Origin of the sequence: Streptosporangium sp. LJ11 (assembly GCF_051918945.1) — a bacterium.
Classification (GTDB): domain Bacteria; phylum Actinomycetota; class Actinomycetes; order Streptosporangiales; family Streptosporangiaceae; genus Streptosporangium.
Genome location: NZ_JBPXMB010000020.1, coordinates 1 through 225,206, shown reverse-complemented (window position 1 = coordinate 225,206; position 225,206 = coordinate 1). Strand labels below are relative to the sequence as shown.

The following is a 225,206-nucleotide window of genomic DNA, read 5'->3' as shown; positions in this document are numbered from 1 at the left end:
GCTTCATGCACTGGCTTTTAACACACTGTTGAGTTCTCAAGAAACGGACGCGTACACCATCACCCTGACCCGACCAAGTGGTCCGGCAGAACTCCGGGGCGTTCCATTTCGTATTTAAAACGTACAGGCCTGTCAAGATTGTGTCAAATTGCTAGCCATCAGCCGTTTGTCACAAAACCTGCAAACTTGCTAGGATTTCCACCGCCTCGCTTCCGAGGCGGCTCCCTGAACCTACCGTGTCATCCAGGCCACAGCGAATCAACCGATTTTCCGGTGATCTACGCGGAGTCCGAACGCTCAGGTTCGTTTCAGGTGGAGTGGCCCTGGGCCCGTCCGCCGATCGGCGTCCGGCTCGCTCCGGGGCATTGGAAAGATTATGCGCCTCTCGGGGCATCGTCAAATCAGCCACGCTTGGCAAAACCGCAGGTCAGAGCAGTTCCTTAAGGAAACCAGGAACGTTCGCTACCGGAATGTTACGTGGTGGGACGGTTGACGCCCCGGCCTGAGCCGGGGCGTCCAGCCGCCCGGGAGCATCCAGCTGACCTGCCGGAAGAGCCGGAAAAACCGGAAGAACAGCCCCTCGCGGAAGACCCGAACGACACCGGGAACCACCAGGGACCAGGAAACACCGGGAACAGAGCAACAGGCGGGGGAAGGATCAGGGAGCGATGATCTCGACACCGCCGACGGAACGCTTGCCACGGCGCAGCACCAGGAAGCGTCCGTGAAGCAGATCATCGGCAGCCGGCACATACGCCTCGTCGGTGACCTTGACGTTGTTGAGGTAGGCGCCGCCCTCCTTCACCGCGCGGCGCGCCTCCGACTTCGACTTCACCAGGCCACTCTCGGCGAGCAGGTCGACGAAGGACGCCCCCAGAGCGGGCACCTCCGCACGCGGCACCTCGGCGAGGGCCTCTCCCAACGTGCGCGCGGGCAGCTCCTCCAGGGACCCCTGGCCGAACAGGGCCGCCGAAGCGGCGATCACCGCGGCGCACTCGTCGGCGCCGTGCAGCAGCGTGGTGAACTCCTCGGCGAGCGCCCGCTGCGCCTCGCGCCCGGCGGGCCGCTCGGCGGCCGCCTTCTCCAGCCCCTCGATCTCCTCACGAGACCGAAAGCTGTAGATCTTGAGGAACTTCACCACGTCACGGTCGTCCGCGTTCAGCCAGAACTGGTAGAACGCGTACGGGGAGGTCATCTCCGGGTTGAGCCAGACCGCGCCGCCGGCCGTCTTGCCGAACTTGGTCCCGTCGGCCTTGGTGATCAGCGGCACGGTGAGGGCGTGCACGTGACCGCCCGTCACCCGGCGGATGAGATCGGTTCCCGCGGTGATGTTGCCCCACTGGTCGCTGCCGCCGATCTGGAGCGTGCAACCGTGGCGCCTGTTCAGCTCCAAGTAGTCGTTGGCCTGCAGGATCTGGTAGCTGAACTCGGTGTAGCTGAGCCCCTCGCCGCCCAGCCTGGCCGAGACCGACTCGCGGGCGAGCATGCGGTTGACCGGGAAGTGCTTGCCGACGTCGCGCAGGAAGTCGATCGCGGACATGCCCTCCGTCCAGTCGAGGTTGCTGACGAGGATCCCGGTCTTCTCGTCCGAGAAGTCGAGGAACTTCTCCACCTGGACGCGGATCCGCGCCACCCATTCGGCCACGACGTCGGAGGAGTTGAGCGAGCGCTCGGTACTCCGGCCGCTGGGATCGCCGATCAGACCCGTCGCGCCGCCCACCAGGCCGATGGCCCGGTGACCCGCCCGCTGGAGGCGGGTGAGGGTCAGCAACGGGACCAGGTTGCCGACGTGCAGGGAGGGGGCGGTCGGGTCGAAGCCGCAATAGACCGTGATCGGACCCTCGGCCATCGCCGCGCGCAGAGCGTCGATGTCGGTGGACTGCGCGATCAGGCCGCGCCAGGCGAGGTCATCCAGAATGTCGGTCACGATCCTTGCTTTCCAATGCTCGAAGGGACATTTAGCGCTCTCGTACACCCTGCCCGATCACGGCACCGTCGCGCCACTCGAAACCCTTCTCGCGCGCAAGGACGGACGAGGAAGAGGCGAGGAGAGCGCACGCGACCTACCGGCGGCGCGGGACGTGCGGGCGGTGCGGGGAGACCGTGGGCTCACCCTCGATCCAGAAACGCCAGGGCGTCTCCTTACCCGACGAGACCCCGGTGCGCGGCCCCGACAGGATGGACGACACCTTGGCCGGCTCGCCCTCGAGCACGGAGAGTGATCCGGGGCCGCAGGCGTCGAGCCCGTTGTGCTCGCGGGTGAGGCCGAGCGCCACCGCCAGCCGGGCCGGCCCTCTGGCGAGATCGGCTTCCCTGACGGGACGGGCGCTTCCCGCGCTCCGGCGGGCCAGGGCGGTCTCGGCACCGGAGACCACCTCTCCGGCCCGCAGCAGCACCCCGGAGCCGACGCCCTCGGGAAGGCAGGTGAGGTTGGCGCAGAAATGCATACCGTACGTGAAGTAGACGTACAGGTGGCCCGGCGGGCCGAACATCACCGCGTTGCGCGGCGTCCGGCCCCGGTAGGTGTGCGACGCGGGGTCCTCGCCCGGCACCCCGTACGCCTCGACCTCCGTGATCCGCAACATGACCGGCCCGTGCACGAGCATCCGTCCCAGCAGGTCGGGGGCGACCTCGTGGGCGGACCGGTCGAAGAAGTCGCGTGCCAGGGGCGTGGACGCGGCGGGCGGTCGCCCGCCGTTCTCGTCAGCGGCCATCGCCCAGGCCCCCGGCGACCAGGCGAAAGTCGCCCGAGTCAGGGACGACCCGGCCAGCGTCACCCGGCACCTCGGCGGCCTCGAGACGGCCGTCGCCGGACATCAGCTTCCGCTCGCCCAGGCGGCCTGGGCGTCGACGATCTCACGCAGCGCGATGAGCTGGTCACGGACCCGGTCGGGTGCCGTGCCGCCGTGCGCCTTGCGGGCGGCCAGCGCGCCGGGCACCGAGAGGACCTCGCGGGAGTCGGGCGTGAAGTGCGGTGAGACCTTTGCCAGCTCCTCGTCGGTGAGCTCACCGAAGTCCTTGTCGTTGACCTGGCACCAGACGACCAGGTGCCCGACCGCCTCGTGGGCCTCGCGGAAGGCGACACCCCGGCGGACCAGCAGCTCGGCCAGGTCGGTGGCGAGGGCGAACCCGTCGGGGGCCGAGGCCTCCAGTTTCGCGGTGTTGACGCGCATGGTCGCGACCAGCCCGGCCATGGCGGGAAGGACGAGCAGCAGGCTGTCGACGGAGTCGAACACCGGCTCCTTGTCCTCCTGCAGGTCGCGGTTGTAGGTCAGCGGCAGGCCCTTGAGCGTCGTCAGCAGCGCCATGAGGTTGCCGATGAGACGGCCGCTCTTGCCCCGGGCGAGCTCGGCCACGTCGGGGTTCTTCTTCTGCGGCATGATCGACGAGCCGGTGGAGTAGGCGTCGTCCATCTCGATCCAGCGGAACTCCTGCGAGGCCCACAGGACGATCTCCTCGCCCAGCCTCGACAGGTGCACGCCGATCATCGCCGCGTCGAACAGGAACTCGGCGGCGAAGTCGCGGTCGGCGACGGCGTCCATCGAGTTGGGGGCGGCGGAGTCGAAGCCGAGCTCCCTGGCCACGGCCTGCGGGTCGAGCGGCAGGGAGGATCCGGCCAGCGCCCCGGCGCCCAGCGGGGAGACGGCCGCGCGCCTGTCCCAGTCGCGCAGGCGGTCGATGTCGCGGGCGAAGGCGTGCACGTGCGCCAGGAGCTGGTGACCGAAGGAGACCGGCTGGGCGTGCTGCAGGTGGGTCATGCCGGGGGCCGCCGTCTCGGCGTGCTCCTCGGCCTGGCTCATCAGCGCGGTCTCCAGCTCCACCAGCCGGGACACGATGTGCCTGACATGGTCGCGCAGGTAGAGCCGCAGATCGGTGGCGACCTGGTCGTTGCGGCTGCGACCGGCTCGGAGCTTGCCGCCGAGCGTGCCGAGGCGTTCCAGCAGGCCGCGCTCCAGCGCGGTGTGGACGTCCTCGTCGGCGACGGTCGGCCGGAACTCGCCCGCCTTGCAGGCGCGCTCCAGGTCGTCCAGGGCGCCGATCATGCGCGCCAGCTCGTCGTCGCTCAGCAGGTTCGCGCGGTGCAGCACCCTGGCGTGCGCGCGCGAGGCCAGCAGGTCGTACGGCACCAGCCGCCAGTCGAAGTGGACGCTCACCGAGAGCCTGGTCAGCGCGTCGGCCGGACCTCCCTCGAACCGGCCGCCCCACAGCCGCATGGGCTTTCCACCATCAGTCACCGTTGTTCTCCTCCCCATTCAATCCGCGACCTTAGCCCAATGAGCCCAGCCGGGCGTCCCGGGCGGAGGCAATCTTGGAGGGCAGGCTCCACAGCTCGACGAACCCCTTGGCCAGGGACTGGTCGAAGGTGTCGCCGGTGTCGTAGGTGGCGAGGTTGAAGTCGTACAGCGACGCCTCGGAGCGGCGCCCGGTGACGGTGGCCCGGCCACCGTGCAGGGTCATCCGGATCTCGCCGGTGACGTGCTCCTGGGCCTCGGCGATGAAGGTGTCGAGGGCCTTCTTCAGCGGGGAGAACCAGAGGCCGTCGTAGACGAGCTCGCCCCAGCGCTGGTCCACCGACCGCTTGAAACGGGCGAGGTCGCGCTCGACGGTGACGTTCTCCAGCTCCATGTGGGCGGTGATCAGCGCGATGGCGCCGGGCGCCTCGTAGACCTCACGGGACTTGATGCCGACGAGCCGGTCCTCGACCATGTCGAGGCGGCCGACGCCCTGGGCGCCCGCGCGGCGGTTGAGCTCCTCGATGATCTGGAACGGGGTGAGGTGCCGTCCGTCCAGCGCGACGGGCACGCCCTTGACGAAGCTGACGATGACCTCGTCCGCGTCGCGCGGCTGCGCCGGGTCGGCGGTGTAGGCGTAGACGTCCTCGATCGGGCCGTTCCAGATGTCCTCGAGGAAGCCGGTCTCGACGGCCCTGCCCCAGATGTTCTGGTCGATGGAGTACGGGTTCTTCTTGGTCGTCTCGATCGGCAGGCTCTTCTCCTCGGCGTAGGCGATCGCCTTGTCCCGGGTCCACGCGTAGTCGCGGGCGGGGGCGATGACCTTGAGCTCGGGGTGGAGGGCGGCCAGACCGGCCTCGAACCGGACCTGGTCGTTGCCCTTGCCGGTGCAGCCGTGCGAGACGTGGGTGCCGCCGAACTCCTTGGCCGCCGCGGCCAGGTGCTTGACGATCAGCGGCCGCGACAGGGCGGAGACCAGCGGGTAGCGGTCCATGTAGAGGGCGTTGGCCTGCAGTGCGGGCACGCAGAAGTCGGTGGCGAACTCCTCGCGGGCGTCCACGACGACGGACTCCACGGCGCCGCAGTCGATGGCGCGCTTGCGGATGGCCTCCATGTCCTCGCCGCCCTGGCCGACGTCGACGGCGACCGCGATGACCTCGGCGCCGGTTTTCTCGGCGAGGAAGGGAATGGCGACGGAGGTGTCCAGTCCTCCGGAGAACGCGAGTACGACCCGATCGGTCATGATGGATATCTCCAAGATCTTTATTGGTCACAGGTGTCGGATGCTGCCGGTCATAGCCTGCCTGAGCAGGCTAAATACGTCGGTCGGCGTGCCGGAGCAGTCCCTCTGCGACCGCCGCCCCGCCCAGCGGGTCGCGGCTGATGACGAGAATCGTGTCGTCTCCCGCGACCGTGCCGAGGATGGACTCCCAGTCGGCGTGGTCGATGGCGGAGGCGAGGAACTGCGCGGCGCCCGGCGGCGTGCGGACGATGACCAGGTTGGCGGAGGCCTCGGCGGAGACGAGGAGCTCCTCCGCGAGCCTGCCGAGCCTGGCGGCCGGGGACTCGCCGGTACCGAGCCTGGCGAGCCTTATCCGGCCGCCGCCCTCCCCCGGCAGGGCGTAGACCAGGGAGCCGTCCTCGGCGCGCAGCTTGAGCGCGCCGAGCTCGTCCAGGTCGCGGGAGAGGGTGGCCTGGGTGACCTCGACACCGCTCTCCAGCAGGAGTTTGGCCAGCTCGGGCTGGGACCGGACCGGCTGCCGCTGCAGGAGGTCGGTGATCCGTGCCTGGCGGGCGACCTTGGTCATCGGGATCGTCATGTGGATCGCCCGACTCCGGACGCGTCGCCGCCCGCGGAGCCGTCCGCGGAACCGCCGTCCGAGGAGCCGTCACCCGGGGAACCGGCCTGGCCCGCCACCGCGACCAGCCAGTACAGCAGGGCCTTCTGGGCGTGCAGCCGGTTCTCCGCCTGGTCCCACACCAGGCTCCGCGGGCCGTCGAGGACCTCGGCGGAGATCTCCAGGTCGCGGTAGGCGGGCAGGCAGTGCAGGACGACGGCGTTGGGGGCCGCCAAGCTCACCAGCGCGGCGTTGACCTGGTACGGCATGAGGTCGGCGATCCGCTGCTCCTTGCCCTCCTGCCCCATGGAGACCCAGGTGTCGGTGGCGAGCACGTCCGCGCCCGCGGCGGCCTCGGCCGGGTCGGCGAGGACCGCGACCGAACCGCCGGTCTGCGCGGCGACCTCGCCGGCCCGCCGGAGGATCTCCGGGTCGGGCAGGTATCCGGCGGGGGCCGCGACCCGCACGTGCATGCCGGCGACGGCCCCGCCGAGCAGGTAGGAGTGGGCCATGTTGTTGGCCCCGTCGCCGAAGTAGGCCAGCGTGATCCCGGCGGTCCTGCCGAAGTGCTCCCTGACGGTCTGCAGGTCGGCGAGGATCTGGCAGGGGTGGAACTCGTCGGTGAGGGCGTTGACCACCGGCACCGAGGACGCCGAGGCCATGGCCTCGATCCGCTCCTGGCCCGAGGTGCGCCACACGATGGCGCCCACCTGGCGTTCCAGGACCCGGGCGGTGTCCTCGATCGACTCGCCCCGGCCCATCTGGGAGGATCCGGCGTCGAGGATCAGCGGAAGGCCGCCGAGCTCGCCGATGCCGACCGCGAAGGAGACGCGGGTGCGGGTGGAGTGCTTGTCGAAGAGGACGGCGACGGTCTGCGGTCCCTCGAAGGGACGGTAGCCGTAGCGGTCCTTCTTCATGGCCTCGGCCAGGTCGAGCACCTGGGCCTGCTCGGCGGGCGAGAGGTCGTCGTCCTTCAGGAAGTGCCTGACGGGCGCCTGTCCGGCGAGGTTACTGGGCATCTGCGGCCTCGTCGAGAATGGCGGGAAGCGCGGCCACGAAGGCCGCGACCTGGGCGGAGGTGATCACCAGCGGGGGCGCGAGCCGTACCGCGTCGGGCTGGAGTGCGTTGACCAGGAAACCCGCGCGCTGGGCGGCCGCCTGGACCTGGGCGGAGCGGCCGGCGGTCAGCACGACGGCCCGCCACAGGCCACGGCCGCGGACGCCGGCGAGCAGCGGGTGGTCGATCGCGGCGACGCCCTCGGCGAGTTCGGTGCCGACGGTGCGGACGTGCTCCAGCAGGCCGTCCCCGTCGATGGTGTCGAGCACGGCGAGCGCGGCGGCGGCCGAGACGGGGTTCCCGCCGAAGGTGGACCCGTGGTCGCCCTGGGCGAAGACGGTGGCCGCCTCGCCGAAGCCGACGCAGGCGCCGATCGGCATGCCGCCGCCGAGGCCCTTGGCCAGGGTGAGCACGTCGGGCAGGACGCCCTCGTGCTGGTGGGCGAACCAGTGCCCGGTGCGGCCGATCGCCGACTGGATCTCGTCGGCGACCAGCAACGCGCCGGTGGCGTCGCAGATCTCCCTGGCGGCCGTGAAGTAGCCCTCGGGCGGGGGCACGACCCCCGCCTCGCCCTGGGTGGGTTCGAGGAAGACCGCGGCGCACTCGGCGGTGACCGCGTTCTTGAGCGCGTCGGCGTCACCGTACGGGACGAAGCGGACGTCGATCGGGAACGGCCCGAACTGGTCGCGGATGGAGCGCTTACCGGTCAGCGCGAGCGCGCCGAGGGTACGGCCGTGGAAGGCGTTCTCCGCGGCCACGAAGTAGGTGCGGCCGTTCGCCTTGCCGTACTTGAGGGAGAGCTTCAGCGCCGCCTCGTTGGCCTCGGTCCCGGAGTTGGTGAGGAACACCTTGGCCGGGGCGCCGAGGAGGCCGAGCAGGCGCTCGGCGAGCAGCACCTCGGGCTCGTGCAGGAAGAGGTTGCTGGTGTGGGCGAGCGTGGCGACCTGCCGGGAGACGGCCTCGACCAGCGCGGGGTGGGCGTGGCCGAGCGAGCTGACCGCGATGCCGCCGATCAGGTCGAGATACTCGTGGCCGTCGACGTCCCAGACCCTCGCGCCCTCGCCTCGGGCCAGCGCCACCGGGGGCACGCCGTAGTTGGGCATGAAGGCGGCCTCGAAGCGCCTGGCGAGCGCCTCTCCTGCGGGTCTTTCCTGCGGGCTCACTGGTCGTTCCCCTTCAGCTGGGCGGAGGCCGCGGGCCGCCGCCTGACCGGCTCCGGCACGGCCGCCGCCTCGGAGGCGTCCGGCAGCACCATGGTTCCTATGCCCTCGTCGGTGAAGATCTCCAGCAGCACCGAGTGGGGCACCCTGCCGTCGAGCACGTGGGCTCGTGGCACGCCGCCCTGGACGGCGGTCAGGCACGCCCCCATCTTGGGGATCATGCCGCTGGACAGTCCCGGCAGGAGTTTCTCCAGCTCGGTGGCGGACAGCTGTTCGATGATCTCGTTCTCGTCGGCGTCGGGGCGCCAGTCGCGGTACAGGCCCTCGACGTCGGTCAGGATGATCAGCTTGGCCGCCTGGAGGGCCACGGCGAGCGCGGCGGCGGCGGTGTCGGCGTTGACGTTGTAGACGGTGCCGTCGTCACTGCGCGCGATGGAGGAGATCACCGGGATCCGGCCGTCGTCCAGCAGTGCCCGCACGGCGCCGGCCTCGACGTTGACGATGTCGCCGACCTGGCCGATGTCGACGCCGACGCCGTCGACGACGGCGTGCTTGCGTACGGCGGTGAGCAGGTGGGCGTCCTCGCCGGACATGCCGATCGCGAACGGCCCGTGCCGGTTGATCAGGCCGACCACGTCGCGGTTGACCTGGCCGACGAGGACCATCCTGACGACCTGCATGGCCTCGGGGGTGGTGACCCTGAGCCCGGCGGTGAAGGTGGACTCGATGCCGAGCAGGTCGAGCTGGGCGTTGATCTGCGGCCCTCCCCCGTGCACGATCACCGGCCTGAGCCCGGCGTAGCGAAGGAAGACGACGTCGGCGGCGAACTTCTCTCGCAGGTGCTCCTCGGTCATCGCGTTGCCGCCGTACTTGATGACGACGGTCGCGCCGTGGAAGCTCGCGAGCCAGGGCAGTGCCTCGATCAGCGTGGCGGCCTTCTTCAGGGCCTCGGCGCGTCTCATGTGGAGTACGCCGAGTTCTCGTGGACGTACGCCGTGGTGAGGTCGGTGGTGTGGATCGTCGCCGAGTGCGGTCCCGCCGACAGGTCGATGGTGATCGTCACCTCGCGCGGGGTGAGGTCGACCTTGGAGCGGTCGTCGCCCGCCGCGCCGCCCCTGCAGATCCAGATGCCGTTCATGGCCACGTTGAGCCGGTCGGGTTCGAAGACGGCGTCGGTGGTGCCGACGGCCGACAGCACACGGCCCCAGTTGGGGTCCTCGCCGTACATGGCGCATTTGAAGAGGTTGGAGCGGGAAACGGCGCGGCCGACGGCGACCGCGTCGTCCTCGGAGACGGCGCCGACGACCTCGATGGCGATCGCCTTGGAGGCGCCCTCGGCGTCCATCAGCAGCTGGCGGGCGAGGTCGGCGCAGACCGCGAGGAGGACCTGCTCGAACTCGGCGAGGTCGGGGACGACTCCCGAGGCGCCGCTGGCCAGGAGCAGCACGGTGTCGTTGGTGGACATGCAGCCGTCGGCGTCGAGCCGGTCGAAGGTGACCCGCGTCACCTTGCGGAGCACCGCGTCGAGCTGCTCGGAGGGCAGGTCGGCGTCGGTGGTGATCACCGAGAGCATGGTGGCGAGGCCGGGGGCGAGCATGCCCGCGCCCTTGGCCATGCCGCCGACCATGTAGCCGCCCGCGCCCTTCCTGAAGGAGATCTTCGAGACGGTGTCGGTGGTGCGGATGGCGTCGGCGGCGGCCAGGCCGCCGTCCCTGGCGAGCTGGGAGACCGCGAGGTCGACCCCGGCCAGCAGCGGCTCCATCGGCAGCCGCTCGCCGATCAGGCCGGTGGAGCAGACCGCGACCTCCCCGGCCGAGTCTCCCAGGGCCGCGGCGACCTTCTCCGCGGTGGCGTGGGTGTCCTGGAAGCCGAGCGGCCCGGTGCAGGCGTTGGCGCCGCCGGAGTTGAGGACGACGGCGTGGACCCGGCCCCCGGCCAGCACCTGCGCGGACCACAGGACGGGCGCGGCCTTCACCCGGTTGGCGGTGAAGACCCCGGCGGCGGCGCGCGAGGGGCCGTCGTTGACGACCAGTGCCAGGTCGCGGTCGACGCCGGACTTGATCCCGGCGTCGACACCCGACGCACGGAAGCCGAGAGGGGCGGTCACGCTCATGGGGCGACTCCGTTGAGAGGAAGGCCGAGCTCTTCCGGCAGGCCGAGGGCGAGGTTGGCACTCTGGATCGCGCCGCCGGCCGTGCCCTTGGTGAGGTTGTCGATGGCGACGACGGTGACGACGCGGCCCGCGCGCTCGTCCAGGACGACCTGGAGGGCGGCGGTGTTGGCGCCGAGGGTCATCGAGGTCGCGGGCCACTGGCCCTCGGGGAGCAGCCGCAGGAACGGCTCGTCCTTGGTGGCGACCTCGTAGGCCTCGCGCAGGACCGCCGGGGTGAGGCCGGGCCTGGCGGGGGCGGTGCAGGTGGCGAGGATGCCCCGGCTCATCGGTGCCAGCACGGGGGTGAAGGAGACGGTGACCGGTTCGCCCGCCAGCGGGGAGAGGTTCTGCTCCATCTCCGGGGTGTGCCGGTGGACGCCGCCGACGCCGTACGCGCTGGCGGAGCCCATCACCTCGCTGCCCAGGAGGTTCGGCTTGGGCGCCCTGCCCGCCCCGCTGGTGCCGCTGGCGGCGACCACCACCACGTCGGGCTCGACGAGACCGGCGGCGAAGGCGGGGAACATGGCCAGGGTGACGGCCGTCGGGTAGCACCCCGGCACGGCGATCCTCCGGGTGGCGCGCAGCTCCTCGCGCCGTCCCGGCAGCTCGGGCAGCCCGTACGGCCAGGTGCCCGCGTGGACGCCGCCGTAGAAGTGCTGCCACGCGGCGGGGTCGGCGAGCCGGAAGTCGGCGCCGCAGTCGACCACGAGGGTGCCGTCGCCGAGCTGCTCGGCGACGGCGGCCGACTGGCCGTGCGGCAGGGCGAGGAAGACGAGGTCGTGGCCGCCGAGGGTCTCGGGCGTGGTCTCCAGCAGGATCCGGCCGGCCAGCGGGGCCAGGTGCGGCTGGTGGGCGCCGAGGGCGGTGCCCGCGCTCGAGGCCGCGGTCAGCGCGCCGATCTCGATGCCGGGGTGGGACAGCAGCAGGCGCAGGAGCTCACCTCCGGCGTAGCCGCTGGCACCCGCGATCGCCGCTCTCATCCGTCCCCCCGATGTCTGCATGCTTATGCATTGATACTCATGGACTTACTAGAAAGATTATGCATCTTGAAGGATTGCCATGCAAGCCGGTAACACGTGGCCCTGGCCGTCCAGAGGTATGCCACGGGCCGGAAAAACCGCGAAGTCCATGCTTTACCGGCTTGTGAACGCGGGCACGAAGCCATCGGCCGTGTTTCGGCACTGTTGCACGTACCTACCGGTCGGTATCGTGACGTTTCCGGCCCCTCCACCTCCGGGAGTACGAACGCATGACTGTCACCCACGACCAGGTCCGGGCCCAGCTCACCGGCCCCGGACAGCTTTTCGAGACGGAAGAGGTCCTCAGCCACGGCGGGACCGTCAAAACCTGGAAGCACGCGCCCCGCGACTTCCGGGCCCTTCTGGAGACGAGCAGGTTCCACGGCGACAAGGTCTTCCTGACGTACGAGGACGAGCACATCACCTACGAGGAGCACTTCCGGCGGGCCGCCACGCTCGCGCGGCGCCTGGTGGACGAGTACGGCGTGGTCAAGGGCGACCGGGTGGCCATCGCCATGCGCAACTACCCCGAGTGGGTGATCGCCTTCTCGGCCGCGCTGGCCGCCGGGGCGATAGCCGTGCCGCTCAACGCGTGGTGGACGCCGCAGGAACTGGAGTACGGCCTGTCGGACTCGGGGGCCAAGGTGCTGATCGCCGACGGCGAGCGGGCGGCCGGGCTCGCCGGCCTGGCCCCGGCGCTGATCGTGACCCGCGGCACGGTGCCCGCGGGCGCCCGCTCCTTCGACGACGTGATGGGCGAGGTGGAGGCGGGCGTGACGCTGCCGCCGGTCGACCTCTCCCCCGAGGACCCCGCGACGATCTTCTACACCTCCGGCACGACGGGCCGCCCCAAGGGCGCGCTCGGCAGCCACCGCAACCTCGGGCAGTCGCCGATGACCGTCGCCTACGGCCTGTACCGCAGCGTGATCAAGGCGGGCAGGGACCCGGGCGAGGCGGCCGGGCAGCGGCGGGTCACCCTGCTCACCGTGCCGCTCTTCCACGTCACCGGCTGCTTCGCGGTGATGACCACCACCATGTTCACCGGGGGCGGCCTGGTGCTCATGTACAAGTGGGACCCGGGCCGCGCGCTGGAGCTGATCGAGCGCGAGAGGATCACCGGGCTCACCGGCGTGCCCACCAACGTGTGGCAGCTCCTGTCCCATCCCGATCTCGACAAGTACGACATCTCCAGCCTCAGCGGCCTCGGGTACGGCGGTGCCCCCGCCCCGCCGAAGCTGCTGGAGCGCATCACCGAACAGCTGCCCAACCGCGCCCCCTCCAACGGGTACGGCATGACCGAGACCACCGCGCTCGCCATCAGCAACGCCGGAGCCGACTACCTGGCCAAGCCCGACAGCATCGGCCTGCCGATGGCCGTGGTCGAGGTGAAGATCGCCGATCCCCTCGGCGGCGAACTGCCGGCCGGCACGGTCGGCGAGCTCTGCCTGCGCGGCCCGAACGTCATCCTGGGCTACTGGAACCGGCCGGAGGCCACCGCGGAGACCTTCGTCGGCGGCTGGCTGCACACCGGCGACCTGGCCAGGGTGGACGAGGAGGGATTCGTGTTCATCGTGGACCGGGCCAAGGACATGGTCATCCGCGGCGGCGAGAACGTCTACTGCGCCGAGGTCGAGGCCGCCCTGTTCGAACACCCGGCGGTCGAGGACGCCGCGGTGATCGGGATCCCCCACGACGAGCTGGGCGAGGAGGTCGGCGCGGTGCTCCGGCTGTCGTCCCCGGTCACCGACGAGGAACTGCAGGCCTTCCTGCGCGAGCGGATCGCCCTCTTCAAGGTGCCGGTCAGGTTCTGGACACGCGAGACGGAACTCCCCCGCAACCCCGGTGGCAAGATCCTCAAGACCCGGCTGCGCCAGGAGGTCCTGGGCCCCTGACGCCCGCCGGACGACACCCCGCCCCGTCGTCCTTTCATCATCGTCGCCGTCGCCCCGCCCGCCCCGCCCCGTCACCGTTCCCCCGCCGGCGCCCTGCCCCCACGGGCGCCCGGCGCCGGGTCGCTTTCCCGCGCCCTTCCCGGCCGCGACCTGCCGGAAAATGACTTGCCATCGCGTAGGTCACCACCGAAACTAGCTGTTCGTGCCGGAAAACGCCGATCGACCGATCAAGAAGACCCTGCTCCGACGCCTGGCGATGGACCTCAGTCCTCTTCGTGACTCACGCGACTTCCGGCTGCTCTTCGGCTCCGGCGTCATCACGATGTTCGGCACCTTCCTGACGCTGGTCGCGGTGCCGCTGCAGATGAAGGAGCTCACCGGCTCCTACCTGGCGGTCGGCCTGGTCAGCGTGGCCGAGTTCGTCCCGATGGTGGTCTGCGGGCTCTGGGGCGGGGCGATCGCCGACGCCCTCGACCGGCGCAAGATCATTCTTCTCACCGAGGTGGGCCTCTGCCTCACGGTCACGATCCTGACCGTCAACGCGCTGCTGCCGGAGCCGCAGGTCTGGGTGCTCTACGTGGTCGGCGCGCTCTCGGCCGGCCTGGGCAGCCTGCAGCGGCCCAGCCTGGAGTCGCTGATGCCGCGCGTGGTCAGGCACGACCAGCTGACCGCCGCCGCCGCCCTCGGCGCCTTCCGGTGGAATCTGGGCGCCATCGTCGCCCCGGGCCTCAGCGGCCTGATCGCGGCCTCGTTCGGCGTCGCCGTCGCGTACGGCATCAACGTCGTGACCTTCCTGGCGTCCCTGGTCCTGCTGTGGATGGTCCGGGCCCAGCCGCGCTCGGAGGACACCCCCTCGGCCTCGATCAGGTCCCTGGTCGAAGGGGTCCGCTACGCCGTGGGCCGCCCCGACCTGATGGGCACCTACCTGGTCGACATCGCTGCGATGATCTTCGCGTTCTCCACCGCGCTGTATCCGTTCCTCGCCGACGAGCTGGGCGCCCACGAGGCCCTGGGGCTCTTCTTCTCCGCCTCGGCCATCGGCTCGCTGATCGCCTCCGTCACCTCCGGCTGGACCGCGCACGTGCACCGGCACGGCCTCGGCGTGATCATCGCGGCGGCCGTGTGGGGCGTCGCGGTGGCGCTGGCGGCGCTGATGCCCAACGTCTGGGGCATCTTCGCCTTCCTCGCCGTGGCCGGGGCCGCCGACATGATCAGCGGCGTCTTCCGCTCGACCATCTGGAACCAGACCATCCCCGACGAGTTCCGCGGCCGCCTGGCGGGCATCGAGCTGCTCTCCTACACCAGCGGCCCGATGCTCGGCAACGCCAGAGCGGGCCTGATGGCCGACCTCGGCGGCACCCGCTTCTCCCTGGGCGCGGGTGGCCTGCTGTGCGTCGGCGCCGTGGCCGCGATGGCCGCGCTGCTGCCGAGGTTCCGCACCTACGACGCCCGCACCGACGAGCACGCGATCAGGGAGCGCGCCCGCCGCGAGGAGGCCGCCCGCGCCTGACACGGGCACCGGCAAGTGTCCTCACGGAACGGAATCCCGTTGCTACTGTGGGATTATGACGGTCGACGTACGGAGCCCCGAGATGACGGAGTCCTCGCTGCCCGACTGGGTGTTCCCCCCGCCGGAGGGGTTCATCGCAGAGGATCTCGATCGCATTCCGCAATTGCCCGCACACACAGAGTTAATCGATGGAAGCCTGGTCTTCGTGAGTCCTCAGGCTTCTTTTCACACGCGCACCATGTTTCTCCTGGAGGCGGGTCTTCACCGGACCATTCCGGAAAATCTTCGAGTGCGCCGGGAGATGAGCGTCATGCTGGGCGAACGACAGCGGCCCGAGCCTGACATCAGCGTCATTCACGCCTCCGCCGAGCACAGCCATGAGCAGACCTTCTACCGGGCCGAGGACGTCGTGCTGGCCGTGGAGGTCATCTCCCCCGACTCCAGGGCGCGCGACCGCGACCGTAAGCCGGTGCTGTACGCCGAGGCGGGCATCGCGCACTTCTGGCTGGTCGAGAACCAGTCGGGGAAACCCGCGATCTACGTCTACGAGCTCGACCCGGTCGCCAGGTCCTACGTTCTCACCGGCATCCACCACGACCGGCTCAAGATCTCGGCGCCGTTCGACATCGACATCGACCTGACGGGGATCGACCGGCTCTAGGGTCCGGCCTCACGCGGTGCCCGTCGCCGCCCGGGACGGGCTACGGCCACATCCTCCGGACATTCCCACCTGCCGCGGGCTTCGCCTCACCGGGCGGGAATCCGCCGGACGAGGCCACGCCTCACCCGTTCTCGCGCCAGCCGTCATGCTCCTCGGCCAGCGCCTCCAGGCGGGCCACGCCCTCCGGCGGCAGCGCCCCGGAGGGGTCCTCGACCACCACCAGCCACTGGGCGTCCTCGGCGTCGTCCTCCCCCGCAAGGGTCTCCCTGACCACCGCGGGCATGCCGATCACCGGAAACTCCCCGGCCACGGTCTCGGCGACCTCCTCGGCGGTGTCACGCTCGGCGAACACCAGCAGATGCCTCATCGCCCCCTCCCGGGGAAGGGCTCTTCCCCGCTCCGGGCGAGCGATCCGCCCAGAGCGACCGGCGGGTGCGTCATCGTCGCCTCCTGATGGAGAATCACCCGGGACGCGAACAAATCCCGGCCCGGTACGGCGAAAAAGGGGCCCGGGACACGCCCCGGGCCCCTCGTGAACCGGTCAGACGCCGCGCAGCCGCGCCCCGGTGCGCTCCCCGGCCAGGGCCACGGCCGCGTCGCGGGCCGCGGTGGTCTCCTCCACGGTGAGCGTCCGGTCGGGCGCCCGGAAGCGCAGCGAGTAGGCGAGGGACTTCCCGCCCTCGCGGACCTGGGCGCCGGTGTAGACGTCGAACAGCCGGATCGACTCCAGCAGCGGGCCCGCGCCCTCGCGCAGCGCCGCCTCCACGGTGGCCACCGGGGTCGCCGCGTCGACGATGAGCGCGACGTCCTGACCCGCGACGGGGTACGCGGAGATCGCCGGGGCCTGCGGCGGACCCGCGGTCAGCGGCTCCAGCCGGGTCAGCTCCAGCTCCATCGCGCAGGTGCGCGGGGGCAGGCCGTAGGCCTCGACGACGCGCGGGTGCAGCTCACCGGCGTGACCGACGAGCACGTCACCGGCGTACAGCGCGGCGCAGCGGCCCGGGTGCCAGGGCTCGTGCCGGTCCGCGCGGACGTCGAGGGTGACCCCGGCCTCGGCGGCCACCATCCGGGCCGCCTCGACGGCGTCCGCCCAGCCGGCCGCCCGCCCCTTGCCCCACCAGCCGGACGGCTCGAACTCCCCGGCCAGCACCGCCCCGACCCGGAGCGGCTGGGCGGGCAGCGCGGACTCGATCGAGGCGAGCTCCTCCGGGCTCGGCCTGCGGTCGACGCCCAGCACGGGGGCGACGGCGGGCGCGTCGGCCGAGGGCCGGTAGACCAGGCCCGCCTCGAACAGCGCCACGTCGCCGAAGCCCCGGCCCACGTTGCGGACCAGCGTCTTGAGCAGGCCGGGCAGCAGGGTCGTCCGCATCAGCGGCTCGTCCTCGCTGAGCGGGTTGGCCAGCCGTACGGCCAGGCGGCGCGCGTCGTCGGCGGGCAGCTGCAGGTTGTCGAAGTCGCGCTCCCCGTTGAACGGGTAGGCGAGGATCTCGACGTAGCCCGCAGCGGCCAGGGCACGGCCGACCCGGCGGCGCAGGCGCTGGCTCTCGGTGAGACCGGCGCCCGCGGGGGCGGCCGGCAGGATCGAGGGCAGGTTCTCGTAGCCCTCCAGCCTGATGACCTCCTCGGCGAGGTCGTTCGGGTCGGTCAGGTCGGGCCGCCACGAGGGCGGGGTGACCGCCAGCATGTCGTCACCGGTGACCGTGAGCCTCGCGGCGATCCCGGCGGAGGCGACGTCGCCGGTGGCCGCGGTGCCGCCGGCCGTGCCACCCGTCACCGGGCCGGTCGCGGTGGCGCTCTCGACCACGCAGCCGACCTGCTCCAGGCGGCGGATCACCGTCTCGCGGTCGTAGGCGGTGCCCGCGACCCTGCCGGGGTAGCCGCTCGGGATGGCGACGCGGACCGGCTCGACCTCCACCTCGGCGTGGGTGACGCCCGGCTGGATCGTGCCGCCGCCGAGCTCGGCCAGCAACCGGGCCGCGCGCCAGGAGGCGTACAGCGGCAGTTCCCTGTCGACGCCCCGCTCGAAGCGCTTGGAGGCCTCGCTGACCAGGTTGTGCCGGCGCGACATGCGCGCGGTGCCGCTGGCGGAGAAGTGGGCCGCCTCGATCACGATGTCGGCGGAGGCGTCGGAGATCTCGGTGTGCAGGCCGCCCATGGTGCCGGCCATCGAGATCGCGCCCGACCCGTCGGTGATCAGGATGTCGTCCGGGTGCAGCTTGCGGACCACGTGGTCCAGCGTCTCCAGCGTCTCGCCCGGCTCGGCCCTGCGCACCACGATCTCGCCGGTCAGCTTGGCCGCGTCGAAGGCGTGCAGCGGCTGGCCGAGCTCCAGCATGACGTAGTTGGTGACGTCGACGGCGAGCGAGACCGGGCGCATGCCGGCGCGGGAGAGCCGCGCGCGCATCCACAGCGGGCTCGGCGCCGACGGGTCGAACCCGCGGATCTCGCGGAGCACGAAGCGGTCGCAGGCCGACGGGTCGGCGATCGAGGCCGGGTAGGACGGGCCCGCCGCGGCGGGCGGGGAGACGTCGGCGGGGTCGACGAACGCCGAGTCGAAGGCGGTGGCGGCCTCGCGGGCCACACCCCGGATGGAGAGGGCGTAGCCGATGTCCGGGGTGATCTCCAGCTCGATCACGTCGTCACGCAGGCCGAGCAGCTCGACCACGTCCGCACCGATCGGGGTGCCGACGGGCAGCACGAGGATGCCGGGCGACGACTCGGCCACGCCGAGCTCCGCCTCCGAGCAGATCATGCCGTCGGACAGCCGCCCGTACGTCTTGCGCGAGGCGATCTCGAACCCGCCGGGCAGCACGGCGCCGGGCAGCGCGACCGGGACACGGTCGCCGGCCTCGAAGTTGGTCGCGCCGCAGACGATCTCGCGCGGCGCGGCCTCCCCCACTTCGACCTGGCAGTGGCGGATGGGCTTCTTGAACCCCTCCAGCGTCTCGATGGAGATCACCTCGCCCACGACGACGTTCTTGATGTCGTGGCCGTAGGAGGTGACGGACTCGAGCTTGAGCCCGGCGGCGGTGAGCTTCTCGGCGATCTCGTGCGCCGTGACGGCGGGGAGATCGACGTACTCCCGCAGCCATGAAAGCGGGACCTTCATCAGACCTCCATTCCGAAGGGAAGGGTGAAGCGGACGTCTCCCTCGACCATGTCGCGCATGTCCTCGGCGTTGTGGCGGAACATCAGAGTGCGCTCGACGCCCATGCCGAAGGCGAAGCCGCTGTAGCGGGCGGGGTCGACGCCGCAGGCGATGAGCACCCGCGGGTTGACCATGCCGCAGCCGCCCCACTCGATCCAGCCCTCCGACTTGCAGGTGCGGCAGGGCGGGTTGCCGGGCACCGCGGAGGCGCCGCGGCAGACGAAGCACTTCAGGTCCATCTCGGCGGAGGGCTCGGTGAACGGGAAGTAGTTGGGCCGGAACCGGGTGGTGATGCCCTCGCCGAACATGACCTCGGCGAACCGGTCGAGGGTGCCCTTGAGGTGGGCCATGGTCAGGCCCTCGTCGATCGCCAGCCCCTCGACCTGGTGGAAGACGGGGGTGTGGGTGGCGTCGAGCTCGTCGGTGCGGAACACCTTGCCCGGCGAGATCACGTAGACCGGGAGCTCCCTGCTGAGCAGTGCCCGGATCTGGACCGGAGAGGTCTGGGTGCGCAGCACCTTGCCGGAGTCGACGGACTCCACGAAGAAGGTGTCGTGCTCCGAGCGCGCCGGGTGGTCGGCGGAGATGTTCAGCGCGTCGAAGTTGAACCACTCCCCCTCCAGCTCGGGGCCTTCCGCCACCTCGTAGCCCATCGCGACGAAGGCGTCGGCGATGCGCTCCTGAAGGGTGGTCAGCGGATGCCTGGCGCCGCGGGGGGCTCGGGCGGAGGGCAGCGTGACGTCGACGGTCTCCTCGACGAGGACCCGCTCGTCGCGCTCGGCCTCCAGCTGCGCCTGCCGCTCGGCGAGGGCGTCGGCGACCGCCTTGCGGGCGCCGCCGATGCGCTTGCCCGCCTCGGAGCGGGCCGCCGGAGGCAGAGCCCCGATCTCGCGGTTGGCCAGGGCTATCGGCGAGCGGTCACCGGCGTGCGCGAGGCGCACCTGCTTGAGTTCTTCGAGGTCACGCGCCGCCTTGACGGCGTCGAGCGCTTCGGCCTGCATGCGCGCCATCTCGTCGGCGTGCAGCGGGGTCACCTCGACCGGGTCGTAGTTTGACAAGAGAGAGCTCCGAATCCAGGGCTTGAGCGGCCATGAGTCTAGTCGGATGAGCCCACCGGGCCGACATTCGCGATCAGACGAAGTCGGGGGTGCCGGTGGGCACCATAAATCGAAACTCGGCGCCGCCCTCGGGCCCGCGCTGCACGGAGATGGTGCCGCCGTGCGCCTCGATCAGCCCCTTGACGATGAACAGGCCGAGCCCGGTGCCGCCACGGCGGCGGGCGTTGCCCCGCCAGAACTGCCGGAAGACGCGCGTGACCAGCTCGGGCGGGATGCCCTCCCCCTGGTCGCGGACGGACACGGTCACTCCCCATTCGCTCGGCTCGACGACTATTGTCACCGTACCGCGCCCGTGACGCACCGCGTTTTCCATCAGGTTGGCGAGCACCTGGTCGATCTTGTCCTGGTCGAGCCAGGTCTCGGGCAGCTCGCCGCGAACCTGGAGCACGAAGCGGTCCTCCGGCTCGCCCGCCGCCACCCGTCCCGCGATGATCCTGGAGATCCTGGCCGGGACGTCGACCACCTGGCGGTGGATCTCCAGCCGCCCCGACTCGATGCGCGAGACGTCGAGCAGCTCGGTGATCAGCCGGGTCACCCGGTCGGCGTCGGCGTTGACGGTCTCCAGCATGACGAGCTTCTGGTCGTCGGTGAAGCGGGTCCACTTGGCCAGCAGGGTCGCGGTGAATCCCTTGACGCTGGTCAGCGGGGAGCGGAGCTCATGGGCGACGGTGGAGACCAGGTCGGCGCGGCTGCGCTCCAGGCGGGCGCGGGCCCCGGCGTCACGCAACGTGATGACCACCCGGACGACCTCTCCACCCCGCCGCGGCTCGCGCACCAGCCGGGCGGCCACCAGCAGCTCCTGGCCGCCGGGGGTGCGCAGCGGCAGCTCGGGATGGCGGGCGCGGCTGGAAAGCCCGCCGTAGGTGTCGAGCCACTTCCACCAGTCGCGGCCGTCGTGGTCGCGGAAGGAGAACACGTCGCGCAGGTGCCGCCCGGTGGCCCGCTCGTGGGTGACGCCGGTCAGCAGGGCCGCGGCCCGGTTGACGGTCAGCACGTGCCCGTCACCGTCGGTGACCACGAGGCCGTCGGGAAGCTCGTCGACGTCGATCACAGAAGCGGCATCGGTGCTCCGCTCGCCGGTGTGTTCGCCGTGCACGACCCCGCCTCCTCGACGCTACATGGCCGACAATAGCGGGTTTCCCGCACCGTACGGCAGCCTCGCCGGGCGGGGAGCCTCACCTGGAGCCGGCACCGGTGCGCTGAGACCGGGCAGATGCGTACAGACAGACCGCGGCGGCGGTCGCGAGGTTCAGGCTCTCGGCCCGTCCGTAGATGGGAACCCTGACGACCTCGTCGGCCAGCTTCAGGATCTCCTCGGGAAGCCCCCACGCCTCGTTGCCGAAGATCCAGGCCGTCGGCCCTGACAGGTCCACGTCGTCCAGGGTCTGCTTGCCCGCGCCGTCGGCGGCGAGCACCCGGAGCCCGGTCCCCTTCAGGTGCTCCACGGCCCGCGCCACCGGGACGCCCGTGCTGACCGGGAGGTGGAACAGGCTGCCCGCGCTGGCCCGCACGCACTTGCCGTTGTAGGGGTCGACCGAGGCGTCGGTGAAGACGACGGAGTCGGCGCCCGCGGCGTCGGCCGTACGCAGCACGGTGCCCGCGTTGCCGGGGTCGCGGACGTGGGCCAGCACCGCCACCAGCGTGGAGCCGGAGACGACGGAGGCGTCCAGGGGCACGTGCACGAAGCGGCACACGGCCAGCAGCCCCTGGGGAGTGACGGTCTGGGCCAGCTCGGCCATGACCTCGCCGCTGGCCCGGTGGACGGGCACTCCCGCGGCGGTGGCGGCGGTGACGACGTCGGAGTGACGCAGCTCGGCCTCGGCCGTGGCGAACAGCTCCACCACGACGCCGTCCAGCGCCAGCGCCTCGCGGACCGCCTGCGGCCCCTCTGCCAGGAAGGAACGGTCGCGGTCCCTGAAGGCCCGCTTTGTCAGCCTCCGCGCGGCCTTGACCCGCGGCGACTTGATGTTGGTCAGCTCAGACCCGGCCATGCCCGTCCCCCAAGAATGCGAATGCGGCCCGCAGCGTGATCGCTGCGGGCCGCATGGTCGTCAGTGCCTCGCTCAGCCGGCGACCGGCGCGTTCACGTCGGCCGGGAGCGCCTTCTTGGCGGCCTCCACCAGCGTCGCGAACGTGGCGGCGTCGTTGACCGCGAGGTCGGCGAGGATCTTGCGGTCGACCTCGATGGAGGCGAGCCGCAGGCCCTGGATGAGCCTGTTGTAGGTGATGCCGTTCTGGCGGGCAGCGGCGTTGATGCGCTGAATCCAGAGACGGCGGAAGGTGCCCTTGCGGTCCTTGCGGTCGCGGTAGGCGTACGTCATCGAGTGGAGCATCTGCTCCTTGGCCTTGCGGTACAGCCTGGATCGCTGACCCCGGTAGCCCTTCGCCCGCTCGAGAACGACCTTGCGCTTCTTCTTGGCGTTGATCGCCCGCTTCACGCGTGCCATGTGTATCTATCTCCCCGGGGGCGGTTACTTAGCGAGCAGCTTCTTGATCTTCTTGGAGTCGGCGTCGGAGAGCACGACCTCGGGCTTGAGACGACGCGTCAAGGTGGACGGCTTGTGCTCGTTGTAGTGCGCACGGTTGGCGCGACGGCGCACAAGCTTGCCGGAACCCGTGAGCCTGAACCGCTTCTTCGCACCGCTGTGCGTCTTCATCTTCGGCATCTCAGCCGTCTCTCCCTCGATCGTGCCGATGTCCCGGGCCGGTAACCCAAGTCAAGGGCGTGCCTGACTACGAGACCGGACCCGGTCTCGGACTGATCTCGCGACTACCTGACGATCCAGGCTATGCGAGTTACTCCTGCGGAGCCGCCACCGCTCCACTGACGGACACCTCGTCGTTGACGCGCGTCTCGCCGGCGGCCGGTGACCCGTCACCCGAAGGGTTCTCGTCATGCCGCGCCTTGGCCGCCGCCTTCTCGGCCTTGGCCTCGGCCTTCTTCTTGTGCGGGCCGATCACCATGATCATGTTTCGACCGTCCTGCTTGGGCTGGGACTCGACGAAGCCGAGCTCCGTCACGTCCTCCGCCAGCCGCTGCAGGAGCCGGAAGCCCAGCTCGGGACGGGACTGCTCCCGACCGCGGAACATGATGGTGACCTTGACCTTGTCGCCGGCCTTGAGGAACCGCACCACGTGACCCTTCTTGGTCTCGTAGTCGTGCGGGTCGATCTTCGGCCGAAGCTTGATCTCCTTGATGATGGTGTACGCCTGGTTACGGCGCGCCTCACGTGCCTTCATCGCGGACTCGTACTTGAACTTGCCGTAGTCCATGAGCTTGCACACTGGCGGGCGGGCCGTTGCCGCGACCTCGACCAGGTCGAGATCGGACTCTTGAGCCAGCTTCAAGGCATCGCCGATGGAGACGATGCCCACCTGCTCGCCGTTCGGGCCGACGAGGCGGACCTCGGGCACGCGAATGCGGTCATTGATGCGGGGCTCGGCGCTGATGGGGCCTCCTAGGTTGCGATCCGCGGCCATCCGGGAGGAGGCCGCAACATGCTCGATCGTGCCGGGAGGTCGTAGAACGCACACCCTGTTGAGGGCGTTCGAACGCAAGATGCCCCGCACGTCACGCATGCGGGGCCACATGAACTCGAAGGCTTCACGCCGTAAGCTCTCCGGGGACTTACCCCGGTTGTGATCCTGACCTGTCAGCCTTGCGGCCGACGAGGTGGGAGGACGACCTCCGCTTGCGCGTCCAGCAGGCACGCCGGACCGATCGAGTCGTTACTCTACCACAACAGCGCGTTCACGCAGAATCATCCCGGCGCCGACGACGGTCACCCCGCCGGGGCGGCACGCCTGACGATCTCGGCCTTTCCCGCCTCACGCATCGCCTCCACCGGCACGTCCGCGCGGCCCGTCATCATCTCGACCTGCCGGACCGCCTGGTGCAGAAGCATCGGGAAGCCGCCGACGACGATCCCGCCCCGCTCGGCCACGGCCGCGGCCGGCCGGGTGGGCCAGGGCGCGTAGACCACGTCGAGGAGGGCGGGCACGTCCGCCAGCGTCCCGGCGAAGCCGTCGGCCGCGCCGGAGGGCAGGGTCGAGACGACCAGGTCGACCTCCAGCGCGGTGTCGAGCTTGTCGAGGGTCCGCACCGACAGGTCCATGCCCAGCCGCTCGGCGACCTCCGCGGTCTCCCACGCCCTCGCCGGGTCGCGGACCACGAGGATCGCCTCGTCGAGGCCGAGTTCGCGCAGGGCCGCCAGCGCGGAGGCCGCCGTCGCGCCGCCGCCGAGGACGGTCGCCGCCCGCGGCGGGGCCACGCCCGCCTCGGCGAGCGCCTGGACGATGCCGTACACGTCGGTGTTGTCCCCGTGCCGGGCACCGTCGCGCAGGATCACCGTGTTGACCCCGCCCACCTGGACCGCGAGCTCGGAGACGGTGTCGAGCAGCGGCATCACCGCCCGCTTGAGCGGCATCGTGAGCGAGAGCCCCGCCCAGTCGCCGTCCAGCCCGGCGAGGAGGCCGGGGAGCCCGGCCTCGTCGCACTCGATCGCCTCGTAGCGCCAGTCGTGCAGTCCCATGCCCTCGTGGGCGGCGCGGTGCAGGTACGGGGAGAGCGAGTGCGCGATCGGCGATCCCAGGACCGCCGCCCTCAGCACCCGTTCACCTTGTTCCGCTCGTACTCGGCCTTGAGCGCGAAGAAGTCGGACTCCACCGAGGCGAACTTGGTGACGCGCTTGCCCGGGCAGGTGGTCACGAACCAGAGCCAGTCGCCCTTGGTGGGGTTGAGCGCCGCCTGGATGGCGTCGTCGCCCGGGTTGGCGATCGGCCCGGGGGGCAGGCCCGCGAACTTGTAGGTGTTGTAGGGCGAGGTGCTCTCGAGGTCCTTGTGGGAGGCCTCGATGCCGACCTTGTTCAGCGCGTACATCACCGTGCTGTCCATCGCCAGGTTGAGCGGCGGATCGCGGTCGAGCCGGTTGAAGATGACGCGGGCCACCTTGCCCATGTCCTCTTCGGTGCCCGACTCGGCCTGGACGATGCTGGCGATCGTCATGATCTCGTGCGGGGTGTGCCCGAGGGCCTTCGCCTTGCCCTTGAGGTCGTCCTTGTTGGCGGTCTCGTTGAAGCGGTCGACCATCTTGGTGAGGATCTCCGAGGCCGTCATCTTGGGCGTGAACTCGTAGGTGGCCGGGAAGGCGTACCCCTCCAGCTTGCCCCTGGCGTAGGGGGGCAGGCCGAGCTCGCGGACGTTCCTGGCGGCCTGCTGGAACTCCCTCAGCGGCTTGCCCGTCTGCTTGGCGAGCCGCTGGAGGGTGACGCTCAGGCGCAGCCCCTCCTCAAGGGTGATCTTCTCCCGCAGCCGCTTGTCCGGGTCGAGGAGCTTGACGGCCTCCGCGGCCGCCATCTGCTTGCGCATGGTGTACTCGCCCGGCTGCAGGGAGGAGCTCTTGCCCGCCGCGCCGACGGCGTTGACGAAGGCCTTGACGCTCTTCACCACGTCCTGCTCCTGCAGGGTCTGCGCGATCTCGGAGGCGCTCTGACCGTCCTTGATCTCCACGACGATCTCGCCCGACCCCTGGCCGGTGTAGTCGTCGGGGGTCATCACGTCGCGGACCCAGGTGTAGCCGTAGAAGCCGGCGGCGCCGATGCCGCCGAGCAGGATGATGATCGCGAGCATGGGGGCGACGAAGCCCCCCCGGTTGCGGCGGCGCTTCCTGCGGCGGCCGCGCCGGCCGGAGTCACGGCCTGGGGACGTGTTGGCTCCTCGGCGCGACCGACCTTCGTCGTCGGAACCGACCAGGAAGTCCATATCGAGATCGTTCATAGCGTCGCTGGCCAATCTCCCGCTAGAGACGACCTGGCGTCAAGCGGGTGTGCCGAACCGAAGGAGGGCACCCGGCCGGACGTCCCGATGCTCCGGGAGCCGTCGTCCGAACCGCGGGTGCGGGTCGCCGCCTGCGGCGGAACCGGGAGTATTCCGCCGGGCATCAACGCTTCCCGAGGTGTCTGTTCAGCTCTTCCCGGTATCTCACAAACTCACTCTCTTTGTCAGTGAATTTCGTGATTCTATGCTCCGGATCAGTAGTGACAAACCAGAACCAATCACCTTGATCTGGCTGGAGTGCCGCGATCAACGCCTTCTCCCCGGGGTTCGCGATGGGCCCGGGCGGCAGGCCGGGCTTGAGGTAGGTGTTGTACGGAGACCTCACCTCTGTGTCCCCCTCCGAAACCTCCAGGGTCCTGCGCCCCTGTGCGTACAGCACCGTGGTGTCCAGCTGGAGCGGCGTCCGGGCCCTGATCCGGTTGTAGATCACTCTAGCGATCTTCGGGTAGTCCGGGTCCCGCCCGCCCTCCGCCTGGACGATGCTCGCCACCGTGACGGTCTCCCGGGGTGACAGGCCTTTCTTCCCGGCCCGTTTCCTGAGGTTTAGCTGGGTCGCCATCTGCTTGTAACGTTCCACCATGGCGGCGAGCAGGGCCGGAGCGGTCGTGTCCGGCTCGATCTCGTAGGTGGCGGGGAACAGGAAGCCCTCGGCGCTCCCGGCGTACCGGGGCAGGCCCAGCGCCCGCCCGTCGGCCGCGGCCCTGACCAGGTCGGCCCGGCGCATGCCGGTCGCCTCGGTGAGCCGGTCGAGCAGCTCGGGCAGGCGGAGCCCTTCGGGAATGGTGACCGTGCGGACCACCCGCGACTCGGGCGTCACCAGCATGCCGAGCGCCGACCGGGCGTCCATGCCCCTGCGGAGCCTGAAACGGCCGGGGGGCAGGGTGCCCGCCCTGGCCTGCTCCTCCGCCACCGTGACGAACGCCCCGGCACTGGCCACCACCCCGGCGTCGGCCGGCACCAACCCGATCTGGGTCGCGCTCGCCCCCCGGGGGATCTCGACGACGACCGTGCCCGAACCCGGCCCCTCGAAGTCGGCGGGCATGAGATAGGGGCGGATCACGAGGAGCCCGGCCGTCCCGGTGGCGACGGCGAGCACGGCCGTCCCGGCCGCCCACAGCCATACCGGCCGCAGACGGCTCACCGAGCGGTCCCGCCGCCCGGCCGCTCGGCGCTCCCCCCGCCGGCGGGAGGCCCGGCGGGTACCCCGGGGGGCCTGCCGGTGGCGCGTTCGGCGTCCAGCGCGGCCTGGAGCAGCACGATGGCGGCCGCCTGGTCCACCACGCCACGCTGGTTCTTCGCCTTCACCCCGCTGGCCCGCAGTCCCTGCTGGGCGGTGACGGTGGTCAGCCGCTCGTCGAACAGCCGCACCGGGACGGGCGCCAGCCGCAGCGAGATCCGGTTCGCGAAGTCGCGGGCGGCCTCCGCCGCCTGCCCCTCGCGCCCGGAGAGCGAGGTCGGCAGGCCGACCACCACCTCGACGACCTCGTACTCGGCCGCGATCTCCGCGAGCCGGTCGAGGTCGCCCTTACCGCGCCGGACGGTCTCCACCGGCGTGGCCAGCAACCCCGAGGGGTCGCTGCGGGCCACGCCGATGCGGACCGAGCCGACATCGACGCCCAGCCGAATGCCGTTTCTCATCATTCCCGTCTCCGCCCGCGCACCGGACGCGGCGCGAGGGCGTCCTTCCTCGTCAGGTGAGCGTCTGCGCTCGTCAGGTGAGGGTCTGCGCGATCGCCTGCTCGACGGCGGCGAGCGCCTCGCCGATCGCCTCGGGACGCACCCCGCCTCCCTGAGCGACGTCGTCCTTGCCGCCACCGCCACCTCCGAGAGCCTTCGCGGCGACACCGACCAGGCGGCCCGCCTTCAGGCCGCGGCCACGTCCCGCCTCGTTGACCGCGGCCACCACGACCGGCCGGTCGCCGGGGACACCGGCGACGACGACCACCGCGGCGCGATCGCCCGGGAACCGGCCGCGCACGTCAAGCGCGAGCTTACGCAGGTCGTCGGGGGAGGTGCCATCAGGCGCGCGGTGCGTCACGACGGACACTCCGTGCAGGTCGACGGCGCTTTCCGCCATCTGTCCCGCACCGGCGAGCACCTGGGCCGAGCGCAGCGCGCCCAGCTCCTTCTCCGCGGTGCGCAACCGGGTGACGATGCCCTCGATGCGCTCGGGCAGCTCCTCCCTGCGGGCCTTGAGCTGCTCCGACAGCTGGGCGACGAGCACGCTCTCCCTGGCCAGGAAGCGGAACGCGTCGAGGCCGACCAGGGCCTCCACGCGGCGCACGCCCGCGCCGATCGAGGCCTCGCCCAGCACCTTGACCAGGCCGAGCTGCCCGGAGCTGGCGACGTGGGTGCCGCCGCAGAGCTCGCGGGAGTAGTCGCCGACCTCGACGATGCGGACGGTGTCGCCGTACTTCTCACCGAACAGGGCGAGCGCGCCCATCGCGCGGGCCTCCGCCTGGGAGGTGTGGAAGGCGTTGACCCGCAGGTCGTTGATGAGGACCGCGTTGACCTCGTCCTCGACGTCGCGCAGCACGCTGGGCGGTACGGCGCCCGCGGCGGTGAAGTCGAAGCGGAAGCGGCCCGGCGAGTTCTCCGAACCGGCCTGCGCCGCGGTCTCGCCCAGCGCGTTGCGGAAGCCCCGGTGCACCAGGTGGGTGGCGGTGTGGCTGCGGGAGATGGCCCGGCGCCGCTCGACGTCGATCTCGGCCTGGGCCTGGTCGCCCACCCTGATCTCCCCGGAGCGGACCTTGCCCCGGTGCACGACGACGCCGGAGACCGGGGACTGCACGTCCACGATCTCCACCTCGGCCCCGCCGGTGCGGATGACGCCCTGGTCGGAGAGCTGGCCGCCGCCCTCGGCGTAGAAGGGGGTACGGCCCAGCACGACCTCGACCGACGTGCCCGCGCCCGCGGCGGCGACGGAGGCGCCGTCGACGAGGAGGCCGATGACCTCGGCCTCGGCCGTCACGTGGTCGTAGCCGAGGAACTCGACCTTGCCGGTCTTCTCCAGGAGCGTGCCGAAGATCGAGATGTCGGCGTTGCCGGTCTTCTTGGAGGCGGCGTCGGCCTTGGCCAGGTCCTTCTGCTCCTTCATCAGCCGGCGGAAGCCCTCCTCGTCGACCTGCAGCCCCTGCTCGGAGGCCATCTCCAGCGTGAGGTCGATCGGGAAGCCGTAGGTGTCGTGGAGCTGAAAGGCCTGGGCTGCGGCGAGCGTCGCCTGCCCCTTGCGCTTGGTCTCCTCGGCCGCCACGTCGAAGATCGCACTGCCGGTGCGAAGGGTGCGCAGGAAGGACTCCTCCTCGGCGTCGATGACGCCGTGGATCTGCGGGGCGTCGGCCCTGAGCTCGGCGTACTGCTCGCCCATCACGTCGACGGTCACGGCGGTGAGCTCGTGCATGTAGCGCTCCTCGCCCGCGCCGAGCAGGCGCAGGTTGCGGATGGCGCGGCGCAGGATGCGGCGGAGCACGTAGCCCCTGCCCTCGTTGGAGGGCAGCACCCCGTCGGCGACGAGCATCACGCCGGTCCTGACGTGGTCGGCGACGACCCGCAGCGACACGTCGGCGCGCTCGTCGCGGCCGTAGCGCGTCTTGGTGAGGTCCGCGGCCCGGTCGAGGATCTTGTACGTGGTGTCGATCTCGTAGATGTTGTCGACGCCCTGCAGGATCGCCGCCATGCGCTCCAGGCCCATGCCCGTGTCGACGCTCTTGGCGGGCAGCTCACCGGCGATGTCGAAGTCGATCTTGCTGCGTACCGCGCTGAGCTGGTACTGCATGAAGACGTTGTTCCACACCTCGAGGTAGCGGTTCTCGTCGACGACCGGGCCGCCCTCGCGCCCGTACTCGGGGCCGCGGTCGTAGTAGATCTCGCTGCACGGGCCGCCGGGACCCGGCACGCCCATGTGCCAGTAGTTGTCGGCCAGGTCGCGGCGCTGGATGCGCTCCTGCGGCACCCCGGCCTTGCGCCAGATGTCGGCGGCCTCGTCGTCGTCGAGGTAGACGGTGGCCCACAGGCGGTCCTCGGGGAAGCCGAACCCGCCCTCGGACTCGGGCCTGGTCAGCAGCTCCCAGGCGAACGGGATCGCCTGCTCCTTGAAGTAGTCGCCGAAGGAGAAGTTGCCGAGCATCTGGAAGAAGCTGGCGTGCCTGGTCGTCTTGCCGACCTCGTCGATGTCGAGGGTCCGGACGACCTTCTGCGCGCTGGCGGCCCGCTTGTAGGGCGGCTTCTGCTGGCCCAGGAAGTAGGGCTTGAAGGGCACCATGCCCGCGTTGACCAGAAGCAGCGTCGGGTCCTCGGCGATGAGGCTGGCCGAGGGCACAACGGTGTGCCCACGCTCCTCGAAGAAGCGCAGGAAGCGGCGGGCGATCTCTGCCGACTCCATGTCAGCGGCCATCCTTTACGTTGGAGTGATAGGGGTTTTCCACGGTGTCGAGCCCGAACCTGGACCGCAACTCGATTTCCCGCTCGGCGGCGCCCCGCAGGGCCTCCCCGGCGAGGTCGCGTGCCTGCTCCAGGGCTCCGGCGGCGTTGTGCGCGGCCCGCCGGGCCAGGTGGTTCGGGTGCAGTGCCTGAAGCTTACGCATCACCCACACCGCGCCGAACGCGCCCAGCCCCATGTAGAAAAGCCTGCGGATCATCGCGGACGCCTCTCCAGCTCCGCCGCGGCGGGCCTGGCCCGCCTGCGGGAGCCCAGGGCCCTGCGGACGCCGTGGGTGAGGGCCGCGACCTTGATCATCGGCCCGGTGACCAGGTTCTGGGTGACGTCGCTGACCTTGGCCACGTGCCCGCTGACCTGCTTGACGTCCCTGGTGATGGCCTCGATCGCGACCAGCTGCCGGTTGGTCTCGCCGACGGCGGCCGAGACGTCCTCCAGCAGCGGCACGACGCGGTCGCCCAGCTGGGAGACCATCTTGGCGGTCTCGGTGAGCAGCCGGGCCAGCCTGACCATGACGACGGCCATGAAGGAGACCAGGATCGCCCAGGCCATCGCGGCGATCAGCCCCGCGACCTCTCCTGCGGTAAGCATCTGCGGACCCGCTCCCCTCATAGGTTCATAGGTGACCCCGGCCATGGTCGGGCGGATTGCAAAACCCTATCGTGCCCGATACCACTCATCCCCGCTTACCGCGCGCCCCCGGGTGCCCTTCGCGGGAGGTCACTCCCCGCGCAGGAACGCGCGGATCCTGGACCAGCGGTCGGCGAGGCCCGCCTCGGCGCCGTGCCGGGTGGGCTGGTAGTAGCGCCGGTCCCTGAGCTCCTCGGGGGCGTACTCCTGGCGTACCAGGCCGTGCTCGAACTCGTGGGGGTACTTGTAGCCCCTGCCGTGGCCGAGCTGCTTGGCCCCGGCGTAGTGGGAGTCGCGCAGATGGTTGGGGACGTGGCCGATGTTGCCGCGCCGCACGTCCTCGGCGGCCGCGCCGATGGCGTTGATCACCGCGTTGGACTTCGGGGCCAGCGCGCAGTGGATGACGGCCTGGGCCAGGTTGAGCCGCCCCTCGGGAAGGCCGATGAACTCCACCGCCTGGGCGGCGGCCACCGCGACCTGCAGGCAGGTGGGGTCGGCCATGCCGACGTCCTCCGAGGCGAAGATGACGATCCTGCGGGCGATGAACCGGGGGTCCTCCCCCGCCTCGATCATCCGGGCGAGGTAGTGCAGCGCCGCGTCGGCGTCGGAGCCCCGCATGCTCTTGATGAAACCGCTGATCACGTCGTAGTGCTGGTCGCCCTGGCGGTCGTAGCGCACGGCCGCCTTGTCCACCGCCCGCTCCACCACCTCGACGGTGACCTCGCCGTCGGCGATCAGCGCGGCGGCCTCCAGGTAGGTGAGCGACCTGCGGGCGTCGCCACCGGCCAGCCGCACCAGGTGCTCGGCGGCCTCCGGCGCCAGGCTCACCCTCCCGTCCAGGCCGCGCGGGTCGGTGACGGCGCGCTCCAGCACCACCCGGATGTCGTCCTCCGACAGCGACTCCAGGGTCAGCAGCAGCGAGCGCGACAGCAGGGGCGAGATGACGGAGAAGAAGGGGTTCTCGGTGGTGGCGCCGATGAAGGTGACCCAGCGGTTCTCCACGGCGGGCAGCAGGGCGTCCTGCTGCGCCTTGTTGAAGCGGTGCACCTCGTCGACGAACAGGACGGTCTGGCGGCCGGACATGCCCAGCTCGCGCCGGGCCTGCTCGATGGCCGCGCGGACCTCCTTGACGCCCGCCGACACCGCGGAGACCTCCACGAACCGGCGCTTGGTGACACCCGCCACCACGTAGGCGAGCGTGGTCTTACCCGTGCCCGGAGGGCCCCAGAGGAACAGCGACATCGGCGCCTCGGCCTCGACGAGGCGGCGCAGCGGCGTGCCGGGACCCAGCAGGTGCCGCTGGCCGATCACCTCGTCCAGGTTCCGGGGGCGCATCCGCACCGCCAGGGGCTCCTGGCCGCGATGGGCCTCCTCCGCCGCCGAATCGAACAGGCTGTCCACGCCTGAGACAGTACCGCCGCCCGGCGGGGCCCCGGCCCCTCCCGGACGGCGGCGCATCGGACGACCGTGGCGTTCAGGGGCCGTACGGGCTCAGCTTCCCCAGACCGCGACGGCCCCGCTGTGCCCGCTCCGTATCACGTAGTAGAGCGCCACGGCGGCCAGGATCACGGTCAGCGCCGAGACCGCCAGCCCGGCCGGGCGGCCGAATCTGTCACCGCGGGTGACGTGGACGAGGGCCAGCGAGACCGCTCCGAGCGCGAGGGTGACGAGCAGCAAAGGGGTGCCGAGGTCCGCGTGCTCGGCGATGCGCTCGCCGAGCCGGCCCTCGACGGAGGCGAAGCGGCCCTCCTCCAGCGCCTCCCCGCTCTGCCGCGCCACGAAGACGCTCACCGGCACGACCGGGGCGAGCCCGACCACCGCCCAGGTGAGCACGGGCCGCGTGCGCGGCGCCAGCGCGTACGCGGCGGCGAGCACCGCCAGGAGCGGCGTCAGGACCACGGCCGCGTGAACGATCAGGGGGTGAAGGGGCAGGCCGAGGATCTCGTCGAACATGGGGGCGCTCCGGTGGTGCGTGGTTCATCATCAGCAAGTACGGATCCCACCATGGGCGGGTTATGGGGAGCGTGAAGAGATCCCCCCTTCCCCTCTGTCCCCATCTGAGGAATTCCGCCACTTACGTACAGCACATGTTGGGGCCGGTACTCTTTTCGCCAGCCCGTACCCATGGAACATCAATCTTGGAGGACATAGCGGTGAGCGCCGAGGACCGCCAGAGCCAGCTGGCTCGGGAGCACAAAGAGCGGCAGGCGAAGCGTGCCGAGCAGACGAGCGCGTCGAAGCGCAACGTCGTCATCGGAGCCGTCGCCGCGGTGGTCGTCGTCGCGGGGGGACTGTTCGCCGGAGTCACCCTCCTTGGAAACGACGGTGACGACGCGAAGACCAACGCCGCCGCCACCAGTTCACCGGTTCCCTCGGAGACCGCGGCCGTGACGCCGGAGCCGACCTTCACGGCCGATCCGGCCGGCACGAAGTGCTCCTATCGCAAGGACACCAGCGGCAGCCCGGCGAAGAACGTGGGCATGCCGCCGACCAAGCCCAACCTGAAGCTGAAGACCATGACGATCACCACCAACCACGGTGACGTCGTGATCGACCTGGCGACCGCGCAGGCCCCCTGCACGGTCAACTCCTTCGCCTTCCTGGCCAGGAAGAACTTCTTCGACAACACCAAGTGCCACCGCCTGGCCACCCCCGAGAACTCCGGCCTGAGCATGCTGCAGTGCGGCGACCCGCAGGCCAAGGCCGACGGGAAGAACCGGACCGACGGCCAGGGCAGCTCCGGCTACGTCTACGACAGCGAGAACCTCGGCGGGATCCCTTACAGCAAGGGCACGGTCGCGGTGGCCCAGGCCGTCGACGCCGTCAACCAGAACGGCAGCCAGTTCTGGATCTCGCTCGGGAACGAGACCGAGCAGGTGGAGAAGGCCTACACGCCTTTCGGTGTCGTCTCCAAGGGCATGGAGATCCTTGACGAGATCGCCAAGGGCGGGTGGATCACCAATCCCGAGGACATCACCGGTGACGGTGGTTCCACCGCCCCCAAGATCCCGGTGATCATCAAGAACGTGCGGCTCTCCTAGCCGGAACCGTGGCGGCCCGCCGCCGCAGGACGCCCCGCCGGTCGGACGACCGGCGGGGCGTTTTCGCGTCCGCGCCCCGCACGCCCCGGACACGCCCGCGCCCCTCCGTCCTCCACGCCCTCGCGCCACTCACGCCGGACCCCGGCTCCGCACATCCCGGGCAGGTCCCGCCTCGCCCGCCCCGGACGGCGTGCGGACGGCGCGGCCGGTACGCGGCCGCCGCAGACCTCAGCGTGACCGTGTGCGGGCCACGACGCCTCCCCGCCCTTAGGGGACCGGACGCCCCTGGCCGCCGCCCAGGAGGCACGTGAGGCGCACGGAGGGGCACAGGGGGGCACAGGGGGTCATCGCGGCTCATTTCCCGTGGCTCCGGGCTCCGGACACGGCGAGGGCCCCCGGAACACCGTCCGGGGGCCCTCGTCACATCTGGCTCACACCTGGCTCACCTGGCTCACATCCGGGGAGGACCCGGATCAGGCGTCGGCCTTGGGCCTGCCGTCGACGCCCGCCTCCTTGCGCTGCTCCACCGTGATCGGGGTGGGCGCGCCGGTCAGCGGGTCGAACCCGGAGGCCGTCTTCGGGAAGGCGATGACGTCGCGGATGGAGTCGGTGCCCGCCAGGAGCATGCAGATCCGGTCCCAGCCGTAGGCGATGCCGCCGTGCGGCGGGGGGCCGTACTTGAACGCCTCCAGCAGGAAGCCGAACTTGCTCTCCGCGTCCTCCTTGGAGATGCCCAGAACGTCGAAGACGCGCTGCTGCATCTCGGCCCGGTGGATACGGATCGAGCCGCCGCCGATCTCCATGCCGTTGCAGACCATGTCGTAGGCGTAGGCCAGGGCCTCGCCGGGGTGGTCCTGGAAGGTGTCGGCCCATTCGGGCTTGGGGCCGGTGAAGGGGTGGTGGACCGCGGTCCAGCCGCCCTCGCCGTCCTCCTCGAACATGGGGGCGTCGACGATCCACAGGAAGTTCCAGGCCGACTCGTCGATCAGGCCGCAGCGACGGCCGATCTCCAGGCGGGCCGCGCCGAGCAGGTCGCGGGAGGCGGAGGCGGCACCGGCCGCGAAGAAGATCGCGTCACCGGGGGCCGCGCCGACCTTGGCGGCCAGGCCGGTCGACTCGGTCTCCGACAGGTTCTTGGCGACCGGCCCGCCGAGCGTGCCGTCCTCGCCCACCAGCACGTAGGCCAGGCCCCTGGCGCCGCGCGACTTGGCCCACTCCTGCCAGCCGTCCAGCTCCTTGCGGGTCTGCGAGGCGCCGCCCGGCATGACCACGGCACCCACGTACGGCGCCTGGAACACCCGGAAGGTGGTGTCGGCGAAGAAGTCCGTCATCTCGACGAGCTCCTGGCCGAAGCGCAGGTCGGGCTTGTCGGAGCCGTAGCGCGCCATGGCGTCCCGGTAGGTCATCCGGGGCAGGGGCGTCGGCAGCTCGTAGCCGACCGTCTCCTTCCAGATGCGGCCGATGAGCCTCTCGCCCAGCGCGATGACGTCGTCCTGGTCCACGAAGGACATCTCGACGTCGATCTGGGTGAACTCCGGCTGCCGGTCGGCGCGCAGGTCCTCGTCGCGGTAGCACTTGGCGAGCTGGTAGTAACGCTCGAGACCGGCGACCTGGAGAAGCTGCTTGAACAGCTGGGGCGACTGGGGCAAGGCGTACCAGCTGCCGGGCTGGAGCCGGACCGGGACGAGGAAGTCTCGGGCGCCCTCCGGGGTGGAGCGGGTCAGCGTCGGGGTCTCGACGTAGGTGAACCCCTGCTCGTTCATCACCTCGTGGGCGAGGTACGTGGCCCGGGAGCGGATGCGCATCGCGTGCGCGACCTGCTGGCGGCGGATGTCGAGGTAGCGGTACTTCAGCCGCGCCTCCTCCGAGATGCCCGCGGTGCCCTCGATGGGGAACGGCAGCGGCGCGGACTCGCTGAGCACCTCGACCTCGGAGGCGACGACCTCGATCGCGCCGGTCGGCAGCTCGGGGTTCTCGTTGCCCTCGGGGCGGACCCGCACCTCTCCGACGACCTTGACGCAGTATTCGGCGCGCAGGCCGTGGGCGTCGTCCTCCTCGCGGAAGACCACCTGGGCCGAGCCCGAGGCGTCACGCAGGTCGATGAAGACCACGCCGCCGTGGTCGCGGCGCCGCGCCACCCACCCGGCGAGCGTCACCCGCTGCCCGGTGTGCTCCTCGCGCAGTGATCCCGCTTCGTGCGTGCGGATCATTTGTCCAGTCTCTCCTTCAACATCGTGACGATCTCGGCGAGCGGTACGGCGCTCTGGTCCCCGCTGCCCAGGTCCTTGACCTGGGCGGTCCCCGCGGCGATGTCCCGCTCGCCGAGGATCACCGCGTAGCCGGCACCCGAGCGGTCGGCGCCCTTCATGGCGCCCTTGACGCCCTTGCCGCCGAACGACATGTCGGCGGCCAGGCCCGCCCGGCGCAGCTCGGTGACGAGCTGGAACATCCGGCGGCGCGCCTCCTCGCCCAGCGGCACACCGTACACCTGCACGCGCGCCTCGGCGCTCTCGTCCCCGAACAGGCCCTCGGCCTCCATGGCCATGACCGTGCGGTCGACGCCCAGCGCCCAGCCGACGCTGGGCAGGGCGGGCCCGCCGAGCATCTCGCTCAGCCCGTCGTAGCGGCCACCGCCGCCCACCGCGGACTGCGAGCCGAGCCCGTCGTGGACGAACTCGAACGTGGTGCGCGTGTAGTAGTCGAGGCCGCGGACGAGCCGGGGGTCGTCGGTGTAGGCCACGCCGGAGGCGGTCAGCAGCGAGCGGACCTCCTCGTGATAGGCCTTGCACGCCTCGCACAGGTGGTCGACGACCAGCGGCGCGCCGGCCAGCTGCGCCTGCACCTCGGGGCGCTTGTCGTCGAGCACGCGCAACGGATTGATCTCGATTCGCTGCCGGGTGGGCTCGTCGAGGTCGAGGCCGCGCAGGAAGTCCTGGAGCGCGGCCCGGTAGACGGGACGGCACACCTTGTCGCCCAGCGTGTTGATCAGCAGCCGGACCCCGGTGAGCCCCAGGGCGGCGTAGCCGTCGACGGCGAGCAGGATCAGCTCGGCGTCGAGCGCCGGGTCCTCCGAGCCCAGCGCCTCGGCGCCGACCTGCCAGAAGTGGCGGTAGCGGCCCTTCTGGGCCCGCTCGTAGCGGAACTGGCTGCCCGAGTACCAGAGCTTCACCGGCAGCTGCCCGTTGTGCAGGCCGTGCTGCAGGACCGCCCGCACCACCGACGCGGTGCCCTCGGGGCGCAGCGTGATGGAGCGCCCGCCCTTGTCCTCGAAGGTGTACATCTCCTTGGAGACGATGTCGGTCGACTCGCCGACACCGCGGACGAACAGCGCGGTGTCCTCGAAGACCGGGGTCTCGATGTAGCCGTAGCCCGCGCGGCGGGCGGGCTCGGTGAGCGCCTCGCGCACGGCGAGCGCCCGCTCGGAGCGCGGCGGAAGCCAGTCGAAGGTGCCCTTGGGCGCCTGCAAAGTCATTTTCTAAAGTCCCCTGCCGGGGCCGCGGTCGTGCCCGGCTCCCGCGGGGCCCGCGGGAGCCGCTCCCGCGGCCGCCTTCGCCTCCGCGAGGTACGGGTTGGTGGCACGCTCGTGACCGATCGTGGTCTGTGGTCCGTGGCCGGGCAGGACCACCGTGTCCTCCGGCAGCGGCAGGCACTTGGCCGCCAGGCTGCGCAGGATGGTCGGGTAGTCGCCGCCCGGAAGGTCTGTGCGGCCGATGGAGCCGGCGAACAGCAGGTCGCCCGAGAACAGCACGTCCGGGATCTCCTCGGTGCTGGGCAGCCTGAAGGTCACCGACCCCCTGGTATGGCCGGGGGTGTGGTCGACGGTGAGCTCCAGGCCCGCCAGCCGCAGCACCTCGCCGTCGGCGAGCTCGCGCACGTCGTCGGGCTCGGTGAAGGTGAGCCCGCCGAACATCTGCTGCTTCGTCGACAGCGACAGCCCCTTGCCCGGATCGGACAGCAGATCGCGGTCCTCCGGGTGGATCCACGCGGGAACGTCACGCGCGCCGCAGACCGGGGCGACCGACCACATGTGGTCGATGTGCCCGTGGGTGACCAGCACCGCGACCGGCTTGAGCCGGTGCTCGCGCAGCAGGTCGTCGAGGTCGCCGACGGCGTTCTGACCGGGATCGACGACCACGCACTCCTCGCCCGCGGCGGGAGCGACGAGGTAACAGTTGGTCTGGAAGGACCCTGCGGGAAAGCCGGCGATGAGCATCTGCCTCAGCTGATCTCGTCAAGAATGCGGATGGGAATGTAACCGAAGGGTACCGGTGCGGGTCGGCGGGCTGCGAACCATTACCCATTGGCCGATACGATTCGCCCACCTCATTAAGTACTACTCGGCACTCGGGAGGGCGAAGCGGTGAGCGGCAAGGAGCGCCAGAAGCAGTTGGCGCGCGAGCACTACGAGCGGCAGATGCAGCGACGCGTCGAACGCGAGGCCAAGGTCAAGCGCAACGCGATCATCGGCAGCACCGCGGCCGGTGTGGTCGTGGTGGCGGGTGTGATCGCCGCGACGACCATGTTCGGGGGCTCCGACACGACGGCGACCGCGACCACCGACCCGGCCCCGTCGGACAACGCCTCCCCGGCCGCCTCGGAGGCCGCGGGCCCGCAGCCCAAGGCCTTCGACCCGGCGAGCGGCACCTGCGGCTACGTCGCGGAGGCGGGCGGCGGCCCGGCCAAGAACGTGGGCCTGCCCCCGGAGAAGGTCGACCTGACGCCCAAGAAGATGACCCTGAAGACCAACCTGGGCGACATCGTCATCAAGGTGTCGGCCGACAAGACCCCGTGCACGGTCAACTCCTTCGCCTTCCTGGCGCAGAAGAAGTACTTCAACGGCTCCAAGTGCCACCGGCTGGGCTCCGACCAGTTCCCGATGCTGCAGTGCGGCGACCCGCTGGCCAAGGCCGACGGCAAGAACCCCACCGACGGCCAGGGCGGCCCCGGCTACCGCTTCGTGAACGAGAACCTGGAGGGCGCCAAGTACACCCGCGGCGTCGTGGCCATGGCCAACAGCGGTCCCGACACCAACGGCAGCCAGTTCTTCATGGTCTACGGCGACACCCAGCTGCCGGCGCAATACACGCCGTTCGGTACGGTCACCAAGGGCCTGGAGATCCTCGACAAGGTGAACAAGGCGGGCTTCCTTCCCCCGGGGGACGGCGGCACCGGGGCGCCGAAGGAAACCGTCGAAATCAAAGACGTGACAATGTCCAGTTAGAGCTGACGTAATACATACAAGGGGCGGTAAGTCCCGAAAGGCTGATGAAAGTGCGGGAGGACACGGTGAGCACCGACCCGTGGGGCCGGGTAGACGACGACGGCACCGTCTACGTACGTACGGCTGAGGGAGAGCGGGCCGTCGGGTCCTGGAAGGCCGGCGAACCGGAGGAGGCGCTTGCCTACTTCCATCGCAAGTTCGACGAGCTGGCCGGGCAGGTCGCCCTGCTGGAACAGCGGGTCCGCGGCACCGACCTGCCACCCGCCCAGGCCGAGGCGACGATCGTCAAGCTTCGCGAGGCGATCACCGACGCGCACGCGGTCGGCGATCTCGACGCGCTGCTGAACCGCCTCAACGCCCTCACGGAGCTGGTCGCCCAGCGCCGGGAGGAGGTCAAGGCCGCTCGCGACGTGGCCAGGGCCGAGGCCAAGGGCGTCAAGGAGCGGATCGTCGCCGAGGCCGAGCGCATCGCCGACGACACCACCCACTGGAAGACCGGTGGCGAGCGGCTGCGCCAGCTGATCGAGGAGTGGAAGGCCGCCGAGCGCATCGACCGGGTGACCGAGGCCGCGCTGTGGAAGCGCCTCTCGGCGGCCCGTACGGCCTTCGCCAAGCGGCGCAAGGCCTACTTCGCGGGGCTGGACGAGCAGCGTGAGGGCGTGCGTTCCACCAAGGAGCGCATCGTGGCCGAGGCCGAGACGCTGGCCTCGTCCACCGACTGGGGCGCCACCGCGTCGGCCTACCGCGAGCTGATGCAGGAGTGGAAGACGGCGGGCAGGGCCTCCCGCGAGGTCGAGGACGAGCTCTGGGGTCGCTTCAAGGGCGCCCAGGACCAGTTCTTCCAGGCGCGGTCGGCCGTCTTCGCCGAGCGCGACGCCTCGCTGGCGGCCAACGCCGAGATCAAGGAGCAGCTCCTGGTCGAGGCGGAGAAGATCCTTCCGGTCACCGACGCCCGCGCCGCCAGGAGCGCCCTGCGCAACCTCCTGGAGCGATGGGAGGCCGCGGGCCCGGTCCCGCGCGAGCAGCGCGACCGCCTGGAGGGTGGCCTGCGCAAGATCGACGAGGCGGTCCGCAAGGCCGAGGAGACGGAGTGGAAGCGCTCCAACCCCGAGGCCCGCGCCCGCGCGCAGAACACGGTCGACCAGCTGCGCAAGTCGATCGCACAGCTGGAGAGCCGCCTGGCCAAGGCCAGGGACGCGGGCAAGGACAAGGACGTCAAGGACTCCGAGGAGGCCCTGGCCGCCCGCCGTTCCTGGCTGGAGGAGGCGGAGCGCACGCTCGCCGAGTTCTCCTGACGCCCGGCGCCGTCACCGGCTGACGACGCGACCCCGGGGCCGCGGGGACACTCCCACCACGGGAGTGCTCCTCGCGGCCCCGCCGCCTGTGGCGGGGCCGCCGGGCACGGACGGGCACGGACGGGCCGGTCGCGAGGCAGGCGGGGTCGCCGGAGGGGCCGTACGGGACGGAGCGGGCGGGAGCCCTCAGGAACCGGCGCCGCTGACCCGGTAGACGTCGTAGACGCCCTGGATGTTGCGGACGGCCTTCAGGACGTGGCCCAGGTGCTTGGGATCGCCCATCTCGAAGGTGAACTTGCTGATCGCCACCCTGTCCCTGGACGTCGTCACCGACGCCGACAGGATGTTGACGTGCTGGTCGGAGAGGGTGCGGGTCACGTCGGAGAGCAGCCGGGGCCGGTCGAGCGCCTCGACCTGCAGCGCGACCAGGAACACCGAGTCGTCGGCGGCGGACCAGGCGACCTCGACCAGGCGGTCGGGCTCGGACTGGAGCTGGTCCATGTTGGGACAGTTGGTGCGGTGCACCGACACGCCGTGCCCGCGGGTGACGAAGCCCACGATCTCGTCGCCGGGCACGGGGGTGCAACATCGCGACAGGCGTACCCAGACGTCGGAGTCGCCCGCGACGACCACTCCCGCGCCGCCGCTGCCGCGGGGGCGCCCGCGCAGCTTGGTCGGCACGGAGGTCTCGGCGATGTCGTCCTCGGCGCCCTCGACTCCCCCGATGGACGTCACGAGCTTCTGCACGACCGTCTGCGCGGCCACGTGGCCCTCACCGACGGCCGCGTAGAGCGCGGAGACGTCCGGGTAGCGCAGGTCCCTGGCGAGGGCCAGGAGGGACTCTCCGGACATCAGGCGCTGCAGCGGCAGGCCCTGCTTGCGCATGGCGCGGCCGATCGCCTCCTTGCCCGCCTCGATCGCGGTCTCGCGGCGCTCCTTGGAGAACCACTGCCGGATCTTGTTGCGGGCCCGGCCGGACTTGACGAACTTCAGCCAGTCGCGCGAGGGGCCCGCGTCGGGCGACTTGGAGGTGAAGATCTCCACCGTGTCGCCGTTGCCCAGGCGCGACTCCAGAGGCACCAGGCGGCCGTTGACCCTGGCCCCGATACAGCGGTGGCCCACCTCGGTGTGCACGGCGTAGGCGAAGTCGACGGGCGTCGCGTTCTCCGGCAGGGCGATGACCTGGCCTCTGGGGGTGAAGACGTAGACCTCGGAGACCGACAGGTCGAACCTGAGCGACTCCAGGAACTCGCCCGGGTCGGCGGTCTCCTTCTGCCAGTCGAGGAGCTGGCGCAGCCACGCCATGTCGCTGGCGGGCTTCAGCTTCGTCCCGGGAGGACCGGAGACGGTCATGTCCTCCTTGTACTTCCAGTGCGCCGCCACGCCGTACTCGGCCCTGTGGTGCATGCCGTGGGTGCGGATCTGCAGCTCCACCGGCTTGCCCTCGGGGCCGATGACCGTGGTGTGCAGCGACTGGTACATGTTGAACTTGGGCATCGCGATGTAGTCCTTGAACCGGCCGGGGACCGGGTTCCATCGCGCGTGGATCGTGCCGAGCGCCGCGTAGCAGTCGCGGACCGAGTCGACCAGCACCCGGATGCCGACCAGGTCGTAGATGTCGTCGAAGGCGACGTCCCTGGCGATCATCTTCTGGTAGACGGAGTAGTAGTGCTTGGGGCGGCCCTTGACGGCCGCGCGGATCTTGGCGTCGCGCAGGTCTCCGGAGACCTTCTCGATGACCTCCTGCAGGAACAGGTCCCTGCGCGGGGCCCGCTCCGACACCATCCGGGCGATCTCGTCGTACCGCTTGGGATAGAGCATGGCGAACGCGAGGTCCTCCAGCTCCCACTTGATGGTGTTCATGCCCAGCCGGTGGGCGAGCGGCGCGAAGATCTCCAGCGTCTCCCGCGACTTCTGGTGCCGCTTGTGCTCGGGCAGGTAGCGCATGGTGCGCATGTTGTGCAGCCGGTCGGCGAGCTTGATCACCAGCACCCGGATGTCGCGGGACATCGCCACGACCATCTTGCGCACGGTCTCGGCCTCGGCCGCGGCGCCGAACTTGACCTTGTCGAGCTTGGTGACGCCGTCGACCAGCAGCGCGATGTTGTCGCCGAAGTCCGAGCGCAGCTCGTCGAGACCGTAGGCGGTGTCCTCGACGGTGTCGTGCAGCAGCGCCGCGCACAGCGTCTCGTCGTCGGTGCCGAGCTCGGCCAGGATCGTGGCCACCGCCAGCGGATGGGTGATGTACGGGTCGCCGCTCTTACGCTTCTGGTCGCGGTGGTGGTAGGCGGCCACGTCGTAGGAGCGCTCGATGAGCCGCAGGTCCGCCTTCGGGTGGGTCGCGCGGACCGTCCGGAACAGCGGCTCCAGGACCGGATTCATGCCGCCACCCCACTGCCCCCCAAAACGTGCGAGCCTTCGCCTTACCGCCGGCTTCTCCTCGGCGGCTCCGGACATGGCGGAACCGGCATCGCCTGCTGGGACGGCCGTCTCGGGACCGCCACCGCCGGCGGTCGCGTCGGGGACGACCACATCACGGGGCACTCAGACTCCTTACGTTCGAGTCCAGATCCCTCAGTGTATCCAGACGGGGTTGTGTGCATTTGTCCGCGGGGTCGATCAAACGACGACGAGAGGGTGCAACTCCACGTCGGTCAGGCGCTCGCGGCCCTTGAGGAAGGCCAGCTCCATGAGCACGGCGATCGCGACGACGTCGGCGCCCGCCCTGCGGACCAGCTCCACCGCCGCGCGCGCCGTACCTCCGGTGGCGAGCACGTCATCGACGATGAGGACGCGCTCCCCGGGGGTGAAGGCGTCCCGGTGAACCTCGATGGTGGCGGAGCCGTACTCCAGATCGTAGGACGCCTCAAGCGTCTCAGAGGGCAGTTTGCCTTTCTTCCGTACCGGGACGAAGCCCGCGCCCGCCCGGATGGCGACCGGGGCGGCCAGGATGAACCCCCGCGCCTCGATTCCGACGATCTTGTCCACCTCGTACAGCCCGGCCAGTTCCTCGGTCACCGCGGTGAACACCACCGGGTCGGCGAGCAGGGGGGTGATGTCCTTGAACAGCACTCCGGGCTGCGGGTAGTCGGGCACGTCGCGGATGCGGTCGAGGATCAGGCTGCTCAGCTCGGTCATGGTCGGCGCTCCTGTGGAGATCTCGGGGTGGGAAACACCGGGGGGCCGGTGGTGCCGGGGGCGGTGGAGAGAGCGGGAAGGGACGGGAAAGGCGCGGGGAACCGGGGAACCAGGGAACCGGTGGCGCCGGAGAGGGCGGGGAGGTGCGGGAGACACCGGGAAACGATGGCGCGGGGAAGGCGACGACAGGTAAGGAAAACGCCTCCGCTCCCCGTGCGGGGAGCGGAGGCGCGGACGTGCTCGTGCTTACTTCTTCCTCCGCTTGTCACCGGCCGGGGAGGTCCGGCCGGCGGCCGGGGCGGCGCCGTTGGAGGCGCCGTTGGAGGCTCCGGCGGTGACCGGCTGACGCACCGTCTTGATCCCGGAACCGCCTCCGTGCGCGGCGAGCCTGTTGGCGATCTCCGTGTAGAGCGTCTCGCGCTCCTTCAGCGTGACCAGCAGCGGCGTCGCGACGCACAGCGAGGAGTAGGTGCCGACGAGCATGCCGACGAACAGCGACAGCGACAGGTCCTTCAGCGTTCCCGCGCCGAACAGCGTGGTGCCGATGAAGAGGATCGCCGCGACCGGCAGGATCGCCACCAGGGTGGTGTTCAGCGACCGGATCAGCGTGTGGTTCAGCGCGTTGTTGGCGGCCTCGGTGTAAGTGATCTTGGAGGTCCTGCCGATCTTGGCGGTGACCTCCTTGATCATGTCGAAGACGACGACGGCGTCGTACAGCGAGTATCCGAGGATCGTCAGGAAGCCCAGCAGAGTCGCCGGGGTGACCTCGAAGCCGGACCAGGCGTAGACGCCGGCGGTGATCACCAGGTCGTGCAGCAGCGCCACGACGGCGGCCAGCGCCATCTTCCACTCGAAGGCCATCGTCAGGTACAGGATGATCGCCAGCATGAAGACGATCAGTCCGATGATGGCCTTGTTGGCCACCTGACCGCCCCACGAGGCACCGATCACCTGCAGGTTGACCTGGTCCACCGGCAGCTTGAACTCGGTGGAGACGGCCTTCTGCATCTTGGTGACCTGGTCGGCCGGGAGGCTCTCCGTGGTGACCCGCCAGCCGTTCTGGGTCGTCTGCGCGATGACCTGGTGCGCGCCGGCGTCGGTGAACGTGGCGCGCACCTGCTCGATGTTGGCGGTCGGGGCCTTGAAGGAGAAGACGGACCCGCCCTTGAACTCCACGCCCAGGTTGAGGCCGTTGAAGACCAGCCCGGCGATGGAGATCACCAGCAGGACTGCGGAAAGGGAGTACCAGAGCTTCTTGCGGCCGACGAAGTCGACGTCGACCTCGCCCCGGTACAGCCGGCGCGCGATGCCGGACATCAGGCCTCCTGCGGAACGGTCTTGGGAGCGACGGGAGCCTCACTCATGCGCTCGGCGTCGAGCCCGGAGAGCTTGTGCCCCTTGGCGAAGAACGGCAATCTGGCCAGCATCGCGACGAACGGCTTGGTGAACATGAACACCACCGCGATGTCGATGAGCGTGGTCAGGCCCATGGCGAAGGCGAACCCGGCCACACCGCCGACCGCCAGGAAGTAGAGCACCACGGCGGCGATGAACATGACGGCGTCGGCGATGAGGATCGTCCGCCGGGCGCGGACCCAGGCGACCTCGATGGCCGTGCGCAGCGAGCGCCGGCCCTCCTTCATCTCGTCGCGGATCCGTTCGAAGTAGACGATGAACGAGTCCGCGGTGATACCGATCGAGACGATCAGTCCGATGATGTGCGGCAGCGAGAGGCGGAAGCCCGCGAACGCGCCGAGCAGCACGACGGCCTGGTAGGTCACGATCGTGGCCACCACGAGGCTCAGCACCGACACGATGCCCAGACCCCGGTAGTAGAGCATCGAGTAGACGACGACCAGCAGGAGGCCGATCGCGCCCGCGATGAGACCGCCGCGCAGCTGGTCGGCGCCCAGCGTGGAGGAGACCTCCTCGATGGAGCTCTTCTCGAACTTCAGCGGCAGCGCGCCGTACTTGAGCTGGTTGGCCAGCTCGTCGGCCGTCACCTGGGTGAAGCTGCCGGAGATCTGCGCCCGGCCGCCGGTGATGGGCTCCTGGATGACGGGCGCGGAGATGACCACGCCGTCGAGGACCATGGCGACCTGGTTGCGGGGAGCCTGCGAGTTGAAGGCCGTGGTGGTGACCTTCGACCACTGGTCGGGACCCTGGCCCTTGAAGGCGAGCTGGACGAGCCACTCACCGGTGGTCTGGTCGACGCCGGAGGACGCGCTGTCGATCGAGGTGCCGGTCACGGCCGCCTTGTCCAGCACGAACTTGGTGCTGCCGTCCTGGCTGCAGCCGACGTACTGCTTGTCCGGCGCGTCCTGGGCGCCCACCCCCGCGTCCTTGGCGCAGTCGAGCGTCTCGAACCGCTTGAGCGCCGCGGGGTCGATCCCGGTGGGGTCGACGCCCGCCATGGGGTCGTCGGGCGCCGTCGGCGGGACCGTCGGCGCGGCGCTGGCGTCGGGCGTGGCACTGGCGTCCGGGGCCGCGCTCTTGCCCGGCTTGGCGGGCTTGTCACCCTTGTCGCCGCTCGGCTCGGCGGAGGGCGCGGGAGTGGCGCCGGGGCTCGGGTTGGTCAGCGCCGACGACAGGGCGCGGCCGGCCGGGGAGGCTCCCGGGTCGGGCGCGGCGGTCGTGCCGGGCTTCGGGGTCCCCGACTCGGCGGGCTTGGACTCCTTGTTGCCCTTGCGCCCGGAGGCGGTGGGCGAGGGAGTCGGCGTCGGCGCCTGGGTGGAGAGCTGGCCCGGGGGCGGAGGCGACCCGGCCCCGATCGCCAGCACTTGGCGGAACCTCAGCTCCGCGGTGGTGCCGACCAGCTTGACGACTTCCTCCTGGCCAGCTCCGGGAACGGAGATGACGATGTTGTCACCGGATTTGGCGACCTCGGCGTCGGAGATGCCGCTGCCGTTCACCCGCTCGCGGATGATGTTCACGGCGAGGTCGAGGCTCTCCTGCGAGGGAGCGCCCCCGTTCGGCGTGACGGGCTGCAGCGTCACGGTCGTGCCGCCGGCGAGGTCGAGGCCATACTCCGGGGTGTACGCCTTGTTGAGGAGCATCGCCCCGCCCATGGCGAGAATGATCGCCAGAAGCACCAGGAGCATGCGCCCCGGTCTGCTCTGGCCGCTGGTCGGTCGGGCCACTGGTCGTCAGTTCTTTCGGTTATAGGGGGTTGGAGGTGAGGCTACTCACGGCTTCTTGCTCGTCGTGTCGTGGTCTGCACCTTGCTGTTCCGCCGTCTCCACGACACCGTGGTCGACAGCCTTGACATTCTCCTCCTCCGCGTCGTCAACGGGAACCAGGACACGGCCGATGGCCGCCTTGACCCAGCGGGTCTCCACGCCGGGGGCGATCTCCAGGATCACGTCGTCGGCGTCGATGGCCACCACGGTCGCGAAAAGACCCGTCGTGGTCATGACACCGGTGCCCGGCGTGAGACTGTTCTGCATCTTGACCTGCTCCTGCTGCCGCTTGCGCTGCGGCCGGATGAGCAGGAAGTAGAACACCACGACCATGAGAGCGATCATGATCAGGCTCGAATAGTTGCCGCCCACAGGGCCGCTCCCTCTCTTGAGATTGACCGGCGGAAGCCGGACGTCACATACGGCCACGCCGCTCAGCACGTCAGCCTACACAGCCAGCCAAGGCTCGGAGTTTAGGCGAGCTGTTAAGAGCGCGGCAACGAAGTCACGTTTTGGCGCGCAGGGAAGTTCCCATTTCGATACGGTTGTCATCGATCTGTGATCAATCCTGTACGACTTCCCTACCGACTCCCAACGTTAGACGGCTCCAGGATCATCCTCAAGATCGATGAGAAACGAGGCCCCGAAGGCGTCCGGCGGGGGCACCAATCCCAGATGGGTCCAGGCCGCCGCGGTCGCCACCCGGCCACGGGGGGTGCGGGCCAGCAGTCCCTGCCGCACCAGGAACGGCTCGGCGACCACCTCCACCGTCTCCGGCTCCTCCCCCACCGCGACCGCCAGTGTCGACAGCCCCACCGGCCCGCCGCCGAACTTGCGCAGCAGCGCCCCGAGCACCGCCCGGTCGAGCCGGTCGAGCCCCTCGGCGTCGACCTCGTAGAGGTTGAGCGCGGCGGAGGCGACATCCCTGGTGACGACGCCCTCGGCGCGCACCTCGGCGAAGTCGCGGACCCGGCGCAGCAGCCGGTTGGCGATGCGGGGGGTGCCCCGGGAGCGGCCGGCGATCTCGCGGGCGGCGTCGCCGGGGAGCGTGACGCCCAGCAGGCGTGAGGAGCGGTGCAGCACCTCCTCCAGCTCGGCGACCCCGTAGAAGTCCATGTGCGCGACGAAGCCGAAGCGGTCGCGCAGCGGCGCGGGGAGCATGCCGGCCCGGGTGGTGGCGCCGACCAGGGTGAACGGGGCGATCTCCAGCGGGATCGCGGTCGCCCCGGGACCCTTGCCCACCACGATGTCGACGCGGAAGTCCTCCATCGCGAGGTAGAGCATCTCCTCGGCGGGCCTGGCCATCCGGTGGATCTCGTCGATGAACAGGACCTCGCCCTCGGAGAGGGTCGACAGGATCGCCGCGAGGTCGCCGGCCCGCTCCAGCGCGGGCCCCGAGGTGATCCTGAGGGGCACGGAGAGCTCGGTCGCGATGATCATGGAGAGGGTCGTCTTGCCCAGCCCGGGCCCGCCGCTCATCAGCACGTGGTCCGGCGGCCGGTTGCGCCGCAGCGCGCTCTGCAGCACCAGCGACAGCTGCTCGCGCACCCGCGTCTGGCCGATGAACTCCTCCAGCCGCTTGGGCCGCAGCGCCGCCTCGATGTATCTCTCGTCGCCCTCGGCGTCCGGCGACACCAGATCACGGTCGGAACTCACGCCGCCCCTCCCCTGCTCGCCGCGCGGCGGAACCGCCGGAGCCCCTTCGGGCACCGCGTGGCGGCCCCGCCCACCGTCTCCCGGCACACGTCCCGTACGGCGCGCTCGCCTCTCATCGCACGCTCAGCGCGCGGAGCGCGGCCTTGAGCAGGGCCGCGACCTGCGGGGTGCGGCCCTCGGCCAGCTCGGCGGCGGCCTGCGGCTCGACGGTGGCGACCGCCTCGTCGGCGTCTCTCCCCGAGTAGCCCAGACCGACCAGCCCGGAGTGGACCTGGGCGCGCCAGGCGGGCGCGGCGGCGCGGCCGTCGAGCGCGGCGCTGACGGCCTCCTCCGGCGTGCCGAGCTTGTTCTTGAGGTCGACGATGATCCGCTGGGCGCCCTTCGGGCCCACCCCGGGGACCCTCGTCAGCGCCTTGACGTCGGCGGAGGCCACCGCCACCCGGAGCGCGTTGGGAGTGTGCACGGCCAGCATCGCCAGGGCGACCTTGGGGCCGACCCCGCTCGCCGTCTGCAGCATCTCGAAGATGCCGCGCTCGTCGTCGGTGACGAAGCCGAACAGGGTGAGCGACTCCTCGCGGACCACCAGCGAGGTGGCGAGCCTGGCCTCCTCGCCCGTCCTGAGCGTCGCCAGCGTGCCCGGCGTGCAGTGCACGAGGACCCCCACCCCGCCGACCTCGACGACCGCCCCGTCAGCGGTGATCGCGGTCACCTGCCCTCGCACCGAGGCGATCACTTCGCGGTTCCTCTCGGGTGTCCGGCCCTGCCACGGCCTCGGAAGTAGGCGGCGGGGGTGGTGGTGGCGCCCGCCGCCTTCGCGGCGGCCTCGGCCAGCCTGCTCTGGGCCCCGCCCCGCCACACGTGGCAGATCGCGAGGGCGAGCGCGTCGGCGGCGTCGGCGGGCTTGGGCATGGCGTCCAGCCGCAGCAGCCGGGTCACCATCGTGCCGACCTGCTGCTTGTCGGCCGTGCCGCTGCCGGTGATGGCGGCCTTGACCTCGGACGGCGTGTGCAGCGCGACCGGCAGGCCCCTGCGGGACGCGCACAGGATCGCCACGGCGGAGGCCTGCGCGGTGCCCATCACGGTCCTGAGGTTGTGCTGGGCGAAGACCCGCTCCACGGCCACCGCGTCGGGCCGGACCTCGTCGAGCCACCGCTCGATGCCCGCCTCGATCGCCACCAGCCGGGCGCCGATCTCGTCGTCGGCGGGGGTGCGGACGACCCCGACCTTGACCAGGCTCAGCGGCGCGCCGGGCCTCCCCTCGACGGCGCCGAGCCCGCATCGGGTAAGCCCGGGATCGACCCCCATCACCCGCAACTCGGGCAACCGCACCGACACGCCTCCGCTCGCCGAACACCTGTTCGGTGGCAGACTCTACCGCGTGGGAGCGGCCCGCGCACGGCTCTTCCCCGGCCCGCCGGAGGGGCCGCGAGCCGGTCCCGGGCTCACAGGTGCTGGGCGGCGGGTTCCGCGTCCTCTGCGTCCTCGTCGTCGCTCTTCTTGTCGCGCAGCCGGTCCAGGCGGTTCATCACCGGCGAGGCCGAGATCCCGTGGATGGCCAGGGAGGCCAGCACGGTGAAGGCGACCACGGCCCAGAGCTCCTCGGCGGGCACGCCGAAGTCGGCCTGGCCGAGGGCGTAGGCGAGGTAGAACAGCGAGCCGATGCCGCGGATGCCGAAGAACGCCGTCGCGACGCGCTCGCGCGGCCCCGCCCTGCCGCCCAGCTCGGCGAGCCAGCCGGTCAGCGGCCGGATGACCAGCAGCAGCAGGAGGCCGACCGCGGCACCCCGCCAGGTGAGCGCGGACAGGCCGCCCATCGCGACGAAACCGCCGAGCAGCATGATCAGCCAGGCGGTGAACAGCCGCTCGAGCTGCTCGATGAAGCCGTGCAGCACCCCGTTGTAGCCGTGGCTGCGCTCGGCCGCCCTGATGGTGCAGGCGGTCACGAACACCGCGATGAAGCCGTAGCCGTGCACCAGCTCGGTGAGGCCGTAGGCCAGGAACGTCGCGGCCAGCGCCACGAAGCCGTCGCGGTGCTCGGCCAGCCGCAGGTCGGACTTCTGGGCGCGGAAGAAGAGCCGCCCCAACCCCTTGCCGATCAGCAGGCCGCACACCACGCCCGCGGCGCACCGGTAGAGCAGGTCCACCAGCGTCCACTCGGCGATCCAGCCGACACCCCCGCTGACGGCCAGCGCGATCGCGGCGTACACCAGGGGGAAGGCCAGGCCGTCGTTGAGGCCCGCCTCGGAGGTGAGGGTGAAGCGGACCTCGTCGTCGGCCTTCTCCGAGTCGACGGGCTCGCCGACCTGCACGTCGGAGGCGAGCACCGGGTCGGTCGGCGCGAGCACCGCGCCCAGCAGCAGCGCCGCGGCCAGGGGCCAGCCGAGCAGGCCGTACGCCGCGGCGGCCACGGCGAGGACGGTCAGCGGGAGCGTCCACCCCAGCAGGCGCCAGGTCGAGGACCAGTCGTGCCGCCCGAAGGGCCGGTTGATGGCCAGCCCGGCGCCCATGAGCGAGATCAGCACGCAGATCTCGGTGGCGTGCTCGACCAGCGCCCGGTGAGCCACCGGATCGGGATCGGGCAGCTCCAGGGGCAGGGCGTAGAGGAGGAGGCCGCCCAGCAGGCAGGCCAGCGGGAGCGAGAAGGGACGGCGGTTGAGGAGCCGCGGCAGCGTGGCCGCGAGCAGCGCGGCGACCCCCGCCACGGCAAAGATCAGGTCAGGATTGCCCATTGTCCGCGTGATATGCCCTTGACCACGCGGACAAACCTCGCAGACAACCCGAGATCACACCGAATGGTCCGGGTTACGCGTCGAGCTTCTCCATGACCTCGTCGGAGACGTCGAAGTTGGCCCAGACGTTCTGCACGTCGTCGCTGTCCTCGAGGGCGTCGATCAGCCTGAAGACCTTGCGGGCGCCGTCCTCGTCCAGCGGGACGTTCATCGTCGGCATGAAACTGGACTCGGCCGAGTCGTAGTCGATCCCGGCCTCCTGCAGGGCCTTGCGGACCGGGACGAGGTCGGTGGCCTCGGAGACGACCTCGAACTGGTCGCCCAGGTCGTTGACCTCCTCGGCGCCCGCGTCGAGGACCGCGACCAGCACGTCGTCCTCGGCCAGCTCACCCTTGGGGACGAGCACGACGCCCTTGCGGTTGAACATGTAGGACACCGAGCCGGGGTCGGCCAGCGAGCCGCCGTTGCGGGTCAGCGCGACGCGGACCTCGGAGGCGGCGCGGTTGCGGTTGTCGGTGAGGCACTCGATCAGCACCGCGACGCCGCCGGGGGCGTAACCCTCGTACATGATGGTCTGCCAGTCGGCGCCGCCGGCCTCCAGGCCGCCGCCGCGCTTACGGGCACGCTCGATGTTGTCGATCGGGACCGAGCTCTTGCGCGCCTTGGTGATGGCGTCGTACAGCGTCGGGTTGCCGTCCGGATCGGGTCCGCCGGTCCGGGCCGCGACCTCGATGTTCTTGATGAGCTTGGCGAACAGCTTGCCGCGCTTGGAGTCGAGCGCGGCCTTCTTGTGCTTCGTCGTCGCCCATTTGGAGTGGCCGGACATCGCCTAGAGCTCCCTCACCATCTCAGCGAAATATGAATGCACACCGACATCCCCGGTAAGTTCCGGGTGGAAGGACGTGGCGAGCAGCGGTCCTTGGCGGACCGCGACGATCCTATCCCCAGGTTCGGCCAGCGCCAGCACTTCGACCTCCGAACCCACGGATTCCACCCAGGGCGCGCGGATGAAGACGGCCCGCATGCCGCCGCGGCCGGCGAAGTCGACGTCGGCCTCGAAGGAGTCGACCTGGCGGCCGAAGGCGTTGCGGCGGACGACCATGTCGATGCCGCCGATCGTCTGCTGACCTTCGATCCCGCCCTCGATCCGGTCGGCCAGCATGATCATTCCAGCGCAGGAGCCGTAGGCGGGCATGCCCGCCTTGATCCGCATCCGAAGTGGTTCGAGCAGGTCGAAGGTCTCGGCGAGCTTCCACATCGTGGTGGACTCGCCGCCCGGGATGACGAGGCCGTCGACCGCCTCCAGCTCACGGGGACGCCGTACGGTGACCGCTCTGGCGCCCACCGCCTCCAGGGAGCGCACGTGCTCGCGCACGTCTCCTTGCAGCGCGAAGACGCCGATCGTGGGGACGATGGTCACCGGTGGTCCTTCCCGTCCGGGTGAGATGCCCCTTCAGCGTATGGCCACCCCTCGTACCGGCCCAAACCGGTTCACGCTCCGGCCCGGCGCGGAATCCGCGCCGTGACGACGGCCCGGATCCCCGTTCCCGTGCCGGGGCCGTCCGGGGCCGTCCGGGGCCGTCCGGGGCCGGGGAGCCGCGGGTCCCCGGCCGGAACGCGTCGCGGGTGCCCCGCCGCACGTGCGGCGGGGCACCCGCGACCATGGGTGTCAGGTGATCTCCGGCGATCGAGACGAGGTCAGGGACGCTTGGTCTCCAGGTCCACGGTCTCCTGGATCCAGTCGATCCCGGGGGTCCTGGCGGCCGAGGGGTCGACCGGGCGCAGGTAGGTCCGCTGCACGCCGGGGACCCGGTCCTCGATCACGAAGGTCGCCTTGGTGTGCACCGCCGAGCCCGGCTGCGTCACCTTCGGCAGCACCTTGAAGTCGGCGGTGAGCCGGTCACGCTCGATCCGGGTCATCACGTAGCCGCGCTGGTTGTTGTAGAACTTCAGGTGCGGGTTGATCGTCAGGTACGGGTGGGTCGCCGGGTCGGAGTCGAGGCCGTCGCCGCCCGTGGTGATGGACGAGGCGACCAGCTCGGAGCCGACCGTGCGGGTGGTGGGGTCGTCGTAGTCGAGCTTGAGGTCGCTCGCCCAGTGGGCGTGCACGTCGCCGGTGAGCACCACCGGGTTGCGCACCTCGGCGTCCACCCAGCCCTGGGTGATGCGCTGCCGCGAGGCGACGTAGCCGTCCCAGGCGTCCTGGCTGGTGATCTTGGCGGGTCCGGCGTTGTTGTCGCGCTGGGCGAAGAAGACCTGCTGGCCGATGACGTCCCAGCGCGCCTCGGAGCGCCGCATGCCGTCCAGCAGCCAGCGCTCCTGCGCCTCGCCGGTGATCGAGCGGGCGGGGTCGACCGCCGCCGGGCAGTCGCTGTAGCCGTCGCCGCAGCCCTGGTCGCTGCGGTACTGGCGGGTGTCGAGCATGTGGAAGGTGGCCATCCTCCCCCACCGGACGCGCCGGTAGAGCTGCATGTCGACGCCCCGGGGGATGGAGGCGCGCCGCAGCGGCATGTTCTCGTAGTACGCCCTGAAGGCCGCCTCGCGCCGGGCGAGGAAGTTCGGCTGGGGCACCTCGGGCTTCTCGGGCACCTCGTCGGCCCAGTTGTTGTCCAGCTCGTGGTCGTCCCAGACGACCAGCCAGGGGGCGGCGGCGTGCGCGGCCTGCAGGTCGGGGTCGGTCTTGTACTGGGCGTGCCGCTGGCGGTAGTTCGCCAGGCTCTCGGTCTCCGGCCCCTCGTGGTGGCGGATGTTGCCGCCGGGGATGGTGTAGGTGTCGCGCCGGTACTCGTACTGATAGTCGCCCAGGTGCAGGATCAGGTCGGGCCGCTCCTCCGCCAGGCGCCGGTAGGCGGTGAAGTAGCCGTGCTCGTACTGGGCGCAGGAGACGAAGGCCATCGCCAGGGCCGAGCCGTGGGAGAGGACGTGCGGGGCCGTCCTGGCCCTGCCGATCGGTGAGACGTACGGGCCGACCTTGAAGCGGTACCAGTAGTCCCTGTCGGAGGGCAGCCCGTTCAGCTCGACGTGGACGCTGTGGCCCCACTCGGGAGCGGCCGTGGCCACGCCCCGGCGCAGCGGGCGGCGGCCACTCTCGTCGCCGTAGACGTGCCACTCGACGGCGAAGGGCCGGGCGGGCATGCCGCCCAGGCCGTCCTCGGCGAGCGGCTGGGGTGCCAGACGGGTCCAGATCACGAAGCCGCCGGAGTCGGGGTCCCCGCAGGCGACGCCGAGCGTGAACGGGTCCGAGCGCAGGCCGCGGGAGGCCAGGGACGCCAGAGACGCGGCGCTCTCCTGGGCGGGTCCGGGATCGGCGTGCGCGGCGGCGGGGATGCCCGCCGCCGCACCGGCCGCGATACCGGTGACGAGAAAGGACCGGCGGGTGAACTTCGACAAGGGAAACCTCCCGGGTGATCGGGCTCGAACGCCCGTCAGCCTCGCGGAGCACCATGACTGAGGAGTTAACTCCTCCTGTCAGGAAAAAGGCGATCTCCATGACGGAGATCGCCTTTTCCCGGTTTTCCGGAGTTCCCAGGGGGCCCCTGGCACCCCCGTCCGCTCTACCAGCCGCGCTCGGCGAGCCGGTGCGGGGCCGGGATGTCGTCGACGTTGATGCCGACCATGGCCTCACCCAGACCGCGGGAGACCTTAGCGATGACGTCGGGGTCATCGTAGAAGGTGGTGGCCTTGACGATCGCGGAGGCGCGCTCGGCGGGGTTGCCGGACTTGAAGATGCCCGAACCGACGAACACGCCCTCGGCGCCGAGCTGCATCATCATCGCCGCGTCGGCCGGGGTGGCGATGCCGCCGGCGGTGAACAGCACGACCGGCAGCTTGCCGGTCCTGGCGACCTCGGCGACCAGCTCGTACGGCGCCTGGAGCTCCTTGGCCGCGACGTAGAGCTCGTCCTCGGGCAGCGAGCCCAGGCGCTTGATCTCGCCCCTGATCTTGCGCATGTGGGTGGTGGCGTTGGAGACGTCGCCGGTGCCGGCCTCGCCCTTGGAACGGATCATCGCCGCGCCCTCGGTGAGGCGGCGCAGCGCCTCGCCCAGGTTGGTCGCGCCGCAGACGAAGGGCACCGTGAACTGCCACTTGTCGATGTGGTTGGCGTAGTCGGCCGGGGTGAGCACCTCGGACTCGTCGATGTAGTCGACGCCGAGCGACTGGAGCACCTGGGCCTCGACGAAGTGGCCGATGCGGGCCTTGGCCATGACCGGGATCGAGACGGCGGCGATGATGCCGTCGATCATGTCGGGGTCGCTCATCCGGGAGACGCCGCCCTGGGCGCGGATGTCGGCGGGCACCCGCTCGAGCGCCATGACGGCGACGGCGCCGGCGTCTTCGGCGATCTTGGCCTGCTCGGCGTTGACGACGTCCATGATGACGCCGCCCTTGAGCATCTCTGCCATGCCGCGCTTGACCCGGGCGGTTCCGGTGACGGTGGTCTCGCTGACTTCGGGCGTGCTGCTGGACACGGTCTCTACCTCACGACGGCTGGCTGCGGATCACGGGCCGTCCGCGGGGGACGGCCACTACGCTTCCATCGTAGGCGCTGGCGGCCCGCCCCCTCACATGACGTCTTGTCGCTGTCGGGCGATCTTCTTGGACAGGATGTAGGACTCGCGCGGTCAGGGAATGACGGGTTTGGCGGAGGCGAGCACGACCCAGACCTGTCCCGGGGCGAAGTTCATCGCCTCGCCCGCCTCCGTGGTGAAGACGGTGCCGTCCTTCTCCTTGGGCCGCGACCAGCGGGCCTTGAACGCCTGGCCGTCGCGGAGCACGATCGCCCTGCCCTTGCCGGTGCTGTGCACCAGCGGGGTGTAGCTCTGGTTCTTGTCGTGGAACTGCGAGCGTTCCGTCTTGGTGTACTGCACGACGATCGTGGGCGCGCCGAGCTGGCCGCCCTCGGCCGCCATGTCCTTCTTGCCGTCCTGCCAGATCAGCCACTTGCCCGCCGCCTCCGACCAGCGGAAGGTGAAGCTCGCCGCCGGATACTTCACGCTGTACGTCTTGCGCGGCACGCCGCCCTCGGGCGCGTCGCCGAAGGTGAACCCGATGTCCTTGGCCCTGCTCGCCTTGGGCGCCCCGGCCAGCAGCCGCCTGGTGTTGGCGAACAGGTTGTAGGGGGCGAAGCGTCCCGGCTGGCGGAAGTACGCGCCCGGCTGCCTGCTGTCGGAGACGTCGAAGAGCGGCGCCTCGGCGATGAAGGGGAGCATCTTGGTCTGCGCGCCCGAGTAGGCGAAGGCGGGCCTGCCGAACTGCGGGACGATGTGCAGGTCGGAGATGCGGGCACTGCGGACCGGGCCGACCTTGGCCGGGATCTTCGAGGAGAAGATCGCCATCAGGCGGGTCAGGCCCGCCTCGACCTGCTCGACGTAGACGACGTCGGCGCTCTTCAGGCCGAGTTGCGGCTTGCCCGCCGAGGTGTTCTCGATCTTCACCGCGAGCACCGCCCTGCGGGCCGCGCCGGGCAGGCCGGTGAAGGGGTGTGTCGGCTCGGGCGTGGGCGTCGGGGCCGTGCTGGGCTCGCCGGCCGCGCCCGCGGGGCTGCCCGGGGCCGGATCGTCGGAGGAACAGGCGGCGGCGGGCGCCAGGACCGCGACTCCCGCCAGCGTGACGGCGATCATCCGGGACACCCGCACGGCTCATCTCCTCAAGTCGGCCACTCGGTTTGGCCACTCAGTCATGAATCGCCAAGAGCTTACCGGTGTCCGACTTGTCAGATACTCCGGTTCATATACGCCTTAATCATCCTTATTCAGCGGCCAGGGCCTTCGGGGGCGCGTCGTCGATCTCGAAGAAGCCCGGATACTCGGTGTGCCCGGCCAGCCGCAGCGTGCGGGCCAGCCAGCGGCGCTGCGCCGTCCGGGTGACGCCCACCGCGTTGTTGTAGAACCTGCGGGAGTAGAGGACCTTGGCCACGGCCGCGTCCAGTTCCTCCAGCAGGTCGGCCCCCGCGGGGGTGTCGGCCAGCCGGTCGCGGAAGCGCTCCTGGTCCACGACGGCGCGCAGGGCGCGCGACAGGTCGCTCTCGGCGTGCTCGCGCTCCTCGGGACCCGCGGTACGGGCCTCGTGGGCGGCCGCGGCCAGCACCAGGCTCGTCGCCGGGTCCAGCAGCCGGGAGGCCGCCAGCTCCAGGCTGACGGCGGTCCGCCGCACCAGGGCGGCGTCCAGGGACTCGCGGGCCAGCTCCAGCCGGATGTGCATCCGGTCGAGCCGCCCCGCCCGCCAGGAGATGTAGACGGCGAGGAGCACCACGATCGCGCCCACCACCAGGATCAGCGTGGTCGTCACAGCCTGTCGCCCCTCACGGCCGCGCCCTCCCCGTCCCTCCCGGTCCCGACGACGGTCCCCGCCGCGTCCGGCACCGTGCTCACCGCAGAGTCCGTCACGGAGTCCGCCGCAGAGTCCGCCACGGAGTCCGCCACGGAGTCCTCCTCGACCCCGGCCCTGCTCGCCACGGTCTCGTAGACCCGCAGGACGTCGCGGGCGACCGTCGACCAGTCGTACTTGCGCACGGCGAGGCGTGCCTTCTCCGACAGTCCGGCCCGGCGCCCGGGGTCGTCGAGCAGCGCGGCGGCCTCGCGGGCGAGCGACCTGGCGTCGCCCGTCTCGAACAGGGCCCCCGCCCGGCCGTCGTCGAGCACCTTGCGGAAGGCGGGGATGTCGCTCGCCAGGACCGCCGCGCCGGCCGACATCGCCTCGGTCAGCACGATGCCGAAGCTCTCACCGCCCAGGTTGGGCGCGCAGAAGACGTCGACCGTGTGGTAGGCGCGTACCTTGTCCTCCTCGCTGACCATGCCGAGCAGGCCGATCCGGTCGTGGAAGGCGGGCGGGACCCGCTCCAGCACCTCGTCGGCGTCACCGGGCCCGGCCAGGAGCAGGCGCAGCGCGGGCCGCTCGGCGGCCAGCAGGGCGAACGCCTCCAGCAGCACCGGCAGGCCCTTGCGCGGCTCGTCCATCCTGCCGAGGAAGCCGATCACCTCGCCCTCGTCCCAGCCGGGCAGCGGCTCGCCCTCGGCGTAGCGGCTCACCGTCACCCCGTTGGGGATGAGCACGGCGTCACCGCCCATGAACTCGACCAGGGTCTTCCTGGCGGCGTCGGACACGGCGATCCTGCCGCCGATCTTCTCCAGCGCGCTCATGATCACCGGCACCCCGACCGAGAAGGAGCGGGAGTTGCCGTACGAGGCGTGGAAGGTGGCCACGATCGGCCCCCTGGCCACCCAGCAGGCGAGCAGCCCGAGCGAGGGGATGGCCGGCTCGTGCACGTGCAGCACGTCGAAGCGGCCCTCGCGCACCCAGCGGCGCACCCGGTTCGCCGACAGGAACCCGAACGACATCCTGGCCACCGACCCGTTGAACGGCACCGGGACGGCGCGGCCCGCCGAGATCACGTACGGGGGCAACTCGGCGTTCTCCGCGGCCGGGGAGATCACCGAGACGTGGTGGCCGTCGGCCATGAGCGCCTCGGCCAGATCCTGGATGTGCACCTGGACGCCGCCCGGCACGTCCCACGTGTAGGGGCAGACGATGCCGATCCTCATGGCCTGCTCTCCCGGGTCTCCCGGGGCTCCAGGTCCTCGAGCCAGAGGCGCTGGAGCATGTGCCAGTCCTCGGGGTGCTCGGCGATGCCCTTCTCGAAGACGGTGGCGAGGCTCTGCATGACGACGGCCACCTTCTCCTTCCTGGTGCCCTCGGCCGGGATCGCGATCTCCTCGTGGAACTGCAGCCCCCAGCCGTCCTCCTCGAAGTAGGGGATCGCCGGGATGAGGGCGGCCCCGGTGTGCACGGCCAGCAGGCCGGGACCGGCGGGCATCCGGGTGGCCGAGCCGAAGAACTGCACCTCGACCCCGTTCGCGGTCAGGTCGCGCTCGGCGGGAAGGGCGACCGGCAGGCCCGCGCGCAGGCGCTGCGCCAGGGTGCCGAAGGTGTGGCCGTCACCGCCGGTGAGCGGCAGCACCTCCATGCCGAGCCCCTCGCGGAAGGCGGTGTAGCGGTGGAACAGAGACTCGGGCTTGAGCCGCTCGGCGACCGTGGTGAACGGGTGGCCCGTGCCGGCGAACCAGGCGCCCGCCTGGTCCCAGTTGCCCATGTGCGGCAGGGCCATGACGACGCCACGCCCCCTGGCGAGGTTGTCGTAGACGGGCTCGGCCCCGACCACCCGCATGCGGGAGACGATCTCCTCGATGGGGATCGAGGGCAGCCGGAACACCTCGTGGAAGTAGCGGAAGTAGGAGCGCATGCCGTCGCGGCTGAGCGCCCGGATCGCCGGGTCGCCGGGCGAGGTGCCCTTGACCCTGGCGAGGTTGGCCTCCAGCCTGAGCACCGACTTGCCGCGGCGCCTCCACAGCCGGTCGGCGGCGGCGCGGAAGGCCCAGGCGGTGAGCCTCTCGGGCAGGCGGGGCACGATCGTCCAACCGGCGCCGAACGCCGCGGCGACGAGACGATCCTGGGGGGAGGGCTTGTCGGTCATCGATCTTTCCGATCAGCGGAGGGTCCGTGGCGGGTGGGAAACGGCCTGCCGGCGCACGTGCAGCAGGCGCTGGCCGACCGTGACCGCGCTGGCGGCGGCGAGCAGCCAGAGCCCCGCGGCCAGGATGTACGGCACGCCGAGGCCGCCGAGACCGGCGGCGACCAGGCCGACGACCAGGCGTTCCGGCCGCTCGGCGAGGCCGACGTCGCACGTCATGCCCAGCGCCTCGGCCCTGGCCTTGACGTACGAGACCACAGCCCCCGCGACGAGGCAGAACAGGGCGACCCCCGCAAGCACCCGCTGCCCGCTCACGACGAACCAGAACACCAGCCCGGAGAAGATGCCCGCGTCGCCCACCCGGTCGAGGGTGGAGTCGAGGAAGGCGCCCCAGGTGCTTCCCGGGCCCGTCATCCTGGCCATCACCCCGTCGAGGAGGTCGGCCAGCACGAAGAAGGTGATCGCCAACGTGCCCACGAACAGCTGGCCCCGCGGGTAGAAGAACAGGGCCGCGGCGACGGTGCCGAGCGTGCCGACGGCGGTGACCGCGTTGGGGCTGATCCCGCGGCGGGTCAGTGCCCTGCCCAGCGGGGTCAAGAGCCTGGTGACGGCGGGGCGCAGAAGTTTCAGCATGGCGCTCCGATCGTAGGCCACCGGGCCTGCGAGCGCGCATCGGCGACGGGGGGCGGCGAGCCATGGGGGAACGACGTTCGCGAGGGCGGCGCGGAGCTGCCGGGACGGTCCGGACGGATAGCGATCAGGTCCGCCTATCGCAAGAGGATCGCCACATCCCTCTTGTGATATTCGCCACATGGGTATTTGGTGAACAGACCGAGTCCGCGCGGTGCGCGAGCTCGGCAGCGGACCCCGGGGGTGTGGCCCCACCAGGCCGCGCCCCTTCGGCAACGACGCGGGAGGCGATGTGGCGGAAAGAGCAACCGGCGGAACAGCGGGAGCCGCGGGGAGGGCACCCGCGGCCGACCAGCCGGGCATGATACGAAACGTCGTGCTGGTCGGCCATTCCGGTGCCGGGAAGACAACACTTGTGGAGGCGCTGCTGGCCGCGACACGGACCGTCCAGCGGCCCGGCAGGGTCGAGGACGGCACGACCGTCAGCGACTTCGACGAGGTCGAGGTGCGCCAGCAACGCTCGGTGAACCTGACCGTGGCCCCCGTGGTCCACAACGACATCAAGATCAATCTGCTGGACACCCCCGGTTACGCCGACTTCGTCGGCGACCTGCGCGCCGGGCTGCGCGGAGCCGACGCGGCGCTGTTCGTCGTCTCGGCCGTCGAGGGCGTGGACGGCCTGACCAGGATGCTCTGGGACGAGTGCGCGGCGGTCGGGATGCCCCGCGCGGTCGTGATCACCAAGATCGACCATCAGCGGGCGAACTTCGAGGACGCCCTCGCCGCCTGCCAGGACGCCTTCGGCGACGGCGTCTCGCCGCTGTACCTGCCGGTGGTGACCAACGGCAAGGTGAACGGCCTGATCGGCCTGCTGAGCCAGAAGTTCTACAACTACGCGACCGGCACCCGGAGCGAGAACTCCCCCGGCCCCGCCTACGCCGACCAGATCGAGGTCTACCGGGGCGCCCTGATCGAGGGCGTCATCCAGGAGAGCGAGGACGAGTCCCTGATGGACCGTTACCTCTCCGGCGAGGAGATCGACACCAAGGCCCTGATCGAGGACCTGGAGAAGGCCGTCGCGCGCGGCGGCTTCTACCCGGTGCTGGCCACGGGGACCGGCGTGGGGGCGCTGGAGGTCCTGGAGCTCGTCACCCAGGGGTTCCCCTCCCCGCCCGAGCACCCCATGCCGGAGATCATGTCGATCGACGGCCGGCCCGTCTCCGGCATCACCTGCGACCCCGACGGGCCGCTGGTCGCCGAGGTCATCAAGACCACCAGCGACCCGTACGTGGGCAGGATCAGCCTGGTACGGGTCTTCTCCGGCACGTTGCGCCCGGACATGACGGTGCACGTATCGGGACACGGCCTGTCCGACCGCGGGCACGAGGACCACGACGTGGACGAGCGCATCGGCGCGCTCTCCTCGCCGCTGGGCAAGCACCAGCGGACGACCGCCAAGTGCGTGGCCGGGGACATCGCGGCGGTGGCCAAGCTGTCGCGCGCGGAGACCGGCGACACCCTGTCGGACCGGGAGAACCCGCTGCTGATGACGGCCTGGACCATGCCGGAGCCGCTGCTGCCCGTGGCGATCCAGCCCCGGTCCAAGGCCGACGACGACAAGCTGGGCCAGGCGCTGCAGCGGCTGGTCGCCGAGGACCCGACGCTCCGGCTGGAGAACAACCCCGAGACCCGCCAGCTCGTGCTGTGGTGCATGGGCGAGGCCCACACCGACGTGCTGCTCGACCGGCTGAGCAGGCGGCACGGCGTGGAGGTGGAGAAGACCGAGCTGCGGGTGCCGCTCAGGGAGACCTTCGGCGGCAGCTGCCAGGCCCTGGGCCGCAACGTCAAGCAGACCGGCGGCCACGGCCAGTTCGCCGTCTGCCACCTGGAGGTCGAGCCCCTGCCGTCCGGCGGCGGCTTCGAGTTCGTGGACAAGATCGTCGGTGGCGTGGTGCCGCGCCAGTTCATCCCCTCGGTGGAGAAGGGGGTGCGCACCCAGATGCAGCGCGGGGTGCTCGCCGGGTACCCCATGGTGGACGTGCGGGTGACGCTGTACGACGGCAAGGCCCACTCGGTCGACTCCTCCGACATGGCGTTCCAGATCGCCGGGGCGCTCGCGCTGAAGGAGGCCGCGGCCAAGGTGCCCACGCTGCTGCTCGAACCGGTCGACGAGGTGTCCATCCTGGTCTCCGACGACCACGTCGGCGCGGTGATGTCCGACCTGTCCTCGCGCCGGGGCCGCGTGCTCGGCACGGAGCCGGTGGGCGTGGGGCGCACCCTGGTCAGGGCCGAGGTGCCCGAGCTGGAGATCACGCGATACTCGATCGATCTGAGATCCATGTCACACGGGACGGGGACGTTCCGGCGGGTCTTCCTGCGCTACGAGCCGCTTCCTTCGCATCTGATGGACAAAGTCACCAGCTGACGGGGCGGTGAGACGTGCGCCGGACGTAGCCCCGCCCCCCGCGGAGCGCGCACCGTCCGGCGCACGTCTCCCAGCATGCACACATGTAACAGAGTCATCACGAAAGGATTTCGTTTTTCCGGTCAGAGCACACCGGCGCTGGTGCCACACTGGGGAACCATGCGATACGGACGCCCTCTTCTGGCCGCTGCCGCCCTCGCCGTCCTGACCACGGGAGCCGCCTACACCTTCGGCCCCGACGCCGCGCCCGCCCGGCCGAAGGCCGCGAAGAGCTCGGCGGTCTCGGCCGAGACGGTCGACTCGACGACGGGCGCGACGACCGCCGCCTCCGCGTCGGCCCGGTGCGAGGTGGACGCGAGGTATCCCAAGCGGCAGCTGCGCGGGGTGTGGATCGCCACCGTCAAGAACATCGACTGGCCCTCGCGGACCGGTCTGTCCCCGGCCCGCCAGCGAGCCGAGTACGTCAAGATCCTCGACAACGCGGTCAAGCGGCGGTTCAACGCGGTGTTCGTCCAGGTCCGCCCCGCGTCCGACGCGCTGTACAAGTCGAACCTGGAGCCGTGGTCGCAGTATCTGACCGGTACGGCGGGCAAGGACCCCGGCTGGGACCCGATGCCCTTCCTCGTCGCCGAGGCCCACCGGCGCGGCCTGGAGTTCCACGCGTGGTTCAACCCCTACCGCGCGTCCGCCGACGGCGACCTGTCCAAGCTGCCCGCCGGGCACCCCGCCCGGCTGCACCCCGAGTGGATCGTGAAATACGGGGATCTGGCCTACTACAACCCCGGCCTTCCCGCGGTCCGCGACTATGTCACCAAGGTCGTCAAGGACGTGGTGACCCGCTACGACGTCGACGGGGTCCACTTCGACGACTACTTCTACCCCTACCCCGTCGCGGGCGCGAAGTTCGCCGACGGCGCCGCCTTCGCCAAGTACGGCAAGGGCACCAAGCTCGCCGACTGGCGCCGCGCCAACGTCAACAAGCTGATCGCGCAGGTCGACAAGACCGTGCACGAGGTCAGGAACAGCGTGAAGTTCGGCGTCAGCCCGTTCGGGATCTGGCGCAACAAGTCCGAGGACCCCACCGGCTCGGCCACCGGCGGCATGTCCGCGTACGACTCCATCTACGCCGACGCCCGCCACTGGATCAAGAAGGGCACGGTCGACTACGTCATCCCCCAGCTGTACTGGCCGCGCGGGTTCAAGATCGCCGACTACGACGTGCTGATGCCCTGGTGGGCGAACGAGGTCAAGGGCACCGGGGTGCAGCTCTACATCGGCCAGGGCCTGTACCGGGTCGGCGCCACCGATACCGCCGCCTGGACCAGGCCCGGTGAGATGTCCTCCCACCTCACGCGCAACCGCAAGTACGGGCAGGTCTCCGGCGACGTCTACTTCAGCGCCAAGCAGCTCTCCACCAACCCGCTGGGCGCGCTCGACCGCGTCGTGAAGGACCACTACGGCCGCCCGGCGCTGCTGCCGCTGATGAGGGACCGGGGCGGCCGGGCCCCGGCCAAGCCCGCCGACGTGCGGCTCCAGGGCACCTCGCTGAGCTGGAAGAGCTCCCCGGACGCCCGCTCGTACGCGGTCTACCGGATCGCCTCGGGCAGGCCGGGAGAGTGCGCCACCGCCGACGCCCGCAACCTGGTCGCGATCGTGCCCTCGGTGGCCGGCGACCGCCAGGCCTTCACCGCGGCGGGCGGCGGCACCTACCTGGTCACCGCCCTCGACCGCCTGCAGAACGAGAGCGCGCCCGCCGGGACCTGAGCCCCGCCCGGGGCTCCCCGCGCGGACGGCGAACGAGAAAGCCCCCGTGAGGACCCGGGCCCCGGGCGCGGCGGCGACCCGCCGGTCCCCCGGGCGGCTGGACCCGTGGCACGATCTTCCCCTACGGTGCCAGCACTTGGCAGGAGCTGAAGGGGAGGTCGTTCGTGAAGCGGACGCTTGTCGCGTTTGCGATGGTGCTGGGCCTGCTGTGGCCGGGGGCCGCGCACTCCGCCACGCAGGCGGACGGGCGGGTGATGCTGATCGGCGTTCCCGGCCTGCGGTGGAGTGATCTCAGCCCCACCGGCACCCCGAACCTGTGGCAGCTGGCCGGGCTGAGCGCGGTCGGATCCCTGTCGGTCCGCGCGGTGGGCAGGGTGACCTGCCCCTACGACGGATGGCTGACGGTGTCGGCCGGGGTGAGGTCCGCGGTCGGCTACGGCTGCGGGCTGCCCCCGCTGCCCGAGTCCGACCAGGCGGGCGCGATCATCCCCGACTACGGATACCTGCACGACGTCGCCGGCCAGCGCAACGCGGGCGCCCTCGGCGAGGCCGTCCACGCCGCCGGTGACTGCACGCTGGCGATCGGCCCCGGGGCCGCGCTGGCGCTGGCCGACCGCTCGGGCAGGGTCGACGTGTACGCCCCCTCCCCCGCGCAGATCCGCTCCGACGTGCTCACCAGGTGCCGGGTGATGGCCGTCGACGTCGACGACCTGATCCGGCCGTACGTGACCGGCGAGCGGCTGTCGCGGGACGAGGACCGGCTCACCGCGCAGGAACGGGCCGCGGCGCTGCGCCTGGCCGACGCCAAGGCGGGGGCGGTGCTGACCGTGCTGCCCAAGGATGTCAGCGTGCTGCTGGCGGGCCTGTCCGACCACGGCGGCAACCCGCACCTGCGGGTGGCCATGATGCGCGACGGAGACGTCTCCGGCCGCTTCCTGGGAGCGGCCTCCACCCACCGCGACGACACCACGATCCTGCCGGACATCACCGCGACGATGCTCTCCCTGACGGGGATCGCGACGCCTCCGGGCGTGATCGGGGTGCCCTGGCAGGCGAGCGAGAGGCGTACCGGCGGCACCGAGGCGGCGCGCGTCGAGCTGGACAGGGCCGACGTGGCCGGGGAAACGATCAGGAACGTGGGCGGGATCTTCTTCACCGCGGTCGCGGTGCTGCAGGTCGCCTTCTACCTGACCGCGTTCCTGCTGCTGCGCCGCAGGCGGGGGCTGACCGGCATCCGGGTGGCCGCGGTGGTGCTGGCCTCGGTGCCCGTGTCGACGTACCTGGTGAACCTCACCCCCTGGCGCCACGCGGGATCGCCGGTGCTCGCGCTGGTCGGCGGGATCGCCGGATGCGCGCTGCTGCTGGCCGCGGCGGCGCTGGCGGGGCCCTGGCGCCGGGCGCCGCTCGGGCCGCTGGCGGTGGTGGCCGGGGTGACCGCGACGGTGCTGGCGGGCGACCTGCTGACCGGGACGACCCTGCAGCTCAACAGCGTGATGGGATACAGCGCCGTGGTCGGGGCCCGCTACTACGGCCTGGGCAACATCCCGTTCGCGCTCTTCGCCACCTCGGTGCTGCTGCTGGCCGCCACGATCGCGCACCGGCTGACGCGCGGGGACCGCGCGGGCGCACCGGCCGCCACCCCGGCGGATCGGACGGCGCCCGGCGACCAGGCGGGCGGCGCCGTGGCGGACCGGACGGCGCCGGGCGACCGTGCGGGTTCGGCGGGCGACGTCGCGGCGGATCGCCCGGCGGGCGGGAGCCGCGCGAGCATCGCGGCCGCCGCCGTCGTGGCGGATCGGCCCGCGCGCGGGAGCCGCGCGAGCATCGTGGCCGCCGCCGTCGTGGCGGTGCTGGGCGGCTTCGCGATGATCCTGGGCGGCTGGCCGGGCGTGGGCAGCGACTTCGGCGGGGTGATCGCGTTCGTGCCGGGCATCGCGGTGACCGCGCTGCTGATCGCGGGCAGGCGGGTCTCGATCGTCAAGCTGGGCGCGTTCTGCGTGGCGGGCGGCGTCATCGTGATGTCCATCGCCTACCTCGACTACCTGCGCCCGCCGGGCTCGCAGACGCACCTGGGCCGCTTCGTCGGCCAGGTGTTCACCGGCGAGGCCCTTGAGGTGATCGGCCGCAAGTTCGGCGCGATGGTGGGCACGCTGCTCAGCCCCAACCTGATGCCGGTCGTGATCGCCGCGGTGGCGTTCCTCGTCTACGCGCTGCTACGCCCCGAGCAGGCGACCGCGGGGGTGCTGCCCGCCGCGTTCGCGCACTCCCCCGCCCTGCGGGCCGGGCTGATCGGCACCCTGGTCAGCGGGGTGGTCGGCATGCTGGTCAACGACTCGGGCGCCGCGGTGCTGTCCATGGCGCTGGCGCTCGCCGTGCCGCTGACGCTGTCGGCGGGCATCAAGGCCCTGGACGACGGCGCCCCGCGCTACGACGCGGGCCAGGACCCCGCGAGCAACTCCCTGGTGTCGCGCAACAACTGAGGAAGCACCCGGGTCTGGCCGACGACGGGCATGAAGTTGGTGTCGCCGCCCCACCGGGGCACCACGTGCTGGTGCAGGTGGGCGGCGATCCCGGCGCCCGCCACACCGCCCAGGTTCATGCCCACGTTGAAGCCCTGCGCGCCGCTGGCCTTGCGCAGGGCGACCAGCGCCCGCCGGGTGAAGTCGGCGAACTCGAAGGTCTCCGCCTCGTCGAGGTCCGTGTAGTCGGGCACGTGCCGGTAGGGGCAGACCATCAGGTGGCCGGAGTTGTACGGGTAGAGGTTGAGCAGCGCGAAGACCGTCTCACCCCGGGCGACGATCAGACCGTCCTCGTCGCTCATGCGGGGGATCTCGCAGAACGGGCAGCCGTCCTCGGGGCCGGAGCCGGTGGGTTTGCTGGCTCCCTTGATGTAGGCCATCCGGTGAGGAGTCCAGAGTCTCTGGAACGCGTCCGGTGTCCCCGCTCCGTGCTGCGCCTCCGGCTCGTTGCTCATGGTCGCCAGCATATTGCCACGCCGATCCCCGCGGTCTTGCGCCTCCCCCGGCGCCGCCCCGCCGCCCCGCCCGTACCGCCCACTCGGGATCCCTGCTCGCGCCCTCGCGTGCCACCGCCCGGGGCCCGGACCGCCCGGATCCGGTGCCGGTACGAATCGGGCGGCGTATGTCACACGGTATTGACGGACGAATGCGGTGAATTTCCGGCAGAATCCCCCAAGCACGATCATCGACTGCCGAGGAGTACCCCATGACCGACGTCTCCGTCGAGGAGCCGACCGAGGAGACCGCGTCCCCCGGGTCCCCAGCGTCTTCCACGTCTTCTGTGTCTTCTGTGTCTTCCGCCGAGACGGGCGGCAGGCCCACCCGCCCGTTCTCCCTGTCCCTGTCCCTGTCCGCCGCCACGGAGCCGCCGGAGCCGCCGGCGTCGCTTCCGTCGGTCCCGTCCCCCGGCGAGCCGGTCTCCTCCACGGGGGAGCCCTTCCTGGCCGTGGTCGAGGCGCTCCCCGAGCCCTCACCCGTGTCCGAGGCGCCGGACGACACGCCCCGCCCCACCCTCGCCCGGGCGGTGCCGGCGGTGTCTCCGTCGTCCCCGATCTCCTCCGCCGTGGTGAAGGGCCGGATCAAGGTGGCCGACGAGGTGGTGGAGAAGGTCGCGGCCCTCGCCACGCTGGAGGTCACGGGCGTCGCCGAGCTGGGAGGCGACGCCGCCCACGCGGTGGAGCCGATGCGCGAGCGCGCGGGCATCGCCAGGCGCGGCCCCCGGGGCGTCAACGCCCACGTGCAGGACCGTACGGCGGCCGTGGACGTGACGATCGTGGCGGAGTACGGGCACGTGGTGATGGACGTGGCCAACGAGGTCAAGACCAACGTGGCCCGGACCATCAGCCGGATGCTGGGCATGCGGGTCGTGGAGGTCAACGTCGACGTGGAGGACGTCCGCATGCCGGGCGAGACCGGCCCCGAGGCTCCCGCCGCGCCGGGAAACGACGCGTAGGACGCCGAGAGCCCCGGCGGAAGGGCCCGGAAACGACGTACGGGGGGCCGTGAAGCCCCCCGTACACCCGTGGGCGGCCTCAGCCGCCCACGGGGAGGTTCTTTAGACCTGGACCCGGCGCTCGATCGCGTCGGCGATCTCGGCGATCGCCTCGTCGACCGGCACCCCGTTCTTCTGCTCGCCGTTGCGGAAGCGGAAGGAGACCGCGCCGTTGGCGATGTCGTCGTCGCCCGCCAGGAGCATGAAGGGCACCTTGGACCGCTGCGCGTTGCGGATCTTCTTCTGCATGCGGTCGTCGGAGGCGTCGACCTCGATCCTGATGCCCCGCTCGCGAGCCTTCTTGGCCAGGTCCTGGAGATAGGGCGCGTGGGCCTCGGCGATCGGGATGCCGACCACCTGGACCGGCGCGAGCCAGGGGGGGAACGCGCCCGCGTAGTGCTCGACCAGGACGCCGAAGAAGCGCTCGATCGAGCCGAACAGCGCCCGGTGGATCATGACGGGCTGCTGCCGGGAGCCGCCGGTCGCCTGGTACTCCAGATCGAAGAGTTGCGGCAGGTTGAAGTCGAGCTGGATCGTCGACATCTGCCAGGTCCTGCCGATCGCGTCGCGGGCCTGGACGGAGATCTTCGGCCCGTAGAACGCCGCGCCGCCCGGGTCGAGCACCAGCTCCAGCTTCTCCGACTCGGCGACCTCGCGCAGGGTCTCGGTCGCCTCCTCCCAGTCCTCGTCGCTGCCGACGAACTTGACCGGGTCCTTGGTCGACAGCTCCAGGTAGAAGTCCTCGAGGCCGTAGTCGCGCAGCAGGTCGAGCACGAAGCGCAGCAGTGACTTCAGCTCGTCGCGCATCTGCTCACGGGTGCAGTAGATGTGCGCGTCGTCCTGGGTGAGGCCGCGCACCCGGGTCAGGCCGTGCACCACGCCGGACTTCTCGTAGCGGTAGACCGTCCCGAATTCGAACAACCGCAGCGGCAGCTCACGGTAGGAGCGCCCGCGCGACCTGAAGATCAGGTTGTGCATCGGGCAGTTCATCGGCTTGAGGTAGTACTTGGCCCCCTCCAGCTCCATGGGGGGGAACATGCCGTCGGCGTACCAGTCGAGGTGACCGGAGAGCTTGTAGAGCCCCTCCTTGGTGATGTGCGGGGTGTTGACGAAGGAGTATCCCGCCTCCTCGTGCCGCTTGCGCGAGTAGTCCTCCATCACGCGGCGGATCACGCCGCCCTTGGGATGGAAGACCGGCAGGCCCGAGCCCAGCTCGTCGGGGAAGGAGAACAGGTCGAGCTCGGCGCCCAGCTTGCGGTGGTCGCGCTTCTCGGCCTCCTCCAGCAGGTGGAGATACTCGTCCTGCTTCTCGCGCGACTCCCACGCGGTGCCGTAGATCCGCTGGAGCTGCGGGTTCTTCTCGCTGCCCCGCCAGTAGGCGCCGCCCGAGCGCATCAGCTTGAACGCCGGGATGGACCGGGTGGTCGGCACGTGAGGGCCGCGGCACAGGTCCTTCCAGCGCAGCTCGCCGGTCTTGGCGTCGAGGTTGTCGTAGATGGTCAGCTCGGCACCGCCCACCTCGACGCTCTCCTCGTCGGCCGCGCCGCCCTTGAGGCCGATCAGCTCCAGCTTGTACGGCTCCGAGGCGAGCTCCTCGGCGGCCTGCTCGTCGGAGACGGGCCTGCGGGAGAAGAGCTGCCCCTGCTTGACGATCTCGCGCATGCGCTTCTCGACGCGCTTGAGGTCGTCGGGGGTGAACGGCTCCTTGACGTCGAAGTCGTAGTAGAAACCGTTCTCGACCGGCGGGCCGATGCCCAGCCTGGCCTCGGGGAAGATCTCCTGGACGGCCTGGGCCATGACGTGCGCGGTGGAGTGGCGGACGATGGCGCGCCCGTCGGGGCTGCCCGCGGGGACCGGCTCGATCACGTCGCCCTCGGCCACCGGGGCCGCGAGGTCCTTCAGCTCGCCGTTGGCGCGGGCGGCGACCACCGAGCGGCCGTCCGCCTCCAGCGCCTCCCCGTACGTCGTGCCTCCCGCCACCACACGCACGGCTCCGGCGAGGGTGATACGAAGTTCTGGCACGGCGGACACGGTTGCTCCCTGGGAGACGTCGATGGATGGTCTGAAACCGATGCTACCGGTGTCGGCAACGCGATTTCTCAGGCCTTGCGGCTCCGGCGGTAGCCCAGGGAGGTCAGCTCGGCCCGGGTGCCGCGGAAGACGTTGCGATCGACGGGTTTGTTCGAGTGCTGGTGGATCGTCCACTTGTTCCACGGCCTCGGCACCTCCGGCCGGCCCCGGGGGTGGTCGGGCGCGGCGATCCACAGCGGGTAGGGCTCCAGCCCGGCGCAGTTGCCGTTGCGCGCGAACGACAGGAACGTGTAGATCACCGGCCTGACCCCCGACAGCGCGACGATCGCCTGGCACCAGCTGCGGGCGAAGCGCGCCACCCGGGGCGCCGGGAGGTGGTCGTCGGTCTCCAGGTCGAGCGCGAGCAGGTCCCCCCGGCGCAGCCCACCGGCCCGCTGCACGATCCGCAGGAAGTGCACCGCCTGCGCCTCGGGGTCTCCGGCGGGGCGGGCGAAGTGGTAGGCGCCGCAGACGATCCAGCTCTCGCGCATGCCGTTCCAGTTGGTGCCGAACCACTTGTCGGTGAAGGTGCTCCCCTCGCTCGCCTTGGCGAAGGCGAAGGAGACCCCGCCCCTCGCGTACGCGCCCCAGTTCACGGCGCCCTGCCAGTTCGACACGTCGATCCCCTGCAACATGGCGGCCACGCTAGCCAGCGGGCACCGCGGGCACACGCCCGACGCTCCCTCGGCGTGCTGCCATTGCGGCTGCTTTGGCTAGGCTTGGTCGGCGTGAACGCAGCAGCCCAGATCTCCGGCGCGCACGCGGCCGGCATCGCGACCATCACCACCGGCGGAACCGTGCTCGACACGTGGTTCCCGTCCCCACAGCTGGGCGAGCCCTCCTCACCGGGCACCAGGCGGCTGACCGAACAGGAGGCGGTCGAGGAGCTCGGTTCCGGGGTCGCCGCGCTGCTCGGTCCCGACGAGGACCGCGGCGTGGAGGTGGTCGCGGTACGCACCGGCATCACCAAGCTGTCGGAGGCGCCGGCCGACGCCCACGACGCCTACCTGCGCCTGCACCTGCTGTCGGCGCGCCTCGTCCAGCCGCACGGCCAGAACCTGGACGGGCTGTTCGGCCTGCTCAGCAACGTGGTGTGGACCAACCACGGCCCGTGCGCCGTCGAGGGCTTCGAGGAGGTGCGACTCCGCCTGCGCACCCGAGGGCAGGTGACCGTCTACGGCGTGGACAAGTTCCCCCGGATGGTCGACTACGTGGTGCCCACCGGGGTCCGGATCGCCGAGGCCGACCGGGTCCGCCTCGGCGCGCACCTGGCGAGCGGCACGACCGTGATGCACGAGGGCTTCGTCAACTTCAACGCCGGGACGCTCGGCACCTCCATGGTCGAGGGCCGTATCTCGGCGGGCGTCGTCGTGGGCGACGGCTCGGACGTCGGCGGCGGCGCCTCGATCATGGGCACCCTGTCCGGCGGCGGCAAGCAGGTCATCTCCATCGGACGGCGCTGCCTGCTGGGCGCCAACAGCGGCGTCGGCATCTCCCTGGGCGACGACTGCGTCGTGGAGGCGGGCCTGTACGTCACCGCCGGGACCAAGGTGGCCCTGCCCGAGGGGCGGGTGGTCAAGGCGGCCGAGCTCTCCGGCGCCTCCGGCCTGCTGTTCCGCCGCAACTCCACCTCGGGCGCGGTCGAGGCCGTGCCCCGCCGGGGGACGGGCGTGGAGCTCAACAGCACCCTGCACGCCAACGACTGACCATCCCGGCCCACCCGGGAGCGCATCCGTGAGCGCGGTCCGCCGTCCTCGCGGGTGCGCCGGGTCGCTCTCCGGAGCGCTTGTCCGGGGCGCTGCCGGTCACTGTCCGGGGCACCGGGGACACCCGGGGACACCGTCGCGACCGCCCGCGCGCCCCTGAGGCGGTAGGGGCCCGTGGATGTTCGTTCTCGGACCCCTCAGCTGACAGGGTGGCCTCACGGGCCCCAGAGGTCCCACAGGCCTCATGTCGACGCGGGCGGGCCGGCCCCCTCACCGGCAAGCCCGGGAGCGGGGTCTCCGCGCTGGAAGGATTGAGATGACCGGTCAGGAGACGGCGGGCGACGGCGAGAGCACCGCGGGGGCGGCGGCCCGGTGGGTGACCGGGCTGTTCGCGCCGCAGGTGCTGGTCATCGGGCTGCCCCCGCTCGTCGGGCTGATGGCCGACGGCTGGCCCGGCGCGGTCTGGGGCCTGGTGGCCTCGGCCCTGTGCGGCGGGATCCCGGCCCTGGTGATCCTGAACGGGGTCCGTTCCGGGCGCCTCGACTCCCATCACCTGGTCGACCGGGCGAGCCGTACGGTTCCGCTGCTGGTGGCGGTCGCCTCGGTGGTCGTCGCGCTGACGCTGCTGATCCTGCTGGGCGCTCCCCGGCTTCTGGTGGCCACCGTGACCGCGATGCTGGCCGCGCTCGCGGTGACGGTCCCGATCACCCTCCGGTGGAAGATCTCCTTCCACGCGGCCGTGTCGGCGGGCACCGTGGTGGTGCTGGCCCACGTGCTGCCCGCCGTGCCCACGCTGGTCGCGGGCGCGCTGGTCGTGGCGATGGTGTGCTGGGCGCGGGTCAGGCTCACCCACCACACGCCCGCCCAGGTCGCCGCCGGGGCCGTCACCGGCGCGGGGACGGCCTGGGCGGCCCTGAGCGCCTTCGGCGTCTGAGCGGGGCGGGCCCTCCCTCGGAGGAGCGGGCCATCGCGCGGCGAGGATCCGCGGACGCGGCGGCAGAGCCCTCAGAGGCGGCAGGACCCTCAGAGAAGGCTCTTGAGGAACTCCCTCGTCCGGGTGCCCCGGGAGAACTCGGCGGCGACGAAGTCGGTGACCCCGGCCTTGGCGAGCGTCTCGATCCGCGCCGACACCTCGTCCTCGTCGCCGATGATCGCCACGTCCGCCGGGCCCTCGGCACCCTCCCTGTCGAGCATCGCCCGGTACGACGGCAGCTGACCGTAGATCTCGAACCGCTCGGCGGCCAGCGCCCTGGCCGCCTCGGCGTCGTCGGTGACGCAGACGGGCAGCGCGCACACGATCCTCGGCCCGGGCCGCCCGGCGGCCCGGGCGGCCTCGGTGACGGCGGGCGCCACGTGCTCGGCCACCGTCCTGGCACCGGTCATCCACAGCACGGTGCCGTCGGCCACCTCCCCGGCCAGTTTGAGCATCCTCGGGGCGAGGGCGGCGATGAGCACGGGCATGTCCCTCGGCCCCGGCGTGTTCAGCCCCAGCCGTCCCGTGAGGGTCTCCCCCTCGAAGGCCGCGTTCTCCCCGCGTACGAGCGGCATCAGGATCGACAGGTACTCGCGCATGTGGCGGGCGGGCCGCTCGAAGCTCATGCCGTACATGCCCTCGATCACGATCTGGTGCGAGAGCCCGATGCCGAGGGCGAGCCGCCCGTCGAGGGCGGCGTTGACGGTGAGCGCCTGCTGGGCGAGGGCCGCCGGGTGGCGCGGGTAGGTCGGGACGACGGCGGTGCCGAGCTCGATCCCGGGCACCTGGCTTCCGGCCACGGCGAGCGCGGTCAGGGTGTCGAGGTCGAACGTGTGGGACATCCAGACGGAGGAGAAGCCGTCATCGGCCCCGCGGGCGATCCGCTCCCGCAGGTCGCCGAACGCGTCCGGTTTCTGGGAGCCGCTGAGGAACAGTCCGAATCGCATCGCTACCGAACTCCATTCTAGTAATGTCCGCCCAGTCTATTACTCCGGCGACAAGTTGTGATCAGCTGATTTCGGTGATCGGTCGGCGCCGGACGCGGCCGGTGTGAGCTCTTGCCCGGCGGGTTCGTCGCCGGGTCGACCGACACACCAAAAGATCACGATCTGTCGCCGGAGTCCTGGACCGTGACGACGATCTTCTTCCCGGCGTGGAGCCCTTTCTCGAGGTGGCGGTGTGCCTCGACGACGTCGTCGAGGGCGAACACCCTGTCGATGGCGGGCCGCAGCGCACCGAGGCGTACACCGGCGTTCAGGAAGGCCGCCATGCGCTTCACCACGACGGCGTCGAGGGTGTGCTCGAAGCTTCGGTAGCCGAAGATCGTGAGCGGCGTGCCTCCCGGGAAGGGGGTGGGCCGAGGGTCCAGGAAGCCCGCGGCGACCAGTGTTCCGCCGGGGCGGGCCGCCTTCAGGAGATCCTGCTGGCCGGGGCCCATGACAACGTCGAGGACGATGTCGGCGCCGGTCCCGCCGGTGTGGTGGCGGACGGCTTCGACGACGTCCATCTGGTCGGTGGCGATGACCGCGGCCGCGCCGGCGGCGAGCAGGTCGTCCTTCTTCGCGGTGTGCCGGGTGACGGCGATGGGCACGGCGCCGATCTGGTTGGCGATCTGCATCGCCGCCCGGCCGACGCCGCCGGACGCGGCGGTGATGAGAACGTGGTCGCCGGGCCGCATCCTCGCCTTCTCGACGAGCGCGCCGTAGGCGGTGGAGTACGCGACCCAGATCGCCGCCGCCTCCGTGACTCCGAGCCCGGCCGGCCGGGCGACGACCCGGCTCGCGGGGACCGTGGTGTGTTCGGCGTAGCTGCCCCTGACGCTCGCGTCCGGAATGGCCGTGAGGATGACCGGATCTCCGATCTCCAGCCCGGTGGTCTCGGGGCCCAGCGCGTCGACGACGCCGGTTCCTTCGACGCCGAGGCGAGCGTGCGGCAGGGGGACGGTTGCGGGCAAGGCGCCGGAACGCATCATCTGGTCGAGCGGGTTGACGGCGAACGCTTCGATCCTGACCCGTACCTCGCCGGCCGCGGGCTCGACGACCGGTTCCTCGACGACGTGCATGACATCCGGCCCGCCGAACTCGTCGAAGACGACGACTCGTGACATGGTGACTCCTCCGCGTCCGGTGCTGGTTTCGTTGCTCGCGGAAGACGTTACGGAGTCGTGGGTTACCTCCTGGTACCTTCGATTCTCATGCAGAACGCGGCTGGACCAGCCTTCCTCGCCGACTGCCCCACGCGCCTGGCGGTCGACATCATCTCCGACAAATGGGCCGTGCTCGTGCTCTTCGGGCTCAGCCATGAGCCTCGCAGGCACGGTGAGCTCGTCGACCTCATCGGCGGCGTCTCGCGCAAGGTCCTCACCCAGACGCTGCGCCGGCTCCAGCGGTACGGCCTGGTCGAACGCCATGCCGAAGCGCCACGGCGGGTCGAGTACAGCCTCACCGACCTCGGCCGGACCCTCGTCGAGCCCATCGAGGTCCTGACGAACTGGGCGAGGGACCACGGCGGGGCCATCGTCGATTTCCAGGAGGCCGCGGAAGCCACCGCCTCCGCTCGGGCTCGCGCGGCGGGTTGACCCTGGCGACGGGCGGCCTCGCCGACGGGGCGACGGCCGCCGGTATCACGGGGGAACACGACGGGAAGGCCCGAGAGCACGGCGGGGCCGGGCGGGGCCGGGCGGGGCCGGAAAGGCTCAGGGCAGCTCGGTGAACCGCTCCACCTGCTCGATCTTGCCCGCGATGACGATCACGTCCCCGTACCCCAGCACGGTTCCGGCGTCGGCGTAGGTGAACTCGTCGTACTGGCCCTTCACGCACACCACGGTCACGCCGTACTTGCGCCGCAGGTTGGACTCACCCAGGGGCACGCCGACGTACTCGCGGGGCGGGCGGGTCTTGACCACCGCGTAGTCGCCGTCCACCTCCATGTAGTCGAGCATCCGCCCGTTGAGCAGGTGGGCGAGCCGCTCCCCCATGTCGTGCTCGGGGAGGATCACGTGGTGGGCGCCGACCCGCTCCAGGATGCGGCCGTGCTCGCGGCTGACCGCCTTGGCCCAGACGTCCTCGATCTCCAGCTCGACGAGCAGGGACGTGGTGAGGATGCTGGACTCCAGGTCGGTGCCGATGGCGACCACCGCCCGGTAGAAGTCGGGCACCCCCATCTGCCGCAGCGCCTCGATGTCGGTGGAGTCGGCGACGACGACGTGGGTGAGCTTTCCCGCCAGGCTCTGCACCACCTTGGGGCGGCTGTCGATGGCCAGCACCTCGGTACCCCTGCGGAACAGCTCGACAGCCAGGGAGCTGCCGAAACGGCCGAGCCCGACGACCACCACCGGATCGTTCCTTCTGTCAGCCAACGATCGTCCTCTTTCGGGAGTCCGCAGTCACGGGGGGATCCGCCAACGCGAGAAGCCCGGAGGCGGACGACAGCCTCCAGGCTCCTATATGCGTCTCACTGCGCGAGCCATCAGGCCCGAATTCGCCTGATTCTACCTCAGGGGAACTCCAGAAGGGCTTCCTCTCCGCCACCGGGTTCCCGGCCGGATCCCGCGAGGGTGTCGAGGACCTGCTGACCGTACTTGGCCAGCTTGTTCTCCCCGATCCCGCTGATCGCGCCCAGCTCGGTCAGCGACGAGGGAGCCCTGGTCGCGATCTCGCGCAGGGTCGCGTCGTGGAAGATCACGTACGCGGGCACGCCCTGCTCCTTCGCCGTGGCTCCACGCCAGGCGCGCAGCAGCTCGAACACCGGCATCGCCTCCTCCGGCATCTCGACGGGCTCGGCCCGGCGCGAGGTGGAGGACGCCGACGACGTGGAGCCTCTGGCCGCCCTGGACGCCTTCTCCGGCTCGCGCCGCAGCGGGACCTGGCGTTTGCGGCCCAGAACCTCCGCGCTCGCCTCGGTCAGCACGAGCGTGCCGTAGTCGCCCTCGACGGCGAGCAGCCCCTGGGCCAGCAGCTGGCGCACCACGCCGCGCCACTCGGCCTCGCTCAGCTCCGTGCCGATGCCGAACACCGTCAGGCCGTCGTGGTCGTGCTGGATGACCTTGGCCGTCTTCTTGCCGAGGAGGATGTCGATGATCTGGCCGGCGCCGAACTTCTGGCGGCGCTCGCGCATGAGCCGGAACACGGTCGACAGGACCTTCTGCGCGGCGACCGTGCCGTCCCACGACTCCGGCGGCGACAGGCAGGTGTCGCAGTTGCCGCAGGCGGTGCCCTGCTGGCCGAAGTAGGCGAGCAGCCGCGCACGGCGGCACTCGACCGCCTCGCACAGGGCGAGCATGGCGTCCAGGTGGGCGGCGAGGCGGCGGCGGTGGGCGTCGTCGCCCTCGGAGGTGTCGATCATCTTGCGCTGCTGCACGACGTCCTGGAGGCCGTAGGCGAGCCACGCGGTGGAGGGCAGGCCGTCACGCCCGGCCCTGCCGGTCTCCTGGTAGTAGCCCTCGACGGACTTGGGCAGGTCGAGGTGGGCGACGAAGCGCACGTCGGGCTTGTCGATCCCCATGCCGAACGCGATGGTGGCGACCATGACGAGGCCGTCCTCGCGCAGGAAGCGCGCCTGGTTGGCCGCGCGGACGCGGGCGTCGAGCCCCGCGTGGTAGGGCAGCGCCTCGATGCCGTTCTGCACCAGGAACTCGGCGATCTTCTCGACCGAGTTGCGGGACAGGCAGTAGACGATGCCCGCGTCCCCGGCGTGCTCGGTGCGCAGCAGCTCCAGCAGCTGCCGCTTGGGCTCGTTCTTGGGGGCGATGCGGTACTGGATGTTGGGGCGGTCGAAGCTCGCCACGAAGTGGCGGGCCCCCTCCAGGTTCAGGCGGGAGGCGATCTCGGCGTGGGTGGCCTCGGTGGCCGTCGCGGTCAGCGCGATGCGCGGCACGTCCGGCCAGCGCTCGTGCAGCGCGGACAGGGCGAGGTAGTCGGGCCGGAAGTCGTGCCCCCACTGGGCCACGCAGTGCGCCTCGTCGATGGCGAACAGCGAGATCACCCCGCTGTCGAGCAGGCGCAGCGTGGCGTCGACCCGCAGGCGCTCCGGCGCCAGGTAGAGCAGGTCCAGTTCGCCGGACAGGAAGGCCGACTCGACGGCTCGGCGCTCCTCGAAGTCCTGGGTGGAGTTGAGGAACCCGGCCCGCACGCCGAGCGCGGTCAGGGCGTCGACCTGGTCCTGCATGAGCGCGATGAGCGGCGAGATCACCACTCCGGTGCCCTTCCGCACGAGGGCCGGGATCTGGTAGCACAGCGACTTGCCGCCGCCGGTCGGCATGAGCACGAGGGCGTCGCCGCCGGACACGACGTGCTCGATGATCTCCTGCTGGCCCGCCCGGAACGAGTCGTAGCCGAAGACGCGCTGCAGGACCCGCGACGCGTCGCTCACCTCGGGGCCGTTCTCGGGGGAAGCCATCGGGACATTGTACGAGGATCTTCTCGCTGGTCGGCGGCAAACAGGCAGGAAGCACGGACGTCGCCCGAGGCTGCCCGGGGCTGCCCGGCGCCGTGCGGGACCCGGACACCGGTGTCCGGCGGGGCCGTGCGGGACCGTGCGGAGCCCGGGCACCCACGCCTGACGGGGGACCGAACGGGAGAAGTGCCGCCGGGAGGGTCGGACCTCCCGGCGGCACCGGCACCGCGGTTCTCCCGCGGTCCTCCTACGAGATCACATGATCACGGGTTGACGTTGATCGTGAAGGTCGACGTCGTGTTCTTGATGTTCTGGAAGTTGTTGCTCATCTGGAGGTTGTTGAACGTGGCCGAGCCGACCGCCGGGCCCTGACCGGGCTCGGGCATCTCGTTGGCCCAGATGGCCCAGCCGGACTTGGCGTCGAAGGCGTCGCCGCTCTTCCTCGCACCGGTGATCGAGACGTTCGTGAAGATCGTGTCGGTGACCGGGTTCTGCGGCTGGCCTCCGGAGTAGTTGGTCTGGAACATGATGCCGCCGTAGGTCGGGTCCACGATGTCCACGTTGTTCACGCGGATGCCCTGGAAGACCTTGGAGGCGGAGAAGACCCAGATCGCCGGGAAGACCTGCTGTCCCCAGAAGTGACCGCCGGCCCGGACGATCGAGATGTTCTCGAACCTGGTGGGCGGGCTGGCGCCGAAGCCGTTCATCGGGTAGCCGAAGTCCAGCGAGCTGATCGTGATGCCGGAGTAGACCAGCGTGTCGGCGATGTAGATGTTCCTGAAGACGTTGTCGTACCCGCCGTAGACCGCGACGCCCGCGGCCCGCCAGGTCAGGATGGACGTCAGGTTCTCGTAGACGTTGCCCTTCATGTCGGCGCCGCCGGCGTCGATGGCCGAGAACAGCGCGAAGCTGTCGTCACCGGTGGCGCGGGCCTCGTTGTTGCTGACGAGGTTGTCCGTGCTGCCGTTGGTCATGTTGATGCCGTCGGCGAACATGTTGCGGATGCGGGAGTTCTTGATCGTCACCCGGTCGGTGTTGGCGCCCCAGTAGAGGCAGACCATGTGCTCGTTCCAGATGTTGTCGATCACCACGTCGGCGACGTTGGCGAAGTCGAACACCTTGCCCGGACCGTCGATGCGCGAGGTGTAGTTGCCGAAGTAGGCGAAGTTCGCGAAGGACGAGCCGTTCGCGCTGGCCTCGGCGCGGAAGCCGACGTCGGTGTTGTCCTGGCTGTCGGGCGCCCGGAACTGGGTGTACCAGGGGCCGGCGCCGACCACCTTGACGGCCTTGCCGTAGACCTGGAACTTGCTGGACGTCTGGTAGGTGCCCGCCGGCAGGTAGACGCCGACCAGGTTGCCGGTGTTGTCCATCCGCACCCGGTCAAGGGCGTTCTGCACGTCCTGGTGGGTGAAGCCGGCGGGGGTCGTGTACCTGGCGGGGTCGGGGTTCGCGATCGGCGAGACCTGCTCGGTGTTGATGAAGTCGATCGCGTACGTCGTGCTGTTGGCGGGGTCCTTCTGAAGCCTGATCTTGCTGCCGGCCGGGACGGTGGTCCCGAGCATGACGTTGGCCTCGTCGTAGATGTGACGCGGGCCGCCGGAGCCGGGCGAGTTGTTGGGACCGGCCTCGGGGCCGTACAGCCAGGCGTACCTGGACGTCAGGTTGATGGGCTTGAGGAAGGTGCCGTTGACGTAGACGTTCAGCGTCGAGTTGATGCCGCCGCCGCCCGGGGCGTCAGGGATGGAGAAGCGGGTGACCAGGGTGTTGGTGCTGGCCTTGGTGGTGAACTCGACGTAGCTGCCCGTGCTGTTCAGCGTCACGGCCCTGCGGCCGGACGCCTCACCCGCCACGTGGCCGATCTCGCGGTTGGGGCCGACCACGGCCGCCCCGCCGCCGACGACGGCGTCCTCGGCCTCGTACATGTCGTACGGCATGTTGGCGCCGCGGCCGACGAAGAACGGCTGGGTGCTGGTGTTGTTGGCCCGCTTGACCGGGAGCTCGTTGGCGTCGTCGGCGAGGACCGTCCTGACGGTGAACTTGCCGTTGACCGCCGTCCAGGTGCCCAGGTTCACCGGGCCGGTGGTGGCACCCGGCGCGATCACGCCGCTGTGGGAGCCGGTCAGGGTGCGGACGACGGTGCCCGCCTCGTTGAGGACGTTCAGCGTGATGCCGTGGGCGCCGCTCGCGGAGGCCACGGTGCCCTGGTTCCTGATCGCCACGGAGAAGGTGACGACGGCGCCGTTGGACGGGTTGCCGGGGGTCCAGCTGGTGGTGGCGACCAGGTCGGAGGTGTCGACCGGCCTGACCACGAGCGGGGCGGAGGCCGCGAAGGTGTTGTTGGACTCGTTCTGCTCGATGACGCCGTTGTCCTCGTCGACCTTGGCGCTCAGCGGGTAGCTGCCCGCGTCACGGGGTCCGGCGTTGGCGGTCACCGTGGCGGACGCTCCGGCGGCCAGCGCGCCGACCGAGGCGGTGCCGACCTTGGTGGTGCCCAGGTAGAAGTTGACGTTCGTCGCACCGGAGGCCGCCGAGCCGGCGTTGCGCACCGTGGCCGAGAGCGTGACGGAGTCGGTCTCGACGGGGGACGCGGGGGACGCGGTCAGAGCGGTGACCGTCAGGTCCGGGTTCGGCGCCGGGGTGCCGATGATCTGGAACTCGGCGATCTGACCGGCGGGGGCACCGGTGTTCGAGGTGATCCTGAGCTGGACGTCGGCGTAGGCGCCGCTGACCGGGATCGTCACCGTGTTGCCGGAGGCGGGGTCGAAGGTGTGGTTCGCCGCCGCGGCCAGGCTGGTGAAGGTGCTCGAGCTCTGCGCCCGCCCGAGGACCTGGATGTTCTGCGTGCGCGTTCCCCAGACGCTGTCGGGGTTCAGCTTCAGCACGACCGAGCTGAGGGTGGCGTTCGCCCCGAGGCCGACGGTCAGCGTGTTGGGGTAGCTGCCGCCGTTGCCCTCCCAGTAGGTCGCCGTGTTGTTGTCGTTGGCGTTGCCCGCCACGAAGGTGAAGACCGAGGAGGAGGCGGTGATCGCCTTGCCGACGGCCAGGTTCGACCCGGGCGGGGTGCTGCCCTGGCGGGTGACGGTGTTGCTGTTGCCGGACTGGTTGCCCGCGGCGTCCTTGGCCTTGACGTAGTAGGACACCGTCGCGGTGGCCGGCTGGGTGTCGGTGTAGGTCAGGACGTTGCCCGCCACGCTGCCGCGCAGGGCGTTGTTGGCGTAGACGTCGTAACCGGTCACGCCGACGGTGTCGGTCGAGGCGTTCCAGGTCAGCCTGATCTGGCCCGAGCCCGGCTCGGTGTAGGCCAGGTTCGACGGTGTGCTCGGCGGCGTCGTGTCACCGCCGCCGGTGGGGCCGTACACCTCGAACTCGGAGATCTGACCGGCGGGCCAGCCCGTGTTGGCGGTGAGGTTCAGCCGCAGGTAGCGGGCACTGGTCGCGGCGAAGTTGATCGTCACCGTGTTGCCGGTCGCCGGGTTGAAGGTGTAGCCGGCGGAGCCCACGACGGTCGTGGTGGGCGTGGCGCTCGTGCCCGCCAGCACCGACAGCGTCTGCGTCCTGGTCTCCCAGGCTGTCGCGGGCGGCAGCTTCAGGACGACCTGGTTGACGCTGGCCGCGGCTCCGAGGTCCACCTGCACCCACTGCGGGAAGGCGTTGTTGCTGCTCTCCCAGTAGGTGGTGGCGTTGCCGTCGGTGACGTTGCCCGCACCGTAGGGGGCGTTGACACTGCTGGACGAGGCTGACTTGCCCGCCGCCAGGTTGGGGCCGGCGGCCGCCGAGGCCGGTGCGACGACCGCCCCGGCCAGAGCGAGCAGGCTGGTCGCGGCCATCGCCGCCATCAGCCGTAACGCCAGGTACTGCTTTCTCATTGCGTTCCTCTATCTCTCGTCTGGAACGACAGGGTCGGGAGAGAGGCCGTGGCCTCCGTCACGCGACGCGCTCGGCACCCGGGAGTGCCTCGCCCACGAGGCGCGGATCCCCGGCCCGCTTCTTCCGGGTCCCCGGAATCCGGCGGGCGGGCCGGCCGGGTGGTCTGTGCGGGCCGATCCGCGGGCCGTGCCTCGTTCGTCGCTGGGGGGTGCTGGTCGCCGTGTGCGCCGGTGTTCCTCCTGTGGGGACGACCGGCGGGACGAGCGATGGGTGAACGTCGGATCTGATCGGACCTGGTCGGGTCTGTCGGCGGGCCCCGGGCGGGAGACGTCCGGAACCACGGGACCCCTGACCGGCTGCAGCGGCGGCGCGGGACGCTCTGCCGGGCGCGGGCCGTGACGGCCCTGCCGTCGGCCACGGGTCAGCGTCGGCGCGGGGGCAACGAGTGTCGCAGAGTGTCGCAACCGGGGCCGCCATGGCGGCGACCGGCCGCGCAATGCCGAGAACGACATCACCTGGGGCCTCTCCGGAGGGGTGGGAGGGACGTGCCGGGCGCAGCACATCACTGCCGTAAGTTGCGGAGAACAGAGAGAATTTAACAGGACTTTGCAATATTTTTGCATTGCGCTGGCCAAATGTTACATACGTGCTACGGCCGCGTCAACGGGTCGAGAAGGGCGGCTTACTTCGCCGCGCGACCCCGCGTGCGATCCGGCCGATCTGCCTGCCACGGGGGCCTTCGGGCCCCGTTCGGGGCCGGTAGGCGAGGGGGCGCGAACCCTTCGGGGAGGTCCCGCGCGGCGGGACGGAGGGGGCGCCGGCGACGTGACGGGGACCGGGGACACGCCCCGGAAACACCGCCGCACGAAACGGCTTGCGTGAGGGAAGCGGGCCGACGAAACTCGCGGACCCGCACCTCCCGGTCCGCACATAACGGCCCGCACCTCCCGGTCCGCACGTAACGGCCCGCACATCCCGGCCAGTACGGCGCGGCCCGCACGACACCGTCCTCACAACGGCCGGCCGGACCGGAAGGCGCCACGCCGGAGCACCGGGGACGCGCGGCTCGGCACGGAACCCGGATGACACGGAACAAGAGCTTTTTGGGCTATTTAGTCTGAAATATGTGGCTTAACGGACAGCAACGTGAGACGTGGTGACGCTTCACCCCTCGAACAGGCGCAGCCGGTGTGCCGTCGCCGCGGCCTCCCCGCGCGAGGCGGCGCCCAGCTTGGCGAGGATGTTGGAGACGTGCACGCTAACGGTCTTCGCCGAGATGAACAGTTCCCCCGCTATCTCGCGGTTGCTGCGGCCGGTCGCCACCAGGCCCAGCACCTCGTGCTCGCGCGCGGTGAGCCCGAACCCGGCCCCTTCGGAGACCGGCTCGGCGGAGGCGGGCTCTCCGGAGAGCGGGATCCGAGCCCGTCTGGCCAGGGAGACGATCTCGGCGGCGAGCGGCCGGGCCCCGACGCGCGCCGCGAGCTCCGCCGCCCGGGGCAGGCTCAGCGCGGCCTCGTCGCGCTCCCCCGCCGCGACGGCGGCCCGTGCCGCGCCGAGCAGGGCGCAGGCCTCGGCGTAGGGCTGGCGGAGCGCGGCCCAGGCGGCGGCCGCCGCGTCCCACGCCCCCCGGTCGAGCACCCCTTCCGTCTGGGCGGCCTCGGCCGTGAAGGTGAGGCTGTGCGCCCTCTGGAGCTCCCCTTCCACGCCGAGCCTCGCGGCCACGGCGCGCAGCCGGGGCAGCCGGGGCAGCGAGGGCAGCGAGGGCAGCGAGGGCACGGCCACTCGCAGGCAGGCGAGGAGGAGCGGCCAGACGTAGCGGGGGGTGATCTCCAGGTCCTGCTCGTCCAAGGTCCGCTCGACGAGCGCGGACGCCTCGTCGTGCCTGCCGCGCGCCACCAGCAGCTCGATCTCCCTGCGCAGGTGGGGCAGGGTCGTCTGGTTCCGGTAGGTGCCCCTGGAGAACACGGCCCGCGAGGCCCGGATGAGCGATTCGGCCCGGTCGAGGTCTCCGCGGGCCAGCGCGATGTCGGTGGCCAGGCCCTGCAGGCTCGCGCGGTAGGGGGCCGGCGGGGCGACCTCGAGGACGCGCTCGACCACCTCGGACGCCTCGTCCCAGCGGCCCAGCGAGACCAGTGGCTCGACCAGGTTGATCGCCAGGAAGGCGCCGGACGTGCGGGCCAGGCCGTACGCCTCGGCGTCGGCGACGCCGCGGCGGGCGACCTCCGCGGCCCGCTCATGCCACCCGGCCCCCTCCAGGGCGTCGGACTCGAAGATGACGGCCCGCATCAGCGCGTGGTAGGAGCCGGCCCTGCCCGCGTTCTCCCGCGCCCGGGCGAACGCGGCGATCTCGTCCTCCGTCCGGGAGTAACGGCAACCGGCCCAGGTGAGGGTGATGAGCGCGTGAGCCTCGGCGTCGGTGTCGCCCACCTCCTGGGCGATGCGCATCGCCTCCTCGGCCGTCGCCTCCTTCTCCGCCCGGTCGCCGTGCTCGCTGAGCACGCGTGCCAGGTTCTCCAGGACCCGGGCGCGCAGGGAGGTCGGCGGCTCGGCCGGAACGAGCTTGGCGGCGGTGCGGAGGTCCTCGACGTACCCGTCCCTGCCGAGGTCGTACCTGACGAGCCCGCGCTGGCGCAGCAGCCGGGCCGCGCGGATCGGGTCGGTGGCGGTGTCGATCTCCCGCAGGGCCGCCTTGGCGAGGGAGATGCCCCGCTCGAACTCCCCCGCCAGGTGCGCCACGGTGACGGCCTGCCGGAGCACGTCGACGTGGTCGGCGGCGATCCGCTCCGCGGCGTCGGGCACCGTCTCCCACAGCTCGAGCACCCGGGTCAGCATGCGCAGCTGCTCGTCGTAGGCCGCCGCCTTCCTGGCGGCCGCGGCCGCGTGCCAGGCACTGATCAGCGCCCAGAGGGGGTTGTGCGCGGCGTGCCAGTGGTGGGCGAGCTCGATGGCCGACCGGGGGGCGGGCAGGATGCCGGGGTCGGCCTCCAGGGCCTCGGCGAAACGGGTGTGCAGGCGGGTGCGCTCACCGGGCAGCAGGTCGTCGTGGACGGCCTCGCGGATCAGGGCGTGCCGGAAGGCGTACGTCTCGCCGTCGACCACGAGCACGTTGCCCGCCACCGCCGGGCGCAGCAGGCGGGAAAGGTCGCCGTCGTCGGCCCCGGCGACGGCCGAGAGCATCGTGTGCTCGATCCTCGCCCCGCCGGCGGCGGCCAGCCGCATCAGCTCCTGGGTCTCCTTCGGCAGGCGCTCGACGCTGGCCAGCAGCAGGTCGCGCAGCGAGTCGGGCAGTGTCTCGCCCTCGCCCCCGCTGAGCAGCGCCTCGACGAACAGCGGGTTTCCCTCGCTGCGCGCGTAGACCAGATCGATGTCGGCGACCGGCTCGCCGTGGAGGATGCTCGCGGCCTGCTGGCCCACCTCCCGGCGGCTCAGCCTGCGCAGGTCGAGCCGGGTGACCCAGTCGACCCGGCTCAGCTCGGCCAGCAGCGGGCGCAGGGGGTGCGTGCGGTGCAGCTCGTCGGCCCGGTAGGTGACCAGGGTCAGCAGGGGCACGTCGGGGCGCTGGTAGCGGACGAGGAACGACAGCAGGTCGCGGGTGGAGCGGTCGGCCCAGTGGGCGTCCTCGATGACCAGGATCGTCGGCCGGGTCTCGGCGAGCCGCTCCAGCAGGCCCAGGATCTGCTCGAAGAGCCGGGCCCGCGCCTCGGCGTCCTCTCTCTCCGGCTCACCGAACTCCGGCAGCAGCCGGGCGAGCCCTCGCGTCGCCCCGCCGGGCAGCAGCGCGGCGACGCCGTCGTGGCCCAGGTCGCGGGCGAGTTTGCGCAGCACCGCGGTGAAGGGGGCGAAGGGGAGGCCGTCGGTGCCCAGCTCCAGGCACCCGCCGACCAGCGCCAGGGCGCCGTCGGAGCGCTCGGTGAACTCGCGGACGAGGCGGGTCTTGCCGACCCCGGCCTCGCCTCCCACGAACACGGTCGAGGCCGATCCGGAACGAGCCCTGGCGAGCGCGCCTTCCAGGACGGCGAGCTCGTCGGCGCGGCCGACGAACAGGGGGCTTACCGTGTGGGCTCTCACGCCCCCAGGATGCCACCGGCCACCGACAGTCAGGCGTCCCTCTGGGCACGCCTCCCCGCCGTCCCCGGTCGCAGCCGGGGTCCCGGAGACCGAGGACCCTCCCCGCCGTCCCCGGTCGCCGCGGAGTTCGGGAGCCCGGGGACTCTCCTTGCCGCGCCCGGCCACAGCCGGAGGCCGAGGACTCTCCCCCGCCTCCGGTCCGCCTCGGAGTCCCGGAGGCGGGGGGGCTTTCCGCGGCCTTCCGGGGAGGGCCCGCCGCCCCGCGCCCGAGGGCGGCGTCACCGGCCGGGCTCGACCCTGAGGGCGCCGCAGCGTCCTGAACGCGCTTTCACGGAGCGCGGGAGGGGGCGGGGCGCCGTTCCGGCGTCCTAGGGGCATCAGGGCGCCTCCCCGTGCCCTCGTGGGCCGCCGCGCGGACAGGACGTGCCCCGCCCCGAGCCGGTCCCGGCGACTCCCGCCGTACGAGGTGTCCGATCATGGAAAAAGCCCCCCGGTTGACGTCAACCAGGAGGCTCTGACCTGCGACTTGCTAGTGTGGGCGATACTGGGATCGAACCAGTGACCTCTTCGGTGTGAACGAAGCGCTCTCCCGCTGAGCTAATCGCCCGCCCTGCGCGGCCCCTCACGGTGCCGACGTGGAAAACCATACAGCAATCCGGGAGTGCTCGCGAAGCGGTATCCGCCAACGAAATGATCTTGAAAGACGACACGGTCGGGAGGCAAAGGTCTGAGGATGCATCCGGCGGGGGGCTACGGTGTCATAGCATCGTCCTGATCCGTAGAAGCACCGAACGACCCGCGCTCGACCCGAATCACCCGAGACGCCCCGCCAGGGAGTCGACGGTGACCAAAACGAGACGCAAAACCCTTGCAAATACGGCCCTGTTGGTGATGTTTAGCCAGGTAGATGCCCAAATGTCGCGCTGTGATGTGTGTTACAGAAGGGCGTCGAGGCGGAATCTTTCCTACAGGTTTCTTTGTTCCGCGTGATAGCTCGCGAGGAACGAGGCCGTTTCGGAGCAGTGAGAGCAGTGAAAGCCCCGCAGAGGGGACCGACGACGAAAAAGGTTTGGCTGACGATGAACAGCGCCACCGTCTCTGCCGAGCTAGGCCTTCGGCTTGTGGTCCCCGACCGTACCACCGTCCCCCTGCTCGCCGGGCTCAGCTATACGGCCGGTGATCCGTACGCGATCAGGATGGCCTTCCACGTGGGCAACGACGAACCGGTCGAGTGGATCTTCGCTCGCGAGTTGCTGACGGTCGGCATCGTGCGGCGGGTCGGCGACGGGGACGTGCAGGTGTGGCCGGCGCGCGCCGACGGCGAGCGCACGCTGCACATAAGCCTCACGTCGCCGTTCGGGCAGGCCCTGTTCGAGGTGCCCCTGGCCCCGCTCACGGAGTTCCTGCACCGGACGTACGAGCTGGTCCCCGCCGGTCGCGAGACCGACTTCATGGATCTGGACGCCGAGCTCAGCAACATGCTCTGGAGTTCGTGACGGCCTCCCGGCGGGGCCGCCGGGCCCCAGCCCGGGCTTGAGGCCCCGACCCGGGTTCGAAGCCACGTCCCGCATTGAGACCACGTCTCGGGTTCGGGGCTACGTCCCGGGTTTGAGCAGGTCCCGCATCCGGGCGATCTCGATGCCCTGCCCGGAGACGACGTCCTTGGCGGTGGCCAGCATGACCCGGTCGGCGCCCTCGCGCAGCTGGAGCCCCGCCATCGTCACCGCCGCCTCGTGATGGGTGATCATGAGGGTCAGGAAGAGGGTGTCGAAGGCCGCCCCCCTGGCCGCCCTGAGCCGGTTCATCTCCTCCAGCGGGAGCGTGTGGTCGTCGTGGCCGCCGTGCTCGCCCGGAGGGCGTCCGGCCGACCTCAACCACGAGGTCATGGCCGCGATCTCCGGCCGCTGCGCCGCGGTGATCCGCTCGGCGAGCTTCCGCAGGACCGGCGAGGACGACCGGGCCGGCACCAGTGCCGCCATCTCCAGCGCCTGCCGGTGATGCGGGATCATGCCCTCGGCGAACCTGACGTCGGCCGCGGTGACGCGCGCCTCGGACTCCCCGAGGCGCTCGCCGGGCATCGCCGTGCGACCGGCCTCCCCCGGGCCACCCGGGATGATCACAGGCGCGCCGGACTCGGCGACGAGCGGGATGGACCGCTCCGATCCGGCCTCCGCGCATCCACCGAGAACCGCTGCCATTATGATCACCGCGATACCCTGACTCGGCACACGCATCCTCCGCATAGCTTCAATAATGGGGCAAGTGGACCGACGTAATGGGGGCACCGTGCGACCGATCGTGGCATTCGTCCTGTCCGCGCTACTTCTCGTGGCAGGGTGTGGGGCGGATCCGACTCCCACTGCCTCGCCACCGTCCGCGGCGGCCGCGCCCACCCCCGAGGGGAGCCCGAGCGCCTCGGAGCAGACGGCGGAGACCCCCGCTCCCGGAATCTCGGGGGACGGCACGCACAGCGACAACATCACGCACCTGGCCAACGTGCCCCCCAGCGCCCCGCTCGACGGGCCCCAGTCGTGGGGCACCGACCTGGCCTTCCAGGGCGACTACGCGTTCGTCGGCAACTTCGACGGCTTCAGCGTCTTCGACATCTCCGACCCGTCGAAGCCCTCGATCGCCAGTCAGGTCCTCTGTCCCGGCGAGCAGAACGACATCTCGGTGAGCGGGAACCTGCTGTTCCTGTCGATCGACTCCGCCCGGGTCGGCCCGGAGTGCGACGCCCAGCGCGGCGAGCCGGAGTCGGACGCCTGGGAGGGCATCCGGATCTTCGACATCGAGGACAAGGCCAACCCCAAGTTCGTCTCGGCGGTCCAGACCGACTGCGGCTCGCACACCCACACGCTCGTCCCCGGCAAGAGCCCGGACAAGGTCTACCTCTACATCTCCTCCCCCGGCCCCGAGCCCGGTACGGCGACCTGCCCGCCCCCGCACAACAAGATCTCCGTGGTCGAGGTGCCGGTCGAGGCCCCGAAGACCGCGAAGGTGGTCTCGCAGCCGGCCCTCTCCGAGAAGGCCGTCGAGGGGGCCATCGGCGGCTGCCACGACCTCACGGTCTACCCGGAGAAGGACCTCGCCGCCGCCGCCTGCTTCGGCGACGGGATCCTGATGGACATCTCCGACCGGGTCAACCCCAAGGTCCTCCAGCACGTGAGCGACAAGGAGAACTTCGCCATCTGGCACTCGGCGACGTTCAACAACGACGCCACCAAGGTCGTCTTCGGGGACGAGCTGGGCGGCGGCGTGAGCGCGACCTGCGACGCCAACACCCCGAAGACCAAGGGCGCCAACGCCGTGTACGGCCTCGGCAAGGACCGCAGGCTCACGCTCCGCGGCTACTTCAAGATCCCGAGGGAGCAGTCGCCCGAGGAGAACTGCGTCGCGCACAACGGATCGCTGCTGCCGGTGCCGGGCAAGGACATCATGGTCCAGTCGTGGTACCAGGGCGGGGTGTCGGTCTGGGACTTCACCGACGCGACCAAGCCCCGGGAGATCGGCTTCTTCGAGCGGGGCCCGGTGCCGGGAGTCGGCGGCTCCTGGTCGGCGTACTACTACAACGGCCACATCTACTCGAGTGACATCACCAAGGGCCTGGACGTGCTCCGCATCGACGACCCGCTGACCGACCCGGCCGCCAAGGTCAGGACCAAGGAGCTGAACGCGCAGACCCAGGTGTCCTACTAGCCCGCCGGTCCGGCCGGTCCGTGACCGCCGGACGGCCCGTTCCCGGCTCCGGTGGGCACGCCCTCACCGGAGCCGGGAACGTCGCATCGGGAACGGGAACGAATCCCGGGGAACCGGGCTCAGGGATCGAGGTCGGCGGCGGAGCGCTCGGCGAAGACCTGCATGGCCTTGGCGGTGATCGGGCCGGGCGCGGCGGGCAGCACGGTCCGGTCGACCGCGCGGATCGGCTGGATGTCACGGGTGGTGGAGGTCAGGAACGCCTCCTCGGCCTCGTACAGGGCCGAGAGCGGGACGTCCTCCTCGATGCCCCCGCACCACTCCAGGGCGAGCGCGCGGGTGACCCCGGCCAGGCAGCCCGAGGCGAGCGTGGGGGTGAGCAGCCGCCCGTCGCGTACGACGAAGATGTTGCTGCCGGTGCCCTCGCAGAGGTTCCCCGCGAGGTTCTCGAAGATCGCCTCGCCGCCGCCCCTCGCCTTGGCGAAGAACAGCGCCTTGGCGTTGTCGCCGTAGGAGGTGCTCTTCACCCCGGCGAGCGCGCCGCGCTCGTTGCGTGGCCAGGGCACGACGGTGACGTCGGCGGTGGCCGGGAACGCCTTCTGCTCGTCGGCGATCACCACGGTTGTGCAGCCCTGGTCGCCCCGGTCGGAGCCGAGCGGTCCCGGGCCGCTGGTGTAGGTGACCCGGACGCGGCCGAGCCGCCACGGCGGGGCCTCTGCCAGGCAGGCCCGGATCCCGTCGGCGATCGCGGCCACGTCGGGGTCGGGCAGGTCCATCCGCCGCGCCGAGAGCGTGAGCCGGTCGAGGTGGCGGGTGAGCGCGAACGTGGCGCCGTCCATGCACTTGATCGTCTCGAACACCCCGTCACCGACCATCAGGCCGTGATCGAACACCGAGACGACGGCCTGATCCGGGGAGACCAGCGCCCCGTTAAGCCATATGGGTACGTTCATGCGACTCCTTCTGAGCCTGATGTTGATGCCAGCGCGATGAGCCGGGAGGCCTTCAGCTCGGTCTCGTCCCACTCGCGTCGCGGATCGCTACCCCAGGTTATGCCCGCGCCCGTACCGAAGCGGATCTCGTCGGACGACAGCCAGAACGTGCGGATCCCCACGGCCAGGGACGCCCGCCTCCGGTCGGCGTCGACCCAGCCCACGGTTCCACAGTAGGGGCCGCGCGGCTCTGGTTCGAGCTCATCGATGATTCGCAGGGCCGAGGATTTCGGAGCGCCGGTCACCGATCCCGGCGGGAAGGTCGCGGAGAGCAGCTCCGGCCACCCGTACTCGGGCGCCAGCCGCGCCCGGACCGTGGAGACCAGGTGTACGAGACCGGGGTGCTCCTCCACCTCGCACAGGGCGGGCACGCTCACCGAACCGACCGCGGCGACCCTGCCCAGGTCGTTGCGGACGAGATCGACGATCATCACGTTCTCCGCGTAGTCCTTCTCCAGCAGGTCCGCCGCGGTGACCCCGGTCCCCTTGATCGGCCTGGACTCGACCACGTCGCCGTCCCTGGACAGGAAGAGCTCCGGGGAGGCCGACACGACGCTCAGCCCCGGCAGGCTCACCGTGGCGGCGTAGGGGGCGGGGTTGCCCTCCGCCAGCCGTACGGCCAGGGCCAGCGGGTCCGGCCCCCGCCCCGCGGGGAGCGGCGCGCTCAGCACCCGGCACAGGTTGGCCTGGTAGACCTCGCCCCGCTCGATGTAGGCGCGGATGCGCCGCACGCCGTCCTCGTACGCGGCCCGGTCCAGGGAGGTGCGCCACGACGACGGGTGCGGCCCGCGCCAGGGGCCGCGCGGCGCGGGCAGCGGGGCCCTGCGGACGTCCCCGAACCTGGCGCACGTCACCTTGCCCTCGTAGTCGATCACGACGGCCCACCATCCCTCGCCGTCCAGCGCGGCGAGATCGGTGGTGAGGTCCCGGAGGCCCGTGGCCAGATATCCGGTGACATGCGCAAAAAAGTCATGCACTGCCCTATTGTCCCGCCCGCTCGGCGAGCAGCCGCACCAGGGTGCGGGCGGCGGGCAGCGGGGTGGGCGGCAGCGCCGCGTAGACGGTCCGGCGCGGGGCGAGGTCGCCGAGGGAGCGGAGCACCAGATCGGCCGGTACGGCGTACGCGGCGATGGCGGGGACGAGCGTGACGCCGAGCCCGGCCGCGACGAACCCGAACTTGCCCGTCCACTCGGCGATCCTGACCGTGGCGCGGGGCGCGAACCCGGCGCGGGCGCAGGCCGCGGCGAGCGCGGTGGCCCGGCCGGGCGGTGGCGCCTCGATCCAGGTCGCCTCCCGCAGCTCGCGCAGGTCGACGATCTCCTCCGCCGCCAGCCGGTGATCGCGGGGCAGCGCGACGAGCAGTTCGTCGTCGGCCAGCTCGATCATCTCGATCTCCTCCTCGCGGGGCAGCTCGGACGGGTAGTCGCTGACCACCGCGACGTCCAGGCCGCCCTCGCGCATGCGGCGCAGCAGGCTCCCGCTGGGCCCCTCGATCGGGACGAGCTCGACCTCGGGGAAGTCCTGGCGGAACGCGCGCAGGGCGCCGGGCACGAGCGCGACGTTGGCGGTGGCGAACGCCCCCACCCGCAGCCGCCCCCGGTAGCCGCCGAGGATCCCGGCCAGCTCCTCCTCCGCCCTGGTCAGCCGGTTCAGGACGACCTGGGCGTGGTGGTGCAGCGCCTCACCGGCGGGCGTGAGCCGCACCCCGCGCGGCAGCCGCTCGAACAGCGGGCCGCCCGCGCGGTGTTCGAGGGCGGCGATGCGGCGGGACACGGCCGACTGGGTGTAGTTGAGCCTGGCGGCGGCTGCCGTGAACGACCCGGTGCGGGCCACGGCGTCCAGCAGGCGCAGGCCTTCGACGTCGAACACATTCCTCCTTCGCATGGCTTGCATGCAATCTAGTCGCTGGTGGAATGCCTTGCCGGTTCGTAGCGTGGAGCGCATGATTTCCTTTCTCGGTCTGGGACGCATGGGCGCCCCGATGGCCCGGCGGCTCGTGGCCGCCGGATACACGGTGACGACGTGGAACCGCACCCCCCGCGCGGTCGAGGGAGCCGCCACGGCGGCGTCGCCCGCCGAGGCCGTGGCGGGCGCGGAGCTGGTCGTCACGATGCTCGCCGACCCCGCGGCGGCGAGACGGGTGCTCGCGGACGCGGCGCCGGGTCTGCGGCCCGGGACGGTGGTCGCGGAGATGTCGACGATCGGGCCCGAGGCGGTGGCCGGGCTGCGCGACCTGCTTCCCCCGGGGGTGGGACTGGTCGACGCGCCGGTCCTGGGCAGCGTGGGACCGGCCGCGGACGGCACCTTGGTGGTGCTGGCCGGGGGCCTGCCCGAGGATCTGGCCCGCTGCCGGAAGGCGCTGGAGGTGTTCGGCCGGGTGCTCGAGGCCGGCGGCCCCGGCGCGGGCGCGGCGATGAAGCTGGCCGTGATGAGCGCGCTGGTGCCCGCCCAGGTGTTGCTCGCCGAGACCGTCGCGTACGCGGAGGCGACCGGAGTGGACACCGCGGCCCTGCTGGACGTGCTCGGCGGCACGCCGCTGGGACCGCTCGTCGAACGGGTCCGCCCGGCCGTCGAGAGCGGTCCGTACGGGACGCGCTACGCCCTCGGCCTGGCGGCCAAGGACATGGAGCTGGCCGCGCACGGGACCCAGACGCTCGCCGCCGCGGCCGGGGCCAGGCTGGCGGGCGCGGTGGCGGCCGGGCTCGGCGGGGCGGACCTGACCGCGATCTTCACGCACGTCGCCGCGACCGGTCCCACCGGGGCGGACCGGACGGGCGAGCCTCGCCAGACGGGTCAGGCGGAAACGAGGGAAGCCGGGGACATCAGGGGCACAGGTGACACAGAGGACATCGGAGGCACCGGGAAGGGAGGACCGGGCCGTACCGGCGTGACGAGACTGAACCCGGCCACGGTTCCCGCCACCAACGGGCTCTACTCCCACGCCACCAGGGCCGCGGGCCTGCTGTTCGTCTCGGGGCAGGTGGCACTGGACGGGGAGGGGAAGGTGGTCGGCGAGGGGGACATGACGCGCCAGTCCGAACATGTGATGGACCTGCTGTCACGCGTCCTCGCCGACCAGGGCTGCACGTTCGACGACGTGACCCACATCCGGAGCCACCTCACCGACATGTCGCTGCTGCGGGAGTACGGGGCCGTGCGCGAGCGTTTCATCACCGGCGAACCCCCGGCCAGCACGACCGTGGAGGTCTCGCGGCTGTTCCGGCCGGGGCTGCTCATCGAGGTGGAGGTGATCGCCGCCCTCCCCGCGGGCCGGTGACGGCGGCGATGACGGCGGCGGCGTCCACCGGGCTCGCCTGCGGGCCGTGACGGCGGGATCACCGCGCTGGCCCGTGACGGCGCCGTGACCGCCCTACGACAGGGGACCGGTGACCGTCTCGGCGGCGGCGACGACCGCGCCGGCCGCGACGAGCTGGACCACCGTCTCGATCTCCGGCGCGAGGAAGCGGTCGGGGCCGGGACCGGGGACGGACTGGCGCAGCACGTCCACCACGGCCCCGGTCGCCGGGGCGGGCCGCAGCGGGGCGCGCAGGTCCAGGGCCCGCGCGGCGGTGAGGACCTCCACCGCGAGCACCCGGGTGAGGCCGTCCACCGAGCGGCGCAGCTTGCGCGCGGCCGACCAGCCCATGGAGACGTGGTCCTCCTGCATGGCGGAGCTCGGGATGGAGTCGACGCTCGCGGGCGCGGCCAGGCGCTTGAGCTCGGAGACCACCGCCGCCTGGGTGTACTGGGCGATCATGTGGCCGGAGTCGACGCCGGGGTCGTCCGCGAGGAAGGCGGGCAGGCCGTGGCTGCGGGCCACGTCCAGCATGCGGTCGGTGCGGCGCTCGGAGATGCTCGCCATGTCGGCGACCGCGATGGCCAGGAAGTCGAGCACGTAGCCGACGGGGGCTCCGTGGAAGTTGCCGTTGGACTCCACCCGGCCGTCGGCCAGGACCACCGGGTTGTCGATCGCGGAGGCCAGCTCCCGCCCGGCGACCAGGGCGGCGTGCGCCAGGGTGTCGCGGGCGGCCCCGGCGACCTGCGGGGCGCACCTGAGGGAGTACGCGTCCTGGACGCGGGTGCAGGTGCCGTCCCGGTGGGACTCCATGATCTGCGAGCCGCCGAGCAGGGCCCTGAGGTTGGCGGCGCTGGCCGCCTGCCCGGGGTGCGGGCGCAGGGCCTGCAGGTCGGCGGCGAAGACACGGTCGGTGCCCAGGAGCGCCTCCACGCTCATGGCCGCGCTCACGTCGGCGGTTCTGAACAGGCGGGCGAGGTCGTCCATGGCCAGGATGAGCATGCCGAGCATGCCGTCGGTGCCGTTGATGAGCGCGAGCCCCTCCTTGGCCACCAGTTCCACGGGCTCGATGCCCGCCCGCTTGAGGGCCTCCGCGGCGTCGGCCCGCTCCCCCGCGGCGTCGCGGACGACGCCCTCGCCCATGATCGTGAGGGCCACGTGGGAGAGCGGCGCAAGGTCGCCGGAGCAGCCGAGGCTTCCGTACTCGTGCACGACGGGGGTGATCCGCGCGTTGAGCAGGCTCTCCAGCACCTTGGCCGTCTTCGGGCGCACGCCGGTGTGGCCGGTGGCCAGGGTGTGCAGGCGCAGCAACATCATCGCCCGGGTGACCTCGATCTCGACCTCGGGTCCCGACCCGGCGGCGTGCGAGCGTACGAGGGATCGCTGCAGCTGGGCGCGGAGCGAGGGGTCGATGTGCCGGGTGGCCAGGGCGCCGAACCCGGTGGAGACGCCGTAGGCGGGGGTGGGGCTCTCGGCCAGCTCGTCCACGCGGGTGCGGGCCGCCGCCATGGCGGCCACGGCGTCGTCGCCCAGACGTACGGGGGCACCGTGCCTGGCGACCCTGACGACCTCCTCGAAGCTCAGCGGCTCCGGCCCGATGTTCACGACCTCGTTGTCGCGCATGCTGTCAACTCTCTCGCGTAGGGGGGAGCACTAGTAACCGGTGAAACCCTTGCTGGCTCCTTACATCTCAAGATACCGGTCGTATTCGGTTTGGGGAGTCGCCGGGTATTCGCTAGAGTTCTCACCGTGAGTCCGGGCCGGTCCCGGAGACACGCGGAAGTGGCTCAGTGGTAGAGCATCACCTTGCCAAGGTGAGGGTCGCGGGTTCGAATCCCGTCTTCCGCTCGAAGGGTCTTCGGGCTCTCACTCCGGTGGAGTGGCCGAGAGGCGAGGCAACGGCCTGCAAAGCCGTCTACACGGGTTCAAATCCCGTCTCCACCTCTGGTTTTCAGCGAGGACGATTAGCTCAGCGGGAGAGCGCTTCCCTGACACGGAAGAGGTCACAGGTTCAATCCCTGTATCGTCCACCCGGTTTCACCAGCTCAGAGGCCAGATCCGAAGATCTTCGGATCTGGCCTCTCGCGTTCGGCCGTCGCCCCCGGATCTCGCAGGAACCCGTCGCGCCGCGTCCGAACGGGTTTCCCTGGCACCTCGACCTCTCGGGATGACATGCCCGGTTCGGGTGCATCAGGAGTCCCCGGGATCAAGGGATCGGCCTGGAGTCTTCTCGCCCCGCGAGGCTCGGCGCCCTCACACGGTCTTCCATCGAGGGCTCCGCAGGCGCGGGGGCGGCGACCTCGAATGCCGGGCTTAATCCACGTTCGCAGGAAAAACCCATAAGCCCCAAAACAACTAAGAGTCACCGCGCATCTCCCCATCCCAATCGCCGCGCGTGAGTAACTGTGGCCGGAATCTGCCACTCCACCTGCGTCCGAGGTCTTGCGCCCCTCCCGTCATCAATGGTTAGGTCGCTTACATGACGGGCGTGCCAACGTATTCGGCGAGTGAAATTCACCTCGAATTAATCGCTGTTCGTCGACGACGGATCTCCTCCAGATCCTGATCGTCGGGCGGCATCGCCGCCCGACGATCCGGGCCGATCGAACAGGACGTGAGCAGGGGCGGCGACGCCCTTCGCGCCATCCCCCACCATCACCGATCAACATTCCCTCCCAAATTTGGACCGTTCCAAGGCGTCGAAACGGTCCGGCGGCGCGAATTCCGCCTCGCGCCCCGGATACCGGAGATCTCTTTCTCGATCGACGCACCACCACAGATCACGTATTTATTCACGAGAACCTCCATGTGATCGCCCGGGAGTTCAATTCACCATCTCCGAACTCCCGTCCAGGCGCGACCATATGGCGTTCTCGACGCCGGATCGTTTGGAGCCTCCTCCGTGACGAGTTCGCTTTCCGATGTCCAGAGTTCCTTTCCAGAGCCGACGACTCCAGAGCCGGCGACCGGCGAAGGCTCCCGGTCTCCCACGCCGGCCCTCACCGCGGCCTTCGACCCCGGACGTTTCCACGACGGCGCCGTGGACATCGTCAGCCGCCTGACGACGTATCTGGGCGACCGGTCGGTCCGGGGGCTCGACCTCCTCGACCCCGCGGTGCTGCTGAAGGCCGCGCGGGGGCTGATGACCCCGGAACGGCAGCGCGTCGCCGACTTCGACGCCGACCGGGTCAACCAGATCGTCGACCTGTACACCGGGACCGGCATCCCGGTCTACTCGCCCGGTTACATGGGACGGCAGTTCTCCGGCGTGGTGCCGCTGGCCAGCCTCATGGACCTGGTCGGCTCGGTGGTCAACCAGCCCTCCTCCTTCTACGAGGCCGGGCAGCTCCCCAGCGTCGCCGAGCGGCTCATGGCCGAGGAGCTCAACCGGTTCATCGGCTGGAGCCGCGACCGGTTCGCCATGGTGACGACCTCGGGGGGCTCCCTGGCCAACCTGACCGCGCTGCTGGCCGCCCGCAACCGCGCCTTCCCGCAGATCTGGACGCGCGGCGCCGGCGACATGCAGGGGCCCCCGGCCATCGCGGTCAGCGAGGAGGCCCACTACAGCGTGACCCGGGCGGCCGGGGTGCTCGGCATCGGCGAGCGGCAGATCGTCCGGCTCCCGGTCGACCGGGCCGGGCGGATCCGCCCCGATCTGGCCGGCCCGGCACTGACCGAGGCATACCGGCGCGGCCTGCGGCCGTTCTGCCTGGTGGCCTCGGCCGGGACCACGTCGATGGGCGCCTTCGACCCGCTGGAGGAGCTCGCGGCCGTGGCACGCCGGCATGGGCTCTGGCTCCACGTGGACGGGGCGCACGGGGCCAGCCTGCTGCTGTCGGACCGGCACCGGGACAGGCTGCGCGGCATCGAGCAGGCCGACTCGCTGACCTGGGACGCCCACAAGATGCTGTTCATGCCGGCGCCGTGCACGCTGCTCTTCTACCGCGACGGCACGTCGGCGCGCGGCGCGTTCCGGCAGCGCGCCAGCTACGTCTTCGACGAGGAACCGGACGTCTACAGCGCCTACGACAGCGCGGACAAGAACTTCGAGTGCACGAAACGCCCGATGATCATGCCGCTCTGGACGGTCTGGTCGGTCTACGGCCCGGCGCTGTTCGCGCAGCGGATCGACCGGCTGTGCGCGATGACCCGGCAGGCGTACCGGATGCTCGCCGCCGAGCCGGACTTCGCCGTGGCGCACGAGCCGGAGTCCAACATCCTGTGCTTCCGGTACCGGCCGGACGGCCTGGAACCGGCGACCGTGCACCGGCTGCAGCTGGAGATCCGCAACCGGATCCGGGACGGCGGGCGCTTCTTCATCTCCAAGGTCGACATCGACGGGGTGGCGGCGCTGCGCGTGGTGGTGATGAACCACCTGATCGACGCCGACCACCTGGCGATGCTCATCGCCGAGATCAGGGACATCGGGCAACGGGTGCTGCGCGCGAGCGCCACGACCCGGCACGACCAGCGAAACGGGAGTCACTCATGACCATGACGGATCTGGACATCGCCACCTCGGCGGAGCTGGCGGCACGGCTGATCCCCGAGGAGGAGCTGCGGCCCCGCTCGGTGGACGACGTCACCCGGCTGCCGTCGTTCGCGGGGAAGCTGGAGGAGTGCGGGCGGCTCGCCGGAGTCCCGTACTGCGAGTCCCCGCTCGACCTCCAGAACGCGCTGGTGTTCCGCCGGCTCCAGCAGCTCGTCGGCATCGCGCTGCTCAACCCGCTGTGGCGCGAGCGGCTGCACTACTTCGGGGTCCGCGACGCGCCCGCCGACATGTCCGAGTGGGAGCGGATCCCCCTCTCGGACAAGACCGTGCAGCGGGACATGTTCATGGGCGCGCGGGCCGGGATGGTCGTGCCGCTCGACCACGGCGGGTTCGAGGTGGTGGCCAGCGGCGGCACCGGTGACGGCATGCCCCTGGAGATCGTGTACTCCCTGCGGGAGTTGCGCGACACCTACCGCATCGCCGGGGCGTTCATGGGCGCCTACCAGCTCGGCCGCTACCTGCGCGGTCCCGCGCCGCGCTGGCTGTTCACCACCCTGGCCGACTACCAGATGTGGAGCAGCGGGACCATGGTCGGCGGCGTCCTGTCCCACGTCCCGGAGGTCAACTACATCGGCGCGGGGCCGGTGAGCGCGCCGGTGCTGGAGCACATGTTCTCCTACCCGGGCCACAAGGCGCTGATGGGCATCACCGCCGGCATCGCGCTCCTGCCCGAGCTGGGCGCGGGCCTGCCCCCGCACGCCAGGGCGAGCTTCCGGGTCGCCATGTACGGCAGCGGCTCCCTGCCGCAGCGCAAGCGCGACGAGCTGCATGCGTTCTTCCCCAACGTGTCGATCCTCAGCTACTTCGCCGCCACCCAGGCCGAGTGCGTCGGGCTCCAGCTCGACCATGCCTCGCCGGCGCTCTCGGCCGTGCCGGGGCTGCACCTGGTGGAGATCGTGGACGAGCACGGCCGAGCCGTCGCCGAGGGCGAGGAGGGCGAGCTGGTCGTCACCCGGCTGCACGCCGACGAGACGCCGCTGCTCCGGCTCAAGCTCGGCGACCGGATGATCCGCCGCCCCGCCCTGAACGGGCCGGGGCTGCGCACCGAGCGATTCGAGTTCGCCGGGCGCACCGCCGACGTGCTGCACCTCAACGACAGCCAGTACTCGGCGACGCTGGCCTACGCGGCCCTGCGCGGGCGGCTGCGCTCGACGACCGGCGTCGACCTGGACCTGGTCGCGCACGAGGTCCAGTTCCACAACCACCGTGAGGACCGGACCCTCACCCTGCTGGCGGCGGTGGACGACGCCGAGGGCATGACCGCGGCCGTCGAGCACGCGCTCGGCCCGAGCGGGACGCGGCAGCTGTTCACCCAGGCGCTGCCGAGCTCCCTGTCGCTCTTCAACGACCGGGAGGCCAACGCGGCGGCCATCGAGCAGACCGGATACGGGTTCCGGCTGGTGTTCGTGCCCCCCTCCTCACCGCAGATCGAACGGACCACCGTCGGCAAGACGCCGCTGGTCAGGGACCGGGGCTGAGCACGTGGCGGCCCGTACGTCCACATGACATCCGACAAGGGAGGATCGATGAAACAGAGAATCAGCATCGTCGTGATGGTCGACGCCGTCGGGGCGTTGTCCGACCGGACGCTGCACAACGGCAATCTCTCGCTGGTCGACGACAGCTCGGCGGGGAGCAAACACCAGGGGACCCCCGAGCTCATCACGGCGGTGGCCCCGGGACAGGTCGTCCAGTGGACACCCATCCACGTGGACGTGCAGACCCCGGTCGAGATCCAGGCCATCGAGTTCCTGTCCGGCACGGCCGTCCCGTCCCCGGCCGGCCAGGCCGCGTCGCCGCACCCGGCGGCGCCCTCCGGCGTCGCGGCACCCGGTGCCGTGCCCGGGGCGAGGGTCGACGCCACGGGTTCCAACGGATACGAGAACCACGACCTGCTGGTGTGGGAGGGCGTCGTGCCCTATGACATGACGCCCGGCGTCCCGTACCGGTACCGGCTCTCCCTCAGGCTCCACGAAGGCCCCAACAGCGTGCTGCACATCGACTCGCCCGCGCTGCTGCGCGTGTGAGCCACGTTCTGCGAAAGGCGGTTTCATGGCCCAGCAACACGGGATCATCGTGCTCTTCGACGTCGAGAACGCGCTCCGGACGCGGTCGCTCGACGGCAACACGTACTGGTTCGACAACATGAAGTTGTTCGGCTCGGCCGGGGTGGGCACCGAGCAGCTGGTGACGATCGTGCCCGGCACCCACTTCCTCGACGGATCGCAGGCGACCGAGCAGGTGCTGAACTGGCTGCCCGCGGCGCTGGGGTCGATCCCCCCGACGGTGCCGCGCAACTACCTGGCCGAGCAGGAACGCGCCGACGACCGGCGCACGCTGAACGAGCTGGCCTCGCTCAACACCGAGGACGGCGTGAGCGACACCGATCTCAAGCGGCTGCAGCGGCGGGTCGGCAAGCGCGCCGGCAAGCAGGGCGGCGGGCGCGGCCTCACCGCGGCCAAGCTGCTGGACGTCACCGGCAAGACCACGAGCAGCTCCGCCGCGTACAACTACCCGGCTCCGGTGATCACCGACATCACCGGCGAGGCCGTCACGGAGAAGATCATGTATCCGGCCCAGTACGGGTCGCCCGACATGATCTACGACGGCTGGTACTGGGCCGCGACCGTGGACACGAGCCGGCCCGGGGTCTACCCGTACACGGTGCACGTCCAGCTGCACGAGCTGGTCGAGCAGAACGACGAGATGGTCTGGCAGTCCGTGGACATGACCTGCACGTCCAGCCTCAAGATCATCAACGACCCGAAGCGAAACGGGTTCACCGGTGCCGGAGTGGGCGTGCTCCCCCTCCCGGCCGTCCCGGCCGTCCGTTGACCCGATCCGGAGCGTTTTCGAGCGGAGGAGCCACATGCCCCCGAGGAACAAGCAGCCAGAACGCCGGCCCGCCCGGCCCGTGACGATCACCGCGGTGGTCGACCCCGTGGCCGCGCTGGCGTCGGAGAGCCTGGACGACAACCTCTATTTCTACGACACCAACAAGGCCGCGGGGTCCACCGGTTTCGGCACCCCCGCGCTGCACAGCCGGGTACGCAAGGGCGACACCCTGCTGTGGAACGTGATCCCGCTGGAGTGCGAGACCTACGTGTCCCTCAGCGACATCGAGATCGACCCGCGGATCGCCGAGCCCACGCAGAAGGTGTATCCCGGCACCGACATCGTGTTCTGGACCGCCGAGGTCAAGCAGGACCTCACCGAACCGGTCCCGTACCGGCTCTCGTTCCTGCTCGGCACCGTCAGCACGCCGTTCACCCCCACCGCCCGGCCGGCCCTGGCCGGTCCCGTCAACGAGGGAAAGGAAGGCCGATGACCCAGGCGTACGCGGCCACGGACTTCGCCGATCGCGGCCAGCTCAACTCCGTCCAGCTGAACGTGGTGACCCTCGTCGACATGGAGCGGGCCGCCGCGACGAAGTCCCTCGAAGGCTGCCTCTACATGATGGACAACAGCGTCGGCGGGATCGGGCAGGGCAGCGACCATCTGGAGACCATCTGCAAGCAGGGCCAGGTGATCAACTGGATCATCCGCCCGATCGACATGCACCGCGGCGCGGACGGCACCTGGCCCCCGATGCCGAAGATCAACAACATCGTCTTCCTCGACATCGAGAAGGGCGACGAGGACGACGTCGCCGAACGCCGGATCATGACCGAGCTCAAGGTCTACGGCGCCCCCGACCGGATGCGCGACCAGTACACCGCCGTCTACTACTACTGGGCCGGGGCGGTGATGAGCGAGGCCCGGCCGGGGCTCTACCGCTACCGGTTCGTCCTGGAGCTGGAGAAGGAACACGGCACCGACAAGCTGTACCTGAACTCGGTCCGCTACCCCTCCCTGCGGGTACTGCCCGTCTGACGGCATCCGGGGCCGCCGGCGCGGTGTGGTGAAGGTGGAGGTCATGGTGGCCGCCGGGCGGCGGCCGTGACCGGCCGATGACGGTCGTCCCGCGCCCAGGGGAGCGGGACGACCGTCATCGGTACGGGCCGAGCCGAGATCAACGCCGGACAGGCCCTGGAACGGTCCGTCCCCATCGACCGCGCCCCGCCGGGGCTTCCGTACCCGAACCGCTCACCGGGCCGATGACCCCGCGGCCAGGCGGCGCCGTGGCCTGGAGTAACGTCTCGAATACGGTACGTCGGAGCGCCGGGTGAGCCGTGATCGGCGATCGGCCGGGGCTTTGGAGCGAGGCAGTGAGGAGGCACGGCGATGGCCGACGACGATCCCGTCCTCGTCACCGGCGCCGGCGGGGCCATCGGGGGCGTCGGCCGCACCGTGGTCGGGCTGCTGCGCGGACACGGCCTGCCCGTTCGGGCGATGGCGCACCGCGACGACGAGCGCGCGGACGCGCTGCGCGCCCTCGGGGCCCAGGTGGTGATCGGCGACCTCACCCGGCCCGGCGACGTGGCCGACGCCCTCGACGGTTGTTCCCGGATGTTCTTCGGCATGAGCGTGTCACCGTCGTACCTGGAGGCCACCGCCACCGTCGCGACGGTCGCCCGCGCGGTGGGCGCCCTGGAGGCCCTGGTCGGCATCTCGCAGATGACCGTGTCCCAGATGAACGCGCTGAGCACCGAGGAGTCCCACCAGCAGCGGCTGCACTGGCTGTCGGAGCAGGTGCTCGACTGGTCCGGGCTTCCGGTCGTGCACGTCCGGCCCACCTCCTTCCTGGAGAACCCGATGTTCACGACGCTGGCCGCGCGCTCCATCGCCGTCAGCGGGACCATCCGGCTTCCCTTCGGCACCGGCCGCACGTCACCGGTCGCGGCCGGCGACGTCGCGGCCGTCGTCGCCACGATCCTGGAGGACCCGCGACCGCACATCGGGAACGTCTACGAGCTGACCGGACCCCGGTCCCAGGAGATGACCGGTGTCGCCGAGGAGTACTCCCGGGCGCTGGGGAGGAAGATCACCTACGTGGACGTCCCACTCGACACCTGGGTCGAGGAGGTCCTCTCCCCCGCCGGGCTCCCCGCGCACACCGAGGAGCACGTCATCACCATGGCGCGCCTGCACCGCCTGAACCGTTACGACCGGGCGACCAGGGACGTCGAGGCGGTCACGGGAAGGCCCGCGACGACGGTGGAGGAGTTCGTCGCGGAACGGGCCGCCGACTTCACCCGGTGAACGCCCGTGCCGCCCGGTCCGGCCGGCCGGCTACGGGCCGCCCGCGGACCGGGGCGCGATCAGGCCCGACTCGTAGGCGAGGACGACGAGCTGGGCACGGTCGCGGGCAGCGGTTTTGATCATGGCGCGGCTGACGTGGGTCTTGGCGGTGAACGGGCTGATCACCATGTGCGCGGCGATCTCGTCGTTGCTGAGGCCCCGGGCGACCAGTGCCACGACCTCCCGCTCGCGCCTGGTGAGGATCTTCAGCGCGTCGTCCGTGTCCACGTCGGGGGGCCGGGAGACGTACTGGTCGATCAGCCTGCGGGTGATGGCGGGCGAGAGCAGGGCGTCTCCCCGCGCGGCCACCCGGACACCGTGCAGCAGGTCCTCGGGTTCGGTGTCCTTGACCAGGAATCCGGCCGCGCCCGCGCGCAGGGCGTCGAAGACGTACTCGTCGAGCCCGTAGTTGGTCAGGATCACGACGTGCACATCGGCCAGGCCCGGGTGGGCGGCGATCCGCCGGGTCGCCTCGATACCGTCGAGCACGGGCATCTGGATGTCGAGGAGCACGACGTCGGGGACGTGCCGGACGGCCAGCTCGACGCCCCGCAGCCCGTCGGCCGCCTCCGCCACCACCTCGATGTCGTCCTCGGCGTCGAGCAGGGCGCGAAATCCCGCGCGGATGAGCGCCTGGTCGTCGACGAGCAGCATGCGGATCACGGGGCGCCCTCCGGCGGGAGCCCGGCGCGGGCGCGCGTCACGCGGGACCGTCCACGGGGAGCTCGGCGCGGACCCGGAAACCGCCCTCGGAGCGGGGGCCGGCGCGCAGCCGCCCGCCGAGCGCGGTGACCCTCTCGCGCATGCCGCTCAGCCCGACCCCGGGCACCGGGTCGGCACCGGGCGCCGCCCTGCCGTCGTCGTCGATCTGCACGGTCAGCTCCTTCGTGCCGTAGGTGATGCGCACCGACGCCACCGCGGGACCGGCGTGCCTGGCGGCGTTGGTGAGCGCCTCCTGGACGATCCGGTACGCGGTGCGGTCGACGTCCGCCGAGAGCGCCCGCCGCTCCCCGTCCACGACCACGGTCGCGGGCAGGCCCGTCGCCCGCGACCGCTCGACCAGCTCGGCGAGGCGGTCGAGCCCGCTGCCGGGCGGCCCGTCGTCACGCAGCACCTCCAGGGTGGCGCGCAGTTCCCGCATGGCCTCCCCGCTGGCCTCCTGGATGGCGAGCAGCGGTCCGGGCACCTCCTCACCCCGCTTGCGGGCGAGGTGGACCGCGACCCCGGCCTGCACCTTGATCACGGAGATGCTGTGGGTGAGCGAGTCGTGCAGTTCCCTGGCGATCCGCAACCGCTCCTCGTCCGCGCGGCGGCGGGCCGTCTCCTCGCGGGTGCGTTCCGCCTCGGCGGCGCGGTCCTCCGCCCGTCTCAGGTCGTCCCCGCGGTGGCGGGAGACCACGCCCATGACGCCCGCGGCGACGAACCAGCCGACCAGCAGGCCGGTGGAGTTCTGCGAGACCCCTCCGGACCCGGACGACAGGCCGAGCGCCAGGTCGCCGCCCAGGAACACGGCGCCCGCGGCCACGGCGGCGGCGCGGCGACCGGCCAGGACCGCGGTGTAGACGGCCACCAGCACCGGGAAGGCCGCAGGGGGGCCGGTGCCGGCCCGCACGGAGTAGGCCGTCATGCACACCGCGGCGACCAGCGCGACCACGGCCGGGAAGCGGCGCCGGACCGCGAGCGACAGGGCGCCGGCGAGCAGCAGCGCGTACTCGGCCGGCCCGTGCGGGGCGCCCTGCGCGGGCCCGGCGAGCGTGCCCGCCACCAGCAGCAGGGCGATCCCCCCGGCGAGCACCGCGTCCGGCACCTGCCCGCGACCGCCCCGCCCGCGCACCCGATCGCGCCATCCGTACGCGCACTCCCGCCACCCGCGCACGTGACGGCGCCATCCGCGTATGCGACTCATGTTCGAACAATAGACCGGGCGCCGCGTTCGCCGCCTCCTCCACGGAGAGGGGACCGGGGCTACTCCCGGTGGAGTAGCCCCGGGGCCGCTACACCCCCGGTGCCGGGCCCGGGAGCATCCGCCGGTGCGACGCCCGGCGACGGGCGGATCGGCGACCATCGGCTCACCGGACCGGTCGGCGGCATTCCGACCACCCACCACGATGGGAACGACGGCAGATGGCGAACACCTTCCGATACGTGACTCCCGTCACGCCCGAGGCCGCGACCGGCCGGATCGCCGATGTCTACGGCCAGGCGACCACCGACTTCGGCCTCGCGGGGATGCCCGTCCTCATGACGCTCTCCCCCGCGCCCGACCTGCTCGCCGCCACCTGGGCGCTGCTGCGCGAGTCGCTCGTGGCCGGGCCCGCCTCCAGGACGGGCAGGGAGGTGGTCGCGCTCGGCGTGTCCGTGGCCAACCGGTGCCCGTACTGCGTGGCCGCGCACACCACCCTCCTGCACGCCACCGGCGACCACGAACTGGCCGAGGTCATCGCGCGCGGCGGCACGCCCGCCGACCCCGGGCACGCCGCGCTCCTCGGCTGGGCCACGGCCACCCGCGCGGTGGGCACGGCGCGGCCGCCGGTGGCGCCGTTCCCTGGGGAGCACACCGCCGAGTACGTCGGCACCGCCCTGACCTTCCACTTCATCAACCGCATCGCCTCGGCCCTGCTGACCGACAGCATGCTGCCCGGCAGGCTGCAGGACTCCCGGCTGGTCCGCAGCCTGGGTGGCAGGGTGCTGGCCCGTACCGTACGCAGGCGGCGGCCGGCCGGTGAGAGCCTTCCCCTGCTGGCGGGGCCGGCCACGACCCCGGAGCCCGCCTGGGCGGCGGGCACGCCGGTGGGCACCGCCTTCGCCGCGCTGCGGGAGGCGGCGGGCGCGGGCCGGGCGCTGCTCGGCGAGCGGGCCCGCGCGGCCGTGCTGGAGACCGTCGGCGGGTGGGACGGCGAGCATCCCGCGATGGACGGCGGGTGGCTGGACGGGCCGCCGGCGGACCTGCCCGTCGCCGACCGGCCGGGGGTGCGGCTCGCCCTGCTCGCCGCGCTGGCGCCGTACCGCGTCACCGACGCCGACGTCGCGGCCTGGCGTGCCGGTCATCCGGACGACGCCGACCTGGTACGGCTGCTCGCGTACGGCGCGATCACCGCTGTCGAAGGCGTCGAGGCGTCGATCCGCCGGGATCTGCCGGCACCGTCCGGAGCAGGATCGCGGCCGACGCCGCCGCCGTCACCATGAGGGCGGCGCACAGGAGCGCGGCGACCTGCATCCCGCCGGTGAAGGCGGTGCGGGCGACGTCGAGCAGCTCCGCCGCGGCCTGTTCCGGCAGCCGGGCGGCCACCCCTGCCGCCCCGCCCAGTCCCTCCCCGGCCGCCCCCGAGTCGTCGGGGAGCAGGTCCTCGGGGGCCATGGCGGCGAACCGGTCTCGGTAGACGGCCAGGCCCACGCTGCCCAGTATCGCGACGCCGAGCGCCCCGCCGAGCTCGGTGGCGGCCTCCAGGACCGCCGAGGCCGAGCCCGCGCGCTCCGGCGGGGCGGCGTCGACGATCATCCCGGAGGCCAGGGCCTGCACCGCGCCGATCCCCGCTCCCGGCAGGAGCAGTCCGGTGACGAGCAGCCACCGGCCGGAGTCCGCGTCGAGCGTGCTCACCACCAGGAATCCCGCGGCGGCGAGCGCCATGCCCGCTCCCAGGATGTGCCCGGGGCGGACCCGGCGCGAGATCCCCGCGGCCACGAGCGAGCCGACGAGTGCCATGCCGGCCGCGGGCAGCGTCAGCAGTCCGGCCACCAGCGGCCCCAGCCCGAGCACCAGCTGCAGGTACTGCGCGACGAAGTAGAACAGGCCCACCAGCGCGAAGACGGCGAGCGTGCTCGTGACCAGCGGCAGGGTGAAGTCCCGGTCGGCGAACAGGCGCGTGTCGAGCATGGGGTCGGCCAGGCCGCGCTGCCTGCGCAGGAACGCGGCGCCGAGCGCCAGCCCCGCGGCGACCGCGAGCACCGCCACCGGAGCCGGGCCGCCGGTGGCGAGCTGCTTGATCCCGTACACGACCGGCAGCACCGCCGCCAGCGACAGCGCGGCACCGGGCAGGTCGAACCCTCCCGAGGCCGGGGCTCGGTGCTCGGGCAGCAGGAAGGGGCCCAGGACCAGCAGCAGGACCATGACCGGAACGCTGATCAGGAAGACCGACCCCCACCAGAAGCGCTCCAGCAGCCACCCGCCCGCGATCGGCCCGAGCACGCTTCCCCCGGCGAAGCTCGCGGCCCACAGCGCGACGGCCGTCCGGCGCTGCCGCGGGTCGCGGAACATGTCGCGGATCAGCGCCAGGGTCGGCGGCATCAGGCTCGCCGCCGCGGCCCCCTGCAGGGCGCGGGCCGCGATGAGCAGCTCGGCGCTGGGAGCGTACGCGGCGGCGACGGACGTGACGCCGAAGACGGCCGCGCCGACCAGCAGCAGCCTGCGGCGGCCGATCCTGTCGCCCAGGGCGCCCATCGCGACCAGCAGACCCGCCAGCAGGAACGCGTAGACGTCGACGATCCACAGCAGCTGGGATCCGGTGGGCGCGAGGTCCGCGCTCAGGAAGGGCAGCGCGAAGTACAGCACCGTCACCGTCACCGAGACGAGCAGCACGGGCAGCACCAGCACCGCGAGCCCGAGCCACTCCCTTCCCCCCGCCGCACCTTTCACCATGAATCCCGACCTCCCGCGAGTACAGCGTACGCACCTGGACGCATACATCGTACGCACAAGTATCGGGAATCATCAATGATCCGATCGGCACTCAAGATTTCCGCTTTATTCCTGCGAAAACAAGGATTCCTTTTCGTCGTGCTGTATATTTCATCACGCCCACCTCACCCTGCCGCAGCTATTACGTCACGAAAGCGCGTGCTAGAATTTCGTCACCAGCAGCCGGAAGTGACGTAATCGAGCGAGGACAACGCATGTCGACGTGCGTACAGTGCGGGGCACCCCTGAACGCGGCGCGCCGGGGGCGGCGTCCCCGATACTGCTCGCGGGCGTGCCAGGCGCGGGCGTACCGGACCAGGGCGGCCGAGCGGGCCGCCACCCCTCCCGGGCCCTCCCTCACGCCTGCCCGCGACGCCTCCGGCACGCTCGCGCGGGCCGAGCGGGCGAAGCCCGCCGAAGGGGGCGGCCGGGCGGCGGAGACCGAGCCGGAGCGCCGTGAGCCTCAGGACGGGCTGAGCACCGGGCGGATCGTCCGCACCGCGATCCGCGTCGCCGACGCCGAGGGACTGGACGCGCTGTCGATGCGCCGCGTCGCGGCCGAACTGGGGGCGGGCACGATGTCGCCGTACCGCTATGTACCGGGCAAGGACACCCTGATCGAGCTGATGGTCGAGGCCGTCTTCGGCGAGAGCGCGCCCTGCGACCCCGTCCCCGGGGACTGGCGCGCGGGGCTCGAGCTCGCCGCGAGGCGGGAGTGGGCGATGTACTCCAGGCATCCGTGGGTGCTGCGGGTCATCGCCACGCCCCAGCCGCCGCTCGGGCCGAACGTGCTCGCCGACGTCGAACGGTCGATGCGGGCCGTCGACGGTCTCGGCCTGGACCTGATGACGATGCACCGGGTGGCCATCATGGTGAGCGCCCACGTGCAGGGTTGGGCCCTGCTGCTCGTCAACGAGGTGGAGAGCGAGCGGCGCACCGGTGTCACCATGAGGCAGCGGCGCGCCCTGAAGGCCCCGATGCTCCAGGAGATCCTGGAGTCCGGCCGGTTCCCGATGCTGTCCAGGCTCCACGAGGAGCGGGGCGACGCGATCGACCTCGACGAGTGGTTCGAGTTCGGGCTGCGGCGCCTCCTCGACGGTCTCGCCGTCCTGATAGAGGGCCACCGGACGGGGCCGGGGGCCGACCGGCCGGGGGTTGACCGGCCGGGGGTTGACCGGCCGGGGGTTGACCGGCCGGCACACGACGGAGAGCCGGGGCACGACGTCGAGCCCGCGGGCGCGACGTCCCGAGGCGGCGGAAAGGCCGCGGCGGTGGGCCCGGAAGCCTCGACCGCCGGCCCCCGTGACAGCGAGACGCCGCCTCAGGCCCGGAGCCTGGCGTAGAACCGGCTGCACTCCTCGTACGCGGGGAGCAGGCCCTGCCGCCGGGCCTCGGCGAGGGTGGGGGCCGTCGCGTCCTTGTCCGACAGCAGCGGCGCCACCCCCGAGGGCCACTCGATCCCCAGCTCCGGGTCGAGCGGATCGACCCCGTGCTCGCGCCCCGGCGCGTATCCCTCGGAGCAGAGGTACACCACGGTCGCGTCGTCGGTCAGCGCCATGAAGGCGTGGCCGAGCCCCTCGGAGACGTAGACGGCCCGGTGGTCCTCGTCGTCCAGGATCACCGATTCCCACTGCCCGAAGGTGGGCGATCCGACGCGGATGTCGACGACCACATCGAAAACCGCACCTTTGACGCATTTGAGGTATTTGGCCTGACTTGGTGGGACATCGGCGAAATGTACGCCACGCAGTGTCCCCCGGCGTGAGACCGAGCAGTTCGCCTGCGAGAGGGCCAGGGCCCGGCCGGTGGTCTCGCGGAAGGCCTCCAGACGGAACCACTCGTGAAAACTGCCCCGGTCGTCGAGGAACACCTTCGGTTCGAACACCCACGCACCCTCGATGCCGAGCGAACGCATGCTCACCTCTCCTTCCGTGGCCCCGCCCCGTCCGGGGCGGCTCCCAGAGGAACGGCACGCGTGGCGGGTGCTCCCCAGCGGAGTCTCCAGGACCACCGGCCCGTTGTGAACCCGCCGCCGTACGTCGTGAAGGCGCGCACGGCCTTCCGCGGGACCGTTCCGGGGCGCCGTGACCGGGTCGTCCCAGGTTGGCACCCGTCAGGCCGGTGACCGGCCGGTCTGGCCACTTCCGGCCAGCGGGGACGGCGAGGGGTGTCACGCGATCGCGTGACACCCCTCGAGGACCTCTTCCGGGCGTCCGGCAACCTCCCGGACACCATGAAACCCGCCCCACGTTCAGCGCGTCGCCGGCCGTGCGCCCGTCACCGGAACGCGGCGCCGACGTTCTCCCCTCGCGGCGTACGGCACCGCGTCGTCACGCTCCCGCCGGTACGCGACCGTCCCCGGCCCCGGATCAGGCACCAGATCTCGGCGCACGCCCCGACGGCCGTACGGTGTCTTGGCACGCCCCGGCGGCCGTACGACATCGAGGACGCGTAACATCGGCGTTCTGCGGCATTCCGATTACCGCTCGCGGACTCACACGGACACAGAGGATCATGAACGACTCCTTCATCCCCACCGCCCGCGCGGCGGCAGGCAAGACCGGGCCCGGCGGCACGCGCGCGCGACGGTCCTCCCGGCCGGAGAACGGCCGCGGGCGGCCCGGCACCGCCGTGCCCGCATCGGTGGAGGCGTCATGACGGACCTCCTGCGCAACCCCGTGAAGAACTACGACTGGGGTTCGCGCACGGCGATCGCCACGCTGGCCGGGCGCTCCTCCCCCGCGGAGCTGCCCGAGGCGGAGATGTGGTTCGGCACCCACCCGTCCGGCTCCTCGTCGGTGCTGCGCCGGGGGACGTGGCACTCCCTCGCCGAGACGGTGGCCGCCGACCCGGTGTCCGAGCTGGGCGAGAAGACCGTCGAGCGGTTCGGCTCGCGGTTGCCGTACCTGCTGAAGCTGATCGCCGTGGACCTGCCGCTCTCGCTCCAGGTCCACCCCTCGCAGGAGCAGGCGCGGGAGGGGTTCGCCCGGGGCACCTACGTCGACCCGTTCCCCAAGCCCGAGCTGATCTGCGCGCTGACCCCGTTCACCGCGCTGGCCGGATTCCGTCCTCCCCGGGAGGCGGCGGCCCTCATCGGCGGGCTGGGCGTCGCGGAGCTGGAGCCCGTCGTCGCGCCGCTGGCCGCCGGAGACGCCTCCGCCGCGCTCCGCGCGCTGGTGGAGTGGCCGAAGGACGGCAGGGCGGACCTCGTGGCCGCCGTCGCGCGGGCCGCCTCGGCCGCCGGCGGCCCCGACAACGAGCTGGTCGTACGCCTGGCGGGAATCCACCCGGAGGACCCCGCCTGCCTGGCACCGCTGTTCCTGCGGCGCCACGAGCTGCGGCCGGGCGAGGCGCTCTTCCTGGGCGCCGGGGTCCTGCACTGCTACCTGAGCGGGTTCGGCGTGGAGATCATGGGCGGCTCCGACAACGTGCTGCGCGCCGGGCTGACCGGCAAGCCGATGGACGTGGAGGAGCTGCTGCGGGTCACCGACCCCTCGGTCCCCGCCCTGCGGGTCGAGCCGGTCGGCAACCTCTACCGGACCCCCGTCCCCGAGTTCCGCCTCGGGACGGCCGTCCCGGGTTCCGGCCTCACCCTGGAGGGCGGGGTGCCGCGCATCCTGCTGTGCACCGAGGGCGAGATCGAGACCGGCGAGCACACCCTGCGTCCCGGTGAGTCCGTCTTCGTCCCGGCCGCCCACGGGCCCGTCGGGTTGCACGGCTCGGGAACGGTCTTCTGGGCGGAACCCGGAATCGATTGACGTGCTCCCCGGCCGCCCCTGAGGGCGCCGGGGCCGGAGGGCGGGACCGCGCGGGACGCCGCGCGGGGCCCTCGCGTTCATACCGGCCTGGTATGGCGGATACACCCCCGAGGTAGGCGGGGCGTCCCCACCGGCGAGGCTGGAGGTATTCGATGACACCGTCCGACGACCTCACGGATCCGGACCTCCGTCTGGAGCTGATCCTGGTCGAGGTACTGCACCACGAGGCCGAGCACCTCGCGACCGGCTGAGCGTCCCGGTCCCGGCTCCCACGGGGGGAGCCGGGGACGGGCGCGGGGATGAAGGTGTGCCGTCCGGTTTATCCGGTGCCGACCTGCCTGCACCGGCCGCCGCCCCACCCCAAAACACCACAAGAGGGGTAATCACATTCCGGGTGTCGCCGCAACCGATATGAGCAGGCGATATACCGCCCATCGAAACGTAACGCGTCGGCGTGAACACGGGGTGTTATGAGGGAAGGCCTCATGGAACCCTCACCAGGTGGAGTTCACCGTGGAAACCGCGCTGCTCATCATCGCCGTTCTCGCTATATGGGTTATTTCCGATTGGATCCGTAACTATCTATCAAAATGCCGCAAATGCAGCGGATCTGGCACACTGAAAGCCACCTTCTTCCCTCGCCAGTACCGCCCCTGCCCGCGCTGCACCAAGGGCGAGGTCAGGCACGGATTCGCCCCCAGGAAGTGAACCAGGAGGCAGACGTGAGGAATCTCCCGACGTTCGCGTCCGCCTCCCACGGGGAGACGGAACGCCGCCCGGTACCTGACGCGTACGCGGAAATCTCGTGAAAGGTCCCCGAGCCGGCGAGGCGCACGGCTCCTCCCCACCACCGTTCGAACCTTTCTCAGAGAATTGACGTTCCAGCATCGTGAGACTTCTCCGCAGTGTCCGCGTCGCCCTGGCCGTGATGGCGGTGTGCGCGGCGGCCACGCTGATCTCGCAGGCGGTGCGCGCACCGTCGTCCGTGCCCGCATCGTGCCCGGAACGCTGGGACGGCGACAGGCCAGGCGGATGGGTGCCCGCAGCCGCCGACCTCGACGGGGTCGGGGAGTCGCTCGTCCCCGGAGAGCCGGTCACGGCGATGATCTGCGCCTACCCGGGGCACAACGCGCGCCCGGGAGGGGAGCGGCTCGCCGGATCCCGGACCCTGACCGGCGATGCCGGGGCCATGGCCCGCGACCTGGACTACCTCCCGGTGACCACGGCCGATCCCGGCGGCCCGTGCACGCAGAAGGGCGGGGCGATGACCAACTACCTCATCAGGTTCGCCTATCCCCGCGGGGAGGCCCTGTGGGTGGGCAGCGCCGAGGAGGTCAACTCCTGCGTGACGACGACGAACGGCACCGTCGGCAGCCGCTCGTACGTCGGGCGGGACATCACCACCGCCTACCGGACCGGTACGTGGAGCCCCGCGCGGCCGGACGACCCCTGCCACGGGTTTCCCGGGCGCAGGGGCCAGAACGAGCGGATGGTGCCCGGCGAACCCGTCTCGGTCCTGGTCTGCGGGCAGGCCTCGTACGACAGGCCGTCTCCCCGGCTGGAACACGGCGGGCCGACGGCCGAGGCCCTGGCGGCGACGCTGAACTCCCTGGACACCCGGCCGAGCGAGAACGTGTGCCGCGGAGGCGGGGGCGCACAGGGCGACACCCTCCTTCTCCTGTTCGGCTACCCGGAAGGACCGCCCGCGGCCGTCCGGGTCCTGACCGACTGCGACCCCGGGGTCAACAACGGGCTGCTCCAGGCGAACCTCGACGCGAACGCCCGCGACCAGGTGAAACGGCTCGCGCCACCGGCCTAGGCAGCGACCTGGGCGGCGGCCGCAGCGCGCGGCGACGGGGACGCCCGCCACAGCGGGCGCGACGGCGGCCGGGGCGGCCCGCGTCCCCGTCGCCGCGTCGAGGCCACACCGCGAGCCCCCTGGGTAGGGTGGCCGGGCCGGTTCCCGCCGAGGAGCCGGCTCCCCCTGTTTCTCCTGGACCGACGGGAGGCCGCGCGGCGTGACCGTGATCGACGAGGTGACCCTGCTGCGGGCCTGCGTGGCGGGCCGGGTCCTGCGGGCTCGGGACGGCGAGGAGCTCGTCGTCGAGGGCCGCCTGATCCGTGAGCTGTGCCGGCGCGGCCGCGAGGAGATGGACCCGCGCGGGCCGGCGATCCAGGGCGCGAGAATCTGCGGCGACCTCGACCTGAGCGGGATGGAGGTGCCCTTCCCCCTGCGCTTCACCGGCTGCGTGTTCGACCGGCCCCTCCTGCTGGAGGGGGCCGACCTGCACCTGCTGGTGCTGGACGGCTGCGCGGTGCCGGGAATCCTGGCCAACGGGCTGCGGGTCCGCCGCGACCTGGACCTGTCCAGGTCGCACGTCACCGGCGACCTGTGGACCTCGGCCAGCACCTCCCGCAGCGCGGCCGTCTGGCTGTGCGAGTCGGAGATCGGCGGGCGCCTGATCTGCCTGGACACGGTCATCGACTCCGCGATGCGGGCGGTCCAGGCCGACCGGATGCGGGTCGGCGGGACGATCCGGCTGCTGCACGGCTTCGAGGCACGCGGCGGGATGCGGCTGCTGGGGGTTCAGGTGGCGGGCTCGCTGGACCTGACCGGTGCCCGGCTGACCCGTCCCGACCGCGGGCTGGCCTTGGACCTGGGCGACGCGCAGATCGGCGGCAGCGTCTTCCTCATCGGCGACCAGACGGGCCGTCGCCCGCTGATCCGCGGCCGCGTCGACCTGGGCAACGCCCGGATCTCCGGCCAGTTCCTGATCCGCGACGCCACCCTCGAGCCCACCGAGGCGATCAGCGGCGCCGGATACTCCAGCAGGCGCGACGGCGGGACTGCGATCAGCGCCCCCGGCCTCTTCGTGGGCGGGGATCTCAGCGTCGAGGGCGAGTGCCGGATCAGCGGCGGCGTGGACCTTTCGATGGGTTCCTTCAGCACCGTGCGGATCCACCGGGGGTGCGAGCTCACGGTCGGCGGAGGGCGCGCCCTCGACCTGACCAACGCCGAGGTGCGCTCCAACCTCCTCGTCGAGGAGGGGACGGCGGTCCAGGGCACGCTGCGCCTGGCGGGGGCGCACATCAAGGGCGGCCTCATTCTCCGGGGAACCCGGTGGAGCCTGCCGGAGAGGAACTCGCTCATCGCCGCCCAGGGCGTGGTCGTCGACAGCATGGTGGACCTGCGGGAGATGGAGGCCACCGGCGGCAGGTTGCGGTTCCGCTCCGCGACGATCGGCGGTGCCCTGGACGCCCACCACGCCCGGTTGCTCAACCCGGGCGCCGAGGCGCTCCTGCTCCAGCAAGCGGTGGTACGGGGGTCGATCCTGCTCAAGGAGGGCTTCACCGCCGAGGGCCGGGTGCTGCTGAACCGGTGCACGGTGGAGGGGCGGATCGACTGCGAGCGCGGCACCTTCGCCGGAGGGATCGAGGCGGTGTCGGCCACGGCGCGCGGCGGCATGCGCCTGCGCTGGGCCGAGGTCCCGCCGCTGGTGGACCTGACCGGCGCGTCCACCACGCTGCTCGCCGACGACCCGGCCGGGTGGCCGCGGAACTCGATGATCTCGGGATTCGTCTACGACCGCTTCGACGGCGCCTGGGACTGGCGGGCCCGTCGCGACTGGCTGCGCGGGATGGTCCCCTTCGACGTCGGCCCGTACGAGCAGGTGGCCAGGGTGTTCCGCCAGCACGGCCACGCCACGGAGGCCGAACGGCTGCTCATCGAGCAGCGCCGGCAGGCCAGGCGGGCGCCGTCGCCGGAGGGCCGGTCGCCGCGCCGGCTGGTCAGGAACGCCCGCGACCTGCTCTACGGGCTCACCGTCGGCTACGGCTACCGGCCGGGCCGGGTGCTGTGGCTGCTGGGCGCCCTGCTCGCCCTGGTGGGCGTCATGATGCTGAGCCCCGCGGTCCAGGAGACCCTGCGGGCCACCGATCCGCGCGGAAACGTCTACGCGGTGGACGGCAGGCTGGTCACCGTGGACGACGTGGCGGCGCCGGCCGACGGCACGGCGACCGCGGCGGGGCGCGGCGCCCGTCCCGGGCCGTGCGGGGACGGGCAGGTGCGCTGCTTCGACCCGCTGTTCTACACGGTGGACACCGTCGTGCCGCTCATCTCGCTGGGCCAGCGCGCGACGTGGTACCCCGAGACGCGCAGCCGGGCAGGAGCGCTGGCCTCGGCGCTGCTGAACGTGGCCGGCCTGCTGGGCTGGCTGCTGTCGACGGTCGTCGTGCTCTCCTTCGCCCGGCTCGCCAGACCGGCGTGAGCCCCGGCCCTGTCTCCATGGCCCTGTCCCCATGGCCCTGTCCCCGGCCCGGCCCCGGCGCGTGGCCGGGGCCGTCGAACCGGCCGGGACCGAATCAGCCGAGCCCGCCGGGCAGGCCCGCCTGGATGGCGGCCAGCACCGCCTCGTGCACCTCCTCGCCGGTGTGACCGGCCAGCGGGGCGGGACTGCCGGTCAGGGTGTACCACTCCTCCGCGCCGAGGTACTGCACCGCGACGTGGGCCTGGTCGTCGTGGACCTCGGTGCGTACGACCAGATCACCGGTGATGACCCCCGCCTCGTCGGTCATCACCCCGCCTGGCCCGGCGAGCACCTGGTTGTCGTAGTGTTCGCGGCCGGTCACTTACGGCCCTCGCCGGCCGGCTGGGGCCGGCAGGTGTCGAGCATCTCGGCGAGGGCGGCCTTCTCCTCGGCGGTGACGGTGAGGCGGTAGTGGTACTTCACATCCGCCCAGGCGCGGGCGTACATGCAGCGGGAGGCGGCGAGCGGCGGCTTCCACGACTCGGGCCCCTGGTCGCCCCTGCTCCTGTTCGACGCGGCGGAGACGGCGAGCAGCTGCGGCCGCTCCAGATCGTTGGCGAAGCCCTCGCGCTCGGCGTCGGTCCAGGTGTCGGCGCCGGAGCGCCAGGCGTTGGCCAGGGGCACGATGTGGCTGACATCGACGTCGTCGGCCGAGCTGAGGGTGCGCCCGTCGTAGGCCGAGTACCAGGAGCCAGACACCGCCCGGCAGGCGTCGTCGCGCTGCACGTTCTGGCCGTCGCGCGCCAGCACGGTCTCGCGCGCGTCACAGGCCGCGGCGCGCGTACTCCAGTGCGGGAAGCGGTCCCGGCTGTAGCCGGCCGTCGACCGCGGCTCCGCGACGGTCAGCAGGTTCAGCTCGGCGCGGGCGATCGGCGGGACTGACGGCTCGGGCAGCTTGGCCGCGGCGGCCGCCGGCCCGGCGAGGGTGACGAGGAGGGCGGGCAGGGCTGTGAGAGCGGCGGCCGTGTGGCGCCATTGTCGTGTCGGCATGTGCCACCACTACCAGCAGCGATCGCCGTGAGTGACGAGAAACGCCGTCGCCGCCACGGAGAGTGTTGGATCTGTGAGAGAACATTCCCTCCCCGCGGGGCCGGCCGGAGCCGCCGCGAGCGACGGCCGGGTGCGGCCGTGGGGGCTTTTCCGCCTCCTGCCCTCGATGGCACGAGTTCACGTCGGGGATCGGTGGATCACCAGGTCAACGGGGCCGGCGACGGCGGGAAAGTCCCGGCAAGAGGCGGAGATTTATTGATCAAGCACGGTGTGGGACCGGGCGATCGGCAGGAGAGGAGTCCTAGAAGAGCGTTGGAGCCGTGGCGGTCACGGCCCGCAGGGCCCAGGAGGAACCCGTGCGACACTTCTTCACCAGGACCGGCTGTCTGGCCGCCGTGGCGATGCTGGCCACCATGATGGCCACGCCCGCTCAGGCCGCGCCCACACCGCGCGCCTGCGCGACGCCCCTTTCCGTCCAGGCCGGCCCCGCCGGGACCGGTGCGCCCTCGCCGGCCGCCGTGACCGAGTCGGCCTACTTCACGATGACGACCGCCGGCTCCCGCGAGCCGCTCGTCATCAAGCTCACCGACCCCGGGAAGATCGAGCACGCCCGGCGGATCATCAGCGGCCAGGAGACCTCGAGGACGCACGTCATGGGCCGGATCATCAAGAGGCCGGCCCCGTACAACCCCGCCTACGGCTTCCACCTCGACCCGAACACGATCGACTTCTTCGAGATGGCCATCGAGGTCTGCGACGCGACGCTCTCCTACGTCGAGGACCACCTCGACGAGGCGTGCGGCGCCTTCCTGCCCGGCTGCTTCTTCTGTCCCTGGACTTCCAGGCTCGTCGCCGAGGTTCCCGCCCCCTGATTCGCGCCCGCCGGTTCCCGCGGCCGGTCGCCTGCGTCCCGTCGCGGGACCCGTCCCGCCGAGGGGCACGGCAAGGGACCCGGCGGGGCGCCGTCACATCTCCCGGTCGCGCGAGGTCGTGGGGACCAGCACCTTCTTCGCCCTCGCCATCAGCGTGAGAGCCACCACCACGAAGGCGAGCGCGAGCAGGGTGAAGGCGGTGAGCGACAGCTCGTCCGTCCAGCCCAGCAGCCGAGGCGACGCCGTCGAAACGGCGAAGAACGCGAAGAACAGCAGCGACCACGCGTACGGCCTCACCCGCAGGACCCTGCCCTGTCCGGAAAGCGCGCGCGGAGCCCGGCCCGTCACCAGCACGTGAACGCCGTGCGCGGCCATCACGCATCCGGCCGCCAAAAGGGCCCAGCTGAACGCGACCGACAGTGTGTGCACGTTCATCGGGATCGCACCTTCCTCGCCGCCGACGGTGAGCGGAAACGACATTTCCCCGCTCCGGCCGCCTGCCCCGCGAAAGGTGCGGCAAACCATCCGCCCGTACGGCGACGCGGGCCCGGCCCGCCTTTCCCGCGCCGGAGGGAGTTCTCCGCTCGGCCGTTTCCGGCTCGGCCCCGTTCACGCCGCCGTTCCCGGCCGCCCCGGAAAACGGGATGAGGTCGCCGAAGCCGGTCGGTATTCTCGTTTCATCAGGTCGGGATGGAGCAGTGGTAGCTCGGCGGGCTCATAATCCGTAGGTCGCAGGTTCGAATCCTGCTCCCGATACTCTCGACACGTGGTGGCCGCCGCTCCCGTGTGTTCGGTGGCCCGGGACGACAGGGCGGCTTCCGGCTCTAGCTGGAATGCTCGACGATGATCACAACATTTCCCGTTTTCTGGCCTGTCTCGACGTACCGGTGCGCCTCGACGATCTCGTCCAGTGGATATCGCCGGTCGATGACCGGTGTGAATTCGCCGGACTCGATCAGTCCCTTGAAATAGCGCGCCATCTCCGGGTCGTTCTGCTTCGGGATGGGAAACATGACCTTCCTGCCGCCGAACAGCGGGGTGACGAGCGCCAGAACCAGGTTCTGCGACAGGGTGCCCAGGTCCGACGCGAGATAGATCCCGCGCGGTTTCAGCAGCCGCCTGCACCGGCCGAACGAGCTCTTGCCGACCGCGTCGATGACGGCGTCGTACTTCCGCTCGTCCTTCGTGAAGTCCTCGGCCGTGTAGTCGACGACCCTGTCGGCCCCCAGTCCCCTGACCAGCTCGACGTTCCTCGTGTCGCAGACCGCGGTCACGGCGGCGCCGAGCCCCTTCAGGAGCTGGACCGCCGCCGAGCCGATCGCCCCGGTCGCCCCGTAGACGAGGACGTCCTGCCCGCTCCGGATCCTCGCCGTCCTGATGATCGTGAGGGCGTAGTGCGAACCCTCGGTGCTGGGAGCGGCCTCCGCGTAGGTCAGGCCCTCCGGAATGATCGCGAGCGCGCCGTCCTGGGGGATCGACATGTACTGGGCGTGGGCCCCGAACGAACGGTCGTTGTATCCGAACACCCTGTCACCGGCTTCGAAGGAGGTGACGCCGCCGCCCACCGTCTCGACTTCTCCCGCGAACTCGTTTCCGAGAATTCTCACCTTCGGCCTGACGAGCCCGGTGAAGAATCTCCAGATGAATGGCTTCGCCGCGCGTAACGCGCAGTCCGTGCGATTGACCGTCGTCGCGTGGACCTTGACGAGGATCTCGCCGTCCCCGACCGCAGGCTTCTCCGCCTCCGCGAAACGAACCACTTCCGGTGGGCCATATCTGGTGCGGACCGCAGCCTTCATGACTGAATTGTACCGATCATGTGGGGATCTGGCGGAAATCTCTCATTCAAAATCTCTCATTCGCCATCCGCCATCGCCGGTCGGCGGGCCGTGGACACGGCCCGCCGACCGGCGACCTCGGTGTCTCAGTCCTGGCCGGTGACCGTGAAGGTCAGCTCGACCCGGGTCTTCGAGCCGGTGCCGGCCAGCGTGACGCCGGCCGAACCCGGCTTCGCCGTCCCCGGCACGCTGACGGTCTCGCCGGAGACGACACCGTCGCCGTTCGCGCGCACGGTGGTGGAGGCGAGGCCGTCACCGAAGCCGATCGTGACCGCCTCGTTCGGCGCGAACCCGGAACCGTCGACGACGATCGCCGTGCCGCGCGGCCCGGAGGTGGTCGACAGCAGCACCTCCGGCCGGTACGTGCGCGCCACCGGCTCCTCGATCACCTGGACGGTCGCCGTCGCCGCCGTGTCCGAGGACGCGCCGACGGCGGTGACGGCGTACCGGCCGGGCCGCGCGTCGCCGGACGCCGTTATCGACGTCTGGACCTCTCCCTTCGCCGAGGCCACGACCGTCGCGCCGTCCGCCGGGCCCGCTCCGAGGCTGACGGTCACCCGCTCGCCGGCGGCGAACCCGCTTCCCTTGACGGTGACCGGGTCGCCGGCGGTGACGGGGGCGGACGCCGACACCGAGATCGACGGCTGCGCCCCGGCCCGCGTCACGGTCACGGTGAACGTCGTGGTGACGCTCGACAGCGTGTCCCACGCGGTGACGTGCACCGTGTAGGTGCCCTCACGCTCGTACGTGTGCTGACCGCTCATCGCGCCGGACGGGCCGACCGTGGCGTCGGCGGGAACCGTGCCGTCGCCCCACTGGACGCGGGCGCGGTGGCCCGCCGAGCCGGTGACGCCACCGGTCACCGAACCGAGGTCGGCCGACAGGGCCTGCCCGGCGACGGCCTTCTGGTCCTTGGCGGCGGTGCTCACCAGCGCGGCACCCGGCGTGCCGTCGTCGGCGACGGCGAACACGTGGATCCTGCCCGCCGAGCCCGGCTCGCCGGTCTGCGCCGGCAGGGTCACCGACACGAGCTTCCTGCCGTCCGGGATCCGGTACGGCGCGGTGGCGAACAGGAACGGCCGCGCGCTGTCCCGGCTCGTGCCGAGCAGCCGGTACGCGGTCCTGGCGACGACGATGTTGCCGTAGGACGGCGTGCCGTCGGGGTTGCCGCCCAGCGTCCAGTCGCTCATCTGGATCGGGATGTCGGCCGTGCCGCCGTCGTCGAAGGTGGCCCTGCCTGTGGTGCTCTGGTCGCCCTGCGTGCCGGCGCCGATGAACGAGATGCTCCTCGCGTCGTCCGGCAGGTTGAGCACGATCTTCTTGCCGTTGCCGGTCGCGTTGTCCGGCTGCCCGGCCGGGACCGCCGGCAGCGTGAAGCGCAGCGCCGTTCCGGGCACCTCGTGCCGCCGGCCCTGGGTCACGCCGGCCGCCTCGAGGGCCGCCCGCGAGTACGCCCACGACTTGGCGTCGCAGTCCGCCGCGAGGACGCCCTCGTCACCGATGCAGACGGTGTCGAACGCCGCGGCGAGACCGGACTCCGGCGCGTAGGCCACCTCGACGCCGACCGTTCCCGAGCCCTGGCCGGTGCCGTCGGTCACCGTGACGCTCGCCTGGTAGTGGCCCGGCTTGGCGTAGGTGTGCGAGCCGCTGACCTCGTACACGCTCCGCGAGCTCAGGGTCAGGGTGCCCTCGGTGACCGCTGAGCCGTCACCCCAGTCGACGGTGGCCCGGTAACCGCTCGCGGTGCCCCCGGTGACGGAGGCGAGTGTCACCGGCGCCTCGACGCCGGACGTGGCGTGCACGCCGCTCGCGGGGGTGACCGTGACGTCGCCGCCACCGAGCTGGATGTCGCCGCCGGCGAGCAGCTCGATCTCGGCGAGGTTCGTCCGCGCGCCTCCGACGGCCTTCGTCACGGCCAGGCGGAACTGCGCGAACCGTCCCGGGTGGTTGATCTTGAACGGCCGGGTGTGGTTGCGCCAGGAGAACACCTCGTCCTTGCGGGAGTCGACCGTGGTCCAGGTGATCCCGTCGTTGGAGCCCTGCAGCCGCCAGTCCGCCGGGTCGCCCGTGGTCGCCCCGGAGACCGGGCCCCCGGAGGCCGGGGCACCCTTCCTCTCCCCGGAGGCCGCCGGTGCGCCGGTGCTCGCACCGGAGGTGAGCGTGTAGTACACCGGCTTCTGCCTGCCGCCGCGGAAGGTCCAGCCGATCTGCGGCGTGCCGGAGGTGAAGGTCATCTGCGTGGTCGACGAGTCGTCGAACAGCTTCGACGCGTCCTGCCCGCCGCTCGCGGTCGCGGTGCCGAGACCGGGACCGGTGGTGTCCTGGAACGGCTTGGGCACCGTTCCGCCCTTGGTCAGCGACGGCGGCGCGTCCTTCTCGCCGTCGCCCCAGGACGACGGGTTCGGGCCCATCTCGAAGTCGATCGTGCCGCCGCGGGCGAGCCGGGAGGCGTCGACGGACACCTCGCGCTGCGTCTTGCCGTTGACCTTCACGCTCTGCACGTAGACGTTCCTCGTGCTGTTGTCCGGCGCGTTGACGACGATGTCGCCGCTCTCGCGGTGGACGGTCATCCGGGTGAACTGCGGCGAGCCGATGGCCCAGTTGGACGAGCCGGCCTGCAGCGGGTAGAGGCCCAGCGAGCTGAGGACGTGCCACGCCGACATCTCGCCGTTGTCCTCGTCGCCCAGGTAGCCCTGGCCGATCTCGCCGCCGACGTAGAGGCGCTGCAGGATCTCCCGCACGATCGCCTGTGTCTTCGCCGGCGCCCCGACGTAGTTGTACATGTACGGGATGTGGTGTGACGGCTGGTTGCTCATGCCGAGCTGGCCCATCCGCACCGCACGGGCTTCGAGCATCTCGTGGATCGTGCCGCCGTACCCGCCGGGCCTGTCGGCGTTCTCCGGGGTGGCGAAGAACTCGTCGAGCTTCTGCCGCAGCGCCGCCCGCCCGCCGTGCAGGTTGGCCAGTCCCTGGCCGTCCTGCTGCGCGGTGAACGCGAAGTTCCACCCGTTGGTCTCGGTGTAGACGCCGCCCCAGTCCAGCGGGTCGCCGGCGAGGAAGGTGCCGGCGGCGTCGCGGCCCCGGAAGAACTTCGTGCTCGTGTCGAAGAGGTTGACGTAGTTGCGGGCCCGCTGCAGGAAGTACTCCGACTCCTCCTTGAGCCCGTCGCGCCGCGATCTCGGGGTGGCCGGGTCCTTGGCCAGGGCCGCGCCCATGTTGCCGAGGCCGTAGTCGTTGATGAAGCCCTCCAGCGCCCACGACACCGACTCGCCGGTGGAGGTCGGCGTGTAGCCGAGGAACAGCGAGGCCTCGATGCCCTTGCGGCCGACCTCGCCGCGCCCGGACGCGACGGTCGCGTCCTTCACCGCCGAGTCGTACGCGCCGAGCGGGTCGGGCAGCTTGACGCCGTTGAGGTAGGCCTGGGCCAGCGAGACGTTCGCGCTGGTGCCGGTCATCAGGTCGGCGTAGCCGGGTGAGGACCAGCGGGCGACCCACCCGCCGTCGCGGTACTGCTGGACGAACCCGTCGGCGATCCTGGCCGCGACGTCGGGGTAGAGCAGCGAGTACGCGGGCCACACGGTGCGGTAGGTGTCCCAGAACCCGTTGTTGACGTAGATCTGCCCGTCGACGATCTTCGCGCCGGTCTGCGTGGCGGTCGACGTGCCGGTCGGCTCCGACACCGGGCTCGCGTACTGCCAGCGCGGGGCGGCGGCGGTGCCGGTGTTCTCCGACTGCGAGTTCGGGTACAGGTTCAGCCGGTACAGGTTCGAGTAGAGCGTCACCAGCTGCGTCTCGGTCGCGCCCCGCACCTCGACCCGGCCGAGCCGGTCCTTCCACTCCGCGGTGGCGGCGGCCTGAATCTGGTCGAAGCTCCTGCCGCCGACCTCCATGTCGAGGTTCCGGCGTGCCTGGTCGACCGAGAGGAACGACGTCGCGAGGCGCAGCGTCACCTGCCGCTTCCCGGAGGTGTCGAAGGTGGCGGACGTGGCGGAGGACTGCGTGGGCGCCCGGTCGAAGGTGCCGGAGACGAACATCCGGCTGCGACCGGCCGACTGGCCGCTTCCGTTGTCGACCCAGCCGGTGAACGTGCCGTCCGTGCCGATGGCGAACGTGCCGTTGTAGAAGACGAGGCTTCCGGTGGCCTGGCCGTCCGGGAAGGTGAACCGCATGATCCCGGCGTGGTCGGTGGGCGTCATCTCCGCGATCAGGCCGTTCCGCAGCGTGACCCGGTAGAGGTCCGGCCGCGCGATCTCGTCGTCGTGGCTGAAGGCGAGCGCCCGGCCGCCGGGCGCTCCGGTGAGCGGCCCGCCGGCCGGCACCGGCATGATCGACATCTGGTTGCGGTCGCCCATCCACGGGCTGGGCTCGTGCGAGATCGCGAGCCCCTCCATCATGGGGAGGTTGTCCGCGTTGTTGCCCCGCTGGTAGTCGTACTCCCACGAGTGGGACGTGGCGTTGGTGACCGGTGTGAAGAAGTTGAAGCCGTTCGGCACCGCGGTGATCGGCAGGTTGTTGCCGCGCGAGAACCCGCCCGTCGAGTTGGTCCCGCGCCGGGTGTCGACGTAGTCGGTCAGGCGGGAGCCGTCGATCGGCACCGGGACGCCCGTCAGGGTGACGTCGTCGAGCCAGCCCTGGAAGCGGGTCGAGGCGGTCGCCTGGGGGTCGTCGTAGGCGAGCAGGATCCGGTCGATCGTCTTGCCGTTCGCGACCGCCCCGATCTCGGACCGCACCGCGTTCCACTGGTCGGCGTAGAGCACCTTCGACGCGCCCTGCCCTGCGGCCGTGAGCGGGTAGCCGTGCTGGTCGACGGGCGAGCGGCCGCTCAGGTAGCTGCCGTCGGTGAAGTGCAGGTCGACGGCGACGTGGGTGGACGGGTACCGGGCGTCCTGACCGGTGAACTCGGGGAAGACCTTGTAGGACAGCCGGGTCTTCGGCCCGACCGGGATGTCGACGTCGAACAGCCTGTTGGTCGCGTACGAGCGGCCGGCCGCCTCGGCGCCGCCCGCGTAGCGCAGCGAGGCCGTCCCGGTGAATCCGGCCCGCGGCTTCATGGTGTGGCCGTTGACCGGACCGCCGCCGACGACGCTGACCATCGGGGTGACCGGCGGCCTGACATCCGAGCCGTCGCTGATGTTCCAGTCGGCGAGCTGGATGATCGAGTCACCGGAGTTCGCGGTGACGTTCAGCCGGTAGTGGTCGTAGGCGGTCGTGTTGGCGACGTCGTAGACGTTGGTGGCGAACCGCCCGCCGAAGCTCTGTCCCGTCCGCCTGTCCAGGTCGGTCCACGTGCCGCCGTCGTTCGACCCCTGCACGGTGAAGTCCCTGGGGTCGCGGCCCGGCGCGTCGTCCGCGGAGGTGAGCGAGTAGCGCACCACCACCGCGGGCTTGGCCAGCTTGTAGGTCACCCAGCCGGTCCGGGCGAACGCCAGCCACTTGGTCGACGGGCTGCCGTCCTTGAGGGTCGCGGCGGTCTCGTTCGGCGGGTTCTCGGCGCTCGCGGACACCGCGGTGACCTGGCCGAGCAGGCTGCCGGGCAGTCCGGTCGGGCTCGATCCGCTCAGGTTCGCCTGGATCGGCTCGCCGTTCGCACCGATCTCGACGGTGCTCGCCGCGGGTCGCGGGTCGGCCGGCTCGAACGAGGAGCCGAAGTCGCCGGGAGGGGCCGCGGCGCTCGCCGGGGGTGTGGCGACGAGCAGCCACACCGGCAGCAGCAGTGCCGCGGTCGCGGCGAACCGCCGCAGGGACAGGATGCGGGCGAAGGGGGGATGCGACATGGCGGGTGCCTTTTGACTCGTTGGGGGGTGTCGAGAGCGTCGGACGCCGGGGGCGAGACCCGCAGCCGCCGCAGCCGCCGCGGCCGATCGGCCGCGGCGGAGCGCGGGCGCGCCCGCCGGGCACGCGGGACGGCCCGCCGCACGCCGTCGCGGGCGTCGGGGTCGGGGTCGGTGCCGTCATCGGTGCCGGGACACGGGTCTCAGACCATGCGGGAAGCTCCATGGGGGACAGGAGGGGACGGTGGGTGCGCGGGGGGCGCACCCGGGTGTTGATCGCGGCCCAGCGTTTCCCTTGCGAGACAACGTTGTCAAGAGCCGATCGGGTAACCTCCCGGAAACCGTGCGTTCTCCCGGGTCGCCCGGCGGGGTCGGCCGGGCGGGGTGACGCGACCGGCGTCCGTGGTCGCCGGTCGTGCCCGGCCCCCGGCGGGGTCATCCGTGCGGTGACCAGGGCCGCAGGTCGGACAACGTTGTCACCAGGACGGACGGCGTGTCGGTATGGTTCGTGGCATGACCAGCGACGGCGGCCGTACGAGGCGGCCCACCATGGTGGACGTGGCGACCCGGGCCGGAGTGAGCCTGAAGACCGTCTCCCGGGTCGTGAACAACGCGCCCCACGTCCAGCCCGAGCTGGTCGAGCGAGTGCTCGCCGCCGTGGCCGAGCTGGGCTTCCGCCGCAACCACCTGGCCAGCTCGCTGCGCTCGGGGCAGACGACCGCCACGGTCGGGCTGCTGATCGAGGAGATCGCCAACCCGTTCTACGCGACGATCGCGGGAGCCGCCGCCGAGGTCGCCCGGCAACACGGCACGATGCTCATCATCGCCAGTTCCGAGGAGGATCCGGCACGCGAGCAGCAACTGCTGCGGGACATGTGCGCCCGCCGCGTCGACGGGCTGCTCGTGGTGCCGGCCGGCGACGACCACTCGTTCATGCGCGCCGAGGTCGAGCTCGGCACCCCGGTGGTCTTCCTCGACCGGCCGGCCGGCGGGCTGCTCGCCGACACGGTGCTGCTCGACAACCGCGGGGGCGCGCGGGCCGGGGTGCGCCGGCTCGTCGAGGCGGGCCACCGCCGGGTCGCCATCCTGCTCGACTCGATCGGCGTCTACACGATGCGCGAGCGGCTCGACGGCGCGCAGGACGCGCTGGCCCCGGCCGGCGCGCCGTACGACACCCGGCTGGTCCGTGACGGCGTCCGCGATCCGGCGGCGGCCGCCCGGGTCGTCTCCGAGCTGCTCGACCGGCCGGATCCGCCGACCGCCTTCTTCAGCCTGAACAACCGGATCACCCTCGGCGTGATCGAGGAGCTGCACCGGCGCGGCAGCGACGCCGCGGTGCTCGGGTTCGACGACTTCGACATGTCCAGCCTGGTGCCGCACCCGCTGACGGTGATCGCCTACGACACCCGCGAGCTGGCCAGGACCGCCGCCGAGCTGCTGTTCCGGCGGATCGGGGGAGACCGGTCGTGGCCGCGCACCGTGGTGCTTCCCACCGAACTGGTCGAGCGGGGCCTCCCGCCGCGCTGAGCTGCACTGAGCGGCACTGAGCGGCACAGAGCGGCACTGAGCGGCGCAGAGCCGGGTGACCGCGAGGAGCGACCGCGCCGGCACGGCCGGTCGCCCGCGGTCCGGCACGCGTCGCGCCCGCCGGGCCGGGGACCGCTCAAAGGATCATGCGCGGTAAAACTCCCCTAGCGTCACGGTACGTTACAAAATGGCCACATTGGGAGGGGGCCGATTGACACGCCTGTAACGCGGGTGGAGTCTCTACCCGCTGCCTGCCTGACAACGATGTCACGGCCGATCAGAGAGAATCCGGAATCGTTATGATCATTGACTTCTGCCTCCCACGGCGTCGTGTCCAGCCGGGAACCGCGCTCGGGCACGGCCGCACCCGCGGCGGACGCCCCCGGCGGACTTCTGTCACCGGCTCCCACGACGGGACGGCCGGGCTCGCTCCCTGACGGCGGCCGACCGCGGCACGCGACCACGTACGACCCGGGCGGCGGCACACGCCACCGCTCACCGGCGAGTCATGCGAAGAATGAATTAATTTAGATTCTGCGGAAAGCCCCTGTCCGCCAGATGTGGTTCAGGCCACAGCACGGCAAACGAACTGATGACGAACCTCCCGGAGGCAACCATGTCGGTGGTGACCTGGCGCGGTCCCCTGCAGCCGGACGCGCGCGGATCCCGCTGCCGGCCCAGAGACGGCGACGTCGCCGTTCCGAGACCGTGCCCGGCACGGGCCCGGACCCGGGCGGGCCGGTCATGAGCGACGCACCCGTCCTGCTGGAGATGCGTTCGATCACCAAGGAGTTCCCCGGGGTCAAGGCGCTCTCCGACGTCAACCTGGTGGTGCGGGCCGGCGAGATCCACGCGATCGCCGGGGAGAACGGCGCCGGCAAGTCCACCCTGATGAAGGTGCTCAGCGGGGTCCATCCGTACGGCACCTACTCCGGCGAGATCTTCTACCAGGGCACGGAGAGCCGGTTCTCCGACATCCGGGCCAGCGAGAACTCCGGCATCGTGATCATCCACCAGGAGCTCGCCCTGGTGCCCGGCATGTCCATCACCGAGAACATCTTCCTCGGCAACGAACCGGGCCGCGGCGGCGTGATCAACTGGAAGACCGCCAACCGCCAGGCCCTGGAGCTGATGGCCCGGGTCGGCCTGGAAGAGGACCCGGACACGCTGATCAAGGACATCGGCGTGGGCAAGCAGCAGCTCGTGGAGATCGCGAAGGCGTTCGCCAAGGACGTGAAGCTCCTCATCCTCGACGAGCCCACCGCCGCCCTGAACGAGGCCGACTCCCAGCACCTGCTGGACCTCCTCCGCGACTTCAAGCAGCGGGGCATCACCTCGATCATCATCTCCCACAAGCTCAACGAGATCGCGCAGATCGCCGACAGCATCACCATCCTGCGGGACGGCCGGACGATCGAGACCCTCGACATCAAGGCGGACGGCGTCGACGAGGACCGGATCGTCCGGGGCATGGTCGGCCGGGAGCTGCACAGCCGCTTCCCCGACCACACTCCCGAGATCGGCGAGGTCTTCTTCGAGGTGCGCGACTGGACGGTCCGGCACCCGATCTCCGCCGAGCGCCTGGTGGTCAAGAACTCCAGCTTCACCGTGCGCCGCGGCGAGATCGTCGGGTTCGCCGGCCTGATGGGCGCCGGGCGCACCGAGCTGGCGATGAGCATCTTCGGCCGCTCGTACGGCACCTACGTCTCCGGGAAGATCTTCAAGGACGGCCGGGAGATCGTGTTGAAGTCGGTGTCGGACGCCATCGCGCACGGCCTGGCGTACGTCAGCGAGGACCGCAAGTCGATCGGCCTGAACCTGCTCGACGACATCAAGACCTCGATGGTGTCGGCCAAGCTCTCCAAGGTCTCCACCCGCGGCGTGGTCGACCCGGTGCGGGAGCATCGGGCGGCCGAGGGCTACCGGACGAGCCTGCGGGTCAAGGCCCCCACCGTCGACGAGGGGGTCACCAAGCTCTCCGGCGGAAACCAGCAGAAGGTGGTGCTGGCGAAGTGGATGTTCACCGACCCCGACCTGCTCATTCTCGACGAGCCGACCCGGGGCATCGACGTGGGCGCCAAGTACGAGATCTACGGCATCATCCAGCGACTCGCCGACCAGGGGAAGGGCGTCATCGTCATCTCCTCGGAGCTCCCCGAGCTGATCGGCCTCTGTGACCGGATCTACACGGTGTTCGAGGGGACCATCACCGGCAACATCGACCGGCGAGACGCCGACCCCGAACTACTGATGAAGCAGATGACCTCAGCGAAGAAGGCACGTCGATCATGAGCCGCGTGAAAGAACTCCAGAAGTCCCTGTTCGGAGGGACGACCTCCAACGCCCGGCAGTTCGGGATGATCTTCACGCTGGTGGCGATCGTCCTGCTGTTCCAGGTCCTGACCGACGGCCTGACGCTGAACTCCGGCAACCTCATCTCGCTGGTGAGCCAGTACTCGTACATCCTGATCCTGGCCATCGGGATGCTGATGGTCATCGTCGCCGGGCACATCGACCTCTCCGTCGGCTCGATCGCCGCGTTCGTCGGCATCGTGGTCGCGAAGGTCATGCAGGACTACTCGGTGCCGTGGTTCCTCGCCATCCTGATCGGCCTGGCGGTCGGTGTCCTCATCGGCACCTGGCAGGGCTTCTGGGTGGCCTACGTCGGGGTGCCGGCATTCATCGTCACCCTGGCCAGCATGATGCTGTTCCGGGGCGGCAACCAGTACATCGGCAACGCCGACACCATCCCGGTGCCCGAGGGGTTCAGGATCATCGGTGCCGGCTTCCTGCCGGAGGTCGGCCCGGACACCGGGTACAACAACCTCACGCTCCTGCTCGGCCTGGTCGTCTGCGTGGCGATCGTGGTCCGGGAGTGGAGGGCCCGCCAGACCCGGCGGGAGATGGCGGCCGACGTCGCCCCGATGTGGATCTCGGCGATCCGGGTCGCCGTCCCGGTCGTCGTGGTGGTGTTCGCGACCCTGCAGTTCGCCGGCGGGCGGATCGGGACCAGCTTCCCGATCTCCGGGATCATCCTCGGCGTCCTGGTCGTGATCTACGCGTTCATCACCCGCAACACGGCGGGCGGCCGGCACATCTACGCGGTCGGCGGCAACGCCAGGGCCGCCGAGCTGTCCGGCGTCAAGCTCAGGCGGGTCAACTTCCTGGTGATGATGAACATGTCGGTCCTGGCGGCCCTGGCCGGCATGATCTTCGTTGCCCGTTCGGCCGCCTCGGGCCCGCAGGACGGCATCGGCTGGGAGCTGGACGCGATCGCCGCCGTCTTCATCGGCGGCGCGGCGGTCTCCGGCGGCCTCGGCACGATCAGCGGATCCATCGTCGGCGGCCTCGTCATGGCCGTGCTCAACAACGGCCTGCAGCTGATGGGCGTGGGCTCCGACCGGGTGCAGATCATCAAGGGCCTGGTCCTGCTGCTCGCCGTCGCGCTCGACGTCTACAACAAGAAGCAGGGGCGCTTCTCGGTCCTCGGATCGCTGACGCGCCCGTTCCGCCGGGAGACACCGGCCGGCCCGGCGTCCGGCGCCGAGCCGGACCAGGAACACGGCAAGAGTCCGGTGGCCGGCTAACCGGCCACCGTCGGCGGGGCGGGAGACCTCCGCCCCGTCCTCCTTTGAAGAAGGGCACCTCTGAAAATGCGCAATATCCTCGTCAGGGGCGTGGCGGCCGGGGCCATCGCGCTTCTGTCACTCACCGCCTGCGCCTCCGAGCGTTCGCAGACCCCCGCCGGCGGTACGGGCGCCTCCGCCGGCTCCAGCGAGGCCGCGAAGGGCTTCCCCGCCGACTCGCTGATCGGCGTCGCGCTGCCGTCGAAGACCTCGGAGAACTGGGTCCTGGCCGGTGGCCTGTTCACCGAGGGCCTGAAGGAGGCCGGCTTCAAGTCCGACGTCCAGTACGCCGGCTCCTCCACCACCGTCGCCGACCAGCAGGCGCAGATCTCGGCAATGGTCACCAAGGGCGCCAAGGTCATCGTCATCGGCGCGACCGACGCCGCGCAGCTGAGCACCCAGGTGGAGGCCGCCAAGGCGTCCGGCGCGACCGTCATCGCCTACGACCGGCTCATCAAGAACACCGACGCGGTCGACTACTACATCGCCTACGACAACTTCAAGGTCGGCCAGCTCCAGGGCCAGGCCCTGCTGGACGGCATGAAGGCGAAGAAGGCCGACGGCCCCTACACCATCGAGCTGTTCTCCGGCTCGTCGGACGACAACAACTCGGCGGTCTTCTTCGACGGCGCGATGGACGTGCTGAAGCCGAAGATCGACGACGGCAGCGTGGTGGTCGGCTCCGGCCAGACCGACGTCAAGCAGACCGCCACCGACGGCTGGAAGGCCGAGAACGCCCAGCGTCGCATGGACTCGCTGCTGACCTCCACCTACAGCAGCAAGACCCTGGACGGGGTGCTCTCCCCCAACGACACGCTGGCCCGCGCCATCATCACCTCGGTCAAGGGTGCCGGCAAGGACCTGCCCGTGGTGACCGGCCAGGACTCCGAGGTCGAGTCGGTCAAGTCGATCGTGGCCGGCGAGCAGTACTCGACGATCAACAAGGACACCCGCGAGCTGGTCAAGCAGACCATCCAGATGGCCAAGGACCTGCAGGCCGGCAAGGCCCCCCAGGTCAACGACACCAAGTCGTACGACAACGGGGTGAAGGTCGTCCCGTCGTACCTGCTCGAGCCGCTGATCGTGACCAAGGAGAACGTCGTGGAGGCGTACGCCAACGACCCCAAGCTGGCCCCGCTCACGAAGTAACGGCGCCCGGCTGGAGTCAGCCACACCCGTGGGTCCCCGGAAGCTTCACGACCGGGGGCCCACGGTCGTTTCCGGGCGGCCGAGGGCCGAGCGCGGCCGGACACGGCCGGACGCCATGGCGTCCCCGGGCAGGCGCCGAGCGCGGCCGGGACCGGCCGGGCGCTACGGCGTCCCCAGGCAGGTGTCGAGCGCGGCCGCGCCCGCCAGCATCGCCAGGCCCCGCGCCGTCAGCCGGTCGTGCCACTCCCGCAGCGTCGCCTGCAGCGGCTCCGGTCCGCCCGCCGTCCGCACCCGCTCCAGCACCCGCGCGATCGGCTCCAGCCCGTACCCGCCGCGCCGCAACTGGTGGGCCAGCAGCACGTCGCGCACGTCGGCGGAGGTGTAGACGCGGTAGCCGGTGCGCGGGTCGCGCCGGGGCGCGATCAGCCCGGCCCGCTCCCATTTGCGCAGTGTCGCCGGCCGGATGCCGAGCCTGCGCGCCAGCGGCCCGATGAACGTCACCCCCGGTGCCGGCTCGCGCGGCGGCGCCAGGTCGCGCAGCGCTCGTTCCACGGCCTCCAGCGTGCGCCGGTCGTCGGCCAGCTGCGCGTGGCTCTCGTCGATCAGCCGCAGCGCCTCCTCGACCGCGCCGTCGTTCACGGCCCGCATGATCGCCCCCGCGGTCGCGTGGCCGTGCGCGGGGATCAGCGCCAGGAACGTCCGCAATGCCGCCGCGTGGCGCGGAGCGTAGGCGCGGTAGCCGTGCGCCGAGCGCTCGGCCGGCGGCAGGATCCCCGCCTCCTCGTAGTTGCGCACCGCCTGCGTGGACAGGCCGTGCTCGCGCGCCAGGTCGATGGGCCGCAACCGCATTTTGAAGGTTCTTCCTCGTCAGCAGCCGTGAATATCGCCAAAGTTTACACAAAAGGTTCAACGATACAGTCGAATATATGACGATCTCGATCCGGGACGCCGCTCGCCCCTTCACCGGCGGCGCCCTCACCGCGCTCCTGTCCCCCACCACCCGTCTGCTCGGCCTCGGCGAGCCCACCCACGGCGTCGAAGCCTTCCCCGAGCTGCGCAACGAGATCTTCCGCCACCTCGTCGAGCACGAGGGCTACCGCTCGATCACCATCGAGAGCGACTGCCTGACGGCCCTGGCCGCCGACGCGTACGTCACCGACGGCGTCGGGACCCTCGACGAGGCGGTGAGCCGCGGCCTCAGCCACGGCTCCGGCGCCTCACCCGCCAACCGCGAGCTCCTGCGCTGGATGCGCGCCTACAACGAGCGGCGTCCCCCGCACGAGCGGCTCCGCTTCTACGGCTTCGACGGTCCCCTGGAGATCACCGGTCCCGCCGGTCCCCGCACGGCCCTGACCGCGCTGCACGACTACCTCTCCGCCCACCTCGACCTGGCCTGGAGCCGCGAGAGCCTCGACGAGCTGCTCGGCCCCGACGAGCGCTGGACCAACCCGGCCGCCCTGTGGACGGATCCCACCCAGTCCGTGGGCCGCACCCCCGAGGCCGGGGAACTGCGCCTGATCACCGACGACCTGCGCGCGCTGCTCACCGCGCACGCCCCCCATCTGACGGCCGCCACCTCCCCCGGCGCCTGGTGGCGAGCCGACCTGTACGCCCGCACCGCCGCCGGGCTCCTGCGCTACCACGCCGGCATCGCCGACACCGCGCCCACCCGCGTCGGCTCGCTCATGTGCCTGCGCGACGCGATGATGGCCGACAACCTCGACGCCATCGTCGGCTTCGAGTCCCGTCGCGGTCCCACCCTCGCCTTCGCCCACAACCGTCACCTGCAGAGGGACAGGAGCCGCTGGCTGCTGCCGGAGGGCTGGGGTCCCCTGGCGGGCCGGACGCTGGAGTGGTGGAGCGCCGGGGCGATCGTGGACACACGCCTCGGCGACCGGTACGCCTTCGCCGCCACCGCCTTCGGCACTCGTGGCTCCGACGTCCCCTCTCCCGACACCCTCGAGGGGCTCCTGTCGTCCCTCCCCCACGACCGCGCCGTCGTCGATCCCGGCCGCCTCGCCGCGGCCCTCGGCCGCGAGCCGGCACCCCGCGTCCCGGCCGACCACACCTACTTCCCCCTCGACCCGGCCACCACCGGCCAGACCGACGCCATCGTCTTCGTCAGGGAGATCTGAGCCGCCCACCGCCGACCGGCCGCCGGGAAGGCCTGGAACCGGGCACCCGCGGTCACGGGTCCGGCGATCCCGAGGATTCCGCCGCCGGGATGCCGAGGGCTGCCAGGAACGCCGCGGCGGCGGGGGACGGCGGGAAACGGCTCCAGACGAGGTGCTCCATGCGGGTGGGGGCGTCGCGAAGCCGCAGGACGGGCAGATCGGGAAGTTCGGGTGTGAAGGCGGCGGGCAGCAGCCCGATGCCCAGGCCCTGCCGGATCAGGCGGGCCATGAAGTCCATGTTCGTCACTTCGAAGGCGACCTCGCGCCGGACCCCGGCCGCCGCGAACGCCTCGTCCGACTGGGCCCGCGCGGCGGTGCCCGGGGGGAAGTCGACGAACGGCTCGTCCGACAGCCGGCGCAGGTCCACGCGTTCCCTGCCCGCCAGCGGGTGGCCCGGCGCCACCACGGCGACGAGGTCGCCGCGCGCCAGCTCGCGGCCGCGGACGCCGCTGGGGCGTGCGCCCACCGGCAGCCCGAGGAACGCGGCGTCCAGGCTGCCCTGCCGTACCCGCTCGACCAGTTCCTCGCTCGCGCCCGAGCGCAGGGTGATCCGCACCTGCCGGTGGCGCAGGTGGAAATGCTTCAGCACGGTCGGGAGGTCGACCGCCGCGACGGTGGGAATGGCGCCGATGGCGAGCCGGCCCCGGATCTCGCCGGCGGCGGCCGCCACCTCGGCGCGGGCCCGTTCGGCGGCCTCGAGAGCCTGGCGGGCGGCGGGCAGGAACGCCTCGCCGGCGGGGGTCAGCCGGACGCGGCGGCTGGTGCGCTCGAACAGCTTGGCGCCCAGCTCGCGTTCCAGGCGGGCGATCTGGTGGCTCAGCGCGGACTGGACGACCAGGCACCGCTCGGCGGCGCGGGTGAAGTTGCTCGTCTCCGCGACGGCGACGACATAGCGCATCTGCTGGAGTTCCACAGATCAATCGTGATGCACGATCGGTTCGATGACAAACATGTGTTGGACTCATCGATCGTTCGTTGCCGAAGCTGGGCGCATGACGACGAGACCTCGTACGGGCGGCCTGTCGCAGGGGCTGCTGCTGCTCATGTCGGTGGCGACCGGGCTGGCGGTCGCGGGAAACTACTTCGCGCAGCCGCTGCTCGACCTGATCGGCCGGGAGCTGGGGGTCGGGCCGTCGGCGGCGGCGCTGGTGGTGACGGCCGCGCAGGGCGGGTACGCGCTGGGGCTCGTCCTGCTGGTGCCGCTCGGCGACCTGGTGGAGCGGCGGCGGCTGGCCGTGTCGCTCTACGCGGCGACCGCGGTGTTCCTGCTGGTGTCGGCCACCGCGGCCGACGGCACGGTGCTCCTGGCCGGTACGGCCCTGACCGCGCTGACCTCGGTCGGAGCGCAGGTGGTGGTGCCGTTCGCGGCGACGCTGGCGGATCCGGCCGAGCGCGGCCGGGTGGTCGGCACGGTGATGACCGGGCTGATGCTCGGCCTGTTGCTGGCGCGGACCGCGTCCGGAGCGTTGTCCGAGCTGGGCGGCTGGCGGACGGTCTACTGGGTGAACGCGGCGCTGATGGCGCTGATGGCGGTGGCGCTGCGCGCCTTCCTGCCCCGGCTCGGCGAGGACGGCGGGCGCCTGTCCTACGTCGGGCTGCTGCGCTCGACGGTCGCGATGTTCCGCCACGAGCCGTTGCTGCGGTGGCGGGCGGGTATCGGCGCGTTGAGCCTCGCCTCGTTCAGCGTGCTGTGGACGGCTTTGACCTTCCTGCTGGTGCGGTCACCGTACGGCTGGTCGGAGTCGGCCGTCGGACTGTTCGGCCTGGCCGGGGTCGCGGGTGCGCTGACCGCCACGGCGGCGGGGCGGCTGGCCGACCGCGGGCGCGTCCAGCTCGTGACCGGCGCCGGGACGGTCCTGCTGGTGGCGTCCTGGCCGGCGATCGCGGCGGGGGCACGCTCGCTGGTCTGGCTGCTCGCCGGCGTGATCGTGCTGGATCTGGCGCACCAGGCGGTGCTCAACAGCAGCCAGAACGTCCTCTACGCGATCCGGCCCGAGGCCCGTAACCGGATCAACTCCGCCTTCATGACCTCCCTGTTCCTCGGTGGCGCGGTGGGCTCCGCGCTGACATCGGTGGTCTGGGCGCACGGCGGCTGGACCGGCGTGTGCGTCCTGGGCGCCGTCCTCTCGGCCGGGACCGTCGTGCTCTGGATCCTGGAGCGCGTCACCCCCGGCCGGGCGGGCAGGCCCCCGGAGCCCTCGGTCCACCACGGCGACGCCCCCGCACCGGCCACTTCGGCCACTCCGGCCGCTTAGGCCGGCTGATCCGAACGACCGGACCACGCGCGTCACCGTGTCCGCGGCGGCGGGAGCCGCGGGAGCCGCGCGGGGCCGGGCAACCGCCGCGGTACGCGGCCTGGTCCGCGTTTCCATCACCACCGACAAAGGAGAACGAGCGTGTCGCGCACCGTACTGATCACCGGAGCCACCGGAACCGTGTCCACCGCGCTGATGAACGCGCTGCGGGGGGCCGAGGTGGACCTTCGTGCTCTCGTCCGCGACGAGTCCGCGGCGGGCGGCTCGCGTGAGCGGGGCGCCGAGGTCTTCGCCGGTGACCTCGACGACGCCCGGTCGCTGCCGCCCGCCTTCGAGGGCGTGCAGGACCTGTGGCTGCTCACCCCGAACGGCCCGCGCGCCCCGGAGAACGCCATGAACGCCGTGTGGGCCGCACGCCAGGCCGGGGTGGAACGTGTCGTGCGCCTGTCCGTCGTCGGCGCGGCACACGACGCGCCGAACCGCAGCGGCAGGCTGCACGCGCTGTCGGACCGGGAGATCGAACGGTGCGGCATGCGCTGGACGATCCTGCGTCCCCACTGGTTCATGCAGAACCTGCTGAACGAGGCGGGCGACATCGCCGCCACCGGCACGTTCTCGCTGAACATGGCCTCGGCGCGGATCGGCATGATCGACGTACGCGACGTCGCCGAGTGCGCCGCCCGCGTGCTTCTCGACGACCCCGGCCGCCACCACGGCGAGACGTACACCCTCACCGGCCCGCGCTCGCTCACGTTCGACGAGGTCGCCGGCGAGCTGGGGCTCGCTCTCGGCAGGCCCGTCACGTACCTGCCGGTCGGCGACGACGCCAGGCGCGCGACATTGCTCGGCCACGGCGTTCCGGAATGGATCGCCGACATGCTCGAGGAGTACGCGCGGGCGTACGTCTCCGGCTGGGGAGACATCACCACCGACACGCTCGCCGGACTTCTCGGCCGTCCCCCGCGTGACATCGCCGGCTTCGCCCGCGACCACGCCTCGGCGTTCACCGCGGCCGGCGACGGCTGAGATCGCGGCCCGCCGGTCAGGCCGGGACGTGGTGCGGGGCCTCGGCGTGGCACAGGGCGTCGGCGTGGCGCAGCGCGGTTCGCGCGGTGTCCGGCCGGGCCGGCAGGAGCGGCAACCGGACCGCGGCGGTGGGGATGACGCCGCGGGCGTGCAGGACCGCCTTGATCGCGGCGGGATTGGGCTCGGCGAACAGCGCTCGGGACAGGGCCGCGAGGCGGTGCCCGAGGGGGCGCGCCCGGGCCACGTCGCCGGTCCGCCACGCCTCGGCCAGCTCCACGTACCGGGCGGTGGCCACGTGCGCCGAGGCCATGATCGCGCCGTGCGCGCCGAGTGCGAGCAGCGGCGAGACGAACAGGTCGTCGCCCCCCAGCACCGCGAAGCCGTCCGGGAGGTCGGCCATGAGCGCGACGGTGTCCTCGTCGATCCCGCCGACCGCGTACTTGACGCCCACCACACCGGGCAGGGCGGCCAGCCGTCGCACCGCGTCCGCCGACAGGCACTGCCCGGTCCGGTACGGGACGTGATAGACGACGAGCGGTACCGGGCTGACCTCGGTGAGATGGCGGAAATGGGCCAGCACCCCGGCCTCGCCCGGGCGCGTGAACGGCGGGACCAGGCTCAGCGCCGCCACCGCCTCCGGCCGGTCCCGCAGCGCGTCCAGCGCCTGCGGGGTGGTGGCGCCCACCAGAAGGTGCGCGCCGCGTTCCGCGCAGACCCGGGCGGCGAGGTCCACCACGGCCCGCTGCTCCGGGCCGCTGAGCGCGGACGGCTCCGCGGTGGTGCCCAGCGCGACCACACCGGTCGCCCCGGCGTCCAGGATCCGGTGCGCGAGGGCTTCCAGCGCGTCGAGAGCCACGGCTCCGGCGTCGTCGAACGGGGTGATCAAGGGCACGTACAGGCCGGTGAGCGTCATGCGTCCAGGGTGCGCCGCCCGGACCGGCAAGGTCCAGTTCAGCTTTCTACGCACACCCGTAAGCTGAGCTGATGCTCGACGTCCGCCGACTGCGCCTGCTGTGCGACCTGGCGCGGCTGGGCACGATCGCCGCCGTGGCCAGGTCGCACACGTACACGCCTTCGGCCGTCTCCCAGCAGCTGGCCGCGCTGGAACGCGAGGCGGGCGTGCCGCTGCTGGAGCGGACCGGACGCCGGGTCGTCCTGACCCCGGCCGGTGTCGTCCTCGTGCGGCACGCCGAGACCGTCCTGGCCGCCCTCGAAGACGCCGGCGCCGCGCTGGCCGCGGCCCGCGGCGAGCCGGCCGGTCCGCTGCGCATCGGCGCGTTCCCCACCGCCGTACGCACCCTTCTGCCTGCCGCGCTGGTCACGCTGGGCCTCGATCACCCCGGCCTCGAGCTGATGGTGACCGAGCTCGACCCGGTCGCCATGCCCGAGGCGCTGCGCGAACGGCGGCTGGACGTGGCCCTGGTGAACGACTACGACGTCATGCCGGTCGAGCCCGGCCCCACGCTCGACGCGGTGCCGCTGCTGGAGGAGACGGTGTTCCTCGCCATGCCCTCCGCCGGCACGGACCCCGGCGCCGACCCGGTCGGCGACGCCCGGCACGCCGCCTGGATCGTGGGCAGCCCCGGCACCGCCTGCCACGCCGTCGCGCTGCAGGTCTGCCGCACCGCCGGCTTCAGCCCGCTGGTGCGGCACCACGCCGACGACTTCGCCGCGGTGCTCGCGCTGGTGGCGGCCGGCCAGGGTGTCTCGCTCGTACCGCAGCTCGCCACGGCGCGGCCGCCGTCCGGGGTGCGCCTCGTCCCGCTCGCCACCCGCCGGCGAACCCGCGTCACCTACCGGAAGGGCGCGGCCTCCCATCCGGCCGTGGCCGCGTGCGTCACCGCCCTCCGCGCCTCCACCGAGGCCTACCTCGGCCGGTGAGCATCCCGGCCGGCCGGTCTCGCAGGCCACGGCGACGTCGCGATGCTTTTCCGTCCGGTCGATCCGGCCCCCGCGTCTCCGGCCCGGCGGGCCGCCTAGGCTCCCTGGGGATGGCGCCGGTAGAGCAGGCAGAACTCGTTGCCCTCGGGATCGGCCAGCACGACGAAGCCCTCGTCGCCCCTCTGGCCGACGTCGACGCGCGTGGCGCCCAGCCCGACCAGCCGCTCGACCTCGGCGTCCACGTCGCCTCCGTCGGGGACGTGAAGGTCGGGATGGTTACGGTTCTTGTCGCGCTTGGGCGCGTCCGTCGGCTGGAGCCAGACGGTCAGCGAGCCCTGCGGCGCGTCCGCGGGCGGCCACAGGTGCGGGCCCTCGCCGTCGTGCTCGATCTCGTAGCCCAACGCCGCCGACCAGAACGCCGCCATCTTCCGGCTGTCGTGCACGTCGAGCGTCCACTGCGCGAACCGGCTCGTCATGGTTTCTCCTTTCGTGGTTCCGGCTGCGGCCCCCGCCCGTCTCACCGGGGTCCCGCCTCTGATCGGGCGCCGAAGAAGTCGCCCAGGGCCGCGGCGAGCGCGTCCGGGGCCTCCTCGGCCACGTGGTGGCCGGAGTCGATCCCGTGGCCACGCAGGTCGCCGGCCCAGTGCCGCCAGATCCTCAGCGGGTCCCCGTACAGATCTTCGAGGTCGTCGCGCAGGGACCACAGGGCCAGGACGGGGCACCGCAGCCGCACGCCGGCGGCCCGGTCGGCCTCCTCGTGGCGCAGGTCGACGGTGAGGCCGGCCCGGTAGTCCTCCAGCATGGCCCGCACCACGTCGGGATCCCTGGTGGCCGCGCGGAACTCGTCGTGGTTCTCCCGGCCCATGCTCTCCGGGTCGCCGCGGTACCAGCTGTCGGGATCGGCGTTGATGACGCGTTCCGGGATGTCCGGCTGCGCGAAGAAGAACCAGTGCCACCACTGCGTCGCGAACGTCGCGGTGATGCGGGACAGGTGCTCGCTGATGGGCAGGCAGTCGATGAACGCCACGCGGGACACCGCGTCGGGATGATCCAGAGCGAGGCGGAACGCCACGGCGCCTCCTCGATCGTGTCCGGCGAGAGCGAACCGGGTGTGCCCCAGAGAGCGCATCACCGCCACCATGTCGTTCGCGACGGCGCGCTTGGAGTGCCCGGAGTGGTCGGCGGCAGGTGCCGGACCGCGCGAGCGGCCATATCCCCGCAGGTCGGGGCAGACGACGGTGAAGCCGCGCTCGACCAGCCGAGGCGCGACGCGATGCCATGTCGCGGAGGTGCGGGGATGACCGTGCAGCAACAGCACCGGCGGTCCCTCCCCGCCGTGGCGGACGTAGACGGACGCGTCCTCGACCTGGATCGGTCCTGCCTCGAAGCCTTCGAACATCGCTCAGCGTCTCCCGGGTAGAGCTCGACGGTCATCGACCCGTGACGTTCGCCACGGCGTGAACCTACCGAGAAATCGATCTCTTACTCGTCCCGCGGGGAGGAATCTCGCCCGTACGGCGCCGGGACGAGGATCCGGGCCCGCTACGGCGCGTGGAGTACCCCGAAGATGAGACGCGGCGCCGATGAGCGGGACGCAACTCGTCCGTAAAGTCCTGGTTTGCGGCTGATCGCGACGGCCCGGACCGAGAACGGATGCGACTGGACGCTGACCGCGCGCGGGAACACGGCCAAGCTCGAACCGGCCGTCCAGACCTGCCGGACCGCCCTGGGAACCACCGCGCTCACGTTCTGGACGATCGCGAGTGACGGCGGGCACCAGGCGTCGGTCATGGCCGGCGTCGACGAACGCGGCGGAGACTTCGTGCTCAGCGTCGGCGGCCTGACGAGGCGGTGACCCGCCGGCCGTCGCTTCCGTCCGCTCGCGCTGGGGAGGTCAGTCCAGCGCGGCCACCTTGCGCAGCAGCACTGAACGTTCGCGCTGGTTGGCGCACAGCCGGGCGGCCAGCTCCAGCTCGGCGCGCGCCTCCGGTCGCCGGCCGAGGCGGGCCAGCAGCTCCCCGCGTACGGTCGGAACCAGATGCGAACCGGGGAGCCGGTCCGAGGCGATCAGCTCGTCCACGATGGCCAGGGCCCGCGCCGGACCCGAGGCCATGGCCACGGCGACGGCCCGGTTGAGCTCGACCACCGGCGAGGGCGCGACCCGGCCGAGCGCCTCGTAGAGCAGCACGATCCGATCCCAGTCGGTCGCCTCGGCCGAGGGCGCCGACGCGTGGGCGGCGGCGATCGCGGCCTGCAGGCCGTAGGGGCCGAGGCCGCGGGTCGATGCCCTGGCCAGCGCGGCCAGCCCCCGGCGGATCGCCGAAAGGTCCCACAGCCGCCGGTCCTGGTCCTCGAGCAGGACCGGCGTGCCGTCCGGGCCGGTCCTGGCCGGGAAGCGCGCGGCCGTCAGCTCGCACAACGCGAGCAGGCCGTGCACCTCCGGCTCGTCCGGCTGCAGCGCGACCAGCGTGCGGGCCAGCCTGATCGCCTCGTACGCGACGTCGGGGCGCAGCAGCCGGTCGCCCGACGTGGCCGTCGACCCCTCGGTGAAGATCACGTAGAGGACGCTGAGCACGCCGCCCAGCCGTTCCCGGCGCTCGCCGGCCGGCGGCAGCTCGAACGGCACCCCGGCCGCCGCGATCGTCTTCTTGCCCCGGGTGATGCGGGCCTGCACGGTCGGCACGGGTACCAGGAACGCGCGGGCGATCTCCTCGCTGGACAGGCCGCCGACCACGCGCAGGGTCAGCGCCACCCGGGCCTCGCGGGAGAGCACCGGGTGGCAGCTGACGAACATCAGCGCCAGGACGTCGTCGTCGATCCTGTCGAGGTCGATCTCCTGGTCGACCGCGGGGTCGGCCGCCAGCAGGGCGTATCGGTCCTGGAGGGCGGTCCGGCGGCGGATCGCGTCGATCGCCCGCCGCCGGGCCGTGGCCATCAGCCAGCCGGCCGGATTGGCCGGAGAGGCGCGCGGCCACGACACCAGCGCCTCGGCCACCGCCTCCTGGGCCGCGTCCTCGGCCAGCCCGAAATCGCCGGTGAACCGGGTCAGCGCGGCGACGATCCGGGCCGACTCGATCCGCCAGACGGCCTCGACATCGGTCGTGCCCATCAGATCCGGTCGTTGCTCTCGCTGCCCTGCGGGACCTCATCGGCTTCGGCCACCCGCCGGACCTCGATCTTGGACCCGCGGACCGCCGGGACCCGCTTGGCCCACTCGACCGCCTCCTGTTTCGTGGCGACATCGAGCAGGAAGTAGCCACCGAACAGTTCCCTGGTCTCGCCGTAGGGCCCGTCCGTGACCACCGGCGCCTCACCGCTGAAGTCGACCACGACGCCCCGGCCCGGATCGTCCAGCCCTTCGGCGGCGAGGAGAACCTCGGCCTTCATCATGTCCTCGATGAACCGGCCGGTCGCGGCCATCGCCTCGTCGATGTCAGCCATCATGGCCGCGTTCGTCTCATCGGTGCCCCGCATGATCAGCAGGTATTTCGACATCGCGTTCTCCTCGTCCGGCGGGGCCGCCTCTCGGCCCTCGCCCCCACACGTCGAACGAGCGGCCCGCCGATCGACACGACCCCGGAGAAAACTCCCGCCGCGACGCGGTCGATCCCGTCAGACCGGCTCCTGAGCGACGGCCGACGCGGACGCCCTGCTGATGATGACGCTGATCAGTTTAGATCGTGGCTCTTTTGGGGGTCGACCGTTGGATCGTCGGTGGATGTGTCCTTTCGACGGCTTATGCCCGATGAGTTGTGGGGGCCGTTTCAGCGCGTGGTGCCGCCGGTGTCCGGCGCCTCCCGGCGATGAAACCGGGTGGCCACGCCCCGGGGGAACGCCAGGTGACGTTGTGGCGTTCGAGTGCGCGCCCATGCGCTGGGCGATGAAGCGCGTCGGGTCCAGGCGAAGTCGCCTGGACCCGACGTCTGCCATCGGCTAGTAGGTGGTCATGCCCTGGTCCATCTCTGGGTGGCCTGGCCGTTGCACGTGGCGACGGTCACGGCTGAGGTGTTGCCGGTGCCGGTGACGTTGAGGCAGAGGTTGTTGGCGCCGCTGGTCACGGTGCCGTTGGAGTTGAAGGTCCACTGCTGGTTGCTGTTGGTGTGGCAGTCCCACAGTTGCACGCGGGTGCCGGAGCCGGCGTTCGTGGGGGCGTCCAGGCACTTGCCGAGGATCTGGAGTCTGCCGGAGCCGTAGCTGAAGAGCTGGTTGGCGTTGGTGTGGCAGTCGTAGATCTGCAGCTGGGTGCCGTTGGCGCTGGCGCTGTTGGGGGAGTCGACACAGCGCCCGGCGCCCTCGCTGCGCAGGCGGAAGCTGGTGGTGGGGGTCGGGGTGGGCGTCGGGGTGATGGTCGGGGTGACGCTCGGGGTGGGCGTCGGGGTGGGCGTGGAGGTGCTCTGGAACTGGGAGATGAACTTCCACACCTCTCCCTTGGTCCAGGTTTGGGCGCCGTTCTCGGTGTAGGTCCCGTCCACCGGGGCGGGCGTGTGACCGTTGTCGTACGCGGCCCAGACGACGGGGTACCCGGCCTGGCACCCCGAGTAGGCGGTGACGACGTGCGCCCGGCTGCCCGAGGCCGGTTCAGGCGGGTTCTGGGCGGTACAGCCGTTGTTGCGGACGAACCTGTCCCGCAGCGTCCGTCCTTGCGAGATGTTGAGGACGCTGTCGGTGATGCCGTGCAGTCCCATGTAGGCGATGGGCTGGGTGCCGCCGCTGCATCCGCTGAGCTGCGCGCCGGCGAACACCGCGACCGCGCGGAAGACCGTCGCGCGGCTGCACGCGAGGGAGAAGCTCATGCCGCCGCCGTAGCTGAACCCCATGGCGAAACGCAGCGAGGGGTCGACGCAGAGATCCGCCTCCACCCGCCGCATGATGTCGTCGAAGAGGATGACGTCCTCGCCGTTGGAGTTGGCCCAGCCGTTGTTGAGGCCCTGCGGCGAGATGAAGATCGCGGTGTTGTTCGACAGCTGCCGCTGTCCGTAGTAGGACCAGGAGGCCCCGCTGCTTCCACCGGAGTCGACGTCGTTCATGGTGCCGTTCAGCCAGTGGATGCCGAAGATCAGACGATAGGGGTTGTTGTTGTTGTAGTTCGCGGGAATCCGCAGAATGAAGCTGCGATTCTTTCCGCTGGACTGAATGGTGTGTGTTCCGCTGCTCAGCGTCGGGTTCTTCCCGCATCCCGCGGTTCCCGCGAGCGCGGCGGCGGTGGACGCCGAGGCTCCTGCGCCGCTGTCGCTGCTCATCGCCGCGTGTCCCGTCACCAGGACGACAGCCGCCGCGAGCGCCACGATCCCGAGAATGGACCTATGCTTCAACATTTGCGATTCCCTCTGGCCGTGGGGACCGGACCGACGATAAAGACATGTTCTGCGTTCCTCTCCATCAGCGGCATCGAATGCCCGGAGCTGCGAAACCAGAATCGAGGTGTGAGCGCTAACGTTCATCGGTATGCCGCTTGCACGCCGCATGGGGGTGTAATGCAAGGGAGCAAATACGACCTGATTGCGGATGTCAAGCAACTTGATTCGCAGCCCGGCCGCGGGGCGTGCCCCTGCGCGCGCTGGCCAGGGAAGGTTCGTTCCCGCTCCCGGCGCACAGGATGAAACTTTCGCAGTGAGTAGGTCGATCGCGCGCCGAGCGGAGAGCCAGTGGCCCCAAATATGATCATGGGATGCCGCCGTCACGCGTATCGCACCTCGCCCAGAAGTTTCGGTGAAATTCCGATAGTTTCGGCCGAAATCGGCTAATCCCGGGTCGTGCGGGTCGAGGACTGCCGGGCTTGGAGCCGATTCGAAGACCAGTGGCTCCGGCGCCGGGCCGTCATGGGCGTTAGCCGCGCTGATCGCGACAGGGATCGGCAGAACATTCCGTTCGACGATGAGTCGGCCCACACCCGGGCGCGACTCCACTCGGCGGAATCAGCCATGCCGGTAAACTTGGGATTCGTGTCGGTTCTCCGACGGGATGGGCATTCATGGATGAGCGGCTGACCGTCGTGATCGGGTATCCGCAGTCGGAGTTGCTGGACATCGCCTCGGTGACCACGCCGCTCCACATGGCCAACCAGCTGGGGGCGGCTCCCCCCTACCGGGTACGCCTCGCCACCTCGGGTGGCAGGTCGCTGCCCTGCGACTCGGGTTTGACGCTGGAGGGTCAGGAAGCCCTCGAACGCGTCACCGGGCCGCTCGACACCCTGGTCGTCTCCGGTGGGGTCGGCCACGAGGCCGCCGCGGGCAATCCCGTGCTCCTGGCGCACATCCGCCGGCTGGCCGCGGTCAGCCGGCGGGTGGCGTCGGTGTGCACGGGCGCGACCCTGCTGGCCGCCGCCGGGCTGCTGGACGGGCGGCGCGCCACCACGCACTGGAGGTACGCGGGAACGCTCGCCGCCCACCACCCCAACGTCACCGTCGACCCGGGCCCGCTCTACATCCGCGAGGGGCACGTGTCGACCGCGGCCGGCGTCACCAGCGCCCTGGACCTGACGCTCGCCTTCGTCGAGGAGGACCACGGCCCTCGCCTGGCCCGCATCGTGGCGCGCGCCCTGGTGACCTACCTGCAGCGGCCGGGCGACCAGGCGCAGATCAGCATGTTCGTGGGCGCGCCGCCGCCGGAGCATCCGCTGATCCGGCAGGTGGTCGACCACGTCGTCAGCAACCTCGACGGTGATCTGAGCCCCGCGACGCTGGCCGCCCAGCTGAACGTGAGCGAACGTCACCTGACCCGGCTCAGCCTGGAGCACCTGGGCAAGACGCCCGGTCGCTTCATCAGGCACGCGCGCACGCAGGCGGCCGAGCGACTCCTCGCCTCGTCGTCGCTCTCGGTGGCGGACATCGCGACCCGCTGCGGGTTCGGCTCCACCGAGAGCCTTCGGCAGTCGTTCGTCACCGAGTTCGGCGTCTCCCCCGCCCGCTACCGCCAGGCCCGGGCCAAGGGTTCCGGCTGAGGGATCCGGGACGGGGTGCGGACCCGCCTCGACCGCTGCCGATCCCCTCCGGCGGTTCCGCGCGGCACCGGAGGGGGGTGGAGGGCTCGCCCGTCCCGCGCTAGGAACCTCCCTTGGCCGTCGGCCGCCGCCTCGGCGGTCCGCTGGGCAGCTCCCCCGTCTCCTTGAGCTGCCGCATGCTCGGGCTGTCGGACCTGCCGACCTTGCGGCGGTAGACGGGAGTCCGGGGATCGGGCATCAGCCCCTGGAGGGTGAACATGGCGCGCATCCCGAGTTTGACCAGCAACTGCCCCAGCGGGTGGGGGTCCTCCAGCTGCTGCACCCTGCGCATGTTCTCGGGGATGACGGTGAGCATGAGGGTGCGGCCCACGCCCCGCAGGGGGCGGGGGAACCAGCGCTCGCAGAACTGCCGGATGAAGGCGTCGCTCGCCGTGTGGCCGTTCCTGGTTCTGGGCCACTGGCGGGCGTCGTACTCGTCGGCGAAGTTCACCATCTGGTAGAAGTCCTCCGGAAAGTCCCTGACCGCGGCGCCGCCCTCGACGGTGACGTGCTCGGACAGGGCTCGGGCCCAGTTGTGGTAGGCGACCTGAACGCGCTCGGGGTATCCGGGCAGCCCGCACAGCTGCTGCAGGCGATGGGGCAGGACGGCCAGCAGGCACAGGCCTTGCACGTAGTCCTCGTTGTGGGCGAACGCGCCCGGTATCCCTTTCGCGACCGCCCCGTGGATCCGGTTGAGCAGGTCCATCGACCGTTTCACCGGCTCGCTGTCCGGCGGGTACAGGTACCACGTCCACAGGAAGTACGCGCTGTCCTCGAAGCGCCGCTGCGGCTGGTGGACGACCTTGCCGCCGAAGATGAGCGCGTCACCGCCGTGGGTCGGCATGGTCACGTCCATGAAGTTGACCACGTACCCGATGTTGAGCAGGAACTCGTTGAGCCGGAAGACCGCCGTCAGGCGCACGATCTCGTGGTAGTCGGTCTCCGGGTCCAGCCGGTCGATGTGCCGGTCGAGCCACTTGTAGCCGCGCGGCCTGGGCAGGGCTTTCACTCTCCCACCGCCTTGGGCCTGGCGAGCGGCGCGACCAGGGCGTCGAACCGGTCGTGGAGCGCGTTGTACTCGCGGGTGAGCAGCTCCAGCCGGTGCCGGAGGTGTCCGACCTCCCGGAAGAGCCCGGAAACGATCAGGTCCGTCTCCGGGATGCCGGCCGGCGTCGTTCGCCGGCCGGGGCGCGCGGCACCGTCGAGTTCCGCCGTCCGGTTCAGCACCTCCTGCACCCGCTGCTGGAGGGCCGGGCTGGGCTCCAGGCCGAGCTCACGCGACAGTCGCGCGCGCAGCCTCTCGTAGACCGCCAGCGCCTCCGGCTGCCTGCCGCTGCGGTACAGCGCGACCATCAGCAGGTCGTGGAACCGCTCGCGGAAGGGGTGCTCGCCGACGAGCGCCTCCAGCTCACCGATGATCTCGGCGTGCCGGGCGGTGCGCAGTCCCGCGTCGTACAGGGCCTCCAGTACGGCCAGCCGCCTCTCCTCGAGCTGGATCGCGAAGGTGGCGCAGATGTCGCCGCAGATGGCGTCCTCGAGCGCGGGACCGCGCCACAGGGCCAGCGACTGGCGCAGCAGGACGACGGCGTGGTGCGGGTTCATCGCGACGATGGCCCTGCCCTCGTCGGCGAGCTCGGTGAACCGGTCCACGTCGGTGGCCTGCCGCCCCGGCCGCATCACGTATCCGGAATCCTGGGTGAGGATCACCCAGTCGGTGCCGTCCCCCGTCTTCGGCACGTCCATGAGGCGGCGGAGCCGGGCGATCGTGGCCTGGAGCGAGTTGACCGCGGTGGCCGGCGGGTTCGCGCCCCACAGTTCGTTGATGAGGCGGTCCACCGACAGAACGTGTCCCGCCCTGATGACCAGCGTCGCCAGCAATGCCCGCTGCTTCCGCCCTGGCGGGACGAAGCGGCGATGTCGTTTGTCGTCACAGATCTCTACCGGGCCTAAAATGCGAAACTGCATCTCTTGCCACTCTCTGAAAGAGTTCGGACGTTCCCCGTTGGTTTTCGTGCCGGTCGGCACGAAGGATTCTTCGTCGTTCCTTGCAGTGACGACGGTAGTCACCACGGCTCTGGATTGCACGCCGAGACTTCGATCGATGACCATTCCTCCAGCCCCGCTCCAGGTAAATCGGCGTGAGCTGGACGGATACCGCGATCTCCGACGCCTGCTCACGTTCACCGGGCCCGTGTCATCACCCGCTCACCCACCGAGATGAGCACACGCGCCACCCTACCGGCCAAAACTTACTCGCGATCTGACATCCCGTAAGAGCAGGCCCCCGGAAGGCATTTCAGAAGATCGACGAAAATGCCGGATACGGAGACGATCACTTGCCACGGTAAATCGCTTGACCCACATTCTCCTTTCCCTGGTCCATGCATCGGCAAAGGATTCATAAATGCGAAGGAATGGCCACCCGCCGTCACCGGAAGAGGCCGGCCACGAGCGTTTCCGAGAAATTCGGCCTCGGCCCGGAAAAACCTGGGCCGAGCTGGGTTCCGGCGCGCGGGGCTCCGGCGAATCCCCGGCCCGTCCCGAGCCGGCGCATTCTCGCCACCGGCGACAGGTCAGGGGTTTCGGCGTGTCCGCTCACGAGAATCCCCCTTACTTGTCGAACGATCGGCCCGCGGCCGGGGTGATTGGGTTTCCCGTCTTTCACGGCCCTCGCCGGTTTGGTCCGACGCCGCTCGCGATTCGCCGGTACGAAGGCACCGGGCGCCCCGGGCGATTCCCGTCCGGCAGGGCGCTCCCCGTACGGCACGCGCACCCGGCGAGGACCGGGAGCCGTCGGGGGGCGGTCGTTCACGGACGCCGCCCGGCGCGCCGGCGTCGGGTCCGCCGGTCTACACGTCCAGGGTGATGCCGTAGGAGTCGAGCCAGGTGTTCATCTGCAGCGTGTTGTCCAGCAGGTTGCGCTCCATGCGCCCGCCGGGGCCCTTGCCGTCCGCCCTGAGCCGCGCCTTCTCCTTGTCGAGCAGGGGATACAGCGGCGAGTCCGGGTCGGCGAGCACCCGGCCCAGCTCCTCGTTGGCGGCCTGGTCGTAGGCGGGGTTCTGGGTGGAGGGGTACGGGCTCTTGCGGCGGTCGAGGACCGACCGCGGCAGCAGGTCCGCGGTGGCGGCCCGCAGCAGGCTCTTCTCCCGTCCGTCGTGCGTCTTCATCGCCCAGGGGACGTTGAAGACGTACTCGACGAGGCGGTGGTCGCAGAACGGGACGCGCACCTCCAGGCCGCAGGCCATGCTGGTGCGGTCCTTGCGGTCCAGCATGAGCTGGAGGAAGCGGGAGAGGTGGAGGTGGCTGATCTCGCGCATCCGGCGCTCCAGGCCGGTCTCGCCCTCCAGGCGGGGCACCTCGGCGAGGGCCTCGTGGTAGCGCTCCGCGAGGTAGTTCTGCAGGTCGAGCTTCTGGAGCAGCCCGAGGTCGAACAGCGCGGTGTGGTCCATGGACCCGTACGCGGCCCACGGGAAGATGGGGGCGTTGATCACGTTCGGGTCGTGGAACCAGATGTATCCGCCGAACAGCTCGTCGGCCGACTCTCCGGAGATCGCGACCGTGGAGTGCGCGCTGATCGCCTTGAACAGCAGGTACAGCGAGGCGTCCATGTCGCTCAGGCCGATCGGCACGTCGCGCGAGTTCAGCACGGCCCGTCGCACCGACGGGTCGGCGAGCCGCGCGGCGTCCAGCTCGATGTCGGTGTGCTCGGAGCCGACGTGGCGGGCGACCTCGGCCACGAACGGCGCGTCGAGCGTGCCGCGCATGTCGTCCGCCGTGAAGCCCTCCCCCTGGCCGACGAAGTCGACCGCGAAGGAGCGCACCGGCTTCCCTCGGGCGCCGAGCTTCCCGGCCGCCAGGGCGGTCAGCACGCTGGAGTCCAGACCGCCCGACAGCAGGACGCACAGCGGGACGTCGGAGACGAGCTGGCGCTCGACGATGTCCTCCAGCAGCCCCCGCACGGTCTCCACGGTGGTCTGGAGGTCGTCGGTGTGCGGGCGTGCCTCCAGCCTCCAGTAGCGCCTGGAGGTCAGGCCGTTCCTGCCGACCTTGACCACCTGGCCGGGGAGCACCTCGAGCATGCCCTGGTAGACCGTCCGGCCGGGGATCCTGGTGAAGGTCAGCACCTCGCGCAGCCCGTCGATGTCCATGCCGCGTCTGACGAGCGGGTTGGCCAGCAGGGCTTTGGGTTCCGACCCGAAGAGCACTCCCGCCGGGGTGGGGTGGTAGTACAGCGGCTTGATCCCCAGGCGGTCGCGGACGAGCACCAGCTCCTGACGCTCCGCGTCCCACACGCCGAAGGCGAACATGCCGTTGAGGTGGTCGGCGCAGTTCTCACCCCACTCCAGGTAGGCGGCGAGCACCACCTCGGTGTCGCTCGCCGTGTGGAAGCGGTGCCCCCTGGCCTTCAGTTCCTCGCGCAGCTCGCGGTAGTTGTAGACCTCGCCCGAGTAGGTCAGGACGGCCACCACACGGCCGTCCCGCTCGGCCTTCATGGGCTGGGCGCCGCCCTCGATGTCGATGACCGCGAGCCGGCGGTGCCCGATGCCCGCGTGGGTGTCGGCCCACACGCCCGCGTCGTCCGGCCCCCGGCAGGCCATGGTCTCGGTCATCGCGCGCAGCAGGTCTCGTTCCCTCGTGAGGTCGCGGTCGAAATCCACCCATCCGGTTATGCCACACATACCGGGTCCTCCTTCTGGTGAGCGGTTGGGGCAGGCGCCTACCGGCCGAAACCGACAGGAAGCTTGTACGGCCCGCGGAAGGTCGGCATGACCGACCGTTCGATCTTGTCGGTCCGCAGCCGGGGCGCGGGAACGCGCTCGATGAACGCCTGGACGGCCACGTCGTGGACGAGCTGTCCCAGGCGTGCCCCGAGGCAGTAGTGGGCGCCGTGACCGAAGGCGATGTGCCTGACCCCCGTCCGGTCCAGATCCAGCCGGTCGGGGTCGGCGAACTGCGCCGGATCGCGGTGGGCCGCCCCGATCCAGACGTAGACCTCCTGCCCCGGGCCCATCTCGTGGCCGCCGAGCTCGAAGGGCTCGCGCACCCGCCGCTTGGTGAGCTGGATGGAGGCGTCGTAGCGCATGAACTCGGCGGTGGCCGCGGGCACCGCGCCGGGATCCGCCCGCAGCCGGTCGTACACGTCGGGGTTGCGCAGCAGGTGGAGCAGGGTGTTGCCGATCTGGTGCGCCGTGCTGATCTGGCCAGCGGTGAGCAGGAAGGCGAGGTTGCCGTTCAGCTCCTCCGCGTCGGCGAATCCGCCGTCCGTGTAGTGGTCGGCCAGGGTCTGCAGCAGGTCCTGGCGTCTGCCCGCCGCCCCCTTCCCCGGCCGTTCCGCGACGTGCCCGGCGAAGAAGCGGAGGTATTCGACGACCCCACCGAGCAGTTTGTCCTGGTGCGTACGGCTCAGCGGCCCGTCGTCGATGAGCAGCCCCAGGCTCAGCATCCAGGACAGGTAACGCTCGTCGAAGGCGGGGATGCCCAGCACGCCGGCGAGGCTGACGGCCGGGAGCGCGAAGGCGAAGCGGTCCATCGCGTCCAGCTCGCCCGACTCACCGGCCACGGCCGCCTTCAGCAGGTAGTGGGTGAGCCTGACCACGTCCTCGCGCATCTCGTCGACGCGGCGCCGCAGGAAGGGCCGGGTGAGGTGCTGCCGCAGCCGGGTGTGCTCCGGCGCGTCGCTGACGACGATCTGCTGGTCGATCGCGCGCTGCGCCGAGGCGAGCTCCGGGTCGGCGGGGAGCCGATCCCGGCCCCAGTGCGGCCGCCTGGCCGACAGGCGGGGGTCCATGAGCGCGGTCTGGGCGGCGGCGTAACCGGTGACCATCCAGGCCCCGTCGTCGCCCATCTCGTCGTCCCAGTAGACCGGGTCGGCCTCGCGCACCCGCCGGTACAGCGGATACGGGTCGTCTATGTGCTCCTGGCGGTAGATGCCCGCCATCGTGATCTTCATCGGGATCGTGCCCTCTCTCCCCGTCAGGCGCCGAGTTCCGGTTCGCGCAGTGTCAGGACCACCCGCGCCGTGCCGCTGTCGACGGCGTGCCACTCCCGCCCGCCGGGCAGGCCGACGACGAGGCCGGCCGACGAGGCGTCGGCGTGCAGTGCGACGCGGCCGATCCGCAACCGCCGCCCCGGGCCCGTCACGACGGCCCGGACGATGTTCTCCACCGCGGCGACGGGCAGCCTGTTCCCCGGCACCAGGTCGGCGATCCACAGGTCGGCCGGCGGGCAGGGCGGTACCTCCGCGCTCAGCGTGCCGTCGCGATCGCGCCGCCACCCGCCCGCCGCGATGAGCGCGCCCCGCCAGTCCAGGCCCCGCGGGCGCGCGCCCTCCACGGGCCCCGCCGTCGCGGCCGTCGCGGCCGCCGCGGCCGCCGCGTGGCCGGTCACGGGCACGGCGGGCACGCTCCGCGCGTCGTACCCCGACGGGTCGTATCCCACGAGCATCCGCGCCACCACCGTGCCGTCACCCGGCCTGCGGAAGACCACCGAGGTGCTCCAGCGGCCCCCGGTCTCCGCACCGGCGCACTCCCGGTCCAGGACCAGCTCGCCGCCGTCCGTCGCCAGACCCGACAGGTCGATCCGGACGTCACGCAGCTCGCACGGGACGAGCACCGGTCCCTGCTCGGGTACCGTCCACTCCGCCGAGCGCAGCGCGTTCTCCATCAGCAGGCTCACCGGGAGCGCCGGCCTGCCGTCGACCAGGAAGTCGCCGAGGGCGGGCACCGCGTCGCCGTCCAGCCGCAGCCGCGCGACCAGCCGCGCGGGCGGGCGGTAACCGGTCGGCCGCCCGAGATGGAAGATCCTCGCGTAGGCGAGGTCGAACCCCGGGAGCGGTTGCTCGATCATGAACTGGCCGGCCTGGACGGGGCGCAGCTCCCTGCCGAGCCTCCCCAGGAACGTCACCTCGCCGGAGGAGGACAGCAGCTCGCGGCACCACAGATCCAGGCCCTGGGCGGGATCCAGCGCCGTCATGTACCGCAGCGCGGCGTCCACGTTCGTCGAGGCGCTCAGTTGCTGCCACAGGGGCCAGCACGTGGTGAGCACCCGGAACCCGCCGGCCCGCCGGGCCCACAGGCCCAGGCGCGCCAGCGCCTCGTTGCCCGCCGCGTAGTCCAGCTCGCCCACCATGCCGCCCAGCCGGCCCGTGAGGGATCCGGCGTTGCAGAAGAAGGCGAGGTCACGGTCGCGGACGGCGTCGAACACGCGGAGGAAACCGGTGATCTTCACCGAGACGCCCGCGAGGAAGTCCCTGTCGGTCTTGACGGGCAGCCTGGCGGGGCGGTCCACGCCCGCGATGTACACCACGCCCGTCAGCCGCGGGCCCAGCGAGTCCACCAGGGCCGACACCGCGGCGGGGTCGCCGAGGTCGCAGGCCTCGTACCTGACGCGCAGTCCCTCCTCGGCGGCCGCCCGCAGGTTCCGCGCCAGCTCCCGCAGCCGGGCCAGCCGGTGCAGCCGCTTCCTGGTCTCGCGGAGCGTGCCGTCGCGCGCGGCCCGGCGCATCAGGTCGTGACGGTGGTCGTCGAAGCCCGCGGGATCGAGGCGCAGCCACTCCTCCGTTCCCTCGGGCGCGGCGCGGCGCCCGGTGATCACGACCTCGCAGCCGTGCCGCCTGGCGAGCTCGGTGGCCAGCGCGTAGCCGATGCCGACCCCGCCTCCGCAGACCAGGACGACGTCCCGCGGGCCCGGTGCCGTGGTGGCGGGCGGCGCCTCGCGAACGCGCGGTGCGAGCGTGTGGCGCACGCCGTCGACGTAGCCGACCTCGCAGAGCCCCCACCGGTACAGTTCCCGGGCGACGATGTCCGGAAGATCGGGCTGCTTCGGGTCGGCGACGTCGACGACCCGCGCGTTGACGTTGGGGATCTCCCGGTGGAGCGTCTTGGCCAGGCCCGCCCAGATCCCGCCCAGCGGCTGGTGGGCGGCCGTCTCGCCGTACCCCATGTGACCGCCCTGGTAGGTCACGGCCAGATAGCCCAGGCGGCGGCTGTCGCTCTCCCCGGCCCAGTCGTCGTAGCAGTGCCGGAGCACCGCCAGCGTGCGGGTGAGCGGTTTCTCCCAGCTCGCCGCGTCGGTGGGGGCGAACGGGTCGGCCAGCGTCAGGTCCACGACGGCGTCCGGCACGCCGGGGTCGCCCGGCTGCCAGGGGATCGCGCCGAGCCCGGCGAGCCCGGCCGCGACCCGCTCGGCCGTGCCGTCCAGGCCGCCGATGACCGCGATCCGGCGGCCCGCCAGGTGCCGCGGCCCGCACGGCGGAAGCGGCGGGGCGGGGGCCGGTTCCCAGACGTAGCGGTGGACGGGTGTGGTCCGCGTCACGAGCCTCACGCACCCCTCTTGGCGAGCCGCATGCGGATGCCGCGCGCCGGTCTCAGGGACACCAGGCCGACCGGCGTCACCTGCTGGGCGGGGACGAGGCTCAGGTGATAGCGGCGGACGAGCATCGCGACGGTGAACTGGATCTCCAGCAGCGCCATGTAGTAGCCGACGCAGCGCCGCGCCCCGCCCCCGAAGGGAAGGTAGGTGTACCTGGCCGGGCCGCGGCCGGCCGGGCAGAACCGCTCGGGGTCGAACGCCTCGGGGTTCTCCCAGGCAGCGGGGTCGCGATGGGCGGCGTAGGGCGGGATGAGCAGGGTCGTCCCCGCGGGGATGTGGTGACCGCCGATGACGTCGTCCTCGACCACGTCGCGCGGGAACACCCAGATCGGCGGGTGCAGCCGCAGCGACTCGTCGACCACCTGGCGCAGGTACGGCAGGCCGGGCAGGTCGCCGGGCGTCGGCGCCCGGTCTCCGAGCACCGAGTCGAGCTCGGCCTCGAGCCTGCGGCGCACGTCGGCGTGCTGGGCGACGGAGTAGAGGGTCCACGCCAGGGCGCAGCCCGTCGTCTCGTGCCCGGCCATGAACAGGGTCTTGAGCTCGGCCCTGATCTGCCGGTCCGGCCACGGCCGTCCCGTCTCCGCGTCGGTGGCCTTGAGCAGCGCGCTGACCAGGTCGTCCGGATCGCCGCCGCCGGCGCGGTGCAGGGCGATCACGTCGTCCATCACCCCGTTGAGCACGGCCTGGTGGCGCCTCAGGTCACGGCGGTACCTCGTCGGTACCCACCGCGGCAGCATCTGGCTGACCTCACCGGTAAGGATCATGGCCTTGAGCGAGAAGCGGACCGCCGGTGCCAGCTCGGCGTACCTGTCACGCAGGTCGACGCCGAAGAGCATCCGGCTGAGCACGCCCATCGCCAGCCACATCATCTCGTCGACGAGTTCGATGTCCTCCCCGCGCTCGGCCGGCCCCTCCCAGCGGGCGATCAGCTCCTCCGCGCACGAGGTGATCACGCCCGACGCGCCGTGCAGCCAGGCCCGCTGGAAGAACGGCTGGCTGACGTCGCGGCGCGCCCTCCACTCGGCGCCGTCCGTGGTCAGCATGCCGCGGCCCATGAAGAGGTTGAAGCCCTGGTAGAAGCGGCCACGCCGATAGTTGTCCGTGTTGTCCTGCAGGACGTGCTTGATGAACTCCGGCCCGGTCAGCTGGTGGACCAGGTACGGGCCGAGCCGCACGCGGGCGATGCCCCCGTACCCCTGCAGTTCGGTGATCAGGCTCAGCGAGTCGCGCTTGAAGCTGCTGAGCGCGCCCATCAGGTGGCGACCTTCCGGCCCTGGCGCGGGAGGTGCGGTCATCGTCCATCTCCTGCAATGGCCGCGAGGGCCGAGTCGGGGGTGTGGAACTCTCCGGTGTCCACGCTCAGGTAGCCGAGGACGGTGGCGGCGATGTCCTTGATCTGCGCCACCACCCTTCCGTCGGGTCTGGCGGCCACGAAGCGGTTCTCCACCGGGCCGTCCGTCTCCAGGGCGAACCCGGCCGGCGTCGCGTAGAGCTCGATCGGCCCCGAGCCGGCCAGCGACAGGTCGTTGGCCTCCTGGTAGAGGTCGATGCGGCGGATGGACAGGGGGGCGGCCACCGGCACCAGGTGCCCGCCGATCAGGTTCAGCACGCCCATGCGGGCCATGCCGTCCAGGAGCAGGCTCGGCATCGCGAAGCGAGACCACACCGGGTCGTCCCGCCGGAGGGACGGCGCGAACCTGGCGCGCTTGCCCCTCGGGTGCAGCCGGGTGCCGGTGGTGGTGACGAACGGCCCGGTGAGCAGGACGGGAGCATTCCGGACGTGGTACGGGTCGGGAACGGCCACCTCCGCGGCGTCGGGTGCCCACGGGGTGATCCGCGGCGTCACGCCGAAGGTCGCCGCCAGCAGGACGCGCGCGCTGAAGTGGACGCTGCCGGTGCTCAGGACGACCCCACCCGGGGCGACGACGTCCGTGACCAGCCGCACGTCGACCGTGACGAGGTCCCCGGTCGCGTGCGTGACACGGGCCTGGATCCGTTTGGGGACGGGGTCCACGTTCTCGAAGATCCGCAGGAACCTCTCGAAGCGCAGGTCGGTGAAGCCGATGACCCGCAGGCCGGGCCGCAGGGACCGCGCGGCCTCCGCGGCGATCTCGGTGATGAACGTGCCGGGCAGGGTGGGGTGCCCGTGAACGGCGTGGTGCCGCAGATAGCCGTCGCTCGACAGGTCGAACCGGCACTCGTAGGTCACCGCGTCGCTCTCCCGCGCCACGAGCCGGCGCAGGTAGAAGGGAGAGGGGCCCTCCGGTGCGGCGAAGAACGCGGGGTAGAACTCCCCGACCGTGCGCCGCTCCGCCTCGCCCAGATAGACGACGTGCGCCTCCGGCGTGCCGGTGTGCAGCTCGCGGACGAAGTGGTGGACGCCCTCGGCCGCCGTCATGGGCGTGTAGAAGCCGCGCCGCTCGTAGTAGTCGCTGACCAGGGGCGAGGCGCCCATGCCGACGCCGCCCCACAGCGTCCAGGCCAGCGTGACCTCGGCGGCGCCCTCGGTTGCCGCCGCGTAGGCGGCCGCGGCGGCCAGGTGGTCGTTCCCCGAGGCGTAGTCGGCCTCGCCGCGCTGGCCGAAGAAGCCCAGGAGCGAGCCGAAGCTGCACCACAGGCCGGGCGGCCGCCCGGCGAGGGCGCGCTTGAGGTTGCGGTGCGAGACCAGCTTCAGGTCGCGGACGGCCCTGAAGGTGTCGAGGTCCTTGTCGGGCATCAGCGCCGACCCGTTGCGCCCGGCGGCGTTGACGAGCAGGTCGATGTCCCCGCCGTCCGCCAGGACGGTGCCGACGGCCGCGCGGACCGCGTCGGGGTCGGTCACGTCGCAGGTCAGGTAGCGCACCCGGTCCGGGCCGCAGTGCTCGATCATGACGTCGAGGTTGCCGCGCGCGGCCCGGGCGTCGGCCATCCGGTCGTACTCCCGGCTGAGCACCCCGACGGGCGTGCCGGGACGGGCGTCGAGCTGGGCGCGCAGGTAGGCCTTCCTTCCCGCGGCGAACTCCTCCTCGCTCGCCTCGAACACCTCGGGCGGGTAGCTGTTGATCGGGTTGCTCCCCACCAGGTAGAGCCTCGGCCTGAACCGCTCGGCGAGCGCCTTCATCAGCTCGGCGGTGATCCCCCTGGCGCCGCCGACCGCCAGGACGACCGAATCCTCGGTGAGCCGGACGGTGGTCCCGTCGCCCACCTCGGCCGGCCGCTCGACCAGGGTGAACACGCGGCGTTCCCCGTCGACGTCGAAGACCACGGGCAGCGCGCGCTCCGTGCCCGACTCGCGCTCCGCCGCCCGCTCCGCCGTGCGGACGTCCCGGGTGCCGGTGGCGAGCATGAAGCGGACGGAGTCCGGCGACTCCAGATGGGCGACCTTCGTCAGCCCGGAGAACAGGCCGGTGTAGGGGTGCGGCACGCCGCCGGGCACCGCGCCGAGCAGCACCGTCGTGACGGAGGCCGCCGGGCAGCGGCGCAGCACCAGGAAGGTGAGCTCGTGGAGCGCCTCCAGGCCGGGCGCGCCGCCGGCGACGCATTCGGCGGGCGGCGCGGCGGCCGTCAGGTCGGCCAGCACCCGCACGTGCGAGGGGATCCGCTCGCCCAGGACGGCGTCGACGGCCTCGGCGGTGACCTCGGCGAGGTGGTGCCACCCCGGCCGGGACGCCGTGAGCGGGGCGCAGGACACCACGCGCGCGCCGGCGGGCAGGCGGGAGAGGTTCTCGGCGAGTTCCGGCCGGTCGACGAGCACCAGGACACCGTCGGGAAGGAAGGGCTCGCACTCCCCGGTCACGGACGCGGGCGCCGCCACCAGCTCCGGCACGTGCCGGCGCACCTCGACGGCGGCGCCGGGAGCGTACCGCTCCGGGTCGGAGAACCCGGCGGCGAGGGCGGGTTCCGCGTCCCGTACGGCGGGCGTCAGGTGGACGGCGGGCGCCCCCGGCTCGCCGGAGCAGGCGATGCGCACGGCGGCGGCGTCGGCGGAGTGCAGCGCGCGCAGGATCGCCATGCCCCCGGAGGCGCCGAGGTAGCGGGCGTTGTCCGGCGCGCCGGCACCGCAGTCCACGTCGGTGCGGGCGCCTTCCCGGGCGTCGGCGGACCCGCCGGTCGCGACGCCTGCCCGGTCCCCGGTGGACCCGCCGGCCGGGATGTCCGCCCGGTCCTCGGCGGACCCGCCGGTCGAGGTGTCGATCCAGCCGAGGACCGGCAGGCCCGCCTCGGCCGCCACCCGCTCACTGGTGATCGCGAACAGGAAGGCCCCTTCCGCGGCCACCGGCTCCCCCGCGCCCGCGAACTCGCGGGCCAGCAGGGGCAGCAGCTCCGGGAGATTGTTGCCGTTGATGCCGCCGACCAGCGCCAGGTCGACGTCTCCCGTGCGGAGGTAGCGGCAGGCGACGTCGAAGGAGGACAGCGCGGAGGCCAGGCCGGAGTCGATCATCAGGTTGGGGCCGTGGAAGCCGAAGTAGTTCGCCACGCGCGCGGAGACGATGTTGGGCATCATGCCCGGGAAGGAGTCCTCGTTGGCGGGCGGGATGAGCCGGCCCATGTCCTCGCGCAGGCCGTCGACCAGCGCCGGGAGCAACGCGGAGGAGACCAGGCGGGGGTTGGCCGACAGGGTGCGGTCGATGCTGTCGAGATAGCACCGGTTGGCGTAGAGCATGCCCGCGCGGGTGGGCCCGAGATGCCCGACGAACACCGCGGTGCGCTCGGACAGGTCCGTCCAGGCTCCGCCCAGCTGCGCCTGGAGCTGGTGGCCGCATTCGAGGATCATGAGCTGGCAGCGGTCGATGGTCCGCACCGTGCGCGGGGGCAGGCGCACCTTCTCGAAGCCCGGCACGGGGTAGACGTCGCCGAAGCTCGCGCCGGGACCCGCGCCGTCACCGCGCAGCCAGGCCGCCACCGCGTCCCGGTCCGGCAGTCCCGGCAGGTGCGCCGCCCAGCCCACGATCGCGATGCGACCGCGGTCCGCGCGCGGGGCGGGGACCGTCCTCGCGGCGGCGGGGGGCGGCTCGTCGACGACCAGGTGGGCGTTGGTGCCGCCGAACCCGAATCCGGAGACCGCCAGCGCGCGCCTGCGGCCGGGGCGCGCGGGCCAGCGCCGCGCCTCGGTGGGGATGTACAGGCCGGACTCCTCGATCCTGAAGTCCTCGGGTGGCGCGGTGAAGCGGAACTGCGGCGCGATCGTCTCGTGGCGCATGCCCAGCGCGCCCTCGATCACCGACACCAGACCGGCCGCCCACCCCGTGTGCCCGACCAGGGACTTGTTGGAGGTGACCGCGCAGGTCCTGTCTCCGTGGTAGCCGCGCAGCGTGGTGAACTCGGCCAGATCCCCGGCCGGGGTGCCGGTCGCGTGCGCGATGATCCAGTCCACGCCGTCCGGTCGCGCCCGCTCCATGGCGAGGGCCTGGCCGTCGGGGTTGGGCGCGTAGACCGCCTTGCCCTTGCCGTCGGAGGAGGTGCCGATCGTCCTGATGATCCCGTGAATCCGGTCGCCGTCCGCACGGGCCCGGCTGAGGCGCTTCAGCACGACCACGGCGGCGCCGTCGGCGAAGATGACGCCGTCCGCGTCGGCGTCCAGCGCGCGCACCTCTCCCCGCTTGGAAAGACCCTGCAGCTTGGAGAAGAGCACGGTGCCACGAGGCCCCAGAGCGAAGGCTCCCCCGCACACCGCCACGTCGGCGTCGTCGGCGAGCAGCGTCTTGGCCTCGATGTCCACCGCGTAGAGGGAGGAGGAGCAGGCCGTGTCCACCATCTGCAACCTGGTCTCCGGCGGGAGCACCCCCTCCACGGCCAGCCGCCCCACCTGGTACGGCAGGAAGCGCGACGGATCCGCTCCGGCGCCCCGGCGGTAGCGTCCGGCGAGCGTGCCGTCGAGCTCCTCGAGCAGGCTCTCACGCGCCGCGTCCGCCAGGTCCAGGCCCGCGAGCAGCCGCTCGGCCCTCGCGGCCACCGCGGCCAGGACTCCCGCCTCCTCCAGGTGCTGGTTGCCGTCGGGGGTGTAGCCGATGCTGCACGAGAACCGGTCGCCCGGCCGGGTGGTGACCTCCCGCATCGCCTGCACCATCGAGTGACGCAGCCACGCCGTGGTGAGCTCGTGCTCCTCGGCGCCACCGGTCTGGTCGAAGGTGCCGGGGCCGGGCTGGAAGCCGGTGATGAAGACGCAGCGGTCCTGGTACGACTTGTCCTCGGCCGCGAGGTCGTCGGAGTGGAACTCCTCGCCGGCCCAGCGGTCGGCCGGCACCGGCACGAACAGCTCCTCGCCGTCGAGCCGGAGCCGCCAGTACTCCTCGGGGCTGTTGGCGCCCGCCACCACCAGGCCCATGCCGACGATGGCGACGCCGTCCGGCTCGTCCGGCACAGCACCGTCCGGCTCGTCCAGCGCGGCACCGTCCGGCTCACCTCGCGCGGCACCGTCCAGTTCGTCCCGCACGGCACCGTCCGGCTCGTCTTCCGCGACCGGCTCCACCGGCGGCGCGGCGAGCATGCTCGTCCCGAGGGACAGACCGCCGTCGGCCAGGACGACCTGGCCGGTCATCCAGCGGGACTGCTCACCCGCCAGGAAGGCCACGACCTCGGCGAACTCCTCGGGCGTGCCGAGACGGCCCATCGGCGTCGCACGCCTGACGGCCTCCTGCATCCGTGCCGCGTCGGGGAACCGGTCGGCCACCTCGCTGACCAGCATGGCGGCCGAGGCCGTGTTCACGCGGACGTTGCGCGGGGCGTACTCCGCCGCCAGATACCGGGTCAGCGCCTCCATCGCCGCCTTGGCCGGCGCGCAGGCGAAGTAGTTGGCCATGACGAACTGGGCACCGCCGAGGGCCGAGACGTTCACGATCGACCCGCCGCCCCTCCGTTCCATCAGCGGCAGCGCGCGGCGTGCGCACTCCAGCGCCCCCTTGACGTTGGTGTCCCAGCCCTTGTCCAGGTGCTCCGCCGTCACCTCGGCGAGCGGCAGCAGTGCTCCGGAGGCCGCGTTGTTCACCAGGATGTCGAGGCCGCCGTGACGTTCCCCGATCGTGGCGAACATGCGCTCGACCTGCTCGGGTCTGGCCACGGAGGCTCTGATCAGGTCCACCGGGTAACCGGCGGCGGTCAGTTCCGCCCTCGTCGCCTCGGCCTGCTCCCGGGCGTGGAAGTAGTTCACGATCACGTGCGCGCCACGCCTGGCCAGCTCGGTCGCGATGGCCTTGCCGACGTTCCTGGCGCCCCCGGTGACCAGCGCCACCTTGCCGTTCAGCTCTCCCATGGACATGGCCGCTCAACGCCCGGCCGTGGCGTGCTCGTCCAGCATGGAGCGCACGTAGTCGATGACCTTGCCCATGGTGGCGACCTCGTCCAGCCGGAAGTTTCCCGGCCTGGCGGGCAGGCCGTACCTTTCCGAGACCCGGGCGAGGAGCTCCACCTGCTTGACGGAGTCGATGCCGAGCTCGGCCTCGAGAAGGACGTCGTCGGTGAACACCTCCACCGGGTACTCGAGGGCGTCGGCGTACAGCTCGCGGAGCTCGTCGCCGAGGTCGGCCGTCGAGTCCGCCTCCGGGGCGGGCTCGGCCGGGCCGTACTGGGCGAACTCCTGGCGGATCCGGTCGAGGATGGCGCCGCCCCGCTCCGCCCAGAACGCGGTGAGCCGCTCGGGGTCCGCGTCGGGCAGCAGCCCGCCGGGCATGATCGGAGCCGCGCCCAGCAGGCCCAGACCGCGCAGCCGCGCGGCGGCGCTGTCGATCGACTGGTCCGCGTCGCCCACCCCGGGCACCACGACGGGGTCCGTTTCCGCGAGGTTGCGCCTGACGAGCTTGCCGAGGACGCCGAGCGCGCCGCACTCCACGAACGTGCGCACCCCGTCGGCGTGCAGGGCGCGCACCGCGTCGGCGAAGCGCACCGGCTCCACGAGGTGGGAGGCCAGCACGCCGCCCAGGTCCTCGTCCCGCCCGTAGTAGCGTCCGGAGATCGCCGAGTAGACCGGCAGGCTCGGTGCGCGCGCCGGGATCCTCCTGACCGCGGCGGCGAAGGGGGCGACCGCCCCCCGCAGGAGCGGGGAGTGGAACGGCACCGCGGAGTCCAGCCTGCCGAACGAGACGTTCAGCGATCCGGCGACCTGCCTGAGGAGGTCCATCGCCGTCTCCGACCCGGACACCACACTCTGCGCCGGATGGTTCTCGGCCGCCACCGCCAGCGACTCGTCGGCGATGAGGTCGATGAGCAGCCGCGCGCGGGCGGGGTCCGCGGACAGCGCCGCCATGTAGCCCCCGCGCAGGTCGAGGCTCTCCACCGCCCGCACCCGCTGCCAGATCACCCGGGCGCCGTCGGCGACCGTGTAGACGTCCGCGCACGCCAGCGCCGCGATCTCGCCCAGGCTGTGGCCGGCCAGCGTGTCGGGCCGCCAGCCCAGCTCGGAGAGGGCGCGGAAGACCGCCACGTCCACGCCGTAGACCGCCAGTTGCGAGACCCAGTGGTCATCGGCCAGCAGCCCCGCCATGGTCGCCGGTTCACTGCCGAGGACGATCTCCGACAGTTTGCGGCCGCCCTCCGGGGCGGTCACCGTGTCGATCTCGGTGAAGACGGCACCGATGGCCGGATAGCGCTCCGCGGCGGCGAGCAGTGCCCTGCCGTCGAAGGCGCCCTGTCCGGGGAAAAGCCCGGCCGATTTCGCCGCGCGACCCTTCATCGTGATTCAACTCCCCTGGTTGGTTCTCACCGTTGGTTGCCGCTGTTCGGCGGTCGCAGAATCAGGCAGGTGGTCGTGGCGTGCGCGCACAGGTCACCGGAGGCGTCGGTGACCCTGCATTCGGCGGTGGCCGTCCTGCCACCCAGGTGGATGACCGAGGCGAGGCACCGGAGCGTCCCGGAGTGCACGCTCACCTGACGGACGAAGTTGCTCTTGACCTCGAGTGTCGAGTAGAGCACCCCGGCCGCCAGCATCGTGTGGACCGCGCAGCCCATGACCGTGTCCATCAACGTGACGAGCACGCCTCCGTGCACACCGCCGAACGGGTTGTAGTGGTATTCGGCGGGTTTCATGACGCCGATCGCGTGCCCCTCCGCCACTTCCGTGAGGCGGAAGTTCATCATCGAGCACGCGGGCGGCGGCGGCAGTTTCCCCTCGATCAGCGCGTTCATGCATTCCATACCGCTCATCGAAAGCCCTTCGCGGGCGAGGATGCCGGGATCCTCCCAGGAGATGACGTGCTCGCGACCGCCTGCCGCCCGGCTCATCACCCGCTCTCCCTCAGCGCGTGGCCGACCTCCAGGCCGGCACCGAGGAAGGTGGCACCTTCGGCGATCGGGGTGCCGGCGACCTGAAGACCGGTTCCGCCGGTCACCGCCGTTTTCCCGGAAAGTCGCAGATCCATTTTCCGCTTCTCCTATGAATTGGATCCGAGTTCAACCTGTGTGGCTGATTCCGAAAATATCGGCCGCCAATAACCTGGCGCTCATTTGCGATTCACGGGCTATTCATTGCTCGTCAACTCGGGACGGTGACCTCGCGATCCACGAGGTTCTTCCGTTGGGATCGGGCGGCGGGACTCACCGCGCGTGACCGGTCACCGTGGTGGCGCACGAACCACCGCCACGGTGACCGGTCCGCGCCGTCGCCGTCCGTCCGCCCTGGCAGGCCACTCCCCCGGCGGAGATGGAACCGCGCGGAGACGAGGAAGGCCCCGCGGAGGTGGAACCGCGCGGAGACGGGCTCGGTCAGGGTCCGGATCCGGCAGGCAGCGGCGAAGCCTCCCGTTCCGGCCGCCGGCTCTCCCGCGCGCGATTCGGGGGCACCGACGAACCGCGAGCGGGCCAGGCCGGGTGTTTCCGTGGCGTCCCGCCTTCCGGCGGACGCCGTCGACGTCAGCCGGTGCGGGCCAGTCCGGGCCTCGCGGCCTTGACATCCGTGACGTCAAGCTCGGACAGGCCGGAGAGCATCGCCTGGTGCAGCTCGCGCACCGTGGCGGAGGGTTCGATGCCGAGCTCGCGGACGAGCGTGGTCCGCAGCTGGCGGTAGGCCGCCAGCGCGTCACCGCAGCGTCCCGAGCGGTACAAAGCGATCATGAAGTGCCTGCAGAGGCTCTCGTTGTCCGGGTGCTGCCGGACGAGGACGGTGAGCTCGCTGAGCACCTCCTGGTGCCGCCCCAGATGCAGGTCCGCCTCGATGCGCCGCACCAGGGCGCAGAGCCTGGCCTCCTCCAGCCGCTCGATCTCCAGTCGCAGGATCGAACCGACGCCGATGTCGGCGAGCGCCGGCCCCCTCCACAGGGCGAGCGCCGACCGCAGCTTCCGCGAGGCCACCGCGTGATCCCCGGAGTCCATGGCCCGGTAGCCGGCGAAGGCCTGGCGCTCGAACTCCCACATGTCCACCGACCCGCCCGTGGGGGCCAGCAGATAGCCCCCGGGCCGGGTGATCAGCACATCCTTGGGGCTGCGACGGTGAAGCTGGCCGGACTGCAACAGCGCGGCCCTGACATGGCTGCGGATGTGGGCGATATACGTCTGCAGCGTTGTCTGAAAGCTCGGCGGAGGCGTATCCCCCCACAGTTCTTTCACCAGAGTCGCGGCCGGAATGACACGATCGGCGTGTGTGGCGAACATGGCGAGAACCTGGCGCGGTTTTGCCGCCGTCGGCATGAAGGATATCCCCGCCTCACATGCCGAAAGCGTGCCGAGCACAGCGATCTTCATTCGACTCCCCCATACCCTGGACCCCGACCTTTCCAACCTTGTTCACTCCTTGGTAAGTGGAGGCCAGGTTGGTCGCGATTGTCAACAGCATCGAATTCGGAATCGGCTGACCGTCTCACCGGTCGCCGAGGACCGCGATCGGGACCGGGTCGTCCCGGACACCGGGCGTAGGTGGTCCTCCCCGGGTGCGGGCCGCGCCTCAGCTGTACGGCGCGCTGCGCAGCAGGCTGCCGCGCAGCCAGCTCCGCGAATCGATCGCGTCGTTCCGCGTCGCGAACTGCAGGAACTCCTCCGCCCGCGGCGAGGCGGACTCCACGGCGGGGTCCATGGTGATCGTGGTGAATCGTCGCTTGCCGCCGCCCCATCCGGGACGGCGGGTGAACAGGTCGGGGCGAGCGGTGGCGATCACCAGCAGAGACGCCGGCTCCATGTGGTCGGCGAGGTCGTGAACGAAGTCGAGCACGACGTCGTCGGCCCGGTGCAGATCCTCCACGATCATCACCAGCGGGCAGTTCCGGGCGATCTCCCCGAAGAACCGCAGCGCGGCGGCCCGCGAGTCGCCCATGGCGCAGGGTGGCTCCCGCTCCGTCTCCGCTGCCACGAGCGGGCCCAGCAGGGAGAGCAGCCTGCCGGACTTCTGCTCGCCTGCCGTGAGGTGCCACAGCGCCCTGGCGGCCTTGTCTCCCGCCGTCCTCGCCGGAGCCCCCCGCATGAGACCGTCGACCGACGCCAGTATCGCCTCCTGGATGGCCAGCACGTTGTTCCTGGCGAAAAGCGGCGCGTGGCCGATCAGGAACTGCGTCCGCTCCGGCTGCCCCATGACCCGGCGCTCGAACTCCATGATCAGGTGGCTCTTGCCGATGTTGGCCTCGCCCAGCAACGTCACGACGTGCGGCACCCGGCGATGCCGTACCCGTTCGAGCAGGCCGAGCAGGACGCTCAGCTCGAGCTCGTGATCGGCGACGGGCGTCACAGGCGCCACGGGCACCACGGGCGCCGCGTGGCGCGGATCCGCCGCTTCGAGCCGCCATCGCGCGGGCGACTCGCCGACCGCCGTGTAGGTCATCGTCGCGGCGGTGGCCCGTCTGGTCTCGTCACACGCCCAGATCTCACCGGGCGGGACGAGGGACAGCAGGGAGTCGCACTCGTCCAGCAAAGGCCCGTCGGCCGAGAGCAGGGCACCGGTTCCGTTCGGGTCGTAGCGGACGATCGCCTCCCCCGTGGTCACCGCCGCCTGGACGGTGACCCGCGGCGTGGACGGGCCGTTCCCGCCGTCCGCACCGGAAGCCGCGCCGAGACCGCCGCGGATCGCCGTGGCGGCGCGCACCGCGTGCCGGACGTCCACCGCACGGTCGCCGGTGGCCCCGAACAGCGCCAGCGTCACCGATCCGATGGAGGCGACCGTGGTCCCGTCCATCGAGCCGACGACGTTCTTGATCAAATCGGTGAGGCCCTCGCGCACCCGGTGCCTGTCACCGAGTTCGGGCTGGGCGCGGACCAGCAGCACGCTCACCTGGCGGCGCTCGGTCGCCGGCACCGCGGGCGGGGGTGGAGGGGGGTCCGGGGGCGAGGTGTCCGGCGTGGTCAGCGTGATCGGCTCCGCCTGCGGTTGCGTGCCGGGCAGGTCCAGCCCGGCGTCCTGGGCGAGGATGGCCTGCTGCAGCACCTGCAGTTCCCGGCAGGGCTCGAGCCCGAGGTCCTCGACGAGGGCGGAGCGCACGCGGCTGTAGACGTTCAGCGCGTCGGCCTGGCGACCGCACCGGTACAGGGCCAGCATGAGCTGACCGCACAGGCGCTCGCGCAGAGGTTCCGTCCGGACCATCGCCGTCAGCGCGCCCAGCACGGACTGGTGACGGCCGCAGGCGAGCTCCGCCTCGAAGCAGTCCTCCGTCGCGTCCAGCCTGGCGTTCTGCGCGGAGGTGATCTCGGGCCAGGTGATGCCCGCCTCGACCAGGTCGGCCAGCACGGACCCCTGCCACAGCGAGAGGGCCTCGCGCAGCCGTACGGCCGCCGCGGCGGCCGAGCCGGCGGCCAGTTCGGCCCGTCCCTCCGACACCCAGCGGTTGAACCGGTAGAGGTCGATCTCGTCGGTGTTCACGCGGAGCATGTATCCGGGTGGCTGGGTCAGCAGTTCCACGGACTCATCGGCGCGGGCGCGCGAGCAGAGTGCTCCGCGCAGGCTCCACACCGCGTTCTGCAGGATCTTCCGCGCCGTCACCGGAGGCGCGAGCGACCACAGCGCCTCCATCAGCTGGCTGATGGGCACGGCTCTGTTCGCGTGAAACAGCAGGAACGCCAGAGTCGCTCGTTGCTTGATGCCTCCCAACGCGAGCCGCTGATCGCCGTCGACGGCCTCCAACGGGCCTAGCATGTGAAACCGCATCGCTTCCCCCAGACAAAGGGCCACGACCCGGTTCCCCACATGGATCTTCGCCGTGAGCGGACCTGGTGTCGTGACCAACCCCCTGCTGATTGCTTTTGGTGCGCTTTGCCCTCATATTTCCCTACGCCGCTGACACCGGCCTGACTCCGTCCTGATCTCTCCCCGCCGAGGGGCGGGCACGCGAACGGCCCCGGCCGTCGAAGCCGGCCGGGCCGGGATCGACGGTGCCGGACCTTCCAGGTCGGCCCGGGCCGGCGCGGCCCCCGCCGAAGTCGCCGAAGTCGTGCGGCCCGGCACTCGCCGGACACCGTCCGTCAGCACGGCGTCGCGCCCGTCGAGCGACCGGGCGATCGCGGTGGCCCGGCCGACGTCCCCGGCCCCGTCCGTTCGGGGGGAGTAATCGGACCTCCTGAGGACGGTAGGCCACAGGGAGATCCATTTAAGGTTTTGCACCAAACCGCACTCCACGTTGTCGTGACTTTCCCATTTCTTCAGATAATCGACTTAAGACGTCACTTACTGGCGCTCACCAAGGATGCAGATTTACCTGGGCAACATGCCGGTCTTGCCGTGGACAGAGGTGATGACGTTGTACTCCCGATGCCGCCCTCTCACGACCGTCCATCCGTTTCGGACGTCTCAGCCGGCTGGACGCCGCCCGCAGGCGCGACCGCGCCGGTACCGGCCCTGGCCCCAGCCCTGGCCCTGGCCCTGGCCCTGGCCCTGGCTGGACGATCGCCCGCGAAACAGCCCGGACCCGTCAAGACCCGCGACGCTGAGGACTCGTCCATCAGGTCCTCCCCGTTTGGGGGATTGAAACATGAGCGTCAGACACCGCATTTCACTTATAACGCGTATCACCCTGTTCACCGCCGCAACGGCGGCCCTGTTGTGCACACTGGTGGCCACAGTTCTCATGATCGCCATTCACCGTTTCAGCACGGAGGCGCTCACCGCGGAGATCGTCGCGGATGGCGGCCGGGTGGCCATGCAGGTGGAGCGGGGCAAGGTGGCCTATCCCCTTGCGCGAAACCCGTTCCGCCACATCCAGGTCGTCGACTCGCAGAACCGGGTCGTCTTCTCGACCCCGAAGATGCAGGGCAAGCCGCGCATGGCGACGTTCACCCCCGGCAACAGGGCCACCGCCAGATCCGTCGTGTGCGGCGGGGTCTTTCCTCCTGGCGAATGCGACATCGTGGTCGCGCAGTGGGCCTACCGGGAGGGTGGGAACTGGATCGTCTACTGCGCCTCCCCCGCGGTTCCGCTGTGGGTCGATCCGCGGCTGGCCGTGCCGGTCGGCGGTGCCGCGGTGGTGCTCACCGCGGCCATCACCTACCTCGGCCGCCGGATCGCCGCCGAGTCCCTCAAGCCGGTGACCGCCATCCGGGCGGAACTCGACGAGATCAACGAGACCTCCCTCAGCCGCCGGGCGCCCGTACCGTCCAGCGATGACGAGATCCATGATCTGGCCGTCAGCATCAACCACACGCTGAACCGCCTGCAGAACGCGGTGGAACAGCAGCGCCAATTCGCCTCGGACGCCTCCCACGACCTGCGCAGCCCCATCGCCGCCATCCGTGCCGAGGTGGAGGACGCCCTGCGCGCGCCCCAGGAGACCAGCGTGACCAAGCTCGGGCGCACCGTTCTGGGCAGCATGGAGCGCCTTCAGGCGATCGTGCACGACCTGCTGACCATCGCGCGGCTGGACGCGGGAAGCCCGGGTGCCCACGAGGAGATCGACCTGGCCGAACTCGTCGCCGCGGAGTGCCGGATGCGCCACCACATGAGAAACAGCTGTGAGTTCTCCCTCGAGCCCGGCGTGGTGGTGATCGGCGACCGGTTGCGGATGGGCCGCCTCCTCACCAACCTCATCGACAACGCCGAACGGCACGCCGACAGCAAGATCACCATCAAGGTGCGGCGTGCGCCGGGCGACGAGTGCGACGGCCGGCGCTTTCCGCACGGCACCGCGGTGCTGGAGGTGATCGACGACGGGCCGGGCATCGATCCGGACAAGCGCGAGTCGGTGTTCCAGCGGTTCACCCGGCTGGACACCGCCCGCAACAAGGACGCCGGAGGCACCGGGCTGGGTCTGCCGATCGCCCGGCAGATCGCCGAGACGGGCGGGGGCACCCTGCGGATCGAGGACAGCCCCCGCGGCGCGCGTTTCGTGCTCCGCCTCCCGCTTCACGAGGGCGCCGCGCTCGCCTCTCCTCGAGACCCCGGCCTGTCGTTGAGGAGCGCGTCACCAGGTACACATGAGGCGATATGACAGGAAACGTGTGCTATTCGAGGGACGTCAAGCCTGGTAATAGCGATATGACAGGAAATACGATTTTCGAGTGGCCTCAGGTCCGGTAATGACGACGATCGTCCCACCGGCGAGATCTCCGGCGTGACCCGACAGGGAATTTCCCGGTGCCCGACCCGGGAACCGCGCACCTCGCGCCATCCCGCTCCCGAGAAAATCGTTCGCCTCCCCCGCCCGCCCTGCGCCACCATGGCCATAGCCATAGGTGCTCAGAGGGGCGGATGGCCGTGCCGGAATTACTCGATTCCCCCGAAGAAAAACCGCCCGCCCGCCGGTCGGCCGTTCTGCTGGCGCTGCGGTACTACAACAGGGAGCTGCTGAGCCAGTGGCGGATCGCCGCGCCCGCGCTGATCCTGCCGGCGTTGGGGAACACCTGCCTGTTCTATGTCGCGCCGCTGGCGGTGGGCGCGATCGTGGGGCGGCTGGCCGACGGCGGGGACGCCACCATCGCCGTGCTCGTGCCGTACGTGCTCGGCTTCGGGGCGGTGCTGCTCGCGGGCGAGATCCTGTGGCGGGTGGGCATACATTTCCTGAACCGCACGGATGCCCGGGGCATCGAGCATCTCGGCGTGAAGGGCATGGACGCGTTGCTGGCCAAGGACGCCGCGTTCTTCCACGACAACTTCGCCGGTTCGCTGACCAAACGGGTGCTGAGCTTCTCCGGCGGGTTCGAGAGCTTCGTGGACACGCTCACGTTCTCGATCATCGCCAAGGTGGTGCCACTGGCGTTCGCCTCGGTGGTGCTGTGGCGGTATCACCCGCTGCTGGTCGTCGTCCTCCTGGGTCTCATCATCGTCACCGTTCTCCTCGTCGCCCCGCTCATCCGCCGCCGCCAGAGGCTGGTGGACCGGCGTGAGGCCGCCAAGGTCCGGGTGTCCGGGCACGTCGCCGACGTGCTGGCCAACATGGAGACGGTCCGCGCGTTCGCCGCCGAGGGCCGCGAGGCCGCGCAGCACCGGGCCCGGGTCGCCGAGCAGCGCAGGCTGACACTCCACTCCTGGGACTACGGCAACCTCCGGGTGGACACCGTCATCGCACCGCTGTCGATCCTCACCAGCACCGTCGGCCTGCTGCTCGCCGTCACCCTCCGCGGCGGCCTGGGCGTGGAGGCGATCGTGGTGACGTTCAGCTACTACTCGACCTCGATCGGCATCATGTTCGAGTTCAACCAGATCTACCGTCGCATGGAGAGCGTGCTCACCGAGTCCGCCCAGTTCACCGAGCTTCTCCTCACGCCGCCGGGAGTGACCGACCCGGACGACCCGCAACCGCTGCGCCCCGCCGACGCCGGCGTCCGGTTCGAGCGGGTGACGTTCGCGCACGCCGGCACTCCGCCCCTGTTCGACGGCTTGGACCTGCACATCCCCACCGGCACCAAGCTGGGCCTGGTCGGCCGGTCCGGCGGCGGCAAGAGCACCCTCACCCGGCTGCTGCTCCGCCTCATGGACATCGACGGCGGCCGGATCGTGATCGGCGGCCAGGACATCGCCCGGCTCCGCCAGGCCGACCTGCGCAGCCTGATCGCCTACGTCCCCCAGGAGCCCGCGCTGTTCCACCGGTCGTTGCGCGACAACATCGCCTTCGCCCGGCCGGGCGCCACCGACGCCGAGATCCGCCGGGTCGCGCGGGCGGCGCACGTCACGGAGTTCGCCGAGGCTCTGCCGGACGGCTTCGACACGCTCGTCGGGGAGCGCGGCGTCAAGCTCTCCGGCGGCCAGCGGCAGCGCGTCGCCCTCGCCCGCGCCATCCTGCGCGACGCGCCGATCCTGCTGCTGGACGAGGCCACGAGCGCGCTGGACTCCGAAAGCGAGACCCTCGTCCAGGAGGCCCTGTGGGGCCTGATGCGTGACCGTACCGCCCTCGTGGTCGCGCACCGGCTGAGCACCGTCGTCCGCATGGACAGCCTGGTGGTGCTCGACCAGGGCCGCATCGTGGAACAGGGCGATCACCACGAACTCCTGCGGGCCCAGGGTCCGTACGCCCGCCTGTGGCACCACCAGTCCGGCGGCTTCCTGCTCGAGGAGGACACCTCCGACGCCGTCCACCGCTGACGCGCGGGCGCCCCCGTCCCCCCGGCGATCTCTCGGAACCGGCCCGCCGTCCCGGCATGAACGAGGACATCGTGCCGGGTGGCCGCGCCGCCTTGGGCGGGCCGATCCACGAGAGGCCGGCGGCCCGGCCCGCCGCCGAGGAAGCGCGGACCGCCCTGCCGGGCCCGTCACCGAGGAGTCGAGCATCCGTCGATCCGCAACTTTCGCCGCGTACATGAAATTTTCATCGGCGCTGGGTCGTCCTCCCAGATCGTCAGGGCGGGCCGATCGCGGTGTTTGAGGTTCCGCGGCCCGCGTGCCTACGGTGCTGGCACCCGCACAGCGATCCGGTCATGGAGTCCCAAGGAGCCCACCATGCGCGCCCGCGTCGTCCCGGCCCTGATTCTGGCACTGCTCGCGCTGCTCGTCACCGCTCCCGAGGCCCGCGCCCAGGTGGTGGGCGGCTTCGACTTCTCCCGGGCGCAGGTCTCCGTCACCGGCCTTCAGGTGCCCTGGGGCCTGGCGTTCCTGCCGGACGGCAGCGCGCTGGTGTCCGAACGCAACACCGGACGCATCCTGCGGGTGCGGCCGGGCCAGACGCCCACCGCGGTCGCCACCGTCAGCGGGGTGAGCGCCTCGGGTGAGAGCGGCCTGCTCGGCATCGCCGTGTCGCCCGCCTACGCCCAGGACGGCTGGGTGTACGCGTACTTCACCAGCACCGCCGGGGACAACCGCCTGGTCAGGCTGCAACTGGCCGCGCCCCAGACGCAGACGGTGATCTTCTCCGGGGTGCCGGGCAACACCTTCCACGACGGCGGCCGCATCGCCTTCGGGCCGGACGGCATGCTCTACGTGGCGACCGGCGACGCCGGCAACACCGCCAACGCGCAGAACCTCAACAGCCTCGCCGGGAAGATCCTGCGCATGACGCCCACCGGCGGCGTGCCCGCGGACAATCCGATCGCGGGCTCCCGCGTCTGGACCTACGGCCACCGCAACGTCCAGGGCCTGACCTGGGACTCCCAGGGCAGGATGTACGCCGCCGAACTGGGGCAGAACACCCGGGACGAGATCAACCAGATCGTCGCGGGCGCCAACTACGGCTGGCCGACGTGCGAGGGCACGTGCACCAACCCCTCCTTCCGCAACCCGATCGTCACGTGGACCACCGCCGAGGCGTCGCCGAGCGGGCTGGCCTGGGCCAACAACACGCTCTTCGTCGCCGCGCTGCGCGGCCAGCGGCTCTGGACGGTGCCGCTGACCGGCGCCGGGACGCCCGGCACGCCGCTGGCCGAGTTCCAGTCCGCCTACGGGCGGCTCCGCACGGTCGCGGTCGGGCCGGACGGCTGGCTCTGGGTGGCGACCAGCAACCGGGACGGCCGCGGCACCCCGGTGGCGCAGGACGACCGCATCGTCCGCGTCCCGCCGGCCACCCCCGGGGACGACACCTCCCCGCCGACCGCGCCGGCCGGCCTCGCCGCGTCGGGGACGACCTCCACCGGCACCACCCTGGCCTGGACCGCCTCCACCGACGACGTGGGCGTGAGCGGCTACGACGTCCTGCGCGCGCCGGGCGCGTCCGGCGGCGCCTTCACGCAGGTGGGGACCTCGGCCACCACCTCGTTCGCCGAGACCGGGCTCACCGCGAACACCACGTACCGCTACCAGGTCCGGGCCCGCGACGCGGCGGGCAACCTCTCGCCGGTGTCGAACACGGTGACGGTCACCACCCCGGGCGGCGGGGGCCCTGGCGGATGCTCGGTGACGGCGACCGTCCAGACGCAGTGGGGGAACGGGTACGTGGTCCAGCCGGTCACGGTCACCAACACCGGCACGTCCGCGGTCAACGGCTGGACGGTGACCTTCACGCTGCCCGCCGGCCACGCCGTCACCGGCTCGTGGAACGTCGCGCTGTCCGTCATCGGGCAGACCGTCACGGCGAGGAGCTCCGGGCACAACGGCGCGCTCGGCCCCGGCCAGAGCACCACCTTCGGCTTCCAGGCGAGCCGTCCGAACGGCGACGCCCAGGCGCCGTCCGGCTACCGGTGCACGAGCTCCTGAGTCCCGGCCGCGCGCCCGGTTCGGCCGCGGGCTCCTGGTCGCGGGGAGCCCCACCACGCCGACGGCCGCCCCGAGAGTCCGAGGCCGCGGCTCAGATCCAGCCGTACTGGCGGGCGATGCGCGCGGCCTCGTGACGGTTCGCGGCGCCGATCTTCCCTGCCGCGGAGGAAAGATAGTTCCGTACGGTGCCGGGCGACAGCGCCGCCCTGCGGGCTATCTCGTCCACCGGCGCTCCCTCGGCGGCCAGTTCCAGCACGTCGGCCTCGCGTGGAGTGAGCGGGCTGTCGCCCGCGCCGATCGCCTCGGCGGCGAGCTGCGGATCGACGTAGCGGCCCCCGCCGTGAATCGTGCGCACGACGTCGACCAGCACGGCGGCGGAGACGGTCTTCGGCAGGAAACCCCGTACGCCGGCGGAAAGCGCCCGCTTCAGGTGCCCGGGGCGGCCATGACTTGTAACGATCATGGTGTGGCACCCGGGAACCTCCTCATGGATCATGCGGGCCACGGTCACGCCGTCCAGATCGGGCAGTTGCAGGTCGAGCATCGCCACGTCCGGCCGGAAGACGCGGGCCATGGCGAGCGTGTCGGCGCCGGTGGCCGCCTGGGCCACCACGCTCAGATCCTCTTCGAGGGCGAGCAGCGCCACCAGGGCACCCCGGATGAGGTGCTCGTCCTCCGCGAGCAGGATCCGGATCGGCGCGCCGCTCACCGGACGTCCTTCCACCGGCCCGGGAACCGCCCGGTGTCCATGTGCGGCGGCACCACAGCGGTCACCGGGTCTCCTCCTGGGTAGCCACGGGCAAGGGCAACTCGGCGGTGAGACGGAACCGGTCGGGCGGCTCCCGCGTGGTGACGACACTCCCGCCGAGCGCCGCGAGACGTTCCGCCACGCCGGGAAAACCGTTACCGATCGGCCGCCGGCCATCGGGAGACTCCGAACCCGTCACTCCGTCGTTCTCCATGCTCAGCGTAAGCCGATCGGTGCCGCCGGTCGTCGACCGGTGCAGGGAAACCGTGCACGTCCGCGCCTCGCTGTGCCGCAGCACGTTCGTCGTCCCTTCTCGCACCACCCAGCCGAGCGTGCTCTGCACCTCGGCGGACAGGCCGCGCCCGTCGCCGATCACCTGGCAGCGCACCCCGGCCGAGGCGAGCACCGACCTGGCACCGGCCAGTTCCGTGTCCAGGTCGGCGGTGCGGTATCCGCGCACCACCGCACGCATCTCGGCCAGCGATTCATGCGCGATCCTGCTCACCTCGCGCATCTCGTCCACCGCCCCGGACCGGCCACGCTCGACCAACCGCGCCGCGAGTTCACTCTTGAGGGCCACCACCGACAGGTTGCGGCCGATCACGTCGTGCAGATCGCGGGCGAAGCGCAGCCGCTCCTCGGCCACCGCCAGCCGAGCGTGCGCCTTCCTGGAGTGATCCAGTTCCCAGACGCCCTTCAGTCCCCACATCGAGACGCGGTAGGTGAGCAGCCAGGCGAGCACGAGGCTGCCCAGGCCGATCGCGGCCGGGACGGCGACCGGCAGGGGAGCGCCCTCCATCCGGGACACCGCGAGCTTCGTCGCCACGGCCGCCGCCAGCACGCCGGCGGTGGCGGGGAACGGCACCGCCGATGACACGGCGACGACGAACGCGGTCGCGAGGACGACCACCAGGCCCGACGCCGGGCCGTCGGGGTGACCGGGCTGCGCGTCGGGGTAGGCCACGACCCCGGCCACCACGCCCACGACCGTGAGCCCGGTGGCCAAGGCGATCAGCCGCACCGGGCGGGACCGACGCCCCAGATAGTGATCCAGGCCCGCGTGGACGAGCAGCGCGCAGGTGACGGCGTGCAGGGCGATACAGGCCGGCATCACCCACCGCGCGACCGGCCCCACCGCTGGACCGATCATGACGGCGGCCCACACCGGTTCGAGGACGTACGCCCCGGAGAGCGAGACGCGGGTCCACAGGTCCCAGCGTTCCGCCTGACCACGCCGCCGCCACCGCCGCAACCGGTCCGTGAGCCCGCTTCCCATCCCACCCACCCCGTCATGATCGCACCCGTTCTCGCGAGACACTCCTACGGCCCGCTACGGCGCGAACCGCATCTCCGGCCAGCGCGCGGACGGCCCGGCGAGCAACGCGCCCGGCCGCCCCAGCAGATGGCGGTCGAAGAACGCGCGGATGTGGACGCGCTGGACGAGCACCGAACGAGGGCCGTCGATTTCGCCGATCATCCCGGTGACCTGATCCGGCGGCAGTCCCAGCGAGTGCTGCCGGAGCAGCACCTGAAGGTCGGTGAACGAGGTGTGGCCCGCGCCCTCCAGCCGTAGCTCCAGCCGCCAGCCTCGCAGGCGGGACCACAGCGCCGCCCAGCTCGGATCGTTGCCCCGGCCGTGCTCCGAGCTGCCCACCTGCAGGAACGGCCGGTCCAGCCCCTCCCGCAGAACCGGCCCGAACATCGCGCCGTCCAGGTTGACGCCGGCCCTGACCCGCGAGTCCGCGTGCATGGTCGCGGCGGCGGTGGCACCACCCAGCGAATGCCCGAACATCCCGATACGGGACAGATCAAGCACACCGCGCAGTCCCTTGGGCACAGGCCGGCGCTCGGCGTCGACGACACGTCCGCGATTGAGCGCGGTCAACCGGTCCATGACGAAACGGGTGTCGGCGAGGCGAGCGGCCACCGCCTTGGTGGCGACGGGATCATCGGGGTCGTCGAAGTTCGGTGGCGGTGAGCTCGCCGCGTGGGTCTTCACCCGCCCGTCCGGGAATTCCACCGCTCCGGCGTCGTAGGTGTGGTCGATGGCGGCGACCACGTAACCGTGGCCGGCGAGATCCTCCACCAGGGCGGTGCTGGAGGCACGGTCGGCGCCGAAGCCGTGCGAGAAGAGCACCACCGGCAGCGGCCCCCGCCCTCGATGCACCGGCGCCCCCACTCGCCCATGCGTGACCGGCAGGCGTACGGTTCCCGCCGGAACACCCGCCAGGACGGCCTCCGCCAGCCTGGGCGTGAGCCATGGCGCCCGGGGGTACGCCGCCGCCTTCCGGGCCGGGTACCACAGCTGGACCATGAGCTCCCGGGACGGCGTGGCGGGCACCCACGGGTCGGGCCGTGAACGGTCGACCAGGTGGAGTGACACGGTCCCGACCTGCAGCGGGCCGGTGGGTTCCGGCAGCGTGAGCCGGACGGGCGCCACCCGGCCGGCGCCGAGGCCGGAGCCGACCTCGGCCGACGTCGTTCCAGCGGGTGCGGGGCGGGTGGCCCCGGGGCCGGCGAACGCGGGGCCGGCCACGAGCGCCACCCCCAGCGCCGACGCCAGCGCGGCGCGGCAGAGCGTCGCGACTCCTCGCCGGGGCGAGCCGGCCTGTCGTGGAGCCGCATCGGCCGTTCGGGGCCGGAGGGTCGGGGAGGGTCGATCGGGAATCGTCATGATCCCAGCCTCCGGCGCCGCCTGGACGTGCAGTAGTGCCGGTCCTCACCGGCTCGGGTGCGTCCCTCCTCGGCGGCCGATGACAAATCTCATGGGCGGCGCGGGTGAGGCTCGCCCTCCTGGACCGCGGCGCCCGCCGGACGGCTCCGGCGTCGGCAAGGCGGCCACAGGGGCAGGTCCTACTTGTGGTGCACGATCTGGATCAGGTTGCCGCAGGTGTCGTCCAGGACCGCGGTGGTGACCGGCCCCATCTCCAGCGGCTCCTGGGTGAAGCGCACCCCGAGCCCGCGCAGCCGGCCGAACTCCGCGTGCACGTCGTCCACGGCGAAGGCGGTGGCCGGGATGCCGTCCTCCACCAGCGCCGTCTTGTACGGCTTCACCGCCGGATGCTCGTCGGGCTCCAGCAGCAGTTCGGTCCCGTCGAGGTCGTCCGGCGAGACGACGGTCAGCCACCGGTGCTCGCCCAGCGGGATCTCGGTCTTCTTCACGAATCCCAGCACGTCGGTGTAGAAGCGCAGGGCCTTGTCCTGATCATCGACGAAGACGCTGGACAGGTGGATCTTCATGGGGTGCCCTCTGGTTTTTCTGGCCTGAGCCACCGGGTCACGATGTGCTCAAGCGGTTCGGTGTTCAGATCGTGGAACTTGTAGCGGCCCTGGCGCCGCGAATGGACCAGGCCCGCGGATTCCAGGACGGCCAGATGCTGGCTGACCGCCTGGCGCGACAGCCCCAGACCATGCTTGGCCACCAGCCGCGAGCAAATCTCGAACAGGGTCTGGCCGTCCCGTTCCACCAGCTCATCGAGGATGCGCCGGCGGGTGGGGTCGGACAGTGCCTTGAAGACATCCTCCGCCACACCCCAAGCATAGGCAAGTGTCGGCTTGCCTATCAAGAGGCAAGCAGCAACTTGCCTGTCATACCGACCATCCTCGCGCCACCCGATCGAAGAGGCGGGCCCTGTCCGGCGGGAGCCGAGCGGCGAGCCCGACGGCCCGAGCCCCGCCGACCGGATCCGGACGCCGTCCCCACCGGGAACAAATATTTATGGACCGGGACGGATAGTCCCGCGACCATGGGGCAGAGAGGCGCGCATGGTGAACCCCTTGGACATTCTGCTGGTCCTCCTGCTTCTCGCCGCCGCCGCCGGTCTGGTCGTCCGCTCCCGCAAACGCCAGCACCGCTGAAGCGGTTATGCCGCCGGACTTTCCCGGCGCCGCGACGACGATCGCCGATGGCGTCTTCGGGCCGCCCGAAGAAGCGGCCGCCCGCGCCCGTATCGTGCCGACCGTGACGCGCTCCGGCCGTTAGGGTTCATGGATGCTGCTGACGATCCTTGGCGGATGTGGTGCGTGGCCGGGAGCGGGCCAGGCCTGCAGTGGTTATCTCGTGGAGCACGACGGGTTCAGGCTCCTCGTCGACCCCGGGTACGCGACGGTGCCGCGGCTGCTGGAACGGGTCACCGCTGATCAGGTCGACGCGGTGTTCGTCAGTCACGGACATCCCGATCACTGCGCCGATCTGAACCCGCTGTTGCGGGCGCGCGCGTTCCGTGACGATCCGCCGGCTCCCTTGCCGGTGTACTCACTGCCCGGTGCCCTGGACGCGGTGCTCGCGCTGGACCGCCCGGGAATGCTGGCCGACGCCCATGTCCTGCGCGAGTTCACCGCCGGCGATCGGATCGACATCGGCCCGTTCCGCGCGCAGACCCGCCTGCTGCCGCATTCGGTGCCCAATGCCGGCGTACGGCTGACGGCGGGCGATCGGGTGCTCGCGTACACCGGCGACACCGGCCCGAGCCCCGAGGTGGTGGAGTTGGCGCGCGGCGCCGACCTGTTTCTGGCCGAGGCCACCTATGCGGACCGGGTCCCGGAGGATTCGCGGCGCAACCTGTCGAGCGCCCGCCAGGCAGGCCGGCAGGCCAGGGAGGCCGGCGTCCGGCACCTGTTGCTGACTCACCTGCGGCCGGGTACGGACGCCACAGTCGCGCGAGCCGCCGCCGGGGCCGAATACGACGGCGAGATCGGCATCGCCACTTCCGGTCTCGCCCTCGATCTTTCCTGAGCACGTCCTCCCAGGGCCTCGAACGCCTCGCGTGTTTGTCCGGCTTCCGGCACGCGGCGCACTTCGATGGCGAGGCCTGTCCACTCCGGCGGCCCGCGGCGCCCCCATGACCCGCGCCACCAGGTGGGGATGGGGTGACCGAAAACTCGTTGCCGGCGGCGCGGGGCTCTTCCTACGGTCGCTCCGTGACGATTGCGTACGAGTGGCGAGGCCACTTCGGCAACAGGGCGATCAACACACTCCACGCGCAGGGCTTCGGTCATGCGCGCCTGCGGGACGACTGGCGGGCCCCGAGGAAGCTCGGCCCGCGTCAGTCCAAGTAGTCGCCGACGTAGTCCTCGCACTCGTTCGTGAGGTCGTTCTCGGACTGCTTGCAGCCTTGCCAGATGAACTTCTGCCTGCTCACGTCACCGGCGATGGACACGCTGAGTTCTCTGGTCCCTCCGTTGCACGACACCCCGTCCGTGTAGCGCCAGCCCACGACGGGGTTGTTCCATGAGCTCTCCTTGTACTTGGCGTATACCCTCCAGCCGTCGTCGCAGAGGCCGTCTCTCACCGTGAAGGAGTTCCGGCCTTTCGCCATGTTCGACGTGCCGGAGTTGAACCAGACCGTGCCCGCCACATTGCCGGCCGCGTGGTAGACGTTCATGCTGGTGGTGGCCGCGTGCGCCACCCCGGTCGATGTGACGGTCATGGCGGCCACGCCGAGCACCACCACTGCTCTGGCCACATTGAGACGCTTGGGCATCACTGCACCTCTTCCTGTTCTCCGTGTCCCGGGCTCGACCGGATGCCTTCCCGTGGATCATCGGCGACATTTATCAGACTGGAGTTCGAAAAAACTTGACCGTACGTCCTTCTTGACGACACGCCCTGTACGGCTGAGTAGCGAAATATCCGGATCTGCGCGCGCCCGCGTAGCCCCCATCACCAACTGGAATGCTCGTTGTCCCAGATCACGGCCCCGGCTCGTCGTCGCCGAGCCCGGCGACCGGGTCGAGGCCGACCCCGGCGTACGTCAAGTCGTCACGCTCGGACAGAACCTCGCGTGACGCCCCCGCCGCCGCTGCCGACAGCAGGTCCGCTGGACGATGCCGGTGTGGCGCACCGATCGGCCCGGGGCTCTTGTGCTGTACGCACGGAGGTGTCGCGGCAGCGGACGGGGCGGGCCCGCCACCCGCTGTCACGCTGCCTCCACACATGCCCGGGCGGGCGGCGTGGAGAGCGGAGACTGGGGAGTGAAGAGCGGAGAGTGGAGGGCGGGCCGGCCTGCCTCCAGGCTCCGGTGAGACAGGACGGGCTTCGTACCCCGCCGTTTGCCGGTGAGAACGCCTCGGAGACCGCTGAGCGAAGCCGGACTGTCAACGGTTTGCTATACCGCCATAGGTGTCGAAGCAAGTGTTCCTTGCAAAGCCGTACAGTCCGAATATTGGAGCTGGACGCTTGTTTCCAGTGCCGGCAAATCCTTTCCCGACGGTCGCGCCGTTTGCCGCGCCCCTGATCGTCAGACGCATGCGACAACTGTTCCCTTCATCATTTCGCCCGCTCATGTCAGGCTCTTCCGAGGGGACGAAGGCTCACGAAGATAATCGCTGCCCGGCTGAGATCATGGGAACCTGTAAGCTTCCAGTACTGCATCTGTAGACCATGTGGTAACGGGTCGCCTCGTCGGTGGCAGTGGTTGATCAGGGCGCGTGTCCGGTGGACCTGCCGGAATCGGGGCCGAGCCGGAACATGGCCGATGAGGCCGACACGGGAGGAGCAGGCCTTGTCGGCGGCCACCGTACCCGGGTGGGGTGCGCGGGCCGCCGGGGGCGGATGGACCTTCATGCCGCCCAGGACGGCGCGAAACCGCGGGACTGTCGACGATGGCCTACCAGGACCACGGACCAACGCGCCGGCGAGTTCCCCTGATCTCAATTCCGTGCAGACCCCGGTGCCGCGCAGGAAACGTTCGCCTTTTCAGGACGCGCGTTCGTTTCCGACTTCCGCGTGCCGCAACGCGGAGACGGCCGCTCGCGCCCGCCGAAGCTCCCGCAAAAACCGGGCGGGGATCCGCCGGGAACCGCGGCGCGCCCGCGCCCGCTCCCCCGATCGCATGTTGATCTTCCACAGGAAATAATGAACGAACTCGCCGACCGCGAACCCGTAAAGCCCGGCACCCAGCAACAGACCGGTTGGGCTCGTCCCGATCCCGCGCGTGGCGATGCCGACGACCACGACGACGGGAAACACCAGCAGAAGCGCGACGTTGAAGGCATACAGGGCCTGGAGGCCACAGAGCCGGGCCCTGGGGTCACCGCGCGAGGTACGGCGCCTGCTCAGCAGCCAGAACTTGCCGAGCCAATAGCAGCCGCCCTCGACCAGGACGACGTTCAACGTGAGCAGCCCGACCAACGCGTACGGCCGGTTGTCCCCGTCCCACAACCACCGAACCGGATGGAGATACAGCCAGGAGAACAGCCCGACGTTGAACAGTTCCAGAAGACCAGTTTCAAGGAGCCATCTGGTCATACGCTGCCCGGTCCGAGGACCCGTCTGGCCGATTCCCATCCCGGCTCCACCACTGGTCGGATGTGACGCGGTCACCGACACGCTACCGAACACCTGCACCGCGAAAGCGCGAGCGTCCCTGCCGGCACCTCACCGGGGCGGAGGTTTCCTACTGCCGCACCAGAAACGGGTGATGGGCAGCCTCGGCGCCCCCCACACCGCATCCCACACCATCGCCAGCACCCACCACGCGCCCGCGGCGATCGCGACACCCAGCAGGAGCGCCGGCACGATCAGCGCGTGACCAAAGCACGCCCGGAGGAGCGGGTGGAGCGCTGAAGCTTCATCATGGCAGCAGCGAAGCAGGCAAACGGGCGGCACAGCAGCCCCCACCGGCGCCGGCCGCGGAATCTCGCGTACGGCTGCGTACGGGGAGAAGCCCGAACGCTTTTGACCTCGCTGCCACGGGGTGCCACGGCAGGTGCCACGGCAACACCAGCGGGCGGTCCACGGTTGAGTGGATTCTCAGCGTCCCTCAGCGAGGTCACAGGTCCGGCGGAGGAGGCTTTGCCGAGTCATCGTCTTGCGGGGCCGAGGGGGCCGGATGAAAACCGAAGCGTTGGATGAACCGCGCAGGTTGCCATACATTGCCGCGGCATGGAGCTCGGTCTACGGCATGGCCCACCTGTGGTGGCTGATAGACCCCGGGTCGCCGACGGCTCCTCCTGAGGAGGTCTTCTCACCTGGCCGGTGGGTGGCGGTGACGCTCGCCTTCATGGCCACGGCGGTGTGCTCGGTGATCGCCACCGGGATCGGACGCCACCGGGCGGCACCTGTGCGGTGGACGCTGGTGGCGCTGGCGTGGGTGATCGGGGCCGGCCTGATCGTCTACTCGTACATGCTCGCCATCAGCCTCGCCACCATGCTGTTCGGCCAGGCCGGCGACTGGGGGAGCCTGTTGACCCGCGCGGCCGGAGCGACGGCGGGCGCGCTGACGCTGGCGTGTGCCGTCGCCGAGCAGCGCAGGGTAAGGCGGGCCTGCTCCCACTGCGCCCGGGTCCACGGCCGTTCGCCGGAGCGGCGCACCGATCCCACACCACGGTGGGCCTACCTCGCCGCCTACGTCGCGCTCGCCGGTTGCGCGGCCCGTGTGACCGCGCTGGTCCTCGATTCCCTCACGGCGCGCAAACCGCTGCCGTTCGAGCTCGGCGCGTCCTTCGGGATCTTCTTCTTCCTGCTGTTCCTGGCCGGAACCCTGCTGCCACTGGCATTGGCCCACCGGTTCGGCAGGATCTGGCCGCGCTGGGTGGTCCCGCTGGCAGGACGCGATGTGCCGCGATGGCTCGTGCTGGGGCCCGCCCTGTTCGTCGGCGCCGGCTTGGCCGGCTACTTCGGCGTGGCCGGGATGACGGCATGGATCCTTGACAAGGGCAACCTGGCCCAAGCCCCGGTGTGGAAGGTGTCGATGGAAATGTTCGGCTACACGTCGTGGGGCCTTGGCCTGCTCGCCGCCTCCATGTCCTACTACGGTTTGACCAGGCGAAACTGCCCTTTCCCGGATCAGCCGCCCAACGCGCCCCCGCGAACGTCGTCGTGATCGGATCAACGAACGAGACACGGCCTCGGGGCTCCGCGGGAGTCCGGTCCCCATCCAGGACCGGCCAGGATGGGGACCGGACGTGGAGGGGGAGCAAGCACGCCGGCGGGTCCTCCAGCGGCTGAGAGCCGGGGGCGGTGGGGAGACGGCCGGCCTGCGGGTCAGGTCGGCCGGCGAATGGTGTTCTGCCGGCGCTTTGCTCGTCTTACTCGCCGATCTTCTTCGCGTACAAGGTGATCAACGTGTCGACCGTCACCTTCCGCCCGGCGGCCGGCGACTGCTTGGTCACCACCCAGTTGCGGTCATACACCTGGAGGCGGTTCTGCCCGGTCGCGTCCTTGTCGTTCAGGACATAGAACCCGGCGGCCTGCATGGTGTCCTGTCCTTCCTGCAGGTTCATCCCGACGACGTCCGGCAGTGTCCTCTTCTCCGCCACCTCTTCCTTCTTGGTGGAAGGGGGCTCCTTGTCGTCCTGCTCGATCGGCTCAGGGCTCTTCTGCGCGGGTGCCGGTGCGGTGACGGTCACGGCAGGCGCCGCGGTGTCTGCGCCCGCACCGCACCCGGCGAGAACGGCGATGGCCACGACGGTAACGGCGAAACTGATGATCCTCATGCGGGCTGCTCCTGACGTGGTGGACGGATGCATGGGGACGGTCGAGGGTGGCTGCCGGTTGGCCGGTGAACGTCGTTCTGTTGGCACCCCAGGACACGACGGAGCCCAGCCGTCATGCTCTTTCCCCACACCGGTCTTCCCTGGACGGCTGACGCCGGCGTTCCCGTGCACGCCCTATGGAAGATCACCGTTCATGGTCCGCTGACGACGACTCAGCGCACCCACACCCGGATGCGCGCTCGATCGCCGATGCCGGGCGCTGAGCGCCCATCTCACGGTCCGTGCGAGCAGGCGTCCTCGTCGACGCCGTCCGGCACTCCCTCGCCGCTCGGCGGCCAAGCTCCCACTGTCAATGCTCGCTGCGATCAGCCACTCACATGGCGGAGGAAGGTCTGAACCGCACTCGCCGCGATGGTGGGCGTTGACCAGTAACTCCTGCACATAGCAGACGATCTCGTCGTCGGACACTGTCCGCGCCAGGCCGAGCAGTGTGCCCGACTCGTCTCTGGCGGTGACGACCAGGGCGGGACAAGATCGACCGTTACACCGGCGTGCGCGCCTTCACCTCCCAAGCGCCCTCCCAGCCGGAGGTGCCGGCCGCCGACCGCGACCCGGCGGTATCGGAAGCCTTCGACGCCGATGACTACCAGCAGGGGCGAGGACAGGCTGAAGCCGATTTGTCAATTCCTGGGCGTGCCGATTCCGGATATGCCATTTCCTCAGGTGGATGAACGGACCGCGTTTCACCGGAAAAGGCCACGTCGGCAGTTGAAGCTGATGATCCGGGGTCGACGAAATGTCATACACCTGAAACATAGGCCTTGCGAGGTAAATCGGTCGACGGTATTCTGAACCCATGGGAGCGCTCCCACAAAATGTGGAGATGATTCGGCCCCGATTACGCGCCGACGTGCGGTGGGTCGAGTGCCCCGGAGGGGTTCACGTTCACGGGGATCACGGGGCGGCGACACTGCGCGGACCCCACGCGCTGGCCCTGCTGGAGCGGCTGGCTCCACGCCTCGACGGGGCCCTGACCCTGGGCGAGCTGACCTCGGGCCTGCCCGAGGCCCAGCGCGACCTGGTCACCGGCCTGGTCGGACGGCTGGCCGACCTGCGTTTCGTCGTCGACGACACCGGGGCTCCGGCTCACGGGTTGTCCGCCGAGGAGCTGAATACCTACGCGGCCGAGATCGCGTTCGCCGGGCACCCGGGGCGGTTCGCCCGGGTGCGGAACTCGGCGCTGCGCGTGACGGGGACCGGGGTGCTGGTCCCGGCGCTGGTCGAGTGTCTCCGGTCGGTGGGCTGGCGCGAGGTGGTGGCCTCGGGTGGGGACGTTCTGGTGCAGGTCAGCACCTCCCGGGAGGAACTGCTGGCCGGGGCGCTCGCCTGCCCCGCCGACGTGGTGCTCGCGCAGGTGCTGATCTGCGACGACGAGGCCTGGCTGACCTCCGCGGGACCGCCCGGGGAGACCGACGCGGCCACCGGGTGGGGGCGGTTGTCCCTCCGCGAGGGGACGCGGGGCGACTGGTTGCGCGGCGCGGTCCCCCGCGTGCTGGCGTCCCAGGTGGCCCTGGGGGTCTTCTCGGCGGTGACGGGGCTCACGGAGGCGCGGCGCGCGTTCACACGCGTTGATCTGCGCAGCTTGGACGCCACGATCCACCGTTTCGCGGGGCTGCGCCGGGACCCGGCGGAGGTGTCCGGAGCCACCCACGCGTCGCGGATGTCGGCGGGCCTCGGGGGCCGCAACGCCGGCGAGGGGAGCCCGGAGCATCCGGGTGCGGCGGGGTTCGACGGGCACGATGCCTCGAGCGATGCGGGCGCTCGGGACCGGTTTTTCGCGCTCTGTCGTGATCTGGTGGACCCCCGGATGGGGGTGATCGCGGTTCTCGACGAGGGTGCCTATCCGCAGGGGCCGCTCTCCGTCGTGCGGGCGCTGGTCGGTGACGGCGAGGTCGTCGGGTGGGGCGCGGATCACGACACGGCGCGGTTGCGGTGTCTGCTGGCGGTGTTCGCGGCGGACTCCGGCGACGGTTTCGTCGGTGCGGGGCTGACCTGGGAGGACGCCGTCTCCGCGGCCCACCGGCAGCGGCTCGAAGCCGGGGCGGCGCTGGTGGGGGCGGGGGGCGAGGTACCCGTGCCGCAGGACGGGCCGCTCTGGCGGCAGGTCGTGGCGTCCGGTGAGGTGCCGGTCGTCCGGGAGATCCCGGGGTCGGCGGTGTTGCGGTTCGAGGTGCCGGACCGCCCGCCGATCGTGTCGCTCGGGTTGCGCGACGGGCTGGAGCGGGTGTTGCTGCGGGCGCAGACCGGCCTCGAACCGCCCGTGCGGTGGGCGAGCGAGGGACATCCGATCGGCGGGACCGCCGTCTCGTTGCCCGCCGACGGGCCGGCGTTCGTGGCGCGGGTGACGTCGTGATCGCCGACGTGGTGGGGTCGGGACGGCTCTTCGAGGCGATCAGGGCGCGGGTGCGGTCGGGCGGGGTCGTCGTGGTCGCCAGCGACGCCGACGACATCGGGCGGCGGCGTTACGGATTGCCGTGGTTGCCCGTGCACACCGAAGCAGGACATGTCGTGATCGGTCCCACCGCCTTCCCCGGAAGGCCGGGCTGTCCCACCTGTGTGGAGCGGCGGCGCGCCGGGAACCGGGAGCACTTCCAGGTACGTCTGCGCGACCGCCCCGCCCTCCTCACCTCCCTCGTGGCCGGGACGGTCGGCGAACTGGTGGCCGAAGAGGTCGAGAACCTGCTGGCCGACCCGTCGGCCGCGCTGACGAGCGGCGCGATGCTCCGGATGCCGGTCCGGACCGGCGCGCTGGAACGCCACCTGTTCCTGCCCGACCCGTTCTGCGAGGTCTGCGGCGACCGGCCCCCCGACGGGCCGCGCCCGTTCGTCTTCACGCCGCAGCCGAAGGTGTCGGGTTTCCGGGTCGCCACCCTTGACCTCGCCGCCCTGGAACGCCGCTACGTCGACCCGGAGACGGGCGTCGTGCGCTCGGTGGCCGCCGACGCGCGGGACGGCGCGGTCGCCGTGGCGCGGCTGAACCCCGCGCGGGCCGCCCACGAGAGCCACCACGGGTTCGGGCGGTGCGAGGACGTGCCCGCCGCGAAGGCGACCGCCGTCGCCGAGGCACTCGAACGGCTGGCCGGGTTCTCGCCGCGCGGGCGCCGGACCACCGTCAGGGCCGCGTTCGACGACATCGCCGACCAGGCGCTCGACCCGCGCCTCCTGGGGTTGTATCCCGACGACTGGTACGACCGGCCCGGTTTCTGGTTCACCCGGTTCGACCCGGCGCGGGAGACCGCCTGGGTCTGGGGCCACTCGTTCCAGCGGGGCGGGCCGGTGCTGGTGCCGGAGACGTTCGTCTACTTCGGCCCCCGGCCCGACCGGGGTTTCGCCTACGAGTGTTCCAACGGCTGCGCCCTCGGCGGGTCGCTCGCGGAGGCGATCCTCTACGGCCTGCTGGAGGTCGCCGAACGGGACGCCTTCCTGACCACCTGGTACGCCCGCCTCCCGCTCCCCCGGGTCGATCTGCGTTCGGCGCACGACCGGCGCGTCCCGATGACCGCCCAGCGGATCGGCGACCGGCTCGGCTACGAAGTCCACGCCCACGTGGTCACCCTCGAACAGGGATTGCCGGTCTTCTGGATCACCGCCGTCGACCGGTCGGGGCGGTCGGACCGGCCGAAGGCGATGTGCGGCGGCGCCGCCCACCTCGACCCCGAACGGGCCCTGCGCCGGGCCCTGGACGAGCTGGGCCCGATGCTCGCCAATCACGTCGCCCGTTATGACGAGAGCGAGGCGGCCCGGCTGGTGGCCGACTCCGACGAGGTACGCCTGCTGGAACACCACCCGATGGTGTACGGGCACCCGAAGGCGTACGAGCGGCTGGAATTCCTATCAAACGGCGCCGAGCTGACGGTCGGCGAGCTGCCGGAGTGGCCGGCCCACGACGACCTGGCCGACGACCTGCGCGACCTGGTGGCCAGGTTCCTGGCCAGCGGCATGGACGTGATCGCCGTCGACACCACCTCGCCCGAGGCGGCGACGGGCGGATTCGCCTGCGCGAAGGTGATCGTGCCGGGGGCGGTGCCGATGACGTTCGGCCATCACCACCGGCGGGTGCACGGGCTCCCCCGGCTGCTGACGCGGGGCCGCGCGATCGGCTACCTCGACCGCGACCTCGCGGTGGGCGATCTCAGCCCCCATCCGCACCCGTTCCCGTGAGGCGCGGATGACGGACGCGGCAGCACGTTACGTGGCGGCGATGGCGGATCGCGGGCCGCTCGACATCCGGTGGGACCTGGCGCCGCTCCGGCACAAACGCTATCCGTCGGCCGAATGGGTCGAACCGCGGCACCCGCTGGGCGCGCTGCTCCGGGGCATGCTCGGCATCACCCGCGTGATCTGGCGGCACACGGACGCGGGCCCGATGGCGATCCCGGGCCGTCCGGCGCCTTCCGGGGGAGGCCTGTACCCGATCGAGGCCTATGTCGCCTGCCCGGACGGGCTGTTCCACTACGACCCGGTCCACGAGGTCCTGGAGGTGCTGCGCACGGGTGACCATGGCCCGGCGCGGATCTGCCTGACGGCGGTCTTCTGGCGTTCCATGTTCAAGTACGGCGACTACGCCTACCGCCTGATCTGCCAGGAGATCGGCGTCCTGCGCACCCAGGCGGAGGTGGTCGCCGCCCTCCTGGGCCTGACCGTCACCCCCGGCGACGCCGACGACGCCGACGACGCCCTCCTCGGTCTGGACGGATCCCGCGAGTCCCCTCTGGCCGTCCTGCACGTGGAGCCGTACGAACGGTTCCTTCCGCCGGAGCCCGCCGGCGCCCCGCGGAACTCCGGCGACCTGCCGCGGGAGGCCCGGCCTCTCCCCCGGCCGTTTCCTCCAGGCGCTGCCCGCGACCTGCACCGGGCCGCGGACGCCACCTCGCGGGCGAGGTGTCCGAACCCGCCGGCACGGGGCATCCGGATTCCGGCCGAAGTGGTGGATCTCCGCGACGGTCTGCGCGCGCGTCACTCCCCCCTCGACGGTTTCCGCCCGGCGTCCGTCCCGCTGACGGAGATCGTCGCGATAGCCGGCCTGGCCGTCTGCCCCGGCCTGGACCTCTACCTGCTGGCCCTGCGCGTCGACGGCCTCCCGAGGGCCGCCTACCACTACGACGGCGACCTCCGACGGGTCCGCGCCGCACCGCTGGAGGAGCTGGGCGCGGCCCCTCTCGTGGCGAACACCCGGGAGGCCCTGAAGACGGCCGCCGCAGTGATCGTCCCCGTGGGCGACCCCCTGGCGGGCACCGCGCGCGACCACCGTGACCAGCTCGTGGAGACCGGCGCGTCGCTGCAGCGGGCGACGCTGGCCGCCGCCGCGCTGGGCCTCACCTCCCGCATCCACTCCGACGGCGCCGGCGAGGCGACGGACCGCGTCCTGGGCCTGACGGGTCCGGCGCGGAGCCTGTCGTCCCTGCTCGTCGGCGTCCCCAGGTCCCGGGGGCCAGACCTGGTCCTCCGGTTCCCCGATCCGCAGGAAGGAGGTCCGAAGGCACGTCCGCAACACACCGATCAGTGAAAGAGAAGGAGAAACGTCATGGACAAGCTTCCCCTTGACCTGTCCGGTCTGGAGGTCGAGGCGATCGACGTCCTGTCGGCCGACTCGATCGTGATGGAGGGCCACGGCGCCATCGAGACGGGCGCCTCGTCGGCGATGGGCTACTGCTCGTCGTATATGCAGGCGAACAGCTGCTGGGCGCCGGAGGCGTAGCAGGTCCCCGCCAAACGCCGAGGGCGCCCACGGCACGGGCGCCCTCGGTCACGGGATGAAGGAGTGTCCTTGTCGCGAACAGCTCAGCCCGCCGACCGAGATTACGTCGTGGCGCCGATCTTCGCCATCCGGGTGGCCGGGCTGCCCGCCGACGGGTTGCGGCAGTTGCGGTGCGAGCGCACGTGGAGGCTCGTCGACGAGCTGCTCGAGGTCGCCCGCACGCTGGCGGACGAGGGCCGGGCGATGTCCGGCCCCCTGCACGAGGTGATCGGCACGGGCGTGTTCAAGCCGATCCTGGTGGCGCTGCGCCGCGACCTCTTCCGAGGCCGCCGCCCGGACCGGCGGGCGACCGCGCCGCAGGTGCTCGCCGCCCTCCCCGAGGAGCTGCGGGTACGGGTCCTCGCCTGGACCGCCCTCAAGGACCTCCACGACACGCTGGCAGCCGACCTGCCCGCCGTCCACGAGGCCGAACGGCGGGAGAAGGCCGAGCTCCTGCGCGTGCTGGCCGAGGACGCGACCTTCCGCCGGGGGCTCGAGCTCGGCAGCCCGATCCTGGCCGCGCGCACGTCCCCGTCGCGCCAGGAGGCGGTCAAACTGGCCCGCTACCTGGCCCGCGCCACCATGAAGACCAGCCCCTATGCGACGTTCGCGTGGAGCGGTTTCGGCACCTGGACCGACGACGGCCCCATGGCCGCCCCGCCCGCCGACCTGACGTGGCGGGAGGTCGTCGACCTCGACCGTGCCGTGTTGCGCCCGCTCTGGGTGACGTTGTCGCGGCACGCGGAGGCCGCGGAGACGCGGGTGAACCCGACCGCGTTCGAGGAGGACGGCCGCATCTGGTTCCTCGGCCCGACCGCGACGGAACCGCTGCTCAGCGTGCCCGCGACCGAGCCGGTGAAGGCTGCGCTCGCGGAACCGGCCAGGGCGCTGGCCGACATCGGGCTGGTGGAGCTCGTGCCGCCGTACGGCGAACACGACGACGACCCGCTGACCAAGCTGGGCGTCGAGGAGGACGTGAAGGCGATCCGCGACCTGCTCGCCCCGAGGGAGATCCCGGAGCGGAACCTGTTCTGGCACAACGCCGTCATCCCCGGCGACGCGGGCCGGTGCGGCCGGGAGGCGTGGCGCCCGGCGCTCGACGACCTGAACCGGCTGCGGAAGGGGCTGGCCCTGTTCGACGGCGACCTCCCGGTGAAACTGGCCGCCGCCGACTTCTTCCTGCGCCGGTACGGCCCCGGCGCCGCCGTCCCCGTCATGAGCTTCTACCGCGCCGTCCACAGTGCCCCGGGACCGCTGCGCGACCTGGTCCGCGATCCCTTCGCGGCCGCTCCCGGCCACGCGGACCTGCGCGAACGTTTCCTGCGGACCGGCGAGCCCCCCGACGACGACCGGTTCCGCGCCCCGGGTTCGATCTGCGTCTACGCCCAGGCGCTCCCGGAGGGCCGCCTGGTCGTCAACACCGTCACCGCCGGTTACGGGAAGGGGCTGTCCCGTCTCCACCACCAGCTGCGCCGGATCGGCCACGCCCCGGACGCGTCGGCGCTGCGGGCCCCGCAACGCGACACCAGGATCGCCGAGGTCACGGGCGCCCTCGGCAGCGGCCTGAACCTCCGCACCACCACGGCCGATGTGACGATCGACTACCCGTACACCACGGGTGGAGGCCTGCACCCCTCGGCGTTGACGGTGCGGCTCGACGGTTCCCGGCTGGCGTTGTGGGCCGACGGCGGGAAGGTGCGCCCGATGCACCTGGGCATGACCGCCCAGCACTGGTTGCCGCCGTGGTTGCAGTTCCTGGTCAGGGTCTTCGGCGAACCGTCGGTCGCGATGGTGCCCGGCTGGGTGTTGCGCCCCGGCCCGGTGCCGCCGCGCGGCCGGATCGACCACCTGCCCCGCCTCGACCTGGGCGTGGTCACGCTGGCCCGCGAGTGCTGGCGGCTGCGCGCCGCCGACTTCCCCTCGGGCGGCCCGCCCGCGCTGGCGTCGTGGTTGCGCGACCACGGCATGCCGCGGCGTTTCTTCGCCCGGGTCCTGGACCTGCGCGACGGCCTGCTCGCGGGCCTGCTCGGCAAACACCGCAAGCCCATGTACGTCGACGTCACCGACCCCTTCCTGCTCGCCGGCCTGCGCCACGCGGCCGGGAACCCCGACGCCCTGATGGTCGTCGAGGAGACCCTGCCCACCCCCGAGGACGCCCCCGTCTACCCCGGCGGCCCGCGCGTCACCGAGTACGTCATCCAGGTGAGCGCCCCGTGACCCCCTGGCAGAGCGCCCACCTGTTCCACACCGGCGACCTCGACGACCTGATCCGCGCCGTCGTCACCCCGCTGGCCCGGTCGGCGACGGCCTGCTTCTACCTGCGCTACTGGGAGTCGGGCCCCCACGTGCGGCTGCGCCTGAAAGGGGTGCCCCGCGACGAGATCAGGGCCCGAGCCGCCCGGTGGTTCGCCGACCACCCGTCGCCCGCCGTCGACGCCCCGGCCTACCGGCGGCTGGCGGCCGTGCTCGCGGAAGGGGAACGCCGCGAGAGTTACGACCCCGCCCTCCACCCGGCCGACAGCGTGGTATTCATCCCGTATGAGCCGGAAGAGCGCGTCTACGGAAACATGCCCGCCGTCGAACGACATTTCGGCGTCTCCAGTTCCCTCGCGCTCGACGTCCTCCACGGCGCGCCCGCGATGGAACGCAGGACCGCCGTCGGCCTCGCCGTGCTCACGCTGACGATGGCCGCCTGCCAGCCCGACCTCGCCGAAGCGGCCCGCCGCCTGCCCCCGCACGACCCCGGCGGCCTCCCGGCCGCGCTGGTCACCCAGACCGAACGCCTCTGGCACCTGAAGGACGGCCCCGGTCTGCTCGGCACCTGGGCCGCCTCGATCAACGACCTGGCCGCGAGCATCCCGGCGACGACCGGCGACGCGGGCTCAGCCCACGCCCACCTGGCCGTCATCGGCGACGACGCACAACGGGCCCGCGTGCTGCTGCGCTGCGCCCACCTGTTCCACAACCGGATCGGCCTGCGCCCCGGCCCGGAATCGCACATCTCGACTCTCGCGGCCCGCGCGCTGGCCGCGCTGCGGAGGTGACCGCCATGTGGCACAGCGTCCACGTCTTCTACCACGAGCCGGACAAGGACCCCCTGCTCCTCGACGCCGTCCGGCCCCTGCTGGCCGACATCCGCGACCACGTCGAGGCGGCGTACGTGGTGCGCCACTGGCGGCAGGGCCCCCACCTGCGCATCAACGTGAAGACCGACCGGCGGATGTGGGAGGAGGTGGTGCGCCCCCGCGTCGGCACGGTCGTCGGCGAATGGTTGCGCGACCACCCGTCGACGTACGTGGTGGACCAGGCCGAGAGCCTGGCGCGGCACCGCCTCATGGCCGCGCGCGAGCAGGAGCACGGCCCGCTCACCCCGTGGCCCGCCGACAACTCGATCGTCGAGTTCCCGTTCGACGACCGCCGCCACGTCCTGGGCGGCGACGAGGCCGTCGACCTGCTGACCGCGTTCTACAGCGACAGCACCCCGCTCCTGTTCACGATGCTCGACCACTGCCGCGACGGCCGCGACACCAAGTCGGACCTGGCCATGGCCCTGCTCCTGACGGTCGCGCACACCTCCCACCCGATCGAGCGCAGCTACCTGTCGTTCCGGGTGCACGCCGAGGGCTACCTCATGTGGTCCAAGGACCCCGAGGCCGCCCGGCGCTCCTTCGACGAGGTGTACGGCTCCCGCCGCGCCCTGCTCACCCAACGGGTCAGGCAGGTCGTGGACACCATCGACGCAGACGGGGACAGCCCGTTCGTCCGGGAGTGGGCGGCGCTCGTGGAGACCTACCGCGCGAGGGCCGACCGCGTGGTGCACCTGCTGCCGACCATGGACGACACCCCGGCCGAGACGAGGGGCGAACTGCACACCCTGATGTTCGGCACCCCCGGCTACCGCCGCGACATGTTCGCCCGCCCCGACTTCCTGCGCTACCGGGTGGTGCTCAACTACACCTACCTGCACCTGACGAGGCTCGGCCTGACCCCGCTCGACCGCTTCCGCACCTGCCACCTGCTCGCGAACGCGGTCGAGGAGGTCTACGGCGTCTCCGGCCTGGAGTCGATGCGCCGCTACGCCCTCGGCTAGCGGGACGGATCACCTTGCCGGCAGGCCCTTCGTGCGGCCGACCTCGATCTGCCGCCCCGTGACGATGTCGGTGGCCAGGGTGCGCATCAGCCGGCCGCGGCCGCCCTTGAGCCGTTCGCCCGCCATCGTGATCGCGCCCTCGTGGTGGCGGATCATCAGCGTCGGGAACAACCGGTCGAAGGCGGCGCGCCGAGCCGACCGGAGCCGGTTCATCTCCGCCAGGCAGGCATGCCGTAGCCCGTCAGGTGGGCGTGGTCGGCGGGCGCCTCGCGGCCGAGCCGGGTCAGCCAGCCGGTCAGCACCCCGATCTCGGGCCGCCGCGTCTCCGGCCTCGGCATGGGCCTTGGCCAGACACGAGCCGTACCAAGCACGATCCCGCTTGTAGCTCTCCGGCAGACCGGACAGCCCTTCCGTCAGCAAGTCGATCGCCTTTGGCCAGTCGGCGAGGTGGAGCTCGGTCATGCCGCGCTGGAGACGGAACCACGTCTCGTCGTAGAAGTACATCCACACCGGCTCGTCGTCGGCGTGCTCGGCGGCCTGGCGGATCAGGGCCTCGGCCTCGTCCAGCAGCGTGCGGGCGGGTCGGGCATCACCGGCGAGCGCGTGACCTCGGGCGGCCATCTGCGCGGCCATCCCCCGCACCCCTGGTGTCACCCGACCCTCGTGCCGACAGGCCGCGTCCCGCCGCGATCTCAGCTGCGCGCGCGGATCAGCATGACCAGCCCGGCAATGAACGACCCGAGCAGGACCGGCGACAGGACCGCGAGGCCGCCCCACACGACGAGGCCGAGATAGCCGAGCGCGGACGAACCGTACGCCGGGTCGGCGTCGGCGGCCGCGAACAGCCCCAGTCCGAGGACGACACCGACCACCGTGAGCGCGATCGGCCCGCCAGCGCACGATTCCCGGGCCGGCCCTTCGCCGGGATCCTGTTCACGCGGCCTCCGCGCTCCGAACCCACCGTCCGCGCCTCCCGCCGCCGCATCACGGGCGCGCCGCCTGCCCGTCAGTCCTTCCTGCTGTCCCAGGGGTCGCCGATCCAGCCGTCGAAGGAGGGGATCAGGGCCACGAGGGCGGCTCCGAGCCGCCAGTCCAGCTCCGGCGCGTACAGATGTACCGTGTCCCCGGACGACTTGAACTCAAGCGGGACCTGTCCGCCGGAGCGCCACTTGATGCGGCGTGGACCGCGCGGGAAGTCGCCGCCGCCGCCGAACAGGGCGGCCACGAGGATGAGCGGCAGCAGGGGCGAGCAGAGCCACCACACGCACCACCAGAACAGCCGGCCCTTGTACCCCACCGCGTCGGGGCTGCCGGCGCGGCTCACCGTCCAGCGTGTGCGCAGTCCCTGGCTGAACGCCTTGTCGCGCGTGAACATACCGAGCGGTTCGCCGTGCGGGCCGAGTACCTTGAACTGTGCCCGCCCGCTGCCCGCGGAGACGGTGACCAGGGTGGCGACCCGCGCCTGGCGATGCTCGTCCGCCCACAGGACGAAGGAGCGGGCTCCGCTCTTCCGGGCCGCGAGGTAGGCGGATATGCCGTTGGGCAGCACCTCGCGTTCCACATAAGCGACCGGCCGCGAAGTTCCCGGTCCGTCGGAGAAGCTGATCCGGCAGTCGAGCTGCCCGCCAGGGGCGGTCCTCAGTCGCCGCAGTGCTTGCAAGGTCAGAGTGCTGGTCACCTGACGGGCTCCTTCGCGCGTGCTTGTGTCGAACGGTCAGCACGAAGGTACGCGTGCGCGGCCCCCGTTGTTCCCTTGATGAGGGTTTGATCCCTGGTGTGCCCCTGGTCTTGTGGAGGCGGGTTCTTGGATTCCTGTGCCACTCGTTGAGAGGAGAGTGGCATGGGACGGCGTGGCTACCCATCGGAGTTCCGGCGCAAGGTGCCAGATCTCGTTGAGGCGGGCCGCACGGTCACCGACGTGGCCCGTGACCTGGACATCAGCAGCCAGACGATCCATTCCTGGCGTCGACAAGACCACATCGACCGCGGCCTGGAGCCCGGCCTGACCAGCAGCGAGAAGGCCGAACTGCTCGCGGCCAGGCAACGCATCGCCGAGCTGGAGACCGAACTGCAGGCCACCCGCCGCGCGATCGAGCCGGTGCGAGAGGTGGTGCCCCCAAAAGGCGGTTCGAAGCCATCGCGGTCGAGGTCGCCTGCCGCGTCCTTCGGGTGTCGGTCTCGGGCTACTACGCCTGGCGCAACCGGCCCCCCTCCCCGCGCGCGATCCGGCACGCCTGGCTGACCGACCTGATCACTCAGGTGCATACCGGCTCCCGCAGCACCCATGGTGCCCGCCGTGTACACGCCGAGCCGCGGCTGGGCCACGGCGTGCCGGTCAGCCACGGCGCAGTGAAACTCCTGATGCGCCGGGCCGGACCGGCCGGGGTCACCGGCCGGCCCAGGTGGCGCCGGTCCACACCCGACCAGATCGCCACCGACCTGGTCGACCGCCAGTTCTCCCAAAGCGCACCGAATCAGCTCGCCAACGCCATCTTCGAGTACCTGGAGATCCGACACAACCGCAGACGGCGTCACAGCAGCCTCGCCATGCTGACCCCGACAGAGTTCGAAAACACGACCATCGTGGCATGACAATCCAGAAACGCGACTCCACCGGACCCGGGGCAGACCACCGACTCCACGAAAGCCGGGGTACATCAAAGTCTCCAGCAATCCCGGCGCGGTTCAGGTCCTGACTCGTGTCCCCACCGATATCCTCCGCAACACGGCGAACAACAAGAACACGAACCGCATGACGTGCATCCGAACAGGAAAATCGATCAGATGGTTCACGCTGGAACAGTCTGGAGCACCGCGTAAAGGAACCACCGGAAGGGCTTCACTCCTTGAAGGCCACCTAGGTGCCGCCCGCATCCGGGCATCCCGCACGACAGGATGAAAAGGTCCACCACCAGGGCCGATGACTGCCGGATTTCTTGTCACGCGCTGATCAAGGACGACGCCGAGAACCGAATATCCGGAGAATCCACGACAGAGCGCGCAGAACACGAAGTCGACGGAACTCACGCCATCCACAATGAGTGAGTTTCCCGAAGGTGGAATTCTCTGGATATGCCAGCGGGCTTCGCGATGAGGGCTTACGTTGGAAACGGCGGAGGAGGGTGCCGGTGAGAGCACGGACACGGTTGACGAGACGGTCCGTCCGGCTGGTCACGCCAAGCGACGCCGACCGGTGGACCCACGTCCCTCCGTCGTCGCCTCCGCACCGGCCCGACCGGCACCCGCCAGTGGTGATCGACGGGTGTCGCGCGACGGAGCCGGCCGACGGAGCACCCACCGACTTCGCCGACTCGTTCGCCGACCGGGCCGCGGCGGCCGGAGTGAGCGGCACCGAGATGACGCCGGAACAGGAGCTCGCCGGCCGGGCCATGGAGCTGTCCCCGGTCGAGTTCGCGAACGGCGCGGGCGTTCAGCGGGCGCCCGGAGGGCCTCGCGCATGACCGTCGACCCCGCCACCGACATCGGAGCCGACTCCGGTCGTCCCGCACGCTGGATCCCGGCGGTGCTCGGTGAGCCCACCGCGCGTGGAATCCGGTGCCGGCTCTGCCCACACCACTGCGTTGTCAAGCAGGGGCAAGTAGGAGCCTGCAAGGTACGGCGCGGCGGCCCGGACGGGCTGGAGACCGCGACGTTCGCCACCACGGTCGTCCACGTCGATGCGGTGGAACGGAAGCCGTTCTTTCACTACCGGCCCGGCATTCCCAGCGTGACTCTGGCCGCGCCGGGCTGTTCGTTCCGGTGCGGCTACTGTGTCAACTTCCGGATCTCCCAGTACGGCCGCGACGACAGGGCTGTCTGGGAAGCGCGAGAGGTCGACCCGCGGGAGATCGTGACACGGGCAGCCGGTCTGGGCGGCTGCGTGGCGCTCTCCTACACCGAGCCGTCCCTCGCTCTGGAGCTCACCCTCGAGCTGGCGCGCCACGGGCGGGAGCAGGGCGTCGAGGTGGTCTGGAAGAGCAACGGCTTCCTCACGCCGGAGGCGGTCGAACTGGCGGCGCCCGCGCTCGCGGCCGTGAACATCGACCTCAAGGGGGTCGACGAGGAATCCCATCACCGGCTCACCGGCGGCTCGGTCCGGCCCGTGATCGATACGATTCGCGCCTTCCGCGATCTGGGCGTGTGGGTCGAGGTCTCCACGCCTTTGATCCCCGGCGTCTCGGCACCGAAGCCGATCGCCGAGGTCATCGCGGGAATCGATGCCGGCATTCCGTGGCATCCGATGCGGTTCAGTCCCGCGTACCAGATGGCGGATGAGCGTCCGACAAGCCCGGGAGAATTGGCCGACGCGGTCGCGGCCGGCCAAGCGGCCGGGCTCCGGCATGTATACGTCGAGCGGGCGCTCGGGGCCGAAGGCCGGGCCACCCGCTGCCCTGGCTGCCAGAGCGTGGTGGTGAGCCGCGAGATATGGTCCCTGACCGAGAACCGGTTGGAAGAGGGGCACTGCCCCGACTGCGGAACTGCTCTCGAAGGACGATGGTGAACCATGAGCGAGTACCGATTCGTCGAAGATCTGCCCGATCTCATTCAGCCCGAGGAGTACCCCGACCACCCTGAAGGCCGGTTGGTCCGGCTGCGGATCTCCGTCACCGCCGACGGGGTCGAGATCCTGGGCGACGCGTTCCGCCCCGAGGTCCTGGAGAAGATCCTCGCCGGGCTCGACCCCGAGGAGATCGAGCAGATGCTCTGCGGCTGAGCTCTCGGCCGCTAGGAGCGGTCGGTGACGATCGCACCGATCACCGCGTGCAGTTCCTCCGGGTCGGCGTCGGCCCCCAGAAGGTGGGTGCGCGGCGTCTGGTCTTCTGCCGCCACTCCCGGGTAACGTACCCGGACGACGTGCAGACCTGAGCGGGGTGAGCAGGCCAGGAACGGATGGGTCAGCAGCACCAGGCGCGGCAGCCCGGTCAGCGGGTCGCTGAGCTGCCCGGCCGCCTCGTCGGCTGCGGCCAGCGCCCGGGGCAGTGAGGGCCGCTCGACGCTGCCGGCCGTCCACACGTGGACGAGGTCGGCCATGCCGTCCAAAAACCGGGCCCGGCCTGAGCTCAGCAGCACCAGCGCGCACCTGCGGTGCTGCCTGATGGCGATCGAGGCGAGCAGGTTCGCGGTCAGCCGCAGGGTGACTCCGATCGCACCGTGCGCCGCCGGCGTGTCGTCGAGGATCAGCACAACGGGCTGTGCGTCGGTAGGAAGCTCACCCTGCCGTGTCCGGTACAGCAACTCGTCCCGCGACATCTTGGCGGTCAGCACCAGTCGCGGCAGCGCGAGTTGGGTAGGCAGCAGCGAGGGCAGTTCCCCGTTCCTGGCGATCCCGGCCCGCGTGTCTCCCAGCCCCTGCCCCTGCGACGTTCCGTCGGAGCGCAACGCCGACCTCAGCCCCAGCAGCCGCCGCTGCCTTGGGGTCAGGGACCAGCCGCCGAAGCTGTGGGCGCGCAGCCGTGCCAGAAGGTCGGGCTCCATGGCGACCGCGTCCGGCCCCAACAGGATGGCGAGGATCTCGACTGAATCGTCGATCCGGTCCAGTTCGGCGAGCAGCTCCGGGATGGGCGGTTCGTACGGCCGGGTGGCCACCGGCAGCCCGCCCAGCGCCAGCTCGACGGCCGCCCGCAGGTCGTCCTGCACCGCGTCCGCAGGTGGCGGTTGGGCGTCCTTGCCGGAAAGACCGGACGCGACCAGCACCGCCAACCCGATCACCGCCTCCGGCGGCCAGCGCAGCCCGCGCAGGATCGCCAAGCCGGGATGGCCGTCGAGCGGGGCCAGCGGACCGGCGTCCCGGCCCAGCAGCAGTGACACCAGGTCGGCGAGCAGTGCGAGAGAGACCATCGTGCCCCCGGCGGCCATGCCTGCGGCGAGCGCGGCCAGCATGGGCTCGGGATACGGGAGCGTCGCCGCGAAGTCGTCGACCAGGAGCGGAAGCGTCAATTGCCACTGGATCACCCGCCCGTCGTCGTGGACTACGGCGAACCGGCCGTCCGCCGCCCAGTCCACCGCCGTTACCGGACGTCGCTCCGCCGCCGGTGGGACGGTCAGGACCGGTCTGCCCCGCCGGACGTCCCACAGGTCGACGGCCCCGATCACGTGCGGCGACGCGATCGCGAGCAAGCGTGAATCCGGTGACCACGCCAGGGCCAGCACACCGTTTGGAGGAGTGGATCGTCCGAGCGCCTGGTCGGCGGTCCAGGTACGGGTGGACCAGAGTGTGACCGGGGCGTTCACATAGTCAACCGCGATCCAAGCCCCATCCGGAGACCATGAGGCGGCAGTGGGGCGAGCCGAGCCGTGTGCCAGCCGTCGAGCGCGGACCAGCGTCTCGCCCTCCCAGATCACGACCGCCTCGGCGGAGGGCGCGGCCAGCAGCGAACCGTCCGGCGCCCATGCAGGGGTCGAAACCCCGTCCCTCACCGGGACCAGGCGCGGCTTGTCCCAGGTCCGGTCGTAGACGAGCAACTCGGTCGCGACCCGGCCCCGCTTGGCGGGAGCGGTCACGGCGAGCGCCTGAGGCGCCCACGCCGCCGGCCCCATTCCCGCCACCTTGGCGGCCTGGCTGCCGTCGTCCGCGTCGAGCACGGTGAGTTCGCCGTCGTCACCGGTGACCGCGACGAAGTGGTCGTAGGCGGCCAGCGGTCCCGGCCGGACCTTGACCTTCCACCGGCGCTCGCCGTCCGCCGCGTGCCGCGTGACCCGGCTCCTGTCCCGATCACCGAGGATCCAGCCTTCGGCGGCCCATGCGAAGGAGGCTTGTTTCGCGAGCTGCCTCGGCACCGGCGGTGGTGTCACGTCGTGGGCCGCCCGGCCGATCGAACGCGCCACGCCGGCCGCCCACCGGCGCAACGCGACCGTCGTCCGCCGCTCGGTCGAAGGGAGTCGTGTGTCGGCCAGCTGGTAGAGCGCCACGGTCGCCGGGTCGGCGCGTACGGCCAGCAGCCCGGTCTCGTTGACGTGCAGGTGTGAGAACTCGGCCACCGCCGCCGAGAGCACGGTCGGCGAGGTCTGGCGTTCACGCAGCTGACGGTCGAGCAACCGGACCGACCCGTCGGGCATGCCGACGAACAGCGTCGACCCGGTCCGGCTGAAACCCAACCCCAACGGCCGGTCGCCGACCACGAACGGCGGCGCCGTCTCGACGCGTCCGGAGACGCCGATCGCCCGTACATCCCGAAGTCCGGCCACCGCGATCAGGGCACCGTCCGGTGACCAGGCGAGCCGGAGCGGATAGATGTCCCCCATGTTGATCGACGAGATCATCGTCTGCGGGTCCAGGGTCCAGAACTGGGTGGAGCGCGGCCGGGTGACGCACAGCTCCTCGACTCCAGGCCGCCAGGCGAGCGCGCTCACCGGGTCCCCGCCGCCACGTAGGCGGGTGACCTGCCCGGTGGCCTGCTCCCACAGCAGCACCGCGCCGTCCTGGGTGCCGACCGCGAGAGTCACCCCGTCATGCGCCAGCGCCAGCGCCGTGACGTCCCGCCGTTCGGCCATATCGGGCGGGACCCGCAGCGCATCACCGGTCGCGGCGTCGAGCATGCTCAGGGCGCCGCCCGCGAGCAGGGTCACCGTGTCGCCGCCGGTTCCCCATACGGCCTCCGCGACGAAGGGGGCGGGAGTGTCCCATGGCCGGGACCACACCACCCTCCCGTCCGCGGTCTCCCGTAGTTCCGCCAGCGCGGGTCCGACGATGACGATGGCCGTTCCGTCAGGCGACAGGCGTACACAGCGGCATTCATGGGCGGGGATGGTGGCCACCGCCTGGGGGGCGCTCACTGGTCGGTCCCCGCTGCGAGCTCGTAGAGCCTGGCCGCCAGCAGGGGCTCACCGGCCTCCCAGTACTTCCGGGCGGCCTCGGACAGTTTGCCCTGTTGTTCGAGCAGGAAGCCCTCCGATCTCAGACCGGTCCGGACGGCATCGGCCGGGTCGGCCTCGACGGCGACCTCGGTGACGCGAGCGTCGGCGGCGTCCACGCGTTCCAGGATCGCCTGAGCCGTGGGTGAGAGGGATCCCGCCTGAGCGTCCGCCGCCACGGTCCTGCCCAGCCACAACGACCAGATCGGGACAGTGTGTCCGGTCGACAGGCGGTGGGTCTCGCCCGCGCGGACGACCACCAGGCTCTCGGAGTTCAGCGCGAACAGTGCCGCGCGCGCCGCGGCGGGGAGCCCCGGCTGCAAGCGGTAACCGGATTCCAGGTAGAGCGCTCCGGGCCCGACCCTGTGCAACGGAATCCCGAACGGCACGTCCGGCAGGTCGCGGCCCGGTTCGGCGAGCAGGTGCCAGCCCGCTCCCAGCACCAGGAAGGCGCGCTCCCCGGTGGGGTGGCCGGTCAGGAAACGGCGTACCGGCGGCAGCTCGTCGTCACTGAGCAGCAGGGCGTCGATGGTGCGTGCCTGCTCATCAGGTACGAGCCGGACTTCCACTCCCAGATCGGGCGGGAAACGTCCGGCGGGCGGGGCGGGCGGGGGGCGCAAGGCGTCGGCCGCCCGCAACGGCGGCGTCTGTTCGTTGCCGCGCTCGACGATCTGCCACAGGCCCAGCTCCGCGGTGAGCAGCCACTGTTCGCCGACCGGCACCCACCGGGCCAGTTCCTCGTCGGGGAGCGGGAGGCTCAGCCGGTGATCGACGAGCAGCCGATCGGTCCCGGTCCGGCAGACGACCGTCTGCGGCAGGCCGGCCAGCGCGTACGCCACCGACTTCGGCACGGTGCGGCCGCGGCCGGTCACCCGGACCAGCACGGCCGGCCAATGCTCCGGACCGTTCAGGTGGGCGAGCGCGACCCGGACATCGAGGTCCCCGGCGTGGAACCGGTCGATCAGCCATCGGGCGATGGGGCCGGTCGTGACGACCAGTAGCTCGCGCTGTTCCCCGCCGCCGTCGCCCGGCGCGAACCCCGCCGCCAGTTCGAGCCACGACACCCGCGGCCAGGCGTCGACGTCGGCCCACGCCTGCACCCGTCCGCGCGGCGACACCAGGTTCGGGCCCGCCGGCAGGTGGACCGTACCGCCCAGAGCCCAGGAAAGTTCGGCTTCGGATGGACGTGATTGGCTGACGATCACCCAGACAGCACCATCCGGGCCCCGGCGGGTGGGCGGGTAGCGTCGGCGATCATCGTCCCGTATCGCGGCCAGGAAGGTCAGCGCGTCGGCGGGCACCGTGAACCTGGACGCGAACACGTCCTGCGGCGCGAGCGCTCCCTCGGGTTGCGGGGCGGCCGGCGCCGACTCCTGGTCGAGCCGGGTGATGTGGAAACCACCCGGGCGGGGTTCCCGGCTGTTCTTGCGCCACCTCGCCATCACAGGTCCCGTTCTGGGATCCCGGCCATCCCGCCGAGAGCCTGCCCGCCCCAGGCGCGCCAGCGAGCCACCACGCCGCGCTGTCCGCATCGGTACGCCGCCGCGAAGACCTGGGCCGCCAGGTCGGGCCGACCGACCTGGTCCGCGGCCTGGACGGCCCAGCGTTCCACCCGGGCCCGTTCGCTGGCGGGGTTCACCTCGGCCAGCTTCTCCTCCACCTCGAGGAGCGCGTCGATGAGCGACTGGGGCCGCCCTTCCAACGCGGCGCAGAGCGCCTCGGCGATCCGGTGCCGCAGCCGGGCGCCGGGCTGAGTCGGGCGAACCTGGGTGAGGAGGCGCCTGGCCTGCGCGGATCGCCGCGCGTCCGCGACCAGGGTCCATCCGGCCTCCAGCAGCTGACCGGCCTGTTCGAGCAACTCAGCGGCGTCCTCGGGACGGCCGAGTTCGAGGAGACAGCGTGCCGCTTCGCCGGTGAGGCCGGCCCGCTGGTAGCAGCGTGCCGCCTCGGCGACGTCATCCGCCCTGCGGTAGAGCTCCGCCGCCGCCACCGGCTCACCCGCGCCCTCGCGGCACCGGGCGGCGTCGGCGAACCGTCCGACCTGCTCGAAGCAGAGCGCGGCCTGCCCGAGCAGGTGGACACGTCCCGCGGTCATTCCTTCGCTTCCTCACGTGCGGGCGTGGGCGGAAATTCCTCAGCGGACTGATACGTGAGCGGGGTCGCGTCACCGCCGACCGTGTCCGGCATCACCTGCTCCGGCGCGGGACGCCGTTCGACGATCCTGCCCACCTCGACCGCGATCCGGTCGTGGACCGATTCGTGCTCGGCCTCCGGCTCGACGCTGATGTCCTCGACGATGAACTTTTCGACCTCGCCCGTCCTGCTGTCGATCCTGAAGTGCACCCGGACCCGCATGACTACCTCTCCACCTCGAACTGGATCTGAATGACGCCGTCTTCCTCGATGACCTGGAGGTTCTCGCCGTGCTGGGCGGCATAGGCCTGCAGCGCGTTCGAGTAGCCCATCGCGACCAGCTGCATGATCGCTTCAAGACACTCGTGCTGGACGGCTTCGAGACTCCGGGCCGCGGCCTGGTCGAGTTCCTGTCGCATCTCGTCGGCGCGCAGGGTCAGCCGCCGCTGCGCGTCGTGCCGCGCCTCCTCCTTCGCCTCGTCCACATGCTGGTTGAGCGCGTGTTTGGCGGCCTCCTTGGCCTGCTGGACGAGCGCCTCCTTGCGCTCGGCGGCCAGGCCGTCGAGTTCGGCCTCGGCCGCGGCCTTGGCCCGGGCGCGCGCGGCCTCCTTGGTCCGGCCGCGAAATCCGTCGCGGTAGTAGCCGTCGCTCGCTTCGGCCACGATCTCGTCCACGATCTCGCCGGACGCCTCGAGCCTGGCGGTGCCGACCGCCTCGATGGCCGCACTGAGCTGAACAACGATCTCGATCTCTCCGGTGCCGGGCTGGTAGGTGGTCTCTCCGCCGGGTACCGACCTGCGGTATTTCCCGTCCTGCCACACCCATTCGGAATTGTCGGCCACAGCCTGGTCGAAGGCCGCGAGGGCGGCCGGCGGGAGCAGGTCGGCGATCGACTGGGTGAGCCGGGCCTCGGACGTCACATCGCCGGTTACCGTCGCGGCCTGCTCGATCTCGGCCTTCCACGCTTCAGCGATCCTGCGTGTTGCCTGTACGCGGATGCGCCGGGGGTTGCACATGCCGTCCCTCCCTGGATGTTGTGACGTCGGTCAGTTCTGCTCGTCGAGCAGGAGCGTGAGCTGGTCTCGCAGCCCCTGGATCGCGGCATGGGTGGCATGCGCCGCGGGATGCTCGCTCCTGGCGTCGGTGAGCAGTTCGTTGACGGTACGCAGCGCGGCGATGACCGAGCCGCGAGCGACCCGGCCCGGCCGGTTGTGGACGAGCGAGACCTGGTGCCGTGCCAGCGTCTCCAGCTCGGTGGTGCTTCGACGCGGCGTCCGCGCATCCGCGCCGTCGGCGGTGACCCGCTCGTACACGGCGTCCCTGACCGGGCCCGCGTCGTTCTGCTCGGTCCAGAAGTGGGCGAGCGGCCACAGGTCGCGGGCGCGGGCGGTGCCGTCCTCGCGGAGCAGCGCGGCGGCCGCGATCAGCTTCTGCCCGCGGACGATCCTGCGGTCCGACAGGGCTACCCCCTGGGCCAGCAACTCACCGACGAGATCGCCGAAGACGCCGCGCACCGGCCGCAGGTCGACGTCCCTGAGCACGGACGACAACGCCTGCAGATCCATCTGCTGCAGCGAGGGCGCGGCCGTCACCCCGTCGCCGAGTATGCGCTGCCGCTCCTGTTCCCACCCCCGCTCGAGCAGCTCGGGCAGCCGGGTGCGGCTCACCGGCTCGACCTCCAGGCGCAGCAGGAACCGGTCGCCGAAAGCCCGCAACGCCGGATCGTCCGGCAGCTCGCTCGACGCACCGAACATGCTGATCAGCGGGGTGGCCTCGGCTTTCGCGCCGTTGTGGAACCGGCGCTCGTTCACGAGCGTGAGCAGGGTGTTGAGGATGGCGCTGCTGCCCTGGAACACCTCGTCGAGGAAGACGACCTCGGAGTCCGGCAGCATGTCCTCGCTCTTGATCCGGTAGACGCCCTTCTGGAACAGCTCGAAGTCGAGCGGCCCGAAGATCTCCGAAGGTTCGGTGAACCGGGTGAGCAGGTAGGTGAACGGCCTGGCGTGGATCAGCCCCGCGAACCGTTGGATGAGATCTGTTTTGGCCGTGCCCGGCGGCCCGATCAGGAGCAGGTGCTCGCGGGCCACCACTGCCAGGACAAGCAGGTTCGCGGCCTCCCTGCGGCCCACGAACTTGTTGTCCAGGTCACGGATGACGGCCTGCAGGCTCCGGACGATCCGCAGGTGGTTCTCGCTGAGTCTCACTGGCGTCCCGCCTTGCTCCGCTGCTGCTCGCGCCTGGCCCGCTGGTAGTGGCCGACGAGTTCGCCCAGCCGTTCGGCGTCGGCCTCCTTCTCCTCCTGCCACCGGCCGACGTAGGCGTCCCGGAACAGAGCCCGGATCTCGTCTCCGTTCCAGCCCTCGGTGGCCACGACCAGGGGATCGATGAGCCCGTGGACGTCGACCTTGAACCGTTTGGCGTGCACCTCGATGATGCCGCGGCGTGCCTCGGGGTCCGGCAGGCCGATGTGGAAACTCTGGAACCGGCTCGGCCGCAGCAACGCCCGATCGATGATCTCCAGGCGGTTGGTGGTACCGACGACGAGCATCTGCACATCCGGCCGGAACCCATCCATCTCGGTCAGGATCTGCGCCACCATCGCGTTTCCCGCGCGGCTGCCTCCGTCGTCCGAGGTGCTGCGGCTGGCGGCGATCGCGTCGAACTCGTCGAACACGATGACCGCGGGAGCGTTCCTGCGAGCTTCGGCGAACAGTTCCCTGATCTTTCGCTCGCTCTCACCGACGTATTTGTCGGTGACCTCGGGACCGGAGACGACCTGGATCGTCGCGTCCATGGCGTTGGCGATGGCCTTGGCGAACAGTGTCTTGCCCGTGCCGGGTTCGCCGTGGAAGATGAACCCGCGCGGGATCAGCTCGCCGCGCAGGCCCTGGTCATCCTCCGGCAGCGTCGAGGCGGCCGACATGACGTCCAGCGCTCGCTGGATCTCAGCCTTGACGTCGTGGTAGCCGCCGATCTGGGAGAAGGTGACGTCGGGGATCTCGAAGCTGTTCGACGCCTGCGCCTTGAACTTCCGGATGTTCTGCTGCAGGTCCTTGACCGTGACGTTCTCCCGGCCCTCGGTCTCCTGGTAGGAGTATCGGATGGCCTGCCGGAGCCGTACGGGGTTGAGGCCGGCGACGTACTTGTAGAAGTCGGCGGTGTCGATGCCGGCGAACCGCTCCGCCTCGCTGACGGTCAGCAGGGCGTGCTCGATCGGCTGGATGCTGCCGTCCTTGGGGTGACGGACGTTGCGCGGGCTGCCCTCGAACGCCATCCGCACCGCGAACCGGGAGGCGAGCACTTCCGGCAGCGTCAGGGACGGGTCGCTGAAGGCCAGCATGACCTGTTTCTCCGCGCTGTAGAGCAGGTCGACCAGGTCCCGCGTCTCGTTGGCCAGCGCGGAATCGGAGCCACCGCCGAGCAGGTCCAGGTGGGAGATGACGAGGACCTGCCCCTCGCTCAGTTCTTCCAGCAACTCGCGCAGCTGGGCGAGCAGCCGCTGCCGCAGGCTGGTGGGACCGCCGGCGGCGTTCAGCCGCCGCATGTCGACCGGCTCGGCGGTGGCCTGGTCCGACGGTGGGGTCGGGACGCTCAGCACATGGGGCTCCTGCGTGCTCAGGTGCACGATGTGCTCCGCCAGATGCGGCACCACGATCTTGTCGCAGGAGATCAGGACCGACAGACCCGCCCGCAGGAACGAGGCGGCCTCATGGATGGAGGCGTGGTAGGCCAGTTGGGTGGCCTCCGCCTCGCTGACCAGCTCGGGCCGTTCGGGCCGGCCGTCGGCCGCCAGGTCGCGATCGGGCGCGTCACCGACCACGAGCTCTTCGCCGCCGGGGTAGTAGACGACGCTGCCGGGCACGAGCTGCGCGGCCCGCAGGGGGTCGTAGTTCAGGGCGCTGATGGGGAGCCCGGCCAGGTGCGGAGGCAGGGGTGTGGTCAGGAGCAGATCGGCATCGGCGAGCGCCGCGCCGAGAACGGTGTCGCCCCGGAGCCCGGAGAACCGGGTGAGCTGCGCTTCGTCGTGGTAAACGATCTCAAGACGGGGATTCATGCGGTCTCCAGATCACGTACGCGCCGGAACAGGTTGGTGCCGAACCGTCGATCGGCCAGCTGGGTTCGCCGCCTGACACGGGCGGAGTCGGCGGCTTCCAGTTCCGCCAGGGCCCGCCACCAGGTGGCGGTCGGGACGGCCGTCCGAGGGGACCCCGCGTCGAGGTGGACCCAGGCAGCGCGCGCCCGGATCTCGTGCTCGGTCCGGTGGTACAGGAAGGCCGTCTCGTACACGTCCAGTACGAAGTCGGGGTCCTCGTGCCGGATGTAGGCCAGGCACTCCCCCCGCCACAGCGCCTGCTCGGGTTCGGCCGGGGGCGCCGCGAAGCGACGCACGAGCAGGGCCCGGCCGTACGGCTCACCCCTGAGCCGGTCGAGCAGGTCCTCGCAGTCGGCGGCGGTCCGCGGGCCGGGCCGGTCGAGGAGGCCGGTCAGCGGGGACAGGTCGCGAAGCCTGTCGGCGTAGCCGGGCAGCAACCCGGCGGCCGGTCCGGCCAGCCCGTGGTAGGCGAGAAGGTCGCGGGCGGTGCGCGGCCGGGGAACGGCGCGCAGCAACAGGCGGGCCTTCTCGGCGTGCCTGCTCCCGCCGAGGGCGGCGGCGAGCAGGGCGGCGCCGACACCGGGCGGGCGCTCGTCCCCGAGGGGCGACGGGGCGAGGCGCAGTCGCGCCGCCGTGACGCAGGCCAGCCGGCCCAGCTCGGCCAGCAGGTCGGCACCGGGCGCGCCCAGCGCCCTCGCGTCGCCCAGACCGCCTTCGGGCAGCGGCGCGCGCACGTCAGTCGCCGCCCATCGAGTGACGCGCAGGGCGGTATCGGCCGCTGTCATCGCTGATCCACTGCGGGTACTCCTTCAGTCCGTCATCGCCCCGGCCGTAGAAACGCAGCGTGCGCCCGTCGCGCGACAGGTTGAGCAAGGCGGCGACCTGCCACTGCTTCTGGAAGGTGGCGAGATGCAGGTCGATGTCGATCGAGGACAGGCCCATCTCGTGGTCCACGCCGAACAGGTGGGTGTGGTACCAGCCCAGCAACTCCTCACCGAGGCCACGCTCCTCGATCAACTGGGCTGCCGCGAAGAAGGACTCGCCGGTGAAGGTGAAGTGCACCATCCCGGCTCCGGACCGGTGTGCGGGGGTGATGTGGGTGACCTCGACCAGGTGCGCGTCGTCTCGCGCCTTGGTCACCCTCCCGAGCATGAACCCGCCCTCTTCCATCCGGTCGGAGAGCGGCATCGTGCGCACGAAACGCCGGTGGATGTCCCGCGACATGAGTATGGTCAAACGGCCCAGCTCGTCCGGGGGAATGCCGAGTTTCCCCGGCTCGACCACCTGGGCGTCCGCGTCCGCCACCTGGGTCAGCGTGAACGGCCGGTGGCGGCGTTCTCGCGGATCCACCTCGACGGCGCCCTCCACCTTCGGTTCCGGACGTTCGTGGCGGGTGAGCGTCCGGATGGCGGTGGTGACGAGGAGAAGCGCGAGTGCTCGCCGCCGCAGCAGCCGGAAGCTCCAGAGGGTCTCCTCCGCTTCGAGCTTGCTCATGTCCTCGGCCAGCACGGGACCGAGGAACTCGCTGACCGGGAACCGCTGTTCGTGAAGCGTGTGGTCGTTCTGGACCACCCGGAGCGTGCAGTGCCCGCAGCTGGTGGCGAGGTTGCGGATCTTTGGCGGGCCCGGGTAGGCGACCGGATCGCCCGGCTCCTCTATCCGGAACTGGATCTCTCCCTGCCTGGCCACGTCGCCGAAATGCACGAGCGCCGCGCGCTGCAGAAGGCCGATGAACTCCATGCTGGTGTAGTAGGTGAGCTCTTCTCCGCGATAGAGCTCCAGCTCGAGTTCCATGTGGTCCCCTTCCCCGCTCCCCCGCTGACCACGGTGCACCGTCAGAGTTCGTCGATCGCGTCGCTCAGTGGCCTGAGCCATACCGATGGGATGAGCCGTTTCTCGGATTCACGCTCGGTCGCCTCCCGCATGGGCGGACCGCCGAGCGACTGGATGACCTCCTGGCCGGGGCGGGTCCGCGCCCAGAACGCAGCCGGCGGATCCGGGAAGGTGGTCGCGTCGACGACGTCGTAGTTGCGGTAGGTGCCGATGTCCGTGAGGAGCTGCGACAGATAACCGAAGTCGAGGTCGGGCCGGTAACCCCCCATGAGCGGGCCGAGGCACACCGTTCCCGCCCGTACACCGGGCGACTGCTCGCGCCAGATGTTCGGGTGGAACACCGGCGTGTTCCACACCACGTACGGCGCCACGACCGGGAACATCGGCGTCAGATGGATGGTGAACCGGTGGAAGTCGATCCGGGTCGGCCGCAGCTCGTCCCAGGGGAGATCGCGGAAGTCGTCGAGGTTGAGGTTGTCGGTGCCGGCGAGGAATTCGCCGAGGTTCTCGGGCGGAGCCAGCCCGGGGCCGTTGAGCTCGATGGCGAGGCGGTTCGGCAGGTCCTCGTTGTCGTAGTCGACGATCTCGAAGGCCGGGTGGCCGAGGGCGTACCTGCGGATCTGGGCCCGCATCCGCAGCTGGGACTCCAGGCGGAGCTCCGGTGAGATGTTCCCGGCGATCGCCTTGGTGCCCACCCGGAGCTTGCCCTTGTCCTTCACCTTGTTCTCGTGCAGCGTCTTCTCGGGATCGAGCCGTTCGGGACCGTTCTCGGTCTCGTGGTCGATGACCGTGCTCACGGTCCCGCCTCTCTTGTCGGTCATGGCGGAACGGGTCTCCTCCACGATCGCGGCCGCGATGTCGGCGGGGGTCATCGTCGCCGGCACCCCCTGCAACCTGTACGGCGTGGTGTCGGGGCCGAACACCGTGAGGTCGCTGTAGAGGTACGGCCGGAACTTGTACTTCTCGTACACCACCTGGATCTTGGCGTTGGGCGCGTACGTCTGCATCAGCTCCTGGATCTGCTCCCGGAGCCGCGGCGCGCCGTCGCCGGGGTCCGGGATCGCCACCGCGCACTGCTCCTTGGAGACATAGAGCAGGTCGCCGGCATTGGGACCCAGTTGCTGCCTGATGACGTCCAGGAACTCGTTGGGAAGGTCGACGCCGACCAGGGTCAGCGTCGGACACGGGCCTTCGGGGCTGATCGGCCTGCCCGGGACGACGACCTCGGGCTGCTGTGCCACGCCGGACCACTTGGCGTGCATCTGCTGGATTTCAGGGTTTCCGGGGAACATCCCGGCGGCGGCGGCGATGACCGACCCGACCCCGTCCACGATCCCGAGGCCGTTTTCCAGGTGCGCCACCGTCACCGTCCAGAAGTCCAGCGGGTTGAAGAACTTGGGGATCAGGTAAACGGGCATTCCAACATGTATCAGGAACGCTTGGGCCGCGCTCTCGTCGAAGTAGAGCCGGCTCAGAAGCTTGGCCACTTCGGGGTGCTTCATCAGGTGGTCTCCGTTCCGAGTTCCAGATATCTGACACCGCCGGGAGGCTGGACCACTGGAAGGATCTCGCCCGGGGGAATGCCCAGGTCGGCCAGCCGGGCGCCGGGTGCGGCCGCGCCGAGCGCCGCCGGCGCGAGCGGGTCGCCAGGCACGATCGGATGCCAGGTCAGCGCCTGCTCGCCCGGCTTCACCAGGGTCAGGTACTCCGCCACGGTCGCGGCCGCGGTGAGACCCGCCGGGGAGATGCGGTCGGGGTCGAGGGACCGGTGGCAGGGGCAGCCGGGATCCGGTCTCGTCGCGATCGGCGTGCTCTCACCGCTGATCGGGTCCAGCCGGATCACGCCCGCGGGAACGGGCAGCCCGAACAGCAACCGGACCGCCTGCACGGCCTGCCAGGACGCGATCAGCGCCGATACGGGCGCGGACGCGCCCATATGGCCGGGCGGGTCCGCGCACGCGACATGCCAGGCGTCCAGTGCGCGCTCCGCCGGGGTGCAGCCGCAGGCGAAACAGGCTCCGCCCGGCGGGTAGTAGCGGACCTCGCCACCCCACGCGGAGGTGCCGGCGTCGAGAAGGCCGGCGCCGACCAGTGCGCAGCGTGCCGCCAGCGCGATCCGGTCCGCGACGCTGTCGAGACAGCTCAGGACGAGGTCGGTGTCCCGCAGTTCGGCCAGGCCGATCCCGTGCCGAAAGTCGCCGGCGCGGACCCGCACCCGCAGGCCCGGGTTCGACTCGCGCAGCGCGACGGCCGCCGCCTCCGCCTTGGACGTACCGAGATCACGCCGGCCGAACAAGGCGCCCCGGCTGAGATTCGAGAGCTCGACGGAGTCGCGGTCGCAGAGGATCAAGTGGCCGACTCCCGCCTGGGCCAGCAGGCGGGCCACCTCGGTGCCAACCGCCCCCACGCCCACGACCACCGCGGTGGCACCGGACAGTGCCGACTGGTCCCAGCCCGGGATGAGCGCGTGCCTCGCGAAACGCTCGTCACGCACCGGACGACTCCACCTTCTGGAAGCTGGTCGGGCAGCGGCTGAGCGGTCCGTACGTGATCCAGGCGTCGTAACAGTCGTTCCCGTTGCCCGGATCGCGGTGCACACCGAGACCGCACTTGGGCTCCTCCGGGCTGCACGGGCAGCGAACGGCCAGTTCGTACGGCCGGAACGTCTTGCTGCAGAACGCGCAGTGCAACCGGGGCTTGACCGGGACGAGCAGCGGATCGCCCGGCATCAGTCTCTCCGTGTGGATGCCCCCCGGAGGTGGATTGGCGTCGTCGAGGGCCTGATGGAACCGGCGGGTCCGCGGGTCGTCCTCGGCCACGACCTCGCCCTTGATCTGGTGAGAGCAGGGCAGCGCGGGGCTGTGGTGCCGGACCTGCAGGGGCGGGCCGTACCGGACCAGGACCTTGTCCCCCTGCCGGAACGTGTGGCCGCACTCGGAGCAGTAGTCGGCCAGCCAGAGCGAGTCGGCCGTGGTCATCGCGTCGCCGTCGGTGCCGCTGTTGACCGGGTCGCGTCCCCGGCGACGACCGTTCTCGAATTTGCGCCGCAGCTCCTCCTCGTTCACCGATCCCCCTCCCCGAAGGGGAAAAAATGCATGCCGGCGACGTCACAGCGACCCAGTTTCATTTCCGCCACTCCGGTTTCGTACGCCCTATGGATCTTCATTCCGGCGGCGACTCCGGTGTAGAAACCACGGGCGAATGCGAGCGCGCATCGGTCGTCGATCGACGTAGCGGATCCGGCCACCGCCCGGGTCGCGCCACGGAACACATGAGCATTACCCGTTGTGAAACAAGAATTCAGAACGACGCAGTCGAGCACTCCCACGGTCGCGGCCACGGCGCCCGCGAAGTCCTCGGATCTGACGGGCGCCACCCCTCCCCGATCATCCCCGAACACAAGAAGTCCGCTTTGCCCACCATGTCCGGCAAAGTGAAGTATTTGTGGTTTTTCGCTAATTATCATGCGGATGATGTCCGCGACTCGGACGGCATACCGAATGCGTAGATCGATCCCCCCTCTGTCGGCGATCTCCTGGAGCAGTCGCGCCTCTTCGGCCAGACGGATTTTCGACCGGTCGAGCGGGTCGGCGAACAGGCAGAGCACGCGCACGGGACCGGTCGCGTCACCGCCGCTCAGGGCCTTTATTCGAATGATCAGATAGCTGATTTCCGCATTGCCGGGATGATCCTTCTCCGCCGCCTCAAGCAGGAGCAGAATCCCGTTCTTGATCAGCCCGTTCTCCAAGCGCAGAACCACTTCCGGCCAAAATGTCTCGGCTGTACGGAAAGTAGGAATCTGGGCAGGCCGCATACCTATCCGCACCAGAAGGAGGCGAGCGAGATCCCCGTCGTAGTAGAGGCCCTGCATTAGGGCTATGACGTCGTTTCTCACGCTACTCCCGCTCTCCTGATCGTTCAGAGGTAAGAGTAACCATAAGCGGAGGTGAGTATGGTAAAAGATTACATGTTCATTTAGCGAGTCCGGGGGTGTGATGGCCGAGGAGGATCTCCGCCTTGTGCCGAGCGACACAGTTGACGGAACACCGATCCCCTATGTCATTGACTTCAACGGGCAGCAACGTAACGAATCGGGCATCAAATATAGGCTGGGCCGAAACAGATTTGGTGAACCGGTGGCACAGAAGCTCGCTTTGAGCGGAGCCGATGCCGTGCCTCGGCTCGAACGCGAACGCCAGGTGGCCAAGTACCTCGGCCGACGCGGCGGCGAGCTGATCGGAAAATGCCTCGGTTACAACTTCGACGAGCAACCGCCGTTCGTCGTCGTCACCCACCGTGGACGCCCACTCGCCGAGGTGGTGCGCGACAAGGCGAACTGGCCGCTCGGCCATGACACGGGCATGCGCATCGTCATCGACCTGCTGCAGGGCCTGGAGCTGCTCCGCGTGTCGCGCGTGGTCCACGGCGGCATCGGGCTCGACACCCTGCGCTGGGACGGCACCACCCTGCAGATCGTTGATTTCGGCCAAGCCGCATTGGCGGGGACGACCCCTGATGGAAGGCCCGCCCGGCACGAGGACGACATCCGCGAAGCCGGATTCGTCATCTACCAGATCCTCACCGGGACGAAGCCGCCCAAGGACCCGACGGACCTGCGGCACCAGATCCTGGAGGTCCAGGACAGCATGGTGCGCGATCTGCTCCTGCGCCGCGACCCGGTGACCCGCGCCGTTCTCGACGATGTCTTCGCCGAGGATCCGGACGCCCGCCCCTCGTCCCGGGTCCTGCTCGACCGCCTGAAGCGGACCCCCAGAAACGTCCGTGAGGACGCCCTCGCCGCCAGAGACCAGGAGCTTCTCGCCGCTTTCACTCAGTTGCGTGCCCGCCAGCGGATGTTCCGCGCCGCGTACCGGCCGTGGGCCGCGAGTCGTCCCGCCCTCAGGCCGAGGCGGCGGATCGTGTCGCCGCGGCCGGCGTTCATCACGATCCACCCGGCCGCCGGCACACCCGCCTGGGCAGCGCCGGTGGCCGTCGCCGGCATGTTCCTCCTGCTGATCCTCCTGATCGGTCTGCTGCTATGAGAGACGTTTTCTGCCCGATCTGCCAGCGATGGATCGACTGGGAGAACAGCCCACCGGTACAGAGGGGCCAGACCGGACGACCGGAGATCGTCCTCCGCGATCCGCGTGAGAGCGAGGGGTCGTGGCGGCACCGGCTGACCACGAGCTACCGGCCGTGTGCGAACCTCGACCAGCCTGGCACCCATCTGCTCCCCTACGACTACGCCGACTACTCACCGATCACGATCGGCATGGTCGGCCAGTCCCAAGCGGGCAAGACCCACCTGCTGGCCGCGATGATCTCCAGGCTCTGCTCGAACGATCCCGCCCTCGCCCCGCTCGGCCTGCAAATCGGCCCGCTCGACCTGCACAGCCACCAGGAGTACATGCGAACCAACGTCGACCCGCTGATCCGCCACCGGCAACGGCTTCAGGGCACCCCGGCCAACGTCCCGGTCGCCTTCTGCGACGCGCTGAAAGTCACCAACGCCAGGAACCGGTCTTTCTCCGTCTCCTTCTTCGACATCGCCGGCGAACGCCTGGAGCGGCCCGACGACCCCGACATCCGGTTCTTCGCATCCGCGAACGCGCTCATGTTCGTCGTCGACCCGGACACCTTCCCCGCCCGGCCGGGGCTCGCCGCGCAGGGCGATCGTAGCTTCGACGTGGCACTGCGAAGGCTCGGCGCGAGGGAGCGGCCCCGCTCGCCGAGCCTGCCGGACTTCCTGCCCGTGGCCGCGGCCGTCGTGGTGGCCAAAGCCGATCTGATCAGGTTCCAGGACGGTGTCGTCAGTGACTGGCTCGCCCAGGGCAGCGCGGAGGAGGAGATCGACCTCGGTACGGTCGAGCAGGAAAGCGCGGACGTTTACGCATACCTCGTCCGGCGCGGCGCGGCCCCCTGGCTGCGGCCCGCCCAGCAGTGCTACCAGAGCACGCTGCACTTCGCCTCCGCCACCAACGGCCCCGCCAAGGACGACACCTTCCCCGGCGCGTTCCGGCAGTGCCGAGTGTTGAAACCGCTGCTGTCGGTGTTCGCGATGATCGGCATTCTCGACGAGACGCTACTACGGCCGAACGAGGATCTGACGACATGAGTGACGCGCTGCACCAGGTCCTTTACTCCTGGTCGGAGACCTCCCTGCTGGGCACCCGCGGCATGGGGCCGGTCGGCACCACGCTCCCCGCCGACCTGCTCGCCCGATGGGACCGTCTCCTGCGCGAGCACGTGTGGGCCGCACGGTCGGGTGTCGGCTTCGTTCACCTGACTCACGAAGGGATCGGCGTCCTCATCCGGAAAGAGCCGACAACCTCGGCGGACGGGCGCGAAGGATCCGCGGCGCGCGCCATCCTGGGACCTGGGCTGACCGCGCGTACGGCACTCGGCCTCACCGTCTGGGACGGCTGGCACGCCCCTGACCTCGACGTCCTCGATTGGTCGGACCTCGGACCGGCGTCGGACGGAGGGCTCGAGGTGCTGCGGAGGCGAGCCCGAACGCTTTCCCCCGCACACGTGGCGGACCTGTTCGCGCGACTGCTGACCGCTCCCGGGGAGAAGTACACGATCGTCGGCGAGGCGGACCCGCTGGCGTTGACCTGTCTCCTCGGCGACCTGATCGGCCAGGTCCCGTCGTTCGCGAGCCACGAGCCGGACGACGTCCGGCAGAACCTGCCGACCGCCGTCTTCCTGAAGGACACCGCGTCCTATTCACCCGTGGTCGCCACCCGCCGGCGGCTCGACGTCGGCGCGCCGGTCCACGACCCGATCCTGCTGCCCTTCGCGGAGGCGATGGCGGACGCGTACGCGGCCGACGGGCTCGACGGAATCGCGCTCGCCACTCATGGGCCGCCCCCCGCCGACCTCGACGAGGCACGGATGTGGGCGGCGAACACGCAGTTCGCGCCCGGCGTGCTCGCCGATCTGGCCCGGCTGCCGACGCTGTCCCCCGGCAAACTCGACCGGCTGGCCGAACCTCACGCGCTGGAACGGATCAAAAACGCGGCCCGGACGGCGCCGACCGCCCTGTTGCTACCGGCCATGGGATGCGACCTGCCGCATGTCGTCGAGACCGCCCTTCGTCGCGAGGCACTGGATCGGGTGCTCGCGAACCCGAGCGAGCGGGACCTGCTGGCCGGCCTGGCGAAGTTCGGGCCACTGCCCGCCCGGATGCTCGCCGAGAACCCCCTGGTCGGGCTGGACGACCTGGCTCGAGTCTCCCGCATGCTCACCACCCGGGCCGATCGCCGGATGTTGCTGGAACACACAGCGCAGAATCACACCTTCGGCGAGCTGATCCGCTGGATCACCCGGCACGCCAACGTGGACCCGGACGGCGCCCGGGCGGTCTTCTCGGCGCTGTGCGGGCGGGCAAAACGAGCAACGCGCGACGACGTGGACGAACTTCTCACCAGGCGGGTGCTCGTGGATCAGATCCGCCTGATGGTCGAGTCGGAACCGCAGGTTTCCACCCGCCTCGTCTCACTCCTCGGAACCCTGCCTCGACGATTCATCGGCCGTCCCGAGGTGCTGGAACGGCTGTTGCACGAACCCGATCCCGCGTTGCTGCACGCGCTGGAGACGCTTCCTCTCGGCGAGACGGCTCTGGCCCGGGTACGTGAGACGCTCCGCCTGGCCTACTACCGGGACAACCACCTGCCGGATCCCCGGCCCGCACTGGCCGACGACCTCACATCCCGCATGGACCCCTGGTGGCGAATACTCCGACGCCGCCGCCCGCCCTCGGATCCTGGACTCCCCCTTGAGCCATAGCCTGCCGCAGGTCGCGAGCGACCTGAAGAAACTCGCAAAAGGTAAATCCCCCGGCGAGGTAGCGGTGCGCGCCCTCGCGGAGAAGCTGGAGACCCGGCACGCCGACCTCGCGGGCGTGGACCTCGCCGGAGCCTACCAACCGCATTTGATCCTGCCCGATCGACTGGGAACGTTCCGGTGGCTCCTGTCCGCTCTGGAGCTGCTTCGCGATGTTCTGGTCTTCGTGCCGGTGGCGTACACATGGTTGAAGATCGCTGATGCTCTGGCGGCTTTCGAGGACTACAGGGGCGACGAGCCGTTCCTGCTCGCCTGGCAGCAGGGGTTCGGCGGAAAGGTGACGCCGCTGTCGCAGTCGGCGCAGGTGATCGCCGGAGTGGTGGGCGTCGTACTCGTGCTGGTGGTGCTGACGCACATGCTGCGTGGCGCGTACGAGCGGATTCTGGCCGACCGGAGACGGCGGCTGGCGGCGCTCCTGGCAGAGGCCACGTTGCTGGTCACCGGGACGCTGATCGCGGAGGCACCGGGAGTCAGCAAGATCGAACTGATGCGGGTCGGTGCCAGGATCTCCGACGCGGCGGCCGTGCTCTCCGAGGCCCTGTCGAAGACCGGCACCGACATCGTGACCGCGGTCAACACCAGTCCGGGAAGCAAGCTGCACGAGATGTTCCAGCAGTGGACGGCCGCGGCGACGGAGTTGAAAGAGCTGGGAACGCGGCTGCAGGGAACCCAGGAGATCGTCAGCCAGCTCCAGGCCACGCAGGCCGCGGTTTCCAAGGTCTCCCAGGAAATCGGGGAGGAGGCGCAGAAACTGCTCAAGACCATTCGGGATGAGCGCGAGACGTCTCGTCACGAGGCGCACGCGCACCATGAGTTGGCCAGTGAGGTCAGCCAGTCGACCCAGGTGCTCGGGAAAGCGCTGGAGGGATTGAGCCAGCGCGCGGAGCAGTTCAATGAGATGGTCATCCGGCTGCAGTTTCTTGTGGATCGCCTTGACGGGGATGGTTACCACCCGCCGTACTCGGGAGCCGGCAGATGATCCGGAACCGGCTGGGTCTGACCATGCTCGCGGGGTGGCTCTTCGCTGACCTGTTCCTGGTGCTGCTCCTGGTCGGCTTGGCGGAGTTGCCCGTGAGGAAGCCCGCACCCACCCCTTCCCCGCGGCCCAGCACTCCGGTCCACGAGCGGGGTCTGGACACCCGGCCATTCGTTTTCGACGTGGAGATCTCTCCCTCGGGATTCGGTGCGGGCGGGGGGCGCGCCCTGGTCAAAGAGGTGAACCGCCGCATTCAAAACTCGCCCCACGCCGGCCGCCATGCGGGATTCGTACTGATCTTCGCGTCAGGCGCGACACCCGGCGCCGGCCAGGCGATCGCCAACGACGCCTACGCACTCCTCCGCCGGGAACGCCTCTTCACCAAGGCCGCCGGCAGTGGCTACTGGACCGCCGACGGGGACCACTTCGAATTCAAGATCTTCTTCTTGAAGTGAGCACCACGCCTGCCGACAATGCCGTCCACGCAGGTCATCCGGCTTTCTCGACCGCTCCTGACGAGCGTTCGCCCGGACTCTCGAAGGAGACGAGTCGCGGCACGATGATCATTCATGACCCTCCGCCCGGCCTGTCGGACGAACCCGTGCGAACCCACACTTCGAGGATCTTCTTCACACGATCGGCTTTCTCAGCCCGTGATCTTCCGAATCTTTTCCGTGAGCTCCAGACCTCGCTGCCTCAGGTCCTCCTGGGCCCCTGGAGACGTCTCGCCGATCGCCTCGTAAAGGGCGTCCTTGTGGAGGACCAGGGTTGTCAGCGCCATCTCACAGTACTCGTCGACCATGTCCGCCAGGCGCCTCCACACCGCGGTGACGAGAAGACAGCCGAGCACCAGAGCCATCGCCCGATATCCGAACCCCGGGAGCAGGGCGACCGCTCCAGCCGTACCGCCCAGGCACAGCAGCAGGTGCTGGCAGGTGACATGCAGACCCTGCGTCTTGTCGGTGAACTGGGTTCTTGTCTCCTGGGGAACCACACAGATCAGCAAATTCCAGATCACAGTGAGATCGAGGCCCAGTGTCTTGTCGACCCGCTCACCGAGGGCGGCGAACCGGTTGGCCAGCCGAGTCGGCCGAAGACCCGCGGGATGGACGACACTCGGGTATGCCCGCGGGCGTTTTCTCCGGCTGCGGGAGTGGAGCAGCTTCGACAGCCGCCGGGCGCCGGGCCAGTCACCCCACCTCTCGGCCTGAGCCGTCCGCAACAACAGGGGAGCCAACGCCATGGAGACGAACGCCGTACCGACAATGAGGGCGACGGTCAACGCGAGGACCAGGACCGGGCCGTTCACATTCGCGGCCACGGCGCAGACGAGCGGGCGAGGCGACGTCGCGGCCGGGCCGCAATCGACCGGCCAGGTGCTGCCCGGTTTCGGGTGCACCGTCAAGAGAACGATCAGAGCGAGAACGAGCCATGTCATGACGCTGCCACCGATGGCGACGCCTCGCCATCGGCCTGCCAGCGGCTCCAGGATGATCTTCCCGAGACTCTCGACCACCTTCAGGTCCCGGGAGACAGCGGGTGTGGGACCAGTTCACGGTCAGGGTGACTCGGACAGTGCGTCATGGTCGACGGCGCCCACTCCAGCCCGGGTTCATCGGTGGAGCAGCCCGATTCGGGACATCGCCAGCGACGGGTGGGCCCGTCCTGGCTGCGGCGGGACGGGGTGTGAGTTCCCCATCCCCGCCTCCGGTCGGGCTCACCGGCTCGCGCTTCGGCCCACAGGTAGAGAAGTGTCTCGTCTGTACGAGCGGTTTCATCGGCCAGATCTGCGATCTTGTCCTCGGCCTGCCGGTCGTCGAGTGTCCGGTCGGTCAGTATCGTGCGCAGCGCGGCGCCCACGTCTTCCGGAAGGGATATCATACGCATTTCAAGCATTTCAATCAGTTTTGCGACATAGATACTCGAATAGACAGGCTGCGGCCAGTCCCGTTCGGGATTTTTCATCCCATTTCTCCGATTAGCTAAGATTTACGACACTCGCCAAACACGCCGACCATACAGTTTTCGAACGCCGCGCACATGTGAACGCCTGACATGCCGAAGCGGTGGCGGAACACCCTCCTTTCCTAACATGCCCACACCAATGGCGAGAAAAGGATCATTTCGTACGGCGTCGAGATCATATGGAGCTGACGCCGGCCGAGCCGGCCGTGCGGCTCGTTCATGACGAGCTTCGTTCGACATCCCCGCCCCCTACCTGCGGGCGACCCTGCGATTCGGCCTGGGATACGAACGCGCCGTGCTCGAATGGTTCGGCTCCCTGCCCGAATCCATGCGCGACGCCGACCTCGCGCACAAGGACCGAACCTCGCGGCCCAAGGACTCCAAGCCGCCATCCGGGTGAAACCCGCATACCTCGTATCCTCGTGGTCCCCGAGACACGGAAGGGCCGACGCCGCGCACGACACCGCCGGTGAACCACCGGAACTACGCCTGGACGAGCTGGAGCGCCCATCGGCCCGCCGGCAGCACCAACACGAGTACGGCGAGGAATGCCGCCGCCCGCAGACTCCAGTGGGCTCGCCACACCTCGACGGTCAGGAAGAACACGCTGTTGCCGAGCAGGTACAGGACGACGGCGAACAGCCACCGCGGAATCCAGTCGAGCAGCGGCCCGAGGAACACGGCTCCGCAACCGGTGAAGGGAATCGACCACAGCGCGATGCCGCACCATCCCGGCACCTTGAGCGCCCACGGAACGGCGCCGTCCAGAACCGCGCCGATCGCGCCGAGACCAGCCATCGTCAGTACGGTGACGGCGAGTGAGCAGTGGAACCCGTCCCACCCCACGGCGCACCAGGAACCTCTGATGGAGTTTCCGAGGGCGTTCGTCGGCTCGAGCAGCGAGACCACGACAGGTCCCGCGGTGATGGCGCCGAGAGCCATCCCCATCAGTTCGCGTGTCATGGCAGCAGCATCCGTCTCGAACGGGCCGGCCGACAGAGTACGTGAGCCTCGTCGAACTACTCAGTTCATCCGCGAACGGGCACACGGGCCCTGATCGGCCGGCATCGACAACCACAATCTCCACTCCAGGCGCTTGCCCGTTCCAGCCTTTCGAGGAATGGGTTCATCCGGGCAGGTATACGAACCAAATCCGACATCAGATATCAGGAATGTCACACAACATCCTGCTTATCCATCCCATCTGCCATTGAACCACCGCAGAGCGGCAGCGGACCGGCGACAGAGAAGCCGACGTGCCCCGCCTGATTCCCGACAGCGGGTAATCGTCCATGTCACGCGCACGTCCGCACATAAGCGCGGTACGCGCGTCCACGGACGAACTCGCGACCGGTTGTAGGCCGGGGGACCGCTCCCCGAGGATGGGATCTTCGCCGTCAGACCGAAACGGTGCGGGAGGATACGGATGGCCTACGACATCGCCGAGCCCTACGGGCCGCTCATCACGACGACGTTCCGGCTCGTCACCTGGAACGTGTGGGGCAGGTACGGCCCGTGGAAGCGTCGCGAGACCGCGATCCGCGCCACCCTGGAGCGGCACGCCCCCGACGTGGTGGGGCTGGTGGAGGCGTGGGACGGCCAGGACGCACGGCTCGGGATGCCGTACCACGTGTTCGAGGGCGCCTACGAGACCGAGGGCGTGCGCTCCGGCCTGGCCGTCCTGTCGCGCTGGCCGATCGGCGCGCACGAGTCGCGCGAGCTGACCGGTGGCCCGGACGCCGGAGGCCAGGTGCTGTACGCCGGGATCGACGGCCCGCGCGGCGTCGTGCACGTCTACGTGGTGGCACTGACCTGGCGGCCCGAGCACAGCGGCGAGCGCCAGCGGCAGGTGCGCGAGGTGGCCGCCTTCGTCGCCGAGACGCGGCAGCGCCGGCACCCGACGGTGTTGTGCGGCGACTTCAACGCCGACCCCGACAGTGACGAGCTGCGCATGCTGACCGGCAAGTCCGTTCCGGCCGCACCCGGCCTGGTGTTCCACGACGCCTGGGAGACCGCGGGAAACGGCCCGGCCGGCGGGTACACCTGGGCCAGAAACAACCCGTGGGCGGCGCCGGCGCTGTGGCCGGACCGCAGGATCGACCACGTGCTGTCGGCCTGGCCGCGCCGGGGCGGCGCGGGCCATCCGGTGCACTGCAAGGTGATCGGCGAGGAGCCCGTCGGCGACGTGGTGCCCTCCGACCACTACGGCGTCCTGGCGGACCTGCGCTACTGACGCCGACGCCGGCCTCCCACCCGACGTTCCCAGATCTACCAACCCCCCACCCGGAACGTCGTTGTCGCTCAGTTCGTCACCCGGGAACCTCGTGCCCGGAACGTCATGAGCTCCTCAACCGGAAAGCTCGTGCACTGAACCCACCGGAGGTGGTGGAGACATCTTCCGCGCCGAACTCGGCCTATCTCACCTCAGGCCGGCCACAACCTCGATGTGCCGAACGACTCGCAGGAGATCCCACGATTGCAGGCGCTGCTCAAGCTCCTTCACCCGCGGGGCCAGGATGTGCCTCTCCACCTCTGTCAGCTCACCATCAGGTGAACCGCGCCGGGATTGCTGGAGATGGTCTGCCCCGGGTCCGGTGGAGTCGCTGGTCTCCGCACAACCCGGCGCGGTTCACGGTCGCCGTGTACCGCGCCGTGCGGGCCAAGGGTGACACGAAGACCAAGCGATCCAGGCGGGCCCTGAAGCTGCCCAAGAAGGCAGCCGAAGCGCTCAGGGCGCATCATCGGCGCCAAGCTGTTGAGCGGCTTCAGGCGGGCGAGAAGTGGCAGGATCACGATCTCGTCTTCTGCCGTGAGGACGGCACGGCGCTCGACCGGTGGCAGGTGCGCCGGGAGTTCCAGAAGATCACCATGTTGGCGGGACTCGGCGAGGACTGGACGCCTCGCGAACTCCGCCACAGTTTCGTGTCCATCCTGAGCGCACACGACGTGCCGGTGGAGGACATCAGCGATCTCGTGGGCCACGTCAGCACGCACGTGACCGAGACGGCCTACCGTCACGAGATCAGGCCCGCGCTCACCAAGGGCGCCCAGGCCATGGACAATATCTTGAAAAGGCAGAGCCGGTCCGCGTGACCCAGCGGCTCCCCGTCTGGCTCCCGAAGATCGGAAAAGGGGCTCCGGAGAGACTCCGAAACCCCTGCCGACCAGCTAAAACCTGGTCGGGGCGACAGGATTTGAACCTGCGCCCCCTTGACCTCCAGGCAAACCGGGAGGGGGCGGGACCATGCCTGATACCCGCCCCCACCTGCACAAACAGTCCACGGCGATCCGCCGCCGTCCGGCCCCGTCCGTGGCCGTTGTCACCCAGTTAGTCACCCAGGGCCGCATCTTCTGAGGCGCTGCCAGCACCCCATGAGCGGCACCGTCCCGGTCGGTGACGACTGCCATCATGACGCGTAACTGATACAAAAGCGGAGGCGCTTCGACTCCACGTCCAGTTCGTCGCTTAGGTTGCGGCATGAGGGAAGCTTCATCGGCAGTCACGCCTCAGCGCTACCCCAATGTTGCGGAAGACCCGCTACCAGATAAGGTCTGGCAACCCTTTGATGCGCCTTAAGCCGAGCTTTCACAGCTCGCTGGACGGGAGAACTGCCGTGGCCATGCCTGAGAGCGTGTTTGAGAGGGTGTGAGATAGGGGTCGCAGAGGTGTGACATCGATGACTGGCGCGGGCAGAGGGCTGGATGTCGTCTGCTCGTCGTGGTTACCCGTCGGATCTGACCGATGCCCAGTGGGCGCTCATCGAGCCGCTTC

At 71.0% G+C, this 225,206-nt stretch carries 184 protein-coding genes, 5 tRNA genes and 1 pseudogene; 70 read left to right on the top strand and 120 right to left on the bottom strand.

Annotation, left to right across the window (positions count from 1 at the left end; genetic code table 11):
• Positions 1–658: 658 nt before the first annotated feature.
• The 10 genes from tyrS to argC form a co-directional block, all read right to left on the bottom strand.
• Positions 659–1,927 carry a tyrosine--tRNA ligase gene (gene tyrS, locus ACTOQ3_RS28430; RefSeq protein ID WP_440086462.1) on the bottom strand — a complete coding sequence of 423 codons (1,269 nt, stop codon included), beginning with the start codon at positions 1,925–1,927 and terminating at the stop codon, positions 659–661.
• Positions 1,928–2,063: 136 nt separating this feature from the next.
• Positions 2,064–2,714: a DNA-3-methyladenine glycosylase gene (locus ACTOQ3_RS28425; RefSeq protein ID WP_440086461.1), complete on the bottom strand. Its 651-nt coding sequence runs from the start codon at positions 2,712–2,714 to the stop codon at positions 2,064–2,066.
• Positions 2,715–2,816: 102 nt separating this feature from the next.
• On the bottom strand, positions 2,817–4,253 hold the full coding sequence (gene argH, locus ACTOQ3_RS28420; RefSeq protein ID WP_440086459.1) for an argininosuccinate lyase: 1,437 nt from the start codon (positions 4,251–4,253) through the stop codon (positions 2,817–2,819).
• A gap of 13 nt (positions 4,254–4,266) precedes the next feature.
• The gene (locus tag ACTOQ3_RS28415) at positions 4,267–5,475 is read right to left on the bottom strand and encodes an argininosuccinate synthase (RefSeq protein WP_440086458.1); all 1,209 of its coding nucleotides are present in this window, start codon (positions 5,473–5,475) and stop codon (positions 4,267–4,269) included.
• 70 nt (positions 5,476–5,545) lie between these two features.
• The gene (locus ACTOQ3_RS28410; protein WP_350967519.1) at positions 5,546–6,052 is read right to left on the bottom strand and encodes an arginine repressor; all 507 of its coding nucleotides are present in this window, start codon (positions 6,050–6,052) and stop codon (positions 5,546–5,548) included.
• Positions 6,049–7,089 (bottom strand): ornithine carbamoyltransferase, encoded by a 1,041-nt coding sequence (gene argF, locus ACTOQ3_RS28405; RefSeq protein WP_440086457.1) that lies wholly within the window; start codon positions 7,087–7,089, stop codon positions 6,049–6,051. The genes ACTOQ3_RS28410 and argF overlap by 4 nt, the downstream gene beginning before the upstream one ends.
• Entirely contained in the window at positions 7,079–8,230 is a 1,152-nt protein-coding gene (locus ACTOQ3_RS28400) for an acetylornithine transaminase (RefSeq protein ID WP_440086465.1), read from the bottom strand. The genes argF and ACTOQ3_RS28400 overlap by 11 nt, the downstream gene beginning before the upstream one ends.
• 56 nt (positions 8,231–8,286) lie before the next feature.
• The gene (gene argB / locus ACTOQ3_RS28395; RefSeq protein WP_440086456.1) at positions 8,287–9,249 is read right to left on the bottom strand and encodes an acetylglutamate kinase; all 963 of its coding nucleotides are present in this window, start codon (positions 9,247–9,249) and stop codon (positions 8,287–8,289) included.
• Positions 9,246–10,400, bottom strand: a complete 1,155-nt coding sequence (argJ, locus tag ACTOQ3_RS28390) for a bifunctional glutamate N-acetyltransferase/amino-acid acetyltransferase ArgJ (RefSeq protein ID WP_440086455.1) — start codon at positions 10,398–10,400, stop codon at positions 9,246–9,248. The genes argB and argJ overlap by 4 nt, the downstream gene beginning before the upstream one ends.
• Entirely contained in the window at positions 10,397–11,419 is a 1,023-nt protein-coding gene (gene argC, locus ACTOQ3_RS28385) for an N-acetyl-gamma-glutamyl-phosphate reductase (RefSeq protein ID WP_440086454.1), read from the bottom strand. The genes argJ and argC overlap by 4 nt, the downstream gene beginning before the upstream one ends.
• Positions 11,420–11,688: 269 nt before the next feature.
• Between argC and ACTOQ3_RS28380 the strand changes: the two genes are divergently transcribed.
• The 3 genes from ACTOQ3_RS28380 (at position 11,689) to ACTOQ3_RS28370 (ending at position 15,521) form a co-directional block, all read left to right on the top strand.
• On the top strand, positions 11,689–13,350 hold the full coding sequence (locus ACTOQ3_RS28380) for a class I adenylate-forming enzyme family protein (protein ID WP_440086453.1): 1,662 nt from the start codon (positions 11,689–11,691) through the stop codon (positions 13,348–13,350).
• A gap of 202 nt (positions 13,351–13,552) precedes the next feature.
• On the top strand, positions 13,553–14,860 hold the full coding sequence (locus ACTOQ3_RS28375; RefSeq protein WP_440086452.1) for an MFS transporter: 1,308 nt from the start codon (positions 13,553–13,555) through the stop codon (positions 14,858–14,860).
• 55 nt (positions 14,861–14,915) lie between these two features.
• Positions 14,916–15,521 carry a Uma2 family endonuclease gene (locus ACTOQ3_RS28370; protein ID WP_440086451.1) on the top strand — a complete coding sequence of 202 codons (606 nt, stop codon included), beginning with the start codon at positions 14,916–14,918 and terminating at the stop codon, positions 15,519–15,521.
• A gap of 121 nt (positions 15,522–15,642) precedes the next feature.
• Here the strand turns inward: ACTOQ3_RS28370 and ACTOQ3_RS28365 are convergent, their stop codons facing one another.
• From ACTOQ3_RS28365 to ACTOQ3_RS28285, 17 genes are all read right to left on the bottom strand, one after another.
• Positions 15,643–15,888, bottom strand: a complete 246-nt coding sequence (locus ACTOQ3_RS28365; RefSeq protein WP_440086450.1) for a hypothetical protein — start codon at positions 15,886–15,888, stop codon at positions 15,643–15,645.
• 174 nt (positions 15,889–16,062) lie between these two features.
• The gene (locus ACTOQ3_RS28360; RefSeq protein ID WP_440086449.1) at positions 16,063–18,630 is read right to left on the bottom strand and encodes a phenylalanine--tRNA ligase subunit beta; all 2,568 of its coding nucleotides are present in this window, start codon (positions 18,628–18,630) and stop codon (positions 16,063–16,065) included.
• The gene (gene pheS, locus ACTOQ3_RS28355) at positions 18,630–19,679 is read right to left on the bottom strand and encodes a phenylalanine--tRNA ligase subunit alpha (RefSeq protein ID WP_440070050.1); all 1,050 of its coding nucleotides are present in this window, start codon (positions 19,677–19,679) and stop codon (positions 18,630–18,632) included. Before pheS ends, ACTOQ3_RS28360 begins: the two co-directional genes overlap by 1 nt.
• A gap of 121 nt (positions 19,680–19,800) precedes the next feature.
• Entirely contained in the window at positions 19,801–20,883 is a 1,083-nt protein-coding gene (locus ACTOQ3_RS28350) for an ATP-binding protein (protein ID WP_440086448.1), read from the bottom strand.
• 79 nt (positions 20,884–20,962) lie between these two features.
• Entirely contained in the window at positions 20,963–21,778 is an 816-nt protein-coding gene (locus ACTOQ3_RS28345; protein WP_440086447.1) for a TrmH family RNA methyltransferase, read from the bottom strand.
• 72 nt (positions 21,779–21,850) lie between these two features.
• On the bottom strand, positions 21,851–22,234 hold the full coding sequence (gene rplT, locus ACTOQ3_RS28340; protein WP_012892552.1) for a 50S ribosomal protein L20: 384 nt from the start codon (positions 22,232–22,234) through the stop codon (positions 21,851–21,853).
• Positions 22,235–22,258: 24 nt separating this feature from the next.
• Entirely contained in the window at positions 22,259–22,453 is a 195-nt protein-coding gene (rpmI, locus tag ACTOQ3_RS28335; RefSeq protein WP_030920046.1) for a 50S ribosomal protein L35, read from the bottom strand.
• A 130-nt stretch (positions 22,454–22,583) separates the two neighbouring features.
• A complete protein-coding gene (gene infC / locus ACTOQ3_RS28330) occupies positions 22,584–23,366 on the bottom strand; it encodes a translation initiation factor IF-3 (protein WP_440086446.1) in 783 nt (260 codons plus the stop codon).
• A gap of 203 nt (positions 23,367–23,569) precedes the next feature.
• A complete protein-coding gene (locus ACTOQ3_RS28325) occupies positions 23,570–24,394 on the bottom strand; it encodes a shikimate dehydrogenase (protein ID WP_440086464.1) in 825 nt (274 codons plus the stop codon).
• Positions 24,391–25,563 carry an endolytic transglycosylase MltG gene (gene mltG / locus ACTOQ3_RS28320; RefSeq protein WP_440086445.1) on the bottom strand — a complete coding sequence of 391 codons (1,173 nt, stop codon included), beginning with the start codon at positions 25,561–25,563 and terminating at the stop codon, positions 24,391–24,393. Before mltG (ACTOQ3_RS28320) ends, ACTOQ3_RS28325 begins: the two co-directional genes overlap by 4 nt.
• A 163-nt stretch (positions 25,564–25,726) precedes the next feature.
• Positions 25,727–26,764, bottom strand: coding sequence for an endolytic transglycosylase MltG (gene mltG, locus ACTOQ3_RS28315; RefSeq protein ID WP_440086444.1), 1,038 nt, complete (start codon positions 26,762–26,764; stop codon positions 25,727–25,729).
• On the bottom strand, positions 26,761–27,261 hold the full coding sequence (gene ruvX / locus ACTOQ3_RS28310; RefSeq protein WP_440086443.1) for a Holliday junction resolvase RuvX: 501 nt from the start codon (positions 27,259–27,261) through the stop codon (positions 26,761–26,763). The genes mltG (ACTOQ3_RS28315) and ruvX overlap by 4 nt, the downstream gene beginning before the upstream one ends.
• 73 nt (positions 27,262–27,334) lie before the next feature.
• On the bottom strand, positions 27,335–30,004 hold the full coding sequence (gene alaS, locus ACTOQ3_RS28305) for an alanine--tRNA ligase (RefSeq protein ID WP_440086442.1): 2,670 nt from the start codon (positions 30,002–30,004) through the stop codon (positions 27,335–27,337).
• Position 30,005: 1 nt separating this feature from the next.
• Entirely contained in the window at positions 30,006–30,260 is a 255-nt protein-coding gene (locus tag ACTOQ3_RS28300; protein ID WP_440086441.1) for a hypothetical protein, read from the bottom strand.
• Complete coding sequence (locus tag ACTOQ3_RS28295; RefSeq protein WP_440086440.1) at positions 30,257–30,649, bottom strand: DUF948 domain-containing protein; 393 nt, start codon at positions 30,647–30,649, stop codon at positions 30,257–30,259. The genes ACTOQ3_RS28300 and ACTOQ3_RS28295 overlap by 4 nt, the downstream gene beginning before the upstream one ends.
• 129 nt (positions 30,650–30,778) lie before the next feature.
• The gene (locus tag ACTOQ3_RS28290; protein WP_440086439.1) at positions 30,779–32,089 is read right to left on the bottom strand and encodes a replication-associated recombination protein A; all 1,311 of its coding nucleotides are present in this window, start codon (positions 32,087–32,089) and stop codon (positions 30,779–30,781) included.
• A 90-nt stretch (positions 32,090–32,179) separates the two neighbouring features.
• Positions 32,180–32,641, bottom strand: a complete 462-nt coding sequence (locus ACTOQ3_RS28285) for a DUF2231 domain-containing protein (protein WP_440086438.1) — start codon at positions 32,639–32,641, stop codon at positions 32,180–32,182.
• 200 nt (positions 32,642–32,841) lie between these two features.
• Between ACTOQ3_RS28285 and ACTOQ3_RS28280 the strand changes: the two genes are divergently transcribed.
• Positions 32,842–33,729 carry a peptidylprolyl isomerase gene (locus tag ACTOQ3_RS28280; RefSeq protein ID WP_440086437.1) on the top strand — a complete coding sequence of 296 codons (888 nt, stop codon included), beginning with the start codon at positions 32,842–32,844 and terminating at the stop codon, positions 33,727–33,729.
• Positions 33,730–34,202: 473 nt separating this feature from the next.
• Here ACTOQ3_RS28280 and aspS read toward each other — a convergent pair whose 3' ends face one another.
• The 3 genes from aspS to ACTOQ3_RS28265 are packed head-to-tail and all read right to left on the bottom strand — an operon-like array spanning position 34,203 to position 37,942.
• A complete protein-coding gene (gene aspS, locus ACTOQ3_RS28275; RefSeq protein ID WP_440086435.1) occupies positions 34,203–35,939 on the bottom strand; it encodes an aspartate--tRNA ligase in 1,737 nt (578 codons plus the stop codon).
• The gene (gene hisS / locus ACTOQ3_RS28270) at positions 35,936–37,201 is read right to left on the bottom strand and encodes a histidine--tRNA ligase (protein ID WP_440086433.1); all 1,266 of its coding nucleotides are present in this window, start codon (positions 37,199–37,201) and stop codon (positions 35,936–35,938) included. Before hisS ends, aspS begins: the two co-directional genes overlap by 4 nt.
• Before the next feature lie 3 nt (positions 37,202–37,204).
• Positions 37,205–37,942: an MBL fold metallo-hydrolase gene (locus ACTOQ3_RS28265; RefSeq protein ID WP_440086432.1), complete on the bottom strand. Its 738-nt coding sequence runs from the start codon at positions 37,940–37,942 to the stop codon at positions 37,205–37,207.
• A 147-nt stretch (positions 37,943–38,089) separates the two neighbouring features.
• On the opposite strand from ACTOQ3_RS28265, the gene ACTOQ3_RS28260 reads away from it, so the two are divergent.
• Together ACTOQ3_RS28260 and ACTOQ3_RS28255 are read left to right on the top strand one after the other, a co-directional pair.
• Positions 38,090–38,950: a peptidylprolyl isomerase gene (locus ACTOQ3_RS28260; RefSeq protein ID WP_440086431.1), complete on the top strand. Its 861-nt coding sequence runs from the start codon at positions 38,090–38,092 to the stop codon at positions 38,948–38,950.
• A 65-nt stretch (positions 38,951–39,015) separates the two neighbouring features.
• Positions 39,016–40,245: a DUF349 domain-containing protein gene (locus ACTOQ3_RS28255; protein WP_440086430.1), complete on the top strand. Its 1,230-nt coding sequence runs from the start codon at positions 39,016–39,018 to the stop codon at positions 40,243–40,245.
• Between the two features lie 186 nt (positions 40,246–40,431).
• On the opposite strand, the gene ACTOQ3_RS28250 is transcribed toward ACTOQ3_RS28255, so the two are convergent.
• From ACTOQ3_RS28250 to pgsA, 18 genes are all read right to left on the bottom strand, one after another.
• Entirely contained in the window at positions 40,432–42,627 is a 2,196-nt protein-coding gene (locus tag ACTOQ3_RS28250) for a RelA/SpoT family protein (RefSeq protein WP_362675580.1), read from the bottom strand.
• 237 nt (positions 42,628–42,864) lie between these two features.
• The gene (locus ACTOQ3_RS28245) at positions 42,865–43,383 is read right to left on the bottom strand and encodes an adenine phosphoribosyltransferase (protein WP_440069842.1); all 519 of its coding nucleotides are present in this window, start codon (positions 43,381–43,383) and stop codon (positions 42,865–42,867) included.
• Positions 43,384–43,629: 246 nt separating this feature from the next.
• Positions 43,630–44,700 (bottom strand): protein translocase subunit SecF, encoded by a 1,071-nt coding sequence (gene secF / locus ACTOQ3_RS28240; RefSeq protein WP_440086429.1) that lies wholly within the window; start codon positions 44,698–44,700, stop codon positions 43,630–43,632.
• Positions 44,700–46,484, bottom strand: coding sequence for a protein translocase subunit SecD (gene secD, locus ACTOQ3_RS28235; RefSeq protein WP_440086428.1), 1,785 nt, complete (start codon positions 46,482–46,484; stop codon positions 44,700–44,702). Before secD ends, secF begins: the two co-directional genes overlap by 1 nt.
• Positions 46,485–46,568: 84 nt before the next feature.
• Positions 46,569–46,934 carry a preprotein translocase subunit YajC gene (gene yajC / locus ACTOQ3_RS28230; RefSeq protein WP_362846673.1) on the bottom strand — a complete coding sequence of 122 codons (366 nt, stop codon included), beginning with the start codon at positions 46,932–46,934 and terminating at the stop codon, positions 46,569–46,571.
• Positions 46,935–47,159: 225 nt separating this feature from the next.
• On the bottom strand, positions 47,160–48,218 hold the full coding sequence (gene ruvB, locus ACTOQ3_RS28225) for a Holliday junction branch migration DNA helicase RuvB (RefSeq protein ID WP_440086427.1): 1,059 nt from the start codon (positions 48,216–48,218) through the stop codon (positions 47,160–47,162).
• Between the two features lie 112 nt (positions 48,219–48,330).
• Positions 48,331–48,951: a Holliday junction branch migration protein RuvA gene (gene ruvA, locus ACTOQ3_RS28220; protein ID WP_440086426.1), complete on the bottom strand. Its 621-nt coding sequence runs from the start codon at positions 48,949–48,951 to the stop codon at positions 48,331–48,333.
• Positions 48,948–49,532: a crossover junction endodeoxyribonuclease RuvC gene (ruvC, locus tag ACTOQ3_RS28215; protein ID WP_386161725.1), complete on the bottom strand. Its 585-nt coding sequence runs from the start codon at positions 49,530–49,532 to the stop codon at positions 48,948–48,950. The genes ruvA and ruvC overlap by 4 nt, the downstream gene beginning before the upstream one ends.
• A 128-nt stretch (positions 49,533–49,660) precedes the next feature.
• Positions 49,661–50,947, bottom strand: coding sequence for a cation:proton antiporter (locus tag ACTOQ3_RS28210; RefSeq protein ID WP_440086425.1), 1,287 nt, complete (start codon positions 50,945–50,947; stop codon positions 49,661–49,663).
• A 73-nt stretch (positions 50,948–51,020) separates the two neighbouring features.
• Positions 51,021–51,773 carry a YebC/PmpR family DNA-binding transcriptional regulator gene (locus tag ACTOQ3_RS28205; protein ID WP_329078906.1) on the bottom strand — a complete coding sequence of 251 codons (753 nt, stop codon included), beginning with the start codon at positions 51,771–51,773 and terminating at the stop codon, positions 51,021–51,023.
• Between the two features lie 3 nt (positions 51,774–51,776).
• Positions 51,777–52,367 carry a pyridoxal 5'-phosphate synthase glutaminase subunit PdxT gene (gene pdxT, locus ACTOQ3_RS28200; RefSeq protein ID WP_440086424.1) on the bottom strand — a complete coding sequence of 197 codons (591 nt, stop codon included), beginning with the start codon at positions 52,365–52,367 and terminating at the stop codon, positions 51,777–51,779.
• A 278-nt stretch (positions 52,368–52,645) separates the two neighbouring features.
• Positions 52,646–54,337, bottom strand: coding sequence for an alkaline phosphatase D family protein (locus ACTOQ3_RS28195; protein ID WP_440086423.1), 1,692 nt, complete (start codon positions 54,335–54,337; stop codon positions 52,646–52,648).
• A 164-nt stretch (positions 54,338–54,501) separates the two neighbouring features.
• Complete coding sequence (pdxS, locus tag ACTOQ3_RS28190; protein WP_344749964.1) at positions 54,502–55,416, bottom strand: pyridoxal 5'-phosphate synthase lyase subunit PdxS; 915 nt, start codon at positions 55,414–55,416, stop codon at positions 54,502–54,504.
• Positions 55,417–55,569: 153 nt separating this feature from the next.
• The gene (locus ACTOQ3_RS28185; RefSeq protein ID WP_440086422.1) at positions 55,570–56,583 is read right to left on the bottom strand and encodes a DUF3048 domain-containing protein; all 1,014 of its coding nucleotides are present in this window, start codon (positions 56,581–56,583) and stop codon (positions 55,570–55,572) included.
• Positions 56,584–56,695: 112 nt separating this feature from the next.
• Positions 56,696–57,235, bottom strand: coding sequence for a hypothetical protein (locus ACTOQ3_RS28180; protein ID WP_440086421.1), 540 nt, complete (start codon positions 57,233–57,235; stop codon positions 56,696–56,698).
• Positions 57,232–58,488 (bottom strand): glycosyltransferase family 4 protein, encoded by a 1,257-nt coding sequence (locus tag ACTOQ3_RS28175; protein ID WP_440086420.1) that lies wholly within the window; start codon positions 58,486–58,488, stop codon positions 57,232–57,234. The genes ACTOQ3_RS28180 and ACTOQ3_RS28175 overlap by 4 nt, the downstream gene beginning before the upstream one ends.
• A complete protein-coding gene (locus ACTOQ3_RS28170) occupies positions 58,485–59,417 on the bottom strand; it encodes a phosphatidylinositol mannoside acyltransferase (RefSeq protein ID WP_440086418.1) in 933 nt (310 codons plus the stop codon). The genes ACTOQ3_RS28175 and ACTOQ3_RS28170 overlap by 4 nt, the downstream gene beginning before the upstream one ends.
• Before the next feature lie 12 nt (positions 59,418–59,429).
• A complete protein-coding gene (gene pgsA, locus ACTOQ3_RS28165; RefSeq protein WP_440086417.1) occupies positions 59,430–60,047 on the bottom strand; it encodes a phosphatidylinositol phosphate synthase in 618 nt (205 codons plus the stop codon).
• A gap of 289 nt (positions 60,048–60,336) precedes the next feature.
• On the opposite strand from pgsA, the gene ACTOQ3_RS28160 reads away from it, so the two are divergent.
• The 3 genes from ACTOQ3_RS28160 (at position 60,337) to ACTOQ3_RS28150 (ending at position 66,713) form a co-directional block, all read left to right on the top strand.
• Positions 60,337–62,469, top strand: coding sequence for an elongation factor G-like protein EF-G2 (locus ACTOQ3_RS28160; RefSeq protein ID WP_440086415.1), 2,133 nt, complete (start codon positions 60,337–60,339; stop codon positions 62,467–62,469).
• A 159-nt stretch (positions 62,470–62,628) separates the two neighbouring features.
• Positions 62,629–64,233 (top strand): glycoside hydrolase family 10 protein, encoded by a 1,605-nt coding sequence (locus tag ACTOQ3_RS28155; protein ID WP_440086414.1) that lies wholly within the window; start codon positions 62,629–62,631, stop codon positions 64,231–64,233.
• A 164-nt stretch (positions 64,234–64,397) separates the two neighbouring features.
• A complete protein-coding gene (locus tag ACTOQ3_RS28150) occupies positions 64,398–66,713 on the top strand; it encodes a hypothetical protein (protein ID WP_440086413.1) in 2,316 nt (771 codons plus the stop codon).
• On the opposite strand, the gene ACTOQ3_RS28145 is transcribed toward ACTOQ3_RS28150, so the two are convergent.
• Complete coding sequence (locus tag ACTOQ3_RS28145) at positions 66,659–67,207, bottom strand: HIT family protein (RefSeq protein ID WP_440086412.1); 549 nt, start codon at positions 67,205–67,207, stop codon at positions 66,659–66,661. The genes ACTOQ3_RS28150 and ACTOQ3_RS28145 overlap by 55 nt on opposite strands.
• Before the next feature lie 335 nt (positions 67,208–67,542).
• Here ACTOQ3_RS28145 and ACTOQ3_RS28140 point away from each other — a divergent pair, with 335 nt between their 5' ends.
• Entirely contained in the window at positions 67,543–68,205 is a 663-nt protein-coding gene (locus ACTOQ3_RS28140) for an Asp23/Gls24 family envelope stress response protein (protein ID WP_440086411.1), read from the top strand.
• 102 nt (positions 68,206–68,307) lie between these two features.
• On the opposite strand, the gene thrS is transcribed toward ACTOQ3_RS28140, so the two are convergent.
• Both thrS and ACTOQ3_RS28130 read right to left on the bottom strand, forming a co-directional pair.
• Positions 68,308–70,275, bottom strand: a complete 1,968-nt coding sequence (gene thrS, locus ACTOQ3_RS28135) for a threonine--tRNA ligase (RefSeq protein ID WP_440086410.1) — start codon at positions 70,273–70,275, stop codon at positions 68,308–68,310.
• Between the two features lie 68 nt (positions 70,276–70,343).
• Positions 70,344–70,949 carry a glycoside hydrolase family 25 protein gene (locus ACTOQ3_RS28130; RefSeq protein ID WP_440086409.1) on the bottom strand — a complete coding sequence of 202 codons (606 nt, stop codon included), beginning with the start codon at positions 70,947–70,949 and terminating at the stop codon, positions 70,344–70,346.
• A 93-nt stretch (positions 70,950–71,042) separates the two neighbouring features.
• Here ACTOQ3_RS28130 and dapD point away from each other — a divergent pair, with 93 nt between their 5' ends.
• Both dapD and ACTOQ3_RS28120 read left to right on the top strand, forming a co-directional pair.
• Positions 71,043–72,020, top strand: a complete 978-nt coding sequence (gene dapD, locus ACTOQ3_RS28125) for a 2,3,4,5-tetrahydropyridine-2,6-dicarboxylate N-succinyltransferase (RefSeq protein WP_440086408.1) — start codon at positions 71,043–71,045, stop codon at positions 72,018–72,020.
• 316 nt (positions 72,021–72,336) lie between these two features.
• Positions 72,337–72,954 (top strand): hypothetical protein, encoded by a 618-nt coding sequence (locus ACTOQ3_RS28120; protein WP_440086407.1) that lies wholly within the window; start codon positions 72,337–72,339, stop codon positions 72,952–72,954.
• A gap of 89 nt (positions 72,955–73,043) precedes the next feature.
• On the opposite strand, the gene ACTOQ3_RS28115 is transcribed toward ACTOQ3_RS28120, so the two are convergent.
• Both ACTOQ3_RS28115 and ACTOQ3_RS28110 read right to left on the bottom strand, forming a co-directional pair.
• On the bottom strand, positions 73,044–73,940 hold the full coding sequence (locus ACTOQ3_RS28115; RefSeq protein WP_440086405.1) for an LLM class F420-dependent oxidoreductase: 897 nt from the start codon (positions 73,938–73,940) through the stop codon (positions 73,044–73,046).
• Between the two features lie 155 nt (positions 73,941–74,095).
• On the bottom strand, positions 74,096–75,100 hold the full coding sequence (locus ACTOQ3_RS28110; RefSeq protein ID WP_440086404.1) for a zinc-dependent alcohol dehydrogenase family protein: 1,005 nt from the start codon (positions 75,098–75,100) through the stop codon (positions 74,096–74,098).
• A gap of 87 nt (positions 75,101–75,187) precedes the next feature.
• Between ACTOQ3_RS28110 and ACTOQ3_RS28105 the strand changes: the two genes are divergently transcribed.
• A complete protein-coding gene (locus ACTOQ3_RS28105) occupies positions 75,188–75,571 on the top strand; it encodes a winged helix-turn-helix transcriptional regulator (protein ID WP_440086402.1) in 384 nt (127 codons plus the stop codon).
• Between the two features lie 117 nt (positions 75,572–75,688).
• On the opposite strand, the gene ACTOQ3_RS28100 is transcribed toward ACTOQ3_RS28105, so the two are convergent.
• From ACTOQ3_RS28100 to ACTOQ3_RS28080, 5 genes are all read right to left on the bottom strand, one after another.
• Positions 75,689–76,351, bottom strand: a complete 663-nt coding sequence (locus tag ACTOQ3_RS28100) for a potassium channel family protein (protein ID WP_440069884.1) — start codon at positions 76,349–76,351, stop codon at positions 75,689–75,691.
• Positions 76,352–76,488: 137 nt separating this feature from the next.
• Positions 76,489–78,390: a DNA helicase RecQ gene (gene recQ, locus ACTOQ3_RS28095; protein WP_440086401.1), complete on the bottom strand. Its 1,902-nt coding sequence runs from the start codon at positions 78,388–78,390 to the stop codon at positions 76,489–76,491.
• A gap of 260 nt (positions 78,391–78,650) precedes the next feature.
• A complete protein-coding gene (locus tag ACTOQ3_RS28090) occupies positions 78,651–82,253 on the bottom strand; it encodes a discoidin domain-containing protein (protein ID WP_440086400.1) in 3,603 nt (1,200 codons plus the stop codon).
• Positions 82,254–83,418: 1,165 nt separating this feature from the next.
• On the bottom strand, positions 83,419–86,322 hold the full coding sequence (locus ACTOQ3_RS28085) for a helix-turn-helix transcriptional regulator (RefSeq protein WP_440086399.1): 2,904 nt from the start codon (positions 86,320–86,322) through the stop codon (positions 83,419–83,421).
• 535 nt (positions 86,323–86,857) lie between these two features.
• A tRNA-Val gene (locus tag ACTOQ3_RS28080) sits at positions 86,858–86,929 on the bottom strand.
• A 472-nt stretch (positions 86,930–87,401) separates the two neighbouring features.
• Here ACTOQ3_RS28080 and ACTOQ3_RS28075 point away from each other — a divergent pair.
• Positions 87,402–87,818, top strand: a complete 417-nt coding sequence (locus ACTOQ3_RS28075; protein WP_184547867.1) for an SsgA family sporulation/cell division regulator — start codon at positions 87,402–87,404, stop codon at positions 87,816–87,818.
• A gap of 99 nt (positions 87,819–87,917) precedes the next feature.
• Here the strand turns inward: ACTOQ3_RS28075 and ACTOQ3_RS28070 are convergent, their stop codons facing one another.
• Complete coding sequence (locus tag ACTOQ3_RS28070) at positions 87,918–88,520, bottom strand: DUF305 domain-containing protein (RefSeq protein WP_440086398.1); 603 nt, start codon at positions 88,518–88,520, stop codon at positions 87,918–87,920.
• Between the two features lie 100 nt (positions 88,521–88,620).
• On the opposite strand from ACTOQ3_RS28070, the gene ACTOQ3_RS28065 reads away from it, so the two are divergent.
• Positions 88,621–90,018 (top strand): LVIVD repeat-containing protein, encoded by a 1,398-nt coding sequence (locus ACTOQ3_RS28065; RefSeq protein ID WP_440086397.1) that lies wholly within the window; start codon positions 88,621–88,623, stop codon positions 90,016–90,018.
• Between the two features lie 119 nt (positions 90,019–90,137).
• Here the strand turns inward: ACTOQ3_RS28065 and ACTOQ3_RS28060 are convergent, their stop codons facing one another.
• From ACTOQ3_RS28060 to ACTOQ3_RS28050, 3 genes are read right to left on the bottom strand one after another with little or no spacing between them, the layout of a single operon-like run.
• Positions 90,138–90,968 carry an aminotransferase class IV gene (locus tag ACTOQ3_RS28060; RefSeq protein ID WP_440086396.1) on the bottom strand — a complete coding sequence of 277 codons (831 nt, stop codon included), beginning with the start codon at positions 90,966–90,968 and terminating at the stop codon, positions 90,138–90,140.
• Positions 90,965–91,984 carry a chorismate-binding protein gene (locus ACTOQ3_RS28055; protein ID WP_440086395.1) on the bottom strand — a complete coding sequence of 340 codons (1,020 nt, stop codon included), beginning with the start codon at positions 91,982–91,984 and terminating at the stop codon, positions 90,965–90,967. The genes ACTOQ3_RS28060 and ACTOQ3_RS28055 overlap by 4 nt, the downstream gene beginning before the upstream one ends.
• A gap of 4 nt (positions 91,985–91,988) precedes the next feature.
• On the bottom strand, positions 91,989–92,876 hold the full coding sequence (locus ACTOQ3_RS28050; RefSeq protein ID WP_440086394.1) for a LysR family transcriptional regulator: 888 nt from the start codon (positions 92,874–92,876) through the stop codon (positions 91,989–91,991).
• Between the two features lie 73 nt (positions 92,877–92,949).
• Between ACTOQ3_RS28050 and ACTOQ3_RS28045 the strand changes: the two genes are divergently transcribed.
• Complete coding sequence (locus ACTOQ3_RS28045) at positions 92,950–94,284, top strand: NAD(P)-binding domain-containing protein (protein ID WP_440086393.1); 1,335 nt, start codon at positions 92,950–92,952, stop codon at positions 94,282–94,284.
• Between the two features lie 93 nt (positions 94,285–94,377).
• Here the strand turns inward: ACTOQ3_RS28045 and hutH are convergent, their stop codons facing one another.
• Positions 94,378–95,925, bottom strand: coding sequence for a histidine ammonia-lyase (gene hutH, locus ACTOQ3_RS28040; protein ID WP_440086392.1), 1,548 nt, complete (start codon positions 95,923–95,925; stop codon positions 94,378–94,380).
• A 153-nt stretch (positions 95,926–96,078) separates the two neighbouring features.
• On the opposite strand from hutH, the gene ACTOQ3_RS28035 reads away from it, so the two are divergent.
• From ACTOQ3_RS28035 to ACTOQ3_RS27990, 10 genes are all read left to right on the top strand, one after another.
• A tRNA-Gly gene (locus ACTOQ3_RS28035) sits at positions 96,079–96,150 on the top strand.
• A 25-nt stretch (positions 96,151–96,175) separates the two neighbouring features.
• A tRNA-Cys gene (locus ACTOQ3_RS28030) sits at positions 96,176–96,246 on the top strand.
• A 14-nt stretch (positions 96,247–96,260) separates the two neighbouring features.
• Positions 96,261–96,332 (top strand) — tRNA-Val (locus ACTOQ3_RS28025).
• A 1,010-nt stretch (positions 96,333–97,342) separates the two neighbouring features.
• Positions 97,343–98,794: a pyridoxal phosphate-dependent decarboxylase family protein gene (locus ACTOQ3_RS28020; protein ID WP_440086391.1), complete on the top strand. Its 1,452-nt coding sequence runs from the start codon at positions 97,343–97,345 to the stop codon at positions 98,792–98,794.
• Positions 98,791–100,332, top strand: a complete 1,542-nt coding sequence (locus tag ACTOQ3_RS28015) for a hypothetical protein (protein ID WP_440086390.1) — start codon at positions 98,791–98,793, stop codon at positions 100,330–100,332. Before ACTOQ3_RS28020 ends, ACTOQ3_RS28015 begins: the two co-directional genes overlap by 4 nt.
• Positions 100,333–100,380: 48 nt before the next feature.
• The gene (locus ACTOQ3_RS28010; protein ID WP_440086389.1) at positions 100,381–100,881 is read left to right on the top strand and encodes a hypothetical protein; all 501 of its coding nucleotides are present in this window, start codon (positions 100,381–100,383) and stop codon (positions 100,879–100,881) included.
• Positions 100,882–100,906: 25 nt separating this feature from the next.
• Positions 100,907–101,689: a hypothetical protein gene (locus ACTOQ3_RS28005; protein ID WP_440086388.1), complete on the top strand. Its 783-nt coding sequence runs from the start codon at positions 100,907–100,909 to the stop codon at positions 101,687–101,689.
• Between the two features lie 34 nt (positions 101,690–101,723).
• Complete coding sequence (locus tag ACTOQ3_RS28000) at positions 101,724–102,182, top strand: hypothetical protein (RefSeq protein ID WP_440086387.1); 459 nt, start codon at positions 101,724–101,726, stop codon at positions 102,180–102,182.
• Positions 102,179–102,727: a hypothetical protein gene (locus ACTOQ3_RS27995; protein WP_440086386.1), complete on the top strand. Its 549-nt coding sequence runs from the start codon at positions 102,179–102,181 to the stop codon at positions 102,725–102,727. The genes ACTOQ3_RS28000 and ACTOQ3_RS27995 overlap by 4 nt, the downstream gene beginning before the upstream one ends.
• A gap of 351 nt (positions 102,728–103,078) precedes the next feature.
• Entirely contained in the window at positions 103,079–103,996 is a 918-nt protein-coding gene (locus ACTOQ3_RS27990) for an NAD(P)H-binding protein (protein ID WP_440086385.1), read from the top strand.
• A 30-nt stretch (positions 103,997–104,026) separates the two neighbouring features.
• Here the strand turns inward: ACTOQ3_RS27990 and ACTOQ3_RS27985 are convergent, their stop codons facing one another.
• Entirely contained in the window at positions 104,027–104,698 is a 672-nt protein-coding gene (locus ACTOQ3_RS27985; protein WP_440086384.1) for a response regulator, read from the bottom strand.
• Between the two features lie 37 nt (positions 104,699–104,735).
• Positions 104,736–105,941 (bottom strand): sensor histidine kinase, encoded by a 1,206-nt coding sequence (locus ACTOQ3_RS27980; protein ID WP_440086383.1) that lies wholly within the window; start codon positions 105,939–105,941, stop codon positions 104,736–104,738.
• 239 nt (positions 105,942–106,180) lie between these two features.
• On the opposite strand from ACTOQ3_RS27980, the gene ACTOQ3_RS27975 reads away from it, so the two are divergent.
• Positions 106,181–107,221: a carboxymuconolactone decarboxylase family protein gene (locus ACTOQ3_RS27975; protein WP_440086382.1), complete on the top strand. Its 1,041-nt coding sequence runs from the start codon at positions 106,181–106,183 to the stop codon at positions 107,219–107,221.
• On the opposite strand, the gene ACTOQ3_RS27970 is transcribed toward ACTOQ3_RS27975, so the two are convergent.
• Positions 107,127–108,671, bottom strand: a complete 1,545-nt coding sequence (locus ACTOQ3_RS27970) for an MFS transporter (RefSeq protein ID WP_440086381.1) — start codon at positions 108,669–108,671, stop codon at positions 107,127–107,129. The genes ACTOQ3_RS27975 and ACTOQ3_RS27970 overlap by 95 nt on opposite strands.
• A gap of 254 nt (positions 108,672–108,925) precedes the next feature.
• Here ACTOQ3_RS27970 and ACTOQ3_RS27965 point away from each other — a divergent pair, with 254 nt between their 5' ends.
• The gene (locus ACTOQ3_RS27965; protein WP_440086380.1) at positions 108,926–110,053 is read left to right on the top strand and encodes a TetR/AcrR family transcriptional regulator; all 1,128 of its coding nucleotides are present in this window, start codon (positions 108,926–108,928) and stop codon (positions 110,051–110,053) included.
• On the opposite strand, the gene rfbC is transcribed toward ACTOQ3_RS27965, so the two are convergent.
• Positions 110,032–110,625 (bottom strand): dTDP-4-dehydrorhamnose 3,5-epimerase, encoded by a 594-nt coding sequence (rfbC, locus tag ACTOQ3_RS27960; RefSeq protein WP_440086379.1) that lies wholly within the window; start codon positions 110,623–110,625, stop codon positions 110,032–110,034. The genes ACTOQ3_RS27965 and rfbC overlap by 22 nt on opposite strands.
• Before the next feature lie 599 nt (positions 110,626–111,224).
• On the opposite strand from rfbC, the gene ACTOQ3_RS27955 reads away from it, so the two are divergent.
• From ACTOQ3_RS27955 to ACTOQ3_RS27940, 4 genes are all read left to right on the top strand, one after another.
• On the top strand, positions 111,225–111,368 hold the full coding sequence (locus ACTOQ3_RS27955; RefSeq protein ID WP_440086378.1) for a hypothetical protein: 144 nt from the start codon (positions 111,225–111,227) through the stop codon (positions 111,366–111,368).
• Positions 111,365–112,468 carry a mannose-6-phosphate isomerase, class I gene (gene manA, locus ACTOQ3_RS27950; RefSeq protein ID WP_440086377.1) on the top strand — a complete coding sequence of 368 codons (1,104 nt, stop codon included), beginning with the start codon at positions 111,365–111,367 and terminating at the stop codon, positions 112,466–112,468. Before ACTOQ3_RS27955 ends, manA begins: the two co-directional genes overlap by 4 nt.
• An 889-nt stretch (positions 112,469–113,357) precedes the next feature.
• Positions 113,358–114,287 carry a hypothetical protein gene (locus ACTOQ3_RS27945; protein WP_440086376.1) on the top strand — a complete coding sequence of 310 codons (930 nt, stop codon included), beginning with the start codon at positions 113,358–113,360 and terminating at the stop codon, positions 114,285–114,287.
• 199 nt (positions 114,288–114,486) lie between these two features.
• Positions 114,487–116,736 (top strand): hypothetical protein, encoded by a 2,250-nt coding sequence (locus ACTOQ3_RS27940; RefSeq protein ID WP_440086375.1) that lies wholly within the window; start codon positions 114,487–114,489, stop codon positions 116,734–116,736.
• 94 nt (positions 116,737–116,830) lie between these two features.
• Here ACTOQ3_RS27940 and ACTOQ3_RS27935 read toward each other — a convergent pair whose 3' ends face one another.
• Entirely contained in the window at positions 116,831–117,097 is a 267-nt protein-coding gene (locus ACTOQ3_RS27935; RefSeq protein WP_440069934.1) for a hypothetical protein, read from the bottom strand.
• On the bottom strand, positions 117,094–117,765 hold the full coding sequence (locus ACTOQ3_RS27930; RefSeq protein WP_440086374.1) for a GmrSD restriction endonuclease domain-containing protein: 672 nt from the start codon (positions 117,763–117,765) through the stop codon (positions 117,094–117,096). The genes ACTOQ3_RS27935 and ACTOQ3_RS27930 overlap by 4 nt, the downstream gene beginning before the upstream one ends.
• 356 nt (positions 117,766–118,121) lie before the next feature.
• Between ACTOQ3_RS27930 and ACTOQ3_RS27925 the strand changes: the two genes are divergently transcribed.
• On the top strand, positions 118,122–118,637 hold the full coding sequence (locus tag ACTOQ3_RS27925; RefSeq protein ID WP_440086373.1) for a BP74-related protein: 516 nt from the start codon (positions 118,122–118,124) through the stop codon (positions 118,635–118,637).
• Between the two features lie 93 nt (positions 118,638–118,730).
• Here the strand turns inward: ACTOQ3_RS27925 and ACTOQ3_RS27920 are convergent, their stop codons facing one another.
• Complete coding sequence (locus ACTOQ3_RS27920) at positions 118,731–119,072, bottom strand: hypothetical protein (RefSeq protein ID WP_440086372.1); 342 nt, start codon at positions 119,070–119,072, stop codon at positions 118,731–118,733.
• Between the two features lie 249 nt (positions 119,073–119,321).
• On the opposite strand from ACTOQ3_RS27920, the gene ACTOQ3_RS27915 reads away from it, so the two are divergent.
• Positions 119,322–119,393, top strand: a tRNA-Met gene (locus ACTOQ3_RS27915).
• A 68-nt stretch (positions 119,394–119,461) separates the two neighbouring features.
• Here the strand turns inward: ACTOQ3_RS27915 and ACTOQ3_RS27910 are convergent.
• Both ACTOQ3_RS27910 and ACTOQ3_RS27905 read right to left on the bottom strand, forming a co-directional pair.
• Complete coding sequence (locus tag ACTOQ3_RS27910; RefSeq protein WP_440086371.1) at positions 119,462–120,436, bottom strand: NAD(P)-dependent alcohol dehydrogenase; 975 nt, start codon at positions 120,434–120,436, stop codon at positions 119,462–119,464.
• A 125-nt stretch (positions 120,437–120,561) separates the two neighbouring features.
• Complete coding sequence (locus ACTOQ3_RS27905; protein ID WP_440086370.1) at positions 120,562–126,249, bottom strand: GH92 family glycosyl hydrolase; 5,688 nt, start codon at positions 126,247–126,249, stop codon at positions 120,562–120,564.
• A gap of 510 nt (positions 126,250–126,759) precedes the next feature.
• Here ACTOQ3_RS27905 and ACTOQ3_RS27900 point away from each other — a divergent pair.
• The 4 genes from ACTOQ3_RS27900 to ACTOQ3_RS27885 all read left to right on the top strand — a co-directional run bounded on the left by ACTOQ3_RS27900 (position 126,760) and on the right by ACTOQ3_RS27885 (position 132,548).
• Entirely contained in the window at positions 126,760–127,773 is a 1,014-nt protein-coding gene (locus ACTOQ3_RS27900; RefSeq protein ID WP_440086369.1) for a LacI family DNA-binding transcriptional regulator, read from the top strand.
• Between the two features lie 744 nt (positions 127,774–128,517).
• Positions 128,518–130,065, top strand: a complete 1,548-nt coding sequence (gene mmsA, locus ACTOQ3_RS27895; protein WP_440086368.1) for a multiple monosaccharide ABC transporter ATP-binding protein — start codon at positions 128,518–128,520, stop codon at positions 130,063–130,065.
• Between the two features lie 5 nt (positions 130,066–130,070).
• Entirely contained in the window at positions 130,071–131,360 is a 1,290-nt protein-coding gene (gene mmsB / locus ACTOQ3_RS27890) for a multiple monosaccharide ABC transporter permease (RefSeq protein WP_440086367.1), read from the top strand.
• A gap of 66 nt (positions 131,361–131,426) precedes the next feature.
• On the top strand, positions 131,427–132,548 hold the full coding sequence (locus ACTOQ3_RS27885) for a substrate-binding domain-containing protein (protein WP_440086366.1): 1,122 nt from the start codon (positions 131,427–131,429) through the stop codon (positions 132,546–132,548).
• A 162-nt stretch (positions 132,549–132,710) separates the two neighbouring features.
• Here ACTOQ3_RS27885 and ACTOQ3_RS27880 read toward each other — a convergent pair whose 3' ends face one another.
• A complete protein-coding gene (locus ACTOQ3_RS27880) occupies positions 132,711–133,397 on the bottom strand; it encodes a MerR family transcriptional regulator (protein ID WP_440086365.1) in 687 nt (228 codons plus the stop codon).
• A 77-nt stretch (positions 133,398–133,474) separates the two neighbouring features.
• Between ACTOQ3_RS27880 and ACTOQ3_RS27875 the strand changes: the two genes are divergently transcribed.
• The gene (locus ACTOQ3_RS27875) at positions 133,475–134,683 is read left to right on the top strand and encodes an erythromycin esterase family protein (RefSeq protein WP_440086364.1); all 1,209 of its coding nucleotides are present in this window, start codon (positions 133,475–133,477) and stop codon (positions 134,681–134,683) included.
• 52 nt (positions 134,684–134,735) lie between these two features.
• On the opposite strand, the gene ACTOQ3_RS27870 is transcribed toward ACTOQ3_RS27875, so the two are convergent.
• Positions 134,736–135,635, bottom strand: a complete 900-nt coding sequence (locus ACTOQ3_RS27870; RefSeq protein WP_440086363.1) for a LysR family transcriptional regulator — start codon at positions 135,633–135,635, stop codon at positions 134,736–134,738.
• A 79-nt stretch (positions 135,636–135,714) separates the two neighbouring features.
• On the opposite strand from ACTOQ3_RS27870, the gene ACTOQ3_RS27865 reads away from it, so the two are divergent.
• Together ACTOQ3_RS27865 and ACTOQ3_RS27860 are read left to right on the top strand one after the other, a co-directional pair.
• Positions 135,715–136,977: an MFS transporter gene (locus ACTOQ3_RS27865; protein WP_440086362.1), complete on the top strand. Its 1,263-nt coding sequence runs from the start codon at positions 135,715–135,717 to the stop codon at positions 136,975–136,977.
• Positions 136,978–137,118: 141 nt separating this feature from the next.
• A complete protein-coding gene (locus tag ACTOQ3_RS27860; RefSeq protein WP_440086361.1) occupies positions 137,119–138,003 on the top strand; it encodes an SDR family oxidoreductase in 885 nt (294 codons plus the stop codon).
• A 16-nt stretch (positions 138,004–138,019) separates the two neighbouring features.
• Here ACTOQ3_RS27860 and ACTOQ3_RS27855 read toward each other — a convergent pair whose 3' ends face one another.
• Positions 138,020–138,916 carry a dihydrodipicolinate synthase family protein gene (locus ACTOQ3_RS27855; RefSeq protein WP_440086360.1) on the bottom strand — a complete coding sequence of 299 codons (897 nt, stop codon included), beginning with the start codon at positions 138,914–138,916 and terminating at the stop codon, positions 138,020–138,022.
• A gap of 71 nt (positions 138,917–138,987) precedes the next feature.
• On the opposite strand from ACTOQ3_RS27855, the gene ACTOQ3_RS27850 reads away from it, so the two are divergent.
• Positions 138,988–139,884 (top strand): LysR family transcriptional regulator, encoded by an 897-nt coding sequence (locus ACTOQ3_RS27850; protein WP_440086359.1) that lies wholly within the window; start codon positions 138,988–138,990, stop codon positions 139,882–139,884.
• Positions 139,885–139,979: 95 nt separating this feature from the next.
• On the opposite strand, the gene ACTOQ3_RS27845 is transcribed toward ACTOQ3_RS27850, so the two are convergent.
• Entirely contained in the window at positions 139,980–140,360 is a 381-nt protein-coding gene (locus ACTOQ3_RS27845; protein ID WP_440086358.1) for a VOC family protein, read from the bottom strand.
• 41 nt (positions 140,361–140,401) lie between these two features.
• Positions 140,402–141,283: an alpha/beta fold hydrolase gene (locus tag ACTOQ3_RS27840; protein ID WP_440086357.1), complete on the bottom strand. Its 882-nt coding sequence runs from the start codon at positions 141,281–141,283 to the stop codon at positions 140,402–140,404.
• A 219-nt stretch (positions 141,284–141,502) separates the two neighbouring features.
• Here ACTOQ3_RS27840 and ACTOQ3_RS27835 point away from each other — a divergent pair, with 219 nt between their 5' ends.
• A complete protein-coding gene (locus ACTOQ3_RS27835) occupies positions 141,503–141,739 on the top strand; it encodes a hypothetical protein (protein ID WP_440086356.1) in 237 nt (78 codons plus the stop codon).
• 39 nt (positions 141,740–141,778) lie between these two features.
• On the opposite strand, the gene ACTOQ3_RS27830 is transcribed toward ACTOQ3_RS27835, so the two are convergent.
• The 3 genes from ACTOQ3_RS27830 to ACTOQ3_RS27820 form a co-directional block, all read right to left on the bottom strand.
• Complete coding sequence (locus ACTOQ3_RS27830) at positions 141,779–142,993, bottom strand: RNA polymerase sigma factor (protein WP_440086355.1); 1,215 nt, start codon at positions 142,991–142,993, stop codon at positions 141,779–141,781.
• Positions 142,993–143,379 carry a YciI family protein gene (locus tag ACTOQ3_RS27825; protein WP_440086354.1) on the bottom strand — a complete coding sequence of 129 codons (387 nt, stop codon included), beginning with the start codon at positions 143,377–143,379 and terminating at the stop codon, positions 142,993–142,995. The genes ACTOQ3_RS27830 and ACTOQ3_RS27825 overlap by 1 nt, the downstream gene beginning before the upstream one ends.
• Positions 143,380–143,828: 449 nt before the next feature.
• On the bottom strand, positions 143,829–145,199 hold the full coding sequence (locus ACTOQ3_RS27820) for a ricin-type beta-trefoil lectin domain protein (RefSeq protein ID WP_440086353.1): 1,371 nt from the start codon (positions 145,197–145,199) through the stop codon (positions 143,829–143,831).
• 656 nt (positions 145,200–145,855) lie between these two features.
• On the opposite strand from ACTOQ3_RS27820, the gene ACTOQ3_RS27815 reads away from it, so the two are divergent.
• Positions 145,856–146,824 carry a GlxA family transcriptional regulator gene (locus tag ACTOQ3_RS27815; RefSeq protein ID WP_440086352.1) on the top strand — a complete coding sequence of 323 codons (969 nt, stop codon included), beginning with the start codon at positions 145,856–145,858 and terminating at the stop codon, positions 146,822–146,824.
• Between the two features lie 100 nt (positions 146,825–146,924).
• Here ACTOQ3_RS27815 and ACTOQ3_RS27810 read toward each other — a convergent pair whose 3' ends face one another.
• From ACTOQ3_RS27810 to ACTOQ3_RS27750, 13 genes and pseudogenes are all read right to left on the bottom strand, one after another.
• Positions 146,925–147,872 (bottom strand): hypothetical protein, encoded by a 948-nt coding sequence (locus ACTOQ3_RS27810; protein ID WP_440086351.1) that lies wholly within the window; start codon positions 147,870–147,872, stop codon positions 146,925–146,927.
• Positions 147,869–148,828: an AfsR/SARP family transcriptional regulator gene (locus tag ACTOQ3_RS27805; RefSeq protein WP_440086350.1), complete on the bottom strand. Its 960-nt coding sequence runs from the start codon at positions 148,826–148,828 to the stop codon at positions 147,869–147,871. Before ACTOQ3_RS27805 ends, ACTOQ3_RS27810 begins: the two co-directional genes overlap by 4 nt.
• A gap of 884 nt (positions 148,829–149,712) precedes the next feature.
• Positions 149,713–151,542 (bottom strand): asparagine synthase (glutamine-hydrolyzing), encoded by a 1,830-nt coding sequence (gene asnB / locus ACTOQ3_RS27800; RefSeq protein ID WP_440086349.1) that lies wholly within the window; start codon positions 151,540–151,542, stop codon positions 149,713–149,715.
• Between the two features lie 38 nt (positions 151,543–151,580).
• On the bottom strand, positions 151,581–152,813 hold the full coding sequence (locus ACTOQ3_RS27795; RefSeq protein WP_440086348.1) for a cytochrome P450: 1,233 nt from the start codon (positions 152,811–152,813) through the stop codon (positions 151,581–151,583).
• A 23-nt stretch (positions 152,814–152,836) separates the two neighbouring features.
• Positions 152,837–155,185: a KR domain-containing protein gene (locus ACTOQ3_RS27790; RefSeq protein ID WP_440086347.1), complete on the bottom strand. Its 2,349-nt coding sequence runs from the start codon at positions 155,183–155,185 to the stop codon at positions 152,837–152,839.
• Positions 155,182–156,528, bottom strand: a complete 1,347-nt coding sequence (locus ACTOQ3_RS27785) for a cytochrome P450 (RefSeq protein ID WP_440086346.1) — start codon at positions 156,526–156,528, stop codon at positions 155,182–155,184. The genes ACTOQ3_RS27790 and ACTOQ3_RS27785 overlap by 4 nt, the downstream gene beginning before the upstream one ends.
• Positions 156,525–162,467, bottom strand: a complete 5,943-nt coding sequence (locus ACTOQ3_RS27780) for an SDR family oxidoreductase (protein ID WP_440086345.1) — start codon at positions 162,465–162,467, stop codon at positions 156,525–156,527. Before ACTOQ3_RS27780 ends, ACTOQ3_RS27785 begins: the two co-directional genes overlap by 4 nt.
• A 6-nt stretch (positions 162,468–162,473) precedes the next feature.
• Positions 162,474–163,877: an acyltransferase domain-containing protein gene (locus ACTOQ3_RS27775; RefSeq protein ID WP_440086344.1), complete on the bottom strand. Its 1,404-nt coding sequence runs from the start codon at positions 163,875–163,877 to the stop codon at positions 162,474–162,476.
• 26 nt (positions 163,878–163,903) lie between these two features.
• On the bottom strand, positions 163,904–164,425 hold the full coding sequence (locus ACTOQ3_RS27770) for a PaaI family thioesterase (protein WP_440086343.1): 522 nt from the start codon (positions 164,423–164,425) through the stop codon (positions 163,904–163,906).
• A complete protein-coding gene (locus ACTOQ3_RS27765; protein WP_440086342.1) occupies positions 164,425–164,562 on the bottom strand; it encodes a hypothetical protein in 138 nt (45 codons plus the stop codon). Before ACTOQ3_RS27765 ends, ACTOQ3_RS27770 begins: the two co-directional genes overlap by 1 nt.
• A 490-nt stretch (positions 164,563–165,052) precedes the next feature.
• Positions 165,053–165,610: an AfsR/SARP family transcriptional regulator gene (locus tag ACTOQ3_RS27760; protein WP_440086463.1), complete on the bottom strand. Its 558-nt coding sequence runs from the start codon at positions 165,608–165,610 to the stop codon at positions 165,053–165,055.
• A gap of 57 nt (positions 165,611–165,667) precedes the next feature.
• Positions 165,668–165,826, bottom strand: a pseudogene (locus tag ACTOQ3_RS27755) (AfsR/SARP family transcriptional regulator); the annotation flags it as partial.
• Between the two features lie 253 nt (positions 165,827–166,079).
• Positions 166,080–168,251 carry a BTAD domain-containing putative transcriptional regulator gene (locus tag ACTOQ3_RS27750; protein WP_440086341.1) on the bottom strand — a complete coding sequence of 724 codons (2,172 nt, stop codon included), beginning with the start codon at positions 168,249–168,251 and terminating at the stop codon, positions 166,080–166,082.
• Between the two features lie 832 nt (positions 168,252–169,083).
• On the opposite strand from ACTOQ3_RS27750, the gene ACTOQ3_RS27745 reads away from it, so the two are divergent.
• The 3 genes from ACTOQ3_RS27745 to ACTOQ3_RS27735 all read left to right on the top strand — a co-directional run bounded on the left by ACTOQ3_RS27745 (position 169,084) and on the right by ACTOQ3_RS27735 (position 174,665).
• A complete protein-coding gene (locus ACTOQ3_RS27745) occupies positions 169,084–170,535 on the top strand; it encodes a sensor histidine kinase (protein WP_440086340.1) in 1,452 nt (483 codons plus the stop codon).
• A gap of 266 nt (positions 170,536–170,801) precedes the next feature.
• Positions 170,802–172,625, top strand: coding sequence for an ABC transporter ATP-binding protein (locus ACTOQ3_RS27740; protein ID WP_440086339.1), 1,824 nt, complete (start codon positions 170,802–170,804; stop codon positions 172,623–172,625).
• 354 nt (positions 172,626–172,979) lie between these two features.
• Complete coding sequence (locus ACTOQ3_RS27735) at positions 172,980–174,665, top strand: PQQ-dependent sugar dehydrogenase (RefSeq protein WP_440086338.1); 1,686 nt, start codon at positions 172,980–172,982, stop codon at positions 174,663–174,665.
• 91 nt (positions 174,666–174,756) lie between these two features.
• On the opposite strand, the gene ACTOQ3_RS27730 is transcribed toward ACTOQ3_RS27735, so the two are convergent.
• The 5 genes from ACTOQ3_RS27730 to ACTOQ3_RS27710 form a co-directional block, all read right to left on the bottom strand.
• The gene (locus tag ACTOQ3_RS27730; protein WP_440086337.1) at positions 174,757–175,374 is read right to left on the bottom strand and encodes a response regulator; all 618 of its coding nucleotides are present in this window, start codon (positions 175,372–175,374) and stop codon (positions 174,757–174,759) included.
• A gap of 61 nt (positions 175,375–175,435) precedes the next feature.
• Entirely contained in the window at positions 175,436–176,689 is a 1,254-nt protein-coding gene (locus ACTOQ3_RS27725) for a sensor histidine kinase (protein WP_440086336.1), read from the bottom strand.
• Between the two features lie 54 nt (positions 176,690–176,743).
• Positions 176,744–178,087 (bottom strand): alpha/beta hydrolase, encoded by a 1,344-nt coding sequence (locus ACTOQ3_RS27720; protein ID WP_440086335.1) that lies wholly within the window; start codon positions 178,085–178,087, stop codon positions 176,744–176,746.
• A gap of 179 nt (positions 178,088–178,266) precedes the next feature.
• On the bottom strand, positions 178,267–178,653 hold the full coding sequence (locus ACTOQ3_RS27715) for a VOC family protein (protein WP_440086334.1): 387 nt from the start codon (positions 178,651–178,653) through the stop codon (positions 178,267–178,269).
• On the bottom strand, positions 178,650–178,943 hold the full coding sequence (locus ACTOQ3_RS27710; RefSeq protein ID WP_440086333.1) for an ArsR/SmtB family transcription factor: 294 nt from the start codon (positions 178,941–178,943) through the stop codon (positions 178,650–178,652). Before ACTOQ3_RS27710 ends, ACTOQ3_RS27715 begins: the two co-directional genes overlap by 4 nt.
• 461 nt (positions 178,944–179,404) lie before the next feature.
• Between ACTOQ3_RS27710 and ACTOQ3_RS27705 the strand changes: the two genes are divergently transcribed.
• Positions 179,405–180,148 (top strand): MBL fold metallo-hydrolase, encoded by a 744-nt coding sequence (locus ACTOQ3_RS27705; protein WP_440086332.1) that lies wholly within the window; start codon positions 179,405–179,407, stop codon positions 180,146–180,148.
• A 185-nt stretch (positions 180,149–180,333) separates the two neighbouring features.
• Positions 180,334–180,471, top strand: coding sequence for a hypothetical protein (locus tag ACTOQ3_RS27700; RefSeq protein WP_440086331.1), 138 nt, complete (start codon positions 180,334–180,336; stop codon positions 180,469–180,471).
• Here ACTOQ3_RS27700 and ACTOQ3_RS27695 read toward each other — a convergent pair.
• Together ACTOQ3_RS27695 and ACTOQ3_RS27690 are read right to left on the bottom strand one after the other, a co-directional pair.
• Positions 180,459–180,896, bottom strand: a complete 438-nt coding sequence (locus tag ACTOQ3_RS27695) for a hypothetical protein (RefSeq protein ID WP_440086330.1) — start codon at positions 180,894–180,896, stop codon at positions 180,459–180,461. The two genes, ACTOQ3_RS27700 and ACTOQ3_RS27695, sit on opposite strands and share 13 nt — an antisense overlap.
• A 1,214-nt stretch (positions 180,897–182,110) precedes the next feature.
• Positions 182,111–182,662, bottom strand: a complete 552-nt coding sequence (locus ACTOQ3_RS27690) for a hypothetical protein (protein ID WP_440086329.1) — start codon at positions 182,660–182,662, stop codon at positions 182,111–182,113.
• A 616-nt stretch (positions 182,663–183,278) separates the two neighbouring features.
• On the opposite strand from ACTOQ3_RS27690, the gene ACTOQ3_RS27685 reads away from it, so the two are divergent.
• Positions 183,279–184,238 carry a hypothetical protein gene (locus ACTOQ3_RS27685; RefSeq protein ID WP_440086328.1) on the top strand — a complete coding sequence of 320 codons (960 nt, stop codon included), beginning with the start codon at positions 183,279–183,281 and terminating at the stop codon, positions 184,236–184,238.
• A 205-nt stretch (positions 184,239–184,443) separates the two neighbouring features.
• Here ACTOQ3_RS27685 and ACTOQ3_RS27680 read toward each other — a convergent pair whose 3' ends face one another.
• The gene (locus tag ACTOQ3_RS27680) at positions 184,444–184,884 is read right to left on the bottom strand and encodes a PASTA domain-containing protein (protein ID WP_440086327.1); all 441 of its coding nucleotides are present in this window, start codon (positions 184,882–184,884) and stop codon (positions 184,444–184,446) included.
• 606 nt (positions 184,885–185,490) lie between these two features.
• Here ACTOQ3_RS27680 and ACTOQ3_RS27675 point away from each other — a divergent pair.
• The 8 genes from ACTOQ3_RS27675 (at position 185,491) to ACTOQ3_RS27640 (ending at position 194,738) form a co-directional block, all read left to right on the top strand.
• Entirely contained in the window at positions 185,491–185,703 is a 213-nt protein-coding gene (locus ACTOQ3_RS27675) for a sulfotransferase (RefSeq protein WP_440086326.1), read from the top strand.
• 31 nt (positions 185,704–185,734) lie between these two features.
• Positions 185,735–187,264 (top strand): hypothetical protein, encoded by a 1,530-nt coding sequence (locus ACTOQ3_RS27670; protein ID WP_440086325.1) that lies wholly within the window; start codon positions 185,735–185,737, stop codon positions 187,262–187,264.
• Entirely contained in the window at positions 187,261–189,072 is a 1,812-nt protein-coding gene (locus ACTOQ3_RS27665) for a TOMM precursor leader peptide-binding protein (protein ID WP_440086324.1), read from the top strand. Before ACTOQ3_RS27670 ends, ACTOQ3_RS27665 begins: the two co-directional genes overlap by 4 nt.
• Before the next feature lie 40 nt (positions 189,073–189,112).
• Positions 189,113–190,417: a hypothetical protein gene (locus tag ACTOQ3_RS27660; protein WP_440086323.1), complete on the top strand. Its 1,305-nt coding sequence runs from the start codon at positions 189,113–189,115 to the stop codon at positions 190,415–190,417.
• 18 nt (positions 190,418–190,435) lie between these two features.
• Positions 190,436–190,609, top strand: coding sequence for a hypothetical protein (locus ACTOQ3_RS27655; RefSeq protein ID WP_156046007.1), 174 nt, complete (start codon positions 190,436–190,438; stop codon positions 190,607–190,609).
• Positions 190,610–190,678: 69 nt separating this feature from the next.
• Complete coding sequence (locus ACTOQ3_RS27650; RefSeq protein ID WP_440086322.1) at positions 190,679–192,865, top strand: hypothetical protein; 2,187 nt, start codon at positions 190,679–190,681, stop codon at positions 192,863–192,865.
• Positions 192,862–193,692: a lantibiotic dehydratase C-terminal domain-containing protein gene (locus ACTOQ3_RS27645; RefSeq protein WP_440086321.1), complete on the top strand. Its 831-nt coding sequence runs from the start codon at positions 192,862–192,864 to the stop codon at positions 193,690–193,692. The genes ACTOQ3_RS27650 and ACTOQ3_RS27645 overlap by 4 nt, the downstream gene beginning before the upstream one ends.
• Positions 193,693–193,697: 5 nt before the next feature.
• Positions 193,698–194,738: a thiopeptide maturation pyridine synthase gene (locus tag ACTOQ3_RS27640; RefSeq protein ID WP_440086320.1), complete on the top strand. Its 1,041-nt coding sequence runs from the start codon at positions 193,698–193,700 to the stop codon at positions 194,736–194,738.
• Positions 194,739–194,747: 9 nt separating this feature from the next.
• On the opposite strand, the gene ACTOQ3_RS27635 is transcribed toward ACTOQ3_RS27640, so the two are convergent.
• The 3 genes from ACTOQ3_RS27635 to ACTOQ3_RS27625 all read right to left on the bottom strand — a co-directional run bounded on the left by ACTOQ3_RS27635 (position 194,748) and on the right by ACTOQ3_RS27625 (position 196,416).
• Complete coding sequence (locus tag ACTOQ3_RS27635) at positions 194,748–195,371, bottom strand: DUF305 domain-containing protein (RefSeq protein ID WP_440086319.1); 624 nt, start codon at positions 195,369–195,371, stop codon at positions 194,748–194,750.
• A gap of 59 nt (positions 195,372–195,430) precedes the next feature.
• A complete protein-coding gene (locus tag ACTOQ3_RS27630) occupies positions 195,431–195,610 on the bottom strand; it encodes a hypothetical protein (protein WP_440086318.1) in 180 nt (59 codons plus the stop codon).
• A gap of 134 nt (positions 195,611–195,744) precedes the next feature.
• The gene (locus ACTOQ3_RS27625) at positions 195,745–196,416 is read right to left on the bottom strand and encodes a hypothetical protein (RefSeq protein WP_440086317.1); all 672 of its coding nucleotides are present in this window, start codon (positions 196,414–196,416) and stop codon (positions 195,745–195,747) included.
• 162 nt (positions 196,417–196,578) lie between these two features.
• On the opposite strand from ACTOQ3_RS27625, the gene ACTOQ3_RS27620 reads away from it, so the two are divergent.
• The 5 genes from ACTOQ3_RS27620 to ACTOQ3_RS27600 all read left to right on the top strand — a co-directional run bounded on the left by ACTOQ3_RS27620 (position 196,579) and on the right by ACTOQ3_RS27600 (position 199,452).
• On the top strand, positions 196,579–196,980 hold the full coding sequence (locus tag ACTOQ3_RS27620) for a transposase (protein ID WP_440086315.1): 402 nt from the start codon (positions 196,579–196,581) through the stop codon (positions 196,978–196,980).
• Complete coding sequence (locus ACTOQ3_RS27615) at positions 196,908–197,330, top strand: IS3 family transposase (protein WP_440086314.1); 423 nt, start codon at positions 196,908–196,910, stop codon at positions 197,328–197,330. Before ACTOQ3_RS27620 ends, ACTOQ3_RS27615 begins: the two co-directional genes overlap by 73 nt.
• Before the next feature lie 659 nt (positions 197,331–197,989).
• Positions 197,990–198,199: a hypothetical protein gene (locus ACTOQ3_RS27610; protein WP_440086313.1), complete on the top strand. Its 210-nt coding sequence runs from the start codon at positions 197,990–197,992 to the stop codon at positions 198,197–198,199.
• Positions 198,196–199,239, top strand: a complete 1,044-nt coding sequence (locus tag ACTOQ3_RS27605) for a radical SAM protein (RefSeq protein ID WP_440086312.1) — start codon at positions 198,196–198,198, stop codon at positions 199,237–199,239. The genes ACTOQ3_RS27610 and ACTOQ3_RS27605 overlap by 4 nt, the downstream gene beginning before the upstream one ends.
• A 3-nt stretch (positions 199,240–199,242) precedes the next feature.
• Positions 199,243–199,452 carry a radical SAM-modified peptide, FtsH ternary system-associated gene (locus tag ACTOQ3_RS27600; RefSeq protein ID WP_440086311.1) on the top strand — a complete coding sequence of 70 codons (210 nt, stop codon included), beginning with the start codon at positions 199,243–199,245 and terminating at the stop codon, positions 199,450–199,452.
• A gap of 11 nt (positions 199,453–199,463) precedes the next feature.
• Here ACTOQ3_RS27600 and ACTOQ3_RS27595 read toward each other — a convergent pair whose 3' ends face one another.
• Genes ACTOQ3_RS27595 through ACTOQ3_RS27535 form a run of 13 tightly spaced genes read right to left on the bottom strand, consistent with a single transcriptional unit; the run spans position 199,464 to position 214,543 of the window.
• Positions 199,464–202,511: a WD40 repeat domain-containing protein gene (locus tag ACTOQ3_RS27595; protein ID WP_440086310.1), complete on the bottom strand. Its 3,048-nt coding sequence runs from the start codon at positions 202,509–202,511 to the stop codon at positions 199,464–199,466.
• The gene (locus tag ACTOQ3_RS27590; protein ID WP_440086309.1) at positions 202,508–204,031 is read right to left on the bottom strand and encodes a hypothetical protein; all 1,524 of its coding nucleotides are present in this window, start codon (positions 204,029–204,031) and stop codon (positions 202,508–202,510) included. Before ACTOQ3_RS27590 ends, ACTOQ3_RS27595 begins: the two co-directional genes overlap by 4 nt.
• A complete protein-coding gene (locus ACTOQ3_RS27585) occupies positions 204,031–204,684 on the bottom strand; it encodes a hypothetical protein (RefSeq protein WP_440086308.1) in 654 nt (217 codons plus the stop codon). The genes ACTOQ3_RS27590 and ACTOQ3_RS27585 overlap by 1 nt, the downstream gene beginning before the upstream one ends.
• On the bottom strand, positions 204,681–204,944 hold the full coding sequence (locus ACTOQ3_RS27580) for a hypothetical protein (RefSeq protein WP_440086307.1): 264 nt from the start codon (positions 204,942–204,944) through the stop codon (positions 204,681–204,683). The genes ACTOQ3_RS27585 and ACTOQ3_RS27580 overlap by 4 nt, the downstream gene beginning before the upstream one ends.
• Before the next feature lie 2 nt (positions 204,945–204,946).
• Positions 204,947–205,738, bottom strand: a complete 792-nt coding sequence (locus ACTOQ3_RS27575) for a hypothetical protein (RefSeq protein WP_440086306.1) — start codon at positions 205,736–205,738, stop codon at positions 204,947–204,949.
• Positions 205,739–205,768: 30 nt separating this feature from the next.
• Complete coding sequence (locus ACTOQ3_RS27570; RefSeq protein ID WP_440086305.1) at positions 205,769–206,926, bottom strand: AAA family ATPase; 1,158 nt, start codon at positions 206,924–206,926, stop codon at positions 205,769–205,771.
• Complete coding sequence (locus ACTOQ3_RS27565) at positions 206,923–208,776, bottom strand: ATP-binding protein (protein ID WP_440086304.1); 1,854 nt, start codon at positions 208,774–208,776, stop codon at positions 206,923–206,925. Before ACTOQ3_RS27565 ends, ACTOQ3_RS27570 begins: the two co-directional genes overlap by 4 nt.
• Positions 208,773–209,600, bottom strand: a complete 828-nt coding sequence (locus tag ACTOQ3_RS27560) for a hypothetical protein (RefSeq protein ID WP_440086303.1) — start codon at positions 209,598–209,600, stop codon at positions 208,773–208,775. Before ACTOQ3_RS27560 ends, ACTOQ3_RS27565 begins: the two co-directional genes overlap by 4 nt.
• On the bottom strand, positions 209,551–210,609 hold the full coding sequence (locus ACTOQ3_RS27555) for a JAB N-terminal domain-containing protein (RefSeq protein WP_440086302.1): 1,059 nt from the start codon (positions 210,607–210,609) through the stop codon (positions 209,551–209,553). Before ACTOQ3_RS27555 ends, ACTOQ3_RS27560 begins: the two co-directional genes overlap by 50 nt.
• A gap of 41 nt (positions 210,610–210,650) precedes the next feature.
• On the bottom strand, positions 210,651–212,150 hold the full coding sequence (locus ACTOQ3_RS27550; protein WP_440086301.1) for a hypothetical protein: 1,500 nt from the start codon (positions 212,148–212,150) through the stop codon (positions 210,651–210,653).
• Complete coding sequence (locus ACTOQ3_RS27545; RefSeq protein WP_440086300.1) at positions 212,150–213,142, bottom strand: HesA/MoeB/ThiF family protein; 993 nt, start codon at positions 213,140–213,142, stop codon at positions 212,150–212,152. Before ACTOQ3_RS27545 ends, ACTOQ3_RS27550 begins: the two co-directional genes overlap by 1 nt.
• Positions 213,135–213,713 carry a hypothetical protein gene (locus ACTOQ3_RS27540; protein ID WP_440086299.1) on the bottom strand — a complete coding sequence of 193 codons (579 nt, stop codon included), beginning with the start codon at positions 213,711–213,713 and terminating at the stop codon, positions 213,135–213,137. The genes ACTOQ3_RS27545 and ACTOQ3_RS27540 overlap by 8 nt, the downstream gene beginning before the upstream one ends.
• Entirely contained in the window at positions 213,710–214,543 is an 834-nt protein-coding gene (locus ACTOQ3_RS27535; RefSeq protein ID WP_440086298.1) for a CHAT domain-containing protein, read from the bottom strand. Before ACTOQ3_RS27535 ends, ACTOQ3_RS27540 begins: the two co-directional genes overlap by 4 nt.
• Positions 214,544–214,643: 100 nt before the next feature.
• On the opposite strand from ACTOQ3_RS27535, the gene ACTOQ3_RS27530 reads away from it, so the two are divergent.
• The 5 genes from ACTOQ3_RS27530 to ACTOQ3_RS27510 are packed head-to-tail and all read left to right on the top strand — an operon-like array spanning position 214,644 to position 219,924.
• A complete protein-coding gene (locus ACTOQ3_RS27530) occupies positions 214,644–215,690 on the top strand; it encodes a hypothetical protein (protein WP_440086297.1) in 1,047 nt (348 codons plus the stop codon).
• Positions 215,687–216,763, top strand: coding sequence for a hypothetical protein (locus ACTOQ3_RS27525; protein WP_440086296.1), 1,077 nt, complete (start codon positions 215,687–215,689; stop codon positions 216,761–216,763). Before ACTOQ3_RS27530 ends, ACTOQ3_RS27525 begins: the two co-directional genes overlap by 4 nt.
• On the top strand, positions 216,760–218,436 hold the full coding sequence (locus ACTOQ3_RS27520; protein WP_440086295.1) for a hypothetical protein: 1,677 nt from the start codon (positions 216,760–216,762) through the stop codon (positions 218,434–218,436). Before ACTOQ3_RS27525 ends, ACTOQ3_RS27520 begins: the two co-directional genes overlap by 4 nt.
• On the top strand, positions 218,426–219,472 hold the full coding sequence (locus tag ACTOQ3_RS27515) for a hypothetical protein (RefSeq protein WP_440086294.1): 1,047 nt from the start codon (positions 218,426–218,428) through the stop codon (positions 219,470–219,472). The genes ACTOQ3_RS27520 and ACTOQ3_RS27515 overlap by 11 nt, the downstream gene beginning before the upstream one ends.
• Positions 219,469–219,924: a hypothetical protein gene (locus ACTOQ3_RS27510; protein WP_440086293.1), complete on the top strand. Its 456-nt coding sequence runs from the start codon at positions 219,469–219,471 to the stop codon at positions 219,922–219,924. Before ACTOQ3_RS27515 ends, ACTOQ3_RS27510 begins: the two co-directional genes overlap by 4 nt.
• A 191-nt stretch (positions 219,925–220,115) precedes the next feature.
• On the opposite strand, the gene ACTOQ3_RS27505 is transcribed toward ACTOQ3_RS27510, so the two are convergent.
• From ACTOQ3_RS27505 to ACTOQ3_RS27495, 3 genes are all read right to left on the bottom strand, one after another.
• Complete coding sequence (locus tag ACTOQ3_RS27505) at positions 220,116–220,985, bottom strand: hypothetical protein (RefSeq protein ID WP_440086292.1); 870 nt, start codon at positions 220,983–220,985, stop codon at positions 220,116–220,118.
• A gap of 2 nt (positions 220,986–220,987) precedes the next feature.
• Positions 220,988–221,434 carry a hypothetical protein gene (locus ACTOQ3_RS27500; RefSeq protein ID WP_440086291.1) on the bottom strand — a complete coding sequence of 149 codons (447 nt, stop codon included), beginning with the start codon at positions 221,432–221,434 and terminating at the stop codon, positions 220,988–220,990.
• Positions 221,435–221,917: 483 nt separating this feature from the next.
• Positions 221,918–222,397, bottom strand: a complete 480-nt coding sequence (locus tag ACTOQ3_RS27495; protein ID WP_440086289.1) for a hypothetical protein — start codon at positions 222,395–222,397, stop codon at positions 221,918–221,920.
• A gap of 463 nt (positions 222,398–222,860) precedes the next feature.
• Between ACTOQ3_RS27495 and ACTOQ3_RS27490 the strand changes: the two genes are divergently transcribed.
• Complete coding sequence (locus tag ACTOQ3_RS27490; RefSeq protein WP_440086287.1) at positions 222,861–223,667, top strand: endonuclease/exonuclease/phosphatase family protein; 807 nt, start codon at positions 222,861–222,863, stop codon at positions 223,665–223,667.
• A 407-nt stretch (positions 223,668–224,074) separates the two neighbouring features.
• Positions 224,075–224,527: a tyrosine-type recombinase/integrase gene (locus ACTOQ3_RS27485; RefSeq protein WP_440086286.1), complete on the top strand. Its 453-nt coding sequence runs from the start codon at positions 224,075–224,077 to the stop codon at positions 224,525–224,527.
• Positions 224,528–225,206: the final 679 nt, after the last annotated feature.

Excerpts from the sequence above, each read along its gene's own strand:
- ACTOQ3_RS28425 (WP_440086461.1), bottom strand. The coding sequence starts at position 2,714 with ATGGCCGCTGACGAGAACGGCGGGCGACCGCCCGCCGCGTCCACGCCC.
- argH (WP_440086459.1), bottom strand. The coding sequence starts at position 4,253 with ATGGGGAGGAGAACAACGGTGACTGATGGTGGAAAGCCCATGCGGCTG.
- ACTOQ3_RS28415 (WP_440086458.1), bottom strand. The coding sequence starts at position 5,475 with ATGACCGATCGGGTCGTACTCGCGTTCTCCGGAGGACTGGACACCTCC.
- ACTOQ3_RS28410 (WP_350967519.1), bottom strand. The coding sequence starts at position 6,052 with ATGACGATCCCGATGACCAAGGTCGCCCGCCAGGCACGGATCACCGAC.
- argF (WP_440086457.1), bottom strand. The coding sequence starts at position 7,089 with ATGCCCAGTAACCTCGCCGGACAGGCGCCCGTCAGGCACTTCCTGAAG.
- ACTOQ3_RS28400 (WP_440086465.1), bottom strand. The coding sequence starts at position 8,230 with ATGCCCAACTACGGCGTGCCCCCGGTGGCGCTGGCCCGAGGCGAGGGC.
- argB (WP_440086456.1), bottom strand. The coding sequence starts at position 9,249 with ATGAGACGCGCCGAGGCCCTGAAGAAGGCCGCCACGCTGATCGAGGCA.
- argJ (WP_440086455.1), bottom strand. The coding sequence starts at position 10,400 with ATGAGCGTGACCGCCCCTCTCGGCTTCCGTGCGTCGGGTGTCGACGCC.
- argC (WP_440086454.1), bottom strand. The coding sequence starts at position 11,419 with ATGAGAGCGGCGATCGCGGGTGCCAGCGGCTACGCCGGAGGTGAGCTC.
- ACTOQ3_RS28380 (WP_440086453.1), top strand. The coding sequence starts at position 11,689 with ATGACTGTCACCCACGACCAGGTCCGGGCCCAGCTCACCGGCCCCGGA.
- ACTOQ3_RS28370 (WP_440086451.1), top strand. The coding sequence starts at position 14,916 with ATGACGGTCGACGTACGGAGCCCCGAGATGACGGAGTCCTCGCTGCCC.
- ACTOQ3_RS28365 (WP_440086450.1), bottom strand. The coding sequence starts at position 15,888 with ATGAGGCATCTGCTGGTGTTCGCCGAGCGTGACACCGCCGAGGAGGTC.
- ACTOQ3_RS28360 (WP_440086449.1), bottom strand. The coding sequence starts at position 18,630 with ATGAAGGTCCCGCTTTCATGGCTGCGGGAGTACGTCGATCTCCCCGCC.
- pheS (WP_440070050.1), bottom strand. The coding sequence starts at position 19,679 with ATGGCGCGCATGCAGGCCGAAGCGCTCGACGCCGTCAAGGCGGCGCGT.
- ACTOQ3_RS28345 (WP_440086447.1), bottom strand. The coding sequence starts at position 21,778 with ATGGCCGGGTCTGAGCTGACCAACATCAAGTCGCCGCGGGTCAAGGCC.
- rplT (WP_012892552.1), bottom strand. The coding sequence starts at position 22,234 with ATGGCACGCGTGAAGCGGGCGATCAACGCCAAGAAGAAGCGCAAGGTC.
- rpmI (WP_030920046.1), bottom strand. The coding sequence starts at position 22,453 with ATGCCGAAGATGAAGACGCACAGCGGTGCGAAGAAGCGGTTCAGGCTC.
- infC (WP_440086446.1), bottom strand. The coding sequence starts at position 23,366 with ATGCGTGACGTGCGGGGCATCTTGCGTTCGAACGCCCTCAACAGGGTG.
- mltG (WP_440086445.1), bottom strand. The coding sequence starts at position 25,563 with ATGAACGATCTCGATATGGACTTCCTGGTCGGTTCCGACGACGAAGGT.
- ruvX (WP_440086443.1), bottom strand. The coding sequence starts at position 27,261 with ATGAGAAACGGCATTCGGCTGGGCGTCGATGTCGGCTCGGTCCGCATC.
- alaS (WP_440086442.1), bottom strand. The coding sequence starts at position 30,004 with ATGGAGTCGGCAGAGATCGCCCGCCGCTTCCTGCGCTTCTTCGAGGAG.
- ACTOQ3_RS28300 (WP_440086441.1), bottom strand. The coding sequence starts at position 30,260 with ATGATCCGCAGGCTTTTCTACATGGGGCTGGGCGCGTTCGGCGCGGTG.
- ACTOQ3_RS28295 (WP_440086440.1), bottom strand. The coding sequence starts at position 30,649 with ATGCTTACCGCAGGAGAGGTCGCGGGGCTGATCGCCGCGATGGCCTGG.
- ACTOQ3_RS28285 (WP_440086438.1), bottom strand. The coding sequence starts at position 32,641 with ATGTTCGACGAGATCCTCGGCCTGCCCCTTCACCCCCTGATCGTTCAC.
- aspS (WP_440086435.1), bottom strand. The coding sequence starts at position 35,939 with ATGATCCGCACGCACGAAGCGGGATCACTGCGCGAGGAGCACACCGGG.
- hisS (WP_440086433.1), bottom strand. The coding sequence starts at position 37,201 with ATGACTTTGCAGGCGCCCAAGGGCACCTTCGACTGGCTTCCGCCGCGC.
- ACTOQ3_RS28265 (WP_440086432.1), bottom strand. The coding sequence starts at position 37,942 with ATGCTCATCGCCGGCTTTCCCGCAGGGTCCTTCCAGACCAACTGTTAC.
- ACTOQ3_RS28250 (WP_362675580.1), bottom strand. The coding sequence starts at position 42,627 with ATGAATCCGGTCCTGGAGCCGCTGTTCCGGACGGTCCGCGCGACCCAC.
- ACTOQ3_RS28245 (WP_440069842.1), bottom strand. The coding sequence starts at position 43,383 with ATGACCGAGCTGAGCAGCCTGATCCTCGACCGCATCCGCGACGTGCCC.
- secF (WP_440086429.1), bottom strand. The coding sequence starts at position 44,700 with ATGTCCGGCATCGCGCGCCGGCTGTACCGGGGCGAGGTCGACGTCGAC.
- secD (WP_440086428.1), bottom strand. The coding sequence starts at position 46,484 with ATGCTCCTGGTGCTTCTGGCGATCATTCTCGCCATGGGCGGGGCGATG.
- ACTOQ3_RS28210 (WP_440086425.1), bottom strand. The coding sequence starts at position 50,947 with ATGGGCAATCCTGACCTGATCTTTGCCGTGGCGGGGGTCGCCGCGCTG.
- ACTOQ3_RS28205 (WP_329078906.1), bottom strand. The coding sequence starts at position 51,773 with ATGTCCGGCCACTCCAAATGGGCGACGACGAAGCACAAGAAGGCCGCG.
- ACTOQ3_RS28175 (WP_440086420.1), bottom strand. The coding sequence starts at position 58,488 with ATGAGGATCGGCATCGTCTGCCCCTACACGTGGGACGTGCCGGGCGGC.
- ACTOQ3_RS28170 (WP_440086418.1), bottom strand. The coding sequence starts at position 59,417 with ATGACCGACAAGCCCTCCCCCCAGGATCGTCTCGTCGCCGCGGCGTTC.
- pgsA (WP_440086417.1), bottom strand. The coding sequence starts at position 60,047 with ATGCTGAAACTTCTGCGCCCCGCCGTCACCAGGCTCTTGACCCCGCTG.
- ACTOQ3_RS28155 (WP_440086414.1), top strand. The coding sequence starts at position 62,629 with ATGCGATACGGACGCCCTCTTCTGGCCGCTGCCGCCCTCGCCGTCCTG.
- ACTOQ3_RS28145 (WP_440086412.1), bottom strand. The coding sequence starts at position 67,207 with ATGAGCAACGAGCCGGAGGCGCAGCACGGAGCGGGGACACCGGACGCG.
- ACTOQ3_RS28130 (WP_440086409.1), bottom strand. The coding sequence starts at position 70,949 with ATGTTGCAGGGGATCGACGTGTCGAACTGGCAGGGCGCCGTGAACTGG.
- ACTOQ3_RS28120 (WP_440086407.1), top strand. The coding sequence starts at position 72,337 with ATGACCGGTCAGGAGACGGCGGGCGACGGCGAGAGCACCGCGGGGGCG.
- ACTOQ3_RS28115 (WP_440086405.1), bottom strand. The coding sequence starts at position 73,940 with ATGCGATTCGGACTGTTCCTCAGCGGCTCCCAGAAACCGGACGCGTTC.
- ACTOQ3_RS28110 (WP_440086404.1), bottom strand. The coding sequence starts at position 75,100 with ATGTCACGAGTCGTCGTCTTCGACGAGTTCGGCGGGCCGGATGTCATG.
- ACTOQ3_RS28105 (WP_440086402.1), top strand. The coding sequence starts at position 75,188 with ATGCAGAACGCGGCTGGACCAGCCTTCCTCGCCGACTGCCCCACGCGC.
- recQ (WP_440086401.1), bottom strand. The coding sequence starts at position 78,390 with ATGGCTTCCCCCGAGAACGGCCCCGAGGTGAGCGACGCGTCGCGGGTC.
- ACTOQ3_RS28090 (WP_440086400.1), bottom strand. The coding sequence starts at position 82,253 with ATGAGAAAGCAGTACCTGGCGTTACGGCTGATGGCGGCGATGGCCGCG.
- ACTOQ3_RS28075 (WP_184547867.1), top strand. The coding sequence starts at position 87,402 with ATGAACAGCGCCACCGTCTCTGCCGAGCTAGGCCTTCGGCTTGTGGTC.
- ACTOQ3_RS28070 (WP_440086398.1), bottom strand. The coding sequence starts at position 88,520 with ATGGCAGCGGTTCTCGGTGGATGCGCGGAGGCCGGATCGGAGCGGTCC.
- ACTOQ3_RS28060 (WP_440086396.1), bottom strand. The coding sequence starts at position 90,968 with ATGAACGTACCCATATGGCTTAACGGGGCGCTGGTCTCCCCGGATCAG.
- ACTOQ3_RS28045 (WP_440086393.1), top strand. The coding sequence starts at position 92,950 with ATGATTTCCTTTCTCGGTCTGGGACGCATGGGCGCCCCGATGGCCCGG.
- hutH (WP_440086392.1), bottom strand. The coding sequence starts at position 95,925 with ATGCGCGACAACGAGGTCGTGAACATCGGGCCGGAGCCGCTGAGCTTC.
- ACTOQ3_RS28015 (WP_440086390.1), top strand. The coding sequence starts at position 98,791 with ATGACCATGACGGATCTGGACATCGCCACCTCGGCGGAGCTGGCGGCA.
- ACTOQ3_RS28010 (WP_440086389.1), top strand. The coding sequence starts at position 100,381 with ATGAAACAGAGAATCAGCATCGTCGTGATGGTCGACGCCGTCGGGGCG.
- ACTOQ3_RS28005 (WP_440086388.1), top strand. The coding sequence starts at position 100,907 with ATGGCCCAGCAACACGGGATCATCGTGCTCTTCGACGTCGAGAACGCG.
- ACTOQ3_RS28000 (WP_440086387.1), top strand. The coding sequence starts at position 101,724 with ATGCCCCCGAGGAACAAGCAGCCAGAACGCCGGCCCGCCCGGCCCGTG.
- ACTOQ3_RS27995 (WP_440086386.1), top strand. The coding sequence starts at position 102,179 with ATGACCCAGGCGTACGCGGCCACGGACTTCGCCGATCGCGGCCAGCTC.
- ACTOQ3_RS27990 (WP_440086385.1), top strand. The coding sequence starts at position 103,079 with ATGGCCGACGACGATCCCGTCCTCGTCACCGGCGCCGGCGGGGCCATC.
- ACTOQ3_RS27980 (WP_440086383.1), bottom strand. The coding sequence starts at position 105,941 with ATGAGTCGCATACGCGGATGGCGCCGTCACGTGCGCGGGTGGCGGGAG.
- ACTOQ3_RS27970 (WP_440086381.1), bottom strand. The coding sequence starts at position 108,671 with ATGGTGAAAGGTGCGGCGGGGGGAAGGGAGTGGCTCGGGCTCGCGGTG.
- ACTOQ3_RS27965 (WP_440086380.1), top strand. The coding sequence starts at position 108,926 with ATGTCGACGTGCGTACAGTGCGGGGCACCCCTGAACGCGGCGCGCCGG.
- rfbC (WP_440086379.1), bottom strand. The coding sequence starts at position 110,625 with ATGCGTTCGCTCGGCATCGAGGGTGCGTGGGTGTTCGAACCGAAGGTG.
- ACTOQ3_RS27955 (WP_440086378.1), top strand. The coding sequence starts at position 111,225 with ATGAACGACTCCTTCATCCCCACCGCCCGCGCGGCGGCAGGCAAGACC.
- manA (WP_440086377.1), top strand. The coding sequence starts at position 111,365 with ATGACGGACCTCCTGCGCAACCCCGTGAAGAACTACGACTGGGGTTCG.
- ACTOQ3_RS27930 (WP_440086374.1), bottom strand. The coding sequence starts at position 117,765 with ATGCCGACACGACAATGGCGCCACACGGCCGCCGCTCTCACAGCCCTG.
- ACTOQ3_RS27920 (WP_440086372.1), bottom strand. The coding sequence starts at position 119,072 with ATGAACGTGCACACACTGTCGGTCGCGTTCAGCTGGGCCCTTTTGGCG.
- ACTOQ3_RS27910 (WP_440086371.1), bottom strand. The coding sequence starts at position 120,436 with ATGAAGGCTGCGGTCCGCACCAGATATGGCCCACCGGAAGTGGTTCGT.
- ACTOQ3_RS27905 (WP_440086370.1), bottom strand. The coding sequence starts at position 126,249 with ATGTCGCATCCCCCCTTCGCCCGCATCCTGTCCCTGCGGCGGTTCGCC.
- ACTOQ3_RS27900 (WP_440086369.1), top strand. The coding sequence starts at position 126,760 with ATGACCAGCGACGGCGGCCGTACGAGGCGGCCCACCATGGTGGACGTG.
- mmsA (WP_440086368.1), top strand. The coding sequence starts at position 128,518 with ATGAGCGACGCACCCGTCCTGCTGGAGATGCGTTCGATCACCAAGGAG.
- ACTOQ3_RS27885 (WP_440086366.1), top strand. The coding sequence starts at position 131,427 with ATGCGCAATATCCTCGTCAGGGGCGTGGCGGCCGGGGCCATCGCGCTT.
- ACTOQ3_RS27880 (WP_440086365.1), bottom strand. The coding sequence starts at position 133,397 with ATGCGGTTGCGGCCCATCGACCTGGCGCGCGAGCACGGCCTGTCCACG.
- ACTOQ3_RS27875 (WP_440086364.1), top strand. The coding sequence starts at position 133,475 with ATGACGATCTCGATCCGGGACGCCGCTCGCCCCTTCACCGGCGGCGCC.
- ACTOQ3_RS27865 (WP_440086362.1), top strand. The coding sequence starts at position 135,715 with ATGACGACGAGACCTCGTACGGGCGGCCTGTCGCAGGGGCTGCTGCTG.
- ACTOQ3_RS27855 (WP_440086360.1), bottom strand. The coding sequence starts at position 138,916 with ATGACGCTCACCGGCCTGTACGTGCCCTTGATCACCCCGTTCGACGAC.
- ACTOQ3_RS27850 (WP_440086359.1), top strand. The coding sequence starts at position 138,988 with ATGCTCGACGTCCGCCGACTGCGCCTGCTGTGCGACCTGGCGCGGCTG.
- ACTOQ3_RS27845 (WP_440086358.1), bottom strand. The coding sequence starts at position 140,360 with ATGACGAGCCGGTTCGCGCAGTGGACGCTCGACGTGCACGACAGCCGG.
- ACTOQ3_RS27840 (WP_440086357.1), bottom strand. The coding sequence starts at position 141,283 with ATGTTCGAAGGCTTCGAGGCAGGACCGATCCAGGTCGAGGACGCGTCC.
- ACTOQ3_RS27830 (WP_440086355.1), bottom strand. The coding sequence starts at position 142,993 with ATGGGCACGACCGATGTCGAGGCCGTCTGGCGGATCGAGTCGGCCCGG.
- ACTOQ3_RS27825 (WP_440086354.1), bottom strand. The coding sequence starts at position 143,379 with ATGTCGAAATACCTGCTGATCATGCGGGGCACCGATGAGACGAACGCG.
- ACTOQ3_RS27820 (WP_440086353.1), bottom strand. The coding sequence starts at position 145,199 with ATGTTGAAGCATAGGTCCATTCTCGGGATCGTGGCGCTCGCGGCGGCT.
- ACTOQ3_RS27815 (WP_440086352.1), top strand. The coding sequence starts at position 145,856 with ATGGATGAGCGGCTGACCGTCGTGATCGGGTATCCGCAGTCGGAGTTG.
- ACTOQ3_RS27805 (WP_440086350.1), bottom strand. The coding sequence starts at position 148,828 with ATGCAGTTTCGCATTTTAGGCCCGGTAGAGATCTGTGACGACAAACGA.
- asnB (WP_440086349.1), bottom strand. The coding sequence starts at position 151,542 with ATGTGTGGCATAACCGGATGGGTGGATTTCGACCGCGACCTCACGAGG.
- ACTOQ3_RS27795 (WP_440086348.1), bottom strand. The coding sequence starts at position 152,813 with ATGAAGATCACGATGGCGGGCATCTACCGCCAGGAGCACATAGACGAC.
- ACTOQ3_RS27785 (WP_440086346.1), bottom strand. The coding sequence starts at position 156,528 with ATGACCGCACCTCCCGCGCCAGGGCCGGAAGGTCGCCACCTGATGGGC.
- ACTOQ3_RS27780 (WP_440086345.1), bottom strand. The coding sequence starts at position 162,467 with ATGTCCATGGGAGAGCTGAACGGCAAGGTGGCGCTGGTCACCGGGGGC.
- ACTOQ3_RS27775 (WP_440086344.1), bottom strand. The coding sequence starts at position 163,877 with ATGAAGGGTCGCGCGGCGAAATCGGCCGGGCTTTTCCCCGGACAGGGC.
- ACTOQ3_RS27770 (WP_440086343.1), bottom strand. The coding sequence starts at position 164,425 with ATGAGCCGGGCGGCAGGCGGTCGCGAGCACGTCATCTCCTGGGAGGAT.
- ACTOQ3_RS27765 (WP_440086342.1), bottom strand. The coding sequence starts at position 164,562 with ATGGATCTGCGACTTTCCGGGAAAACGGCGGTGACCGGCGGAACCGGT.
- ACTOQ3_RS27750 (WP_440086341.1), bottom strand. The coding sequence starts at position 168,251 with ATGCTAGGCCCGTTGGAGGCCGTCGACGGCGATCAGCGGCTCGCGTTG.
- ACTOQ3_RS27745 (WP_440086340.1), top strand. The coding sequence starts at position 169,084 with ATGAGCGTCAGACACCGCATTTCACTTATAACGCGTATCACCCTGTTC.
- ACTOQ3_RS27735 (WP_440086338.1), top strand. The coding sequence starts at position 172,980 with ATGCGCGCCCGCGTCGTCCCGGCCCTGATTCTGGCACTGCTCGCGCTG.
- ACTOQ3_RS27725 (WP_440086336.1), bottom strand. The coding sequence starts at position 176,689 with ATGGGAAGCGGGCTCACGGACCGGTTGCGGCGGTGGCGGCGGCGTGGT.
- ACTOQ3_RS27720 (WP_440086335.1), bottom strand. The coding sequence starts at position 178,087 with ATGACGATTCCCGATCGACCCTCCCCGACCCTCCGGCCCCGAACGGCC.
- ACTOQ3_RS27715 (WP_440086334.1), bottom strand. The coding sequence starts at position 178,653 with ATGAAGATCCACCTGTCCAGCGTCTTCGTCGATGATCAGGACAAGGCC.
- ACTOQ3_RS27705 (WP_440086332.1), top strand. The coding sequence starts at position 179,405 with ATGCTGCTGACGATCCTTGGCGGATGTGGTGCGTGGCCGGGAGCGGGC.
- ACTOQ3_RS27695 (WP_440086330.1), bottom strand. The coding sequence starts at position 180,896 with ATGCCCAAGCGTCTCAATGTGGCCAGAGCAGTGGTGGTGCTCGGCGTG.
- ACTOQ3_RS27690 (WP_440086329.1), bottom strand. The coding sequence starts at position 182,662 with ATGACCAGATGGCTCCTTGAAACTGGTCTTCTGGAACTGTTCAACGTC.
- ACTOQ3_RS27680 (WP_440086327.1), bottom strand. The coding sequence starts at position 184,884 with ATGCATCCGTCCACCACGTCAGGAGCAGCCCGCATGAGGATCATCAGT.
- ACTOQ3_RS27675 (WP_440086326.1), top strand. The coding sequence starts at position 185,491 with ATGACTACCAGCAGGGGCGAGGACAGGCTGAAGCCGATTTGTCAATTC.
- ACTOQ3_RS27670 (WP_440086325.1), top strand. The coding sequence starts at position 185,735 with ATGATTCGGCCCCGATTACGCGCCGACGTGCGGTGGGTCGAGTGCCCC.
- ACTOQ3_RS27660 (WP_440086323.1), top strand. The coding sequence starts at position 189,113 with ATGGCGGATCGCGGGCCGCTCGACATCCGGTGGGACCTGGCGCCGCTC.
- ACTOQ3_RS27655 (WP_156046007.1), top strand. The coding sequence starts at position 190,436 with ATGGACAAGCTTCCCCTTGACCTGTCCGGTCTGGAGGTCGAGGCGATC.
- ACTOQ3_RS27640 (WP_440086320.1), top strand. The coding sequence starts at position 193,698 with ATGTGGCACAGCGTCCACGTCTTCTACCACGAGCCGGACAAGGACCCC.
- ACTOQ3_RS27635 (WP_440086319.1), bottom strand. The coding sequence starts at position 195,371 with ATGGCCGCGCAGATGGCCGCCCGAGGTCACGCGCTCGCCGGTGATGCC.
- ACTOQ3_RS27620 (WP_440086315.1), top strand. The coding sequence starts at position 196,579 with ATGGGACGGCGTGGCTACCCATCGGAGTTCCGGCGCAAGGTGCCAGAT.
- ACTOQ3_RS27605 (WP_440086312.1), top strand. The coding sequence starts at position 198,196 with ATGACCGTCGACCCCGCCACCGACATCGGAGCCGACTCCGGTCGTCCC.
- ACTOQ3_RS27600 (WP_440086311.1), top strand. The coding sequence starts at position 199,243 with ATGAGCGAGTACCGATTCGTCGAAGATCTGCCCGATCTCATTCAGCCC.
- ACTOQ3_RS27590 (WP_440086309.1), bottom strand. The coding sequence starts at position 204,031 with ATGGCGAGGTGGCGCAAGAACAGCCGGGAACCCCGCCCGGGTGGTTTC.
- ACTOQ3_RS27585 (WP_440086308.1), bottom strand. The coding sequence starts at position 204,684 with ATGACCGCGGGACGTGTCCACCTGCTCGGGCAGGCCGCGCTCTGCTTC.
- ACTOQ3_RS27580 (WP_440086307.1), bottom strand. The coding sequence starts at position 204,944 with ATGCGGGTCCGGGTGCACTTCAGGATCGACAGCAGGACGGGCGAGGTC.
- ACTOQ3_RS27575 (WP_440086306.1), bottom strand. The coding sequence starts at position 205,738 with ATGTGCAACCCCCGGCGCATCCGCGTACAGGCAACACGCAGGATCGCT.
- ACTOQ3_RS27565 (WP_440086304.1), bottom strand. The coding sequence starts at position 208,776 with ATGAATCCCCGTCTTGAGATCGTTTACCACGACGAAGCGCAGCTCACC.
- ACTOQ3_RS27560 (WP_440086303.1), bottom strand. The coding sequence starts at position 209,600 with ATGACAGCGGCCGATACCGCCCTGCGCGTCACTCGATGGGCGGCGACT.
- ACTOQ3_RS27555 (WP_440086302.1), bottom strand. The coding sequence starts at position 210,609 with ATGGAACTCGAGCTGGAGCTCTATCGCGGAGAAGAGCTCACCTACTAC.
- ACTOQ3_RS27550 (WP_440086301.1), bottom strand. The coding sequence starts at position 212,150 with ATGAAGCACCCCGAAGTGGCCAAGCTTCTGAGCCGGCTCTACTTCGAC.
- ACTOQ3_RS27530 (WP_440086297.1), top strand. The coding sequence starts at position 214,644 with ATGGCCGAGGAGGATCTCCGCCTTGTGCCGAGCGACACAGTTGACGGA.
- ACTOQ3_RS27525 (WP_440086296.1), top strand. The coding sequence starts at position 215,687 with ATGAGAGACGTTTTCTGCCCGATCTGCCAGCGATGGATCGACTGGGAG.
- ACTOQ3_RS27520 (WP_440086295.1), top strand. The coding sequence starts at position 216,760 with ATGAGTGACGCGCTGCACCAGGTCCTTTACTCCTGGTCGGAGACCTCC.
- ACTOQ3_RS27510 (WP_440086293.1), top strand. The coding sequence starts at position 219,469 with ATGATCCGGAACCGGCTGGGTCTGACCATGCTCGCGGGGTGGCTCTTC.
- ACTOQ3_RS27500 (WP_440086291.1), bottom strand. The coding sequence starts at position 221,434 with ATGAAAAATCCCGAACGGGACTGGCCGCAGCCTGTCTATTCGAGTATC.
- ACTOQ3_RS27495 (WP_440086289.1), bottom strand. The coding sequence starts at position 222,397 with ATGACACGCGAACTGATGGGGATGGCTCTCGGCGCCATCACCGCGGGA.
- ACTOQ3_RS27490 (WP_440086287.1), top strand. The coding sequence starts at position 222,861 with ATGGCCTACGACATCGCCGAGCCCTACGGGCCGCTCATCACGACGACG.